The following is a 225954-nucleotide window of genomic DNA, read 5'->3' as shown; positions in this document are numbered from 1 at the left end:
CGTCAGCACCAGCGCCCTTCGCGCGCGCCGCGGCCTTCGCGCCCTTCGCGCCTTTGCGAGAGACAACGTTCGCCATATCCATGCTCCCAGGTCAGTTGATGCAACGAGACTGCCACCCTCGCCGTGGTCGCCCCGTCATGCCGGCCCGCATCGCGAGCACATGGCGCCACGCCCATCACTCCCAGCTCGGCAACTCCTGCTCCAGCGTCGCGAACCCATCCCACGGATCCTTGCGCAACCGCGCAGCCCGCTGCTTCGCCTTGGCGAGGTCGAACGCCGCGGGGCCCGCCACCTTGCCCAGTTCGTCCCAGCGGATCGGCACCGCCACCGGCGCGCCCTTGCGCGCGCGCAGCGACCACGACGCCACGCTGGTGGCGCCGCGCGCGTTGCGCAGCCAGTCGATGAACATCTTCCCCGAGCGCTTGGCCTTGGACATCGTGGCCACGTAGCGGTCCGGCGCCTGCAGCGCCATCGCTTCGGCAAAGCCACCGCAGAACGCGCGCACGTAATCCCAGTCCGGGCCGCGCGTGATCGGCGCCACCACGTGCGCGCCCTTGCCGCCGGACAGCCGCACGAAGCTCTCCAGCCCCGCTTCAGCCAGGCGCGCGCGGATGTCACGCGCGGAGCGCACCACGTCGGCCCAGCCCAGGCCTTCGCCGGGGTCCAGGTCGAACACCAGCCGGTCCGGCAGCTCGGGATCGTCCACGCGCGATCCCCAGGGATGGAACTCGAGCGTGTTCATCTGCACCAGGTCGATCACGCCGGCGATGTCGTCGATGTACAGGTACGGCTCCTTGCCGCTCTTCTGCTTCAACACGATCGCGCGCACATCGTCGCCCAGGCTTTCGGCGTGGTGCTTCTGGAAGAAGCACTGGCCCCTGGTGCCGTCGGGGCAGCGCAGCAGCGACAGTGGCCGCCCGGCAAGCTCCGGCAGCAGCCAGTCGGCGACGCTGCGGTAGTACTCGGCCACGTCGCCCTTGGTGTACTTCGCGCCCTCGAACACCACCCGGTCCGGGCTGGTGATGCGCCCGGCCGTCACGTCGTCCTTTTCCACCTGCGGTTCCTCCACGTCGCGCGCCGCCTTGTCGATGCGCAGGCGCTTGAAGGCGGCCTGGCGCAGCAGGCCCTCCTTGGCCCAGCCACGGAAAGCCACCTCGGCGACCAGCTCCGGGCGCACCCAGTGCACGGTGCGCAGCGGCAGCGCGATGTGGTCCGGCAGCTCGACCGTCGCCTGCTTCTGCTCCAGCTTGCGCAGCCGCGCGGTGAGGTCGCGCAGCATGGCGTCGTCGAAACCGGTGCCCACGCGCCCCACGTAGCGCAGCCCGCCACGCTCGCGCGTGGCCATCAGCAGCGCGCCGAAGCCGGTACGGCTGCGCTTGGGATCGGTGTAGCCGACCACCACGAACTCGTCCGCCGATTCGTGCTTCACCTTCAGCCAGTCGTTGCCGCGGCCGCCGCGATACAGGCTGTCGGCGCGCTTGCAGATGACGCCCTCGATGCCCTGTCGGCCGGTCTCCTCGTAGACCTCGGGGCCATGGCCGACGACGTGGTCGCTGTAGGCCAGCAGGTGCGGCGCCTCGGGCAGCAGCGACTTCAGCAGGGCCTTGCGCGCGCCCAGCGGCGAGCCGCGCAGGTCGACACCCGCCAGGCCGACGAGATCGAACACCAGGTAGCGCAGCGCGGCTTTCGAGCTGCCGTCGATCACCCGCTGCAGCTCGGAGAAGTCGCTGTGGCCGTCGGGGCCAAGCACCACCAGTTCGCCATCGAGGCAGGCTTCGGAGACCGGCAGCGCGGCGACCGCTGCGGCCACGTCCGGGAAGGTCTTGTCCCAGTCCAGTCCGCCACGCGAGCGCAACCGCGCGACGCCATCGACCATGTCGACCATCAACCGGTAGCCGTCCCACTTGATCTCGTGCAGCCAGTCGTCGCCCGGCGGCGCCGCGCCCCGCAACGTGCACAGCTGCGGCTCGAATCCTGCCGGCACGCCGGTGTCCTTCGCGCCCGGCAGCGCCAGTGCGGCCTTGCGCCAGCGCGCGTCGGCCTTGCGCGGGGCGCGGGGCTTCGTGGCCTTGGTTGCCTTGGCGGACCTGGCGGCGGAACGCGGTTTCGACGGTGCATCCACCAGGTCGTCCGCCTCCATGTCCGCGGCGTGCGCGTCGCTGCGCTTCATCAGCAGCCACTGCGCCTGGCGGCCCGCCTTCTTCGTGCGCACCAGCTTCCATGCGCCCTTGAGCTTGCTGCCGCTCAGGGTGAAATCCAGCTTGCCGGCGGCGATGCCTTCCAGCGGGTCGCCATCGCAGGCCCAGTGGCCGTGGTCGAACACGTCCACGTGGCCGGCGCCGTAATGGCCTTCGGGGATGTCACCGGCGAACGTGGCGTACGACAGCGGGTGATCCTCCACCTCCACAGCCAGGCGCTTCTCGCCCGCGCGCAGCGACGGCCCCTTCGGCACCGCCCAGCTCTTCAGCGCGCCATCGGCCTCCAGGCGGAAGTCGTAGTGGCGGCTGCTGGCGTGGTGCAGTTGCACCACGAAGATCGGCCGATGGCCGACGCTCGTGGGTGCATCGCCAGACGGCTCGGGGGTGCCGTCGAAGCGACGCTTGCGGGCGTATTCGCGCAGGCTCATGGCGCCGGCCTCAGCCCGCCTTGCGCGTCGTGCCCTTGGCGGCCTTGCGCGCCGGCGCCTTGGCGGTCTTTGCCGCCGGCTTGTCGGCGGGGGCCTTCTTCGCGGCGGCGGTTTTCTTCGCCGGTGCCTTTTTCGCGGCGGCCTTCTTCGCCGCCGCTTTGTCGTCGCGCTCCGCGGACTTCTTCGCCGGCGTGCGCTTGTTGCTGCCGATGCTCTTCTGCAGCAGTGCCATGAAGTCCACGACATTGGTCGCCGCGCCTTCCGGCGCCTCGAACTCGCTGTCGTCCGGCTTGGCCACCGTGCCGTCGGCCTTCATCTTGTCGCGGATCACCTTCTCCAGGCGCTCGCGGAATTCGTCCTTGTACCCGCTCGGGTCCCATTCGCCGCTCATCGACGCGATGAGCTGCTTGGCCATCTCGAGTTCTTTCGGACTGATCCTGTAGTCGGCGGATTCGCCCTCGGGCAGGCGGTGCTCCGCAGGGTCCACCAGCTCCTGCGGATAGCGCAGCAGCATCAGCATCAGCGCATCATCGCGCGGCAGCACCGCGGCCAGGTATTCGCGGGTGCGGATCACCACCCGTGCGATGCCGGCCTGCCCGGTCGCCTTGAGCGTTTCGCGAAGCAGCACGTAGCCCTTCTCGGCCTTCTTGGCCGGCACCAGGATGTAGGGCTTCTCGTAGTACTGGAACGGGATCGCGGACGCGTCCACGAAGGTCTCGACCTCCACGGTCTCGTGGCTCTCCGGGGCGGCGGACTTGATGTCCTCCTGCTCCAGCACGACGTAGCTGCCCTTGTCGTACTCGAAGGCCTTGACGATGTCCTTCCAAGGCACTTCCTCGCCGGTCTCGGCGTTGACCCGCTCGTAGCGGACCGGATTCTTGTCGCGCGAATCCAGCATGCGGAAATGCAGGTCGATGCGGCGCTCGCCGGACATCAGCGACACCGGCACGTTGAGCAGGCCGAACGAAAGGGTTCCGGTCCAGATCGGGCGCGCCATGGCGTCCCTCGCGAAGGGGTTGGGGCTGTCGACGCTAGGACTGGCGCGGTGAGACGCGGGTGAAGCCTGCCCGGGCATGGCGATGCGGGCCGCGTCGGCCGGACCCTTGCCAGGAACCGCGTGTGCTGCTGTATACTTGCGCGCTGTTTCGGGCGGTTAGCTCAGCGGTAGAGCATTGCCTTCACACGGCAAGGGTCACAGGTTCGATCCCTGTACCGCCCACCATGTTTCGCGCATGCAAGAACCCCCGGTCTCCCGGGGGTTTTTTGTTGCCTCGGGGCTCAGGCGCTCAGCACGCCCTCACGCAGGGTGGGCCAGGCATCCAGCCAGGGCACTACGTCGCAGGCCGGCATCGGTTCCGCCACCAGGTAGCCCTGGAACATGCCGCAGCCGAGCGCGCGCAGGCAGGCGAGATCCTCCGCGTTGTCGACGCCTTCGGCGACCGTCTCCACATCGAGTTCGCGCGCCAGCGCCAGCGCGGCCTGCACGATCGCGCGTCGCGAGGCATCCCCGGACACGCCCTGGACGAATGCGCGGTCGATCTTCAGCTCCGAGAACGGCATGTCGCGCAGCTGCGCCAGCTTGGTGAAGCCGGTGCCGAAATCGTCGAGCGCCAGGCGCACGCCTTTCAGCCGCAGCCGGCTCAGGATATCGAGCTGGGCGCGCGGCTCGGTCGGCAGGCGTGATTCGGACAGCTCGAGCACCAGCCGCTCCAGCGGGAATCCCGCCTCGGCGGCCATTGCCGCCAGGCGATCGGGGAAGTCCAGCCTGCCAAGGCTGGCCAGCGACACGTTCACCGCCACGTCCAGCCCGCCCCCGGCACCATTCCACGAGCATGCGTGGTGCAGCGCATTGACCAGCACCGCGCGCGCCAGCGGAGTCACCAGGCCGGCGCTTTCGACCAGCGGCAGGAAGTCATCCGGTGCCACGACGCCGCGCTCGGGGTGTTGCCAGCGTGCCAGCGCTTCCATGCCCACCACGGCGCCGGTGCGCAGGTCGATCTTCGGCTGGTAGTGGTTGACGATTTCGCCGCCATTGATGGCCGCTTCAAGCTCGGCGGCATCGGCGGTGGTACCTGGTTGCGTCGCGCAGTCGGCCCACTTGCCGCCGAGGCCGGCTGACTTCCGCCCCTGCAGCAACGTGCGCAGGCTGCCCGGCGTGACCGGCTTGGCCAGGCTGCCGAGCACGTCCAGGCCCTGCTGGCGTGCCAGTTGCTCGACCATCTGCAGCACGCGCGGCTCCGCGCCGCTGATGAGCACCAGCCCGCCGCGGAATTCCGTCGCGACCAGGTGGCGCACGAATTCGACGCCGTCCATTCCAGGCATGCGCAGGTCGCAGAACACCAGCCCGAAGTCGGCGGGCGCGAGCGCGAGCCGCCCGATCGCGTCGGCACCGCTCGAGCTCGACTCGATGCCGGCGTAGCCGCTGTCCTTCAGGCCCATCGCGCGCAGCTGGATCTGCAGCAGGCGGGTGGTGAAATCGTCGTCGTCCACGATCAGGATCTTCAAATGCCGGTCCTCCCCTGTGGCGCCTGCGCCGCGCGCCAGTGCCGCATCGCCGCGAGTGCGGCATCCAGTTCCGCCACCACCGTGGTCACGGCCGGACCCAATCCGGCGGGGCGACCCGCCGCGGCGTGCGCTTCGAGCTCTGCGCACAGCTCACCCAGCGCCATCGCGCCCATCGCGCGTGACGAAGACTTCAGCGAATGCGCCAGCGTGGCGAGCTGCGCCGCGTCGCCCTGCGCAATCGCCTGCAGGAGGCCGGCACGGATGCCCGTGGCGACCTCGTCGAAACACTCGACGAGTTCCACCATGGCGCCTGGATCGTCCCCCGAACTCTCACGCAGCACCCGCACGTCGAATGGCATGCCCCCTCCCTGGAGCAGCTCGATCGGGATGATTGCTGCCTTGCAGCATGCTACCGGGCCGGCTCCGGACGGCGCGTGCGGGCGGTCACACCCGCGGCATCACGCCGCGGCGACCCGCCGGTCCTATCCTGCGCGCCCAAGCCTCCACCGGGCCCTGCCATGGATCTGTCCACGCCACTTCCGCAACTGCTGCTTCGCGGCACCGCCATCTACTTCGCGGTGATGGTGGTGGTGCGGATCCTGCCCAAGCGCAGCCTGGGCAACAACTCACCGGTCGACATGCTGGCGCTGGTGATCGTGGGCGCGCTGGTGGCCGACGCCATGTCGGTGGGATCGGAATCGCCAAGCGACTTCGTGCTCCTGGCGTCCGTGGTGGCTGCCTGGTCGTATCTGATCAACCTGCTCGAGTTCCGCTTTCCGTCATTCAGCCGGCTCACCGACGAGGCGCCGCGGGTGATCGTGCGCGATGGCCGGCTGCTGTACCGCGAAATGCGCAAGGAGCTGATCACCGAGGACGAACTGATGGCATGCGTCCGCCGTGCAGGCCTCAACGACATCCACGAGGTCGCATGCGCCACCGTGGAGACCACCGGCGAGATCACCCTGCTCGCCCGCGACGGCGATCAGGGGCAGTTGGACACGCGCGCGAACGCCAGGTCCTCGAAGTCGTAGCTGAAGTCCGCGTCCGGGTCGACCTTGGCCATCGCCAGGCGCGTCGCGCCACCGCCCTCGCCTGCGCTGAAATCCAGCCAGGCGTGGGCGTCGCTGTCGAGCGTGTCCCATTCGACCAGCATGCGCCCGCCCGATGCCATCACCCGACCGGACAGTCTGGGCGACTTCGCAGCCACCATGCGCACCTCGTCGCCGCGCGCGCAGACCGACGCCTCGCCGAACCACGGATCGCGGTATACGCCCAGCCAGCGCGCCATCGCGGCAGGCGCCACCGGGGTGCGCGGCGTAGTGCCACCCAACGGTGCAGCAACACCGGCGGCGCGATCGTCGCGCGCGGCCGCGCGCTCGGCGGCCAGCGCGTCGGCGTAGTAGGCCACCGTGCGCGCCTCCCCTGGCGCAGTGAAGTGCTTCACCAGCACCTGGTTCAGCACCGTGCGCGCCTCGTCCGCGTCGCCGTTGATCAGCAGCACGAACCCGGCGCCCTTCTCCGGCAGCAGGGTCAGCGCCGAATACATGCCCGACAGCGTGCCGGTGTGGGAAACCTTCCACGTACCGTCGACATCGGTCAGCCGCCAGCCGTAGCCGTATGCGGAAAAATGGCTGCCATCCCAGGCGCGCATGCGCCGCGACAAGGGCATCGGCATATGCGCCACCCATGCCGCGTCGCGTTGCGTCGCGGACAGCCATGGCTTGCCCGCGACCAGGCCATGTCGCTCCGGCTGCAGCCACATCCGCGCCCACGCCAGCATGTCGTCCAGGCTGCAGCGGATGCCGCCGGCGGCGGCCATCGGCATGTCGGCGATCGTTGCGACGTCGGTACGCACTGCCACGTTGCGTCCGTCACGGCGCGCATGCGGCTGCGCCACGTTGCCGGCCTCGCTGGCGTTCCACGCGCCGACGCGACAGCGTTCCAGCCCGAGCGGCGCAAACACTTCGCGCCGCATCAGCTCGTCATAGGGCGCGCCTCCCGCCGCCGCCGCGACCTCGCCCGCCACGATGTACAGCGTGTTGTCGTAGGCGTAGCGCGAACGGAAGCTCCAGCGCGGCTTCAGGTGCGCAAGACCCGCCACGACTTCGTCGCGCGTGAACGCATTGGGCTCCGGCCACAGCATCAGGTCGCCCGCGCCCGGCCCCAGCCCGCTGTTGTGGATCAGCAGGTCACGCACCTGGATCTCGCGCGTCACCCAGTCGGCGTACATGCGGAAGCCCGGCAGGTGCTTCACCACCGGATCGTCCCAGGCCAGCAGCCCGGCATCGACCTGGCGCGCAAGCAGCGCCGCCGTCATCGCCTTGGTGTTGGACGCGATCTTGAAGATCGTGCGGCGGTCCACGGCCACGCCACTCCCGGCCGCGATTTCACCACGCACCTCGACCTGGCGCACCTCGCCATCGACGATCACACCCACCGCGATGCCGGGCAGGTCGTAACGCGCGACCGCGTCGTCGACCGCGGCGGTGATCGCCGCGGACGGCGGCGGCCCTGCGGCGCGGCCCGCACCGGGCACGAAAAAGACCGCGACGGCCAGCGTCGCGGCGCAACAAGCACGCTTCAGCATCTCGGGTCCTGCCCCTGGAGTCTTGGCATGCCCACCGCCGGCGGTCCGGCGCTGGGCATGCAGCATCACGCCCGCGCGGGGCGCATCAGAAGTTCCAGCTCACCACCAGCTGCGCGTAGCGCGGCGACTGCCAGCGGGTACCGGTGCCGAAGGTGGAACGGCGCTGGCCCGGGTTGCCCTCGTAGCGGCCGCGCACGTTGATCACTTCCTGGTCGTTGAGGAGGTTGTAGACCGACAGGCGGGCCTTCAGGTCGATGCCGTCCACCGGCAGTTCCCAGGTGACGTTCGCGCCGACGTTGTAGGTCCACGGCATGCGGCCGAAGGCACCACGCTCGCTGCGCTCGTACTGGCGGTCCTGCCAGGCGCCGGTGCAGTTGGCCACGCACAGCCAGCCGGTGCCGCCGCCGCTGCCCTCGCTGGTGTAGCTTGCCACCGCGAAGTTCTCGTCCGGCCAGGTCACGCCGAACGCGGTGATCGGCCCGCCCGACAGCGCGGTCACCGTGCCGCCGACGCTCCACATCTCGTTGAACCGGTAGCTCCCGCGCAGCTTGATCTGGTGGCGGCGGTCGTTGAACAGGTCGCCATAGCGGTCGTTGTTGGCCGGATGGTCCCAGTGCTGGACCATGCCGGTGTCGCCGTAGTTGGTATCGGAGTTGACCGGACCCTCGTGGTTGCCCTCCGACTTCGACCACAGGTAGGACGCGTTGAACGCCCACTTTTCGTCCCAGGCGCGGTCGATCTGGAATTCCACGCCGGTGTAGGTGCGCTTGGGCTTGGAGTAGCCGATCACGCGGTTGCTGCCCCCGGTGATGTAGCCCTCCTTCGAGGTGTCGATGGTCACCCAGCCGTCCTGGGCGCAGCCCTGCCGAGTGGTGCCCCAAAGGGTCAGCGTGTCGCCCGGGTTGGCAATCGGCCACAGGTCGATGCTGCTGCTGCCAGGGACCGCCGACATCGGGTGGCGCACGCCGCAAAGTGCGTTGATGCGGATGTCATCCATCGCGTTGGGCATGCGTCGGTAGGTGGCGTTGACGCCCCAGGACCACGCTTGGCTGATCATGGCCTGGAAGCCTACGATGGCCTCGTCCTGGTAGACCGCGTCGATGTCGCGGTCCACGCTCTGGCGGGTGTCGCGCACGCTCAGGTTGAACTGGTCGTCGACCGCGCCGATCTGCTGGCCGATGACCGGTGCCATGTACGGCGCACCCGTCACCGGGTTGGTCGCCGCGCTCCAGCCATTCAGCGCGTAGAACGTGCGTTCGTCGAGCAGGCCACCGGCGAAGTTGTAGCTGATGATGCTGGTGACCGGCATGTAGTAGCGGCCCAGGTTGCCGAACAGCTTGGTGCTGCCGTCGCCCTTCATGTCCCACGAGAAGCCGAACCGCGGCGACACCAGGTCGTCCATCTTGATGAAGCTGGCGCCGGTCGCGTTCTTGTTGTCGAAGGTGTCCACGCGCACCCCGAGGTTGACCAGCAGGTTCGGCGTGACGCTCCAGACGTCTTCCAGGTAGTAGGCGCTGGCCTCGATGTCGAACACGCCGCCGTCCGCGCGCTCGCGGGCCATCAGGAACGCGTTGACACCCGCCGGAAGCGGCGTGCCGTTGTCGAGCACCTGGGTGGGGCTGGTGCGGCCGTAGGCGGTGTACTGCACGCCGTCGCCGGGGTAGAACGTCACCCGGTCGGTGGTCATCAGCTCGTGGTCCCAGCCGAAGCGCAGCAGGTGGTCGCCCACCGCCCACTCGAAGTCCAGGCGCTTGGCTTCGCGCTCATCCTCGTGCGAGACCACGTTCGACCCCGGGTGGCAGCCGAGCTGCGGGCTGCCCATGCCGCGGTAGACCGCGCCGTAGGAGGCGTTGTTGTAGGTCACCCAGCTGCACAGCGCATCCTGCGGCGAGCGCAGGAAGCTGCTGCTGCGGTTGAGGCCGTACATGGCCTTGGCGGTGAAGTTCTCGCCAAAGTGGCCGGTGTAGGTGAGCGACCCGCTCTTGCCGCCGCTCGACGCCGTGGACTGGCTGGGCGGCGCGGTGCCGACCTTGCGGCTGGCAAAATTGTAGTTGTAGAGCGCGGTGTCGGTATCGCCCTCGTCGGAGAACGCGAGCAGCTCCAGCAGGTGGTTGTCGGACAGGACCCAGTCGACCTTGGTGCCCCAGAACCCGTTGCTGCCCTCGCGTTCGCTCCAGCTGCTGCCGCCGGCATTGGTGAAGCCCGAGGTGTTCTCTCGCTGCTCGTACATGGCGAACATGAAAAGCCGGTCGCGCACGATCGGACCCGACGCCCAGACGTTGGCCTTGGTGAAGCTGCTGCGGTCGTGGCTGGCGCGCACGTTGACGCTGCCGTCGGCGTAGAACTGGTCATCGCCCGAGCTCTGCCACGCGCTCGGTTCGAAGGTGAACTCCACGCCGGCGTCGAATTCGTTGCTGCCCGAGCGGCTCACGGCGTTGATCACGCCACCGGTGCTGCGACCGAACTCCACCGAATAGCCGCCGGTCTTGACCTGGAACTCCTGGAAGAACGCGAACGGCGCGGTGGAGAAGCTCTGGCGACGATAGAAGTCGGTGACGTTCAGGCCATTGATGAAGACCGAGTTCTCCGCCACCGACGAGCCGCCGAACGACATGCCGCCGAAGCTGGAGTTGCCGCCGATCACGCCGGGCGCCAGCATGGCCACCGAGCTGAGGCTCTGGTCGACCGGCAGCCGCGAGATCTCTTCGCGGGTCACGTTGGTTGCGGTCTCGGTGGACTTGACGTCGACGCGGTTGACCACGCGATCACCGACCACGGTCACCGCGGCCATGTCGGCCACGCCGCCGCCGCTGCCCAGGTTCACCGTGGTCGTGCCACCCAGCGACACGGCCACCGGCACCGGCTCACCGACCGTCTGCCCGTTGCGGATCACCTGCACGTTGTAGCTGCCCACCTGCAGCGAGCCGAGGCGGTACGTGCCGTCCGCACCCGCCGTGACATTGCGCGTGGCGCCCGTGGCGACATTGGTCACCTGCACCTGGTCGCCGGCGCTGGCGCGACCCGCGACCGAGCCGGTGGCGCTTTGCGCCAGCACCATCGGCGCCATGGTGGACAGGCACGCTCCCAGCGCGATGCTGAGTGCGGCGCGACGGAATCTGGTATGGCTGGCCTTCATTGCGGTTCTCCCCGGAACATGTGCGTGATGGTTGGCTTTGGTCAGGTACGTTCATCGGCATCGGGTGGCAGCAGCTGCCACTCGAAGCCGTAATCCCACTGGTCGAAATACAGGTTGCCGCCTGCCCACTCGGCTTCGCCGCGCTGCAGGTCGACGGTTTCCGAGCGGACGTGCTGCTTGGCCGGCACGAGTTCGCGCGACCAGTCGTCGTTGAAGGCGATGCGGTAGGCGTCCATGCCGCCGAGATAGAAGCCTGCGAGCGCATCGCCGGCGCCCGGCAAGCGGCCGAAAGTGACATCCATCGGCACCCAGCCGTACGGGGCCAGGTACATCCAGCCCCAGTCGTGCATGTTGTTGTAGGCGCCGTCGGAGAAGATCCAGCCGGACTGCCAGCGCGCGGGAATGCCGTTCATGCGCAGCAGGGTGATCAGCAGCAGCGTCTGCTGGCCGCAGTCGGCATGGCCCTGCTCGAGCGCGTGCTGGCTGATGTTGCTGATGGTGGAATACTCGCGCGCGCCGGCCCACGGCAGCGCGTCGACCGATGCGAACAGCTTCTGCGCGATGCGGTAGGGGTTGGTCTCGCCCGCCAGCACCTGCGCCGACTTCAGCCGCATCGCGTCGTTGAACACCACGTGCGGCGCACGCTCGGCCACGAACGGCGCGAGCTCCGGCGTGATCTCCGCCGCCACCACCCGGTCGGGATCGATGGCGACGTACTGGCCGAACGTGGTCAATTCGTAGCTGATCGAGAACGCGGTCGGCGTGCCCGCCACGGCGGGTGCCTCGAGGTACACGGTGCGCTGCAAGGTGGTGTCGGGTGCGATCGCGTGGCCTGCGGGCACGCTGGCAACGAAACGGATGTCTTCCTGCTGCCCCGGCAACGCGCGCGGGTACGGAATCCATGCGCGTACGGTCTCGCCGGCCGGTACCGCGTCGGCATCGACGGTCAGCGATTGCGTCACCCGCACGCGGCGCGGTGCCGCGGCGCGCGCGCCGCCGGCGAGCGCTGCGTCGCGCACCTCGGCGTGGTGCGGGTGCGCGGCTTCCAGCGGGCTGTCGTTGAACTTCGGCGGCGTGGCCCGGCGCTTCCGGGCCTCCTCGCTCAGGCGATACAGGTTGGAAGGTCCGCGGTTGAACCAGCGGCGCTGGCCGTCGATCACCCGCGCTTCGATGAGACCCGCGGCATCCCAACGCGCGAACTCGGCGTCGTCGAGGTCCGGGATGTCGCGGCGCAGGCGCGCCCTGGCGCCGGCTTCGTCCAGGCTGAAGTCGATCAGGATGCGGCGCATGCGTTCGCGCTGGAACTCCAGCGCCATGCGCTGGTCGGAGGTGAGTCCATGCTGCGCGAGTCCGGCGTCGATCAGCTTGCCGGCAGCGGCGAAGTCGCCGGCATCCACCAGCGCCACGATGTCGGTCGGTGCCATGAGCCGTTCGCCAATGTCGGCGTTGCCGCTGCTGCCGGCGCTGTCGCCAGCAACAGCCGGCGCCTGCCCCGCGCCCGCCTGCATGGCCACCGCCAGCAGCAGCACGCAGGTTCCCGATCGCAGCAGGCCGTGGCCCACACGTCGTGACATCGGCTTGGAACCCCCCGTCATCTGCACGCCTGACCCACTCCTTGCCCCTGGGGAACGGCTTGAATGGCTGTGTAACATGGCGTTCACAGGCGGTCAATAATTTATTCTTTTGTATTGATTTCGCCGAATGATGTATTCCATGATCAAGCCCGGCCCCGATGCGCCGGGGAGGGGACAATCCATGCGCCACGCAGCCCTGCTGCTCTTCCTGCTGTTCGCCGCACCCGCGCTTTCCGCGCGGGAACCCGTGCCCGCGCCGCCCGCACACGACGTGCCGGGCATCGTCGAGGCGCAGCTCACGCCGGACTACTGGATCGCACGCCTGCGCCAGCCGGACCGCGTGATCCTCGGCCGCGACCAGATCGCCCAGCAGAACGTGCGCATGCATGACGAAGACCCGTCGCTGCACGACATCGAAGCGCTGCCCGGCACGCTCGACGGCGGACAGGTCAAGGCATGGATCGAAGCGCTTTCGGTCATGCCCGAGCGCGAGCTCTACGACGAGACCGGCGCGGTCGGCAGCAAACGGCAGATGGCGCGCATCGAAGCCAACCTCGCGCTGAAGTCCATCCCGCAGACCCAGGTCACGCGCTACGGCATGGCCGTGCGCCGCGCCGCGCTGCGCACCTTCCCCACCCGCCTGCGCGTGTTCAATTCGCCGGACGACCACGACATCGACCGCTTCCAGGAGAGCGCGCTGTTCCCCGGCGATCCGGTGGCCATCGTCCACGAGAGCCGCGACCGCGCCTGGTACTTCGTGGTCAGCCAGCGCTATGCGGCGTGGGTGGAGAAGGAGGCCATCGCCCAGGGCGACCGGCAGGCGATCCTCGACTACGGCCGCCGCGCGCCGTACCTCATCGTCACCGGCGCCACCGCGCGCACCGTCTTCACCCCCGAGCGGCCCGCGGTCTCCGACGTGCAGCTCGACATGGGCGTGCGCGTGCCGGTACTGGCCGACTGGCCGGGCGACCGCGCGGTCAACGGCCAGCATCCGTACGCCGCACACGTCGTCGAGCTGCCGGTGCGCGCGGCCGACGGCACGCTGTCCTTCGCGCCCGCGCTCATCCCGCGCTCGGCCGATGTCGCCAACGACTACCTGCCGCTGACCGAGGCCAACATCATCCGCCAGGCGTTCAAGTTCCTCGGCGAGCGCTACGGCTGGGGGCATTCGTACAACGCGCGCGACTGCAGCGGCTTTGTCTCCGAGGTCTACCGCAGCTTCGGCGTGCTGCTGCCGCGCAACACCAGCCACCAGGCGGTCAGCCCGGCGCTGAACCGCCTGCCGCTCACCGCGGACGACAGCCACGACAGGCGCCGCAAGCTGCTGCGCGAAGCGCGCGTCGGCGACCTGGTGTACATCCCGGGTCACGTGATGATGATGCTCGGCCACGTCGACGGTGCGCCCTACGCCATCCACGACACCAGCGGCATGACCTGGCGCCGCGACGATGGCGAACTGCGCCGCCTGCACCTCAACGGCGTGGTGGTCACGCCGATCCTGCCGATGCTGTCGAACGCGGATACACCGACCATCGACCGCATCACCAGCATCCAGCGCATCCGCCCATGAAGATCACTGAAATCCGCCTCGGCATGCTGCGCGTTCCGTTGAAGACGCCGTTCAAGACGGCGCTGCGCACGGTCGATACCGTCGAGGACATCGTGGTCGAGGTGCATACCGACACCGGCCATGTCGGTTACGGCGAGGCCGCGCCCACCGCGGTGATCACCGGCGACACGCACGGCTCGATCGTCGAGGCCATCCGCCGCGTGATCGGCCCACGGCTGATCGGCCGCGAGGTCGCCGACCTCAACCGCAACGTCGCCCTGGTGCAGTCGGCCATGGAGCGCAACACCAGCGCCAAGGCGGCGGTGGAGATCGCCCTCTACGACCTGTTCGGGCAGCTCTACGGCGCCCCCCTCTACCGCATCCTCGGCGGCGGCGGCGACCCGGTCGTCACCACCGACATCACCATCAGCGTCGACTACATCGACAAGATGGTGGCCGACTCGCTGGCCGCGGTGGAACGTGGCTTCGAATCGCTGAAGATCAAGGTGGGCAAGGACATCGGCGTCGACATCGAGCGCGTCAAGGCCATCCACTCCGCAGTCGACGGCCGCGCCCTGCTGCGCCTGGACGCCAACCAGGGCTGGACGCCGAAGCAGGCGGTGCGCGCCGTGGGCACCCTCGAGGATGCCGGCGTGGCGCTCGAGCTGCTGGAACAGCCGGTGCACGCGCGCGACATCGAAGGGCTCAAGTACGTCACCGAGCGCGTGCTCACGCCGGTGATGGCCGATGAAAGCGTGTTCGGCCCGGCGGAGGTCATCGACCTCATCCAGCGCCGCGCGGCCGACATCATCAACATCAAGCTGATGAAGACCGGTGGCATCTCCAACGCGGTGCGCATCGCCGACATCGCCGCGGTGTACGGCGTGGAATGCATGATCGGCTGCATGATCGAATCCAGCGTCAGCGTGGCGGCAGCCGTGCACCTGGCGATCGCCAAGGGCGGCGCCATCACCAAGGTCGACCTCGACGGGCCGTCGCTGTGCCGCTTCAACCCGGTGGACGGCGGCGTGGAGTTCAACGAGTCCGAGATCTCGGTGGGCGACGCGCCCGGCCTCGGTATCCGCGGCATCCGCGGCCTGGAAGCCATCCCGGGCTGACCGGCGGCGCACATGCCTCCCCTGCTCAAGATCCGTGGCGAACGCGACCGCATGTCGGCCATCGAGCGCCGCATTGCCGACTTCATGCTGGAGAACGCGCACCTGCTGCGCGACTACTCCTCGCAGCAGCTCGCCAATGCGCTCGGCATCAGCCAGTCGAGCGTGGTGAAGTTCAGCCAGAAGCTGGGCTTCAAGGGCTATCCGGACCTCAAGTATTCGATCGGCGAGTCGCTGGCGCGCCACGACGGCGAGGATGACGGCTCGGGCATCGACGCCGGTGCCGAGATCGTCGACCCCTGGTCGGCGCTGGCCGACACGCTGTGGCGCGCCAAGTCGCAGGCCGAGCAGGCCACGCGCGTGCTCAACCCGCATGAGCGCATCGACGCGGTGGCCGCCGCCATCCGCGCCGCAGACAAGGTGTACGCGGTCGGCCTGGGCCACGACGGCCTCAACGCGCGCGCGTTCGCGATCAAGCTGGCGATGCTGGGGCGCACCGCGATCCACCTGTTCGACCCGGCGCTGATGGGCGTGGGCACCTCGTCGGCCGCGCCCGGCGACGTGCTGCTGGTGTTCTCCGAACACGGCGAGGAGGGCACGCTCTGCCATACCGCGCGCCGGTTCCGTGCGCGCGGCGGCAAGGTGGTCACCATCACCCGCCACACCGCCAACGCGCTGCGCGCGAATGCCGAGGTCAGCCTGCTGGTGTCGGCGCACGAGCCGCGCGGGCACGTTGAACTGCTGCTGTACCAGGCGGCGCTGCAGCACCTGCTCGACCTGGTGTTCCTGCTGCTGTGCGAGGACGAGGCGCACCTGCGCCAGCTGGTCGCAAATCAGGCGATGATCGAACCATGAAACGAATGTCCACTGCCGCGCGCGTCCTGCTCGCCCTCGTCCTCGGCGCCGTCGTCGGGCTGGCCCTCGCCTTCCACGACAGCGCGCTCGCCGCCAACGTGGCCGACGCGGTGCAGCCGGTCGGCAGGCTCTGGCTCAACGCCCTGCAGATGACCGTGGTGCCGCTGGTCGCGGCGCTCGTGGTGCTGGGCGTCAACACCGCCGCCGATGCCGCGGCCTCGGGCCGCACCGCGCGCCGCGCCATGCTGGTGTTCGCCGTGCTGCTGATCGCGTCCGGCACGTTCACGGCGGTCATGGCGCCGACCCTGCTGTCGCTGGTGCCGCGCGACGCGTCGCTGGTCGAGGCATTCCGCGCCGCGATCGGCTCCGAGGCCACCCAGCCTGGCCGCGCCGCGAGCTTCGGCGAATGGATCGCCACGGTGATCCCCAACAACGCGCTGGCCGCGGCGGCGGCCAACGCCATGCTGCCGCTGGTGGTGTTCTCGCTGTTCTTCGGCTTCGCCGCCACGCGCATCCTGCCCGAGCGCCGCGCGCAGCTGCTGGCGCTGGTGCAGTCGATCGCCGACACCATGATCGTGATCGTGCGCTGGGTGCTTTGGGCGGCGCCGGTGGGCGTGTTCGCGCTGGTGCTGGCGGTGTGCGCGCGCGTCGGTGCGGGTGTGCTGGGCGCGCTTGGCTGGTACGTGCTGCTGTTGTGCACGCTGTACATCATGGTCACCGTGCTGCTGTACCTGGTGGCGGCGCTGGTGGCGCGCGAGCCGGTGCGCCGCTTCGCGGCGGGCATCGCGCCGGCGCAGGCGATCGCCGCCAGCACGCAGTCATCGCTGGCGTCGCTGCCGGCGATGGTCGACTGCGCGCGCGAGCGCCTCGGCTATCCGCTGCACGTCACCTCGCTGGTGCTGCCGATGGCGGTGTCGCTGTTCCGCATCACCAGCCCCGTGCAGTACATCGGCGTGGTGAGCTTCATCGCCTGGATGTACGGCATCGAGCTGGGCGGCGTGCAGGTGGGCACCGCGATCGTGCTGTCGGCGCTGATCAGCATGGGCTCGGTGGGCCTGCCCGGGCAGGTGAGCTTCATGACCAACAACCTGCCGGTCACGCAGGCCATGGGCCTGCCGGTGGAACCGCTGGCGCTGCTGCTGGCGGTCGACAACATCCCCGACGTGTTCTCCACCGTGGGCAACGTCACCGGCGACCTCACCGCCACGAGCATCGTGGCGCGCCAGGACGGGTAGCGCGTCAGCCGGCCTTCGAGGCGCGCATCTCCATCACCCTGCGCGGCGCGGCGAAGGTATCGATGCGCGACACCTGCCAGAACGCCTGGAACACCGCGTGGTCGGGCACCTCGCCGGACAGCAGCTGGCCGGGCTTGAGGTAGTTGTAGATGCCCGCCAGCGAACGCACGTTGATCTTCGAGGTGCGGCGCAGGATGTGCTCCGGACCGAGCTCGGCGGGACCGTTGAGGCCCGCCGCACACAGCAGGTCGCGTAGCGCCTTGAGCGTGTTCTGCTGGTAGTTGGCGACGCGCGCCGCCTTGTTCTCCACGTCCAGGCGCGTCCACCGCGACGGATCCTGGGTGGCGATGCCTGTCGGGCACTTGTCGTTGTGGCAGCTGCGCGCCTGGATGCAGCCCAGCGAGAACATGAAGGCGCGGCCCGCGTTGCACCAGTCCGCGCCGATCGCCAGCGTGCGCGCGATCTCGAATGCACTGGTGATCTTGCCTGCCGCGGCCACCTTCACCCGGTCGCGGAGGTCCAGGCCCACCAGCGTGTTGTGCACCAGCATCAGCGCCTCGTTCATGGGCACGCCGATGTGGTTGATGAACTCCACCGGCGACGCGCCCGTGCCGCCCTCGGCGCCATCCACCACGATGAAATCCGGCAGGATCCCGGTCTCGTGCATCGCCTTGGCGACACCGAACCACTCCCACGGGTGGCCGATCGCGAGTTTGAATCCGACCGGCTTTCCGCCCGACAGCGCCCGCAGCCTGGCCACGAATTCCAGGAGCCCCGCCGGCGTGGTGAACGCCGAATGCTGCGACGGCGAAATGCAGTCCACGCCCACCGGCACCCCGCGCGCGATCGAGATCTCCTGCGTCACCTTGGCGGCCGGCAGCATGCCGCCGTGGCCCGGCTTGGCACCCTGCGACAGCTTGATCTCGATCATCTTGACCTGCGGATCGGCGGCGTTGGCCGCGAAGCGCCCGGCATCGAACGCACCGTTGTCGTCGCGGCAGCCGAAGTAGCCCGAGCCGATCTCCCACACCAGGTCGCCGCCGAACTCACGGTGGTACGACGAGATCGAACCCTCGCCGGTATCGTGGTAGAAGCCGCCGCGCTTCGCGCCCAGGTTGAGCGCGCGGATCGCGTTCGCCGACAGCGAGCCGAAGCTCATCGCCGAGATGTTGAACACGCTGGTGTCGTACGGCGCCGTCGTCGTTTCGCCCACGCGTACCCGGAAATCGTGGCTCTGCAGGTGCGTGGGCACCAGCGAATGGTTGATCCACTCGTAGTCGCCGCCGTACACGTCGTGCACGGTGCCGAACGGCACCGTGTCCTGCTCGTGCTTGGCCCGCTGGTAGATCAGCGCCCGCTGCTCGCGCGAGAACGGCACTTCCTCGGTGTCGCGCTCGATCAGGTACTGGCGGATCTCCGGCCCGATGCCCTCCAGCGCGTAGCGGAAGTGCGCCAGCACCGGGTAGCAGCGCCGCAGCGTGCTGGTGCGCTGCAGCACGTCTGCGGTGCCGACCACCGCCGCCATGCCAAACACCACGAACGCCGCCCACCACCCGGGCGCCCACGCCAGCGCGGCGACGAGCGACAGCACGGCCAGGATGATGCTGGCGACGTAGGCGAAATAGCGGTGCATTGCGGGACAGGATGACACGCCGGAGCGGCGCGGCCGCATGATCCCACAGACGCGGCAAGTCACGCCGCCACAACGCACGAAGCGCTACACCATGGGCTCCGCATCCATCCGGTGAACCACCGTGACACGCGACCGCAAAGACCTGCCAAACGACTCGTGCAAGCCCGAACCGCCGGAGCAGCCGCAGCAGCGCCGCGAGCGCAAGCAGCATGAAAGCGAGAACCAGGACGAAGCCCTGGAAGAAACCTTCCCGGCCAGCGATCCGGTCTCGCCGTTCGTGCCGGCGAAAACGCGCGACTGATGCCTGCGTGGTGCCCGGGGCGGGGATCGAACCCGCATGGCCTTGCGGCCGAGCGATTTTAAGTCGCTTGCGTATACCAGTTTCGCCACCCGGGCAGTTCAGGCATGGGTGCGCGGCGCGCGGCCCCAGCATGCAATACGCAGCAAGCGTCGGTGACCGGCCTTGCGTGGCGTTCGAGTGGCGCCGGGCACCCGGGTTCAGGCGCCGTCGGTCTCGACGGTATCCACGCCAGGCCGCGATTGCGGCCGCTGCGGCGCCGTGCCGAACACGGGTAATCGGCGCAGCACGGCGAAGAACGCCAGTGCGCGCAGCCGGTCGGCGCTCACCCAGTACCAGCCGACGCACAGCAGCAGGAACGTCGCCAGGATCACCGGGTGCGGCACGTCGAAACGCATCGCCTGACCCGCGGCCAGGCCACAGGCCACGCTGAAGGCCGCAAGCAGCAGCGCCGCCTGGGTCGGCCCGAAGCCGCCGTCCTGCATGAAGTGATGAATGTGGTCGCGCCCCGCCGAGAACGGCGAACGGCCTTCGCGCGAACGGCGCACGGTCAGCACCAGGCAGTCCATCACCGGCACCGGGATCAGCCACAGCGCCAGCACCGGGTTCACCGGATGGCTGGCGTTCTGCGTCAGGCGGAACACCACCCACGCCACCACCAGGCCCAGGAAGGCGCTGCCGGCGTTGCCCATGAACGCCTTGGCGCGCGGCTGCCAGGGGAAACGCATGTTGTAGACCAGGAACGCGGCGACCGCACCGGAGATGGTCAGGCCCAGGCGCGACAGCGAGGTGTTGCCCGCGTAGAGCGCCGCCGCCGCCAGCATCACCAGGCACGCCGCCACCAGCAGGCCGGCCAGCCCGTCGGCGCCGTCGATCATGTTGATGGCGTTGATGATGCCGATGGTGGCGAACACCGTGAACGGCACCGACAGCCAACCCAGCGCCAGGTCGTCCATGCCGAACACCGCGCCCAGCTGCTCCACGCGCACGCCGGCGCCATAGATCATGATCAGCGACGCGATCACCTGCGCGAGGATGCGCCAGTACCAGCGCAGGTCGTTGCGGTCGTCGTACAGGCCCACGCCGACCAGCAGCACCGAGGCGCTGACGAACGAGACCAGCGATGCCATCGCGTAGTTGTGCCGCGCGCTGACCAGCACGACGACAAAGGCCACCGCCATCGCCAGGCCGCCGGTGATGGCGGTGGGATGCGCGTGGTCCTTGCGCCCCTTGGGGAAGTCGAGCAGGTTCAGGCGGCGCGCGTAGGGATGCATCGCCTTCATCAGCAGCCACGTCAACGCGGCGGCGGCGAGGCCCTGCAGCACTCCGGTTTCGATCAAGGATTCCATGCCCGACTGCGCTCTCCGATGCGCCACACGCTTCCAGTTGCGGAATGCAAAAGCAATTTCCGCGCCAATAAATCCGCGGGGCATTTTACCCGAAGGCCGGCCAGCGAAGCGTGGCCGCATCGACACGTCGTGCAAATCCCCGGAAAGCACCGCAAGCCGTTCATTTACATGATGGTGCAGTGCACATAACGCGGCCATGACGGCCGCGGAGTTGAGGCGCGCCAGGGCACATCGCGGTGCCGATTATGCGATGCGCGTCACATTCCCGGTAGTGCCGGCAGCGTCCCCGTGGCCTGCAACTCAGCCCGCCACGTAGCCCGCGGGATTCGCCGACTGCCAGCGCCAGGCGTCCTCGCACATGCGCCGCACGTCGAGCCGGGCCCGCCAGCCGAGCAGCTCGGCCGCGCGCGAGGGGTCGGCCCAGCACATCGCCACGTCACCGGCGCGGCGCGCCACGACCCGGTACGGCACTTTGCGACCCGAGGCTTCCTCGAACGCGCGCACCAGCTCCAGCACGCTCACGCCCTGCCCCGTGCCCAGGTTCACCGCCTGGCAGCCGAAGCCCGGGCGCAGCGTCTCCACCGCGCGCACATGCGCCTCGGCGAGGTCCATCACGTGGATGTAGTCGCGCACACCGGTGCCGTCGGGCGTCGGATAGTCGCCGCCGAACACGCTCAGGCAGTCGCGCGCGCCCACCGCCACCTGGCTGATGTAGGGCATCAGGTTGTTGGGGATGCCGCCGGGGTCTTCGCCGATGCGCCCGCTGGGGTGCGCGCCGACCGGATTGAAGTAGCGCAACAGCAGCGCGTTGAAGCCGGGCCGCGCCGCGCACAGGTCGCCGATCAGGTCCTCGACCACCAGCTTGGTGCGGCCATAGGGGTTGGTGACGCGCAGCGGCGCGTCCTCCCGGATCGGCACGCTGTCCGGGTCGCCGTAAACGGTGGCCGACGAGCTGAAGACCAGGTTGGCCACGCCCGCGGCCTCCATCGCCTGCAGCAGGGTCACGCTGCCGCCGATGTTGTTCTCGAAATACGCCAGCGGCTGCTCGCAGCTTTCGCCCACCGCCTTGAACGCGGCGAAGTGGATCACCGCGTCCACGCCCTGCAGCGCGCCCGCGAGCTTCGCCGCGTCGCGGATGTCGCCCTCCACCAGCGCCACCGGGCGCTCGGCCAGTTCGGCGATGCGCTGCACCGCGACCGGCGAGCTGTTGCTGAAGTTGTCGTAGATCACCGCATCGTGGCCGCGGGCGGCCAGCGCCACGCAGGTGTGGCTGCCGATGTAGCCGGCGCCGCCGCAGACCAGGATCTTCATGCGCCGTGGTACTCGCGGTACCAGCGCACGAAGTTCGCCACGCCCTCCTCCACGCCCACCTGCGGCCGGTAGCCCACGTCGGCCACCAGCGCGGAAACGTCGGCCTCGGTATCGGGCACGTCGCCGGCCTGCAGCGGCAGCAGCTCCATCACCGCCTTCCTGCCCAGGCACTGCTCGAGCACCTCGATGTAGCGCAGCAGTTCCACCGGCTCCTCGTTGCCGATGTTGTAGATGCGGTACGGCGCAACACCGCTCGTGCCCGGATCCGGCGCCTCGCCTGACCATGCCGGGTCGGCGGTGGGCACGCGGTCCAGCGCGCGCACCACGCCTTCCACGATGTCGTCGACGTAGGTGAAGCTGCGGCGGTGGTGGCCGTTGTTGAAGACCTTGATCGGCTCGCCGGCGAGGATCGCGCGGGTGAACAGGAACAGCGCCATGTCCGGCCGGCCCCAGGGCCCGTACACGGTGAAGAACCGCAGCCCGGTGGTGGCGGTGCCGTAGAGGTGCGCATACGAGTGCGCCATCATCTCGTTGGCCTTCTTGGTGGCCGCGTACAGGGTCAGCGGGTGCTCGGTGCCCTGGTGCTCGTTGAACGGCATGGCGCGGTTGGCGCCGTACACCGAACTGGTGGACGCGTACACCAGGTGCTCCACGCCATGGTGGCGGCAGCCCTCCAGCACGTGCAAAAAGCCGGTGACGTTGCTGGCCACGTACACATGCGGGTTTTCCGCGGCGTAACGCACGCCGGCCTGCGCGGCCAGGTTCACCACGCGCTGCGGCTTGTGCTTCGCAAACACGTCTTCCACCGCCGCGCGGTCGGCGAGGTCCGCGTGCACGTGGGTGTAGCCCGGGTGATCCATGAAGCGCGCCAGGCGCGCCTTCTTCAGGTTGACGTCGTAGTAGTCGTTGAGGCTGTCGAAGCCGATGACCTCGTCGCCGCGCGCAAGGAGCTTGAGGGCGACATGGCTGCCGATGAAGCCGGCAGTGCCGGTGACGAGGACTTTCATGCAAGGGGGCTCCGGTGGGAAGGGCAATGATAACCCCGCCCACCGGGCCGCCCCGGCATGCCGCCGCGCGCGCGCCCTAGCTTTCGCTCATGCCGGCCGCAGGTTCCGGCGCGCTGCCGCTGCGCACCTTCTCCTCGATGCGCCGGCCAACGTCGGCATCGACCGATTTCCAGTAGTCGAACGCGCGCTCCAGCACCGGGCTGCGCACGCCGCCGAGGAGCGCACCGGCCACCGTTTCCACCAGCCCATCGCGGTCTGCGTCGCTGAACACCTCGCGCACGAGGATCCCCGGCTGGGTGAAGTCGTCATCGTCGGCGCGCAGGGTGTAGGCGCTGCGCAGCATGGTGCCGTCGGCCTCCCAGCCGTTGTCGACCGCACCGGTCTCGTCCGACCACGGGCGACCGCCGCTGTTGGTCGCGTATACCGGCGCACTGCCACTGTGGTGGTAGGCCATTTGCCCGTCGAACATGTAGGTGTTCACCGGCACCTTGGGCTGGTTGACCGGCAGCTGGTGGAAGTTGGTGCCGATGCGGTTGCGCTGCGCATCGTTGTAGGCGAACGCCCGGCCCAGCAGCATCTTGTCCGGCGACAGCCCGATGCCGGGCACCGTGTTGCCCGGCGAGAACGCCGCCTGCTCGATCTGCGCGAAGAAGTTCTCCGGGTTGCGGTTGAGCGTCATGGTGCCGACCTCGATCAGCGGGTAGTCCGCGTGCGGCCACACCTTGGTCAGGTCGAAGGGGTTGATGCGGTAGGCCTTGGCATCCGCATACGGCATCACCTGCACCGACATCACCCATTGCGGATGCTCGCCGCGGGCGATGGCGTCGAACAGGTCGCGGCGGTGGAAGTCGGCGTCGGCGCCGGCCATGTCCTTGGCTTCGCCGTTGCTGAAGAAGCCCATGCCCTGGCGGGTGTGGAAGTGGTACTTGACCCAGGACTTCTCGCCGGCGGCATTCACCCACATGTAGGTGTGCGAGCCGTAGCCGTTCATGTGCCGCCAGGTGCGCGGCAGGCCACGCGGGCCCATCAGGTAGGTCACCTGGTGCGCGGATTCGGGGTTGTTGGTCCAGAAGTCCCACTGCATGTGGTTGTCGCGCAGCCCGGAATCGGCCAGGCGCTTCTGGCTGCGGATGAAGTGCGGGAACTTCATCGGGTCGCGCACGAAGAACACCGGCGTGTTGTTGCCCACCAGGTCGTAGTTGCCCTCGCTGGTGTAGAACTTCAGCGAAAACCCGCGCACGTCGCGCCAGGTATCGGGGCTGCCCATCTCGCCGGCGACGGTGGAGAAGCGCGCGAGCATTTCGGTCTTCGCGCCCCGCTGGAACAGCGCGGCCTTCGTATAGCGCGACACGTCCTGTGTGGTTTCGAACGTGCCGAACGCGCCCGCGCCCTTGGCGTGCGGCTGGCGCTCCGGCACCTTCTCGCGGTTGAAGTGCGCCATCTGCTCGAGGAAGTGCACGTCGTGCAGCACGATCGGGCCATCCGGCCCGATGCTCAGCGAGTTGCGGTCGCTCACGGCGGGCGCGCCGGCGCCGGTGGTCGAGGGCGGGTGCGGCTTGTCGGCTGGAGTGCTCATCTGGCTGGTCCTCTGGTCAGGGAATGGCTGCAGACGGCGCAGCACGGGTCCACCCGATCATCCACCCTTCATCGACCTGAATGCCAATGAATTGGACTGGCAGATGCGATAGCCCGTACCTATAAGGCTGCGCCGTCAGCGGCAGCAGACCTCATGACACCCGGCTGGCTTCGCAAGGGTTCACGCCGCGTGGCGCGCCAGCTCCGTCGCATCGCTCACCGCGCGCACCCGCGCGATGCCAAGCGCCTCGGCGAGGTAGCGTGCATTCGCGCCACCCACACACACCGCCACGCCTTGCGGCAGCACCTCGTGCAGCAGCTGCAGATCCTGCAGCGCGCTGCGTGCCTGCGCGGGATCGACCGAGCTGATCGCGACCGCCGCCGCGCCCAGCCGCTCGGCCACGCGCGCCAGTTCACGCGCCGGCAGCTCGGTGCCGAGATACAGCACGGGCGCGCCGGCCTCGTAGGCATGCAGCGCCGCGCCGATCAATCCCAGCTCGTGGCGCTCGCCGGGCAGCGTGGCAAACAGCACGCGCGGCCGCGACCCGCGGGCCTGCTGGTTGAGCACCGACAGCAGGCGCGCGCGCAGCAGGCTGCTCACCAGGCGCTCCTGCGCAATGGCGAGGCGCCCGTCGGCCCAGCGCACGCCCACCTCGCGCAGCAGCGGCGTGACCACGCGCGCCATCAGCACCGGCAGCGGCAGCGTGGTGATCGCCACCGCCAGGTCGCGGTCGAACACGTCCACCTGGTACTCGGCAATCGCATCCAGCATGCGTTCGGGCAGCGCTTCCACGCCGCCGTACGCGGTGTGCCGTCCTTCTTCCAGCAGCCGGTCGAGCGCGTCGTCGGCCAGCGCGGCCAGGTCGCGGATCGGATGGCCGCGATCGGTCAGGCGATGCAGGCGCGCCAGGCGCTCCACCATCGCGCTGTCATAGAGCCGCCGGCCCTTGTCGTCGCGGTGCGGCACCACGGCCGCGTGGCGGCGCTCCCAGGCACGCAGGGTTTCGGGGGTGAGCCCGCTGAGTTCGGCGGCGGCCTTGACGGGGAACATGCCATGCAATGTACAACACATGTACATGACTGTCTTGTACAAACGATTAACGGCCTGGCGCGGAGACTTGCGCCACCACCCCAACCCCGGAACCTCCGATGACCCGCATCAACCGCAACCCGCTCCGCGCCCTGACCATGGCCCTTGCCCTTGGCCTGGCCGCCCCGCTGGCCTTCGCCGGCTCCGCCGGCACCGCCACCGCCAAGCCCGCAAAGGCGCAGTCGGACATCGTCGACACCGCCGTGGCCGCCGGCCAGTTCAAGACCCTGGCCGCGGCCCTGACCGCGGCGGATCTCGTTGACACGCTCAAGGGCAAGGGCCCGTTCACCGTGTTCGCGCCCACCGATGCGGCCTTTGCCGCGCTGCCGGCCGGCACCGTCGACGACCTGCTGAAGCCCGAGAACAAGGCCAAGCTGGTCGCCATCCTGACCTACCACGTGGTCCCGGGCCGCTACCCGGCCGCCCGCGTCACGGGCATGGACAGCGCGGCGACCGTCAACGGCGCCTCGGTCGACATCAGCGCCGCCAACGGCGGCGTGACGGTCGATGGCGCCAAGGTGGTGAAGGCCGACGTCAACGCCACCAACGGCGTCATCCACGTGATCGACAAGGTCCTGATCCCCGGTACCTGAGCCATCCCCTGCCCCCGTTAGACTGGAGACACCCATGAAAGTCCTCAACATCGTGACCCTCGCGCTGGTGATCATCGGCGGCATCAACTGGGGCCTGGTCGGTGCCGCCCAGTTCGACCTGGTGGCCACCATCTTCGGCGGCCAGGACGCCATGCTGGCGCGGCTGGTCTATGTGCTGGTCGGCCTGTCCGCGCTGTGGCAGATCCTGCCGCTGATGCAGGCCAGCGTGGCCACCGACGACGGCCGGGCCGAGCTGCGCCGCTGATGTCGCGCCCCGCAGCGCTGGTCTGGTTCCGCAACGACCTGCGCCTGCGGGACAACCCGGCCCTGCAGGCCGCGCTCAACGCCGGCCTCACACCGGTACCGGTCTACGTCCACGCGCCACAGGAAGAAGGCGCGTGGGCGCCCGGCGCCGCATCGGATGCCTGGCGGCACCGCGCGCTTGCCGCGCTCGATGCCGACCTGCGCCAACGCGGATCCCGCCTGCATGTGTTTCGCGGCGATTCCCTCCCCTCGCTGCGTGCCGCGGCCGCCTCCTCCGGGGCGTCCGCGGTGTTCTGGAACCGCCGCCACGAACCCGCGATCGACGCGCGCGACACCCACGTCCGCCGCGAACTGCGTCGCGACGGCCTGCGCGCCGATGCGTACAACGGCAGCCTGCTGTTCGAACCCTGGCAGGTCGAAACGCGCACCGGCGATCCCTACCGCGTGTTCACCCCCTACTGGAAGGCCGCACTCGCGCAGTGGAATCCGCCGCGCCTGCTCGACGCGCCCTACCGGCTCCCATCATTCGACGATGCCCTTCCCGGCGAAGTCACGCTCGACTCCCTCGGCCTGCAGCCATCGCCCCGCTGGGACGCCGGCTTCTGGAATACCTGGACCCCCGGCGAACATGGCGCCGATGCCGCCGTGCGCGCATTCGCCGCCGAGGGCCTGCATGACTATCGCGACGGCCGCGACCGCCCCGACCGATCGCTCACCTCGCGCATGTCGCCACACCTGCACTTCGGCGAAATCGCCCCCTGGCGGATCGTCGACGCGCTTGCCAATGCCGGCCACGAAGACGAACGCGCCGCCTACGTGCGCGAGCTCGGCTGGCGCGAGTTCGCCCACCACGTGCTGCACCACTTCCCGCACACCCCCGACACCGACTTCAACCCGCGCTTCGCCGACTTCGCCTGGGCGGAACCCACGCCCGACCTGCTGCACGCCTGGCAGCGCGGCCAGACCGGCGTGCCGATCATCGATGCCGGCCTGCGCGAGCTCTGGGCCACCGGCTGGATGCACAACCGCGTGCGCATGATCGTCGCCAGTTTCCTCACCAAGAACCTGCGCATGCACTGGCGCCACGGCGCGCGCTGGTTCTGGGACACGCTGGTCGATGCCGACCTCGCCAACAACACGCTCGGCTGGCAGTGGGTCGCCGGCACCGGCGTGGATGCCGCGCCCTACTTCCGCGTGTTCAATCCGGTGCTGCAGGCGCAGAAGTTCGACCCCAAGGGCGAATACATCGCGCGTTGGGTGCCGGAGCTGCGCGGCTTTCCGGCGAAGGCGCGGCATGCGCCGTGGGAGATGGCGGGCATCCGCACCGGGCACTATCCGCGGCGTCCGATCGTGGACCTGGCAGACAGCCGGCGCGATGCGCTCGAGGCGTTCACGCAGCTGAAACAGGGCGCAAGGCGTGGCGTGGGATGAGCCAAGAGCTGGTCTCTCGCGAAGGCGCGAAGTCGCGAAGAAGAGCGATTTGATGGGGGCGGCGCCAGCAACTCCGCAATTGCCTTTCTTAGCGCCTTCGCGCCTTCGCGAGACCCTGCTTTTTGATCCGTCTCGCGAAGGCGCGAAGGCGCAAAGGAGAGCTGGTCAGAGGTTGTTTACGGCGCGGGTCGAGCTCCGCCACGTTCACACCTTCCGCACCGGCCCCGGGTACGCGGCCACCAGCGGATCACTCGTCAACAAGGTGATGCCCTCCACCTGCGCCTGGGCCACCAGCAGCCGGTCGAACGGATCGCGGTGCAGGGGCGGCAACGCCGCCACGGCGACCACGTGGTCACCTGCAATGGGCAACTCCAGGTAGCCGTTTTCGATCAGGCCGCGGCGCAGCACGCTGGCGTCCACCTTGAAGTCCTCGCGCCCAAGTCCGGATTTGATCGCCACTTCCCACAGACTGGCGGCGCTGAACACCAGCTCATGCTCCGGCGATTCCATCAGTTTCCGTGCCTGCGCAGGGAGGCGATCCGGCGCGCCTGCGGCCCACAGCAGCAGATGCGTATCCAGCACGAACTTCATGCCCTGCCACCGAACATCGCGTCGATTTCATCGGCGCCCATCCGGTCGAACTCTTCCGGCACCTGTATTTCGCCGACGAGAAAGCCGAGGCGACGGATTCGCGATGCGTCAGGCGCATCCAGGCGCACCAGCTTGACCAACGGCTTCCCCGCCTTGGCGATCACCATGGACTCCCCGGCCAATGCCCGCTCGATCAGGCGGGACAGCTGGGTCTTGGCTTCATGGATATTCACGATGGCCATGCGCATCTCTGATTAGCTAAGTTTGCTTAGTCTAGTCCGGTCGGGAAGTGGCGTCACGTGCAGAAACACTGCGAGCCTTTCCTTTCCACCACGCGCGCAGATCTTCGATCTACCGCGCCCTGAGACTTTGACAGGGAGTATCGATAGGGACATTATTTGACCCACAAAGCGTAATTTAGCAATTTAGGGGTCATATATGGACTCTTACACAGACCGTCATGCTACGATTCAAGCCTCCCTCCTCGCCCTCGGCGAGCGTCTGGCCCAGCTGCGCCTCGCCCGCAACCTGACTCAGGCCGCGCTGGCCCGCGAGGCCGGCACGTCCGCCAGCAGCATCAAGCGCCTGGAAGCCGGCGCCAACGCCTCGCTCGACACCCTGCTGCGCGTGCTGCAGGTCCTGGGGCTGGATGGCCGCCTGCTCGACAGCCTGCCCGCCCCCGGCGTGCGCCCCGTGGAGCGCGCCAGGCTCGGCGGCCGCGAGCGCCGCCGCGCCAGCACGCCTGCGGAAACACCCAAGGCCACCGACTGGGCCTGGGGCGAGGACGACAGTCCGTGACCGACGCCACCGTCCGCCTCTGGGGCCGCGACATCGGCGCGGTGAGCTGGCTGGAAGACCGCGACCGCGCGGTGTTCCAGTACATGCCGGACTTCGCCGACAGCGGCATCCGCGTCGCCCCGATCATGATGCCGCCAGGCCGCGAACCCTTCGAATTCCCCGGCCTCCCGCGCGAGGCGTTCAAGGGCCTGCCGGGCATGCTCGCCGACGCCCTGCCCGACCGCTTCGGCAACGCGCTCATCGACGCGTGGCTCGCCGCGCAAGGCCGCGCGCCCGGCAGCTTCAACCCGGTCGAGCGCCTTTGCTACATCGGCAGCCGCGGCATGGGCGCGCTGGAATTCCATCCCAGCCTGTCGGGCCTGCCGCGGCAGTCACGCGCCGTCGAGATCGATGCCCTCACCCGGCTCGCCAACGACGTGCTCAACCAGCGCGGCCAGCTTGCCGGCGCGCTGATGGGCGATGACGACCGCGGCGACCTCGAGGACATCCTGCGCGTGGGCACCTCCGCCGGTGGCGCGCGCGCCAAGGCCGTGCTGGCCTGGAACGAACAGACCGGCGAGTTCCGCTCCGGCCAGGTCAAGGCCGGCGAAGGCTTCAGCGCCTGGCTGATCAAGTTCGACGGCATCAGCGACAACCGCGACAAGGAGCTCGCCGACCCGCAAGGTTTCGGCCTGGTGGAATACGCCTTCCACCTGCTGGCGGTCGCCGCCGGCATCGACATGAGCGCCTGCCGCATCCACCGCGAAGGCGGCCGCGCGCATTTCATGACCCGCCGCTTCGACCGCACATCCAGCGGCGGCAAGCTGCACATGCAGTCACTGGCCGCGCTGCGCCATTTCGATTTCAACGCCGCCGGCGCGCATTCCTACGAGCAGGCCGTGGAAACCATCCGCCTGCTCGGCCTGCCTGCGCTGGACATCGAGCAGCAGTTCCGCCGCGCCGTGTTCAACGTGCTGATCCGCAACCAGGACGACCACGTCAAGAACATCGCCTTCCTGATGAACCGCAAGGGCGAGTGGCGCCTGTCGCCCGCGTTCGATGTCAGCTACGCGTACAACCCGCAGGGCAGCTGGACGCACCAGCACCAGATGAGCCTCAACGGCAAGCGCGACCATTTTGAGGCGGAGGACTTCGTGCGGTTCGGGGCGTTCTGCGGCATCAAGCCGACGAAGGCGCGCGAGCTGGTGGCGGAGATCCGAACGCAGGTGGAAGGTTGGATGGGGTTTGCCGAGCGGGCGGGCGTGCCGGAGCGCAGGGCGGTGGAGATCGGGCGGGCCATGCGGGCGTAACGCGTGGCGTGGAGAGAAGCGAAAAACGGGTCTCTCGCGAAGGCGCGAAGGCGCGAAGAAAGGCGTCTCGGATGTTGTTCACGGCCCCCGCGCCCCACGCCCTGATCGCCACCCGCCACACCACACCACCGCCCAATCAACCCCCGCCATCGCTCCCTTCGCGCCTTAGCGCCTTCGCGAGACCCCCTGCTTTTCAAAAAAACCCGGTCTCTCGCGAAGGCGCTAAGGCGCGAAGAAGGGCGGTCAGAGGTTGTTTACGGTGCGGGTGATGCCTTGGCGCATGAGGGGCTCGGCGAAGTTGAGGAGGTAGCCGAGTTTGAGATTGGTCAGGCGGAGGTAGGTCAGGAGTTGCTTGCGGTGGGCGTTGTGGAGGTGTTCGACGCTTTTCAGTTCCAGCAGCACGCAGCCGTCCACGATCATGTCGGCGCGAAAGCCCTCCTCGAAATGCAGATCGCGCCAGTTGATCGAAACCGGAACCTGCCGACGCACCGCAAATCCCCGCCTCCCCAACTCCGCCCCCATCACCACCTCATACACCGACTCCAACAACCCCGGCCCCATCTCGCGATGCACCGCCACCGCCACATCCACCACGGCCCGCCCCACCCGCTCCTCCACCCTCCCCATATCAAACCCCATATCCCGCTCCCTTCGCGCCTTCGCGCCTTCGCGAGACCCTGCCCTTCCCGACACCACCCGCCAACCCGACCACCCCCAAAAACCCGTCAGCAATCCCCCAACCTCAACTCAAGAAATTACCTCCGGGGAATCAATTGCCGAGAGCGGGTTCTCGCGAAGGCGCGAAGGCGCGAAGAAAAGCAGGTCAGGGGTTGGTCCATCGGGGGTGCCGGTACCGCCACGCCCGCCCCCACCCAAACCAAACCCAAAAAGCCCTCCTTCGCGCCTTCGCGCCTTCGCGAGAACAAAAAAAGCCGCCAGCATCCCTGCCGACGGCCCTTGATCACGCGTACCGCACTACCGGGTCAGAAGTCGAAGCGCACCTGCACCTGTGCCAGGTCGGTATCCACGTCGTCCAGCTCGAAGCGGCTGTACTCGCCGCGCAGCGCGACGTTGTCGGTGAACCGGTACTGCAGGCCCAGGCCATAGGTCGGGTCGGTGCCGTCGTCACTTGCGCGGCCCACGCCCGGCGCGCGGACCTCGGCATCCCAGCTGTGGAAGCCGGCCTTGGCGTAACCCGAGAACTTGTCGGTGAAGGGCAGCGTGCCCACTGCAACGAGGGACACGGTGTCGGATTCCACCTTGCCCACGCCGCCCCTGAGGTCAGCCTCGCCGAAATCCGTGTAGCCCAGTTCCACGCCGAAGTACGGGTTGACCTGGTAGCCGCCGAATACCTGGAACGCGGTGTCTTCGTCGTCGGCGAAGTACTCGTCGACCATGGACTGGCCGACACCGGCGCCGGCGTAGAAGCCGACGGGCTCCGCGGCCTGGGCGCCGAAGGACAGCGCGCCGAGTGCGGCGGCGAGGACGGTACCGGCAAGAAGGTTGGTCTTGTTCATGGGTGGAGCTCCTGTGTTCTGTGGGGTCACGCCCCGGAACATGGAGTCCACATTCGTGGAACGAAGTCACGAAATTACCACGTATCGTTCCACCAGCAGGCTTTATTTTGGCGCGATGCGCTGCTCGAGTCTTCGCATCGGCTTTTTAGCCCTCGCCCTTGGGCGCCGTCGTCCGCAGGCTGCCAAGCATCGCCCGGAAGCTCGGCGGGATGCCTTCCAGCGCCTCGCGGTGCGGCAAGTGCTGCGTCACCCGGTAGCGACCGCCGTCGATGCGCGCCACCAGCATCGTCATGCTGACCCCGTCGCCCACCGCGCGCATGGAGAGCTCCACTTCCGCGCGCGCCTCCGGCGGGAAATACGCCTGCACGCCAGCCTCCTCGGCTTGGCCGACGCTGGACAGGGCGAGCTGCATGTTTTCGCGCAGCGTGGCGAGGTCCAGCGCATCGTCGATGCGCTCGATGCGCATGAAGAACCCGTCGTCCACGCGCGCATACGCCAGGTCGCAGCACGGCTCCTCGGGCGTCATCTCGAGCTGCGGCAGCACATAGATGGCGTAGCCCTGCGGGCTCTTGAACAGGCGCGCCTCGCGGGCCTCGCGCTGGCCTTCGACGGTGACGTCGAGCTGGCGCGTCGGCGCCAGGGAGTCGATCGGGGTGTACGCGACCTCGGATTCCACGCGGACGTCGTGCCCTCCATGCACGCTTCCCGGACGTGCTTCGCGCAGCGGCTCGCCCGCCGGCGTCTCCACCTGATCCTCTGGTCCAGCAGCCGGCAACTGCCCAGCCGGAGCCTCCTGCCGCCCGCATGCAGCCAGCATCGCCAGCATCACGATCGCTGCCATCGATTTCCTTGGATTCATCACGCACTCGCATCGGGGGAGACGCCAGACGTTAGCGCCACCCGCATCGCAACCGCGTGGATACCCTGACCGCCCCCCAAGTCGCTCCCCTTCGCGCCTTCGCGCCTTCGCGAGAACCCCTGCTCTACCCCCCCAACAACCCCCTGATCTCCCCCACCTTCTCAAGCAGCAACCCCTCATCCCCCCGCGTCTCGATGTTCAACCTGATCAACGGCTCCGTATTCGAGCTGCGCAGATTGAAACGCCAATCCCCGAAATCCGCCGACAACCCATCCGTGTAATCCAGCTCCGGCTCCAACGCACTGAAATGCCCCAGCACCGCCGCGATCGACGCCGCCGCATCCGCCACCGTGAAGTTGATCTCGCCGCTGCACGGGAACTTCGCCATCCGGTCTTCCACCAGTTCCGCCAGCGACAGCCCGCTGGTCGACACCAGGGACGCGATCAGCAGCCACGGGATCATCCCGGAGTCGGCGTACGCGAACTCGCGGAAATAATGGTGCGCGCTCATCTCGCCGCCGTAGAGCGCGTCCTCGGCGCGCATCTTCTCCTTGATGAAAGCGTGGCCGCTCTTGCACAGCACCGGCGTGCCGCCGGCCTCGCGCACCATCTCCACCGTGTTCCACAGCAGCCGCGGGTCATGCACCACCTTGCCGCCCGGGCTGCGCGCCAGCAGCGCCTTGGCCAGCAGCCCGACCAGGTAATAGCCCTCGATGAAGCGACCGGTGTGGTCGAAGAAGAAGCAGCGGTCGAAGTCGCCGTCCCAGGCGATGCCGAAGTCGGCGCCATGCGCTTTCACCGCGTCGGCGGTGGCGGCGCGCGCGTCGGGCAGCAGCGGGTTGGGGATGCCGTTTGGAAAGTTGCCATCCGGCTCGTGCTGCACGCGCACGAACTCGAACGGCAGGTGCGGCGCCAGCAGGTCGATGACCGTGCCGGCGCCGCCGTTGCCCGGGTTGCTGACGATCTTCAGCGGCTTCAGCTCCACGCCGGCGACGTAAGTCAGCAAGTGCGCGATGTACGGCGACTTGTCGGTCATCGCGCGGCTGCCGCCGGCGCCCTGCCCCGGGGTGAAGTCGTCGGACAGCGATCGGTCGCGGATGGTGAACAGGCCGGTGTCGGCGCTGATCGGCCGCGCGTTCTCGCGCACCAGCTTCAGGCCGTTGTAGTCCATGGGATTGTGGCTGGCGGTCACCATCACGCCACCGGCCGCACCCAGGTGATCGGTCTGGAAATAGACCTCCTCGGTGCCACAGAGGCCGATATCGATCACATCGCGGCCAGCTCCGCGCAGCCCCTGCGCCAGGGACGCCTGCAGCGCAGGGCTGCTCAGGCGGATGTCGTGCCCCACCACGACCGCACCAGGGCCAAGCAGCTCCGAAGTGGCCGCGCCGATGCGCATGGCCAATGCCTCATCCAGCTCATCAGGCACGCGCCCACGGATGTCATACGCCTTGAATGCTTTCGATGACACGGGTGTGCTCCAGCGGTCCAGGGCCCCGAATCATACCGGTGCCCCAATCTCAAACCGCTCCCCTTCGCGTCTTCGCGCCTTCGCGCGACCCTGCCCTCACAAACCAAGCCCCGCAGCGACCCGCACGGGGCCAGTCCGTAAGGATTGGATTGATCTTCATGGCCGAGGACTCCAACCAGTCGGTCGACATGGGCGGCTCGAATCGGTTCTCGCGAAGGCGCAAAGGCGCGAAGGAAAACCGATGACAACGTTTTTCACCCTCGCTTCTTCGCGTCTTCGCGTCTTCGCGAGAGCCACCGCCCCTCAGGCCAACAGCGACTCCCACGTAAAGCCCTCCTATCTCCCCCGATACGGCTCGCACCCGACCCCATCATTGTCGCGATCCAGGTGTGCCCCATAGCCAGGATCACCGCGCCGCACCGGCGCAGCTCCGGCCGCGCGGGCCGCGTCGCAGTTTGCGAAGGGTCTTGTTCCCGCGGCAGCACCAGCGGGCGCCGCGTTGGCGGGCACAAATCGCTGCGCCGCAGGCGGTGCAGGCGCGGCACTACGCGCCGGGCCACGATGGCAGTGGTATTCGCCGGTGCTGCGGTTGGTGTGGCAGCCCTCGCTGTTGAGGCCGCCGCTATGCGCGGCAACCGGCCCGGCGGCCAGCAGCAGCGTGCAAAGCATCATCTGTTTCAACACAGGCCTTCCCTCCCCCAAGGTTCGCCAGCATGTGAGCTGCGTATGCGGCGGGTCAGTCCTTCCCCGCTTCGTCACGCGCCGTATCGCGGTAGATCCGCGCGGCCACCATGCAGCACAGGTGGGCAAGCAATACTCCTGCCAATCCCCCAACAACATTCAACACCGCATCCTCAAGCTTCGGCTCCCGCCCGTCCGTCAACCATTGCGACAACTCCGCGGCCACGCCGAAGGCAGCGACCAGCAGCACACCCCACCCGTTGCGCACGTCCTTGCGCGCCAGCCAGACCAGCAGGCCCAGCCAGGCGAAGGCGAAGAGGTGGATCCACTCCGGCGGGTCCAGCGGCGTGGCGCGTGTCAGGCCGTACAGGCGATGCACGCGGTCCATGCCGAACCAGTCGCCCAGCATCGCGGTGGGGAGGAACAACATCGCCGACACCGCCAGGGCGGACACGACCAGCAACACCGCCACCACCGGATGGCTGCCGCGGGCCAGCAACATCGTTACGCCCAGCGCGAGGATCGCCAGCAATACGTCGGCGCCGGTCATGGCGCGGGCAGCAATTCGCGATACACGGCCATGGTGCGTTCGATGACGATCTTCTCGTCGAATTCCGCAAGCGCCTTGGCGCGAGCGGCCTTGCCAAGGCGTGCGGCCAGCTCGGGGTCGTCGTGCAGCCGCGCAATGGCCGCGGCCAGCGCAACGGCATCGCGCACCGGCACCAGCAGACCGTCAACGCCGTCGCTCACTACTTCGCGGCAGCCCGGCACGTCGGTGGTCACCAGCGGCAGCGCGCAGGCGGCGGCCTCGATCAATCCTTTCGGCAGGCCTTCGCGATAGCTGGGCAGCACCACAACGTCGACGGACGCGAACAGCCCGGCCATGTCATCGACGTGACCCAGCCACTGCAGCACACCCTCTTTCGCCCATCCGCGCACGGTGGCTTCCGGCACCGCGGCGGGATTTCCAGGATCGGGGTCGCCGGCAAGCAGGAACTCGATCGCCCTGCCCTCGCCGCGCAGCCGTCGCGCGGCCTCGACGAACTCCGCCAGACCCTTGTCCCTCAGCAGGCGCGCGGCCAGCAGTACGTGCAGCGGACGCGTGGAATCGCGCTGGCCTTCGCGCGCCACAAAGCGCGAGCAGTCCACGCCGGAGCCGGGAATCAGGCGGACATGCTCGTGATTCACCAGCCCCGCGGCTGCAAACAGCGCCACGTCATCCGGGTTCTGCAGCACCAACCGCGCGTTGTCGCCATCCAACGCGGTACGCAGCAACGCGCGAACCAGCGGGCGCAACATGCGGGCCTTGGTGTCGTTGCTGGTGAACACATAGCCCATGCCGGCCACGGCGTTGACCCGCGCCGGCACGCCGGCCAGACGCGCGGCAAGCGATCCATACACGGCGCACTTGATGGTGAAGCCATGTACCAGCGCCGGGCCTTCCCTGCGGAACAGCGACACCAGCCATGCCAGCAGCCGCGCTTCGCGCAGCGGGTTGAGGCTGCGACGGTCCATCGGCACCGGTTCCCAGCGCAGTCCGAGCGCGCGCAGCTTCTCGCCGTACGGGCCGGGTGGCGAGATCAGCAGCAGTTCGTAGCCATGCGCCTGCAACGCCAGCGCCAGCGAACGGCGGAAGTTGTAGAGGTACCAGTCGGTATTGGCGAACAGAACGATTTTCAAGCGCAATCCAATGCCCCGGCGTGGGCTGCCCGGGCGCTACCCGAGTGGCATGAAGTTGTAGGGCACCCAGTACTTTGCGTGAGTGGCAAAGTTCAGCCAGACGATCTGCACGACCGTGAAATAGCCGACCAGACCCAGCACTATCACAGTGCGCCCTTGTGGAGTTTTGGCAAGCCGCGACATTCGGCACGCGACGAACATCTGGACCGGTATCAGGTATAGACCCATGCGGTCTACTGCGGTGGACGAAACAAACACGAGCGGTACGCACGCGATCGCAAGCAGCGATATCCAAATCCACAGGCGGCGCTCAACCGGGTCCGGGGCCAGCCTCTTTCGCAGCAACAGGAACGCCGCTGCGGGAACCGCGTTCATGAGCACGCGGATGGCACCACCCTGCGATTGCATGTCGTAATCAACATAAACCGCCCACAGCCGCTCGCTCTGGTCCTCGAGGAAAGCCCAGTACATCACGCCGAAGGCGACCAGCACCCAAGCCATGGTCCAGTACCTGTTCCTGCTCCCAGCCACCGCTGCAATCGGCAGGAGAAGCACGGCGGTCTTGTGGAAGGTCGCAGCCAGGCACACCCACAGCACGAACATGCGCACGCGGCCATCGCCCAGTGCTGCGAGTCCAAGCAGCGCCAGTCCAAGCGCTGCGGACTGCCGCGTATACCCCATGCCCACCACAATCAGCATGTACGGCACGGCGGCGAGCAATCCCAACCAAGGCATGGGCTGGCGCCTCACGAACGTTACTGTTCCAATCATGAGCAACAACGCACAGAACGTATTGAGCCAGTAGATGTCCCCGCCCATTTGCGCCATGAGCCAGCCGGGTACGTAATAGCCGGGGTCGCCGAAGTTGGCGGCCTCTGAGAACGCCGCATGACTGAGGTGCTGGAAGTGCAGTTCGTATGTGAACCAGTCTCCACCCACCTCGTGGCGCATCCCCATCAGGACCACGAAGAATCCAGCAACTGCAAACCAGGCAACCCAGGCCTGTCGTTCCGGCAAGCGGCCGGGCACGAGGACCCCGAATGCGGCGACCAGGAACATCATCCAGAATGGGAACATGGGCGCTAGCTCCGCTGGCCTTCGAGCCAAGCCTGGAATGCGAGCACTGACCAGAGCGCATGTCCCGCCTGCTGGGCACCGCGGAGATGTGCGTGCCACGTCCGGGTTATTGGTGCCGGGTCGAAGTACCCCTCGCGCCGCAGGCGGTCAGCCGAAAGCAGATCCCCCGCCCATTCGCGCAGCGGCCCCCGCAACCAATCATCCAGTGGCACCCCGAAGCCCATCTTGGGCCGGTCCAGCAGCGGTGCCGGCACGTAGCGATCCAGCACCCGTCGCAATGGCCACTTCCCCTTGCCACCGCCCAGCTTCATGTCCAGCGGTATCCGCCACGCAAACTCGACGACGTCACGGTCGAGGAAAGGCGCGCGGGTTTCCAGCGAGACCGCCATTGCCGCCCGGTCCACCTTCGTCAGGATGTCGTCGGGTAGATACGTGAGCGCGTCAACGGCCATCATGCGCGCCGCAGGATCTTCCAGCGCCGGCCACGCGCTTCGGTCATCAAGCAAGTTAGGAACCGTCTTTGCACCGATCACAACGCCTGGCTCATGCGCCCATTCCGACACCAATGCCGCATACAGATCATCGATGGAGTTGATACCGGCGATGCGCTGGCCGAGCTTGTGCATCTTCACGCCTGGCAACGAAATCCCGCGTTTGGCAAACGCGCCCTCAAACCTATCCCATGTCGAAACCGGCACCCCTCGCATCACGCGACCCATGACACGCCGCACGGGACCGGGGATGCGTGCGAGTCGGCGCCCGAGATTCGGGCCAAAGATGTAGCGGTTGTAGCCTCCAAAAAACTCATCGCCACCATCGCCGGACAGTGCCACGGTCACCTGGCTCCGCGCCAACGACATCACCAGCATTGTGGGTAGCTGCGACGAATCCGCAAAAGGCTCGTCGTAGACCTCTGCCAGCCTGGGCACCAGCGCGAGTGCATCATCCCCGGCCAGCCTGAGCTCAGTGTGCTCGGTGCCCAGATGTCGCGCGATCGCCGCGGCATGATGCGCCTCGTCGTAGTCGGCTTGTTCGAACCCCACGGTGAACGTCTTGACCGGCCTGAAGCTGTTGGCCTGCATCAATGCAGTCACCAAGGTCGAGTCGATGCCACCGGAGAGCAATGACCCGATCGGCACGTCAGCAAGCATCTGCCGACGAACCGCCGTGCCCAGGAGTTCGTGTAGCTCGTTGATCACGCCATCGCCATCCAGCGGCGTGGGTGAAGCGACACCTATTTCAGCCACTTCTGCCAAGGACCAATAGGGCACCGGCGCGGCATCGCGCTCGGAGCGTGACACGCGCAGTGCGGTACCCGGAGGGAGCTTGCGAACGCCTTGGTGGATCGAATAGGGCGCCGGTACGCAATTACCGCGCAGCAGCAGCGCCAGCGCGTCCCGGTCCACGCCAGACTGGAACGCGGGGTGGGCACGGAGGGCCTTGAGTTCGGACCCGAACAGGAACGTGCCTCCCTGCCATCCGTAGTACAAAGGCTTCTCGCCGAGCCGGTCGCGAGCCAGGTGGAGCACACGGTTCTCACGATCCCAGAGCGCAAACGCGAACATCCCTACACAGCGCCTGAGCGTCTCCTCCAGCCCCCAGGCCTCGATGGCAGCGAGCAAAGTCTCCGTGTCCGAGTGACCGCGCCAGGCGGGCTGGGCATACCGTGCCTCAAGCACGCTCCGGAGGGCCAGGTGGTTGTACATCTCGCCGTTGTAGACGAGAGCCCAGCGGCCGCTCGCCGAGTGCATCGGCTGGTGACCTGCAGCTGAGAGATCAATGATCGAAAGGCGCCTGTGTCCCAGCGCGATTCCGGCGTCCGCATCTACCCACAGGCCCGCATCGTCGGGCCCCCTGTGAGTCAACGCATCCGCCATCGCGCTCGCATGGGCGCGCAGTTCCGTTGCCTCGACGCCTGAGCCAAGCGAGCCCGCCAATCCGCACATTCAGGCTACCTGGTCCATCAAGAGGTTCTGCATCATTTCCACAAGTCGGGGACCCTGTACCTGAAGGCAATAGCGCTCCTCGACCATCGCCCTGCCCGCAGCGCCCATGCGCACCCGTAGGGCGGGATCATCGACAAGCGTGGTGAGGCGTGCAGTCCACTCTTCCATGCCAGAAGCGAGGTAGCCATTGACACCGTCAATGACAAGGGACGTGTTGATTCCCACCGGTGATGCGACGACGGGCAGGCCGCTGGCCATGTACTGCACCAGCTTGTAACCGCATTTACCGCGTTCCCAGGGGGCGTCGGGGAGCGGCATGATACCAATATCGATCTGTTGCAGTTGCCGCGCCTCCGACTCTTCGCTCCATTTCGCGGCTCGAAAGGGCGTGCCTTCCACTTGGTCCGGGTTGGCCCCAATGGCGACAAACTCCAAGTCCCGGCCACGCTGCAGCTCGCGCAATGCGGGCGCCACGGCCTTCAGGTAGCCCGCGGTGGAAGGCGAGCCGATCCAGCCGATCACGACTGGCGCTCCCGGACGGGACGCTCCATTGAGCGGATACCGCTCGAGATCGACAACGGTAGGCACCACTTCGACCCGAACCGCGCCGCTGGCGCGCGCATGTTGCGCAAGATATGCGTTCCCGGCTATCACCAGATCGACGCGCGCCATCAGATCACCGATTTTCGGTCCCAATGATCCGCGCACCCATGCAGAGGCATGGGCGTCGTAACGATGGAAGACAGCGTCATCGCAATCAAGGATCAGCTTGGCACGGCGCGGCAGGAGCACTTGTTCCAGCACAGTGGGCAGCCACGGCATCAACTCCTTCTCGAACCAGACGATGTCGTAAGCACGCGCGCGAGACAGGGTCCGGATCCGCTTCAGGTAGTAGCCAAAAACCTGCGCGCGTGAGATGGCGCCCGAATAGAGGGCGCGGATGTAATCGTCATCAAAAAGCGGCACCACGTCGACATCAAAGCCCGCTGCGCGGATCTGCGGCAGGTATTGGAACGTCCTCAATCGGCTGCTGGCGCCGAGCTCGGCATAGCGTGGCAGCGCTAAAACACGCGGGCGCGCACAAACCCCCGCCCCTCCGGAACTTCCGTCCAATATCCCTTGCCCCTGTCTCCCGTCGCTTGGTCATTGCAATGTGCAATGAAGCGGCGCGATTCCATCCAGCGCATATGCGCACCAGAATTATCGGAGATAAATGAACATTTGTCACACTTTATGTGGACTGGCATCACCCTGAATGGGTGATTTTTCAGGGTCAATTGCTGCCTCTGGAGAGCGCAGATATGGCAGCGCCGAACACCGGAAGGTTCCTGGAGAGGGAATATCCATCAACCACGCGCGCCCGACCGTGGGCACCCAATCGCTCGCGCAGCTGGTTGTCATCACGCAGCAGGCGGAGCGCGTCGATCCAGGCAGCCTCGTTATCGGCGAGCACCCCACAATCGGCGGTCACGACGTCGCGGTTCGCACCAACGGGAGACGCAACAACGGGCACGCCGCAGGCCATGTACTGGATCAGCTTGAAAGCGCACTTGCCGCGGGACCAAGCGGTGTCCGGCAGCGGCATGACGCCGACGTCGAAGCCGTTGATCAGGTCGACTTCGGTGTCCTCACTCCACGGCAGCTCGACAATCTCGATTCCGTCGATCCGCGGCGCCTTGCCGCCAATCACCACCAGCCGCACGACACCTTCCCGGCCAAGGGTCTCCAACGGGCCGACGAGCGCCTGCAGGTAGGGTGCCGTGGAAGGGGATCCGATCCATCCAACCGTAAACCCCGGCGCTCGCATGACATCGCGGCGCTGATACCTGTCGGTGTCCACCACCGTCGGCAACAGAGTCGTGGCCGGATTGAGCTGCCCGGCGTACTCGGCAAGCACCCGGCTGCCAGCCGTAACGCGGGTGGCAGCTGCGACCAGTCCGTCGAACTTCCTCCCAAGGCCGGGCATCAGGCTGCGCGCACCACTGCGGTACTTCAAATAGAAGGCGTCGTCAAAATCGCAGACATAGGGAATCTTGATGAGTGACTGTTCAAGAGCTCCCGGCATGAACGGAAACAGCTCGCAATAGACAACGGCACCGTCATAGTCGCGCTGCCGCAACAACTGACGTAGCCGTGAGAGCCCCGATGCGACCATCGAACCGAGGGGCAAGCGCTCACCGGCAAAGCGTCGCCGGAGGTAACGGTCGTCGAGCAAGCCATGGACGTCGAGTTCGATGCCATGATCGCGCAACCCAGGTACGTACTGCTGCAGCCGATATCGGGTACTGGCAGCGAGCGGTCCATACAACGACAGTCCCAACACCCTCATTTGTCCCTGCCCTCCAACCTTGCATAGATGTCTTGGTAGGCGGCGACTCCCGCTTCCAGCGAGAAATGTCGGCGTGCAGCCTCGACACAGCGTTCTTGAATCCCCGGCAATACGCTTATGCGCAGGATCTCTTCAAGGCCGACCCGAATCGAATCGGGATCGAAGCCGGTTACAGCGACGCCCACCTGCTCCCCCTCAAGCAAGTCAGCCATGTCACCAACCCCTCGGTTGGCCAGACATGGAATGCCGCAGCCGAGGAACTCGCCCAGCTTGGTGGGTGCCGACGCCTGCTTGGAAAACAGCGGTTTGATGAAGAACACGCCGGCGTCCATGCGTGCCATCTGACCCGGCACCTCCTGGTGTGATGCGGAGCGAAGCTCGTAGGTATCGCGCGGTATGCCAGCTGCATCCATCTGGGAGCGAATGGCGGCATGTTCGTTCCGATTGATGATCAGGATCCGACCTTCCGGCCGCAGCGCCAGAAACTGCCTGAAGCACTCAACCACGGCGTCGAACTGGTACCAGGTCCCAGCTGAGCCCACATACCCAAGTACGAAGCGGTGCGGATCACGACGACCAGTCTGCGGGCGGAACCGGTCCAGATCCGCGCAGGTGGGGATCACCGTCACCGGCGGCATCACTTCGGCGAGGTACTCGAACTTCGCCATTTCCCCTACCGCAGCTTGGGTGAGCGAAACCACGTGGTCGGCCTCCAGCAGGAAGCGGCGCTCGAACCATTTGGCAACACGGAACATGCGCCCGCTCCGCGGCCACAGCTCTCCATCCACACGCTCGTCTGCCCAGAACCCGCGCATGTCGAAGAGGAAATCCACGCCGACCAACTTCTGGAGCAGGAGTGCCATCACTGCGGGCACGTAACTGCGTGCATGGACGATGTCGATCCGGTGACGGACGACCAGCCATAGCCCCGAAACCGTACCCATCCCGATGTCCCACGCCGTGGCCAAGGCTGACGGCCGCTTATGGTAACGGCGCGGATGCCAATGAATGCCGGCTGCCTTCATCCGACGCAACACGTTCTCGCGCTGGCTGACATCAACCCAGTCCTCGGGCTTCTCGAAGCTAAGCAGGTGGATTTCCCGAGTAGTGGCAAGGCGCTCCAGGTAGGTCAGCACCTGCGACTGTCCCAATGGCTCGAGCATGCCGTCGTATGAAATGTAGAGCACCGCATCAGTCACGCTTGCCTCCACGCTGGCAACAGCAGATCAAGATAAAGATCCGCGGCCCGGTCAATCGAAAATTCACGCGCACGCCGATGCAGGGCCTCGCGATCAGGCGTTTCCGCAAGCGCATCCAACATGGCCTCGGCGAGAGCGTCAGCATTCCCCACCGGAACCAATCGGCCATATCGACCACCGTCCAGGATCTCGGCGGGACCCGAAGGACAGTCGGTGCTCACGACCGGCGTGCCGGCATCCAGAGCCTCCACGATGACGTTGCCGAACCCCTCCCCCATCGACGACAGCACGTGCAGGTCGGCGTGGGCAAAGTACGGCGCGGTGTCGGGTACAAACCCAGGCATGCTGACGTATCTCGCGATAGGCAACGTTGCCAGCAGGGCCTCCAGCGAAGGGCGCGCGCGCCCTTCGCCAAGGATCAACAGACGTGCATCGACCGATTCCCTGACCTTCACCAGCGCACGAAACAACAGCGGATAGTCCTTGATGTCCTTGAGCGTGCCCACCGCCAGTATCCGGCGATGGTCGCCGGTGCACCAAGAGACTGGAGTGCCCGGGGGTTCGTGGAGCGTGGCGGCATTGGAGTCCACGATCGGGTTGTAGATCGTCGTGATGCGCCGGGCTTCGAAACGCGACACTTTCGCGAGATCGACGGCAGCACCTCGAGAGACACAGACTACGGCCGCTGCATGCGGAAACGCCCACCACATGGTGGTGCGTAACAGGCGACGCGTAAGAGGACGCTGCTGAAGCGTCTTGTCACCGATCTTGGCCACGGCCCAGTTGATGTGCTCCGCCACCACCACCCGGACAGGCACCCGCGCAGCCATGCGCGCCGCGACGGCGATCACCGTCAACGGCCACATACAGGCCAACAGTGCATCAGGCTTCCGCTGTTGCAGATAGCGTCGCAATGGGGCAAACAGATGGCGCATGCGCTTGACGCCAAGGTCCACCACGCGGACACGGGAATCAAGCAGGGCTTGCAGCTCACCGCCAGCCACGAGCAACACCACGTCTACTGCAAAGCCGCGCGTCACAAACGCGTTTGCCAGGTTGACCACGACACGCTCTGCGCCACCGCCGCGCATGTTGGGCAGCAGGATGGCGACGGACTGCTGACGAGTCATCGCGGTTGGCCCCGAACACGGATGACGCGGGCTGGCACTCCCACCGCCACGGCGTTAGCCGGGATATCCCCACGCACAAGCGAATGCGCCCCAACTACCGCGCCAGGCCCAATCCGAGAGCCCCGCAGTACGCTGCTCTTGGCGCCAAGCCAGACTCCATCCGCAATGGCTATGGGATTGCACTGAAATCCCGTTTCAGAAATCGGACCTAAGAGGTCAATTCGATGGTCATGGTCGCGGATAGTGACGTGCTCGGCGATGAGCGTCGACGTACCGATCGTGATCAGCTTTTTGGCAACAACCGTGCAACCAGGACCAATGAAGACACGCTCTCCGATGGCGAGTCGTCCGCCCTGCACCACCACAAGGGAATTCGCCCCCAAATGAACGTGCTTCTGAAGCTTCAGAGTTCCGCCATCCGTCGCCCGGATGACAACCCCCCGGCCAATCCTTGTAGACCAAGGAATCTCTGCCCCGGGATTCAAGGCTTTCGCGTACGCCACCCTCAGCATCACAAGCACGTGTCGCACAACACGCAAATACGTCGTCGCGGACTTCCGGTGCAGTATGGTCAGAAGGCCGTTATTCATCACCACCGCGCCTCGCGTTCATTAACGAAAATACCGAGGAATCGAGGGCGAGGAGTCGGCGGGCGTCCCACCACATCAGAATATTCCCAAGCACCATCGCGAGCGCGGTAGCCGCTGCAGCACCGATCGCCCCATGAAAATGCACCAACGGAACCATCACGATAATCAGAGTGGCAACGGAGATCCCGAATGCGCGGCTCACCTTGCGCTCGTACCCGCTCATATTCAGGACGACGACTGCCGGCCCGAGCATCGAGTAGACGATACCCCCAGCGCACAGAATCAGAAGCGGGGCTGTCGATGCTCCGAACTCATCGCCGAACACGCGCGCCATAAGCGCGCCGCCCGCAATGATGAAAGGCAGCGCCAACAGAATCGAACCTGCTGTCATGCCAAGCGCCAACCAGCCGAGCAAGCGCTGCAGGCGTGCCGCGTCACCTTGCGCATGCAGCCTGGCAATCAGCGGCGAGCCGATCATCGTGAACAGACTTACTGGTAACGAGATGGCAATGGAGACAGAAACCGCTACGCGGAAAACGCCCACTGCCGCGGCCGGCGCCATCGCTCCCATAACCAGGGTCGCGAGGTTGCCCTGCAGGCTGCGCATACCTTCTGTCAATGCCATGGGCATTGCGCTCGCCCACCAGCGCCTCGAGTCGGAAATTGGCGCGGCGTGATGAACCGCGGTAGGCAGAAGCCTCTTGTACATTGCCACGACCACCACGAACGCGACTGCAGCCGACAGTGTGCCCAGTAGCATCGCCAGCGCCGGAGAGAGCCGCAGTGCGAAAAGATGCGCAATCAGGAGGAGGAGCGAGAACACTGCCGGCCGCACGACCGAATCCGGAAGCTGGCCCTTCACGATGTGCTGCAGCCCGAGGACCGCCGCGCCCTTCTGTCTTCCAAGTACTGCAAGTGGCACCATGGAAAGGCCCGCCAGCAGTGTCAGTGTCAACGGCATTTCAAACGCGCGATCCGTAGCGATGATCCACCCGAGGACGGCAACGGAAATCACAGCGGAAGACAGCCACGCCGCGCGCGACGCCCAGCGCGTCACGCCATGCATCCGGCCCCAATCCTCGTTCACCTGGGCGGCGCCAACTTCGCGGATGAGCAACTGCGGCATACCGAACTCCGCGGGCACCATGAGTACCGTCAGCACCGACATCGCGACGCCGTAGATCCCGTAGCCCTCTGCACCCAAGCCGCGGGCCAGCTGCACGCCGACCAGGAAGCCGAGGCCCATGCCGGCCATGCGCAGCCCCGCGCTGCCGAGCACGGCATTGATGATCGTCCGCCCCAGCCCGGGGCGTGCCAAGCGTGCCAAGAGGTTCAATACATCCCCTTGAGGCCGGTGCATACGTCGAATGCGATATCGGTGGGCAGGTCCTTCACCAGCGGGATATAAGTGAAAGACTCCGTCTTTCGCGCCGCACGCCCGACCCGGCTTGCAGCCGCGACCACACTTCCCTCCGGCGACACGAAGCGGATCACGTCAATCCCATACTCGCGCCCCATCCGTCTGGCGAGCTGCATGAAGTTGCCCGGGTCTTCGACCTCGCAGCCACCCGCCAGCAGGACCTTGAGGGAACCGAGTCGAAACAAGCGGCGCTCTTCAATTCGCCCCCAAAGCAGATTGCCGCCATCCCGCGCCGAGACGAGTCCCGGGTGCTCATGCTGCTTCCAAGCAAGTATCGGCGCCTGTTCGAAGGTGACCAGACCTGGCAACGACTGCTGCCCATGGCAGCGTGCCAGATCCCACTGCCAGTCGATCATGCTTCGTGGCAGCCGCAGCGCCACGTAGGTACGGCGCATCGCGAGCACATTTACCGCGGAAATGCTCTTGAAGACGGGCATAGCGATACTGTTTGGGAAACCGAAAATGAACTTTCCGTCGATTCGCGCAAGATCACGCATGGCCTTGCGGTAGATCAATCCCAACCATGGACCGCCTTGTCGATCGGGACGCACCATAATCCAGCAGGACTGGTAGGCCTTGGTGGCGACGCCCGCCATCCTGATGTCATGCGCGATGAAGAGGATACTTGCTAAGAGCTTGCCATCCTCTTCGACCCCATAGCAGGCGGTGAGGGGGCTGCTCTTCGTCCAGTTGCTGTGCAGCCGCTCCTGCATCCGATGGAAGCCGACGCTTGCCCCCAGCGACAACAACGCCGACCAGTCATTGTCGTTATCCGCCTGCAACCGCTTGGTCGCGATGCTCATTGCCTCGTCGCCTTGAAGTCCAGCACGACATTCCGGTTTGGCCCGCCGTCTCCCTCGTCAACCCTGTGCCAGGTGACGTCTCCACCGAAGACTTCTTCCGCCACCTTCCGCAGCTGCGCCTCGTAACCGTCCAACACCTCCATGAGGATGAGTGGCCGATCGCGCAGCGCGACTGCTCGCATGCCGCGAAGTACGTGCTCCTCGAGCCCCTCGACATCAATCTTCACCAGATCGACGCCATGAATACGTTCTCTCGCGCAAAAATCATCAATGGTGACTACGGGAACCGAGCAGGTCGGGACATCACCGAGGTGCTCCCGGCTGAACTCGGCGGAAAGGCTTGCACTGGTAGGAGCCGCGCCGCCCGGGTCGTGCAACTCGGCAACGCCCGATTGGTCCGAGACTGCGACGGCCCAGGCCTGCAGCGGAAATCCCGGGTTCAGCGCGAAGTTGCGAGACAGGATGCCGTGGACCCGCGCCAGCGGCTCGAACGCGTGTATCGCCCCGGCACCCGCGGCGGCAGCAGCCAGTGAAAAAACGCCCGAGTTCGCCCCGACGTCCAGAACAGTCCGCGCGTTTCGTGCGGCCTCCATCCAGATCGCCATGCTCTTTGGCTCATGGGCGTCAATCCCACGCCAATACAAGCCATTCTCAATTTTCCTGCCTTCGGAAACGATCCGGAAACTAGCCCCACCTGTCACGGCCGTTGTCACAGTTCCGCGGAAAGGCGCATGCCGGTAAACCCTCTCGGCAATGTCGAAGCCGATGCGCTTGAGCAGGCTCAGCACAGCCACCAAAGGTGTCAAGACAAGAGGATGGTCGCGTAGCGCTCGAAGAAACTGTTTCATATGGAGACTTCCGGGTTCTTACCACATGCGTCTGGTAGCAGCAGGCTCAAGTACGCTTCCGCTGCCCGTTCAACACTGAAATGCTTGGCGCGCGCTTGGAGTGCGGCGCGATCTTGTGGATAGCTGAGGGATCCCAGCATCGCTTCGGCAAGACGTTCAGCGTCGCCGACGGGCACGAGCGGCCCGTAACGCCCATCCATCAGGATCTCTCTGGGACCAGACGGGCAATCAGTGCTGACGACTGGGGTTCCTTGCGCCATCGCCTCGACCAGCACGTTGCCAAACCCCTCCGCCGTCGAGGACAGGACATGCAAATCCGCTGCCTTATAAAAAGTTTCGGTGGTAACCGTGAACCCCGGCATGGTGACGTCATCACCAAGGCCGAGTTCGGCAACAAGCCGCTGGAGCGGCTGGCGCTCTTCTCCTTCGCCCAGGATCAACAACTTGGCATCGGTGCTGCGGAGCAAGATGCGGAAGGCGCGGAGCAGCGTCGGGTAATCCTTTACCGCCTTCAAGCTCCCGACAGCGAGAATCCGGTGGTGGTCACCGGTACTCCAACATGGAGCTACGCCAACTCCCGATACCTGACGGGACTCGGCGCCACCCACGATTGGATTGTGGATCGTCGTTATGCGATTTCGTGGATACCAGCCAACTCTGGCGAGTACATCACTGGCGCCATCGGAAACCGCCACGACCCCGTTGGCCAAGCGGAAGCCGAGCGCCATCGTGCACTTCATCGCGATCCGCCTGGCCGGACCGCCTCGCTCCCGAGAGGACGACCAGTCGGTGTGCTCCACGACAACCAGACGCGGTCCATATCCAGACAATCGGCAAGCCGCAGCCGAGATAACGGTGATGGGCCACATGCTCGCCAATAGCGCAGATGGCCTTACCTTACGCAGGTAGCGAAGTAGCGGCACGAATAGGCCCCGCAGCCTGACAACGCCAAGATCAACTATGCAAACCCTGGAATCCAGCAACGGCAGCAACTCGCCCACTGCCCGAAGGAGCACCAGGTCGACGCGATGACCTTGTGCAGCAAACTCATTGGCAAGATTGATACCGACACGCTCCGCTCCGCCGCCTCGCAGGTCTGGGAGCACGATGGCGATAAGACGCTCACTGAGTGGGTCTCGCGCACCCTTACCGACACCATTCTGGCCCCGCTCGAACGGACAAGATTCGTCCATCATGGAGACGCACGAAGCGAGATTGCGCCCTGATCAGCGAGGACTTTTCGCAGCCCTTGCTCAAGCTGGGGCAGAATAAAAGCACTGCCGCGGCTGTTTATATGGCCATGATCCCAGTAGAAGGGCAGATTGGCTTGATCCGCGTACTGGCATACGCCCGATCTGCAAAACCACTCTGATGGATCTATAAACTGGAATGCTCCCGACCCTACAAGACCTCGCACCGCAGCGTGCGACGCTTCACTTTTAGCCCTCCAAGCCTCCCGCGTTAGAGAACCGAGGGCAACATCCCATCGGTTGGCATCAAGCATTCTGGTGGGAATGCTCCACTCATAACTCGGCACTTGTCCAATGAAAACTATCCTTTCAACTGCTGTTTGTTCGCCAAGGTCATACGTCAACTCGACAAGGCCGCGCTTCAGGGAATCTTCCGACGTATCGCTACCTGCCACCCGCAGCTTGTATCCCTGATCCTCTGCTGCGTAGGCGTTCCAGGCTGCGGCAAGCACCAAGTGCTCCAATCGATGCGAATCAGTCAACAGTCGCATTACGTCGCGGTTGAACTGTTGACAGCGCCAATTCTCGCGCCCCTTCCACGAAACTACTGCTTGGGGCAGCGGAGGACAGCCACTCTCAGCGACGAACAACGCGGCGACACCTAGATTCTTGAGCGCGGTATCCAAGGCGGGCAGCATCGCGTGCGCATAGGAGTCTCCCCAGACAAGTAGAGTGGGTACGCCGGCAGCACCTATCTTGCATGCGGACACAGCTTCGACTCGTGGCCTGTAGTCAATACATTCAGTGCGGAAAGCCTGTCGCGCGCGCGCGCGATCGAGGGTGACGACCTGTGGATCAAACCGCCTCTCGAAACCACCATTGGACAACGTCACGCCACTCGCAACCGCCAATGCAGCACCCGCACCCAGTGTAGATAGCCACAACACACGACCGCTCGTACGGCCTCGATTCCGGAACGGCGTTTCCACGAACTTCCAGCTCAAGAAGGCCATGACAAACGCCAAGCCGCCAAGAACCAGTCTGCTGACGAGGCCGAGATCCTGGCCAACGGCATGTTTGGCCAAGACCAGGATCGGCCAATGCCAAAGATACAAGGAGTACGAAATCAGCCCGACCAGCACCAGCAGTCGCGTCGCGAGAATCCGCCTAACCACGGAATCTCCAGACATACCTGTCCAGATCAACAGCGCCGTGCCGAGACACGGCAGCGCAGCTGACGGTCCCGGAAACAGCGTCTCTTCATTGAAAGCAACCGCAGGAACGACGACCAGCAGGAGGCCAGCCGCTGCAATCCACTGCCGATGAAACTTGCTGGTCACTGCAGGGGGCCGTCGAACGGCCAAAAGCCCCCCCAGCGATAACTCCCAAGCGCGGAAGGGCGAAAAATAGAAAACTTCTGGCGTTCGTGTTGAGACAAAGAAGGCGGCAGCAATAAATGTAACCACGGTCACGCCAGCAGTGAAGCTGAAAACGTGACGCGGCGCCCACCGATATACCAAGAACAACGCCAAAGGCAGAGCAATGTAGAACTGTTCTTCGACGGCTAACGACCAAGTGTGCAGCAAGGGCGCCATCTCGGACGCGGAGCCAAAGTATCCGCCTTGCGACCAGAACCAGAAGTTCGACACCGACAGCAGAGACGCAATCAGACTTTTTGCGAAACGCTCCAGATCGGATGGCAGCAGTACAAACAGCGCACCAATGCTGGAGATGATTAACACTACGAAGAGCGCAGGCAGTATCCGACGCGCGCGCCGCTCATAGAACTCAAGGAAGGAAAACTCTCCCTTCTCCATCTGGCGGGTGATTATTCCGGTAATGAGGAATCCGGATATGACAAAAAATACGTCTACCCCAACATATCCACCCGGCACGCCAAACCCGTAATGAAACAGCAACACCATGAGGACGGCAACGGCTCGCAAACCGTCTATGTCATCTCGGTGCTTCTGGGGTGAAGCTACCGCACCCATTACAACCGCCCGTCAACCGCCTCACGAGGCAGCACATACTTCACGTCATACAAAACTGCACCCGGCTTGCCATGCGCGCGTATCCCGGCCGCACCCAGCTTCCGGAACTCCTCATGCCCCACCGCCACGATGATCGCGTCGTACTCGCCTGCGCCCGGCTTGCACAGTGACAACCCGTACTCGTGCTTGGCCTCGGCCGCATCCACCCAAGGGTCACACACCTCCACGCGCGCGTTGTAGCCCTGCAGCGCGCCAATGATGTCCACCACCCGCGTATTCCGCAGGTCCGGGCAGTTCTCCTTGAACGCCAGCCCCAGGATCAGGATCCGTGCGCGCACCGGGTTGATGCCGTTGCGCACCATCAGCCGGATTACTTCACCCGCCACGTACGCGCCCATGCCGTCGTTGGTGCGACGCCCGGCCAGGATCACGTCCGGGTGGTGCCCCACTTCCTGCGCCTTGTGCGTCAGGTAGTAAGGATCCACGCTGATGCAGTGCCCGCCCACCAGGCCCGGGCGGAACGGCAGGAAGTTCCACTTGGTGCCCGCGGCTTCCAGCACTTCCAGCGTGTCGATGCCCAACTTGTTGAAGAGGATCGCCAGGTCGTTGACCAGGGCGATGTTGAGGTCGCGCTGGGTGTTCTCGATCACCTTGGCGGCCTCGGCCACCTTGATGCTGCTGGCCTTGTGGGTGCCGGCGGTGATGATGCTGGCGTACAGCGCGTCCACGAAGTTCGCGGCCGCCGGCGTAGAGCCGGAGGTCACCTTCATGATGGTGGTGACGCGGTGCTGCTTGTCGCCGGGGTTGATGCGCTCCGGGCTGTAGCCGCAGAAGAAGTCGACGTTGAACGTCAGGCCGCTCACCTGCTCCAGGATCGGCACGCACACTTCTTCGGTGCAGCCGGGATACACGGTGGACTCGTACACCACGGTGTCGCCGGGCTGCAGCACCTTGCCCAGCGACTCGCTGGCCTTGCGCAGCGGGGTGAGGTCCGGGCGGCGGGCGCTGTCGATGGGCGTGGGCACGGTGACCACGTACACGTTGCAGTCGCGGATGCCTTCCAGGTCGCTGGTGAAGCCCAGCTGCGTGGCGCTGCCCAGGAGCTCCGGCTCCACCTCGAGCGTGCTGTCCTTGCCGGCGCGCAGCTCGGCCACGCGCGCGGCGTTGATGTCGAAACCCACGGTGGCGTACTGCTTGCCGAACTCGACGGCAAGCGGCAGGCCCACGTAGCCGAGGCCTACCACCGCGATGCGTGTCGCGTCCGGCGCCGGAAACTGGTTCATGCGTTAATCCCTTGCAAGGTATTGGCGATTATCCGTGTCAACGGGCAATCGAATCTGCTGTCGGCCACGATCAGTCTGCGCCGCTTGCGCCGCGGCGATACCCGCCAACGCGGCGGCCACCGCCAGCATGGCCGGCGTGCGCAGCGGGTAGTCGACGATGGAGTGCGCCAGGATCGCGGCCAGCGCCACCAGGGCGGTCACGCCCAGGCCGCGGTCGTGTGCGGGCAGCCGCCACAGGCCGCGAACGGTGAGCGCGAGCGCCGCCGCGCCTAGCATCATGACGACCAGCCCCGGCACGCCGGCCTCGAGCCACCACTGTGCGTATTCGTTGTGGGCATGGTTGACGTATTCGCCCATCAACAGTTCGCGTGGCGATTCTTGTTCGAACACCGGCACGTAGCTGCCTACGCCCGTGCCAAATGGCGCGAAACGCGCTGCGATCTCTCCAGTGACCGCGCGCAAGGGGGCACGCAATTCGTCGACACTGTCGACCTGCATCCACCGCAGCGCCGCGAGAAGGGCGAATCCCGCGAGCGCCACGCCAGCTGCGAGCATGATGCGGCCGCTTCGGCCACCCCGCCACGACGGCCAATGACCGACTACCACCACGCCGCAGGACAGGATGAAGAGCACGACGCCGGCGCGCGAGCCGGTGAGGGGCAAGGACACGGCGGCGAGCAGCACCACCAACGCGGAAGCCGCGATGACCGCGACACGATGTGGGCGACCTTCTGGCCAACGTCCGATCGCCGTGGCCAGCCACGAACAGGCCAGCGTGGCCGCGACCACCAGCAGCGTCGCCTGGTGATTGGGGTTGGCGAAGAAGCCGTTCATGGCTGGCTGCCACTGCGGGTAGGGGTTGAGCGCGCTTTCCTGCGGCGCACCAAGCTGGGCGATGCCGAGAAGCAGGCTGGCCAGGGCCATCAGTACAACCACCATCGCCAGCCTGCGTTGCGCCTGGGTCGGCAGCGCCAAGGTGAGCACGAATACCGCAAGCGCGGGCAGCAGCGCAAAGCCGGCCTCACGCGTTGCGGCAGGCGCAAGCGACCAGTGCGCGGGGGCATGCACGCCGAAGCCCTGCAGGTCCCGGGACAGTGCATCCCTGCCCTCGCCACCGGCCAGGCTGCCGGGCAGCCACAGCTGCAGCAGCGGTATGGCCACCAGCGCCGCCACGAACAGCAGCCAAGCCCATTGCACGTTGCCGGCGCGATGGGCAACGTCACTTGAACGTTTGGCCAGAAGCAACCAGCTTCCCCAGGCGATCAGCGGCAGCGCAAGCAGGCGCGCCGTGAACACGCCACCGCCCGACTCCTGCGAGCTGCCGCCGGCGACAAGCGACAGCACCAGCAGCGCGGCCACTCCGACCAGAGCCGCTGTGTCACGCCCGCGCGATGCTGCGGTGGCTCCTGCGCCGTCCATGCGTAGTTCGATTCCCCAATAAAAACGGGACGGGGCAAGCCCGTCCCGTCAGATGTCTGCCGGCCCCGTCAGGGGCGCTGGTCAGCGACTGACCGGCGGCGGAGCAACGTACTCGACGTCATCCATGCTGGCGAGGGCGGCCGCGGCCGCCACGGTCACGCCGGTGATGATGGCAGCGCCGCCCACGTCAACGCCGGCCCTGCCGGCGCCGTTGGAGCCACCCGCACCGTTCGCCGCTACGCAGGTGGCGGAGACGCTGTACACGCCCGGATTGTTCAGGGCCTGGGTGCAGCCGTTGGTATAGACCAGCGTGGATCGGCTGCCTTCACCGAGCATGACGCGCGAGCCGCTGGAAAGCTGGGCACCCGACGACGCGGTGGCGAACTCGCCACCCGTGCTGACCATGGCGCTGCCGCTGTCGATGCGGAGCGTGGCACCGGCACCCTGCGCCAGGACCGGCGCGGAGAAAGCGGTGGCGAGTGCGACGGTAAACAGCAGCGTAGTCTTCATGGAGTCCTTCCATTTATCATTCAGGAGAGCGGCTTTGACGCGCCGCAACACAGGTTAGGCGAAACGTACTTGATCCGCAACCGAACAGCGCCGGAATTTCCTTCAAATTCAACCCTCTGGTACAGCAAGGTGACCGCCGTGTGACGTTGCCCAATGGCGATGTTGGCAACTACCGACGAACTTCGTTTGGCCTTGAACGCAAGGAACATGATGCAGGAATCGTGCCAAATGATCCAGCCGATGGCCGCCCTTTGTTGTCAATCACTTTGGGCGGGGCGCCGTATCACTCGATTCGCGCGATAGTGACGTCTGTCACATGCAGCTCGCCCCGTAGCACTTGCGCTACGCCGCGAGGTGCCGGGTTGACCAGCCGAAGCCACTGGCCGTCGCACCCATCGCTGATCGGCACGTCAAATTCGAGTTCGACCGTGCTCCATTGGTGCGCCTCGCGTATCCGCGCGCCTTGTGCGATCCGGGTGCGGCCGTCACCACAGACGAGATTCCATTCCAATCCCTGATCCGATCGCATGCCGCGGGTGCGCGCGCGGAGCGTCAACAGGTGACGCCCAGGGACCAACAGCAGCGGGGCCTCAATGCCGACGGCCGCGACTGGTCGCCCCAGAAAGGCTAAACGCGCGGCATGCCCGCCTCCAGGCAACGTGATGCGGTCGAAGACCACGCCATTCGTACGGCGTACTCGCCAGTCAAAACCACTGGAGGTAGGCATGCGCGCGAAATCACCGTTCCAAGGCACATGTAGCCGCTCGGGCACCGCTTCCAGCCCACTGAACCAGCGTGCGTAGGCACTGCCCCAGCGTCCATCCTTGAGCATGCCATCGATCCATCGTGTCACCTCGTCCCGAGACAATCGGCCCTGCTCGCGCAACGCGCCGTGCAGGTTGTCGGCGGCATCCGGCAGCCCGGAGTTGGCCGCCACGCGCAGGATGGCCGGACGCCAGCGCGGCTGGCGCGCAAGATGCGCGGCCAATGCCCGGGCGAAATCCAGATCATGCGAGAGCTGGACCAGCATCGGGAGCAGGTCGCGATGGCTGCTGCCGGCTAGGCTCAGCATGGCGTCGATGTGATTGATGGCGGTGGTGTAGTCGCCGACCTCCAACGCGCGGGAGGCAAGCCAGCCACGTACGCCAAGGTCTCGTGGCGACCGGCGCGAGGCAGTCTGATAACGCTCGAGGACGTCCACCTCACTCCCCTCAGCCTCCAGCGCCGCGGCAAGTACGCCGAAGGCGCCACCGTGAGCGGGCTCGTGCGCCAGCAAGGCACGTGCGGCGGCCGCGGCGGACCGGCCATCACCCGCACGCAGGTGGGCTTGCGCCACTGCAAACTCCGCGGTGATTGCTGCCGAGTCACCGCGAGTTGCCACCAGGCTGAAGCCGGCGAAGGCGAGCGCCAGGAGCAAGACAAAAAATGACAGCAGGCGAAGGCTGCTCATTCCGCCGGTTCCAAATGCAGCTCCGCAACGCGCCAGGCATCGCCATGGCGGACGAGCTGGAGGCGTAGCAAACCGGTTTCCTGTATCTCGCGCCGTGCCTGGACGCTGTAGCCCGCAAGGAGCGAGGCCCTCTCTTGGCCGAGGGTCCATGCGGGCGACTGGATTACCATGCGCCGACGTTGTCGAGCATTGAGCCTGGCGTGCAGGTTAGTGCGGATGCCGGCCGCTTCCAGTCGGATGGCCGCGTCGAGGAACGCGGGAGAGCGGGCTTCGGCGAGCGTGAGGTAAGTGGTCACAGCACCGAGGCTGGCCTCGGCCTCGCGCATGAGCTGAAGTGGATCGCCAGGCAACGACGGGGCGGATGCGATCGATGACGCAACAGGTGCGGATCTGGTCGCCGGGGTGGCAATGCTGGCGGACGCCGGGGCTGGGGCGGGGGTAGGCACAGGCGCAACAACAGGCAACTGAGATGTCGCGTGCGTGGATCCACGCAATTCAAGCGCCGACGCCACGCCGCGCGAAGGCGTCGTATCCGGGTCCGGGATTGGCAACTCCATCGGTGCGCGCGCCGCGCCGATGGTCGGCGAGTCCCGGACCACCGTCCCCACGCGCGCCGACGAGGATGACGCCTGCTGCGCATGCGTAGATGGCGTCGATAACGCTTCAGCTAGTGGCTGCACGATGACATCCCAGGCTCCAGGCGCCACGAACAGCGCGTCCGGTGGCGGTGCGCTGCTGGCGAGCAGATCGATCTGGGGATCCGGAGATTTGGGTGCCTTTGCAGATACCACGCCTAATTCCGGTTTGCGGTGTCGCGGCGAGGCGCGCCCATCGGCCGCGGAGGGAGATGTGATGCTTGAGTACGCCGCCTCCTCCGCCATGTGGTCCCGCCGCTTATCGAGCTCGCCTTCGCGCTGCACAGCGAGCCAAGCCAACGCGATGCAAGCGAGGCCGAGTCCGGCTACGGCAAATGGCCCCGCGCGGCCCGTCGGCGCATCGCTTGTGGAACGCAGTCCCCACGGGCGCGGGGGCAGCGCCTCTTGCGACGACGGCAGTTGAACCTGTCGGGCGATGACATCCGGCCGGGCGTCGTAGTCGGCTATGGCGTCGCCGCTCCGCAATTGCGTCCATGCGGAGTTGACGCGCGTGGCGAATGCGGACTCCCATTGCGCACCCTCGTTGCGGTCGGGATGCAGCCAACGCAGCAACAGGCGGTGGTGGTCGCGGATGTCGGCGTGATCGGCGCCCCGCTCCACGCCAAGCACGCGGTAGGCGTCGGCGTCCTCGGCCAACAAGATCTGCTGTACGTAGAAGCGTGACGCCTCGAGGAGCTCACCTTGCGCGTGACCGGTGCGGGCGGCTGCGGCACGCGCTCGCTCCGCCGAACCCGAGGCGATAGCCAGCAATTCGGCCATGCCGTTGGGAAGCGGCCGCACGCGCAATGCACCGCGGAGCGCTGGGGCACGCAGCAGCCCGAGCGCCACATCCAGCGCGTCGTCGCTCCCCGTGGTCATCCCCGGCGTCCCGTTACTTGCCGGCGAGCTTCGGCGTGGTGCCGTAGGAGTAATACGAAGCGTAGTCGTAGCCATAGCCGGCGACTTTGGCATCGTAATGCGTGAGCAGGCCACCGATGACACGTGCGCGCGCGGCCGCCAGGCGCTTTATTGCGGCCTGAGCGGTCTTGATTCGCGTCTCGCCGGCCTGCACTACCAGCAACGTTCCTGAAACAACGTTGGCCAGGATGGGCGCATCTGCGATGCCGAGTACGGGCGGGCCGTCGATGATTACCTGGTCGTACGTTTCCGCGGCCACGGTCAGCATGGACAAAAGCCGGCTGCCGGACAGCAGTTCCGCCGGATTGGGCGGCAGGGGACCTGCGAGAATCACCTTCAGGCGCTCGTCGTCGGTGTCCAGCACCACTTCGTGGGCGCTGGCGGCGCCGGCCAGCAGGCTGGACAACCCGGTTTCCGAGCGTACGCCGAGCACCTTGTGCAGTGACGGATTGCGCAGATCAGCCTCGATCAGCAGCACGCGCTTGCCCAGTTGGGCGAAGTTGCGCGCCAAGGTGTGCGCCGTAGTGGACTTGCCCTCCGAAGCACTCGGACTGGTGACAAGCAAGACCTTCGGCACGCCCCGGTCAGTCGAGAACTGCAGCGCTGTGCGCACCGAGCGGTAGGCCTCCGAGAACGCAGATCGCGGGTCAGCGCTGGCCGCTTCCACGCTCTGCTTACGCAAGTGGGGAATGATGCCAAGCATGGCCAAACGCAAGTGCTGTTCGACGTCCTCGGGACTCTTGATGGTGTCATCGAGAAATTCAAGTACAAAAGCAAGAAGGACGCCCAACATCAGGCCCAAGAGCAGGCCGATCGCGAGGTTCAACCCCAGGTTGGGCTTGAAACGCCCCGTGGGCACCACCGCCCGGTCAACGATCGAAATGTTGTTGGCACCCACCCCGGCACCGCCGGCCACGCCGATTTCCTTGTAACGCTGAAGAAGGCCGTCATAGAGCTGGCGGTTGGTGTCCACCTCGCGTCGCAGGATGTTGTAGTCAATCGAGCGGTTGTCGACGTCGAGCGTTTTGGTACGCAGGTTGTTGAGCTGCGACATCAACATGGTTTCACGGCTCTGGGCGGCTTGATACTCGGCCCGGATCGAAGCCCTCACGCCGTCGCGCTCCTGCGCGATCTGCCTGTCGACTTCATCGATCTGGCCCTTGAGGGCCTGCATCGTTGGGTACTCCGGCTTGTAGGTCTTGAGCTGTTGCTGATATTGCGAGTTGAGCGTGGCTCGCTGGTTCTGAAGCGTGTTTAGGATGGAATTCGCAATGGCTGCTGCTGGCAGCGCGCCGCCCCCGCTCACTTGGCCCCACGCCGCTTGAGCTCGAATGCGGTCATCCTGCGCGCCCGCCAGTGCAGCATTGAGCGCGCCAAGGTTCTGGCTTTCCAGCGACTGGCTCCCCTCACCGCTCGCAACGATATTTTCCTTGGTGGCAAACGCGACCAGAGCGCGCTCGGACTCTTCCAGACGGCCCTTGGCAAGTGCGAGCTGTTCTTCAAGATATTTGCTGGCGTACGAGGACGCGTCGAACTTGCGCTCAATCGCAGTCGCGATGAAGCCATCGGCGATTGCATTGACAACGCGTGCCGAGAAGGCGGGAAGCGTCGAATCGTAGTGCACGAGTACCAGCCGCGAGCCTCGCACCGGCTCGACGGTCAAACCGCTGCGGACAATCCCGACAGCTGGGCCAAGATTGGCGAGCGCGTCGGACTGGCCGTCTTCGGCCAACGGCTCAGGAAGCCCCGCGGAGGCAGCCACATCGGCGTTTGAATCCGGACGCAACGCACCGGCGGCCCGCCGCCACCATGTTGTCGAGCCAAGGCGTTGGACCGTGGCGGCATCGATCTGCAATTCGTTCGCGACGCGCTCGGCCAGGCTTCGACTCTGCAGCAGTGCGTACTGAGTCAGCAGGAAATCCGGCCCCCCACCTTCGGCATTGGTGACGCCTTCCACCTGCATGACCTGGACAGTGTCGCGATCGATCTGCAGCGTGGCGGATGCGCGGTATACCGGCGGCATCATCAAGGTGGCGATGAGGGCCAATGCCACGACCACGCCAAGCACGCCAAGCACCAGCCAGCGACGTTTGACCAGGATGCGCCAGTAGGCGAGCAGATCGAGCTCGTCTTCGTCTCCGCGCTTCTCCTCGAACAGGTCGAGCGCAAGCGCTGCTCGGCTGGAAGCTGGCTGGAGATGGGTACCTGGAAGGACGGGCGCGGGGAGTTGTCGGTCGTGGCTGTTGTCACCAGCCGGACTGGCCGGCAGCTGGTCGTCATGCATGCGTGGAGTTGTCCGTAACGTTGATGAGCGCTTAAAGCGCCATGAAGAGTGCGAAAGCGGGAATGCTCTTGAGGAATTCCCGCAGAGCGGACCGGCTTCCAGAGCGCTCGACGACGATCACGTCGTCGCCGTAGATCTGCGGGTCGGGCATTGAGCCGTCCCTGACGGCTTTCATATCAAACGCGGCGGCCATGCGCTCGCCGTTGACATAGCGGAAGACCACGATGCCGCTTGGATCGGCCAGCTCATGAAGACCTTGGGCCATCGCGATCGCCTGCAGCAATGACGTCTTGCCAGTCAATGGAAAGATTCCCGGCTTGTTTATGGCACCCTCCAATGTCACCCTCTGGCTGGTGTATTCGGTGACGAAAATGCTCACCTGCGGGTTCTGCAGGTAGCCCTCCGCATACTTCCGGGCGAGTTCCTTCTCCAACTCGGGGACGGTCTTGCCGCCCGCCATCACGCTGCCCACCAAGGGGACGTTGATAAGGCCGTTGGAGTTGACCCTCGTCTGGTGCTTGAGCTCACTCACGCCGAACACGCTGATCTCCAGCAGGTCCTGCGAGCCCAAACGATAGTCGGTGGCGCCTTCGTACGCGCCGGACGCGGTGGTGGTGTCGGGCGCTGGCAACTCCGCCCCCATCATTGCCCGTTTCGAAGCCCCCGACGCACACGCGGTCATCAGCGTAGTCAGCAGTAGCGCGACGAATAACAACCAGGTTTTCTTCATCACATTGACCTCTTGATCCAGCTGGGGGCGGGACCTTGCTAAAAATCAGGCTGAACGCAGCAGTCTCTGCCAAAAGCGCGGAGGCTTCGGCATGGCAGGTGCGGGAAGGGATGGAAGTGTATCCGCTCTGGCGTTGGCGATCATTGCAGCCGGCCGGGTCACAACCATGTGCCCGGCCTCCTCGGCACCCACCAGGCGCGCCGCGGCCTCGCGGCCCTCGGCCAGCAGCGGCGGGCGGCGCGTGGGGTGGTGGGCGTCGGTGGCGAGGATGTGGCAGTGCCCCTCGCCCACGAACCGCTCGCCCCAGTACTGCGCGCGGCGGCCGAAACGCCCGGTGAGCGCGCCCGACGTGACCTGCATGAACACCCCGCGCCCGGCCAGGCGCACGAAGGTGTCGTAATGCTGCTCCACCCAGGTCAGCCGCTCCGGATGTGTGACCACGGGCACATAACCCGCGGCCATCAACTCGAACATGGTGTCTTCCAGCCGCGGCGGCGCCACGTGGTGCGGCGGCTCGAACAGCAGGTAGCGCGAGCCTGCCAGCGTGGGGATGCGGCCATCGCGGATGCCGGCGGCCAGCCCCTGATCGAGGTGCACGTCGGCGCCTTCCACCAGCTTCAGCGCAATGCCCTCGCGGTCCAGCTCGGCCTGCAGGCTGACGATGGCCGCGCGGATGTCCGGGCCCTTGTTCTCGTACATGCCGGGATAGATGTGCGGGGTGCACGCGGTCACGGTAATGCCATCGGCCACGGCGATGCGCGCCATCTCCAGCGACATGGCAAGGTCAACCGCCCCGTCATCGATCGCGGGGAGCAGGTGGCAATGGAGGTCCAACATGCCGGAGGTCCGTCTGGCAGGGTGCAAACAATGCAGCCGCGCACTTTACCACGCCCAACCTTTACCCCTCCCTCACACTGCCGGGCAGAAGCGCCGAATGCCCCGGATCACGGGGTGTGCCTTTCAACCCCGCGCAGTGCGGCGCAGCGGGTGCCAAGGGCCTTGAGGAGGAAGTCAAGGAGGAGGCGATGGCCAAGGCCATCGCCGGGGGACATGAGTCCTCAAGGCCCTTGGTACCCGCCACCCTCCACGAAGCAACAAAGCAAAAAGGCCAGATCCACCTGCCAACCGGCAAATGCACCTGACCTTTTCTTTTTCTGGAGGCCTCAGTCGGAATCGAACCGGCGTACGCGGATTTGCAGTCCGCTGCATGACCACTCTGCCATGAGGCCCACTTGAAACTGGCGCCAGGCGAATTGCCGGGCCTGACACAACAAGACCCCGTTGCCGGGGTCTTGTCTCAAACCTGGAGCGGGAAACGAGACTCGAACTCGCGACCTCAACCTTGGCAAGGTTGCGCTCTACCAACTGAGCTATTCCCGCGCTGAGCCAGGCATTTTACGGGTCGCGGATACGTTGTCAACAGGTGCGCCCTCACTTGCACGAAGTACCGGCCACGCCGCACGCAGATACTCGAATCCGGACCACAGCGTGAGCAGCGCCGCCACCGCCAGCATCCAGTCGCCGATGTGGAAGATCGGCTCGCCAAGCCATGCCTGCGGCCGCGGCGGATTCTTGTCGGGCGTCACCGCGTACAGCAGCGCGAGCAGCGCCACCATCTGCACCACGGTCTTGATCTTGCCGATGGTGGCGACTTTCACCGTTGCGCTCTGCCCCAGCTCCGCCATCCACTCGCGCAGCGCCGACACCGCGATCTCGCGGCCCACGATCACCGCCGCCCAGAACGCCATCCACGGCGTGGGGTGGCCCTGCACGATCAGGAACAGCGCGGTGGCGACCATCAGCTTGTCGGCCACCGGATCCAGGAACGCCCCGAACGCCGAATACTGGTTGTAGCGGCGCGCGATCCAGCCATCCAGCCAGTCGGTGATGGCGGCGAAGCCGAAGATCGCCGCGGTCAGGAAATTGCTCCACTGCCAGGGCAGGTAGAACATCAGCACCATCACCGGAATGAGGACGATGCGCAGCAGGGTGAGCCAGGTGGGGATGGTGAGCTTCATGGGTCTCGCGTGGCCTTGGCGCCCGACGCGGGGGCGTCCAGGCCGTGCAGTGTGGCGTAAATCCGTTCCGCGAGCGCCTGGTTGACGCCTTCGACGCGTGCGATTTCGGCGACGCCGGCCGCGCGCAGCCCGCCCAGCCCGCCGAAATGCTTGAGCAGGCTGGCGCGCCGGCGCGGGCCGATGCCCGGGATGTCCTCGAGCCGGCTGGTGCTGCGCGCCTTCTGCCGGCGGCCGCGGTGGCCGGTGATGGCGAAACGGTGCGCCTCGTCGCGCACCTGCTGCACCAGCTGCAGGCCGGGCGAGGCCGCGCCGGGCTGCAGCTCGCGGCCCGGCTGTCCATCAACGCCAGGCAGCAGCAGCGTTTCATGCCCGGCCTTGCGCGCTTCGCCCTTGGCCACGCCGACCACGGTGACGCCCGTGATGCCGAGCTCGCCGAGCACCGCGTTGGCCTGCGCCACCTGCCCCGCGCCGCCGTCGATCAGCAGCACGTCGGGCAGCACCGGGCCGTCGCCCTCGCCCGGCGTGCTGTCGGCGGCGCGGCGGAAGCGCCGCGACAGCGCCTGGTGCATGGCCGCGTAGTCGTCGCCGGGCTCGATGCCGGCGATGTTGTAGCGCCGGTACTGGCCGCGCACCGGGCCTTCGGCATCGAACACCACGCACGAGGCCACGGTGGCCTCGCCCATGGTGTGGCTGATGTCGAAGCATTCGATGCGCCTGGCCGGCGCGGCCAGGCCGAGCAGCGCGCGCAGCGATTCCGCGCGCGCGGCCTGCGCCGCCTGGCTGCCGAGCATGGTGGCCAGCTGCTGCACGGCGTTGCGCCGCGCCATGTCGAGATAGCCGGCGCGCTCGCCGCGCACGCTGGGCTTGATGACCACCTTGCGCCCGGCCTGCAGCGAGAACGCCTCCTGCAGCAGGTCGATGTCCTCGATGGCGCGGTCGAGCACGATCTCCTGCGGCGGCACCTGGCCGGTGTAGTACTGCGACACGAACGCCGCCAGCACTTCGGCCGGTTCATCGACGCCGTTGGTCTTGGGGAAGAACGCGCGGGTGCCGAAGTTGCGGCCGTCGCGGAACGCCAGCAGCAGCACGCAGGCGTGCGTGCCTTCCATGGCGATGGCCAGCACGTCGAGATCCGCGGCGCGGCCGTCGACGTACTGCCGCGCCTGCATGCTGCGCAGGCTGGCGAGCGTGTCGCGCAGGCGCGCGGCGCGTTCGAAGGCAAGCGCCTGGCTTGCCGCCTCCATGCCGGCGGCGAGTTCGTCGACCAGCTGGTCGCTGCGGCCTTCGAGGAACAGGCGCACGCGGCGCACGGCATCGTCGTACTCGGCCTGCTCGACGAAGCCGACGCACGGCGCGCTGCAGCGGCCGATCTGGTACTGCAGGCAGGGCCGCGTGCGGTTGCGGTACACGCTGTCCTCGCAGCTGCGCAGCTTGAACAGCTTGTGCAGCAGGTTGAGCGTTTCGCGCACCGCCATCACGCCGGGGTACGGGCCGTAGTAGTTGCCGGGCACCGCCTGCGGGCCCCGGTGCATGGCGATGCGCGGCGCATCCTCGCGGGTGAGCAGGATGTAGGGATAGCTCTTGTCGTCGCGCAGCAGCACGTTGTAGCGCGGCTTGAGGGACTTGATGAGCTGGTTTTCAAGCAGCAGCGCCTCGGCCTCGGTGCGCGTGACCGTGACCTCCATGCGCGCGACCTGCGCCAGCATGGCGGTGGTGCGCGGGCTCTTGGGGCTGGCGCTGAAGTAACTGGCAACGCGCTTCTTCAGCGCGCCGGCCTTGCCGACATACAGCACGCTGTCGTCGGCGGCGTGCATGCGGTACACGCCGGGCGCGGTGCTCAGGCCGCGGACGAAGGCCTTGCCGTCGAACACCACGGCCCCGCCCTGGGGCGGGCCGTCGGGCGGCACGCTGCCGGCCGCGGTCATTCGCCGATGGGGATGTGGCGCAGCGCGCCATCCCGGGTGTCGAGGCGCAGCACGGCGTGCGCGTCGGTGTCGGCGATCCACACCACGCCGTCGGCCACGGCCAGGCCGCAGGGCGCGTGCAGGCGCTGCGGCAGCGGCCAGGTGCTGATCTCGCCACCGCCCAGGCGCAGCGAGCGCAGGCAGTCGTTGCCGCTGTCGGCGATCCACAGCACCGGCGAATTGGGATCGAGCGCGATCGCCTGTGGCTGCTGCAGCGCGGCGTCGGTGCGCACGCCGTCGGCGTTGCCGTGGTTCCAGGGGTCGCGGCCGACAAGCGTCGACACCAGCCCGCTGCGCGCGTTGGCGGAGCGGATCGCCGAACCGGCGGCATCGCACACGTAGACCACCTGCTGCACCGACGCCAGCGCCACCGGCTCGGCGAACGCCGCCGCGCGGCCGACGCCGTCGACCACGTCCAGCAGGCCGGAGCCCGCGAGCAGCGTGATGCCCGGCGTGCCCATGTCGTAGCGCCACAGGCGGTTGTCGCCGGCGGTGGCGATGAACATGGCGCCGGCGGCCAGCGACACCGCGCGCGGCTGGTCCAGCGCCACCGTGCGCGGATCGCCGACCGGGCCTTCGCCGGGGGTGCCCGGGCGGCCGGCACCGAGTACGGTGTCGATGTCGCCCGAGCGCAGCTGGATGCGGCGCACCGCGTGGTTGCCGGTATCGGCGACGTAGAGCATGTCGCGCTCGATGCACATGCCCTGCGGCCTGTTGAGCGCGGACAGCTCCATCGGACCGTCGATGAAGCCCGGGCCGCCGGAGCCGAACTGGCGCAGCACGCGGCCGGAGTGGTCGCACTCCAGCACGCGGTGGTGGCCGCTGTCGGCCACGTACAGGTAGTTGCCGGACAGGGCGATGCCCATCGGGAAGCGCAGTGGCAGCATCGGCTCGCCGACGCGGCGCATCTCGATGGGCTCGACGTTGCGCGAGCGCGGCCTGGCCTCGGCGCCCAGCGCCGCGACCGCCGCGTCCAGCTCGCGCAGCTGGCCGTCACCGGTGAAGCGCTCGCGGATGCGGCCGTCGGCGTCGATCAGCACCACCGTGGGCCAGGCCTCGATGCCGTAGTGCTGCCACAGCGTCCAGTCGGCGTCGTGGGCGACCGGGAATTCGATGGTCTGCCGATTCAGGCGCTTGGCGGCGCGGCGCGGGTCGCGCTCGTGGTCGAAGCGCGGCACGTGCACCGCGACCACGTTGAGGCGCTCGCCATGGCGGCCACGCAGGTGGGCGAGATCGACCATGCGCTGCATGGACCACGCCGAGCCGGCGTTGACGAAGGCCAGCGCGCAGACGCGCCCGCGCAGCTGCGCCATGCGCACCGGCGCGGTGGTGTTGAGCCATTCCAGGCTCGGCGGGAATTCCGGGGCGAGGACTGCATCCATCGCCCGATTATGCCTGCTGCAGTCGGAGCTCGGCGCGCGCCAGGTCTTCGGGGGTGTCCACGCCCGGCGGGAACGGCTCCGGCGACAGCGCCACGGCGATGCGGTGGCCGTGCTCGAGCGCGCGCAGCTGCTCCAGCGACTCGATGCGCTCCAGCGGCGTGGGCGGCAGCGCCGCGAAGCGCCGCAGGAAGCGGGCGCGGTAGCCGTAGATGCCGATGTGGCGCAGCCAGTGGTGGCCTCCGGGCATGTGCTCGCGCCCGTGCGCCGCGGCGAAGGCATCGCGCGGCCACGGCAGCGGCGCGCGGCTGAAGTACAGCGCGTCGCCGTTGGCGGCACGCACCAGCTTGACGGCGTTGGGGTCGAACAGCGTGGCGACGTCCTCCACCGGCGTGGCGAGCGTGGACATCTCCGCGCCGGACGTGACCAGCGCGGTCGCCACCGCGCGGATCCCCGCCGCGGGCGCGAACGGCTCGTCGCCCTGCAGATTGACGACCACCGCGTCGTCGGCCCAGCCGGCGATGTCGGCGCATTCGGCCAGGCGGTCGCTGCCGGAGATGTGGCCGGGCGAGGTCATTGCCACGCGCGCGCCGCTGCCGTCCAGCGCCTGCGCGATGCGCGCGTCGTCGGCCGCCACCCAGACTTCGCGCGCGCCGGCGGCCAGGGCGCGGCGTGCGACGTGCAGCACCAGCGGCTCGCCGCCGAGCAGTTGCAGGGGCTTGCCCGGCAGGCGCGTGGCCGCGAAGCGCGCGGGGATGGCGACGATGAAGTCGAGGTCAGGCATCGGCGCCGCCGGCCTGCGTGCGCGCCGCGGGCAACCTGGCCAGGAACGCGATCCAGAAGGCCTCCGGCAGCTCCGCTCGCACCGGCACCATGTAATGGCGCTCGGTGACGAACGCCGCGCACTTCACCGCGTCCTTGGCGGTCATCAGCACCGGCAGGTCGCTGCCGAAGCGCAGGTCGTCCTCGCTGTAGGCGTGGTGGTCGGCGAAGGCATGCGGCACCACCGCGATGCCCAGGCTGCGCAGCATGGTGAAGAAGCGCTCCGGGTCGCCGATGCCGGCCACGGCATGCACGCGCTGGCCGATGAAGTCCGACAGCTTGCGCGGCCGGCCGCCGGCGAGCGGCATGGCGTCGCCGGGCGCCAGCCACATCGGCCATTCGCCGAAGCCGGCGACGAGGTCCGGATCGCTGCCGACGTTGAGCACGCGGAAATCGCAGCTGGCGGCGCGCGCGGCGGGTTCGCGCATCGGCCCGGCCGGCAGCGGCAGGCCGTTGCCGTGGCGGCGGCGGCCGTCGATGACTTCGATCTCGATGTCGCGCGCCAGTGCGTAGTGCTGCAGGCCGTCGTCGCAGACCACCACGTTGCAGCCGGCGGCGACCAGCGCGCGCGCGGCGGCGGCGCGGTCGGCGTCGACGCGCACGCGCACGCCCGTCAGGCGGGCGATCAGCACCGGTTCGTCGCCGCCGATGGCGGGCGCGGTATCGGCATCCACCCAGGCCGCGGCGCGCGCATCCTTGCGCCCGTAGCCGCGGCTGGCGACGCCCGGGGTGAAGCCCGCGGCCTTCAGGCGCTCGACAATGGCCAGCGTGAGCGGGGTCTTGCCGCTGCCACCGGCGATCAGGTTGCCGACCACGATCACCGGCGCACCGGCGCTCTTCCGGCGCAGCAGGCCCTTGCGGTACAGCGCGACGCGCGCGGCGACGGCCGCGGCGTAGAGCTTCGACAGCACGCGCGCGGGCAGCGGCGGCGTGCTGCCGTCGAACCACCAGCGAGGCGCCTGGCGCACGCGGTTCACGCCGGCCCGCCTTCGCGGAACTGCATGCCGTGCAGGTGCGCGTACAGCCCGCCCTGCGCCAGCAGCTCGGTGTGCGTGCCCTGCTCCAGCAGCCGGCCCTGGTCGAACACCAGCACCTGGTCGGCGTGTTCGATGGTCGACAGGCGGTGCGCGACGACCAGCGTGGTGCGGTCGGGCATCAGCCGCTGCAGCGCGTCCTGCACCAGGCGTTCGGATTCGGTGTCGAGCGCGGCGGTGGCTTCGTCGAGGATCAGGATCGGCGCGTCGCGCAGGATGGCGCGCGCGATGGCCAGGCGCTGGCGCTGGCCGCCGGACAGCAGTGCGCCGTTCTCGCCGATCGGCGTGTCCAGCCCCTGCGGCAGGCGCTCGATGAACTCCCAGGCGTTGGCGGCCTCGGCGGCCGCGCGGATCGACTCGCGCGGCGCCTCGATGCCATAGGCGATGTTGGCGGCCACGGTGTCGTCGAACAGCGCCACGCGCTGGCCCACCAGCGCCACCTGGCGGCGCAGGTCGGCGAGCGCGTAATCGGCCAGCGGCGTGCCGTCGAGGGTGATGCGGCCGGAATCGGGCTCGTAGAAGCGCGGCACCAGGCGGATCAGGCTGGTCTTGCCGCTGCCGGACCGGCCGACGATCGCGGTGACCGTGCCCGGCCGCGCGGTGAAGCTGACATGGTCCAGCGCCACCCTGCCCTCGCCGCGCGCGTAGCTCAGGCTGACGTCGTCGAAGACCAGCTCGCCGCGGGCGCGATCGACCGGCGTGCGGCCGCGGTCGTCCTCCTCGACGTCGTCGAGGATCGAGAACAGCCGCTCGGCCGCGGCCACGCCGCGCCCGATCACGCTCTGCACGTTGGTGATGCGCCTGAGCGACGGGATGATGCCCATCATCGCGGTCATCAGCTGCATGAACTCGCCCGGATCCAGGCGCTTGGCGAGCGCCTCGCCGATCGCCACCCACACGATCGCCGCCAGCGCCAGCGCGGCGAGGATCTGCACCATGCCGGACGACAGCGCGCGGGTGGTCTCCACCTTCATGTTGAGCCGCAGCACGCGGTTGGCGAGCGACGAATAGCGCGCCTGCTCGAACGCCTGCGCGCCGTGCACCTTGACGTCCTGCTGCGCGGCCAGCGACTGCTCGGCGCTGTGCGCCAGGTCGCCCATGCTGCTCTGGATGCCGCGGCTGATGCGTCGGTAGCGGCCACCCACGTACCAGACCAGCACCCCGATCAGTGGCGCGATCAGGATCATCGCCATGGTCACCTTGACGCTGGTGTAGAGCATCAACGCGAACAGGAACAGGATGGTCAGGCCGTCGGCGACGATGATCTTCAGCGCGTCGGCGCTGGCCTGGGTGACCTGCTCGGTGTCGAAGTTGAGCCGGCTGACCATGTTGGGCACGGCCTCGGTATCGAAGCGGCTGCTCGGCAGGCGCAGGTACTTGCCCAGCACCAGCTCGCGCAGGTCGCGCACCACGCTGCGCCCGGAGCGCGCCATGCCGTAGTCGGTGCAGAAGGTCGCCACGCCGCGCAGCAGGAACAGGAAGATGATCGCCAGCGGCAGGATCAGCGCCATCTCGGGCTTCGGATCCACGAAGCCGTCGTTGGTCAGCGGCTTCATCAGCCACACGAAGGCCGCGCCCGCGCCGGCCTCGATCACCATGCCGATGGTGGCCACGGTGAGCAGCGGCCAGTAACGCGCGGCGAAGCCGAGCAGGCGGCGGTAGGTGACCCAGGCGCTGGGCGTGGAAGCTTCGGCCGCGGCTGCAGCAGCCGCGACGGCGGACCCCGACGCGCCGGCCGCGGGCTTGCCGGCAGCGGTGCTGTTGCGGGTGCTTCCGCTCATTGCGTGGGCGGCGCCGTGCGCGCGCCGGACGCGGGCGCGGTGGCGATGGCCACGCGCTTGAAGCCGAGCTGGCCGAGCGCGTCCATCGCGGTCACCACCGCCTGGTGCTGCGTGCGCGCGTCGGCGCGCAGCAGCACGGCGCGTTCGCGGTCGTCGCCGGCGACTTCGAGGATGGTCGCCTTGAGCGAATCCACGTCGGTGCGCAGCGCCTCGCGGTCGTCGATGAAGTAGCGGCCGTCGGCGTTGACCAGCACGCTCAGCGCCTGCGGGTCGTTGTCGGCCGGGCGCGCATCGGCGCTGGGCAGTTCGAGCTTCAGCACCGAGCGGGTATCGAAGGTGGTGGTGACCACGAAGAAGATGATCAGCACCAGGATCACGTCGATCAGCGGCACGAGGTTGATCTCGGGCACGTCCTCGGCGCGGCGGTCACGGATGCGCATGCGGCGCTCAGGCCCGCGCCGGATCGATGGCGTAGCCGGCGTCGTGGCCCGCATGGCCGGCGTGGCCGTCCGCGGTCGGTGCGACGCGCCTGGCACGGTAGTCGATGGCGTCCATCAGCTGGATCGCCTCGTGTTCCATGTCGATGATGTAGCCGTCGATGCGCGCGCGGAAGTAGCGGTGGAACATCAGCGCCGGCACCGCGACGATCATGCCGGCCGCCGCGCACACCAGCGCCTTGCCGATGCCGCCGGCGAGCTCGTTCATCTCGCCCACGCCGACATCCATGATGCCGAGGAACATCTGGATCATGCCGACCACGGTGCCGAACAGGCCCAGCAGCGGGCCGGCGGCGGCGATGGTGCCGAGCGCGTTGAGGTAGCGCTCCATGCGGTGCACCAGGTGGCGGCCGACATCCTCGACGCGCTCGCGCATTTCCTCGCGCGGGCGGTTGCGCATGTCCAGCACCGACGCCAGCAGCGCGCCCAGCGGCGAGTTGCCGCGCAGCGACTCGATGTGCGCGGGGTCGAGATGGCCGCCGCGGCCGGCCCAGTCGCGCACTTCGCGGCCGAGGCCCGCGGGCACCACCACGCTGCGGCGCAGCGTCCAGTAGCGTTCGACGATGATTGCCAGCGCCACCGCCGACAGCAGCAGCAGCGGCAGCATCGGCCATCCGCCTGCCTTGACCAGTTCCAGCACGCCTTGCTCCCCGGGCCGGGGGGCCCGCCGTTCAATCCGGCGGATAGGATACCGCGACCCTCTTCCCCCGCTTGCGCCCGGAATCCCACAACCGCGGCCGCCGCGCCCGTTCGGTGCCGGCCTCCAGGCCGTCCGCGCCAAGGCGGATGCGCAAGGCTCCGCCCACGGCGGTCTCCAGCACGCGGGCGCCCGCGTCCTCCCAGCGCGCCACGACACCGGCATCCGGGTGCCCGAAGCGGTTGCCGTGGCCGGCCGACACCAGCGCCAGGTGCGCGCCGATGGCGGAGACGAAGCCCGGCGTGGACGAGTGCCGCGAGCCGTGATGCCCGACCACCACCACCTCGGCCGGAAGGTCCTCCGGCACGCGGCCGACCAGGCGCTCCTCCACCGGCGCGCCGATGTCGCCGACCAGCAGCATGGCGCCATGCACGCTCTCGATGCGCAGCACGCAGCTAGCCTCGTTGCGCAGGTAGGGGAAATGCGGCGGCGGATGCAGGATGCGGAAGGCCACGCCATCGTGCTGCCACCGGGCGCCCGCCAGGCACGGCGACGCCTCGTCGATGCCGGCGCCTTCCGGCGCGAGCAGGCGCGGCGCGGGGAAACGCCGGCGCACCGCGGCCAGCCCGCCGGCATGGTCGGCATCGGCATGGCTCACCACCATGGCATCCAGCCGGCGCACGCCGAGTGCGTGCAGCGCCGGCACCACGGTGCGCTCGCCGGCGTCGTAGCCCTCGGGGATCGCCGGGCCCATGTCGTACAGCAGCGCATGGCGCGCGGTGCGCACCAGCAGCGCCAGGCCCTGGCCGACATCGACCACCACCAGCTCCACTTCGCCATGGCGCGGCAGCTGGCGATCGGGCCACAGCAGTGGCAACCACAGCAGCGCGGCCAGCGGCTTGCCGGGAATGCCGCGCGGCAGCAGCAGCCAGAACGCCGCGGCCAGCGCCATCGGCAGGGCAAACCAGCGCGGCTCGGGCAGCCACCACAGCGCCAGCGGGCTGGCGCCAAGCCGCGCGAATGCCGGCCACGACAGGTCGAACGCCCACGCGGCCAGCCGCCACGCGCCCTCGCCCCAGCCGGCGTGCAGGCCGTCCAGCGCGGTGCCGAGCAGCGACAGCGGCACCACCACCAGGCTCCACCACGGAATCGCCACCAGGTTGGCGAACGGCCCGGCCAGCGAGGCCTGCCCGAACAGGATCACCGTGAGCGGCAGCAGGCCGAGCGTGGCCACCCACTGCGCCGACAGGAACTCGCGCGCGAGGTTGCCGCCGCGCGCCTGCGGCAGGCACCACACCAGCCAGGCCACGCCGGCGAAGCTGAGCCAGAAGCCCGCCGACAGCAGCGCCAGCGGATCGACCAGCAGCACCGCGATCGCCGCCAGCGCCAGCGCATCGGCGATGCGCAGCGGCCGACGCCACAGCCGCGCCGCCACCACCACGGCGATCATGAGCACCGTGCGCACCGTAGGCAGCGCGAAGCCGGCGACCGCGGCATAGCCCACCGCGCCGCACAGCGCCACCGCCGCCGACGCCTGCGGCCGCGGCAGCACGCGCCCGAGGCCGGGCAGCAGCCGCCACAGCCCCGAGCCGAGCAGCGCGAAAAAGCCCGCGACCATGCCGACGTGGAAGCCCGAGATCGCGATCAGGTGGGTGAGCCCGGTGGCACGCAGGATTTCCCAGTCGCGGTCGTCGAGCGCGCGGGTGTCGCCGAGCGCCAGCGCGCGCACGTAGCGCGACGAGCTGCTGGTGACCGCCGCATCGATGCGCGCGGCCATGCGGTCGCGCCAGGCGTCGATGCCGCGCGGCCGGCCACGCTGCACGGCGTCGGCCGGTTCGCGCACGTAACCGGTGGCGACCACGCGCTGCGCCATGGCGTGCTTCTCGCTGTCGAAGCTGCCCGGGTTGCGCAGCCCGCGCGGCGCGCGCAGGCGCACGTGCAGGTTCCAGTCGCCACCGGCGACGATCTCGCCGCGGCGCGAGGGTGCATCGGACCATTCGTTGCCGTACCAGGACAGGCGCAGCCGCGCGCCGCGCAGGAACGCAGGCAGCGCGGGGTCGTCATCGACGCGCAGGTCGAAGCGCGTGCGCCGCGCCTCGTGCACCGGCAGGCCGATGACGCGCCCGCCGAGCTGGAAGTCATCGCGCTCGTGCGCGGGCGGCAGTTGCGCGCCCAGCGATGCCGCCGCGTGCAGGCCGCAGAGGCCGAGGCCGAACAGCGCGGCGGCGGCCCATCGCCAGCGATCGCGGCGCCGCCACCAGGCGACGAGACCGGTGAGGAGCAGGGCCGCGAGCAAAGCGACCGGGGGCAGCGCGGGGAGCAGCAGGCAGGTCAGGGCGCCGGCGACCAGGGCTGCTGCGGCGCCCACGCCGAGCGGGGGGGCCGCGATGATTCCGCTCATGCCGACTGCCCGGATGCAAGGAAAGCCAGCGTGGCTGCGTCAGGACGGAGTGGCGATCGCCTTCGTCCCTGTTGCGGGGTCAGGGATAGGGGCTTTTTTCTCGCGAAGGCGCGAAGGCGCGAAGAGGGGCGGTTGTTGGTTGGGTCAGGCGGTGGCGGGGGGGATTTCGCGCAGTTTGCCTTCGTGGAGTTCGAGGACGCGGTCGAGGCGGCGGGCCAGGCTGCGGTCGTGGGTGACCAGCACCAGTGCGGTGCGTTCGGCGCGGTTGAGGTCGAGCATCAGTTCGAAGACGGTGGCGGCGGTCCTGTCGTCGAGGTTGCCGGTGGGTTCGTCGCCGAGCACGCAGGCGGGGCTGTTGACGAGCGCCCGGGCCACGGCGGCGCGCTGGCGTTCGCCGCCGGAGAGTTCGCCCGGCTTGTGCTCGAGGCGATGGCCGAGGCCGACCGACTCCAGCAGCGCGCGTGCGCGCGCCGCCGACTCCGGAACCGCCGCGCCGGACAGCATCACCGGCAGCATCACGTTCTCGAGCGCGGTGAACTCGGGCAGCAGGTGGTGGAACTGGTAGACGAAGCCGAGCGCGCGGTTGCGCAGCCGGCCACGCTCGGCGTCGGGCAGCGAGCCCATCGCCTGGCCGCAGACGAACACCTCGCCCGCCGTGGGCGTGTCCAGCCCGCCGAGCAGGTGCAGCAGCGTGCTCTTGCCGGCGCCGGACGCGCCGAGGATGGCGACCGTCTCGCCGGCATCCACGCGCAGCTCCAGGCCGTCGAACACCGGCGTGCGCAGCTTGCCTTCGGCGTAGGTCTTGCCCAGGCGTTCGGCGCGCAGCACTTCGCCCTGGTGGCCGTTGCCGTGGTTGATGCGCGATGCGCGTGTCTCCTCACTCATAGCGCAGCGCCTCCGCCGGGGCCGTGCGCGCCGCGCGCCAGGCGGGATAGATGGTGGCCACGAACGCCATCGCCAGCGCCACCGCGGCGATCCAGGCGATGTCGTTGGCCGACAGCTCGGTCGGCAGGCCCGTGATGTAGTAGACGTCGGCCGGCATCAGCACCACGCCGAACAGGCCTTCGATGGCGCGCAGGATGTGTTCGAGGTTGAGGGTCAGCACGATGCCGCCCACCACGCCCAGCACCGTGCCGATCACGCCGATCAGCGTGCCCTGCACCATGAACACCTGCATCACCCCGCGCGGGGTGAGCCCGAGCGTGCGCAGGATGGCGATGTCGGCCTGCTTGTCGGTCACCAGCATCACCTGCGACGACACCAGGTTGAACGCGCCCATGGCGATGATCAGCGACAGCAGGATCGCCATCATGGTCTTCTCGAGCTTGAGCGCGCGGAACATGTTGGCGTTCTCGCTGGTCCAGTCGCTGACGCGGTACGGGCCGTCGAGCGCCAGCGCCAGGTCGCGGGCGATGTCGAACGCGAGGTCCATGTCGTGCATCTGCAGGCGCACGCCGGTGACGGCGTCGCCCATGCGCAGCAGGCGCTGCGCGTCCTCGAGGTTGACGATGGCCAGGCCCTTGTCGAACTCCTGGTAGCCGGCCTCGAAGATGCCGCTGACCGTGAAGCGCTTGAGCTGCGGCACCGCGCCCATGGGCGAGGCCTGGTAGTCGGTGGTGGCGATCACGCTGTCGCCGACGCGCACGCCCAGCCACGCGGCGAGTTCGCGCCCGAGCACGATGTTGTAGCTGCGCGGAGCCAGCGTATCGAGGCTGCCCTCGACCATGCGTTCGCCGAGCACCGACACCTGGGCTTCATCACCCGGGACGATGCCGCGCAGCATGGCCGGCTGGCGGCGCTGGCCGGACAGCAGGGCCTCGGTGGAGATGTAGGGCGCGGAGCCGGCGATGCGCGGGTCACGCTTGGCGGCGGCCACCGCATCGCGCCAGTTCTCCATGCGCGCGCCGTCGGCGGACACCGTGGCGTGCTGGGTCATTTCCAGCATGCGGTCGCGGATCTCGCGCTGGAAACCGCTCATCACCGCGAGCGTGGTGATCAGCGCGGTGACGCCCACGGCGATGCCGAGGATGGAGGCCAGGGAAATGAAGGAGATGAAGGCGTTGCGGCGTTTGGCGCGCAGGTAGCGCAGGCCGATGGCCACGGGGATGGGCTTGAACATCGGGTCTCGCGCGGGCTCGAAGGCCGCTATGGTGCCATTTGTGGCGTGGCGCGGGCGGGAATCAGGTTGTCGGCGGCCAGCCGCAGTTCACGGCGGCGCGCCGGCGGCAGGGTATCGGGCCACCAGCTGCGGTAGCGGCTGTGCCCGCCGGCATCGCGCCAGGACAGCACCGCCAGGGGTCCGCGCCATTGCAGCCGTGGCTGCGCCACCGCCACGCCGTCGACCAGCACGCGCCGCCTGGCATCGATGGCGACCACGCCCGGGGCCGCGCGTGCATGGCGACGCGCCGCGGCCAGCCCGCATGCCAGCACCACCGGAACCAGCAGCCACGCCAGGGGCCGCGGCAGGCCGCTCGCCGGGAACGCGCACGCGGCCAGCGCGGTGAGCAGGATCAGCGCGGCCAGCAGCCAGCGCGAGGGGCGCCACTCAATGCGGCAGGTCGGCGATGCGCCGGACCAGTGCGGCGAGTTCGGGGTCATCGGGCTGGGCGTGGCCAAGGAACCATTTCCACAGCCTATCGTCCTCGCTGTCGAGCAGGCGCAGGAAAACCGCGCGCTCGTCGGCCGGGGATTGCCGCCATTCGCGCTCCAGCCAGCGTTCGAGCAGGCGGTCGAGCTCGCGCATGCCGCGGCGGCACTTCCAGCGCAGGCGCCGGAACTCGGTGTCGTCATCCAGGATGCTGTCGTCCAGCGTGCTCATGCCGCCAGCAGGCACCAGGCCAGGCGGATCCAGAACAGCAGCAGCAGCGCGCTGCCGGCGAGGAACGCCTTGAAGCGGTGCATGACCTTGTTGTAGCCGCAGTGGATCACGGCGTGCACCACGCGCAGCGCCACGAACAGCCAGGCCAGCACCAGCAGGCCGACGTCGTGCACGCCAAGCGCCAGCGCGACGGCGACGCCGAAATAGAACAGCACCGGCAGCTCGAACAGGTTGCGGTAGTGGTCGGCCGCGCCGCTGTCGGTGAGCAGCTGCGCGGACTGTGCGGAGGTGGCCACCGCCTGCGGGTGGATGCGCTCGCGCTTCATCTGCGCCACGCGCTGTCGGTACATGCGCACCATGACCACGAAGGTCAGCGCCACCAGCACCAGCGCGGGCAACAGGATCGGATGGGTCGCCAGCATGGATTTCGTTCCCCCGAAACGAACGCGCCGGCGGGTGCCGGCGCGGGTTGGATCAGACCTGGCGTGCCAGCATCAGCTGCTTGATCTCGCCGATCGCCTTGGCGGGATTGAGTCCCTTCGGGCAGGTGCGCGTGCAGTTCATGATGGTGTGGCAGCGGTAGAGCTTGAACGGGTCCTCGAGGTCGTCGAGGCGCGCGCCGGTGTCCTCGTCGCGCGAGTCGACGATCCAGCGGTAGGCCTGCAGCAGGATTGCCGGGCCCAGGTAGCGGTCGCCGTTCCACCAGTAGCTCGGGCAGGCGGTGCTGCAGCAGGCGCACAGGATGCACTCGTACAGGCCGTCGAGCTTCGCGCGGTCTTCCTTGCTCTGCAGGCGCTCGCGGTCCGGCGGCGGCAGGCTCTGGGTGCGGATCCACGGCTGGATGGACGCGTACTGCGCGTAGAAGTGCGTCATGTCGGGGATCAGGTCCTTGACCACCTCCATGTGCGGCAGCGGGTAGATCGGCACTTCGCCCTTGCCCTTGCCGCAGTCCGCGATGGCCTTGGTGCAGGCCAGCGTGTTGGTGCCGTCGATGTTCATCGCGCACGAGCCGCAGATGCCCTCGCGGCACGAACGGCGGAACGTCAGCGTGGGGTCGATCTCGTTCTTGATCTTGATCAGCGCGTCGAGAACCATCGGCCCGCACTTGTCGAGGTCGACCTCGTAGGTGTCGGTGCGCGGGTTTTCGCTGTCGTCCGGGCTCCAGCGGTAGACCTTGAATTCGCGAACGCGCGAGGCCCCGGCGGGCGCCGCGAAGCGCTTGCCCTTGTGGATCGTCGAGTTCCTGGGGAGTGAGAATTCAGCCATCTGCCTTGATCCTAGTAGACGCGCGCGACGGGCGGCACGACTTCGACTTCGTCGTCGAGGGTGTACATGTGCACCGGGCGGTAGTCGATGCGGGTGTTGCCGGCATCATCCACCCAGGTCAGCGAGTGCTTCTGCCACTCGGCGTCGTTGCGGTCCGGGAAGTCCTCGCGGGCATGCGCGCCGCGCGATTCCTTGCGGTTCTCCGCGGCCACGATGGTCGCCAGCGACTGGCCCAGCAGGTTCTGCAGCTCGAAGGTCTCGATCAGGTCCGAGTTCCACACCAGCGAACGGTCGCTGACGCGGACATCGGCGAACGAATCGTTGATCTCGCGGATCCTGGTGACACCCTCGGCCAGCGTCTCGCCGGTGCGGAACACCGCGGCATCCGCCTGCATGGTGCGCTGCATGCGGTCGCGGATCACCGCCGTGGGCGTGTCGCCCTTGGCATGGCGCAGCTTGTCGAGGTTCGCCAGCGAACGGTCGCAGGCGTCCGGCGCCAGCGACTTGTGCGGCCCGCCCGGGCGGATGGTCTCGGCGCAGCGGTTGGCGACCGCGCGGCCGAACACCACCAGGTCCAGCAGCGAGTTGGAGCCGAGGCGGTTGGCGCCGTGCACCGAGACGCAGGCGGCCTCGCCGATGGCGTACAGCCCGGGGACGATCGCGTCGGGGTTGCCGTCCTTCAGCTGCACCACTTCGCCGTGGTAGTTGGTCGGCACGCCGCCCATGTTGTAGTGCACGGTGGGGATGACCGGGATCGGCTGCTTCTCGACGTCGACGCCGGCGAAGATCCGCGCGCTCTCGGCGATGCCGGGGAGCTTTTCGTGGATGTCGGCCGGATCGAGATGGGTCAGGTCGAGGTGGATGTGGTCCTTGTGCTCGCCCACGCCGCGGCCTTCGCGGATCTCGATGGTCATCGAGCGGCTCACCACGTCGCGGGACGCGAGGTCCTTGGCGTTGGGCGCATAGCGCTCCATGAAGCGCTCGCCGTTGGAGTTGCGCAGGATGCCGCCCTCGCCGCGCACGCCCTCGGTGATCAGGCAGCCGGCGCCGTAGATGCCGGTGGGATGGAACTGCACGAACTCCATGTCCTGCAGGCCCAGCCCGGCGCGCAGCGCCATGCCGCCGCCGTCGCCGGTGCAGGTGTGCGCGGACGTGGCGGAGAAGTACGCGCGGCCGTAGCCGCCGGTGGCCAGCACCGTGCCCTGGGCGCGGAACAGGTGCAGCGTGCCTTCGGCCATGTCGATGGCGAGCACGCCGCGGCAGGCGCCGTCGGCGTCCATGATGAGATCGAGCGCGAAGTACTCGACGAAAAACTCGGCCTGGTGCGCCAGCGACTGCTGGTACAGCGTGTGCAGGATCGCGTGGCCGGTGCGGTCGGCGGCGGCGCAGGTGCGCTGCGCGGTGCCCTTGCCGTAGTGCGTGGTCATGCCACCGAAGGGGCGCTGGTAGATCTTGCCCTCCTCGGTGCGCGAGAACGGCACGCCCTGGTGCTCGAGCTCGATGATCGCCGGGATCGCCTCGCGGCACATGTACTGGATGGCGTCCTGGTCGCCCAGCCAGTCGGAACCCTTGATGGTGTCGTAGAAGTGGAAGCGCCAGTCGTCCTCGCCCATGTTGCCGAGCGCGGCGGAAATGCCGCCCTGCGCGGCCACGGTGTGCGAACGGGTCGGGAACACCTTGGTGATGCAGGCGGTCTTCAGGCCCTTGTGGGCCAGGCCGAAGGTGGCGCGCAGGCCGGCACCGCCGGCCCCCACCACGATCATGTCGTACTTGTGTTCGGTGATCTTGTAGGCGTTGGTCATCTTGGGCTTCGCAGGTCAGGCAAGCAGCGCGATGCGGGCGATCGCGTACAGCGAAGCCAGGGCACCGAGGGCGCAGAGCAGTGAGTTGAGCACCAGCAGGGTCACTTCGACCGCGCGGTTGTGCACGTAGTCCTCGATCACCACCTGCAGGCCCAGCTTGGTGTGCCAGAACAGCGCAACCAGCAGGGCGGCCATCAGGATGGCGTTGTAGGGACGCGCCAGCACCGCCTGCGCGGTGGCGAGGTCGACCCCGATCAGCGACACCAGCGTGCCGACCAGCCACGGCACCAGCAGCATCAGCGCGATCGAGGTCAGGCGCAGGTACCAGAAGTGGCCGGTGCCGGTCTTGCCGGAGCCGATGCCCCGGGCGCGCGCCAGCGGCGTGCGCAGGTCGCGGCGCGCGGCGGCGCCGGCTTTCACGTCGCTCATGCCGCACCTCCCAGCGCGAAGAACCAGATGGCCGCGGTCAGCACCGCGGTCAGCACGAACACGGCGTAACCGGAGCGGTACACCTCCGGCAGCTCGAAGCCCCAGCCGGCATCCCACAGCATGTGGCGGATGCCGTTGAGCAGGTGGTACATCAGCGCCAGCGAGAAGCCGAACAGCGCGATGCGGCCAAGCGGCGACGCGAGGCAGGCGCTGGCCGAGGCGTAGGCGTCGCCGCCGGCGGCAACGGCGAGCAGCCACCAGGCCAGGCCGAACGCGCCGACCACCAGCGCGATGCCGGTGGCGCGGTGCAGGATCGACATCAGCATGGTGATCTGCCAGCGGTACACCTGGAGGTGCGGCGACAGGGGGCGGTTTGGGTGTCTCATCGCGGCAGGCATCTCTCGCTGGGCGGCGATGACTGCCGCGTTGACTGGTGGGGTCTGTCAGGCCGCCCGGGGCGGCGAACGCATCAGAAGTCGATGCAGCGTCCGTTCTTTTCCCAGTCCCCGTAGCGCGTCGGGTCGGGACCGTCGCGGCCCCCGTATTCCGGCGCGGGTGGCGGCGTAGCCACCGCGTCCGCGGGATGCGCGGGGACGGTCGGGGGCGGCGTTTCGCCTATGATCTCGGGGTCTGGCACGAATGAAAGTCTAGTTCCCATGGCCATATTGGACAAGCCGGGCGTCGTGGACGCCGGCTGCTTCGCACTACCCGACCACGCCGTCATCAGCCTGGAAGGCCGTGACGCGCTCGCCTTCGCGCAAGCGCAGTGCATGAGCGATGTCGCGGCCCTTGCCGACAACGGCTGGCAATGGAGCGGCTGGCTGACGCCCAAGGGGCGGGTGATCGCGCTGTTCGCGGTGCTGCGCCTGGGCCCGGAACAGGTCTGGATGCTGGTGCCCGACGGCGACACCGAAGCGCTGGCCGCGCGCCTGCGCGGCCTGGTGTTCCGCAGCAAGGTCAAGGTGGAGGCGCGACCGGACCTGCACGTGGCGGGTGCGTTCGCGGCGCCGGAGGGCGCCCGCGGCGCGGTCCTTGCGGGCGACGCCGCGTCCGGCGTCGAACTCGACCTCGGCGACGGCACCCTGCCCCGCCGCCTGCGTGTCTCCGCCGTCGCGGCCGGGCCCGACCCGGCGGCGCAGGCGCGCTGGCACGCCTTCGACCTCGCCCACGGCTGGCCGCGGCTGCCGCCATCGCAGACCGAAGCGTGGACGCCGCAACAGCTGTCGCTGGACCGGCTGAAGGCCTACAGCGTCAGGAAGGGCTGCTACCCCGGCCAGGAGATCGTGGCGCGCACGCATTTCCTCGGCAAGGCCAAGCGCGGGCTGGTGCTGTTCGGCGCACCGGTTGCACCCGCGGCGGGCAGTGACGTGCTGGGCGACGGCAAGCCGCTGGGCACGGTGGCGTGCAGTGGGGATGCGGCCGGCAGCGGATTTCCTGCTGCGGCGCTCGCACTTGCGGTGCTGCCGCTGGAACGCGATGACTCTGCCACGCTCGAAGCCGATGGCCGGACGCTGGCCGTGCTGCCACTGCGCGACGGATTGGCGCGCTGACCCTCCCGAACCGCGAGCCCCGTCGCAGCGCGGTGACATCCTGACGCTATGCTCCGCTGCGGGGGAATCCGCGCAGCGGGCGGCCGTCCGGCCGGCCCGGGACCATCACGCAAGGGGAAACGCATGACCCGTTCGATCGCACTCGTGGCGACCTCGCTCGCCGCCTGCCTGCTGGCCGCCTGTGCCACCAGCACGCCTCCGCCGGCGCCTGCCGCCGAGGCGCCACCGGCGAGCTTCAACCAGACGCTGTCGGGGGACGCGCTGTTCGAATTCGGCAAGTCCGGCATCGACAACATCAGCCCGGCCGGACGCGCCGAACTCGACCAGTTGGCCGCGCGCGTGCGGGCCCTGCCGGCGGTCGACGTGGTGCACGTCGTCGGCCACAGCGACCGCATCGGCAGCGCGGCGGGCAACGTGGAGCTGTCGCGCAAGCGCGCGGCGGCCGTGCGCGATTACCTGGCGGCGGCCGGCGTGCCCGCCAACCGCATCACCGCCGTCGGCCGCGGCAGCGTGGAACCGGTGGCGGCGTGCGACGGCGAAAAAGGCCAGGCGCTGATCACCTGCCTGGCGCCCAACCGGCGCGTGGACGTCAAGGTCGTCGCGCCGTAACAGTCCCCGGCAGCCGGGTTGCGTCGAGCACCCACCCGGCTGTGCTACACATGGCCCACGGTCAAACGGATGCCGCGCGATGGAAGCCTTGGGGAGGGCGATGACCGGCCGTGGCAGGGCCGTGGCGAGGCGGTCCGGCTGGCTGCTTGCGACCATCGCACTGTTCGCCCAGGCCATCGCGGTCGCCACGGCGGCGGAGACGCTGCGCATCGGCGGTGATGCCGATTACCCGCCCTACCATTTCATCGACGCGAACGGCCAGGCTGACGGCTTCGACGTGGCGCTGGCGCGTGAAGTGGCGCGCGACCTGGGCATGGAGCCGCGCTTCGAGCTGGGCGCATGGGACGACGCGCTGGAGCGCCTGGCCCGCGGCGAACTCGACATCGTGCCGATGTTCTGGTCGGCCGAGCGCGAGCAGCGCTACCTCTTCACCCAGCCGATCCTGATCCGCCACCACGCGCTGTTCGGCCCGAAGTCGCGGGCGGTGCTGGATTCGCTCGACGAGCTGGCCCATGTGCGCGTGGCCGTGCAGCATGCCGGCCTTGCCTGGGAAGCCCTGCGCGCGCAGGCCGGCCCCGGCGTGGTGCTGGTGGAGCGCGACAATGAGGCCGACACCCTGGTCGCGGTGGCCCGTGGCGAGGCCGACTATGCGCTCGCGCCCACCGGCATCGGCTACTACGCCATCCACCAGCACGGCCTGCGCGACATGGTCGCACTGAGCCCGCCGCTGCTGGAGCGCCGCTATGTCTTCGCCGCCCGCCACGGCCGCGCAGACCTTGTGGCGCGGATCGACGCCTCGCTTGAACGCCTGCGCGCCAGCGGAACGCAGAACGACCTGTACGTGGAATGGATCGGCAACCTGAGCGCCCCGAGGGGACTGCCGTGGCCGGCGATCAGCGGCGCGCTGGGGGCGCTGATCATGCTCGGCGGCGGCACCCTCGCATGGCGCAGGCGCCAGCGCGCGGGCGCGCCCGTGGCGCCTTGCGCCACCCAGAACCTGGCGTTGCTGGCCGACCTGCAGTACGCCATCGACCATGACCGCCTCGGTTACGCGTTCCAGCCCAAGCTGGACCTGCGCAGCGGGCGCTGGCTGGGCGCCGAACTGCTGGTCCGCTGGCACCACCCGCAGCGCGGCCCGCTGGCACCGGACGAGTTCGTGCCGCTTGCCGAACAGGCGCGCGTGATCGGCGCCATGAGCCTGCACCTGGTGCGCTGCGGCCTGCAGCAGCGCCGGCAGTGGCCGGTGGCGGAGCCGCCGCTGCACGTCTCGGTGAACATCTCGGCCAACGACCTGGCCGACGCGGGACTGGTCGACGCGCTCATCGCCATCCACCGCCGGCACGGCCCCGGGCTGATGCTGGAGGTCACCGAGACCGACGTGATGCGTGAGCCTGATCTGGTCGCCATGGCACTGCCGCGGCTGCGCGCGCAGGGCATCGGCATCTCCGTGGACGACTTCGGCGCCGGACACTCCTCGCTGGTCAACCTGCGCCGCCTGGCTCCCGACGAACTCAAGATCGACCGCTCGTTCGTGACCTCGGTGCTCGACTCGCGCTCGGACCAGGCGATCGTCATGGCGATGATCGGCCTGGCGCACGAACTGGGCGCCACCGTGGCCGCCGAAGGGATCGAAGACGACGCCACCCGCGACTGGCTTGTGGCTGCCGGCTGCGACATCGGCCAGGGCTTCGGCATCGCGCGGCCGATGGACGCCGAGGCACTCGCGATGCTGTTGCGCACGCAGGCGTAGCGCGCGACGGTGCGAGGCGCCTCGACGCGCTACGGCGCGGGCACGGCCAGGCGGTCGGCGGCAGCCACGATCTCGGCATCCGAGGGAATCACCAGGAATGCCGCGCCGGCGAGCGGCGTGAACGTGTCGGCGCCGACCACGCGCAGCAGCGGCAGCGCGCCGAGTCCGCCCTCGACCACCGCGGTGATGATGCCCTCGCCCACGCCGGCGCTGCGCCGGCCTTCGTCGACCACGAGGATGCGTTTTGCGCTCGCTGCCTGTTGCTGGATGAAGGCATCGTTGAGCGGCACCAGCCAGCGCAGGTCGACCACGCGCACCTTCCAGCCGTGCGTCTGCTCGATGGCGCGCGCGGCGCGCAGGCTCATCGGCACGCCGTTGCCGAAGGTGAAGATCACCAGGTCGTCGTGGCCTTCGCCATACACGCGGCCTTCGCCGAGCGTCATCGCCTCGCCGGGCGGCGGGTAGCTGGTCAGCCAGCCGCCGTCGCCGGGCGCGTGCAGGTCCTTGGCCATGTACAGCGCGATCGGCTCGAGCAGCGCACACACGCGGCCGTCGACCTTGGCCAGCGCGGCCAGCGTGCGCAGCATGGTCGCGGCGTCGTCGCCACGGCTGGGGCAGCCGACCACCAGGCCCGGGATGTCGCGCAGCGCGGTGATCGAGTTGTCGTTGTGGAAATGCCCGCCGAACCCGCGCTGGTAACCGAGCGACGCGATGCGCACCACCATCGGGTTGCGGTACTGGCCGTTGGAGAAGAACTGCAGGCTGGCGGCCTCGCCGCGGATCTGGTCGCAGGCGTTGTGGAAGTACGCCAGGTACTGGATCTCCGGCAGCGGCAGCAGGCCCATGTTGGCGTAACCCTGCGCCAGGCCGAGGATCACGGTCTCGTCGAGCAGGGTGTTGAACACGCGGCGCGGACCAAACGCCTTCTGCAGGCCCTTGGTGACGGTGTACACGCCGCCCTTCTGCGCCACGTCCTCGCCGAACAGCAGGGTCTCGGGGTACTTGCAGAACAGGTCGTGCAGCGCCTGGTTGATCTGGATGGCGAGGTGCCTGGGCGGCTGGTTCTCCGGCAGCTTCGCCTCGCCGCCGAACACCTCGAGCCGGCGCGCGTCGAAGCCGACGCGGGTGGCCTCGGCCTGCACCGCCGCCGGCGTGTACGGCGCGAGTGGCGCCATCACGTCTGCCAGCGAATCCAGGCGCGGACGACGGTCGGCATCCTCGGCGGCGGCGAAGCAGCGGACGCGCGTCGCCTCGTACAGCGCCAGCACCTCGTCCTTCGACATCAGCCCCGACTCCAGCGCGATCGCCGCCGAGCGCAGCAGCGGATCGGTCGCCTCCACCGCGCACAGCTCCTCCAGCGGCCGCCATTCGATCTCGAAGTCGGTGCCGGCGTGGCCCATGATCCGCGTGGTGCGCAGGTGCAGGAAGGTCGGGCGACGCGTGCGCCGGCAGTGTTCGACCGCGCGCTGCACGTCGCCGTAACCGGCGGCGAGGTCGAGGCCGTCCGCGGCGAAGTAATCCAGGTCCGGGCGCTGCGCGAAGTTGCGCGCCACCCAGCCGTCGGGCGTCTTCACCGAGATGCCGATGCCGTTGTCCTCGCAGACGAACAGCACCGGCGCCGGCAGCTTCTGGTACGCCGTCCACGCCGCGGCGTTGAACGCGGTCTGCGCGGTGGCGTGGTTGCTGGACGCATCGCCGAACGAGCAGATCGCGATGCTGTCGTCCGGGATCGGCAGCGCATGGCCGATGCGCCGGCCCTGTTCGATCGCCACCGCCGTGCCGAACGCCTTGGGCAGGTGGGATGCGATGGTGGACGTCTGCGGCAGCACCCACAGCGGCTTGCTGCCCCACACCTTGTGGCGGCCGCCGCTGGCCGGATCGTCCTTGCTGGCGGCGAACGACAATGCCGAATCCATCACCGGGTCCATGCCCGGCAGCTTGCGGAAGCGTTCGGCCATGAAGCCGCCGGAGCGGTAGTGCAGGAACGCCGGATCGGTATGCCGCGTCAGCCGCGCGACCATCGCATTGCCCTCGTGGCCGCTGGAGCCGATGGTGTAGAAGACCTTGTCCTGCACGCGCAGCACGCGCGCCATCAGGTCGAGGTGGCGGCTGATCAGCTGCGACTCGAACAGCTCGCGGAAGCCGCGCGCGTCGAGCGCGCTGCCATCGAGGATCGCCTCGTCGGCCGACGGCCGGGCATCGACGTGGCCGTTCCAGCCGCGCACGAACTCGCTGAAATTGACGTCGCAGATCTCGGCGCGGTTGAGGCCGCGCATGCGCGCGGGAATGGGCTGTTGGACAGGCTGCGACATGGCGTGGCGATTTCCGTGGTCAGGGCGTCGCCGGCAGCGCGGCGACTCGGGCATTGGGGGTCAGGCGGGGCGCGTGGCGGCACGTGCGCGCCATTGCGCGCGGCTCTGGCCCCAGATGTCGACAGGCGCGTCTTCATACGGCGCGGGCAGGCGCCCGGGTCCGCGAAGGGTGGAGCCGAGTCGTCGGGCGAGCTGCTGCGAGGCGAGGTTCTGCGGCGCGATGCAGTGGATGAATCCGTCCCAGCCGAGGTTGTCCAGCGCCCAGTCGATCGTGGCGGTGGCGGCTTCGGTGGCGTAGCCCCTGCCCCAGGCATCGGGGTGGAAGGAGTAGCCGATCTCGTTGCCCGGCCAGCCTTCCGGCTTCCACGGGCCGACCTGGCCGAGCCAGGTGCCACTTGCTTTCTCGACCACTGAAAACATGGCGAAGCCCTGCACCGCCCAGGCACCGGGCATCTGCAGGAACTTGCGCCACGCCGCCGCGCGCGGCTGCTGGCCGCCGATGTGGCGCGCGGCCTGCTCGTGGCCCAGCAGTTCGGCGTAGCGGTCGAAGTCGCCGAGCTGCGGCGGGCGCAGCAGCAGGCGATCGGTTTCAAGGCAGGGCTCGGTCAAGGCCATGGAAGCGCACCTGTATCGCGTGGAGCAGTGGGCGCCGCGGCGCGGCGCCCGGTGGCAGTCAGCCGGCGAACGCGTTGATGCCGGTCAGCTCGCGGCCCACCACCAGCTGGTGCACGGTCTCGGTGCCCTCGTAGGTGATCACCGATTCCAGGTTCAGCGCGTGGCGGATCGGGCAGTGTTCGGTGGTGATGCCGGCGCCGCCGAGCAGGTCGCGGGCCTCGCGGGCGATGTCGATGGCCATGCGGCAGTTGTTCCACTTCGCCAGGCTCACCTGGGTGGGCTGCATCTTGCCGGCATCCTTGAGGCGGCCGAGTTGCAGGCTGAGCAGTTGCGCGCCGGTGATGCGCCGCGCCCAGTCGGCCATCTTGATCTGCGCACTCTGCGTGGCGGCCACCGGCCGGCCGAACAGGATGCGCTCCTTGCTGTACTCCAGCGCCTCGTCCAGGCAGGCGATCGCCGCGCCGATCGGCCCCCAGGTGATGCCGTAGCGCGCCTGGGTCAGGCAGCCGAGCGGCCCCTTGAGGCCCTTGACGTTCGGCAGGCGGTTGGCCTCGGGCACGCGCACGTTGTCGAAGAACAGGCCGCTGGTCACCGACGCGCGCAGGCTCATCTTGTGCTTGATCTCCTGCGCGCTGAAGCCGGCGAAGTCCTTTTCGACGATGAAACCCTGGATGCCGTCGTCGGTCTGCGCCCAGACGATGGCGATGTCGGCCAGGTTGCCGTTGGTGATCCACATCTTGGCGCCGTTGATGATCCAGTCGCCGCCGTCCTGCCTGGCATGCGTCTTCATGTTGGCCGGATCGGAGCCGCCGTGCGCCTCGGTCAGGCCGAAGCAGCCGATCACCTTGCCGGCGGCCATGTCGGGCAGCCAGCGCTTCTTCTGCTCCTCGGTGCCGTACGCGAAGATCGGATGCATGCACAGCGACGACTGCACGCTGGCGAAGCTGCGGATGCCGCTGTCGCCGCGCTCCAGCTCCTGGCAGATCAGGCCGTAGCTGACGTAGTTGAGCTCCGAGCCGCCGTACTCGGCGGGCAGCGTTGCACCCAGCAGGCCGAGCCCGGCGATCTCCGGGATCAGCTCCTTCGGAAAGCGGCCCTGGTCGAAGCACTCGCCGATGATCGGCAGCACGCGTTCGTCGGTGAACCGCGCCACCGTGTCCTGCACGGCGCGCTCCTCATCGCTGAGCAGGGAGCGGACGTCGTAGAGGTCGTAGGGATTCAGGGCCATGGAAGCGCAACCGGTCGGCGGAAACCCGGCATTGTAGCGATGGCCGGCGGTGCCGGGCAGGCCATGGCGGGGGGCGTTACCGGCCGGCAGATCCCGGAAACGACGCGGGCCCGGAAATCCGGGCCCGCGTCAGCGTTCACCTGGCGGCGCTGCGATCAGCCGCGCTCGGTGTCGCCGTCGACGCTGGCGACCTGGGTGACCACCTGGCCGTCGATCACCGGCAGGCGGTCACCGGGGCGCTCGTCCATGCGGATGCTGCGCTCGTCACCGTCGTAGCGGTAGGTGACGTCGTAGCCGACGGTCACGTCCTGGTTGCCCAGCGGGATGCGGTTGCCCGGCTTGCTGTCGGTGCGCATGGTGCCGGTGGTGCCATCCGGGTTGCGGTAGGTCACGTTGTAGGCGACCACGCGCGACGACTGCGCGCTGTCCTGCACGGTGCGGCACTGGCGGTCGACGCGCTCGACGACCTGGCCACCGACATGGCGACGGTCCACAGCGCGGCCGGCATAGCCGCCGCCGACGGCACCGGCCACGGTGGCCAGCTTGCGGCCGTTGCCGCTGCCGACCTGGTTGCCGACCAGGCCACCGATGACCGCACCGGCAACGGTGCCGCCGATGTTGCCGTCGCGCTCGGGCAGGCGCTCCTGCACGACCACGTCCTCGCAGACCTGGCGCGGGCTGGAGCTGGTGGTGGTTTCGCGGATCGCCTCGGAACCGATCACGGTCGCGTACAGCGCCTCGCGCTCGGTCACCGGCTTGACGGCGACGACGTCGGCATATTCAAGGCGACCCGCGCTCGGGATCGCGCCATCCTCGAGGCGAAGTTCGGAAGCGTCGGCCGTGACGTCGAGCGAGGTGCCGGCGGCGGCGATGTCCGCGCGCGGCTGGTCGGTGCGACCACCCTGGAAGGCGGCGACGGCAACGCCACCGACGAGCAGTGAAGCGAGGGCAATGGCTAGCGTGTTGTTCTTCATGGAGCGCCTCCTCGTGGGCGGTACCGGCGGATCGTGCGGAAGGTTCCGCGGATAACGGGATTCGAACACTTCCTTCCTGAACAGGCACCGGCCACCGCGCCCGCAAGCTTGCCGATCCGTGAACCAGGCCACACCCGGCCGCGTGCTAGCGTGCCCGCATCGCACGCCCGTGGAGTGTCGCCATGCCCAATCCCCTGCTGATCCCGCTGATGCGATGGCTGGGTCGCCTGAGCTTCCCGAAGCTGTTCATGGCGGCCGCTGGCCTGTTCCTGGTCACCCTCGTGGTCCCGGATCCGCTGCCGTTCGTCGACGAGATCCTGTTCGGCCTGGGTGCGTTGCTGCTCGCGCGCCGCAAGCGGCCCGCGGGCGGGACAGCGAAGTCCACCATCGACGGCGAAGCCCGGCGCGGCTGAAACATGCTGGTCGACAGCCATTGCCATCTCGACGCAGTGGAGTTCGACGCCGATCGCGCGGACGTGGTCGCGCGTGCGCGCGCGGCGGGCGTGCGCATGCAGGTGCTGCCGGCGACGCACGCCGATGCCTGGCCGGGCCTCCGCGATGCCGCCGCTCTCGACGCTGGCCTGTACCCGGCCTACGGCCTGCATCCGACCTTCCTCGCCCACCACCGCCCGGGAGACCTCGGGCAGCTGCATGCCTGGCTTGCGCGCGAGCGCCCGGTGGCGGTCGGCGAATGCGGCCTCGATTACTTCGTGGATGGCCTGGACCCGGCGCAGCAGGCGCACTGGTTCGACGGCCAGCTGCGGCTTGCGCGCGAGTTCGACCTGCCGGTGATCGTGCACGCGCGCCGCGCGGTGGACGCGGTGATCGCCGCGATCCGGCGCATCGGCGGCCTGCGCGGCGTGGTGCACAGTTTTTCCGGCAGTCGCCAGCAAGCCGAGGTGCTGTGGCGCGAGGGCTTCCTGCTCGGGCTTGGCGGACCGGTGACCTACGAGCGCGCGCAGCGGCTGCGCCGGCTGGCCGCGGACATGCCGATCGAACACCTGCTGCTGGAAACCGACGCGCCGCACCAGCCCGACGCCGGGCTCCGCGGCCAACGCAATGAACCGGCGCGGCTCGCGGTGGTGTGCGCGACGATCGCCGCGCTGCGAGGCGTGGATGCCAGCGTGGTCGCCGACGCCACCAGCGCCAACGCGCGCCGCCTGTTCGCGCTCGGCTAGGCTTCGCGCGGCTGCGCACGCGCCAGCAGCATCTCCAGCGCCTTGCCCGCCGCGGCGAACGCGAATGCACCGGTGATGTGCGTGGCCGCGCCCAGGCCGCCACCGCAGTCGAGGTTGAGCGCCTCGGCACCGCCGACCTGCGGGCGCAGGCCGCAGACGCTGCCATCGGCCTGCGGATAGCGCACATTCTCCAGCGAATACACCGCCGGCACGCTGAAGTAGCGCCGCGGCCCCTTGGGGAAATTGAACTCGCCGCGCAGCTTGCGCCGCACCAGGGCCAGCATCGCGTCGTGCTCGGTCCTGGACAGGTCGCGCACGCGCACCAGGGTGGGATCCACGCGCCCGCCCGCGGAGCCCACGGTGATCAGCCGCAGCTTGCGGCGCCGGCACCAGGCGATCGCCTCCACCTTGCTGCGGAAGCTGTCGCAGGCATCGATCACCAGGTCCTGGCCGCGGTCGAGCAGTCCGTCGAGGTTGGCCGGCGTGAGGAAACTCGGCACGGCGTCGACCGTCATCGCCGGGTTGATCGCACGGCAGCGCTCGGCCATGGCCTCGACCTTGGCGCGCCCGTACTGCCCCTCCAGCGCGGGCAGCTGGCGATTGGTGTTGGACACGCACAGGTCGTCGGCATCGATGAGCGTGAGCCTGCCGACGGCGCTGCGCGCCAGTGCCTCGGCCACCCACGAACCCACGCCACCCAGGCCGACCACCGTGACGTGGCAGGCGGCAAGGCGTTCCACCGCGCCGCGCCCGTAAAGGCGGTCGATGCCCGCGAACCTGTCCTGCCACTGCTTGTCCATGCGCGCATTTTAGCGGGCGCCGCATACAATCGGCGCTGACCCACCGCCAGCCGGAGTGCCCGCATGTCGATGCCGCCAGACGCAACGCCCCACGCACGCCCCGCCAGCACGACGGGCAAGCCGCCGTCGTCCGCGGCCCGCTACCTGTTCGTGTTCCTGCTCGGCCTGGTGCTGGGCGTGGTGGCCGTGGTGATGCTGTTGCGCACGCTCGAAGCGCGCAAGACCTGGCAGGACCACTACCCGGAAGCCGCCATGCACCTGCTCTCCGCGCACAGCGCGCAGCTGCGTGATGCGCTGCAGGCCAACCGCTGCGCGCCGACCGACGTGCTGCCGCACCTGCAGGCGATGCGCATGCTGGGCAACGACCTGGAGCCCGCATTCGCCGACCTGCGGGATGACACCCGCTTCGCCGACCACGCCGGCAAGTTCCGCGGCGCGATCGACAGCGCGCTGGCATCACCGCCGATGAACTGCGCCGGCCTCAAGGCCACCACCGATGCGATCGGCGAAGACTGCAAGGCCTGCCATCGCGATTTCCGCGGTTGATCGGCTGTTCACGGGCCTGCTCCTAAGGTCGCGGGGCGGAAGAACACTTCCCACCCCCCCCGTGATCGCAGGAGCAACGCAATGAACATTCGCCTGATCGGTGCCACCGCCGCGCTTGCCGCGCTCACCCTGGTCGGCTGCGCCAGCACCTCGCCCGGTTATTCGAGCGGCAGCGGCTACGGCAACACCAGCTCGTCCGCCTACGGCTGCCAGGACTGCGGCGTGGTCACCCGCATCGACCACCGCGCGCGTGGCGGCAACACGCCCAACGCCACGGGTGCGGTCCTGGGTGGCGTGGTGGGCGCCGTGGCCGCGCGCGAGATCGCCGGGCGCAACACCGACAGCGAGGGTCGCCGCAACACCGCGACGGTCGCCGGCGCGGTGGGCGGCGCGGTCGCCGGCAACGCCATCCAGAACCGCGTGCAGGGCGACTCGGTCTATGACGTGCACGTGCGCCTCGACGACGGCCGCATGACCGTGGTCACCCAGACCGACCTCGGCGGCATCCGCGAAGGCTCGTACGTGCGCGTGGCAGGTGGCCGCGCCACGATGCGCTGAGTCGCATCCCCCGTTGTTCCCCGGACGGCCCGCATTGCGGGCCGTCCTTGCACAGGCAGGCTGCCCACATGGATGCACAGTCCCTCTATTACGTCCTTGCCGCGATCCTGGTGGTGGCGGGCATCATCGGCACGATCATGCCGGCGCTTCCCGGCCTGCCGCTGGTGTTCGCCGGCATGCTGCTTGCGGCCTGGGCTGGCGGATTCGAGCAGATCGGCGTGGCCACGCTCGCCGTCCTTGGCGTGCTGACCGTGCTCTCGATCGTGATCGACTTCTGGGCCACCGCGCTCGGTGCCAAGCGCGTGGGCGCCAGCGGCAAGGCGGTCGCCGGCGCGATCCTCGGCACCTTCGCCGGCCTGTTCTTCGGCCCGGTGGGCCTGTTCGCGGGTCCGTTCGTGGGCGCGCTGGCCGGCGAACTGATGCACGGGCGCGATGTGGGGCAAGCGACCCGGGTCGGATTCGGCACCTGGCTGGGCATCGTGTTCGGAGTCGTGCTGAAACTCGCGCTGGCCTTCGCGATGCTCGGGCTGTTCGCCTTCGCATGGTTCCTGTGAGGCCACGCTAGACTGCGCGCCACGTTCCGCGATCAAGCCCCCCATGCCACCACGCCTGCCGGCCGTCCTGCCCCTGCTGTGTGCCCTGCCCTTTGCGGCGCTGGCCGAGTCCATGCCGCTGCCCGCCAGCCCGGCCGCCTGCGTCGCGATGGAGATCGATGTCGAGCGCCTTGCCTGCTACGACCTCGCCGCGGGCCGCCAGGCGAGATCGCCGCAGGCCGCCGACGAAGCCGCGGCGCGCGCACGCGCGGAGGACGCAGCGCCCGAGAGCACACCGGCGCGGGCGCGGGCGGCCGACACCAGCAGCGACTTCTACCCGCACGACGATGATCCGCGCCGCGAGGCGCTGGCCAACGCCGGCCGCGGCTCGCTGCTCGACGGCCGCTGGGAGCTCGCGCGCGACTCCAAGCTCGGCACCTTCAACATGCGCGCCTACAAGCCGGTGTACCTGCTGCCGGTGTTCTGGAGCAGCGACCAGAACGGGTCGCCCGCGAGTTCGTCGCCCGGCGTCGAGCCGCAGGCGATGGACACCGACGAGTTCGAGACCAAGTTCCAGATCAGCTTCAAGACCAAGGCGCTGGAGAACATCTTCGGCGACAACGGCGACGTGTGGATGGGCTATACGCAGAGCTCGCGCTGGCAGGTGCTCAACAGCGACGCCTCGCGCCCGTTCCGCGAGACCAACTACGAGCCGGAAGTGCTGCTCGTGGTCCGCAACAACTACAGCCTGTTGGGCTGGAAGGGGCGGATGGCGGCGATCGGCATCAACCACCAGTCCAACGGTCGTCCCGATCCGCTGTCGCGCAGCTGGAACCGGGTGATGTTCAACGTCGGGCTCGACCGCGACCACTGGGCGCTGACGTTCCGCCCGTGGATCCGGCTGTCCGACGGCGGCAATGACGACAACCCCGGGATCGAAAACTACCTCGGCCGCGGCGATGTCACCCTGGTGCACACCCGCGACAACGGCCAGGTGTATTCGCTGATGGCGCGCCACTCGCTGCGCGGCGGCGAGGATTCGCACGGCGCGCTGCAGTTCGACTGGGGCTTCCCGATCAGCAACCAGTTGCGCGGCCACCTGCAGCTGTTCGACGGCTACGGCGAGAGCATGCTCGACTACGACCATCGCGCGACGTATGTCGGCTTCGGCATTTCGGTGATCGACTGGTTCTGAGCGCGCCCGGTTTCACGCGATGCTGAATACCCGGCACCCACAGTAGGCGCACCCGGCCAGAGACCGCCGAGGGGACTGCATGACCCGCCGCACCTGGAGCCGCAAGAAAATGGCCTGGACCATCGTCCTGACCGTCATCGCCACGGTACTGGCCGTGGTCGTGGCGATGAATTTCACCACGCCCGAGAAGAAGATCGAACGCAAGGTCGAGCACACGCACGCCGTGGCCGACCCGCAGTTCCGCCGCGAGATGTCGGTGCTGCTGGGCCCGGCGATCCTGCCCGGCAACCACGTCATCGACTACCAGAACGGCGACGCGATCTTCCCGGCGATGCTCGAGGCGATCGCCTCGGCGCAGAAGACCATCACCTTCGAGACCTACATCTACTGGTCGGGCGACATCGGCCGCAAGTTTGCCGACGCGCTGGCCGCCCGCGCCCGGGATGGCGTGCGCGTGCACCTGGTGGTCGACTGGGTGGGCAGCATCAAGATGGACGCGGAGCTGCTGGAGCGCATGGACGCCGCCGGGGTGCGCGTCGAGCGCTACCGGCCGCTGCACTGGTACAACCTGGGCCGCATGAACAACCGCACCCACCGCAAGCTGCTGGTGATCGACGGGCGTGTCGGCTTCACCGGCGGCGTCGGCATCGCCGACCAGTGGACCGGCCACGCGCAGGATCCCGACCACTGGCGCGAAGCCCACTTCCGCATCGAGGGTCCGGCCGTGGCGCAGATGCAGGCCGCGTTCAACGACAACTGGATCAAGACCACCGGCGAGCTGCTCAACGGCCCCGACTACTTCCCCGAGATCGGGCCGGCCGGCGAGATGGACGCACACCTGTTCATCGCCTCGCCCGCCGGCGGCAGCGAAAGCATGCACCTGATGTACCTGTCGTCCATCGCCGCCGCCGAACACAGCATCGACCTGACCGCGTCCTACTTCGTGCCGGACGAATTGATCACCAAGGCGCTGATCGCCGCCCGCAAGCGCGGGGTGAAGGTGCGCGTGATGCTGCCCGGCAAGCACATCGACTCCGAGACCGTGCGCCTGTCATCCAAGGCCAGCTGGGGCGAGCTGCTGCAGGCCGGCATCGAGATCCACGAATACCAGCCCACCATGATCCACGTGAAGCTGCTGGTCGTGGACCGCGAACTGGTTTCGGTGGGCTCCACCAACTTCGACATCCGCTCGTTCCGCCTGAACGACGAGGCGAGCCTCAACGTCTACGACCACGCCTTCGCCGAACGCATGACCCAGGTGTTCGAGGACGACCTGAAGCACGCCAAACAGTACTCCCACGAAATGTGGGCCCGCCGCCCGCTCCGCGAAAAACTCGCCGAACGCATCGTCCGCCCCATCCGCTCCCAGCTCTAACCACCAGTCTCGCCCCAGCCCTCCCCTACTCCCCTTCGCGCCTTCGCGCCTTCGCGAGACCCCGCTCCACGAAAATCAACCCGCCTCGACCACCACCGGAATCCGCCCGATCCGCGACTGCCACTCCCGCGGCCCCGTCTCATGCACCGACTCGCCCGTGGAATCCACCGCCACCGTCACCGGCATGTCCTGCACCGTGAACTCGTAGATCGCCTCCATGCCCAGGTCCTCGAAGCCGACCACCCGCGCCGCCTTGATCGCCTTGGACACCAGGTAGGCCGAACCGCCGACCGCCATCAGGTACGCCGACCTGTGCCTGCGGATCGCCTCGATCGCCACCGGCCCGCGCTCCGCCTTGCCGATCATGCCCAGCAGGCCGGTTTCGCCCAGCACCTGCTCGGTGAACTTGTCCATGCGCGTCGCCGTGGTCGGGCCGGCCGGCCCCACCACCTCATCACGCACCGGATCCACCGGCCCCACGTAGTAGATGAAGCGGCCGCGGAAATCGACCGGTAGCGGCTCGCCGCGGTCGAGCATGCCCACCATGCGCTTGTGCGCCGCATCGCGGCCGGTCAGCAGCTTGCCGTTGAGCAGCAGTGTCTCGCCCGGCTTCCAGCTGGCGACCTCCTCCGGCGTGACCGTGTCCAGGTCGACGCGGCGGCCCTTGGACGTGTCGTGCACCAGCTTCGGCCAGTCCTCCAGCGACGGCGGGTCCAGCATCACCGGACCACTGCCGTCGAGCGTGAAGTGCGCATGGCGCGTGGCCGCGCAGTTGGGGATCATGGCCACCGGCAGGTTGGCGGCGTGGGTCGGGTAGTCCTTGACCTTGATGTCCAGCACGGTGGTCAGCCCGCCCAGGCCCTGCGCACCGATGCCGAGCGCGTTGACCTTGTCGTACAGCTCCAGGCGCAGTTCCTCCGCGCGATTCGACGCGCCACGCACCTGCAGGTCGACGATGTCGATCGGCTCCATCAGCGCCTCCTTGGCCAGCAGCATCGCCTTCTCCGCGGTGCCGCCGATGCCGATGCCGAGCATGCCCGGCGGGCACCAGCCCGCGCCCATGGTGGGCACCGTCTTCAGCACCCAGTCGACGATGGAGTCGGACGGATTGAGCATCGCGAACTTGGCCTTGGCCTCCGAGCCGCCGCCCTTGGCGGCCACGATCACGTCGACCTTGCTGCCCGGCACCACCTTGAAGTTCACCACCCCCGGCGTGTTGTCGCGGGTGTTGATGCGCTTGCCGGCGGGGTCGGCCAGCACCGACGCGCGCAGCTTGTTGTCGGGGTGCGCGTAGGCGCGGCGCACGCCTTCGTGGACCATGTCCTCGACGCCCATGGTGGCGTCGTCCCAGCGCACGTCCATGCCGATCTCGAGGAACACGGTGACGATGCCGGTGTCCTGGCAGATCGGCCGGTGGCCCTCGGCGCACATGCGCGAATTGATCAGGATCTGCGCCATCGCATCCTTCGCCGCCGGCGACTCCTCGCGCTCGTAGGCCGCGGCCAGGTTCCGGATGTAGTCCACCGGGTGGTAGTAGCTGATGTACTGCAGGGCATCGGCGATGCTCTGGATCAGGTCGTCCTGGCGAATGGCGGTGGCGGTCACGGCTGGCTCGGCTGCTGGCGGGTCAATCGCGCATTTTACGCTGCCGTGCAGGCGCGGCTTAAACCTTCCGGCATTACGGTGCATCCGACTGGGTATGCTCGATGCCGCGATGACCGCCCCCTGCCACGACCGGGCCACCGATGCCGGCGACCGTGACCTGCCGCTGGCGCGCGCCGCGGCGGCAGGCGATGCCGCGGCCTTCGAGGCGCTGTACCGCCGCCACGCAGCGCGCGTGCACGGCGTGGTGCTGCGGCTGGCCGGCTGGCAGCACGCACGCGCCGAGGACCTCGTGCAGGAGGCCTTCCTGCGCGCCTGGCGGGCGCTGCCGCAGTGGCGCGGCGACAGCGCCTTCGGCACCTGGCTGCACCGGCTGGCGGTGAACACCGCCTTGATGGACCTGCGCGCACGCAATGCACGGCCGGGGCTGGATGGCGACGACGGCGACGTGATCGACGCGCTGGCCGGCGCCGATTCCGCCGGCCACGGCACCGCGCTGGCGCTCGACCTCGACCGCGCGGTGGCGTCGTTGCCGCCGCGCGCCCGCGCGGTGCTGGTGCTGTTCGACATCGAGGGCTGGAGCCACGACGAGATCGCCATGACCCTCGACATGGCGGTGGGCAGTTCCAAGGCGCAGCTGCACCGCGCGCGCCGGCTGCTCCGCACGCGACTTGGAGACTTCGCATGAACCACGACAATCACGACGCCGACCACGGCAGCCTGCCGCCGGACCTGCACGCGCGGCTCGCCGCCTTGCGCCGGGACGTGGCGCCACAGCGCGACCTCTGGCCTGCGATCGCCACACAGCTGGCGCGCCCGCCGGCGACTGCCCGCGGCGGCCACGCGCGAGCTCGCGCGCGGCACCGCGGTCCTGCCCGGCTGGTGCCATACGCCATCGCCGCGTCCCTGCTGGTCGCGGTGGCCGTGGCCTGGCAGCTGGCGCCGCGCCCCGCCCCGCAGACCGCGCAGGCCGCGCTGGCCGCCACGGCCGATGCCGCTGAGGACCCACCACTGCTGCGCGTCGCCGACGCCATGACCCGCGAGTACCTCGGCGCGCTGCGCGAGCTGGATGCCGCGCGCGCCACCACCATGGTGCCGGATGCCGCCGGCGGCGTGGCGGCGGAACTCGACCGCAGCGCAGGCGAAGTGCGCGCCGCGCTGGAGCGCGACCCCGATGCCGTGTTCCTGGTGCAGCGCCTGCAGCGCATCTATGCGCAGCGGCTGTCGCTGGCACGCCGGCTTGCCTGATGCCGTATCCCCTCACGTCCCGCCCGACCACCTGGAGCCCGCCATGATCCGTTCCCTACTCCTCACCGGCGTCGTCGCCGCCCTCGCCGCGCCGGCCTTCGCCGCCACCCCGATCAACGAAACCCGCACGCTCGACGCCCGCGGCAGCGTCGAAGTCTCCAACCTCAAGGGCAGCATCGAGGTGCGCACCTGGGACCGCGCCGAAGTCCGCATCACCGGCAGCCTCGGCGACGGCGTGGAACGCCTGGTCATCGAAGGGGGCGAGCGCAGCCTCTCGGTGGAGGTCCGCTACCCGCGCAACAGCCGCAATTCCGAACCGACCACCCTGGTCATCGACATCCCGCGCCAGGCCAGCCTGGAGGTCGACTCGGTCGCCGCCAGCGTCAACGTCACCGGGGTCGGCGGCGCGAAGCTCGACATCGAGAGCGTCAGCGGCGCGGTGGTTGCGGTGGGCGCGCCGGGCGAAGCGAGCATCGAAAGCGTGAGCGGCAACCTGCGGCTGAACCTCAACAGCCGCGAGGTTGCTGTCGACAGCGTCAGCGGCAACATCGCGCTGCGCGGGCGCATCGGCAGCAGCGTCGAGGCCGAGTCGGTGTCCGGCAACATCGACATCGACACCCGCGGCGAACGCCTGCGCCGGCTGGACGCAAGCTCTGTATCGGGCGACACCAGCATCCGCACCGGCCTGGCCAGCGGCGGCAGCATCACGCTGGAGTCGGTGAGCGGCGACATCCGCCTCACGCTGCCCCGCGATCTGTCCGCGCGCGCCAGCGGCGCCAGCTTCAGCGGCTCGCTCGACGCGGCCGGTGCCGACGTCAAGCGCAAGAAGTACGGCCCGGGCGCGAGCTTCGAACACCGCTACGGCAGCGGCGACGGCGAGGTCAAGCTGGAGACGTTCTCCGGCGACGCGCGCCTGTCGCTCGACTGACCACAGCGGCCGGCGGCGCCTGCCCGCCGGCCGTGATTTCACCCGTGCCTCCAGGGCGCCCGGCATGATGGCGCCATGAGCCCAGCCAGCCCCGCAGCCGACAGCGCCCCGCCCCGTCCCTCGTCCAACCCGTCGTTCCGCGAGCGCGTCAACGCGCTGCGCAACCTGCCGCCGTTCCTGAAGGAAATCTGGCGCACCAGCCGCCCGCTGACCGTCGCCAGTCTCGGCCTGCGCGTCATCCGCGCGCTGTTGCCGGTGGCCATGCTGTACATCGGCAAGCTGATCATCGACGAGGCGATCCGCCTGGTGGGCAGCGGCGCGATCGACGGCGGCTTCGGCGACGCCTGGGCAGCGGGGCTGTTGCGCCCGCTGGCCATGCTGATCGCGCTGGAGTTCGCGCTGGCGATCGTCTCCGACCTGCTCGGTCGGCTGGTGTCGTACTGCGATTCGGTGCTGTCGGAAATGTTCACCAACGCCGCCAGCGTGCGGCTGATGGAGCACGCGGCAACGCTCGACCTCGAGGATTTCGAGGACCCGGAACTGCAGGACAAGCTGGACCGCGCGCGCCGCCAGACCATGGGCCGCATGAACCTGATGGGCCAGCTGTTCGGCCAGGCCCAGGACATGATCACCGTGGTGAGCTTTGCCGCCGGCCTGCTGGTGTATGCGCCGTGGCTGATCGTGCTGCTGGCGGTCGCGCTGATCCCGGCGTTCGTCGGCGAGGCGCACTTCAACGCGCTCAACTATTCGCTCAACTTCCAGTGGACGCCCGAGCGGCGGCAGCTCGAGTACCTGCGCCAGACCGGTGCCAGCGTGGAGAGCGCCAAGGAGGTCAAGATCTTCGGCCTCAACCGCTTCCTGGTGGAACGCTTCCGCGTGCTGTCGCAGGCGTTCCTGCTTGCCAACCGCACGCTCGCGCGGCGGCGCGCGTTCTGGGGCGCGCTGCTGGCGGCGTTCGGCACGCTGGGCTACTACGTGGCCTACGGCTATATCGCGTGGCGCACGGTGCAGGGCGACTTCACCATCGGCGACCTCACCTTCCTGGCCGGCAGCTTCCGCCGCCTGCGGCAGCTGCTGGAAAGCCTGCTGATCGGGTTCTCGCAGGTCGCCGGCCAGGCGATGTTCCTCGACGACCTGTACTCGTTCTTCGAGATCGAGCCCGAGATCGTCTCGCGCCCCGATGCCTCGCCCATCCCGCGCCCGATCGCATCCGGCTTCGTGTTCGACAACGTCGGCTTCCGCTATCCCGACGCCGCGCGCTGGGCGCTGCGCGGCGTCGACTTCCAGCTCCACGCCGGCGAAGTGCTGGCCCTGGTGGGCGAGAACGGCGCCGGCAAGACCACGCTGGTGAAGCTGCTGGCGCGCCTGTACGACCCGGACGAGGGCCGGATCCTCCTCGATGGCCGCGACCTGCGCGACTACGACCTCGACGACCTGCGCGCCAACATCGGGGTGATCTTCCAGGACTTCGTGCGCTTCCACATGACCGCGGCCGAGAACATCGGCGTCGGCCAGGTGGAGGCCATGGGCGACCGCCCGCGGATCGAGGCCGCCGCGCGCCGCGCGCTGGCAGACGAGGTCATCGCCGGCCTGCCCGGCGGCTACGACCAGGTCATCGGCCGCCGCTTCAAGACCGGCGTGGACCTGTCGGGCGGCCAGTGGCAGAAGGTCGCCATCGCGCGTGCCTACATGCGCGACGCCCAGGTGATGATCCTCGACGAACCCACCGCCGCGCTCGACGCGCGCAGCGAATACGAAGTCTTCCAGCGCTTCCGCGAGCTGTCCGACAACCGCACCGCCATCCTGATCTCGCACCGCTTCTCCAGCGTGCGCATGGCCGACCGCATCCTGGTGATGGCCGACGGCAGGATCGAAGCCAGTGGCACCCACGCCGAGCTGATGGCCGCCGGCGGCCGCTACGCCGAGCTGTTCGAGCTGCAGGCCGCGGGCTACCGCTAGCGGCGGCGGTACAATGGCGGGGTTTCCTCCCCAGCCAAGAACCCCGCATGTCATCCGCGTTTGGCACCGAGACGGTGCTGGACGTCCGTCACTGGACGGACGACTACTTCAGCTTCACCACCACCCGCGACGACGGCTTCCGCTTCGAGAACGGCCAGTTCGTGATGATCGGGCTCCCGATCCCCCAGGGCGACGGCTCCAGCAAGCCGCTGCTGCGCGCGTATTCCATCGCCAGCGCCAACTGGGAAGAGCAGCTCGAGTTCTTCAGCATCAAGGTGGCCGACGGCGCACTGACGTCCCGGCTGCGCGACATCCGCCCCGGCGACCATGTGCTGATCGGCCGCAAGCCCACCGGCACCCTGCTCATCAGCGACCTGCACCCCGGCCGCAACCTGTACCTGCTGGGCACCGGCACCGGCCTGGCGCCATGGCTTTCGATCATCAAGGACCCGGAAACCTACGAGCGCTTCGAACGCGTGGTGCTCTGCCACGGCGTGCGCCGCGAAGCCGACCTCGCCTACCGCGACTACTTCGTCAACGAACTGCCCAGGCACGAACTGCTCGGCGACATCCTGCGAGACCGCCTGCTGTACTACCCGGCGGTGAGTCGCGAGGACTTCGTGTTCGACGGCCGCCCCCGGCGCGGACGCCTGACCGAGCTGATGGCGAGTGGCCAGATGATGGCCGACCTCGGCCTGGACCCGCTCGACGTCGCCCACGACCGCGCCATGCTGTGCGGCAGCCCGCAGATGCTCGCCGATTTCCGCAGCCTGCTCGATGGGCGCGGCTTCACCGCGTCGAAGCGCATCGGCGTGTCGGGCGACTACGTGTTCGAGCGCGCCTTCGTCGAGAAGTGATGCCGGCGCGTTGGCCGGCCTGCGCGCCCAGCGCGTAGAATCGCCGCATCGATCCAGAACCGAGGACTCCCGACGATGAAGATCATGGTGGCCGTTGACGGCAGCGACATCAGTGTCCGCGCAGCGAAGTACGCCAACCAGCTTGCGCGCAAACTGGCAAAGCCGGCGACGATCTTCCTGGTCGCGGTGAACCCGGAGCCCTTCCCCGGCGTGGCGACCAGGATCGGCAAGGAGACGGTCGCGCGCATCCATGCCGAGAACCACGAACAGATGCTCGCCCCGGCGCGCAAGGCGCTTGCCCGCAGCGCCATCGAGGTGCGCGAGATGGCGGTAACCGGCGAGCCGGCCGAAGCCATTCTTGCGGCCGCCAGGACCGCAAAGGCCGAGCTGCTGGTGATGGGCTCGCACGGACGCGGTTCGGTCAAGGGCATGTTCCTCGGCTCGGTGTCGAGCAAGGTCATCGCCCAGACCGAGCTGCCGGTCACCATCGTCCGCTGATCGCCGCGCCCCGGGCGCAGGCCCGGGCAGGTTTCAGCCGAGCGCGGCCTCGATATCGGCACGCATGGCGTCGGGCGTGGTGGTGGGCGCATAGCGCGCCAGCACGCGGCCATCGCGTCCCACCAGGAACTTGGTGAAGTTCCACTTGATGGCGTCGATGCCCAGCACCCCGCCTTTCTCGGATTTCAGCCAGGTCCACAGCGGGTGCGCATCGCGGCCGTTGACCTCGACCTTGGCGAACATCGGGAAATCGACGCCCTGGTCGATGGAACAGAAGCGCGCGATCTCGTCATCGCTGCCCGGCTCCTGGTGGCCGAACTGGTCGCAGGGGAACCCGAGCACGACCAGCCCGCGGTCGCGATAGTCGCTCCACAGCTGCTGCAGGCCCGCGTATTGCGGCGTGAATCCGCACTGCGACGCCACGTTCACCACCAGCAGCACTTGTCCGGCGTAGTCGGCGAGCGGCTGCGGCCGGCCATCGATGCGGGTCGCGCTGAATGCGGTGGCCGACGTGGCGGACGGCGTACCCCTGTCTTTCGTCATGTCCTGCCTGGACCCGGGCACGGTACCCTTGGGTGGTTGAGTCTACCTCCGGAGTAACTGATGAAGCATCCGCTGTCCCTGGCCCTCGCGGCCGTGCTCGCCGGCGCCGCGCTGTCCCCCGCGCTCGCCCAGTCCACCGCCGCCCCCGCGGAGTCCGCCATGTCCGCCAGCGCCGAGGCCCTCAAGGGCAATCCCTTCGCGTCCGAGAGCACGCTGCCGCTGCAGTACCCGCATTTCGACAGGATCCGCGACGAGCACTTCGCCCCCGCGTTCGATGCCGGGATGGCCGAGCAGCTCGCCGAAGTGCGCGCGATCGCCGACAACCCCGCGCCGCCGACCTTCGAGAACACCATCCTGCCGCTGGAGACCAACGGCAAGACGCTGGGCCGCGCGATGCGCGTGTTCTTCAACCTGGTGGGCACCGACACCAACGACGCGCGCAAGAAGCTGCAGGCCGACTACTCGGCGAAGTTCGCCGCGCACCGCGATGCCATCTCGCTGGATCCCAAGCTGTTCGCGCGCATCAAGACCCTGCATGACACCCGCGCCACGCTGGGCCTGGATGCCGAAGGCGTGCGCCTGGTCGAGGAGTACTACAAGGACCTTGTGCGCTCCGGCGCGGCCCTGGACGAGACGCAGAAGGCGCGCCTGAAGGAAATCAACGGCGAGCTGGCCAAGCTGGGCACCACCTTCAGCCAGAACGTGCTGGCCGAGGTCAACGATTCCGCGGTGGTGGTCGACACCGCCGCCGAGCTCGACGGCCTGACCCCCGAGCAGATCGACGTGGCGGCCACCGCCGCCAAGGCGCGCGGCCACGACGGCAAGTACGTCATCACCCTGCTCAACACCACCGGCCAGCCGCCGCTGCCGCAGCTCAACAACCGTGCCCTGCGCCAGCGCGTGCACGAGGCGTCGGTGGTGCGTGGCGCGCGTGGCAACAAGTGGGACAACCGCGAGATCGTGGCCACCGTGCTGAAGCTGCGCGCCGAACGCGCGAAGCTGCTGGGCTTCGAGACCTACGCCGACTACGTGCTTGCCGACGAGACCGCCAAGAGCACCGACGCGGTCAATGCCATGCTCGGCCAGTTGGCCCCGGCCGCGGTCGCCAATGCCCGCAACGAGGCCGCCAAGCTGCAGGCGATGATCGACAGCGAGCAGGCCGCCAAGGGCGAGCCGACCTTCCAGCTCGCGCCGTGGGACTGGGCCTACTACACCGAGAAGGTGCGCAAGGCGGAGTACGACTTCGACGAATCCCAGCTCAAGCCCTACTTCGAAATGAAGAACGTGCTTGAGAACGGCGTGTTCTTTGCCGCGACCCAGCTGTACGGCATCACGTTCAAGGCGCGCACCGACCTGCCGAAGTACCACGCCGACACCTGGGTGTACGACGTGCACAACGCCGACGGCAGCCAGCTCGCGATCTTCATCTTCGACCCCTACGCGCGCGACTCCAAGCGCGGCGGCGCGTGGATGAGCTCGTACGTGTCGCAGTCGGGGCTGGAGAAGACCCTGCCGGTCGTGGCCAACCACCAGAACATCCCGAAGCCGCAGGCCGGCCCGACGCTGCTGACCTGGGACGAGGTCACCACGATGTTCCACGAGTTCGGCCATGGGCTGCACGGCATGTTCTCGGACGTGAAGTACCCGTACTTCAGCGGCACCAGCGTGCCGCGCGACTTCGTCGAGTTCCCGTCGCAGGTCAACGAGATGTGGGCCGACTGGCCGTCGATCCTGGCCAACTACGCCAAGCACCACGTGACCGGCGAAGCCATGCCGCAGGCGCTGCTGGACAAGGTGGTCGCCACCGCCAAGTTCAACCAGGGCTTCGCCACCACCGAGTACCTCGGCGCGGCGATGCTCGACCAGTACCTGCACCAGCTGCCGGCCGACAAGCTGCCCAAGGCCGGCGACGTGCTGGCCACCGAGGCCGCGGCGCTCAAGGCCGCCGGCCTCGACTTCGCCGCCGTGCCGCCGCGCTACCGCACCACGTACTTCAGCCACATCATGGGCGGCTACGCGGCGGGCTACTACGCCTACATCTGGTCCGAGGTGCTGGACGCCAACACCGTGGCCTGGATCGAGGAGAACGGCGGCCTGACGCGCGCCAACGGCGACCGCTTCCGCGCCACGCTGCTGTCGCAGGGCGGCAGCAAGGACGCGCTGCAGCTGTTCACCGACTTCTCGGGCAAGACCCCGGACATCCAGCCGCTGCTGGTCAAGCGCGGGCTTGACGGTGCGGTCAGTGACGACGGTGCGCCGCCGAGCGGCGGCAGCGACGCCAGGTAACACCATTGCGACCACCCTTCCTCCGCCCCGGCGGGGGAAGGGTCAGGTTCCGCCGGGGATGTGCGGCTATCGCGGGACGACAATCCCGCCCGGTATGCCGTCCGGCGACATCAGCACCTGCCACAACTGGATCCGCCGCGTCCTGAAACCCGCCATGGACGCTGCCAGGTAATACCTCCACATGCGCCGGAACCGCATGTCGTAGCGCGCCGGCAGCCGCTCCCACGCCGACTCGATGTTGGCGCGCCATGCCTGCAGCGTGCGGTCGTAATCCGCGCCAAACCCGTGCCAGTCCTCGATGACCAGCAGCCCTTCGCAGGCCTGGGCGATCTGCCGTGCCGACGGCAGCATGGAGTTGGGGAAGATGTGCCGCGCGATCCACGGATCGGTACGCCGTTGCGACACGTTGCCGCCGATGCTGTGCAGCAGGAACAAGCCGTCGCGCGGCAGCACGGCGCGCACCAGCTCGAAGTAGCTCCGGTAATTGCGCAGGCCGACGTGCTCGAACATGCCGATCGAGAACACGCGATCGAAGCGTTCACCGCGCAGGTCGCGGTAATCCTGCAGCCTGATGTCCACCGGCAGGCCGGCGCACAGCGCGCGCGCGAAGTGCGCCTGCTCCGCCGAGATCGTCACGCCCACGCCGCTCACGCCATGGCGTTCCGCCGCGTACTTCAGCGCCGCGCCCCAGCCGCAGCCAATGTCGAGCACGCGCATGCCGGGTTTCAACCCGAGCTTCCTGCACACCAGGTCGAGCTTGGCGTCCTGGGCGGCATCGAGGTCGTCGAGCGGCAGACCCTCGCGGTCGCGCCAGTAGGCGCAGCTGTACACCATCGAGCGCCCGAGCATTTCGCGATAGAACGCATTGCCCAGGTCGTAATGGCGCTCGCCGACGGTGCGGCTGCGTCGCCTGGACTGCATGTTGACCAGCCGCGCGAGCACCGCATCGCGGGCATCCGCCAGGCCCGGCGCGCGCCGGTCGATGCCGCCGGCCAGCAGCCTGGCAAGCAACCCGTCCAGCGAGCCCGCATCCCACCAGCCATCCATGTACGCATCGCCCAGGGCGAGCGATCCGCCGGCAAGCAGCCTCGCGGCGAGCCTGCCATCGTGCACCTGCATGTCCCAGGCACGTTCGCCATCGACGCGCACGTCCGCCGAGGCGAGCAGGCGCTCGATGCGTTCACGGACCGGATGCATGGCGCCTGTCTCCCGCACTTGCCCGGGCCGAAGATAGCGCGGAGTGGCGGCGCAGGCCACGCCGTGGCCGCTGGAGGGGAGCGGGCCTCAGCCGGCGGCGAACAGGCCGCGATAGGCCGGCGCGACGTGCGGCAGCAGCAGCGATGCCGGCACTTCGACCGTCTGCACCCCGTCGGAGTACGGCCCCACCTGGTAGGGCGGGAACACGAAGCGCAGCGCACGCAGGCGGCCATCGGGGCCCGGCACCGGCTCGAAGGCGGCGAAGTTCGCCGGCTGCGGCTCCGTGCCATCGTCGATCATGCGGCCGATCGAACGCAGCAGGCGCGCGCGCTCGACCGGCTCGAGCTCGTCGGCATCGATGCGTTGCGAGAGCGCCGCGTGCAGCGACTCGCGCACGAACGCGGAGACATCGCGCCATCCGGCGGGATCGGGAATCAGCGCCTGGGCACTCAGCAGTTCCTGGCGTTCGGGCAGCCACACAAAGCGCGCCACCAGGGGCGTGCCATGCGCACCGCCGGTGTAGCTGGTGCCCTCCGCCTTCACCGCGACCAGCTGCGGCGTGTCCAGCACGATGTCGAACGGCAGCGAGAGGTCGTAGGGCATGCCCTCCCCGCCCTCGCCGGCGGTGGCCACCGCGTCCATGAGGTCGCCGCGCGCGCTGTCGGCATAGGCCTTGAGCGCCGAGGCCAGGCCCGGGTACCGGGCCGCGCCCGGTGGATAGCTGATGCCGATGATGTAACCGCTGGTGCTTTCCATCACGTCCACGAGCGGCACTTCGGCGCCGGCCGCGGCGGGCGTGGCGGCGCCACCGGGCGCCGGGGCCACGGCTCCGGACCCGCCGGGCACGTCCGCCTCGCGGCGGCAGCCGGCCAACACAAGCAACAGCACGCAGAACAGCAGGCGCTTCATCGGGATCCCCCTCAAGTCCGTGACGGTGGAAAGGCTAAGCGCTCGCACGTGATGCCTGCGATCACGCCATCGCGCACATACGGAAAACCCCGGGCGTTTCCGCCCGGGGTTTCCGGCAAAGCTGCGTTGCGAAATGCGGGCCTTAGACGGCCTGCACCTCATCAGCCTGCAGACCCTTCTGGCCCTGCACGACCTTGAACGAAACCTTCTGGCCTTCCTGCAGCGACTTGAAGCCGGTGCCCTGGATCGAACGGAAGTGGACGAAGAGGTCCTGGCCGCTCTCGGGCGTGATGAAACCAAAGCCCTTGGCGTCGTTGAACCACTTGACGGTGCCGGTCTGACGATCGGACATGAGTGTTACTCCTTGAACATTTTTAGAGGATGCACGGTCCGCAAGCGGATCCGAGACTGTGTAAGCAAGGGGTAACACAGGAACGATGGAGCGGATCTTCCGGACCCGGCCGTACGACCGGCCTTGAAACCTTTGGATCTACCGCACCGGAGCCACGATGTACCGTGATCCCGCCTTGAACAGTGGGCGCACCATACCGCACTTTCGATTGAAAGTGTGAATAGCCCGTGGCTGGAACCCCCTGGCTGGCCGGGTTACAGCGCCTCCAACCCCGGCAGCAGCGTGGCCAGTTCCGAGTCGGTCAGGTTGCGCCAGCGACCCGGCTTCATGTGGCCAAGCTTCACCGGCCCGATCCGTACCCGCACCAGCTGCTTCACGCGGTAGCCGAAGTGCGCCGCCATCAGCCGGATCTGGCGGTTCAGGCCCTGCACCAGGGTCACCCGGAAGCCGTAGCGGCCCAGCTTGCCGGTCCGGCACGGCAGGGTCAGCTCGCCGTGGACCGGGACGCCCTTGGCCATCCCGCGCAGGAACGCGTCGGTGACCGGGTTGTTCACCGCCACCAGGTATTCCTTCTCGAGCTTCGTCTCGGCGCGGAGGATGGTGTTGACGATGTCGCCGTTGCTGGTCAGCAGGATCAGGCCCTCGGAATCCTTGTCCAGGCGCCCGATCGGGAAGATCCGCTGCTCGTGGCCGACGAAGTCGACGATGTTGCCGTCCACCGTGCTTTCGGTGGTGCAGGTGATGCCCACCGGCTTGTACAGCGCGATGTACACGTGTCGGCGCCGCCCCGGGGCGGCGCTGCGGGCGCTGAGCGGCTGGCCGTCGAGGCGCACCTGGTCGCCCTCGCCCACCTCGGCACCGATCCGGGCGCGCTGGCCGTTCACGGTGACCCGCCCCTCGCCGATCAGGCGGTCCGCTTCGCGGCGGGAGCAGGCGCCGGTGTCGCTGATGTGCTTGTTGAGACGCATGGAGCGCGGATCCGGGGCTGGCAAAACGGGGCGCAAGTCTGGCAGACCCCGGCGGATCGCGCTCGCGGGCGCCGCGGACCCTCAGGCGGCGAGGTCGGCGTATTCGGGATGCTTGGCCAGCCAGGCGCTGGCGTAGGCGCACAGGCTGCGCACCTTCCACCCTTCCTCGCGGGCATGGCGGAACGCCGCCTGCACCAGCTGTGCGCCGATGCCGCGCCCGCCGACCTGCTCCGGCACCACGGTGTGGGTGATATGCATGACCCCGTCGCCCATCTCGTAGTCGAGATAGGCGGCATGGCCGTCGACGTCGGCGACAAAGCGCCCCGGGATGGCGTGGTGGATGATGTCGAGCTGCTCCATCGCGCGTCTCCTCAGTCGGTGTCGCCGCGATGGTCGCGACGGCCCTGCGCGTGCCGGTCGCGCGCGCTCATGCTGCCATGGATCGACGCCTGGCGGCTCTCCGCGGCATGCAACTCCAGCGCCTTGGCCTTGGCCTCGGGCGATTGGTAGCCGGCATCCGGAACGTGGCTGGTGGTGGGGTCGAGCGACTGCCAGGGCTGCGCCTCGCGGTCACGCTGCTGCTTGGCGGCCAGCAGCTTGCGGGTATTGGCCAGCGCCTTGCGGGGGGTGAGGGCCTTGGTGGCCTTGGTGGTCTTGGTGGTCTTGGTGGCCTTGGTGGTCTTGGTGGCCTTGGTGGTCTTGGTGGTCTTGGCCGGCGCGGTCGCCTTCGCGGCCTCCTTCACCCTCGTGGTCTTCACGGCCCGCTTGGCGGGCGCGGCCCTGGCCGCGGCAGGCGTCGCGGTCTTGCCTGCCGGGGTGGCCCGGGATGCGGCTGCCGCGGCGGGCGCCTCGCGGCGCGCCTCCACGAAGCGCTGCAGGATGTCGACCAGCAACGCTTCCTTGCGCTCGGTGCGCAGGGCCGTTTCGGTGCGCCCGCCAGCCACGTCGCCACGTGCCCGCGCGGCCTGCTTCTGCCGCTTCAGCAGGTCGCGCGCGCGGTCGCGGGCGGCGCGCGCCCTGGCGACCCGGGCCGCCAGCGCGGCGCGGGTCATCGCGCGCAGCGCGGAGGGGCGGCTGTCGTCGAAGAGGCGCATCTCGGACATGTTGAGCAGTTCGCTTGCTTGCGGGCGGTTGACGGCCATTCGCAATCTCCTGGCGGGTGTGCGCCAAGCAATATCACCCCCGTCATGCACGCCCGGTGAGCGCAGCGCACCGCGTCATTGCCGGCCCGCACGTGCGCGGGGCTGACCCCCAGCGTCACCTGGCGGCGCGCCCGGGCGACGCCAGCGCGACTGGCACGCTTGATGCGTACCACCCCGCCAACACCAGGGGAGACCAGCCATGTACGCCGATATCGACGCCAGCACCGAACACCAGGCCGTGACCCGGCTGTTCGACCTCGTCCGCGCCGGCGAGGTCGACAACCTGGAATTCAGCCAGCTCGACTCGCTGGTCTACGCCCGCCTGCTGCGCACGTACGACGTGGACGCCTCCGCCACGACCGAAGAATCGATCTCCTGATCGCCGAACACGCCGTCAGAACGACGGCGACATCAGCCGCGCCAGGAACACCTCGATCACGCGCGGCTCCATGATCACCGTGAACAGCACGCCATAGCCCGCGCCCCAGAGGTGCGCGCTGTGGTTGACGTTGTCGCGGCCCTGGCGGTCCATCCAGATCGAGTAGCCGACGTACAGCACGGCGTACACGATGGCCGGCACCGGCAGGAAGAACACGAAGATCAGCGCCCACGGCTGCACCAGGATGAAGGCGAACAGCACCGCCGACACCGCACCGGACGCACCCAGGCTGCGATACGCGGCATCGTGCCGGTGGCGCAGGTACGTCGGCAGGATCGCGACCACGATCGCCGACAGGTAGAACAGCACGAAGCCGAACGCGCCGAGGTAGGGCGCGAACATGCGCTCCACGTGCCGACCGAAGAAATACAGCGTGACCATGTTGAACAGCAGGTGCTGCCAGTCGGCATGCACGAAGCCGTGCGTGACCAGGCGGTCGAACTGCCTGTTGCGCTCGATCGCCGGCGGCCACAGCAGCAGGCGCTCCAGCAGTTTGCGGTTGCCGAACGCCTGCCAGGACACCAGCACGGTGACGGCGAGGATGACGAGGGTGACGGGTGCGTCCATGTGCTGCCTCAGACCGCCGCGCGGTAGTTGTCGACCATGCGGTAGCGCCGCGCGTACAGGCCGAACGCCAGCGCCGCGAGGAATGCGAAGCCTGCAAAGAAGAACATCAGGAAGGCCGCCTCGCTCAGCCCGGTACTGGCTATCCGCTCGGTGACCGCGCCGTTGCGCACCGCCGCGTTTGACAGCAGCACCCAGAGGTTGCCGATGGTCGTGGTCAGGTTCCAGAAGCTCATCACCACGCCCTTCATGGCCTGCGGTGCCTGGCTGTAGGCGAACTCCAGCCCCGTCGCCGACACCAGCACCTCGCCGAAGGTCAGCAGCGCGTACGGCAGGATCTGCCAGGCGATCGACATGGGATCACCACCATCCATGCCCACCTGGATGCCACCCACCACCACCCAGGCCAGGCCGCTGAAGGCGATGCCCGCGGTCATCCGCCGGAGCGCGGTCGGCTCCCAGCCCATGCGGCGCAGCAGCGGGTACAGCACCAGGTTGTTGAACGGGATCAGGATCATCACCAACGCCGGGTTCAGCGCCTGCATCTGCGAGGCGGTGAACCAGTCGGGCATGGTCATCTGCTGGCCCTGCAGCACCCAGGTCGAGGCCTTCTGGTCGAACAGCGAATAGAACGGCGTGGTCAGCGCGAAGATCACCAGCACGCGCAGCACCGAGCGCACGCCGTCCACAGCGGCCTCGGGATGCACGGCGCGGGCGCGGTCGAGTTGCATCCACGCCCCGCCGCCGATGCCCACCAGCACCAGCACCAGCACGATGCACAGGCAGATCACGATGCCGAGGGTGTCGACCAGGGTCAGCGACCCCAGCGCCAGCAGCAGGCAGGCCGCCGCGAGCAGCAGGCCGGGACGCCCGCGCCCCGGCACGCGCGCCAGCAGCGCGGTGCGCACCACGTTGGCGAACGAATGCGGGTCCTTGGGCGGCAGCGGCACGCGCACGTAGCGGTGCCGGCCCAGCCAGAACACCAGCGTGGCGATGAACATCAGGATGCCGGGGATGCCGAACGCCCAGGCCGGGCCGAGGTTCTTCAGCGCGATCGGGATCAGCAGCGACGCGAACAGCGAGCCGAAGTTGATGATCCAGTAGAACGCGTCGAACACCAGCCGCGCCATGCGCTTGTTGGACTGGTCGAACTGGTCGCCCATGAATGACGCGACCAGCGGCTTGATGCCGCCCGCGCCCAGCGCGATCAGGCCGAGCCCGGTGAAGAAGCCCGCGCGGCTGTCCTCGAACATCGCCAGGCAGGCATGCCCCGCGCAATAGACCAGGCTGAACCAGAGGATCGTGTGGTACTTGCCGAACCAGCGGTCGGCCAGCCAGCCACCCAGGAGCGGGAAGAAATACACCCCGATCATGAAGCTGTGCATGATGTCCTTGGCCTCGCCCGCGCGCGCGGAGTCGGTCAACTCCTGCAGCAGCATCGACGTGATCAGGAACTGCACCAGGATGTTGCGCATCCCGTAGAAGCTGAAGCGCTCGCAGGCTTCGTTGCCGATGATGAAGGGGATCTGGCGCGGCATCCTGCCCGCGCCTGCGGCAACGTTGGCGGTCATCGTCCGGGGTAGCCCGTGTGCGGAAAGATGCGAAGGCTAGCGTATCCACCCGCGCCGCGCGCGCCGCGCGGTGCGGGATGCGGCATGATCGCGGCCCACCCGTACGCACCGGAACACGCATGCCAAGTCCCGTCCGCCGCCTGCCGTTGCTGCTGGCACTGCTCCTGCTGCCGTGCACCCTGCCCGCCCTGGCCTCGGGTGCGGGCAACGAGGTGCCCGCGGCAACGCTGTTGACCGAATCGGAGCGCTCCGGCTTCGTCCGCACCGGGCGCTACGACGAGGTGCCGGCACTCTGCGAGGCCTTCGCGGCGCGTTGGCCGGAGGCCGTGCGCTGCGGCGACTTCGGCACCACGCCCGAGGGACGGCCGATGAAGGTGCTGGTGGCCTCGCGCAGCGGCGCGCTCACGCCCGCGGCGGCGCGCGCCGCCAGGCTGCCGGTGCTGCTGGTCCAGGGTGGCATCCACGCCGGCGAGATCGACGGCAAGGATGCCGGCTTCCTCGCGCTTCGCGAGGTGCTGGAAGGAACCGCCGCGCCGGGCGCGCTCGAGCGCCAGGTGCTGGTGTTCGTGCCGGTGTTCAACGTGGACGGCCACGAGCGCTTCGGCGCCTGGAACCGTCCCAACCAGCGCGGCCCGGAGCAGATGGGCTGGCGCACCACGGCGCAGAACTTCAACCTCAACCGCGACTACCTGAAGGCCGATTCGGCCGAGATGCAGGCCATGCTGCGGCTGTTGGCGGAGTGGGACCCCATCGCCACCGTAGACCTGCACGCCACCAACGGCGCGCAGTTCGAGCACGACATCTCGGTGCAGGTCGAGCCACTGCATTCCGGCGACGCCGGCCTGCGCGCCGCCGGACTGGACCTCCGCACCGGCCTGCTCGCCGCGCTCACCGCGTCGGGTTCACTGCCGCTGCCGTTCTATCCCTCCTTCATCGAGGACGACAACCCCGACTCGGGCATCGCCGACGGCGTCCCGCCGCCGCGCTTCTCGCACGGGTATTTCCCGCTGCGCAACCGCTTCGGCATCCTGGTCGAGACGCACTCGTGGAAGTCGTACCCGGTACGCGTGCGCATCACCCGCAACCTGGTGGTGGCGATGCTGGAACGCACCGCCCGCGACGGCGCGCGGTGGCTGCGCCTCGCCACGCACGCCGATGCCGCCGCCACCGGTCTTGGCGGCACCACCCTGGCGCTCGACTACCGCGCCAGCGACCGGGTGCGCCACGTGGACTTCCGCGGCTATGCCTGGACGCGCACGCCCTCGGACATCTCCGGCGCATTGATGACCCGTTACGACGAGTCCGTGCCGCAGACGTGGTCCATGCCGTTGCGCGACGAAGTGCTGCCGGGCCGCACGATCGTGGTGCCACGTGGCGGCTACCTGGTGCCGTCGCGCCATGCCGCGCGCGTGGCCGCGGCGCTGCGCCTGCACGGCGTCGAATTCCGCACCCTCGACAGCGCGCGCCAGGCGATGCCCGTGCACGTGTTCCGCGCCGACACCGCGAACTTCGCGGCGACGTCCAGCGAAGGCCACCAGCGCCTGGAGCTCACCGGCCACTGGCAACCCGAAACGCGCGAGCTGGCCGCCGGCGCGCTGTTCGTGCCGATCGCGCAGGCACGCGCGCGCATGGCGGTGGCGCTGCTGGAGCCGCAGGCCCCGGATTCCCTCGCCGCGTGGGGCGTGTTCAACAACGCCTTCGAGCGCAAGGAATACATGGAGGCCTACGTCGCCGAGGACGTGGCCCGCGGCATGCTCGTGGACCCTGCGGTGAAAGCGGCGTTCGAGGCCCTCCTGCGCGACGACGCGGCGTTTGCCGGCAGTCCGCAGGCGCGCCTGGAGTTCTTCCACCGCAGGCATCCGAGCTGGGACGAGCGCCACGCGCTGTACCCGGTGTTCCGCATCGACCAGGCACCGTAGCACCCGCCCCCGCCTGCCGCGCTCAGTCGGTGCGCGCCAGCTCCGGGACATGCACTTCGACGCGGTTGCGCCCCGCGTCCTTGGCGCGATACATCGCGGCATCGGCGCGGTGCATCCACTCGTCAGCAGTCAGCACCAGCCAGTCGGCCTCGGCCATGCCGATGCTCAAGGTGCAGTCCTGCCGGACCGCGGCCACCGACCGCGCCGCGAGGAAACCGGTGCGGATGCGCTCGGCCACCACGGCGGCGCCGCGCAGGTTGGTTTCGGCGAGCAGCACGCCGAACTCGTCGCCGCCATGGCGCGCGGCGGTGTCGATGTCGCGCACGCAGGCGCGCAGCACGTCGGCGATGCAGCGCAGCACTTCGTCGCCGGCGGCATGGCCATGCTCGTCGTTGACTTCCTTGAAGTTGTCGACGTCGATCAGCAGCAGCACCGCGGGCCGGCGCGTGCGCATGTGGCGCGTGAGTTCGGTGGTCAACGCCTGGTTCCAGTGCCGGCGGTTGGGCAACCCGGTCAGCACGTCCATCCGGTTCAGGCGCTCCAGCAGGCGGTTCTGGCGCGCCACGTGGCGGCCCAGCGCGTGGGTGAGCAGGGCCAGCGTGCATGCGAACAGCACCAGGAACGGCAAGGCCGCCAGGGAATCGGTCAGGCTGCCATCCACCCGCACCGGGAATCCCTGCAGGGCCGACACCGCGAGGCAGGCCAGCACCAGCACCAGGGTGGTGCACGCGGCGAACCGCCAGCCACCGACCGCGATGTTCGCAACCGCAATGAGCGTGAAGAACACCGCGCTGGGCACGAGGTTGAACTGCATGGTCGCGATCCACGCGCCCGCGCTGAAGGCATCCACCATGAGGTTGTGGAACTCGGCGCGTTGCGGCGTGTCGCTGCGGCGCGCCCGCCACCACGCGACATGCGGCCAGGCAAACATGTTGAACAGCAGCACCGCCCACGCCCAGGCGGGCGCGCCCAGGCCCTGGAGCACGGTTCCCACGGCGAGACCGGCCAGCGGCACGGCCAGCGTGCGCATCCCGTGGATGCGGTCCACTAAGCGCAGCTCGCGCGCCTCGCTGGCATCTGGTGCCCGCAACTCCATCGCTGTCGCCATGCCCCCGTCCCGATCCGTCGCGCAGTCTAGCCGGTCGCGTGTGAGCCCACGCCGGCGCCGCTCGCGCCAGGCGCGTCGCAGGCGCTACCATTTCCATAGCCGGTCCGGACGGACAGGCCTTCCAGGGGGAACATCAATGCTCCAGACCAACCGGTCGCGCCTGCGCGTCCTCGCCTTGCTGTGTGCCACATGCATCACTCCGGCGGTCTCCGCCTACGACGCACCGCGCATCGAGTCCGTCGTTGTCATGCACGACATCGAGGCCATCGCAATCATCGGGCGAAACCTGCCCACGCTCCGCTCCCGGATGGCGATCCATCTCGGGCCCGAGGGCGAGCCCGGCAACATCACCGCGAACTGCCAGCCTGCGGTCCCGCTGTCGACCGCGATCACCTGCCGGTTCGGCGGCGGATTGCCGCCCGCGGGTGACTACCTGCTGCGCGTGGCCGATACGCGGGCCAACGTCGAAACCGCCTTCGCGCTCACGTTGGGCGCCGTTGGCCCGCAGGGGCCCGAAGGCGTGCGCGGGCCGGCTGGCCCCGCCGGCGCAACGGGTGCAACCGGTCCGGCCGGCGCGATCGGACCTGCGGGCCCGACAGGCCTGCCAGGCGAAGCCGGCCCGACGGGCGCGGCCGGTGCGACGGGCGCAACCGGACCCCAGGGCCTGGTGGGGGCCGCCGGTGCGCAGGGTGGCGTCGGCCCGGCAGGTCCGCAGGGCGAGCCTGGCCCGCAAGGTGCCCAGGGCGAACTGGGCGCCAGCGGACCGCAGGGACCGCAGGGCCAGCCCGGCGCCATGGGCCCGCAGGGCCTGACGGGCCCGACCGGACTCACCGGCCCCGCTGGTCCCTCCGGCCCTGTCGGAGCTGCAGGCCCCACCGGACCGGTGGGCGCCACGGGCGCGGCTGGTGCGCTTGGCCCGGCGGGTCCCGCTGGACCGGCCGGCGCAACCGGTCCTGTCGGTGCTACAGGCCTGACCGGCGCGACGGGTGCAGCCGGCGGCACTGGACCCGCGGGACCGATGGGACCGATGGGGCCCATGGGGCCGCAGGGCAACTCGGCCCTGGCGCAGCACTATGGCTCGAGCACCGGCAATGCATACGCCGGCTCCGGTTACGGGTGCACCCTGGCCTCGATCACCCTGACCGCTGCAAGCCGGGTGGGCGAAGGCACGCCGGCGCGCGGGCAGATCCTGGCGATCTCGCAGAACTCCGCCCTGTTCTCATTGATCGGCACGCTCTACGGCGGAGACGGGCAGACCACCTTCGCGCTGCCGGACCTGCGGCCGATCACGCCGAACAACATGACCTACATGATCTGCACGGAAGGCGTCTACCCCAGCATGAACTGAACATGGGCCACACGAGGCCGCGTCAGTCCGATGCCGCGTCGAGCGCCTCCCAGCGCGCGTACGCGGCATCGAGTTCCGCCTGCGCGAGCGCGATCGCGTGGTTGTGCGCGTCGATGGCGGCGCGCTCCTGCAGGTAGAACGCCGGGTCGTTCATCGACGCGATGCGCCCGGCGATGTCCGCTTCGAGTTTTTCGATGCGCAACGGCAGCTGTTCCAACTCGCGCTCCAGCTTGAAGCTCAGCTTGCGACGCGGGGCTGACGCCGGTGCGCCGGCAGCCGCGTCTACCCGGGGCGCGGCCGTGGGCGGGGGCGCCTCGGGTGCCGCGGCGCGGGGCGCGGCGTCGCCGGCACGCACCGCGGCACGCTGCCGCAGCCAGTCGCTGTAGCCGCCGACGTAGTCGCCCACGCGGCCGTCACCTTCCATCACCAGGGTCGAGGTCACCACGTTGTCGAGGAAGTCTCGGTCGTGGCTGACCAGCAGCAGCGTGCCGGCGTACTCGCCGAGCAACTCCTCCAGCAGTTCCAGCGTCTCGACGTCGAGGTCGTTGGTCGGTTCGTCCATCACCAGCAGGTTGGACGGCTGCGCGAACAGCTTGGCCAGCAGCAGGCGGTTGCGCTCGCCGCCGGACAGGCGCGTGATCGGCGCGCGCGCGCGCTCGGGCGTGAACAGGAAGTCCTGCAGGTAGCCGATGACGTGCTTGCGCTTGCCGCCGATCTCGACAAAATCCTGGCCCTCCGCGACGTTCTCCAGCGCGTTCCAGTCCTCGCGCAACGTGGCGCGGTACTGGTCGAAATACGCGACCTGCAGCTGCGTGCCAATCCGGATCTCGCCCTGCTGCGGCTGCAGGTCACCCAGCAGCATCTTCAGCAGCGTGGTCTTGCCGGTGCCGTTGGCGCCGATCAGGCCGATGCGGTCGCCGCGCAGGATGGTGCCGGAGAAATCGCGGATGAGCGTCTTGCCCGGGTAGCTGAAGGACACGTGCTTGGCCTCGATGACCTTCTTGCCGGAGTTGCCCGCGGTCGCGGTCTCCATGCGCACGTTGCCGGTCAGGTCGCGGCGCTGGGCGCGGTCGTTGCGCATCGCCTCCAGGCGGCGCACGCGGCCTTCGTCGCGGGTGCGGCGCGCCTTGATGCCCTGGCGGATCCAGATCTCCTCCTGCGCCAGCATCTTGTCGAAGCGCGCGTTTTCCTGCGCCTCGGCGTTCAACCGCTCCTCGCGGCGGCGCTGGTAGTTGGCCCAGTCGCCCGGCCAGTCGGTGACCTGGCCGCGGTCGATCTCGACGATGCGCGTGGCCAGCGCGCGCAGGAAGCGCCGGTCATGGGTGACGAACACCAGTGCGCCCGCCCAGCCCTTGAGGAAGCCTTCGAGCCAGTCGATGGCGGCGATGTCGAGGTGGTTGGTGGGCTCGTCCAGCAGCAGCACGTCGGGGGTCGACACCAGCGCGCGCGCCAGCAGCACCCGGCGCTTCATGCCGCCGGACAGCTCGCCGAACACCAGGTCGCCATTGAGGTCGAGCTTCTGCAACGTCTCTTCCACGCGCTGGTCGGCACCCCAGCCGTCCACGGCGTCGATCTTCGCCTGCACGGCCGACATCGCATCGCCGTCGAACACCTCGGCATGGCTCAGGTGATGGAACTCCGCCAGCCACGCACCCAGCTCGCCCATGCCCTCGGCGACCACGTCGAACACGGTGCCGGCGGCGCCCGCGGGCACCTCCTGCTCCAGGCGCGACACGCGCACCGCGCCCTCGCGGCGGATGTCGCCGTCATCGGGCTTGAGTTCGCCCGACAGCAGGCGCATCAGGGTGGATTTTCCTGCGCCGTTGCGGCCGATCAGCGCAATGCGCTCACCGGCATCGATGGCGAGGTCGACGTTTTCGAGCAGCAATGGGCCGCCGACGCTGTAGTCGACGGCATTCACGGTAATCAGGGGCATCCGCGCATTCTACCGGTCCGGGGGACCCCGGCCCGCATATTCAGGAACTGCAGGACAACATCGAGCAGCCGGCGCGGTCGCGGGCCCAGTCAGGGCGGCGCGCGGCGAAGGCTTCGCGCCCCGGCTGCTCGTCGTAGGGGTCGCGCAGGACCTCGAGCAGCTCCAGCACCCCGCCGTCGTCACCCTGGGTGGCACGGTCGATCGCCTGCTGCGCCAGGTAATTGCGCAGCACGAAGCGCGGATTGGCGCCGTGCATGTGCGCCACGCGCGCCTCCGCAGGCAGCGCGTCGGCGCGGCAGCGGGCGGCGTAGCGGGCCAGCCAGTCGGCCAGCGCCGGTTCGGTCGCCGCCTGCAGCGCGTCGTCGTAGAACGCCGCGCGCAGCGGCGCGGGCGTCGGGCTTGCGAGGTCGATGTCCGACAGTGCGCGGAAGAAGATCGTCATGTCGGCGCCTCCGGCGTGCAGCAGCCCCTGCAGCTCGCGCATCAGCGCGAGGTCGTCGGCGTCGCAGGCCGACAGTCCCAGCTTGCCGGCGGCGTTGTCACGCTCGGCCTCGGCCCAGGTGGCGGCGTAGGCATCGAGGCCGGCCTGCAGCGGCGCGGCCGTGGCGAACAGCGGCGACAGCGCCTGTGCCAGCCGCGCCAGGTTCCAGTGCGCCACCCGCGGCTGCCAGCCGAAGCGGTAGCGGCGGCCCTGGGCGTCGGTGGTGTTGGGCGTCCAGTCGGGGTCGTAGTCGTCGATCCAGCCGTAGGGGCCGTAATCGATGGTCAGGCCGAGGATCGACATGTTGTCGGTGTTGAGCACGCCATGGACGAACCCGACCCGCATCCAGTGCCCCACCACCACCGCGGTACGGACACAGACTTCGTGGAACCACGCCGCCAGCAGCGTCCCGTCGAAGGCGGCCGCGTCGCGCAGCCGCGCCAACGGCGCGCCGGCACGGCTGCCCAGGAGTTCAGGGAAGTCGCGCCAGATGCAGAACTCCACCAGCTGCCGCAGCAGCACGACATCGCCGCGCGAGGCCGGCAGCTCGAAGCTGCCGAAGCGCAGGAACGACGGCGCCACGCGGCACACGATCGCACCCGGCTCGGGCGCGGCGTGGCCGTCGTAGAACATGTCGCGCACCACGCTGTCGCCGGTGGCCACCAGCGACAGCGCGCGGGTGGTCGGCACGCCGAGATGGTGCATGGCCTCGCTGCACAGGAATTCGCGGATCGAGGAGCGCAGCACCGCGCGGCCATCGGCACGGCGCGAATACGGCGTGGGTCCGGCGCCCTTGAGCTGCAGCTCGTGGCGGCGGCCATCGGCCGCGACCACCTCGCCCAGGCTGATCGCGCGGCCATCGCCGAGCTGCCCCGCCCAGTGGCCGAACTGGTGGCCACCGTAGTTGGCGGCCCAGGGATCCATGCCGGGGCACAGGCGGTTGCCGGCGAAGGTGGCGGCGAATCCGGGCGCGGCCACGTCATGCGCATCCAGCCCAAGCGCCGCCACCATGTCCGCGGACGCGGCCACGAGTCGGGGCGCGGCCACCGGCGTCGGCATCACCCGCGACCAGGCCGCGCCCGGCACCTCGCGCGTGCCCGGCCCCTGGTCGGGGTCGCCGGGGAGTTCACGCAGGAAGGCGTTGTCGAAGCGCAGCGGCATGACCGCAGTCTCGCAGGACCTGCGTGAGCGCCGCCGTCAGCCCTTGCAGCCCTCGAGCTTCAGCTGCTGGCCGACGCGGATCGCATACCCCGGCGCCTGCACGCCGTTCGCGCGCGCCAGCACCCGCACGTCGCAGCCATAGCGGCGCGACACCGCCGCCAGCGTCTCGCCACGGGCGACGCGGTGTTCGCGCGCGCCGCGCTGCGGCGCTGGCGCCGGCGTGGTGGCGCCCGGCATGCCGGCGGCACCCTCGCCGCCCGCATCGCCCGGTCGCACCACTTCGATCGGCCCGGTGCGTACCAGCGCGGCATCCACGCTGCTGCCCATCAGCTGCCGCGCGAGGTCGGCGCGCTTGCCCTGGGCGCACCAGCGCTTGTACAGGCCGGCCATGCGCACCGTGCCGTTGAGCATCGTGCCCCCGGCGATCACCGTGTCGGCCTCGTAGCGCGGATTGAGGTTGCGCAGGCTGCGCAGGTAGCCATGGCGGCTGCCGCCGTCGCCCATGCAGATGGTGAGCTCGTAGATCGACGCCGGGCGCGCCAGGGCGAAGGTCGCCGGGCGCGCATCCACCTTGGGGAACGACAGGCCGTATTCGCGCGGGTGCAGGTACAGCCACGCCGCCGCGATCACCATCGGCACGTAGTCGCGGGTTTCGGCGGGGAACTGGTTGTAGACGTCGGCATCCCAGAACTTTCGGCCGCCGCTGCCGCGGTGGATACGCGCCGCGCGCCCTTCGCCGCCGTTGTAGGCGGCCAGCCACATCTCCACGTCGTTGCCGAATTCGGCGAAGCGCTCGCTCAGGTAGCTGGCGGCGGCGTCGGACGACATGCGCGGGTCGTAGCGGGTGTCGAAGCCGGCGCCGTCGGGGCCCAGGCCGAAGCGCTGACCGGTAGCCGGCATGAACTGCAGCGGGCCGACCGCGCCGGCGCGCGAACCGGCATGCACGCGGCCGTTGGACTCCTTGGCCATGATCCCGAACAGCAACGCCTCGGGCAGGCCGCGACGCTCGAACGCCGGCGACATCATGTGGCGCATGTACTGGTAGTTCTCGTGGCTGGTGACCAGCGACACGCGCATGTCGGTCAGCCAGCGGCGGATGCCGGCCTGCACCGCCGGGTTGAACTGCACCATGCGCACGAAACGCTGGCCGTCCTCGCTGAGCAGCGCCGCGGCGCTCGCGGCGTCAGGCACGTCGCCGGTGGGCAGCTCGCCCTCGCCTTCGGCCCAGGCTTCGGGCTCCTCGCCGTCGGCGCCGGCGACGTCGTCGGCCTGCGCCTTCAGCAGCCGCTTCCAGCCCGGCAGCATCCGGCTGACGTTGCAGCCGCGCTGCTTCTCGCAGGCGACCATCACGTCCTCCATGTCCTCCAGCGCGGCGTTGCCTTCGGCGATCGCCTCGGGATCGTTGTTGGCCGCCCGCACCAGCGATTCACGGTAGCGGACCTCGGCCGCGGCCATGCGTTCCACCAGGCCCTCGGTCGCGGCGCGGTCGCGCTTGGACTGCGCCAGTGCCGCCGGGGCGTGCAAGGTGAACGTCAAGGCGATGGCGACGAGCGCCAGGCGGCGGAAGAGCACTGCGGAATCGGGCATGGGGATCGGTTTGGGGGGTGGACTGCGGGGGTTGGCAGGGTAGCCGCCGGCGACGAGCAGCGGCAAGGACATCGCGTGCGCGCCGGGCTGGCGGGTTCAGCCGCTAGAATCCGGGGCTTGCGCACAGGAGAGACCATGGACCCGATCCTCGTCGGCAAGGCCGTCACGACGCCCGATGCACTGCCGGAGACCGGTGGCCGCGTGCACCTGCTGCCGCGGTACGGCAATCGCCACGGGCTGGTCGCCGGCGCCACCGGCACCGGCAAGACGGTCACGCTGATGACGCTGGCGGAAGGCTTCTCGCGCATTGGCGTGCCGGTGTTCCTGGCCGACGTGAAGGGTGACGTGGCCGGGCTGGCCGTCGCCGGCGACGGTGGCGAGAAGCTGCTGCAGCGCGCGGCGATGATCGGCGCCGACGGCTACGCGCCGGAGGCCAGCCCGGTGCTGTTCTGGGACATCTACGGCAAGTCCGGGCACCCGGTACGCACCACGGTCAGCGAGATCGGCCCCACGCTGCTGGGGCGCATGCTGGAGCTCAACGACACCCAGTCCGGCGTGCTGGACATCACCTTCAAGCTGGCCGACGACCGCGGCCTGCTGCTGCTCGACCTTGCCGACCTGCGCGCCCTGCTGGCGCTGGTGGCCGAAGAGCGCAAGGCCATCTCCACGTCCTACGGCCTGGTCAGCGCGCCGTCGATCGGCGCCATCCAGCGCGCGCTGCTGCGCCTGGAACAGGAAGGCGGCAACCAGTTCTTTGGCGAGCCGGCGCTTGAACTGGCGGACCTGATGCGCACCACGCCCGATGGCCGCGGCGTGATCGGCATCCTCGCCGCCGACCAGCTGGTGCTGAAGCCGCGCCTGTACGCGACGTTCCTGCTGTGGCTGCTGTCGGAGCTGTTCGAGAACCTGCCCGAGGTCGGCGACCTGGACAAGCCGAAGCTGGTATTTGTGTTCGACGAGGCGCACCTGCTGTTCAAGGACGCGCCGCCGGCGCTGCGCCAGCGTGTCGAGCAGGTGGTGCGGATCATCCGCTCCAAGGGCGTGGGCATCTACTTCTGCTCGCAGTTCCCCGATGACGTGCCCGACGAGATCCTCGGCCAGCTCGGCAACCGCGTGCAGCACGCCCTGCGCGCCTTCACTCCGCGCGACCAGAAGGCGGTGCGCACCGCGGCCGAGACCTTCGTGGCCAACCCCGCGCTCGACGTGGCCAAGGTCATCGCCCAGCTCGGCACCGGTGAGGCGCTGGTCTCCACCCTGCAGGGCAAGGGTGCGCCGATGCCGGTGGAGCAGACCCTGATCGCGCCACCGCGCTGCCGCATGGGCGCGATCACCGAGGCCGAGCGCGCGCGCGTGCGCGCGGCCAGCCCGGTCGGCGGCAAGTACGACACCACGGTGGACCGCGAATCCGCGTTCGAGATGCTGGCGGCCAAGGCGGCGGCAACGCTGGAAGCCGCACAGGCGCCCAAGGCGCGCACCACGACCGAGGACGACGCCGCAGGCGGCGGCTTCGGCCAGTCGGTGAAGGACGCACTGTTCGGCACCAAGCGGCGCCAGGGCATGGTGGAGACCATGGCCAAGCAGACCGCGCGCACCGTGGGCAACCAGATCGGGCGGCAGATCCTGCGCGGCATCTTCGGCGGGATCACCGGCAAGCGCTGAGCTCGGGCCGACTTTCGGCGGCGTGGGGCACCACGCCGCGACCACGGACGACGGGCGACACTGCGCCCGACCCCTCACCCGGATGCATGCCATGCGCCACACCGCCCCCGCGGCCCTCCTGCTCGGTGCCGCCCTGGCCACCGTCGGCTGCCGGCCGGCGCCGGATCCCGATCCGGTGCCGGTGCCGCAGGCCTCGCGCGCTGCGGGCGCCATGCGTCCGGGCGTGGCGCCGACGGCAGCCATTCCGGCCGCGGCCAACGTACCCGGCACCGACGCCGTGGTGGTGGCCGACCACACCTCGCCGGCCGGGGCCGGCACGCGTTTCGATGCACGCGCGTTTTCGGGCGTGTTCCGTGCGCCTGGCACGCAGCTGGCGATCGAGCCGGATGGCCGTTACGCGCTCAGCTCGGCAGGTGTGGAGAGCGTCGGCAGCTGGTCACTGGAGCCGGGCAGCGGCCTCGTGCTGCTCGACCCCGACGCCAAGGACGAGCCGGACCACCGCTTCGCCCTGCCCTCGCATGACGAACTCGCGCCCCAGGACGGCGGCGTGGCGCTGCGCCGCGGCGCCGCCACCGGCAAGCGCTGACGCGCATGGGCCGCTGGCGACCGCCGCAGGAGGCAAGCACCGCCCTGGTCACGCCCGCCGGCCACGCGCGCCTGAAGGCCGAGCTGGATGATCTCTGGCGCGTGCGCCGGCCCGAGGTGGTGCGCGCGCTGAGCGCCGCGGCCGCCGAGGGTGACCGCTCGGAAAACGCCGAGTACCACTACCGCAAGAAGCAGCTCGGCGAGATCGACCGCCGCGTGCGCTACCTGTCGAAGCGCCTCGAGGTCCTGCGCGTCATCGACACCGTCCCGTCCGACGCCGGCGCGGTGTTCTTCGGCGCGAGCGTCGAGATCGAGGACATCGCGTCCGGCGAGGTCCACCGCTACCGCATCGTCGGCCCCGACGAGATCGACGCGACGCTCGGCTGGATCAGCATCGACGCACCGTTGGCGCGGGCGCTGCTGCGCAAGCGCGTCGACGACGCATTCGAAGCGCAGCTCCCGACCGGCGCGCGCCGGTTCGCGGTACTCGCGGTCGACTATCCGACGTAGAGCGTGGAGCCGTAGTCGACCTCGCCGTAGAGGTCGTGCTCGTCGCTGCCCATGATGCGCACGTCGACGAACTCGCCGGGGCGCAGGCCCGCTTCGCGCCCGTCCTGCACCTGCACCAGGCCGTCGATCTCGGGGGCGTCGGCCATCGAGCGCGCGATGGCGAGTTCGCCGTCGATGGCATCCACGATGCAGCGCTGCACGCTGCCGACCTTGGCCTCCAGGCGCGCGGCGGAGATGTCCGCCTGGCGCGCCATGAAACGCGCCAGGCGCTCTTCCTTCACCTCGTCAGGCACCGGGTCCGGAAGCGCGTTGGCCGCCGCGCCATCCACCGGCGAATAGGCGAATGCGCCGACCCGGTCGAGCTGCGCCTCGTCGAGGAAGTCGAGCAGCGCCTCGAACTCCGCATCGGTCTCGCCCGGGAAGCCGACGATGAAGGTCGAGCGCACGGTGAGCTCCGGACAGGCGGCGCGCCACGCCTGCACGCGCTCGAGCGTGCGCTCGACCGCGCCGGGCCGCTTCATCAGCTTCAGGATGCGCGGACTGGCGTGCTGGAACGGGATGTCGAGGTAGGGCAGCAGCCGCGGCTGGCCGTCGGCGCGCGCCTGCACCATGAGTTCGATGATGTCGTCGACGTGCGGGTACGGGTAGACGTAATGCAGGCGCACCCAGGCGTCGAGCTCCGAGAGGCCTTCGCACAGCGCCTTCATGCGCGTCTGGTACGCCTTGCCGCGCCACGTGCGCTCGGCATAGCGCAGGTCGACGCCGTAGGCCGAGGTGTCCTGCGACACCACCAGCAACTCGCGCACGCCGCCGGCAACCAGGCGCTCGGCCTCGCGCAGCACGTCGTCGACCGGGCGCGACACCAGGTCGCCGCGCATCGACGGGATGATGCAGAAGCTGCAGCGGTGGTTGCAGCCCTCGGAAATCTTCAGGTAGGCGTAGTGCCGCGGCGTGAGCTTCACGCCGGATGCGTAGTCCTCCGCACCGAGGCGCTGGCGCGGCACGAGGTCGAGGAATGGATCGCGGCGCGGCGGCAGCGCCGCGTACACCGCCGACATCACGCTGGCGTAGTCCTGCGGGCCGCTGATCGACAGCACGCCCGGATGCGCCTCGCGGATCAGCTCCGCGCGCTTGCCGAGGCAGCCGGTCACGATCACCTTGCCGTTCTCGGCCATGGCCTCGCCGATCGCGTCCAGCGACTCGGCCACCGCGGAATCGATGAAGCCGCAGGTGTTGACCACCACCACGTCGGCGTCGTCGTAGCTGGGCACGAGCTCGTAGCCCTCCACCCGCAGCTGGGTGAGGATGCGCTCGGAATCGACAAGGGCCTTGGGGCAGCCGAGGCTGACGAATCCGACGCGCGGGCTGGCTGGTGCGGGGGAGGGCTGGGACATGCGCTGGGGGAGGCTCGCTGGGGGGCCGCGCAACGGCAGGCCCGGGGGGATGGATTTCGCGCCGCGAGTATACCGGGGGGCTAGACTCGACCCGAGGACCGGAGCAGCCGGCCCGACCAGGAGACCCGCCATGGGCACGCGCGGCACGCTTGAGGTTCCGGGAATCGGCGAGGTGGGCACGTGGCTCGCCAGGCCCGATGCGACCCCGCGCTGCGGCCTGGTGGTGGTCCAGGAAATCTTCGGGGTCAATGCCCACATGCGCGCGGTCACCGACCGCTATGCCCGCGACGGCCTGCTGGCGCTGGCACCGGCGCTGTTCGATCCGGTGGAACGCGACGCCCAGCTCGCCTACGACGAGGCGGGCTTCGAGGGCGGCCGCGCGCTGGCGTCGGCACTGGGCTTCGAGCGCGCGGTGGCGATCGTGGCCGCGGCGGCGGCGCAGCTGCGCACGCTGCTGGCCGAGGCGTCACCCGGGGCGCCGGCCTGCGTCGCCGTGGTCGGATTCTGCTGGGGCGGGAGCGTGGCCTGGCTCGCCAACACCCGCCTCGGCCTGCCCGCGGTGAGCTACTACGGCGCGCGCACGGTGCAATTCCTGGACGAGCCGATGCGTGCGCCGATGCTGTTCCACTTCGGCGGGCGCGACCACAGCATCCCGCCAGCCGACGTCGAGGCGCACCGGCGCGCGCAGCCCGCCGCCGAACTGCATGTCTACGATGCCGGCCACGGCTTCAACCGCGACGTCGACCCGCTGCACCACGACGCGGCGAGCGCCCGCCTGGCGCACGAGCGCACGCTCGACTTCCTGCACCGCGCCTGCGGTGCCCCGGCAGGCGCCGCGCCGCCACCCTGATCCGGAGGACTCCCCCATGTCCAAGCGCAAACAGCACCAGCCCGAGCCCTACGCCCTGCACCCGCAGCTGGCCGCCGACACCCATCCGCTGGCCACGCTCGCCCTGTGCGACCTGCGCCTGATGGACGACAGCAACTACCCGTGGCTGGTGCTGGTGCCGCGGGTGCCCGAGGCCCGGGAACTGGTCGACCTGTCGCCGGAGCAGCGCGCGCAACTGGGCGAGGAAGTCGCGCGCTGCGAGCAGCTGCTGCTCGCCGAATACCGGCCGCACAAGCTCAACGTCGCCGCGCTCGGCAACCTGGTGCCGCAGCTGCACGTGCACGTGATCGCGCGTTTCGAACAGGATCCGGCCTGGCCGGCGCCGGTCTGGGGGCGCGTGGCCGCGCGGCCCTACGCTCCGGAAACGCTGGTGGACTGCATTTCGGTGCTGCGCCACTCGCTGCTGGACTGAACCGCCTCAGGTGCGCGGCAGGGTGACCCCGGTCTGGCCCTGGTACTTGCCACCGCGGTCCTTGTAGGACGTCTCGCAGATGTCGTCGGCCGACGACTGGAAGAACAGCATCTGCGCCACGCCTTCGTTGGCATAGATGCGCGCCGGCAGCGGCGTGGTGTTGCTGAACTCCAGCGTCACGTGGCCTTCCCACTCGGGCTCCAGCGGCGTGACGTTGACGATGATCCCGCAGCGCGCATACGTGCTCTTGCCCAGGCATACGACCAGCGTGTCACGCGGGATGCGGAAGTACTCCACCGTGCGCGCCAGCGCGAACGAATTCGGCGGGATGATGCATTCGTCGGCCTCGATGTCCACGAAGCTCTTCGGGTCGAAGCGCTTGGGGTCGACGATCGTCGAGTTGATGTTGGTGAACACCTTGAACTCGCGCGAGCAGCGCACGTCGTAGCCGTAGCTCGAGGTGCCGTAGCTGACGATGCGCTCGCCGTTGCCGGCGTGCTTGACCTGGCCGGGCTCGAAGGGCTCGATCATGCCACCGGGCGTTTCGGACATGCGGCGGATCCAGCGGTCGGACTTGATGCTCATTCGGGGTTCCGGTCAGATCAGCGAGGCGGAAATCGCGCTCGGCGCGCGCGGGCGCTTGTCGAGCTCGGCGACCAGGTTGCGGGCCAGCTGGCGATAGGCTTCGGCCGCGGGCGAATCCGGAGCGGACACCACGACCGGCACGCCGGCATCGCCCTGCTCGCGGATCGCGAGCTCCAGCGGCAGCGAGCCCAGCAGCGGCACCCCGTACTGCTCCGCCATGCGACTGCCGCCGCCCTGGCCGAACAGGTGTTCGGCGTGGCCGCAATTCGTGCACACGTGGACGGCCATGTTCTCGACCAGGCCCAGCACGGCGACCTCGACCTTCTCGAACATCTTCAGCGCCTTGCGCGCATCGAGCGTGGCCATGTCCTGGGGCGTGGTGACGATGACCGCGCCGGCCACCGGGATCTTCTGCGCCAGGGTGAGCTGGATGTCGCCGGTGCCGGGCGGCAGGTCCACCACCAGGTAGTCCAGCCCATCCTCGCCGCCCCACAGTGTGTCGCCAAGCAGCTGGGTCAAGGCCGAGGTCGCCATCGGTCCACGCCAGATCATCGGCGTGTCCTGGTCGACCAGCAGGCCGATCGACATCGCCTCCACCCCGTGCGCGCGCATCGGCATGATCGACTTGCCGTCCGGGCTGTCGGGCCGGCCCGACAACCCCAGCATGGCCGGGACGCTGGGGCCGTAGACGTCGGCGTCGAGGATGCCCACCCGGACGCCTGTGGCGGCCAGGGCCAGCGCCAGGTTCACGGCGGTCGTGGATTTCCCCACGCCACCCTTGCCGGAACCCACGGCAATGATGTTGCGGATGCGTGGAAGGGGCGAAAGTTTGCCCTGGACGGCGCGGGACGGGATGCGTGCTGACATGCCGCCAGTCTAATGGACCGCTCCGCCCACGTGGGCGGCGTGGTACAAACGCGGCATCGCTCGGGCACATTTCGGAGACCACATGCGCAAGCCACTTTTCATCCTGCTGGCAATGATGCTGGCATCGCCGGCCATCGCCGCCGACGCGGTCGGCCGCTGGAAGACCATCGACGACGAGACCGGCAAGGTGAAGTCGATCGTCGAGATCACCGAGGCGGGCGGCAAGCTGTCGGGCCGCGTGGTCGACATCCTGCACTCCGACCGCGGCCCCAATCCGGCCTGCGACAAGTGCGACGGGGCCAACAAGGGCAAGCCGATCAAGGGCATGACCATCCTCTGGGGCCTGAAGCCGGACTCCGGCGAATGGACGGGTGGCCACATCCTCGACCCGGCCAAGGGCAAGACCTACAAGGCCAAGGCCAAGCTGATCGATGACAACCGGCTGGGCGTGTCCGGCTGCGTGGCCTTCATCTGCCGCGAGCAGGTCTGGGTCCGAGAATAGGCCCGCCGTCCCTGGCGTATCAGAAAAGCCCGGCGACAGCCGGGCTTTTCGCATTTGCGGGCGCCGACACGGGAAATGGAACCGTCAGTCGGGTCGCGATTCGAAGGCTCGCGTCGGTAGCCGTAACAAAATCTTCAACTGGCTTTAACGAAAGCTTTCGGGGTGGTAGCGTGCCGGCTCACGGCGGCGCCTGGTCCTTGCAAACCGCGCTCCCGTGAATCCAAGTCCAAGCGTCGTTTTCTTCCAGGGGAGTAAACCATGTCATTCAGCAAGAACACATCCTTCAGGCGAAGCCGCCTGAGTGCAGCCCTTCTGGCTGCAATCGCCCTGCCGGCCACTGGCCCGATCTTCGCGCAGGACGCAGCCTCCAGCGAAACGGGCAGCAACCAGGCGACCACCGACCTGGACCGCGTCACGGTCACCGGCTCCCGCATCGCGCGCGCCGGATTCGTCACGCCGTCGCCGGTCACGGCGATCACCGCGGAAGAAATCCGGGCCACCGGTGCCGTGAACATCGGCGACCTGATGACCAAGCTTCCGGCCCTTTCGCCCAACTACACCCTGGGCAACTCCACGCGCTTCATCGGTACCGCGGGCCTTGGCCTGCTCGACCTGCGTGGCATGGGCACCTCGCGCACGCTGGTCCTGGTCAACGGCCGCCGCCACGTGGGCGCCAGCCCCGGCTCCACCGCGGTCGACGTGAACACGATCCCCACCGAGTGGATCGAGCGCGTGGAAGTGATCACCGGCGGCGCATCGGCCGTCTACGGCGCTGACGCCGTCGCCGGCGTGGTCAACTTCATCATGAAGAAGTCCTTCGAAGGCTTCGAACTGCGCGGCCAGACTGGCCAGGCAAGCGAAGGCGGCTTCGACCGCTCGTTCATCAGCTTCTCCGGCGGCAGCGACTTCGCCGACGGCCGCGGCTCGGCCGCCATCTCGCTCGAATACAGCACGCAGGACCGCTTCGGCCGTGGCGATCGCCGCATCGGCCGCGAGTTCCTCGTCTCGGTTCCCAACCCGAACTTCGACGCCAGCAGGCCGCCGAGCGAGAGCAATCCGCAGACGATCGTTTCAGGCCCGGGTGGCAACCACTCCATTTCCTTTGGTGGCACCTTCACCATCGGCACGTTCAACCCGGCAAACCCGGCCACCTGGGGCAACCGCTACATCTTCGACCAGGACGGCAGCTTCCGCCCCAACCGCTATGACGGCACCGTCGTCAGCGCCTCGTCCTGCGTGGACTGCGATTTCGCCGACCTCAACTCGGTTGCGGACCTGCAGCCGGCGTTCGACCGTTTCAGCTTCAACAGCGTGGTCAACTTCGATCTCGATGAGAACCACCGCCTGTTTTTCGAAGGCAAGTACAGCAAGACCGAGTCCCAGTTCTTCGGTCAGCCGGCCTTCGACCAGCCGATCCGCATCCGTCGCGACAACGCCTTCATCTCACCCCAGCTGGGTGCGCTCATGGACGCCTCGACGCTTCCCGTCCTCGACGGCCAGAAGATCCTCCAGGTCTCCCGCTTCAACGTCGATGCCGGCCGCCGTGGCGAGAACGTCGAGCGTCAGACCGCACGCGCGGTGCTGGGCATCGAGGGTTACTTCGGCGATGACTGGAGCTACGAGGCTTCGGCCAACTACGGCCAGACGACGATCTCGCGCCTCAACCTGAACAACCGCATCAACGAGCGCTGGCACGCCGGCATGGACTCGGTCGTCGACCCGACCACCGGCAACATCGTCTGCCGCACCACGCTCAATCCGAATGCCATCAACCCGCACACCAACGCGATCTACTCGACGTTTGCGCGTACGGGCTGCGTGCCGTTCAGCACCTTCGGCAACGGTGCAGTCAACCAGGATGCGGCGGCTTGGTTCAACACCAACTCGCTGAACAGCTCGAAGCTCGAGCAGCACGTGGTTTCGGCGTCCGTCGCCAACAGCCGCCTGTTTTCGCTGCCGGCGGGTGACGTCGGCTTCGCCGGCGGTGTCGAGTACCGCAAGGAGAAGAGCCAGGAGAACACCGATCCGCTGGCAGCCCTGGGCCTGACGTTCCTGAACGCCATCCCGAGCCGCGGCGGCGAGTACGACGTGACGGAAGTGTTCGCCGAGACCACCATCCCGGTGCTGGCCGACCTCCCGGGCGTCGAGCGCCTCGCGATCGACCTGGCGGGACGTTACTCGGACTACAGCACGATCGGTTCGGCCGTGACCTGGAACGTGGGCCTTGACTGGACCATCATCCCGTCGCTGCGCTTCCGCGGCACGCACGCCCAGGCGGTCCGCGCGCCGAGCATCGGCGAGCTGTTCAATCCGCAGTCGCAGAACTTCGCCACCATCAACGATCCCTGCAACTACCAGGTGACCAACCCCAACCGCCCGTCCACCGCCCCTGACGTCGCTCTCCGCCAGGCGAACTGCACGGCGCTGGGCGTCCCGGTGGGCTGGGTCGACACCTACTCGGCGAACCGCCCCGGCGTGAGCGGTGGCAACCCGAACCTGGCCCAGGAAGAGGCGGAGTCGGTGTCGTTCGGCTTTGTCTGGCAGCCCGGGTTCGTCGAGGGCCTCGGCGTGTCCGTCGACTACTGGCGCGTCACCCTGCACGACGCGATCGGCGCTGTCACGGCGCAGACCAATGCAACGCGCTGCGTGGACTCGCCCGGCGGCATCAACAACAAGTTCTGCAGCTTCATCAGCCGCGCACCGACCGGCGGCTACACCGATCCGCAGGGTCGCGACTTCCCCGCCTACAGCATCACGAACTGGCTGGCCCTGAACGAAAACCTCGCCAAGTCGCGCCGCGTGGGCGTCGACCTCGAGGTGGACTACCGCTTCGAGATGCTGGGCGGCAACAGCACCCTGCGCTTCGTCGGCACGCGCATGATCCAGTCGCGCGAGTGGGCGTTCCAGGACTTCCCGGACGAGTTCCTCGAGTACGTCACCTACTTCACCGATCCTCGCTGGCGCGCGCAGCTCAACGGCACGTACCGCAGGGGCAACTGGCGAGGTTCGTGGGACCTGAACTACGTGGACGGCAACCTCCGCGTGACGCCGGCGAGCTACCGATCCAACCCGGGCTCGCAGAGCCCGATCCGCAACGGCTCCTGGGTCTACCACAACATGCAGGCCGGCTATAAGTTCGGTGACAGCGGACTGGACCTGTACGTTGGCGTGGACAACGTGTTCGACAAGGATCCGCCGCTGAACTATTTCGGTGCAGACCTCGGCACCGCGCTCTACGACAACATCGGTCGCTTCATCTACGTGGGCGCGACCTACAAGTTCTAAGCGTTTCGCTTCACTGTTCCGCGGGGGCCCGGCGCAAGCCGGGCCCTTTTGCTTTCCGGGGCGGCGCCGGCAAGGCCGGCTCGATGCGGCAGCCGGGCCTCGCACGCACGCATGCGATAATGCGCGGCCTTTACCCGCGCCCGATGCCCATGCCCCGCGCCATCCTCACCACTTGCGCCCTGCCCTACGCCAACGGCCCGCTGCATATCGGCCACCTGGTCGGCTACGTGCAGGCCGACATCTGGGTGCGCGCGCGGCGCATGGCCGGCGACACGGTGCACTTCGTGTGCGCCGATGACACGCACGGCACGCCGATCATGCTGGCCGCGGAGAAGGCGGGCACCACGCCCGAGCTCTTCGTGGCGGGCATCCAGGTCGGGCATGAGCGCGATTTCGCCGACTTCGGCGTGGCATTCGACCACTACGACTCCACCAATTCCGCCGGCAACCGCGCGCTGACCGAGGAGATCTACGCGCGCCTGGACACGAGCGGGCACATCGCGCGCCGTTCCGTGGCGCAGCTCTACGATCCCGAACGCGGCATGTTCCTGCCCGACCGCTACGTCAAGGGCACCTGCCCGAACTGCGGTACGCCGGACCAGTACGGCGACAACTGCGAGCAGTGCGGCGCCACCTACTCGCCGACCGAGCTGATCGCGCCGCGCTCGGTGGTGAGCGGCGCCACGCCGGAGCTGCGCGACTCCGAGCATTTCTTCTTCGAGCTCGGCCATTTCGAGGCCTTCCTGCGCGACTGGCTGGCCGGGGACGTGGCCGTGCCCGGGGTCAAGGCCAAGCTCATGGAATGGCTGGATGGCGAGGGTGGCCTGCGCGCCTGGGACATCTCGCGCGACGCGCCCTACTTCGGCTTCGAGATTCCCGGCCACCCGGGCAAGTACCTCTACGTCTGGATCGATGCGCCGATCGGCTACCTGTCGAGCTTCAAGGCGCTGTGCGCGCGCGATGGCCTCGACTTCGAGCGCTTCGTGACGCCCGGCAGCGATACCGAGATGCACCACTTCATCGGCAAGGACATCGTCAATTTCCACGGCCTGTTCTGGCCGGCGGTGCTGCACGGCGCCGGCCTGCGCGCGCCGACGCGCCTGCATGTCAACGGCTACCTGACCGTCGACGGCGCCAAGATGTCGAAATCGCGCGGCACCTTCGTGATGGCGCGCACCTGGCTGGACGCCGGCCTGGCGCCGGAAGCCCTGCGCTACTACTACGCGGCCAAGTCGTCCGGCGGCGTCGACGACCTCGACCTCAACCTGGCCGACTTCGTGGCGCGGGTGAACTCCGACATCGTCGGCAAGTTCGTCAACCTCGCCAGCCGCTGCGCAGGGTTCATCGACAAGCGCTTCGGCGGCATGCTGGCCGCCGCCCTGCCGGAGCCGGACATGCATGCGCGCTTCGTGGCCGCGCTCGACGGCGTGCGCACGGCCTACGACAACAACGAGCCGGCCAGCGTGCTGCGCCAGGTCATGGCGCTGGCCGACGAGGCCAACCGCTACATCGACGAGAAGAAGCCGTGGGTGCTGGCCAAGCAGGACGGTGCCGACGCCGAACTGCATGCGGTCTGCACCCAGGGGCTGAACCTGTTCCGCGTGCTGGCCGGCGCGCTGCGCCCGGTGCTGCCGGCGATGGCGGCACAGGTCGAGGCCTTTCTCGCCGCGCCGCTGGGCAGCTGGGCTGACGTCGCACAACCGCTGCTGGGCCACCGCATCCAGGCCTACCAGCCCCTCTTCACCCGCATCGACCCGAAGCACATCGCCGCCATGACCGACGCCAGCAAGGAAGACCTCAAGCCCACCCAGGCCGTGCCGCAGGCCGCCAGCCTCAAGCTCGCCGGTGACCCGCTGGACAAGGCCCCACCCGCCACCAGGGCCTCGGCGCCCGCTACGTCCGCGGACGCACCGGCCACCATCGCCATCGATGATTTCGCCAGGCTCGACCTGCGCATCGGCCGCGTGCTGGCCTGCGACTTCGTCGAAGGCTCCGACAAGCTGCTGCGCTTCGAGCTCGACGCCGGCACGCTCGGTCGCCGGCAGATCTTCTCCGGCATCCGCGCAAGCTACGGCGAGCCGCAGGCCCTGGTGGGCCGCAACGTGGTGTTCATCGCCAACCTGGCGCCGCGCAAGATGCGCTTCGGCCTGAGCGAAGGGATGATCCTGTCCGCGGGTTTCGACGGCGGCGCACTGGCGCTGCTGTGCGCCGATGCCGGCGCCGAGCCGGGCATGCCGGTGCGCTGACCGCCCACGGGTGATGGACCTTTGCGCGCGCCTCGATCGCATCCTGCCGCAGACCCAGTGCGGGCAGTGCGGCTACGGCGGCTGCCGGCCGTATGCCGAGGCGATGGCCGCGGGCCTGGCGGGCTCCGACCGCTGTCCGCCGGGCGGTGACGCCGGCGCGCGTGCGCTGGCGCGCGTGCTGGGCACGGCCGCGATCCCCTATGACCGCGCGCTCGGGCTGCAGGTCGCGCCCGAGGTGGCCGTGGTCATCGAGGCCGACTGCATCGGCTGCACGAAATGCATCCAGGCCTGCCCGGTGGACGCGATCGTCGGCGCCGCCAGGCACATGCACGTGGTCCTCGAACCGCTGTGCACCGGCTGCCGGCTGTGCGTGCCGGCATGTCCCGTGGACTGCATCGTGATGCTGCCCGCGCGGTCGACGACCGCCCCGCCGCCTCAGGGTTGAGTGCAGGCCGAGCAGACGCGCTCCACCTGGTAGCCCCTGGCGCGCAGCTTCTCGACCACGCCGTCCTCGCCCAGCAGGTGCATCGCGCCGACCACCACCAGGGTGTCGTCGTCGCCGTCCTCGCGCAGGCGCTGCTCGAGCTTGGGCAGCCAGGCATCGTTGCGCTCGACGTTGATGACGCGGTAGAGCTCGGGGTATTCCTTGCGCATCTCCGCCACCATCTCGCGCAGCATCAGGTCGATGTCGCCCGCGCGCCAGGCGGCGTGCAGGGCCATCATTTCGTCGCGCCCGGCCGCGCCCTGGTCGATCGCATCGGACAGCATCTGCAGCTGCTCGTCGGCGCCCATGCCGTCGAGGAAGGCGATCTGCTGCGCGCCGCTCTCAAGGCCGGCGGTCGGCTTCTGCGCGGTCCCGGCACGCGCCGCGATGTGCGCATCCAGGCCCAGCGCCGGATCGAGGCCGTAGCCGGTCAGCTGCGAGATGGTGATCATCAGCCCGGCGAACCAGGGCTCGAACACCTGCAGCGTCGCCGGTGCCATGCCCAGCCTGGACAACTGCGGCGCATTCGCTTCGCCCCAGGCGGCGAGCTTATGCGCCAGTTCGGGGGGGAGCTGGCTGTCGAGGGTGGTGCCGTCGGTACGCATCGCCGCCTGCGCCATCTGCAGGCCCAGCTGCGGCGACGCCATCTCCTCCGGCGACAGCTCGAACAGCACCTTTTCGGCATCGGCGAACGCCAGGTCGACATCGGTCGACAGCGGGTAGTCGCCAGGCAGCAGCAGGTGGAACGAGCCGAGCAGGTACAGCGCGTTGTCGTCGTCGGAGACCTTCCACAGCAGCGGGACCGGTGCGGTGTGCGCGGTGGCGGGCCGGGCGGCCTGGTCCGCGTCGCGCGCCGAGGCACCCGGCAGCAGGAACATGGCGAGGGTGGCGGCAAGCAGCGGCGTGGCGAGGCGTCGTGCGATGGGCATGGCGTTCCTGGAATCGTGGGTTCAGTTGACGGGTGCGGCGTAGGCCATCTCGCCCGCGGTCACCGCCAGGCCCAGGCGGTTCTCCGGCGGCGGCAAGGGACAGGTGGCGAACGCCGTGAAGGCACAGGGTGGATTGTAGGCGCGGTTGAAGTTGAGGCTCACCCGGCCCTGCGCGTCCGGCGCGGCGACGTCGAGATAACGCCCCGCGCCATAGCTGCCGTGGCCATTGGTGCGGTCGGCGAGGATCAGGAACAGTCCGCCTTCACCGCCGTCGAGCGCCTCGAGCCGGTACGTCTCGCCCTCGCGTTCGAACTCCACCACGCCCGGGTTGGCCATCGCCTCCACGCCGCCGGTGATGCTGGCGATGTCGATGGTGCGGCCCGCGGGGTGCACGCGGAACCGTGCGTCCACCAGCCAGCCGGGATCGACCGGCCAGTATTCGATGCTGCCGAAGCCGGTGCGCGTGGCGGCATCGGCATGGCGCACGCGCAGCGCCTTGCGTGGCCCGCGGCGGATCACGGTCAGCGCGCCCTTGCCGTCGTCGAAGCCGAGCAGGCTTGGCGCGTCCGCCTGGTCGTCGCGCAGCTCGGCCCGCCCCTTGATCGGCGCACCATCGAGGGTCACGGCCACGTTCCGCTCAGGGGTGAAATAGATGCGCTCGCCGTCGCGCTGCACGAGCCCGAGCTTGGGCGGGCCCTTGGCCAGGCGGATGCCGCTGGTGGCGTCGCTGCCGAGGTAATGCGCGCGCAGTTCCACCCAGTGCAGGCCGATCAGGCTGGTCCAGCCGTCCTCGGCCAGCAGCCGCGCACGGCGCTCGGCGCGCCAGTCGGCCTCGGCGGTGAGCATCGCCTGGCTGGCTGCGGGACGGTCGGCAGCCGCCGCAGCGCCGGGTGTGGCGCGCTCGCAGGCGGACAGGGCCAGGGCCAGGGAAAGCGCGGCGGCGACGGTGCCTGCGCGCGTCGTGGAACGGGTCATCAGCGTCCCCTCAGGAACCAGCGGTCAATGTCGGTGAGCGAAAAACGCGTCCAGGTGGGACGCCCGTGGTTGCACTGCCCGGAACGCTCGGTGGCCTCCATGTCGCGCAGCAGGCCGTTCATTTCGGCGATCGTGAGGCGGCGGTTCGCGCGCACCGCACCGTGGCAGGCCATGGTCGACAGCAGCTCGTCGCGCGCCGCGCGCACGCGACGGCTGGCGCCATGCTCGCGCAGGTCGGCGAGTACGTCGCGCAGCAATGCCTCGCTGTCGCCCTGCGCGAGCAGCGCGGGCACGCCGCGCAGGAGCAGCGACTGCGGGCCTGTGCGCGAGACCTCGAAGCCGAGTTCGGCGAGCGTGGCGGCCTCGCGCTCGGCGACGTCGGCCTCGCGCTCGCTCACCGCCACCGGCTGCGGCACCAGCAGCGGCTGCACGCGCACGCCGGCGCCGTCATGGGCGTTTTTCAGCTTTTCGTAGCCGATGCGTTCGTGCGCGGCGTGCATGTCCACCACCACCAGGCCGTCGGCGGCTTGGCTGAGGATGAAGATGCCGTGCAGCTGCGCGAGCGCGAACCCCAGCGGTGGAATGCCGTCCTCGCCGGTGGCCGGCAGTGGCTGCGCCGACGCCGGAAATGCCGGCCACGCCTGGGCGCCGCCTTCGGCCACGGCCGCTGCAGCGCCGGCATGGAGCGCGGCGCCGTACAGCGCGGCATACGCATCGCGCGCCTGCTCCACGCCCAGCGACAGGTGCGACTGCGATGACACCTGCGCGGCCAGTTCGCGCGACACCACCGCCTGCACGCCCACCGCGGCGACCAGCGGCGCGTTGCCGGCGCGCGTCTCGGCGAGCGCCTCGTGCAGCGCGCGGTAGACGAAGTCATGCACCAGCCGCGCATCACGGAAACGCACCTCGTGCTTGGCCGGGTGCACGTTCACGTCCACGCGTGACGGATCGATTTCCAGGAACAGCACGTAGGCCGGTTGCCGGCCGTGGAACAGCACGTCGGCATAGGCCTGCTTCACCGCATGCGCGACGCTGCGGTCGCGCACCGCGCGGCCGTTGACATACAGGTACTGCTGGTCGGCGCTGGCGCGCGAATAGGTGGGCTGCGCGATCCAGCCATGCACGCGCAGCGCCGGCACCCGGCTGCCGTCGCTGGCCTGGCGCGCGCTGACCGCGTGGTCCACGCGCAGCGCCTGCTGCGCGAAGCCGTCGCCAAGCGTCTCCACCAGGCGCTCGCCCGCGGCTTCGCCACCGGCCAGGTCGCCGCCGCGATAGCGCCGCGACGCCCGTCCGTTGTGCGCGATGCGCAGCTCGACGTCCGGGCGCGCCAGCGCCAACGAACGCAGCCACTCCTCGACGTGCCCGAGCTCGGTGCGCTCGGCGCGCAGGAACTTGCGCCGCGCCGGCACGTTGAAGAACAGGTCGCGCACCTCGACCGTGGTGCCGACCGGATGCGCGCTGGGGGCGACCTCGCCGACCTGGCCGCCATCGACCTGCAGGCTGGCGCCGTGCGCCTGGCCATCGCGCCGCGAGGTGATGGTGAAGCGGCTGACCGAGGCGATCGACGGCAGGGCCTCGCCGCGGAAGCCGAGCGTGGCCACCACTTCCAGGTCGTCGAGCGAGGCGATCTTGCTGGTCGCGTGGCGCGAGATCGCCAGCGTCAGCTGCGCGGGCTCCACGCCGCCGCCATCGTCGCGCACGCGCACCAGGCGCACGCCGCCCTCCTCGAGGTCGATGTCGACGCGGCGCGCGCCCGCATCGAGCGCGTTTTCGACCAGTTCCTTGACCACCGACGCGGGGCGTTCGATGACTTCGCCGGCGGCGATCTGGTTGACGAGGGTGTCGGGAAGCTGGCGGATGCTCAAGGGATGGGCACCGGCCGCGACGCGTCCGGCTGTGTGGGCCAGACGCGATGATAAGCGAGCTTCAGGGGCTGCCGCCGCCCGCCGCGCCAGCAGCCTGCGTCGACGCCGCGCGCGCGGCGAACAGCGTGCCCGGCGGAGGTTGGCTGGTGAAGTAGGTCTTGACCCCGTCGAGCACCGCGCGCGCCACGTTGGCCTGGAACGCCGGATCGATCAGCCGCTTCTCTTCTTCCGGGTTGGACAGGAACGCGGTCTCGACCAGCATCGCCGGCATGTCGGAGGTGCGCAGCACGGCGAAATTGGCGCGTTCGATGTGCGGCTTGTGGTTGTTGCCGATGCGCTTGAGGCCGGCGAGGATGTGGTTGCCGGCATCCTCCGACGCCTTCATCTGCCCGCTCTGGGTGAGGTCGAGCAGCACGTTGGTCAGCATGCTGTCGGACGTCGGCAGCTTGCCGCCACCGATCAGGTCGGCGGCGTTTTCCTTGTCCGCCAGCCAGCGCGCGCGCTGCGAGGACGCACCCTTCAGCGACAGCACGTAGACCGACGAACCCTTGGCGTTGCGGTTCTCGGCGGCGTCGGCATGGATGGAGATGAACAGGTCGGCGCCGGCGGCCCGCGCCAGTTGGGCGCGGCGGTTGAGCGGGATGAACACGTCCACGTCGCGCACCAGGTGCGCCTTCAGGCCGGGCGTGGCATTGACCTGCCGCGCGAGTTCGCGGGCAATCGCGAGCGTGATGTCCTTCTCGCGCTTGCCGGTGGGGCCGACGGCTCCGGGATCCTGGCCACCATGGCCGGCGTCGATGGCGATCACCAGCGGACGGCCAGTGGCCGCGGTGGCCGGCCGGTTGGCGGGCGGCGGCGTGGGCGTGGCGGCCTCGGGCGTCGTGACCCGCGTCGGAACGCCGGTGGCGACGGTGGTCGGCACGGAAGGCAGCACGCGTGGCGCGCTTTCCTGCGGCGTGGATCGCGCCGGCTGCGCTTGCGGCACGGCCGCGGCCGGAGGCTTGGCCACGGGCGGCAGGCCGGCGATCAGCCGCGAGGTGGCGGCGGCCGATGCCGCCGAAGGATCCGGCACCGGAGCAGTCACCTGTGGCACTGCGCCCGGCCCCTGCGTGGCAGCAGTCGGACCCGGGGCCGCCTGCGTGGCGGCGGCGATCTTCGCGATCGGATCGCCCGGCAGGTCGCCGGGCCACTCCAGGACCAGGCGGCTGCCGGTGCCGGCGGCCTCGATCCGAGGGTTCAGCACGACCACCGGGGACGCGAGGTCGAACACGATGCGCGTGGTGCCGGGCACCGGCTGGCCATTGCGTACCGCCTTCACCACGCCCACCGCCGCCGGCAGTGAAAAGCCGCGCGCCAGACGGCTGCCCGGCAGGTCGACGACCAGACGGTCCGGGTTGGCGAGGGTGATGAGCTTGAATTCCGCCTGCGCGTCGAGCTGCAGTTCCGCACGCGTGCCGGTGGGACCGGTATCGACGCGCAAGCCCTTGATTTCAGCGGCGTGGGCAAGATTCCACAGCAGTGCGGCCAAGAGGGCCGCACCGAGCAGGATCTGCTGGAGGTTGATTCCCCGGGCGCGCATGGCAATCAGTCAATCACCATAACGAAAGGTTTGCAACTTCTTTTCCCTTTGGAATCCGTGGCATGCCAGACCTTCCTATGGCTGCGGTTCAGGAAAGGTCGGCAACCCGGCGTGATGCGTCTACCGCGGCGAGCCAGGCGGCCCCGGCCGCAGTGGCCGCGTGCAGCCGGCAATGGCGCCCTTCGCCCTCCACCGCCAGCCAGACCTCCAGGTCGGCGTGCGGAAGGGTCGCCAGCCCGCGTTCCGGCCATTCAACCAGCCACAGCCGGGCATCGCTGTCGTCGAGGCCGAGGAACTCGAGCTCGCCGGCGTCCCCGATCCGGTACAGGTCGAGGTGCAGCGCCTCGCCACCCTCGGCCAGCGGATAGCGTTCGACCAGGGTGTAGGTGGGGCTGCGGACCGCGCCGGTCACGCCCAGCGCCCGCAACCAGGCGCGCGCCAGCGTCGACTTGCCCGCGCCGAGATCGCCATGCAGGTGGACCACCGCCCACGCCGGCTGCGTGGCCGCCAGCGCGGCGGCCAGCGCCGCGGTGGCGGTCTCGTCGGCCAGATGCAGCTCGCGCGGCGGCGCGCTCATGGATTGACGCTCCACCGCAGCGCGTCGACCAGGTCCGTCGGCAGCAGCCCGCGTGTTCCGCCGGCGGCCGCGGCACGGTCGCCGGCCACGCCGTGCAGCAGCGCGCCAAGCCCCGCGGCATCGGCGGGCGCGTGTCCCTGCGCGCAGAGCGCGGCGATGACCCCGGTCAACGCATCGCCCATGCCACCGACCGCCATGCCCGGATTGCCGGCATCGATGACCATGGTGTCGCGCCCGGGCGCCGCGACCAGCGTGCCCGCGCCTTTCAGCACCACGACGCAGCCCATCCGCTCGCGCAGCGCGCGCACGGCGGCGAAGCGGTCGCGTTGCACATCGACCGCCGAGCTGCCAAGCAGTCGCGCGGCTTCGCCGGGGTGCGGGGTGATGATCGTGGCTGGCGGCAAGGCGCGCGGCGCGGCCGCCAGCAGGTTGAGGGCATCGGCATCGAGCACCAGCTGCCTGCCGGACGCCAGCGCCATGTCCAGCAAGCGGTGCGCCCACGCCGTGCGGCCAAGCCCGGGGCCGAGCGCGCACACGCCGGCGGCGGCAAACAGCGCGGCCCATGCGTCCGGATCATCCGCGCCATGCACCATGGCTTCCGGTATGCGCGCCAGCAACGCGGCGACGTGCGCCTCGCGCGTGGCGACCGATACCAGGCCGGCGCCGGCGCGCAGTGCGGCCGCCGCGGCGATGATGACCGCGCCGCCCATGCCGTGGTCGCCGCCCACCACCAGTACGTGGCCGGCGTCACCCTTGTGCGCATTGCGACGCCGCGGCGGAAACGCCGCGGCGAGCACATCCGGCGTGGGCGACAGCAGGCGTGCATACGTCGGGATGCCAGCGTGCACCTCGTCGTGGAGGTCGAGGTCGGCATGCGCCAGGACGCCGGTATATTCCAGCGCCGCGCCGGTGCGCAGGCCGGCATGCGCGGCGAGGAACTGCAGCGTGCGCGTGGCGTGCACCGCGGCGCCTGCGGCATCCCCGCTGCCGGCATCGATGCCGGACGGCACGTCGAGCGCCAGCACATCGATGCCGAGCGCATCCACCGCCGCGAACAGCCGCGCGCACGCGGCATCCGGCGCACCGCGGAACCCGATGCCGAACACCGCGTCCACCACCAGGTCGCACGCCGGCAGCCGGGCGCCGGCGACATCGACCCGTCCGCCGGCAGCGGCGTATTCCGCCTGCGCACGCAGCGCCAGCGGGCTGCGCGCTTCGTGCCCGGCGGTATGCAGGAGCGTCACCTCGCGCCCCGATTCAAGCGCATGGCGCGCGAACACGTAGCCGTCGCCACCGTTGTTGCCCGGTCCGCACAGCACCAGCAGGCGCTGTGCCTGCGGCCAGTGGCGCAGCGCGAAACGCCAGGCCGACACGCCGGCGCGGCGCATGGACTCGAACGCGTCACCACCCAGCGCCGCGGTCGCACGGGCTTCCAGCAGGCGCAGGGCCGCGGTGTCGTAAAGTGGCGTCCCGGCGGGGGTTGCAGGGGCAGGCATGGCGCAGATTCTATACTTGCGGCATCGTGATCCCTTCCCTGCCACCGACAGCCGCGCACATCGACGCGACCGCCTCCGCACCGGACCTGCTGGCGCTCGCCACGCGCATCCGCGACCTGGTGCGCGAAGCAGGCTTCCAGCGCTGCGGCATCTCCGGCATCGAGCTCGGCGCCGACGAAGGCCACCTGCGCGACTGGCTGGCGCGCGGCTTCCACGGTTCGATGGACTGGATGGCGCGCCACGGCGACAAGCGCTCGCGGCCCGCCGACCTCCTGCCCGGCACGGTGAGCGTGCTGTCGGTGGGCCTGGACTACGGTCGCCGCGACGACCAGGAAGCCTGGGGGACGCTTGCCGACGGCACGCGCGCCTATGTCGCGCGCTACGCGCTGGGGCGTGATTACCACAAGCTGATGCGCAACCGCCTGCAAGCGCTGGCCGACCGGATCGCCGCCGAAGTCGGCCCGTTCGGCCATCGCGTATTCGTCGATTCCGCCCCGGTGCTCGAACGCGCCCTGGCGCGCAATGCCGGCCTCGGCTGGATCGGCAAGCACACCTGCCTGATTGATCGCGACGGCGGCTCCTGGTTCTTCCTGGGCGAGATCTACCTCGACCTTGCGCTGCCCGCCGATGCACCGGCGACCGCGCACTGCGGCAGCTGTGTGCGCTGCATGGAGATCTGTCCGACGCAGGCGATCGTGGCGCCAAACCAGCTCGACGCGCGGCGCTGCATCAGCTACCTGACCATCGAACACGAGGGCGCGATCGACGAAGCACTGCGGCCGCTGATCGGCAACCGCATCTTCGGCTGCGACGACTGCCAGCTGGTGTGTCCCTGGAACAAGTTCGCGCGGCGCAGCGACGAGCCCGACTTCCGCGCGCGCAACAACCTGGACGAGGCGACGCTGGCCGAACTGTTCGCGTGGACCGAAGGCGAATTCCTGCAGCGCACCGAAGGCAGCGCGCTGCGCCGCAGCGGCTACCGGCGCTGGCTGCGCAACATCGCCGTGGCGCTGGGCAACGCGCCGTCCACGCCGGACGTGCTGGTCGCCCTCGCCTCGCGGCGCGACATCGACGACCCGGTGGTGGCCGAGCACGTCGCGTGGGCGCTGGCGCGGCACGGCGCGAGGGGCGGCGTGGCGGCGGCGATCCCACTGCGTCTCATCCCCGCGCCCTGATCTCCTCGACCAGCGCGCGCGTGATCGCGTCCGCGGCGGCGGATTCGCCACGCAGGGCCGGCAGCACGTCGCCGGCCAGGCGCTTGCCAAGCTCCACGCCCCACTGGTCGAAGGCGTTGATGCCCCACAGCACCGACTGCGCGTAGACGCTGTGTTCGTACATCGCCAGCAGCGCGCCCAGCGCCTGCGGGGTCAGGGCATCGAGCAGCAGCAGCGTGGACGGCCGGTTGCCGGCGTGGGCCTTGTGCGGGTCGGCGTCGGCATGGCCGTTGGCCAGCGCCTCGGCCTGCGCCAGCAGGTTGGCGAGCAGTACTTCGTGGTGTTCGCGATACGGATGCGCCGGGCGCACCACGCCGATGAAATCCGCCGGCACGACGTCGGTGCCCTGGTGCAGCGCCTGGAAGAAGCTGTGCTGCGCGCCGGTGCCGGCCGCGCCCCACAGCACCGGCACCGTGGCCACGCCCGGGGGTTGCCCATCCGCGCGCACCGACTTGCCCAGGCTTTCCATCACCAGTTGCTGCAGGTAGGCCGGCAGCAGCGCGAGGCGCTGGTCGTAGGGCAGCACCGCCTGCGTCGGCAGGCCGAGCGCGTTGCGGTTCCAGACCGCGACCAGCGCATGGCGGATCGGCAGGTTGGCGTCCAGCGGCGCCTCGACCGCGTGCGCGTCCATTTCCGCGGCACCGGCCAGCAGGGCGTCGAAACCATCCATGCCGACCGCCAGCGCGATCGCGAACCCGACCGTCGACCACAGCGAATAGCGGCCACCCACCCAGTCCCACATCGGCAGCACGCGCGACGGGTCCACGCCGAAGGCTTCGGCACGCGCGACGTTCGCGCTCACCGCGTACAGGCGTTCGCCGCCGCCGAGCCAGTCGCGGATCACCGCGCCGTTGAGCAGCGTCTCCTGGGTGCTGAAACTCTTCGACACCAGGATCGCCGCGGTGCGCGCCGGGTCCAGCCCGCGCAGCACGTGCTGGATCTCGCTGCCGTCGACGTTGCTGACGAAATGGATGCGGAAGCGGCCGTCATGCAGGTCCTTCAGCGCATCCACAACCAGCCGCGGCCCGAGGTCGGAACCACCGATGCCGACGTTGATGATGTCGGTGACGCCCGAGTCGCGCAGGCCGGCGGCGAGCGCCGCCATCCGTCCACGTGCAGCCATCGCGGCAGCGTGCGCGTCACGCGCCGCGTCGCCGCGGCCGATCGCCGAACGCAGCGCGGTATGCAGCGCCGGGCGGTCTTCGGTGGCGTTGACGGTGGCGCCGTCGACGAGTGCCCGCAGCGCCAGCGACAGCCGTACGTGGCCGGCCAGCGCGCCAAGCGTGGCGAGGGTGGGAGCATCGAGGCGCTGGCGCGCGAAGCTGGCGTACAGCGGCCCGACGCGCAGGGCGAGCGCCGCGGCGCGGCCGGGTTCGTCGGCGACCAGGCTGGCGATGCATGCCGGCGCGAGACGCTCCGCGTGGGCCAGGAGTTGGCGGACCAGCGCTTCGCCGGCCATCCCCTCAGGCGGCCTGCGCGGGGATGGCGTCGTTGGTATGCGTCATGCGGTTCTGCCGGTCGACGTACACCAGGCTCGGCTTGAACGCCGCCGCTTCGGCTTCGTCGCAGGCGCCGTAGGCGCAGATGATCACCAGGTCGCCGGTCTCGGCCTGGTGCGCGGCGGCCCCGTTGACGGAAATGATGCCGCTGCCTTCTTCGCCGCGGATCGCGTAGGTCGCGAAGCGCTTGCCGTTGTTGATGTTGTAGATCTCGATGCGCTCGTACTCGCGGATGCCGGCGAGGTCGAGCAGGCGGCCGTCGATCGCGCAGGAGCCTTCGTAATGCAGCTCGGCGTGGGTGACGGTGGCGCGGTGGATCTTGGCTTTGAGGAGCGTGAGGAGCATGGGCGTCGGGCCGTGGGGCCGTCCAGGGGTGGGAATGCGCGGATTCTACAAGATGGCGGCCTGACCACCCGCCAACGCCCGGGTCAGGCCGTTCACGCGTCGAGGCTGAATTCCAGGTTGTCGATCAGCCGCGTCCGCCCCAGGCGTGCCGCCACCAGCACGACGCGTTCGCCGCCCTGTTCGCTGCCCGGCTCGGCCAGCAACGGGGTACGCACCACGGTGTAGTCGACCTGGAACCCGGCCGCCGCCAGTTGCGCGCCACCAAACGCTTCGACCTCGCGCCACGGCATGCCGCCGCGCAGCGCATCGCGCATCGCCAGCAGGCTGCGGTGGATCGACGGGGCCAGCGCGCGCTCGCCGGCGGCGAGGTACTGGTTGCGCGAACTGCGCGCCAGGCCGTCGGCTTCGCGCACGATCGGTGCCGGCAGCAGCTCCACCGGGAACGCGAGGTCGCGCACCATGTGCCGGATCACCGCAAGCTGCTGGTAGTCCTTGCGGCCGAACGCCGCGACGTCGGGCTGCACCTGGTTGAACAGCCGCGCGACCACCGTGCACACGCCGTCGAAATGCCCGGGGCGGTGCGCGCCATCCAGCACGTCCGTGATGCCCGGCACCTGCACGCGCACCGCACGCGCCAGGCCCAGCGGATACATCAGCTCCACCGACGGCATCCATGCAAGGTCGCAACCCGCGGCCGCAAGTCCGGCGACGTCGGCGTCGGGCGTGCGCGGATACTGCGCGTAGTCCTCGTCGGGTCCGAACTGGGTGGGATTGACGAACACGCTCGCCACCACGCGGTCGGCGCGTGCACGCACCAGCCGCACCAGCGAATGATGGCCTTCATGCAGGTTGCCCATGGTCGGCACCAGTCCGACGCGCAGGCCCTCGCGACGCCAACCGGCGACGCGTGCGCGCAGCACCTCAAGCGTGGTGGCGACTTCGGGCACGTGCCTGCGCTGCCCTTAGGCGTACGAGTGCGCGGCGTCGGGGAAACTGCCGTCCTGTACGGCAGCGATGTAGGCGCGCGCGGCGCCCTCGACCGAACCGCCCTCGGCAAGGAAGTCCTTCACGAACTTCGGGCGGCGATGGCCGGAATCGAGGCCCAGGAAATCATGCATCACCAGCACTTGGCCGTCGCAGTGCGGACCGGCGCCGATACCGATCGTGGGCGCGGCGCTGTCGCGGGTGATGTCGGCGGCGAGCGGGGACGGCACGCCCTCCAGCACCACCAGCGTCGCGCCGGCATCGACCACGGCGCGGGCGTCGGCGCGCAGCTTGGCGGCGGCGGCATCGTCGCGGCCCTGCACCTTGAAACCGCCAAAGCGCAGCACCGACTGCGGCGTCAGGCCGAGGTGCGCGGAGACCGGGATCTCGCGCTCGGTGAGGAAACGGATCACATCCAGCTTGTGGTCGGCGCCTTCCAGCTTGACCATCTGCGCGCCAGCCTGCAGCAGGCGCGTGGACGCATCCAGCGCGCGCTCGGGCGTGGCGTCGGCCTGGAACGGCAGGTCGGAGACCAGCAGCGCGTGGCGCAGCACGCGCGCGACGCAGGCGGTGTGGTAGGTGATGTCGTCGACGGTCACCGGCAGCGTCGAATCGCGCCCCTGCACCACCATGCCCAGCGAATCGCCGATCAGGATGAGGTCGATGCCGGCGGCGTCGAACACGCGCGCGAAGCCCGCGTCATAAGCGGTCAGCATCGTCAGCTTGCGGCCCGCGCGACGCGCGTCGGCAAGTCCGGGCACCGTCATCGGACGGCGTTGTTCAGTGGTGGCCATGGATGGAGTGCTGCAACCGGAAACCAGGGGAGATGGCCATGTTACGCCGACGCCGCATGCCCCGGCTCCAGCGCCACCACGCCACTGGCGTCCACCTCGGCCAGCAGCGCGCGCACCGTGCCGTGGCCGGGCACGTCCAGGTCCGGCGCGATCTCCGCCAGCGGCACCAGCACGAAGGCGCGCAGGTGCATCTGCGGGTGCGGCAGCACGAGTCCGGGCACGTGCACCACCGCGGTGGCGTGCACCAGCAGGTCGAGGTCCAGCGTGCGCGGACCCCAGCGGCTGCCGTCGGCCGCGCGCTCGCGGCCGTGGTCGCGCTCGATCGCCAGCAGTGCGTCGAGCAGCGCGCGCGGCGCGAGCGTGGTCTGCAGCGTGGCGGCGGCGTTGATGAAATCGGGCTGCGCCTGCATGCCCCAGGCCGGCGTGCGGTAGCACCGCGAAGCACGCAGCAGCCGCGTGCCGGGCAATGCGTCAAGCGCCGCCAGCGCCGACGCCAGCGCGTGGCGCACGTCGCCGACGTTGCCTCCCAGGCCGACGGCCGCGATGACGGCCGGCGCGGTCATCCCGCCTGCGCGGGACGCGGTCGGCGGCGGCGGCGGCGCGGCGGCGCGGCCTCGTCGTCGGCCTCGAACGCAGAGCTGATGGCGATCGCGTTGTCGGGATCGAGCTGGGCCTCGCGCCAGAACGCGATGTCCTCGGCGTGGTCGTCGGACGCCGCCTGCCTGGCCAGCAGGAAATCAAACGCGGCGCGGAAGCGCGGGTGCGCGATCATGCGCGTCACGCGCTTGCGCTGGCGCTGTCCGAACCGCGACTGCATCAGCCAGATCTCCTGCATCGGCACCGAGAAGCGGCGCGGCAATGCGATCGCCTCCAGCTGGTGCACGGTGACGCGGTCGGCGGCGCGGCGCTGGGCATCGGCGGCGTGCACGTCCTGCGCCTGCAGGCTCATCAGGGTGCGGCAATAGGCCGGCCACAGCAGCAGCGCGAACAGGAACGAAGGCGATACCGGCTCGTCGGCCGCCACCCGCGCATCGGTGCCGCGCAGGCCTTCGATCAGCACGCGGCGCAGCGCGCCGCTGCGGTTCGCGGCCAGCGCCGCGGCGCTTTCGGGCAGCAGCGCGCGCAGCAGGCCGTGGCGCTCGAGGCCTTCGAAACTCGCGACCGCGTGGCCGGACAGGAACATCTTCAGGCATTCCTCGAACAGCCGCGCCGGCGCGGCCTCGGCCAGCAGCGGCGCCAATGCATGCAGCGGCGCCGCGGTGGCGTCGTCGATGCGGAAGTCGAGCTTGGCCGCCAGGCGCACCGCGCGCAGCATGCGCACCGGATCCTCGCGATAGCGGGTCTCCGGATCACCGATCAGCCTGAGCACGCGGTTCTGCACGTCCTCGAAACCGCCCACGTAGTCGCGCACCGAGAAGTCGTCGATCGTGTAGTACAGCGCGTTGGCGGTGAAGTCGCGGCGGATCGCGTCGTCCTCGACGCTGCCGTACACGTTGTCGCGCAGCAGCCGGCCGCCTTCGTGCGTCTGGCGGTCGCCGCTGCCGTCGTCGACGTTGGCGCGGAAGGTGGCGACCTCGATGATCTCGCGACCGAACACCACGTGCGCCAGGCGGAAGCGGCGGCCGATCACGCGGCAGTTGCGGAACAGCGCGCGTACCTCGTCCGGCGTGGCGCTGGTGGCGAGGTCGAAATCCTTGGGATTGCCGCCCACCAGCAGGTCCCTGACCGCGCCACCCACCAGGTAGGCGTCGTGGCCGGATTCGCGCAGGCGGTAGAGGACGCGCAGGGCGTTGGGACTGATGCCCTTGCGGGAAATGCAGTGCTGGTCGCGGGGGATGATCCGCAGGACTGGGGAGTCGATGGTTATGTCGTTGGGCATCTGTAAAAAGTTCAGGGTGGGGCTGCCAAACAGCTCCCGCAGCTGGTTATACTAGCAAGCCACGCTGCGTTGACGACGCTGTCGTGGGGCCGGTCGTCCAACCGGTGCCGCCCTTCCCGGTCGGCGATGCAACATCCAGCTCCCTTCGTCTAGAGGCCCAGGACGTGGCCCTCTCAAGGCTAAAACACGGGTTCGAATCCCGTAGGGAGCACCAATCCAACAGGGCCCGCAACCGGCGACGGATGCGGGCCCTGTCTTTTTGCGCGACGGCCACGCGCAGCCAGCGGCCTGCCTGCTGGCGCTACAATGGCCGGCCTGCAACGGACCCTGCCCGCGCCATGCCCTTCGTCGTCACCGAAAACTGCATCAAGTGCAAGTACACCGACTGCGTCGAGGTGTGCCCGGTCGACTGTTTCCACGAAGGACCAAACTTCCTGGTGATCGACCCCGACGAGTGCATCGACTGCACGCTGTGCGAGCCGGAGTGCCCGATCGGCGCGATCTATCCCGAGGACGACGTGCCCGCGGGGCAGGAAGGCTTTCTCGCGCTGAATGCCGAGCTGTCCAAGGAGTGGCCGGTGATCACCACCCGCAAGGACGGCCCGCCCGACGCCAAGGAATGGGAAGGCAAGCCGAACAAGCTGCCGCTGCTCGAGCGCTGAGCAACGCCGGCCGCGCTTACGGTGCCAGGCCTGCCTTCAGCGCGGCGATCACCTTGACCGCGCCTTCGCCGGTGGCGGCCAGCCCGCGCGGATCGACCGCGGAGACATAGGTGCCGCCATCGACCTTGGTCACGCGCACCAGGAACTTGCTGTCGGCGTAATCGATGTCATAGGTGCCAAGCAGCTGCGCCTTGCTGACCACGGTGACGCCGTCGATGCCCTGCAGCAGGCCTTCGACGCGCTGGAACACCGCGTCGCGCTCGGCGGCCACGGTGAAGCCGTTGCTGGCCGCGGCCATGGCGGCCGCCGGGGCCGACATGCTCGAGCGGCTCACGCCGCCGGCCTCGGGCATGCGCAGCGCCGAGCTGGTGTCGGGGCGGTCGAGATCCGGCGGCACTTCCAGCGGACGGTTCTCGGGGCTCGGCGTGAACAGGGCGCTGTCCTTGCGGAACCAGCTGCAGCCGGTGGTGGCGACCAGTACGACGGCGAGCGCGGCGACGGTGGTCGAGCGAAGGGCTGTGCGGGAAAGCGGCATGACGGTCTCCTGGGAAAGCGGTTCAGGCCGCGAGCTGGTCGCGGCAGGATTGTTCGAGGGCCTCGAGGCCGGCGGCGATGCCGTCGGCCGCGGCGGCATGTGCATGGGACAGCGGCAGCAGCGGCAGGCGGATGCCGTCGCGATGGCCGAGGCCGCGCCTTGCGAGCAGCGCCTTGACCGGGATCGGGTTGGATTCCACCCCGCAGAACGCGACCGTCTCGCCCAGCCGCGCATTGAGCGCGGCGGCCGCCACGGCATCGCCGCTGCGGGCCAGGTCGCACAGCAGGCGGAACGCCGCGGGCGCGGCGTTGGACGCCACCGACACCACGCCATCTGCGCCGGCCAGCATGTCACGCACGGCCGTGGGATCGTCGCCGCTGAGGATGCTGAAGCCCGGGCCGCGCAGGCTCAGCAACGCCTGCATGCGGTCGGCGTCGCCACGCGCTTCCTTGATGCCGATGATGGCCGGATGCGTGGCCAGCCCGGCAACGGTGGCCGGCAGCATGTCGCAGCCGGTGCGCGGCGGCACGTTGTACAGCACCACCGGCAGCGCGCCGTCGTCGGCCACGGCGCGGTAATGCGCCAGCAGGCCGGCCTGGGTGGGCCGCACGTAGGGCGGCGTGACCACCAGCGCCGCATCGGCGCCACACGTGGCGGCGCGACGCGTCTGCGCAATGGTGCGCGCGGTGGCCGACTGCCCGGTGCCGGCCAACACCGGCACACGCCCCGCCACCTGCACCACGGCGGCACGCAGCAGGGTCTCGTATTCGTCGTCGGTCAGCGCCGCGGCCTCGCCGGTGGAACCGGCGACCACGAGCGCCTGGGTGCCCGCCGCCAGCTGCGCGGCGATCAGGCGCTGCCAGGCGTCGAGGTCAAGGTCGCCGGACGCCGTGAAGGGAGTCACCAGCGCGGTGATGCTGCCGGAAAGATGCAAGCTGGGCCTTCGAGGGGAAACGTGCGGAACGCGGCGCAAGTATGCGCGCGGCGGGGTCGATCTTACTTGCGGCCTCGAAGCGCGGGCAAGTATGCTGGCCACAGCCTCCGGGCGCCCGCGGAGCCTGCGTTCAGGCCCTGGCGGGAAGCGGCTCCCCGGGTCTCCTTCGCCATTGCCGCTCCCGTGGAACCCGCCTTGACCGACACCGACACCACCGCCCGGCCCGCGCCGACCGAAAACCACCTGCTGATCAACGCCTACACGACGCATCCCCGCTCGCCGCTGCTGGCGGTGTCGCGACGCATTGCCGACAGCGGCTGCAACCTGGTCGACACGCGCCTGTCGACCGTTGGCCGCGATGTCTCGGTGACCGCGCTGGCCACCGGCTCCTGGGACGCGGTCGCCAAGCTCGAGGCCATGCTTTCGCGGCTGGAGCGCGAGGAAGACCTGAAGCTGGTCTGGTACCGCACCGGCCCCAAGCCCATCCAGTCCAACCTGCTGCCGTACATCGTCGAAGTGGTGGCGTCGGACAAGCCGGGGATCCTGTTCCAGCTGGCGGATTTCTTCGACCACCAGAACATCACCATCGAAAGCCTGCACTGTTCGCGCTACCGCGCCATGCAGACCGGCGCCGACATGTTCTCGGCGCAGATCACCATCGGCGTGCCGGCCGACATGCACATCGCCGCGCTGCGCGACGACTTCCTCGAGTTCTGCGACCACCTCAACCTCGACGCCATCATGGATCCGATGAAGTTCTGACGCGGGCGCCGAAAGCAGACCGATGAACGAGAACGACACGATCGAACGCGCCACGCGCAAGCTTCCGCTGCAGCTCTCCGGTGGCAGCACGACCACGCTCGATGCGCATGCGGGCCGCTGGCTGGTGCTGTACTTCTATCCCAAGGACGCCACGCCCGGCTGCACCACCGAGGGCCTGGACTTCAACGTCCTGCTCGCCGATTTCCATGCGCTGGACGCCGACGTGCTTGGCGTCTCGCGCGACACGGTGAAGTCGCACGACAACTTCTGCGCGAAGCAGGGCTTCCGCTTCCCGCTGGTCAGCGATGCCGACGAGGCCCTGTGCCGCGCCTTCGACGTGATCCGCGAAAAGAACATGTACGGCCGCAAGGTGCTCGGCATCGAGCGCAGCACGTTCCTGCTTGATCCCGCCGGCCGCATCCATCGCGCCTGGCGCAAGGTGCGCGTGCCGGGCCACGCCCAGGCCGTGCTCGACGCCCTGAAGGACGCGCGCTCCAGGTGAGCCGCCCCCGCGCAGCACGGCGTCCCCGCCCTCCCGCGCACACCCCGCCGGCCTGCCGCCGCGCGCATCCGTTTGCCATCTTCCACTGACGGGACTGGAGTCCTGATGATCACAGACGCGAAGCTGATATACGTGCTCGACACCAACGTGCTGATGCACGACCCGACCGCGCTGTTCAAGTTCGAGGAGCATGACGTCTACCTGCCGATGCAGGTCATCGAGGAGCTCGACAACGGCAAGAAGGGCACGACGGAGGCGAGCCGCAACGCACGCCAGGCCAGCCGCTTCATCAACGAACTGATCGAGGCGCAGGGCGCCGACCGCATCGCCTCCGGTCTCAGGCTGGAGCGCCCCGGCGGGCTGCAGCTGCGCGGTGCCGGCAGCTCCGGCTGCCTGCGCTTCCAGACCACCGCGCCCAGGGAGGATGCCGGCTCGTTCGCGGTGGCCGGGCCGGACAACCGCATCCTCGGCGCGATCCTCGACCTGCGCCGCGCGGAGCCCGACCACCCGGTGGTGTTCGTCTCCAAGGACATCAACCTGCGCATCAAGGCGGCGATCGCGGGACTCGCCAGCGAGGACTACGAGAACGACCGCGCGCTCGATGATTTCAGCCTGCTCTACACCGGCGCCACCGCGCTGCCGGACGATTTCTGGCAGCGGCATGGCAAGGACCTGAAGTCCTGGACCGAAAAGGGCCGCACCTACTACGAGCTGCGCCGCAGCGACGAGGACGACTGGTATTCCAACCAGTACCTGTACCTGCCCGGCGACGAGGATGCCGAGCTGCGCGTGGCGAAAGTGGAAGGCGACCGCGTCACGCTGCAGATCGTCGACGACTACCGCAGCCACCAGCATGCGGTGTGGGGCATCGTGGCGCGCAACCGCGAACAGAACTTCGCGCTGAACGCGCTGATGGACCCGGAGATCGATTTCGTCACCCTGCTCGGCACCGCCGGCACCGGCAAGACCTTGCTGGCGCTCGCGGCGGGCCTGGCGCAGACGATGGATGCGCAGCGCTACCGCGAGATCATCATGACGCGCGCCACCATCAGCGTCGGCGAGGACATCGGCTTCCTGCCGGGTACCGAAGAAGAAAAAATGACGCCGTGGATGGGCGCGCTCACCGACAACCTGGAAGTGCTGATGCCGCACAACAAGGAAGGCGGAAGCTGGGGCCGCGCGGCCACCAACGACCTGCTGGCGTCGCGCATCAAGATCCGCTCGATGAACTTCATGCGCGGGCGCACCCTGCTCGATCGCTGGCTGATCCTCGACGAGGCGCAGAACCTGACGCCCAAGCAGATGAAGACATTGATCACGCGCGCGGGCCCGGGCACCAAGATCGTATGCCTGGGCAACGTGGAGCAGATCGATACGCCCTACCTCACCGAAACCACCTCGGGCCTGACCTACGCGGTGGATCGCTTCAAGCACTGGGCGCACAGCGCGCACGTGACGCTGCGCCGCGGCGAGCGCTCGCGCCTGGCGGATTACGCGTCCGAGGTGCTGTAAGGGCGTCGCCGCGGGACGGCAACCAGCCACGTCTTCCCTCCGCGCCCGCGGGGGAAGACCCCGGGCGTGCGGTCACTCGTCCTGCGGCGCCTTGTCGCTCGTGCGTGCGGCCTGCGCATGGCGCAGCGCGGACGCGAGATCCTTGAAGTAGCTGGCGGAGTCGTCGCGGCGGATGATGTCGGCGCGAACCAGCTTGCGCAGGACGGCGAGGTTGGCGCCACTCAGCAGCACCTGGATGCCGCGCGCGCGCAGGCCGGCGATCGTCGATTCGAGGCGCTTCAGGCCGGTGGCGTCCATGAAGGGCACGCGCTCGAGCCGCAGCACGACATGGCTTGGCGCGATGCGCGACCACGACAGGGCACGCTGCAGCGAGTCGACGGAACCGAAGAAGAACGGTCCCTCGATCGCGTACACCAGGACGTCCTCGGGCAGCGCCTCCATGCCGGCCAGGGCGAGCTCCTGCTGCAGGCTCGCCTGCCCGTGCTGGACCACCTCCACCGAAGCACTCATCCGGCGCATGAACTGGAACATGGCCAGGATCACGCCGATGTTCACCGCCACCACCAGGTCGGTCAGCAGGGTGAGCGCGAAAGTGACCAGCAGGATTGCCACGTCGGCGCGCGGAGCCCTGCGCGCCATGCGCAGGAAGCGCCCTGCCTCGCTCATGTTCCAGGCGACCACGAACAGGATCGCCGCCAGCGCGCACAGTGGCACCTTGCCCGCGTAGGGAGCGAGGACCACCAGCACCAGCAGCAGGGTGATCGAGTGGACCATCGCGGCGAGCGGTCCGGTGGCGCCGTTGCGGTGGTTGGTGGCGGTGCGCGCCAGTGCGCCGGTGGCGGCGATGCCGCCGAACAGCGGCGACAGGATGTTGGCGATGCCCTGCCCCACCAGCTCCTGGTTGGAGTCGTGGCGGGTGCCGCCCATGCCGTCGGCGATCACCGCCGACAACAGCGATTCGATCGCGCCGAGCATGGCGATGGTGAACGCCGCCGGCAGCAGCAGCGTGACGGTGTCGAAGTCCATGTCCGGCCAGGCGAACGACGGCAGTTCGCGCGGGATCGCGCCGAAGGCCGATTCGATCGTGGCCACGCCCGCCGGCGCGAACGCGGCGTTGAACGCGGTGGCGGCGAGCATCGCCAGCAGCGGACCCGGCACCTTTGCCAGGTACGGCAACCGCGGGCCCAGCACCGCCAGCACCAGGCTGCCCAGCGCCAGCAGCGTGGTCGGCAGGTGCAGTCCCGGCAGCGCCTGCAGCAGGCTCCAGGCCTGGTGGTAGAACGCGCCCCCGGCCGGCGCCGGAAGCCCGAAGAAGTACTGCCACTGGCCCACCCAGATGATCACCGCGATGCCGGCCGTGAAACCTACGATCACCGGATCGGGGATGAAGCGGATCACCCCGCCGAGCCGCGCAAGCCCCATCACCACCAGGATCACCCCGGCCATCAGCGTGGCCACCAGCAGCCCCTGCACGCCGAACTCGGCGACCACGCCGGCGAGGATGACCACGAAGGCGCCGGTTGGGCCGGCCACCTGGATGCGGGTACCGCCGAACAGCGCCACCGCCGCGCCCGCGATGATCGCGGTGTACAGGCCCTGCTCCGGCTTGACGCCGCTGGCGATCGCGAACGCCATCGCCAGCGGCAGGGCGACGATGCCGACCACGATGCCCGCGGTGATGTCGGCGAGCCAGCGCTCGCGCTTGAACAGGCCGGCGCGCCAGGCTTCGACTGCGGCGATCATGCGGTGGGGGCCTCGGCTTCCATCGGGGACCTCCCCATCATAGGCAGCGAGGACCCGGCACAATAGGCGCATGTCAAAGACCATCGTTTCCGCGCTGACCATCGCCGGCTCCGACTCCGGCGGCGGCGCCGGCATCCAGGCCGACCTCAAGGCGTTCGCCGCGCACGACGTGCACGGCCTGTCCGCGATCGCCGCGCTCACCGCGCAGCACACGCGTGGCGTGACCGCGGTGCACGTGCCGCCGGTGGCGTTCCTGCGCGCGCAGATCGACGCCTGCTTCGACGATTTCAACATCGGTGCGGTCAAGCTCGGCATGCTGGCCTCGGCCGAGGTGATCCACGCGGTCGCCGACGCACTCGAGGTGCACCGCCCGGCATGGCTGGTTGTCGATCCGGTCATGGTGGCCACCTCCGGCGCGCGCCTGCTCGAAGCCGACGCGCTCGACGCCATGCGCACGCGCCTGCTGCCCTTGGCGGACCTGCTGACACCGAACATCCCCGAGGCCGAACTGCTGCTCGGCGCGTCGATCACGGACGCGGCGGACGCGCGCGACGCGCTTGCGGCGCTGCGCGCGATGGGCGCGCGTGCCGTGCTGCTGAAGGGCGGGCACCTCGCCGAAGGCGGCGTTGTGGTCGACCGGCTGGCGGATGGCGCGGATGTCCACGAGTTCCGCCAGCCGCGCATGGACGTCGATGGCCATGGCACGGGCTGCACCCTCGCCTCGGCGATCGCGGCGAACCTCTGCCTCGGTCGCCCCATGGCCGCGGCCTGCGCCGAGGCCGTGGCCTACGTGCACCGTGCGCTGCAGCTCGGCATCCGCCCGGGACGCAGCGACGTGCTGGTGCTTGGCCACATGGCGGCGCGCCGGCGGTGATCGGTGCCGGCGATGCGCGCGTGATCGCAGTCAGGGCCGGCGACGACCACCGCTACGAGCTGCTCGCGCGCATCCCGGCGCAGCCACGCCGCAGCCTGCTGTGGCTGCCGGCGCTCGGCATCGCGGCGCGCCATTACCTGCCATTCGCCGACGCGCTTGCCGAGCGCGGCACGGCGGTCTTCATCCACGAATGGCGCGGCCATGGCAGCAGCAGCCTGCGCGCCGGCCGCGCGGTGGACTGGGGCTATCGCGAGCTGCTCGAACACGACATCCCGGCCAGCGAGGCCGCGATCGACGCGGCCCTGCCCGGCCTGGCGCGCGTGGCCGGTGGCCACAGCCTCGGCGGCCAGCTCGCCTGCTGCAGGCTCGCGCTCGCCCCGGACGCGGCCACGACGCTCTGGCTGGTGGGCAGCGGCGCACCGTGGTGGCGGGCCTTCCGCCTGCGCGAACGCATGTGGCTGCCGATGGCGTACCGCTTCCTGCCCTGGCTGGCGGATCGGGCCGGCGCGCTGCCAGGGCGCAGCATCGGCTTTGGCGGCAACGAAGCACGCGGACTGCTGCGCGATTGGTCCGCCACGGCCATCAGCGGCCGCTACGCGGTGCGCGGCCTGGGCGACCTGGAGCCACGCATGGCCACGCTCGACATACCGGTGCGCGCCACGCTCCTCGAGCGCGACTGGCTGGCCCCCGCCTCATCGCTGCATCACCTGCTCTCGAGACTGCCCAGGTCACAGGCCCGGGTCACCACGCTGTCGACTGCCCAACTGGGCGTGCCCGCGGACCACTACGCATGGATGAAGTCGCCGCACGCGGTCGCCGACTCGCTCGGAAGCTGAACATACGCGGCTGACCAGGCGCAGCACGCTCAAGCGGTGACCGGGCGCACCGGGCTTTGCCGTTGTTACTGGCAATCCCGGTTCCGTGGAAGTGCAGCACATGATCGTGTTCCGATTGATCGCCACCCTCGCGCTCGCTGCCCTGCTGGGCGCATGCGCATCGAGCCGCGGCAGCGTGGATGTCCCGCCGGACCAGCCGCGCGCCGCTGTCGGCGAATACCTGATCGGTGTCGACGATATCGTCCAGGTGACCGTGTGGCGCAATCCCGAACTGGGGATCACGGTACCGGTGCGGCCGGACGGCAGGATCTCGGTGCCGCTGGTCGGTGACGTGGTGGCCGGTGGCCTCGCCCCCTCGGCCGTGGCCGCCGACATCCAGCAGAAGCTTGCCGCCTTCGTGCGTGACCCGCAGGTCGCCGTGATCCTGACCGACCTGCGCAGCCACGAATACCTGTCCCGCGTGCGCGTCACCGGCGCCGTGCGCCAGCCGATCTCGATCCCGTACCGCCAGGGGATGACCGTGCTCGACGCGGTGCTGGCGGCAGGCGGCGTCAACGAGTTCGCGGCGTCCGACCGTGCCGCGCTGTACCGCCGCAACGACGAGTCGACCACGACCTATGCGGTGCGCCTGGACCGCATCCTCGACCGCGGCGACCTGACCACCAACCACCGGGTGGCGCCAGGCGACGTGATCACGATTCCGGAGCGTGCATTCTGATGGCTTCCAACGCCCTGGCCGCGCCGCGACGTCCCGGCCTTCCGCTGCCCAGCACGTCCGAACTCACGCCAAACGAGCTTCTTCCCATCCTGCTGCGCGAAGTGCGGACGCGCATCGTGCCGCTGGTTTCCATCTTCACCGCGATCGCCCTGCTCACCCTGGTCGTGGGCCTGTTCGTGATCCCGCGCATCTATACCGCGTCGGTCACGATCCTCGCCCAGGACAGCGACATCATCCAGCCGTTGCTCGAGGGCCGCGCGGTGCCCACCGGCGTGGCCGACCGCGCCGGCATGGCGCGCCAGATCGTCTACGGCCGCAAGGTCCTGTCGGCCGCCATGGCTGTCGGTGGCTGGCTTGATGAAAATCCCAGCGCGCTCGAACAGGACCGGCTGATGGAGGACATCCGCAACCGCACCCTGATCGAGAGCCCGCGCCCGGAACTCGTGCAGATCAGCTACCGCGACCGCGACCCCGAGCGCGCCTTCCGCATCACCGAAGCCTTCGGGGCCATGTTCATGAGCGAGGCCGCGGCGGCCAAGGGACGCGAGAGCCGCGAGGCCTACGAGTTCATCGACAGCAAGGTGCAGGAGTACCACGCCAAGCTGTCGAGCGCCGAGGGCAACCTGCAGGAATACCAGTCCCGCAACGTCGACGCCCAGCCCGGCAGCGCCGCCGATGCCACCTCCAGGATCGGTGCACTGCGCACCCAGCTCGAGCAGACGCGGATGGCCTTGCTGGAGCATGAGTCGCGCGAATCCTCGATCGAGGCGCAGCTCTCCGGCGAGTCCGCGGTCACCGCCGTGCAGACCCGCGAAGGCCTGTACCGCACACGCCTGATCGAGCTCCAGTCCGAGCACGACCGGCTGCTGCTGGCCTACACCGAGCAGCATCCCGACGTCGTCCGCCTCCGCCACCAGATCGACGACATCAACCGCATGCTTGCCGACGAGCGCAGCCGCCGCGAATCACCCGGTGGTGCACGCGGCCTGTCCGACGAGGCGCAGGCCAACCCGCTCTACCAGGAGCTGCGCAGCCAGCTGGCGCAGGCGCGGCGCGAGACCGCGGCCACGCGCTCGCGGCTGCAGATCGCGCAGTCGCTGCTGGATGACGAACTCGACCGGAGCCGGCGGATCGCGGCCTCCGAGGGTGCGCTGGCCGAGCTCACCCGCGACTACGAGGTCAACCGCGAGATCTACCAGGACCTGCTGCGCCGGCGCGAGAACGCGCGGGTGTCGATGGGCCTCGACCAGGAAAATCGCGGCCTGACCCTGCGCGTGCAAGATCCCGCGACCATGCCGCTGCGCCCGACGGGCCTGCGCTTCATGCACATCGCCGCCGCGGGCCTGCTGGTGGCGATCGCGCTGCCGTTGGCGCTGGTGCTCGCGGTGGTGCGCCTCGACCCGCGCGTGCGCTCGCCCCATCTCATCGTGAAGCACACGCAACTGCCGCTGCTGACCACCGTGCCCGCCTATCCGACTCCGGGCGAGCGCCGCCGCGAGTACGCCTCGATGGCCCTCGCCATCGCGATGGTCGGCTCGGTGGTACTGGTCTATGTCTTCACCTACGCCTACAAGGTCGTGGCCGCATGAGCACCGCATCGTTGATCGACCCGCACCCGGCGCGCGACGCCGCGGAGCCTGCCGCCGACGGCGCGGCAACACGCCACGAAGGTTCGCGCCACCTGGCCCGCGTCCAGCAGGCGCCCCTCTCGCCGCGTGCGCTCGAGGAGCGTCGCCTGATCCATCGCCAGGATTCGGTCCGGGTCCAGGCCGATGCGTTCCGCGACCTGCGCACCAGGCTGCTCAACCTGCGCGGCAACCAGAACTTCATCACCCTGGTGGCGCCGGTGGCGCACGGGTGTGGCGGCAGCTTCGTCGCCCGCAACCTCGCGCTGGCCTTCGCATTCGACGAAGCCAAGACGGCGTTGCTGGTCGACTGCGATGCGCTGCACCCGAGCCACCACATGGCACTCGCCGCCGGCAGCGACAACCGCGGGCTGATGGACTACCTGGGCGGTGGCATCGACGACCTCGCCGAGATCCAGTACCCCACCGGCATCCCCCGCCTGCAGCTGATCCCCAACGGCAGCGTCCGCGAGATCGCCGGCGAGTACTTCACCTCGGCGCGCGCGCGGACCATGATCGATTCGCTGCGCTCGGCCGACCCGAACCGCTACATCATCCTCGATGCGCCGTCGGCCCTGAATTCCCCCGACGCACGCATCCTGTCGGACCTTGCCGATGTCGTGGTGCTGGTTGCCGGCTACGGCAAGGTGACCCTGGACGCGATCGACAAGGCCGCGGCCAACTTCGACCCCGACAAGCTCGCCGGCATCGTGTTCAACGACAACCACTGATCGCCAACGGAGGGGGATTGCCAATGGGAAGGTCCCGCATGCGGACGTCGTTGATCGCGGTTGCCGTGGCGGCGGCGCTGGCGACGCCAGCAGTCGCCCAGGCCTTCCGCATCGACTACGTGGTCGATGCCGGCGTGGAGCACGATGACAATGTCCAGCTGGCGGCGGTCGACCCGGACAGCCAGCGGATCCTGCGCACCGGCGTGGGCTTCGTCGCCACCCAGGAAGGTTCCACCGTGCAGGCCGTGGTGGCTGGTCGCGGCGACTACCGCAACTTCGATCACGGCGTCGACGACGGCGTGGAAGGCGTCCTGTCCGCGTACCTCAACTGGGTGATGATCGACGAGCGCCTCAGCTTCTCGATCCAGGACGAGCTGGAACTCCAGGCGATCGACCGCTTTGCCGCCGACTCGCCCGACAACCGCCAGCAGGTCAACGTGCTGTCGCTGGGACCGAACTTCCTGTTCAACATCGGCGACACCCTGCAGGGTCGCCTCGAAGCGCGCTACATCGACACCCACGCGGAGGTCACCGACGAATTCGACTCCAACCGGATCGGCGCCGCGGTGCGCGTGGCCAAGGCCTTCGACGCGAACAGCAGCCTGGGCCTGAACGCGCAGTGGACCGATGTCGACTACGACCAGGACCTGTCTGCCCGCGACCACGAGCGCGCCGACCTGTACGCCCACTACATCCGTGCCCAGGCCAACACCGACTACGCCATCGACGTCGGCTACTCGCGGCTGGACTATGCCGACGGCGAGCGCAGCAGTGGACCCTTGCTGCGCCTCGAAGCCGGCTGGCGACCCGGTGAGCGCAGCCGGCTTGCACTGACGCTTGTCGACCAGTTTTCGGACGCTGCCGACACATCGCTCGTCGAAGGTGTCGCCGGTCGGGTGGCAGCCACCATTCCCGAAGGCGTACTGGTCGACGACAGTGCCGTCATCGCCTCCGCCTACCGCGAAAAACGCGTCACCGTCGCCTGGGCCTACAGCGGCGAGCGCCTTGGCTGGCGGGTCGAGCCGTACGCACAGCGGCTGCGCTACCTCGATGCGCAACAGCCCGACGAGGACGTCGAGGGCGTGCTGCTCGGATTCGACTACCGCTTCGGCGCGGATGTGACGCTGCGGGCGTGGGCCGGCAGCGAACGCGTCGAATACACGCACCTCGGTGCGCAGGAAGACACCCGGCGCGCCGGCGTGAGCCTGGAAAAGCAGTGGACGCGGCACTGGAGTTCGGCCATCAGCTACACCCGCTACGAGCGCGACAGTGACCTCCTTGACGACGTCCACCAGAACGTCTGGTACCTGTGGATGTCGTACAGGAACCGACCGCGGTGAGCGCCGCTGCCCTGGGCGCGCCGACGTGAACACGCTGGCGGCGCTGCGCCACTGGGCGCGCACCTCGCCCCACCCCGCAGCCGCCGCGGCGCGGCGGTTGCGGGGCATCGGTCGCGGCCTGACCTTGCCGGCACCACGCGTCGTGGTGAAACCCTATCTCTGGCTGTTCCTCGCCGCGCGCGGCACGCTGTTCTTCCTCCGCCGGGTGCTGGTCGCCGAGCCGCTGTTCAAGGCGTACTGCACCCGCGTCGGCCGCGGCGTGACCACGGGCATCCACGTGCCCTGGGTGCAGGGCAGCGGTGAGCTGGTGGTGGGCGACCACGTGCGCGTGAGCGGGCTGATCTCCATCAACTTTGCCGCGAGCTTCAGCAGCAGGCCGCGGCTGGAGATTGGCGACCATTCCGACATCGCCCACCAGACGCGCTTCGTGGTGGGGCGCGAAATCCGCATCGGGCGCCACGTGCAGGTCGCGGGCGGGGTGACGTTCCGCGACTCGGGTGGCCACCCCACCGATCCCGAGCGTCGCCGCATGGGCGGCGCACCCGACGCCGCGGACGTGAAGCCGATCGTGGTCCACGACCATGCCTGGATCGGCACCGGCGTGCTGGTCATGCCCGGCACCGAGATCGGCGAGGGCGCGATTGTCTCCGCGCACGCCGTGGTATCCGGCAAGGTGGCGCCCTACAGCATCGTCGCCGGCAACCCGGCCCGGCGGATCGGCATGGTCGGGCAGGCGGCCGCCGCCGCCTGACAGGCGGTCGCGTCGGTGCCCTCAAACCAGGGCTTCGACCACGTCCGGATGGCCGAGGAAGGCGCGCGGGCTGGCACTGCGCCCATAGGCTCCCGACTGGAACACCACCACCAGGTCACCGGGCTCGGCCACGCCGAGTTCCATGCGGTCGCCAAGCAGGTCCAGCGGCGTGCACAGCGGCCCGACCACGCTGGCGGTTTCGACAGTGCCGTGGCGACCATTGACCGCAACCGGATAGTTGCGGCGCATGACCTGGCCGAAGTTGCCTGACGCCGCCAGGTGATGGTGCATGCCGCCGTCGACGACGAGGAAGACCTGCCCGCGCGAATGCTTGCGGTCGACCACGCGCGCCACGTAGATCCCCGCCTCGCCCACGAGGTAACGGCCGAGTTCGATCACGATGTGGGCGCCGGGCGCATCGCCAGCGAGCCGCGCGGACAGGCCGGCCAGGTTGTCCAGCACCGGAGCCAGGTCGAGGTCCGACTCGTTGGCTGCGTATGGGATCCCGAAGCCGCCGCCCAGGTTCAGGCTGCGCAGCGGCGCCGGCAGCAGGCCCGCCCATTCCATGGCCAGGTCGTAGCTGCGCGACTGCGCCTCGACGATGGCCCCGGAGCGCAGGTTCTGCGATCCGGCGAACATGTGGAAACCCTCGAACGCGAGCCCCGCCGCGCCGATCGCGCGCAGCGCGGCCGGGATCTCCTCGGCGTCGATGCCGAACTGGCGCGCGCCCCCGGTCATCTTCATGCCCGAGGCCTTGAGTTCGAACGGCAGGTTCACGCGCAGCGCCACCCGTGCCGGCGTTCCCGTGGCGTCGCTCGCGCGCGCCAGGATGTCGATCTCCCGGAACGACTCGATGTTCACGAGCACCCCGGCGGCCTGCGCCTGGGCAAGCTCGGACGCTGACTTGCCGGGGCCGGCGAAGCTGATGTGTTCGGGATCCGCGCCGGCGTCGAGCGCCACGCGCAGTTCACCCCCGGAGGCGACGTCGATGCCGTCCACCAGCGACGCCAAGTGCCCCACGAGCGCCGGCATCGGGTTGGCCTTCATCGCGTAGTGCAGGCGCACGCCGGGCGGCAGCATGGCCCGCAGGCTCCCGCTGCGCGCGGTCAGCCGACCCCGGTCGTAGAGGTAACAGGGCGTGGCGCCGACCGCCGCGACCACGCGTGTCAGCGGCTTGCCACCGACCAGCAATTCACCGCTCGCGTCCGTCGGCCAGGTCATCGTCGGGTCCCTCGTGCTTCTCGTGTCCATCAACGGGTGGCCATCCCTGAGGCAAGGGAATGGTGGAAGGCGAGGAGCTCCTCGATGTTGTTGCGCCATTGCCGGTGGGCGGTGATGTAGTTGCGCGCGGCGGCACCCACGCGGGCCAGCCCGGCGCTGTCGCGACTGTGCGCCAGCACGCGCTCGACCGCGGCGGCGAGGTCGCCGGCCCGGAACATCCAGCCCGTCTCGTCCTCCACCAGCACCTCGCGGATCGGCTCGAAATCAGGGGCGACCGGGGGCACGCCGCAGGCCATGAACTCGAACAGCTTCACCGGCGAGGTGTAGTCACCGGCGCTCGGCAGCACTGCCATGTCCATCGCCGCAAGCAGGCCGGGCACCTCGTCGTGCGCCACGCGCCCTGTCATGACCACCTGGCGGGACAGTCCCCGGGATTCGACGAACGCGCGCAGCGCGGGATAGGTGGCCCCGTCGCCGACCAGCAGCAGCTTCAGGTGCGGCGCCGCCGCGAGATGGTCCGCGATCAGGCGCACGAAGCGGTCGATCGCATGCCATGGCACGAACCCGCCGAGGTAGCCACAGACCACGTGGCCGTCCAGGCCCAGGCGCGCCCGCGTGCCCTCGCGCTGCTCCGCGGTGAAGGTGAACTTGGCGATATCCGCGGCATTGGGCGTGACGATCGCGGGTGCCATGCTGCCGTGCGCCGCCAGGGCACGGTCGCGGAAGATGCTCGATACGAACACCAGCCCGCTGGCCTTGCGGAATGCCCGACGCTCGATGGCCATCGCCAGGCGCCGGAACGCCAGTGGCCGGACCCGCTCGACGGTGGCCGAGTCGTTGACCTCCAGGATGATGGGGATGCCGCGCATCCGCGCCAGCCAGATTGGCGCGTACATGAACAGCGAGTACCGCTCGTAGATGAAATCGACGTCGGGGTTGCGGTGCAACCAGGCGGCGATCCGGAAGCCGGCCACGAGGTTGTAGGCCAGCTCGGCGAGTTCGAACAGCGGCTCCGGCAGGCGGGTGACCAGCTTCATCCACGGCCTCGCCTGGCGGGTGGGCGACATCGCGCGCGGCGACGAATACGGATCCGCGCCCGGCAGCGAGATGATGTCGACCGCGACGCCCCGCGCGCGCAGGGCATCGGTGATGCCGCGGATGTGCACGCCTTCGACCGCCTTGCCCTGCGTGCGGTGGTGGTAGAGCACCTTGCGTACCGCCTGGCGACCCGCGTTGCCCATGCTGTCCATTCAATCGTTCCTTGTGTCAGTCCGGCACGGCCAGCGCTTGCGCCAACGGGATCGCGCCCCGATGCCGTCGCGCCAGCGTCGCCAGCAGTCGTTCGCACGACGCCATCGGCCCGTTCCTGCGCACGTCGATCCAGTGCAGGAGGCGCGAGCTCGTGGCCAGGCGCGTCTTGTACGCCTGCGTTCCAGCGAGCAGATCGAACTCGTCGCGGCCCTCGCCCACGGCCTGTTCGATCGCCGCGCGCAGCGCGAAGATGCCGGGACGATCGTGCTTGTCCAGCAGCCCGTAGTTGAGCCCGCTGTTGTAGAAGTAGATCCGGTTGCGCCAGCACAGGTTGTAGAGATATCCGACGACGGTGTCACCGGCGCTGACCCGGGTGATGCGGGTGTACCCCGTCGTCGTGCCCGTCGCGACGAGGTCGTGATGGAAGCGCGCGAAGAACGCGCTGGCGAAGGACCCCTGCCGGCCCCTCGAGCGCCAGTATCCGGTGTGCAAGGCTTCCAGTTCGCCAAGCCACTGCAATGCGGTACCGGCGTCGGTAGCGACGTCGCAGCGCAACGGGCCCAATGCCGCGTACGCGCGTGCGGTCTGCCTGAGGGCGCCGCGGCTGCTCGCACCCAGCGTCGCCACGTAGTCGCCTCCCGATGCCCGCACGGCGGCGAGGTCCACGTAGTGCGAACGCCGCGCCTGCATGCTGACCGCCTGCATCGACGTCGGCAACGCCGCGGCGATGGCGGCCCCGTGCGTCGTCGCGACGATGCGCAACCGCCGCCAGCGGGGCTGGAACGCGTGCAACGATTCGAACAGCGCGGCGTAGGCACGCGCCTCGGCACCGCGGCGCACCAGCAGGCCGGAGTACTCGACGGTGATCTCGTCGAGTTCCGCGTCGGCGGTTTCCTGCAGGCGCAACGAATACCTGCCGAACAGGCGGCGCGCGCCCTGCTCCGCCGCGAGCACCAGCAGGCCGATCGCGGCCAGGCCGGCTGCGTCGTATGCGCGGAACACCAGCGGCACGACTTCGGCCGGAAGATTGCGCAGCCAGGCGTCCACCCAGTGCCAGGTGGTGAACGGCGAGCCATCCGCGTCGGCCTCCAGTTGAAGCCACTCTGCTTCCAGCCCTTCGCGGCTTGCCAGCGCGGCGATTTCCCCGCGCATCACCCGTGCCTTGCCTGGGGCGCGCGGCGCGTCGCGCCATGTCGTGCCTGCGATGTGTCCGGCCATGCGCTAGCCGTCCTGCTCGAAATCGGTGAAATGCAGCGCCGGCGGCTGCGCGGCCAGGTCGCTGTCGAACCAGCTGCCGTACACGACCTGCCGCCCGCGCTCGACGAAGCCTGCAGAGCGCCATGGTGCGCGTCCCGCCGCGGTCGCGCACAGCGACAGGCTGACGGTCGCCATGCCGTCGCACCATGCCTGGCGGACCAGCGCGCGGACCTGGTGCGCGCTGGGCCCATCGCAGCCGCCAAGCGACCAGAAATCGACCACGTTGAGGATATGCGGCCAGCGTGGATCGACTTCGCATGCGAACCAGCAGAGCGCGCCGCCGCGGTCGTCCTCGAGCACCAGATAGCGCACCCCGGCGCCTGGCGCATGGTCGAAGCGCCAGCGCAGGATGTCCGCGCCGCGCTCCGATGTCAGCGCCTCGCCTGCGTCACCGCGGGCCCATATCCGATCCATGCGGGCGTCGCAGGCGTCGATCCACTGCCTGCGCAGCGGCGGCGCGCGCCATGCAGCCGTCAGGTCGCGCAGGGCGTGCACGCGATCGACCACCCAGCCTGCCGTGCGCGCCAACGGCGCCGGGATCTTCCGCGCCAGGTACCGCCCATGGCGCACCACGCGCACCAGCCTCTGCATCTCGCCGATTGGCCGCAGCCCGGCGCGGCGCAGCGCGGCGCCGGCGCCTTCGCTGTTGCGCGGAATGCCATACACCACGTCGACGCGGCCCGCGGCCGCGGCCAGGAGGCTCTCGAGCAGCATCACCGCAGGACCCAGCGACCTGTGCCCGCGATGGATGGCGAAATGCGCGAGCACGGCGCCGCGGACCTCGCGGCCGCGCAGGACCATGCGTCGCGGTGCCAGCGCCGCAACGCCCACGCAGCGCCCGCTGGCGACGTGGTGCACCAGGCGCAGCACCGGCGCGCCGCACGGCGAGCCTTCGCACAGCGCGTCGTATCGCTGTTCGAGGGCGTCGTCGGGGCCGAGAGTGCCGGTCCAGGCCTCGATCGCGGCGGCGCGCGGGTCCGGTGCCTCTGTGCCGAAAACGACGTAGTCGGGCAGGCAGGTGGCGGTTTCGACGTTCATGCCGTGCACGCCAGGCCGGGCTCACCCATCAGGACCGGTGGCGCGTGCAGGTAACGCGTGGTGCGGCGCTTGTTTTCGATGTCGGCGTAGATCGCCTCCGCGCGTCGCGCGTCCATCCCGAGCGCCTGGCCGAGGTCGGCGGCGTCGCGGCCATGCTCCAGCGCCCACAGCGCAAGGTCCATGTCGCGGTAGCCGAGCGCGAAGTAGAACTCGTCCTGCCCCTGCGACAGGCTGTAGGTATCGGTGGTGGGCACCGCGGCGCAGAGCCGCTCGGGAAGCCCGAGGTGGCGCGCCATGGCGTAGACCTGTGTCTTGTAGAGATGCGCGATGGGCTTCACATCGGCGGAGCCGTCACCGTTCTTGACGAAGAATCCCTGGTCGTATTCGAGCCGGTTCGGGGTGCCGACCACGGCGTAGTTGAGGCGGTCGGCGTGGAAGTACTCCAACGCCTTGCGCAGGCGTTGCTTGAAGTTGGTCGCGGCCACGATCTGCAGGTAATCGGCAAGCCCCAGGGTGCAGGCGTGCCGGCTGCCGTCGGGTGCCTCGGCCACGAGCTGGAAGACGTTGATGCGGCCCTCGGTGCCGCCGTCGATGGTGATCTTGAAGCGCCAGTCGTCGCCGTAGCCGGGCAGCGCCCGGCGCACGGCCGCATCGCGCTGCTCGTAGCAGCCGATCGCCGCCAGCGCGGGTGCGATGTCCTTGGTCTCGCTGCGGATGCCCAGGTGCTCCGCGAGCAGCCTGGCGCGGGCCGCACTGTCGGCGGAGGAATCCCGCTCCGGCAGGATCAGGGCAAACACGCGATCCGGACCGAGCGCCCGCACTGCCAGCGCGGCGCAGCAGGAGGAATCGATTCCGCCGGAGATGGCCACGACCAGCCCGCGCCGATGGAGTTCGCGTGCGGTGGCGGCGCGCAGGCTGGCGGCGATGCGGTCGGCCTCGGCCTCGAGATCCAGGTCGAGCACGTGGTGACCCAGGGGCGTCATGACGGTTCCCCTTCCGCGACGGGTTCGGCCAGCACGGCGCGCCGGACCTTGCCGGAGGCGGTCCTGGGCAGCGCGCCGACAAAGTCGACGAGCTTCGGCACCTTGTGCGCCGCCAGCCTGTCCCGGCAATGCGCACGCACGCCGCGCGCGTCGAGCGCGCGCCCGTCGGTCACCACCCAGGCCTTGACCACCTGGCCCAGCACCTCGTCGTCCACCCCGGCCACGGCCGCCTCGATGATGCCGGGCAGCTCGTGCAGCACTTCTTCCACCTCCATCGGATGCACGCGATGCCCGCCGGTCTTGATCAGGTCGCTGCGGCGCCCGGCCAGGAACAGGAAGCCATCGTCGTCGAGATGGCCGATGTCGCCCGTGCGCAGCCAGCCGTCGCGCAGGACCGCGGCGGTCGCGGCGGCATCGCGCCAGTATCCGGACATCACGTTGTCACCCCGGACCCAGACCTCGCCTTCCGCACCCGGCGGCAATGGCATGCCGGTTTCGTCGCGCACCTGCAGGCTCACGCCGGCGATCGCCCGGCCAGCCGAACCGGGCTTCGCGTCCAGGCGATCGGACGGCAGCCACGTCAATCGGGCCGTGGCTTCGGTCTGGCCGTACATGGCGATCAGCGCCGCGCCAGGCAGCGCTTCGCGCAGGCGCCGTGCCAGTGCGACCGGCAGCGCACCGCCGGCATTGGTCAGGTAGCGCAGGCTGGACAGGTCATGTCCGGCGAGTGCCGCGTGGTCGAGCAGCAGTGCAAAGCTTGACGCCACGCCCGGGAAGCCGGTTGGGCGCTCGCGCTCGATGGTCTCGACCAGCAGGCGCGGGAACATCGGGTTCGGCTCGATCACCACCCGCGCGCCGATCGCGAGGTGCGTGTGCAGCACCGACGCACCGTAGGCGTAATGGAAGGGCAGCACCGAGATGGCGCTGTCAGCGGCATCCAGTGCGAGGTAGGCGATGATGGCGTCGACGTTGGCGGCGAAGTTCGCGTGCGTCAGCGTCACGCCCTTGGGTCGGCCCGTGGTGCCCGAGGTGTACATGATCGACGCCACCGCACCGGCACCCCGCGACCCGGCCCGTGGCGCGATGCGCAGCGCCTCGTCCCAGCCCGTTGCGCCGGCGCCCGGCGCGCGGTCGCCAAGCACGATCGTTGCCGGTTGGCGGTCGCAGCCGGCAACGGCGGCGTGCGCGTCGGCGTTGGACGCTTCGAGCACGGTCATGCGTGCCCCGGCATGCCGCAGCAATGCGCGCAGCTCGCGCGTCGGCGACCGCGACGCCAGGGGAACGGCGATGCAGCCGGCAAGCCAGCAGCCATAGCAGGCCACCACGGCCTCGATCGAGTTCGGCAACACGATGGCCACGCGCTCGCCGACGCCGATGCCCCGGGACACCAGCATCGCGGCAAACCGCCGCACCTGGTCCGCCAGTGCGGCATAGTCCATGCGGTGTTCGCCGGCGACGAGCGCGGGCGCAGCCGGCGTGGCCCGCGCCGTGGTCAGCAAGCGTTGCGCCAGTGCGATCACGGCGCGCTCAGGCGGCCGTCTTGCGCTGGAGGAATGCACTGATGGTGTCGATGGAATCGAAGTTGGCCGGCACCATTTCTTCCGCGGCGACGCGGATGCCGCAGGTGGCTTCAAGGAACTCGATCAGTTCCAGGATGCCGGTGGAGTCGACGATTCCACCGCGGATCAGCGACGAGTCGTCGGCGACGGCGGCAGCGTCATCGGTGAACAGGAAATTGCCCAGGATGAAGGGCTTGACGATTGTCTTGAAGTCCATCTGGCTCGCGCTGTCCGTATCGGTCGACGATGGGGATCGCACATGCATGCCCGCCCCTCTCACATCCACAGAACGTGGAATGGCGTGCAGACCGGCCCTGTGCGGGCGTGCGGGCGGCACCCTAGGCGGCTGATGCCGCACGCGTGACCGCGGCCGGCCGCCATTGCGCCAGCACGTGCTCGCAGGCGGCCAGGGTGTCAATGGCAACCGCGTCCCAGCCGCGACTGCAGGCAGCCGACATCGCGGCGGCATCCCAGGTCCTGGCCATGGCTTCTTCGAGCGCGTGTTCCAGTGCCGCCGCGTCGCGTGCCGGTACCAGCAGGCCGTTGCCCGCATGGATGATCTCGCGCGCACCGCCGACGTCGCTGGCGACCACCGGGCAGCCGCAGGCCACCGCCTCGACTACCACATTGGGATAGCCCTCCGACCAGCTGGGCAAGGCCAGCACGTTGGAGGCGGCTATCCACTCCGCCACCTGTGCGGGTTCCAGCCCGCCGGGCATGTGCACGCGGTGCGCCAGCCCGGCGGACTCGACCATGGCCGCCAGCTGCGACCGCATCACGCCGTCGCCGACGAGCGCGAGCGCGACATCGGGGTCGCGTGCGGCCAGCGCCGCGAACGCGGCCAGCAGTTCGTGCATGCCCTTGGCTTCGACGAAGCGGCCGACGTAGGTCACGAGCTTCGCCTGCGCAGCGATGCCCAGCAGGTCGCGCATCCGGCCACGATCCCTGCGGTGGAACACCGCGGTGTCGATGCCGTTGACGATCGTGCGCACCCGGGCCGGCTCCACGCCGTAATCGCCGATCGCCGCGCGGCGCATCGCCTCGCTGACGGTCAGCACCGCGTCGGCGCCGAGCAGCGCCCGGCGGGTGAGGCGGCGGCTGATCCCCGACCGCACGTGGATGTCCGACCCGCGGGCGCCGATGATGCAGGGCAGCCCGAGCCGGCGTGATGCCATCAGCGCGGCATGGCCATCCGGATAGACCCAGTACGCCAGCACCACATCCGGGGCGAAGGCACGCAGCCTGGGGGTCAGGGCCCAGGCGCCGACCATGCCATTGCTGGCACGCGACAGTCCGGGCAGTCCCGGATAGGTGTAGGGCTCGAGGTCGATGCCGTCGAGGCGGTAGTCATCGCCGACATGGCCTTGCAGGAAACTCCTTGGTGCCAGCCCACGGATGCGCGGGTACTTCACCTGCGGGAAGAAGACCCTGGTCGTGGCCAGCCGGGACAGCGCGCGCGCGGTCTCGTGGATGTAGCGACCACGCGTGAGGTCATGCGGGACAGGCAGGATCGGTGTGACGATGGCGATGCGTCGCGATCGCCGTGCACTTGCGTCGATGGTCATAGTCTCGCCAGCAGCACCTTGAGGATGAGGTAGAACACGACCACGGCGACGCCCGAGTACAGCCCCCAGCGCGGAATGTCCTGGCTCAGCCGGAACGGCACCACGTCCGGCCAGCGCTGCCGCACGTCGGTGAAGTGCGCGACCACCACGGCCGCCAGCAGGTAGAAGAGGATCAGGTAGCTGCGGCTGAGGAAGAACGCACACGTGGCGAATCCGGCCAGCGACACCAGCAGCGTCCACGCGATCGCCCGGTCGGTGGCCCACGACTGCGCGGCCGCGATGTCGTTGGCTTCCTCGTTGGCGTCATCGCCGCCGCCATCGGCAACCTCGGGCGAATGCCGCACCAGCCTCAGCATCATCCAGAAGCAGTAGCCCACGAACGCCAGCCAGGGAATGAACCCGAACAGGCCGTTCTCCGCCAGCACGAGGACCAGCGAGTTGTGCGCGGTGAGCGTGTGGTACTCCTCGAAGCTTCCCGTCCCCACGCCGAACAGCGGGTTTTCCAGGAACATCCGGAAGCCCTCGTACCAGGCCTCCACCCGGCCCGTGGCCGAGCCTTCCTGGACATCGAGGTCGGTGAGGCGCGAGGGCATCAGCCGCATGGTGACCAGGCTGCCCGCCGCGATCAGCCCGGCCAGCATCGGGCCCCGGCGCAGCCAGACGTGTGCCCCCGCCATCACCACGACTGCGAGCATCGCCCCGCGCGAATTCGTCAGGTAGACCCCGTAGAGGAGGAACGCCCCGACCGCGACCCACAGCAGGCGTCGCATCCCCATCATGCCGCCGCGGCTGCCCATGTAGACCGTCATCGGCAGGCAGATCACGAACAGCATGCCGAGGTCGTTCGGATCGCTGAAGATGCCCACGTACTGGATGCGCCCGTCCTCCACCAGCGGCATCCCTGTCCAGCCCACGCCGAGCGCCGACTGCTCGACGCCATGCCAGGCCAGCAACAGCGCGCTGAGGATGAAGACCACCATGACCTGCTCCGTCCGCCGCCGGGTGGTGATGGCATTGGCCAGCAGCACGAACGCGACCAGCGTGGGCATGAACTGCTTGTACTGCTCCACCGCACCGCCCAGCCAGCCGTTCACCGCCACCGAAATGCCCGTGGCGACCGTGAACAGCACCAGCAGCGGGTACTGCGGCTCGTCGAAGCGCTTGTTGCGCGAAGCGAGCCATGCCAGCACCGCGAGGATCAGCGCGACCGGCATGAACGGCACGCCGGAATCCGCCCAGCGCGGATATTCCTGCGGGCGGATGAGGACAAGAATCAGGTAGGCGACGATGAATACGAAGGCGGGCATGGGCGGTTGCCGCTCACCACAGGCGGGTCAGGTCGCGTCGCGCGAACGCGATCGCCGCTTCCGCGGAATAGAGGTTCATGTGCAGGAACGCCGACAGCAGCCTGACCGGGAGGGATCGTGACAACGCAGGCAGCACGCGGGCGAGCAGCAGCAGGAGCCCCGCGGCGAGTGCCAGCCACAGGCAGGCCTGGTAGAAGCTTCCGCGCGTGGCCAGTACGCAGGTTGCGGTGAGGAGCACGAGGATCGCCCATGGCGCCACCAGGCGCAGCAACTTGTGGCTCACGAAGCGGAACCACAGCGGGTTGGCGAACGGGTCCAACAGCCACGGCGCGAGCTGCAGCAGCTGGAAGTTACCCGCCAGCGTCCTGACCTTGCGCGCACGCTCCTGGGCCGGCGACGGCGATGCACGGTCCCAGGCGATGGCACGCTGCTCGAACACCACCCGGCCCCCGCGCGCCGCGACCCGCATCGGCACCAGCACGTCGTCCAGCACGGTGCCTTCGGGGAGGGGCTCGAACAGGTTGCGCCGCAGCACGTACAAGGCGCCGGTGACACCGACCACCGAGCCACTCCGGCTCTCGGCCAGCCGCAGCATCTTCTCGTAGCGCCAATAGGCGTCGACACTGCAGGCGAAACCCGATTCCGGGTCCTCGAAACACAGCTCGCCACTGGCCGCGCCGACGGCGGGATCGGCGAGGCGCGCGACCAGTGCGCGCAGCGCCTGCGGATCCACCCGCTGGCGCACGTCGACCATCAGCAGCACCTCGCCGCGCGCCACGGCCACCGCGTCGTTGAGGCATGCGGCCTTGCCGCGCCTCGCATTGAATTCGAGCACGCGCACGCGGGGGTCGCCAACCGCGCGGCATGCCGCGGCCGTGCCGTCGGTGCAGCCGTCGCATGCAACCACGATCTCGAGCCGGTCACCGGGCCAGTCGAGCAGGAGCAGGTTGTCGAGCTTGGCACGCACCAGCCCCGCCGCGTCACGCACGACCAGGACCGCGGTGACCATCGGCTCCTGCGCGGACCGGGCCGCGGGCAGCGGACGCCGCCACGCCAGCAGTCGCATCAGCAACGGGTAACCGGCATAGGTGTACGCCAGCAGCACGACGCAGGCCCAGAACACGCTGCTCACGGCACTGCCGCGTACGCGTGGCGGTCGGCCCGATCGGCGGTCGGTTGCGGGCGGATGGGCATCGACATGGCCTTCGGCTGCGGACGTGGCATTCCGTGCAATGACAACGCGCGGAATGCCTGCAACCGGCCATGGCCACGCGCGAACGGCAGCCACGTGCGGGTCGCTGGAATGTTCCGCTACTATCCGGCGGGGGCCATCGCCAAGGGTGAGCACATGGGCAATGAAGCGTACCTGCAGCCGCGCGTCGTCGAGGACTTCGCCACGCGTTCCGCACTCACGCCCGCGGAAGTCGCCGCGCTCGGTGAGGCCTGGCCGCTGGTGCGCGGCGACGTGCTCGATGTCGGCGTCGGCGGCGGGCGCACCACCGGCTACCTGCATGCACTCGCGCGCAGCTATCGTGCGCTCGACATCTCGCCGGGCATGGTGGACGCCTGCAGGGCCAGGCATCCGGGGGTCGACATCCGGCTTGGCGATGCGCGCACGCTTGAAGGCATCGACGACGCCAGCTGCGACCTGGTGCTCTTTTCGTTCAACGGCATCGACTACATCGCATACGAGGAGCGCGCGCAGGTCCACCGCGCGGTGGCGCGCGTGCTGCGCCCGGGTGGCGCCTTCGTGTATTCGTCGCACAACATGCGCATCCTGGGCGGCGCGTTCCCCCCGGTCTCGCTGCCCGGTGTCAAGGTCACCGCGAACCCGCTGCGACTCGCGGTGCGGATTGCCAGGGCCGTGGCCGCGCGCAGGACACGCGAGGCCAACCGCAGGCGCCTGGCCGGGGACCAGGTCATGGCGCAAGGCCACGCCGTGGTCAACGACGAGGCCTATGACCACGCGTCGCTCACGGTGTACGTGGACCCGGCGCATGAACTCGACGCGCTGGCCGCGGCCGGCTTCGTCGATGTGGTGACCATCGCGGCCGACGGCCGGCGTGACCTGGACGTTCTCGACGACCCCTGGATCTATTACGTCGCCTGGAAGCCGGGCTGAGCGTCGCCTGGCGCGCTCAGCGCACGCCCAGGCGCGCCAGCGCGGCCAGCAACCAGCAGGCGCGCGGGAATCGCGTGGTCAACTGGGCCAGCATCTCCAGGTCCTGCGCGCTCCACGACTTGAACAGGAACGAGCAGATGACCATGGCGACCGCATAGACCATCGCCGCCACCAGGCCGATCCACGCGCCATCGCCCGCCCACCACACCAGCGCCGCCAGCGCGGCCGCGACCATGGCACAGGCGAATTGCCTGCCGATCTCCCGCCACGGCAGGCGCACCTGCATCGTGCGGGTCGCGGTGAGCACGATCGTCGTGAACATGACCATCTTCGCGATCAGGTGCGCGGCCACGGCACCCGACAGGCCATAGCGCGGCACCAGCGCGAAGGCAAGCACGGCGCTGACCGTGACCGCCACGACGGTGAGGATCACGCGCAGGCGCTGGTGGTCGGCCGTGGTCAACAGCGCGTTGAAGGCACCTTCCATCAGGGTGAGGCCGGCGATGACCACCATCGCCCGGAACACGTTCACCACGGGCGCGTATTCGGGCCCGTACAGCAGCCTGATCGCAAGCTCGGCGCAGAACACGCCGACGCCCGCCAGCACCAGGCCCATGAACAGGAAGTAGCGCACCGAATTCGACAGGATCGGATTCAATCCGGCGGCGCCGCCACGGCCGTAGGAGTGCGCCATCGCCGGGATCAGCACCGCGGTGAGTCCGTTCACCAGCAGGTCGGCGCCGCCGCGCGTGATCGTGGCGGCGATGATGAAGAAGCCGACGGCTTCGGCTCCGGCCGTCCTGTTGAGGAGGAAGGTCTCGACCGTCCGGTTGGAGAAGGTCGCCAGCAACACCAGCATCACCGTCCACGCGAGGTGGATGCGCAGCCGCCTGGCCATCGCCGCCTCGATGGGACCTTGGGCCGGGCGGATGGCGGTGCGCCGGATGAAGAAGAAGGTCAACAGCGCGTGGCAGATGCTCAGCACCACCAGCAGCTCGAGATAGGACTCGAGCGGGCGCCGTGCGACCACCAGGCCAATGGTCGCCACCAGTCCCACCAGGCCCAGGATGTTGGTGGTGTTGGCTTCGATGCCGAAATTGCCGTAACCCTTGGCGACCGACGAATGCAGGAGGTAGAACGCTTTCGCCACGCCGCTGGCCAGAACGACGACGGCGAACAGGCCGATGCCGCCCTCCCAGCCGTCCGGCAGCGTGAAACGGGCCAGCACCAGGAACGCGAGGCACGCGACCACCGTCGACAGCATGAAGTAGCGGCGCAGCAACCCGTAGACACGCGCGGCAGCCTCGCCGTCGCCACGGCCCAGGCACTCCGCGACGAACTTGATGCCGGTCGTGGTCAGGCCGTTGGTGCAGGCCACCACCACCATTCCCGACAGCCACACCACGTAGGAATAGCGGCCGTAATCCGCCGGCCCGAGGCCACGCGCGGCCAGCATGCTGATCACCAGGCCAGTGACGTAGGTGACGTAGGTGGCACCGGTGACGATCAGCGCGGACCGGATCAGGGCATGGCTGCCAAAGGCGGACTTCATCCGCGACCGCCGGACCACGCCACCGCCGTGCGCACCCGCTGCGGCGCTTCGTCGAGCACCTCGTCAAGCAGACCCGCAAGCGCACCGGCCTGGCGCTCCGCCACGAAGCGGTTGCGCGCGTCCCAGGCGACCTCCTTCAGTTCGGCCATGCGGGCACGGTCGGACAGCTGGCGATACAGGTCGTGCGCCGACGCGAACGTGAGCATCGCGCCATGGTCGCGCAGGTAGGTCTTCGACGCCGCGTATCCATCCCGTGGCAATGCCACCGGCGTGCCGCCCAGCACGCTGGAGATCAAGCGGTCGGGAACGGTGAGGTCGAAGCGGTCGGTGCGGCTGCAGGCGTCGAGGTTGTAGGCGATCAGGCTGGCATCGAACGCCGCCATCCCCTGCATCAGCTGGAGGTTGGTCAGCGGCCTGAAATGCACGCGATTGGGATGGCCGTCCTCGGTTTCCGGCGACCGGGCGTGGTGCAGTTCAATGCCTGCGTCGAGCAGCGAGCGCATCAGCACGCGGATGTCGTCGGCACCATGGACCGTCTTGCCGGACAGGTCGGTGCGCCCGACATACACCAGGTTCGGGCGCGTGCGCTCTCCTGCGGCGCGCAGCGTGGGACGCACCGCGTCCGGCCAGCACGGCGGGACAACGCCGATCCGGGTGCGGTGCCGGCCCAGCACGCGGCGCCGCAGGTAGTCCGCCATCTCGGGCGTGGGACAGATCAGCGCGTCGATGCTCGGCAGGCAGCGGCGCAGCACCAGGTGCTGGCGCTTGATCCCCGCCGGCGACAGGGCCAGCGGAAAGCACAGCAGCATCAGCATGGTCCTGAGCGCCGGCCGGGCGCGCCTGATCGCGACGATGTCCGAGAGCGGCAAGGTGCCCCAATGGAACACCAACACGTCGGCGCGGCTCGCGTCGATGGCGTCCAGCACATGGCGCATCCAGGACGGGTCGCGCGTGCCCCAGGCGATGTCCATCGCACGCGCCACGCGGCCGCGCCCGTCGCCGCCCGCGCGCGACAGGAAGGTGTGGGAGTCGTCGGTGCTGGTCGCCTCGATCGAAAGGCTTGCGAACATCGCCAGCAATGACTCGCGGTGCATGATGTCCGGGCCGATCACGCAGGCACGCACCTGGCGCAGCCCGGCCTGCGGTGCCATCGCTTCAGTGGCCATGGCCATCCGGCACCTCCCCTGCGTGGATCTCGCGCGCCATGGGCCCGCCGTCTATGCTCGCTGCTCCAGGACGCCGGGCAACGGCGTCGATACACGATCCCCAGGCATGCAACCGATCGACCCCACCCGGAAGCTCGCGATCGTCCATGTCGTCGACTCGCTCGAACTCGGCGGCCTGGAGCGCGTGGTCGCGGACCTGGCCATTGCCCAGTCCGCGCATGGCCACCGGGTACTGGTGTTCAGCATCAACGACACCGGCGGATTCCGCGCCGAACTGGAAGCGGCGGGCGTGCCCGTGGTGATCGGCGGCAAGCGTGGCCCGCTGGACATTGGCGTGCTGCGCGCGCTGCGCTCCAGCGCCGGCGGCTTGCAGGCGGACATCGTGCACACGCACAACTTCGTGCCCAGCTACTACGCGGCGCTGGCGCTGCTGTTCAACCGCCACGCGACGCTGGTGAACACCTGCCACAACATGGGTGCACGGCTGGCGAACCGCCGCCTGCGCACGCTGTATCGCTGGTCGCTGGCGCGCACGCGGCGCGTCGCGATGGTCGGCCAGCAGGTCCATGACCAGCTGGTCGCGTCCGGCATAGCCCGCGCGAACCTGGCCGAAGTGGTTCACAACGGCATTCCGCTGCTTCGCCACGCCGATCCCGTCGCCGCGCGCGACGAGGCGCGCGCGGCGTTCGGGCTGGCGGCGGGCGACGCACCGGTGATCGGCTGCGTCGGCCGCCTGGTGGAACTCAAGAACCAGCGCATCGTGCTGGAGCAGGTGCCGGCGCTGCTCGCCGGCTTCCCGCGCCTGAAGCTGGTCATGGTCGGTGACGGCCCCATGGCCGCCGACCTGCGCGCGCGCGCCGACGCCCTGGGGATCGCCGACCGGGTCGTGCTGGCCGGCCCGCGCGGCAACGTCCCGGCGCTGTTGCCGGCCTTCGATGTCTTTGCGCTGCCGTCGCTCACCGAAGGCCTGTCGATCGCCCTGCTCGAAGCCTGCGCCGCCGGGCTTGCGATCGTGGCCGGGCGTGTCGGCGGCAATGTCGAGATCATCTCCGACGGCGACAACGGCCGCCTGTTCGCGCCCACCGACGGCACGGGCCTGCAGGGGATCCTGCGCGAACTGCTGGGCGACGACGCACTGCGCGTTCGCCTGGGCACGGCGGCGCGGCAGCGGGTGGAGTTGCACGGGTCGGTCGATGTCATGCGGGCCAGGTACGATGCGTTCTACCAGAGGGCGCGGGGCGGGACGGAGACTGCGTTGCCGCAGGGGGTCACGCCCTAGGGCGGCGTTCCGGAGAGCGCCTGGAACGTGCGCGCGAGGCCCGCCTGGGTCGGAACCCGTTGCCGCCAGCCCAGCGCCTTCAGCGCCGCGTTGGAATGCCGCAGCGGACGGTACATCGAGCGCACCACGTAAGGGGTGAATACGGCCGGAAGCTGCCCCTTCGACACGCGGTGGTAGCGCACGAGGCAGCGCGCGCCGAGCAGGAACAGCCAGTACGGCACCGGCAGCACGCGCAGCCGCCCCACCCTCGCCTGGTAGCCGCGCAGGTACTGGCCGCAGCTCGGCAGGTCGTCGTCGACCACGTTGTAGGCGCGGCCATCCACGCCATGCAGCGTTGCCCGCGCCACCGCGTCGGCGCAGTTCTCGACGTAGGTCAGCGGCAGTTCGGCACCGCGGCCAAGGCTGAAGAACAGCCCCATGGCGCGGATGCCCACCCGTGACGAGAACGCGCCACCCCCGGGCCCGTAGATCACCCCGGGCCGCAGCACGACGGTCTCGAACCCGAACCGCGCCCGGTATTCGGCCAGCAGGTGCTCCTGGCGCGTCTTGGCGTGCGCGTAGGCGCCCTTCTCGATGCCGACCGCCTCGATCGGGACCGACTCGTCATGCACCGCGCCACGCGCCAGCCCCTCGGTCCGGTAGACCGAGAACGATCCCACCATGACCACGCGGCGCACGCCTTCCACCGCCGCCGCGTCGAGCAGGTTGCGGGTGCCGACCACGGTGTTGGCGAACATGTCGGCGGCGGAGCCACGCATGCCCGCCGCCGCGTGCACGATGCACTCCACGCCGTTCACCAGCGCGGGCAGGTCGCAGGCGTACAGCAGGTTGGCCGCGGACGCCTCGATGCGTGCATCAGGGTGGCGACGGCGCAGCGCGTCCAGCAGATTCCCGGGCGGCGCACCGCGGAAATGCAGGCGCAGGTCGTCGACGCCGGCCTCGAGCAGGCTGTGCGCGACGCACCGGCCGAGGAACCCGCCCGCCCCCGTCAGCAGGACCTTCATGGCCGCGGCGCCAGGGCATCGACAATGCCGTCGATGATCGCGGCCACGCGCAGGATCTCCGCCTGCGGCACGGGGTCGTCGCCGCGCCCTTCGATGGCGTCGTAGAAGCGGTCCAGCAGCACGCGCATGCACTGGAAATAATGGAATTCGTGGCGGCCGAATGCACCGAGGTTGCGCATGCCGCAGCGTGCGAAGCGCCAGGCCTGCACCCATGCGGGGAACAGGCGGCCGACGGCGCTGGGCTGGTCCTGGCGGGCGCTGCGCACCAGCGTGCGTGCCGCGTAGTCCAGCTCCACCGTGTCGCGGGTGCCGTACACCTTCATGGCATGGCCGATCGGCCGCGCATGCGAGCCGACCATCACCGACACGGTCCTGCCATCGCGGTCCCTCAACAGCAGCCTGAGCTCGTCGGGCATGGCATCGACGACCGCGTCGCCACTCGCCGGACGCATGCGCCGTGCATCGGCCCACACCACCACCGGCTCGGCGAGCATGGGCACGACCTTGGCCAGCACGTGGTCGATCACGTTGTGGAACAGCTTGCCTGGAAGGCGGTGGACCCAGTGCGCGGGATCGGACATCACCGCGATGCCGTAGTCCCCGGCAAGGTTGTAGCCATAGCAGGTCTCCACGTGCACCACCTCGCCCAGGTCGCCGTCGGCAAGCAGCCGTCCCAGTTCGAGTGCCGGCGTCTCGAAGTTGTAGAGGTAATTCACGCCGACCTTGCGGCCCACCGCGTTCGCGCAATCGATGATCCTGCGCGCGCCGGCGCCATCCATCGCGAACGGCTTTTCGACGAAGACATGGCAGCCCATTTCCAGCGCGCTGCACGCCAGGGCCACGTGCGAATCGGGTGGCGTCGCCACGTGCACGACGTCCAGGCGCTCGGCGAGCACCATCTCGGCCATGTCCGCGTACTGCGCCAGGCCGCCCCAGCGCTGCGAGAACTGTTCGGCCATGAGCGGTTCGCGGTCGCAGGCGGCCACCAGTTGCGCGCGTCCGATCGCGCGCAGCTGCTCGGCATGGCCATCGGCGATCTTGCCGCACCCCACGATTCCAACCCTCATCCCCTTCACCCCTGCGGCCCCTTGCTCCTGTCGTCCGGTCACTGGGTGAGCACCGCGCGCTCTCCGGCGACCCCGGCCGCGGCTGCATCGCGCCGCGGCCGGTACTGCGGCCTCGGTATGGCGTGGTCGCGGTACAGGCCCGGGTCGCCCTGCATGCCGGCTTCCGCGGCCTTGGCGATGTTGTAGGCTTCGCGCGCGCTGACGTAGTGCAACTTCCACTCGCGCCCGTCGTTGTAGCGCGACTCCAGGTGCGAATGCGCCTTGTGCATGGCGTCGCCGAGCAGCGTATCCATGTCGCAGTCCTCGGCGCCGTGGGTGTGGATCTTGACGAAGATCCATTCCGGCCGCCCCTCGACATGGATCCCGGTGCGCACCCACGCATCGATGCGGTCGGTGGTGGGGGGTGCCACCGCACGGATGTCGGCGTTCTCGATCCGCGGGACCAGGCCGAACTTGCGGCTCTTCCAGCGGAATCCAAGCGGACCCTGCACGAGCATCAGGTCGCCGGACCCGGAACCGCCAACGCGGACGCGCGGGCCGCGATCATGCGACTTCGGTCGGCAGGGATCGTCCTTGGCGTAGTAGATCCGGTTGATGGTGCTCGTCTGGCAGGGATCGGGGGCCGCGGGAAAGGTGAAGTCGGCATAGCAGCCTTCTTCGCGCAGCACGATCAGTTCGTTGTCGACACCGCAGTGGCGGCCCGACGGATGGCTGTTGTCCAGCGCCCAGTTGCCGTGGATGAACGCCCACCGCGGCTGGCCGGTGACCGGATCGCGCGGCAGCGCGTCGTGGTCGCGCGCCAGCAGTTCGGTGAAGCGCGACAGCTTGTGGCGCAGCTCCGCTTCGGTGTCGTTGTCGTGGTGGAGGTGGATCTCGATCTCGCCCAGCCCCATCCGGCACAGCGTCGCCAGTGCGTCCAGGTGTTCGGGCCGGTACTCCTCCTCGGGATAGAAGAAGGTGTGCATCGGCGGTCGGCCTTCGGAGTCGCGATGGCTGGCGCAGAGACGGGGCAGTTCGTCCAGCCAGCGGGCGACGCGCATGTCCTCGCGCGCGCGCCCGGGGTTGCCCCAGGCCGGTTCGTAGTGGTCGACGAAGCAGAACATGAGATGCCGGGTGGTGCCCGGGGGCACCGGAGCGCGCCAGTCCTGCCGCAGGTAGGCCGCGAGCCAGCCGGTGACATTGCGCCGGCGCACAAGCACCGCGCCGGCGGCCATCGCCGCCAGTGCAAGCACTGCCAGAAGCGCCGCGCCGATCGAGGGAAGAAACGCGGTGATCCCGCGCGCGCCCCCCAGCCACGCCAGCGGCACCACGGCCGCGGCCGCGATCGGCGGCACCTGCACGTGGTAGGCGCCAATGGTCTGTGCACCTTCGCGCCGGGTGCCTTCGATGTCGTCGTCGACTCCGTGCACCGGCACCGCGGCACCGATGGCCGCGCTGCCCGCGCGCGGCCTGCCCTTGGCATCAAGGTTGAAGTCGGCGGCGACACTGTCCGCCTCGCTGCCGCTGGCCGCCCGCCACGCGACGAGCGGCAGTGGAATCCGCGCCATGGGGCCCGGGCGGAAGTCGCGGAACATGCAATCCGGTGCATACCCGTTGTGATTGCTGTCGGCGCGGCCGGCGAGGCCGGACAGGCCACCGAGCTCGTCCGAGTCGCGGATCTCGAAGCAGCGCCCGCCGCTTGCGCCGACCAGGTTGTTGCGCAGCACCGGATTCACGCTCGGCGGGCGGCCGGCCGCCGGGTCCCAGTCCTGGAAGCTGATGCCGAAGTACAGCGCCGAGTGCCCGACCCGGGCGGCGTTTTCGATCGTGTTGTTGACGACCATCGCATCCCTGGCCGCGTACAGGCCGATCCCGGCGTAATCGGTGTTGCGCACGATGTTGTTGCGCACCACGCCGCGGATCGACTCGTGGTATCCGGGGTTCAAGGTCGTGTCGAAGAACTCCAGGCTGGTGTCGAAGCCCACCAGGATGCCCGCCATCCCGGTGTCCTCGATGCGGTTGCGCTGCACCACGACGTCCGTGGCGCCACCCTTGAAGTACAGGCCGGTGGTGGCGATGTCGTGGATGTAGCTGTCTTCGACCACCATCCCGGAGCCGTTGACGTTGTCGATGCCGTCGGCGTTCATCTCCTCCAGCGGCGTGCCGGGCGGGTAGATCGCGCCCGTGTCGCGGATCTCGCTGCGGCGAACGGTGACCCTGTCCGACTTGGGCGTGATCTTGATCCCGTCGCGCCCGGTGTCGCGGATCAGCAGGTCCTCCAACAGGATGTCGGAGGCGCCCCTGCCGCTGGCCGCGCCTGCCTGCTCCCAGTCGGTCTGCATCATCACGCCGTAATAGCGACCGCCACTGATCTCCAGGTTGCTGACCTGGCTGCCGGAGGCTGAGGGGTCGATCTGCAAGGCGACGCTGTCGGGGGTCGCGATGTCGCAGTGGATGTGCGCACGCTCGCCGGGGTACGAGCGCAGCACGAGCCTGACACGCAGGCGCACGTCGCATTCGGCGTAGGTGCGTTGGCCGTCCGGGGCGCGCAGGGTCACCGTGTCGCCATTGCGGACCAGCCCGTTGCCCGGCGACAGCACGTGCCCGATCGTCCGGAACGGGCGTGCCATGGACCCGTCGTTGGCGTCGCTGCCCGCGGTGGAGACGAACCATTCGCGCGCGCCAGCCGGCCATGCGATGCCCACCAGCGCGACCAGCATCGAGCAGGCCGCGAGGCGGGTGCAGCGTCGAAAGCCACCGGTGCAAACGCTGTACCGGGGTGGCACGCTATATCGATGCATGGTGTCTGCTTGTCCGGGTGGCTGGTTGCGACAGCGTTTGCCGTTGGTAATGGACAACGGATATCCGGCCGCGAACAGGCCGCGCATGTGGGGGCATGGAATGATGAAGCGGGACATGGCAGCGAAGCTCTTGGCGACACCGGGCCTCCGCCGCCTGGTAGCCGCCGCGCTGCCCCACGATGGCGTGCTGGTGCTCAACTACCATCGCGTGGGCAACAGCAGTCACTCGCGCTATGACCGCGGGCTGTGGAGCGCGTCGGCCGAGGGATTCGACGCCCAGGTCGGCTTCCTGAAGCACAACTGCGACATCATCGGCCTCGACGACATCGCCGACGCGCTGCGCCGCCCGAACGGGCGCTACGTCGCCATCACCTTCGACGACGGCTACCTGGACAACCACGACATCGCCCTGCCGGTGCTGCGGCACCATCGCGTCCCCGCGGCATTCTTCATCGCCACCGGCTTCATCGACCGCAATCTCCTGCCGTGGTGGGACGCGATCGCGATGCAGGTGCGGGAAAGTGCCAGCGCCGCGCTCGACCTGTCGCCGTGGATTCCCGGGCCGATCATCCTCGGCCAGCACCGTGAAGCGGTGATACGGCGCATCCTCGCCATCTACAAGGACCTGCCCTCGGGGCAGACGGTCCCGTTCCGCGCCCGGCTTGCCGACGAGACCGGCCTCGAGGCCCCGGAGACGGTCGAGGGCCAGTGGATGGACTGGGACATGGTCCGCGCCCTGGCCCGTGCCGGCATGACCATCGGTGGGCACACGGTGAACCATCCGATCCTGTCGAGCCTCGCGCTCGACGACCAGCGTGCGGAGATCGAGGGCTGCGCCCTGCGCCTGCGGGAGGAGCTCGGAATCGACATGACGCACTTCGCCTATCCGGTCGGCGGCCCCACCGCGTTCGACAACGAGACGATGCGGCTGCTCGGTGCCGCCGGGGTGGCGCAGGCCTTTTCCTTCTACGGCGGCGTTGCCCGCGCTTCGTCGGCACCCCTGGACCTGCAGCGCGTGCCGGTGTCCGAGGACACCGGCCAGGACCTGTTCCGGGCAATGGTGCAGCTTCCGCAGATGTTCTGCCGGCATCTGGCCGCGTGACGCCGCCGGCCCGGCGATGAACCACGCCACGGACTTCGCGAGGCTGTATGCCGAACTCGGCATCTCGCCACCCTGCACGCTGGAGGTCTTCAAACGGGCGTATCGCCGGCGGGTCGCGGAACTGCATCCGGACCGCCCCTCCACGGCGGCACGCGACCCGGCCAGGCTCATCGCGCTGAACGTGGGCTACGCCGCCGTGCTGGACTTCCACCGCGAGCACGGCCGCCTGCCGGGCGAGCCGCCCCCCGGCACCTCCGCGACGCGGGCCGCGGCGCCGCGACGGGGTGGCAGCCGGGGCATGCCTGCCGGCGGGCCACCCGCGGCCACCAGCCCGGCGGTGCGGGCGCCAGGGTCGGCGTCCAGGCGTGCCGTCTGGATGCGCACGCTGCTGACGCTGCTGGTCGTGGCCGGCGCGTCATGGCACTGGTTGCCGGCCTCCGGCGAGAGGGCCGCGCCGTCACTCGATGCACCAGCGGCGGCACCGCCGGCGGACGTGTCCGCGAGGGTCCGCCTGCAGCCCGGCATGGACCGTCGCACCGTCACGGCCCTGCTCGGTGAACCCGTGGCGCGCGACGCCAGCGATTCGCACTGGGTCTACGGCCCGTCCTGGGTGTATTTCGAGTGCGGGCGCCTGTCGGACTGGTACAGCGCACCCCTGTATCCCCTGCCTGTCGCCACGCAGCGGCCGCAGCCCGAGGCCAAGGGCGCCGCCGGACGCGCGGCCGCGGCGCCACCCCGCGCCTGCCCCGACCACGCCCTCGCGCGTACCGCTGTCGCGCCCCAGGCCCACGGGGACGATTGAGCATGTGCGGCCTGGCCGGCTACCTCGGATCCGGCATTGCCGCGCAGGACGCGCGCGCCGTGCTGGCCTCGATGATCACCACCCTCGCCCATCGCGGCCCCGACGGCTACGGCTTCCACGTCGACGAAGGGGTCGGCCTGGCGCACGCACGGCTTGCGATCATCGACCTCGCCACCGGCGCCCAGCCGATGGCCAGTCCGGACGCCCGGGTGTGGACGGTGTTCAACGGCGAGATCTTCAACTTCATCGAGTTGCGCGCGCGGCTGGAGGCGCAGGGCCACGAGTTCCACACGCGTTCGGACACGGAAGTGATCGTGCACCTGTACCAGCACCACGGCGATGCCTTCGTCGATCACCTCAACGGCCAGTTTTCCATCGCCCTCTGGGACGGCGCCCGGCGCCGGCTTGTGCTTGCGCGCGACCGCCTCGGCATCCGCCCGCTGTACTACACCCGTGCGCGCGGCGCACTGTGGTTCGCCTCCGAGGTCAAGGCGCTGTTCGCCGCGCTGCCCGGGCACGCGCGCCTGGACCCGATGGGCCTCGCGCAGGCGCTGACGCTGTGGGCCCCCATGGACCCCGACACCGTGTGGCACGGCGTGTCCACGCTGCCGCCGGGCCACATGCTGGCCGTCGAGGCCGACGGCCGCGAGCGCCTGCACCGCTACTGGGACTGGAGCTTCCCCGACGCCTGCGACACGGCCCGGCCCTGGCGCGACATCGACCAGGCCGCGGGCGAACTGCGCGAGCGGCTGGTGGACGCTGTCCGCCTGCAGCTGCGCGCCGATGTCCCGGTCGGCGCCTACCTCAGCGGAGGCCTGGACTCCTCGGGCATCGCCGCCCTGGTGCGCACTGCCACCAGCACGCCGCTGCGCACGTTCTCGGTGGCGTTCGCGCAGCGCGAGTTCGACGAATCCCCGCACCAGCAGGCGATGTTCCGGCACCTGGGCACGGACCACACCACGCTGCAGGTCGCGGCGGGCGATATCGGCCAGGCATTCCCGCGCTTCATCGCGCACGCCGAGACCCCGGTGCTGCGCACCGCGGGCGTGCCACTGATGCGGCTTGCCGATGAGGTGCGCCGCCAGGGGTATCGCGTGGTACTGACCGGCGAAGGCGCCGACGAGGTCTTCGCCGGCTACGACCTGTTCAAGGAGGCGAAGGTGCGCCGCTTCTGGGCACGCCAGCCGCACTCCGCGGTACGTCCGCGCCTGCTCGGGCGCCTGTACGGCTACCTCGCCACCTCGCCAGCGTCGAGCCCCGCGTTCGCGGCGGAATTCTTCGGACAGGGCATGCAGCACATCGACCGGCCGGTGTTCGCGCATGTGCCGCGTTGGACCACGTCGGCGCGCGCGCTGAGGTTCCTCGCGCCGGACTTGCGCGCCGCGGTCGCCGGCTTCGACCCGCTGGCGCTGGTCGAGTCGCGCCTGCCGGCGCGCGTCATGCGCTGGGCTCCGCTGGCGCGCGACCAGTACGTGGAAGCCAAGACGCTGCTCGCCGGATACCTGTTGGCCAGCCAAGGCGATCGCGCGGCGATGGCGGCATCCATCGAGGGCCGCTATCCCTTCCTCGACCACACCCTGGTCGAGTTCGCCAACCGCCTCCCGCCACAGTGGAAGCTGCACGGCCTGTCGGAGAAGCATGTGCTGCGCAAGGCACTGGCCGGCCTCCTGCCCGCCGATATCCTGCGTCGCACCAAGCAACCCTACCGCGCGCCGGACAGCGACTGCTTCTTCGTCGACGGACAGCCGCTCGACTACGTGGCCGAAGCCTTCGATCCCGATGCGATCCGCGCCGACGGCATGTTCGACGCCGCCGCCGTGTCACGCCTGTACGCGAAGGCCCGCGCCGGCAAGGCCGCCAGCTTCGCGGACAACCAGGCGTTCGTCGGCATCCTGTCGGCGCGCCTGCTGCAGGGCATCCACGCGCCGGCCGGACGGCGGCATGAGGCGGCGGGCATCGCCCTGGCCTGAACCCGGTCCGCCGGCGTCGACTCAGGCTTCGGCGGCTTCGCGGCCCTCGGCTTCGGCCTGGAGTTCACTGCGCCGGATCTTGCCGGTGCCGGTCTTGGGCAGCGACTCGCGGAACTCCACGGTGCGCGGCACCATGAACTCCTCGAGGTGGGCGCGGCAGTGCGCGATCACCGCGCGCGCGTCCAGGCCGGGATCGTCGACCACCAGCAGCGCCTTGAGCGCGTGGCCGAGCACCGGGTCGGGGACACCGACCAGGGCGGCCTCGCGGACCCCGTGCATGGCGTAGAGCACGTTCTCCACTTCCTTGGGGCTGACCTTCTCGCCGCGGGACTTGAGGATGTCGTCCTTGCGGCCGACGAAGTACAGGAATCCCTCGGCATCCGTGCGGAACAGGTCGCCGGTGTGCAGCACGCGCTCCCACGGGTAGCGGCCGGGCCGCAGCGCGCGCGCGGTGGCTTCGGCGTTGTTCCAGTAGCCCTGCATCACGTGGCCGCCGCGCACCACCAGCTCGCCGACCTCGCCGGCGGGCAACGGCCGCCCGGCGTCGTCGGCCACCCAGGCCTGGGTGCCGGGAATGGCGATGCCGACACTGTCCGGGCGTCGCGCCAGTTCTTCCGGCGGCAGCCACGTGCAGCGCTTGGACTCGGTCATTCCGTACATGGAGTACACCCGCGCGGCCGGGAACAGGTCCTGCAACCTGCGGATGTGCGCCGGCGGCAGCGCGGCGGCGGTATTGGTGAGGTAGCGCACGCTGGCGGCCCAGGCAGGGTCGAAGTTGCGCAGCTGCACGATCAGCGCCGCCATCGTCGGCACCAGCGGGAATGCGGTCACCCGCTCGGTGGCCAGCAGCGGCAGCACCTTCTGCGGGAACGCGAAGGACGTCTCGAGCACCAGCGTCGCGCCCAGCTTGACGCACATCAGCAACTGGTAGAGGCCGTAGTCGAACGCGAGCGGAAGCACGCTTAGCACGACGTCGTCGTGGCTGGCCTGGAGGTAGCTGGTGATGGACGTGGCGGCGAAGCGGACGTTGGCGTGGGTCATCATCACGCCCTTGGGGTTGCCGGTCGAACCCGAGGTGTACACCAGCATGGCCAGGTCGGTATCGATGCCGACCTGGAGCGGCAGGCGCCCCGGATCAGCCGCGGCGAGGAAGCGCCGGTATGCGATGACCCCGCCATTCATGCCGTCGCCATCGCCGTCGACCACCACGATGCAACGCACGCTGGGCGCACGCGCCGCGGCGGACCGGGCCACCGGCAGCAGGCTGGCCTGGGTCAGCAGGACCGTCGCTCCGCAGTCGGCGAGCACGAACGCGAGCTTGTCCGCCTTGGTGGTGGGATTGATCACCGAGAACACGCCACCGGCGCGCAGGGTGCCGAACACGCCGACCGCGGCCTCGACCGAGTTCTCCAGGAACACCACGCAGCGCTGGCCGTCGCCCAGTGCCGCATGTCCGGCCAGCGCGGCGGCGAAGCGCTCGCTTTCGGCGTGCAGCGTGGCGTAGTCGACCCGGCGACCGCCACGCACGACGGCCGTCTTGCCCGGGTGCTGCGCGGCCGCCCGCGCCAGCCAGCGCTCGCAACGTGCCGTCACTCGGACAGCTCCATCTCCAGGAGCTTGCGCGCGACGAAAGCGTCGATGGCGGCGATGCTGTCGAGGTTGTCCGGCAGCACTTCATCGTCGTCGACCATGAGGCCGAACTCCTGCTCCAGCCAGGTCACCAGCAGCAACACCCCCATGGAATCGATGACGCCCGATTCCAGCAGGCTGACCTCCGCGGCGGGCGGCCCGCCCGGGCCGGCGGGCGGGAAGTTCTCGTCGATGAAGGCGCGGATGCGGGATTCGTACTGGCTCACTGGATCATCCATGGAAGGGGTCGATCAGGTAACGGAATCCACGGCGGCGGACGGCCGGCCTAGCGCGCACCCCGCCTGAACAGGACGACCTCGACCGTCTGCAGCAGGATCATGAAATCGAACACGAGCCCCTGGTTCTTGACGTAGAAAAGGTCGAACTTGAGCTTTTCCTGCGCGTCGCTGACCGATGCGCCATACGGATAGCGCAACTGCGCCCAGCCGGTAAGCCCCGGCTTCACCGAGTGGCGCACGTTGTAGTAGCGGATCTCGCCGTTGAGCTGCTGCACGAACTGCGGGCGCTCCGGGCGCGGCCCGACGAAGCTCATGTCGCCGGCCAGCACGTTGAACAGTTGCGGCAGCTCGTCCAGGCGCGTCTTGCGGATGAAGCGGCCCACGCGCGTGGTGCGGTTGTCGTCGCGGCTCGCCCATCGCGCCACGCCGTCGCCTTCGGCGTCGGTGCGCATGCTGCGGAACTTGGCCAGTTCGAAGCTGCGTCCACCCTCGCCCACGCGCATCTGCCGGTAGAGCACCGGCCCGCCGCCCTCGATGCGCACGGCCGCCGCCACCAGCAGCATGGCCGGCCACGCGACCAGGAGCAGCGCGGTGGCGGCAGCCAGGTCGAAGCTGCGCTTGCTCAGCCGCCGCATCAGCGAATGGTCGAAGCCTCCGGAGAACACCAGCGAGGACGGGTCGGCTGCCTCGAGCTTGATCATGCCCGCCTCGCGCTCGAAGAACATCGGGATGTTCACCACCGAGATACCGCGCTGCGCGCAGGCCAGGATGTCCTCCATCGGCAGGCCGCCGCGACGCTCATCCGGGGCCACGACGATCTCCTGCACGCCCATCTCGCGGGTCAGCGAGGGAAGGTCGAGCATGGTGCGCACGAGCAGGTCCTCGGCGACCACGACCCGCTGGCCGGGGGCCGGCACGAAGCCGACCACGCAGAATGCCTGCCGGTCAGCCCGCCGGCGCATGCGGCGGTTGATGAGGTCGGCCTGTTCGCCGGCGCCATACACCAGGACGCGCCGCTTGTAGGCCTGGCCACCCGTCAGGCTGCGCGCCCCCCAGCGGAGCGCGGCGACGGAGACGAAGCCGAGTGCGAGGGTGATCGACAGCAGCCCTCGACCCATGTAGGTCTGCGGCACCGCGTAATAGGTCACCAGCAGGCCGACGCCGCCGAACGCGAACGCCAGCAGCATGCGAAGCACGAGTTCGGAAGGATTGTGCCGTACGTGGGACTGGTAGAGCCCGAATGCCGCCATCGCCATGGTGACGTACATCGGTACCAGGATCGCCGGAAACGGGACCATGGCCAGGTGCAGGCTGCGGCCGTCCGGATCATCGGAAAAGCGCAGGCAGATCGCCGCCACCGAGGCGAGCAGCAGGGCCAGCGACTCGAGCAGCCACTGGATGCGCACGAGGCGGTGGGCACGCCCGCCGAAGGCCCGGATCACCGGCCTCGCCCTTTGCACTTGAACGACAACATGCCGACCCCCGTTCGCCATCGCGATCACTGGACGTGGGCAGCGCATGGCGACGCCCATCCAGAGAAACTCGGATCACGATGCAAACCGGCCAAAAGGAACCGGGGGGCCAGGCCGCGCGGAGTGGAGCCCCGCGACCGCGGCCTGGCTGCCGCCCATGACGGGCGGCAGCCAGGTAGTGCTCAGTTGGCGGAGAGCTTCTGCTTCGCGCCGTCGACCCAGCTGCCCAGCTGCTTCCATGCAGCCGCGGCTGGCGAGGTGATCACCACGTCGGCGTCCGCCGTGGCCGGCTGGCCCGTGGTCAACCGCGCGCCGGTGACACCCGGACGCGCAGGGGTGCGTACCGGCGGCCGGCCGCCATTGACCGGACCATCCACCCGCGGGCGCGGCGGCGAGGCAACCGGCGGAAGGTCGACCGCTGGCGACTTGATGCGATGCCGGCGCGGCGGGGTCGTCGGCGGCGGGTTGGTCGGCGGCGGCGTCGTGCCCGCCGTGACCTGGTCGGCACCGATGTCATAGGTGGCGCCACGGATGTCCTTGTCGATGTCATTCAGCACCTGGGCCAGCGGGGTGCCGGCACCGATCGCCGGGCTGCCTGCGGGCAGGTGGCCGGTCGCGCTTACCGAGAACGCGGCCAGCTTGCTGTTGGCGTCCTGGCCGGTCGCGGACCGCCACTGCCCCAGCGTTCCCGCCGTCGCAAGGCCACTGCCCGGGCGCGAGTCACGGAACGTGCAATTGGCATTGTGGAAGCCGTTGTAGTTGGAGTTGGCCGAGCCGCTGAGCCCGGACAGTCCGCCCAGCTCGCCGCTGTAGCGGATGTCGATGCAGTTCCCGCCGTCCTGGATGACCAGGTTGTTGACCAGCCGCGGGTTGACGCTCGACGGGCGGCCCGCCAACGGGTCCCAGTCCTGGAACGGCACGCCGAAGTACAGGGCGCCGTGGCCCTTGCGCGCCGCGTTGACGATGGTGTTGTTCGCGACCAGCGCATCCTTCGCCGCATAGAGCCCGATGCCCGCGTACTGCGTGTTGCGGACCACGTTGTTGCGAACGGTGCCGCGGATCGACTCGTAGTACTGCGGATTGAGCTGCAGGTCGAAGAACTCGGTGCTGGTGTCGAAGCCCACCAGGATGCCCGCCATGCCGGTGTTCTCGATGCGGTTGCGCTGCACCACCACGTCCGCCGCGCCGCCCTTGAAGTACAGGCCGGTGGTGGCGATGTCGTGGATATAGCTGTCCTCGACCAGCATGCCGGAGCCATTGACGTTGTCGATGCCGTCGGCGTTCATCGCATCCGGCGACGTGCCAGCCGGGTACATCTTGCCGGTGTTGCGGATCTCGACGCGACGGATGGTCGCGTTGTTGGACTTCGGGGTGACCTTGATGCCGTCACGGCCGGTATCGCGGATCAGCAGGTCTTCAAGCACCACGTTCTCGGCGCCCTTGTTGCTGGCCGGACCGCCCTGGTACCAGCTGGTCTGCAGCATCACGGCGTAGTAGCGCCCGCCACTGATCTCCAGGTTGCTGAGGCGGCTGCCCGAGGCACCCGGATCGATCTGGATGGTGACGCTGTCGGGGGTGTTCACGTCGCAATGGATGTGCGCGCGTTCGCCGGGGTAGGAGCGCAGCGTCATCGGCTTGCGCAGGCGCACGTCGCATTCGTTGTAGGTGCCGCCACCGCGAAGCGTGACCGTATCGCCGGCGGAAACCACGCCATTGGTCGTGGAAAGCACGCGCTTCACGGTACGGAACGGCGAGCCGATGCTGCCATTGCCGCTGCTGTCATTGCCGGTGGGGGATACGAACCATTCCGCGGCGAAGGCCGGGGCGGCCACGAAGGCCAGGAGAAGTGGTGTTGCGGCGAGGGCGGCGAGTGCGCGTGGCCGGCGGGTGGAGCGTTCGCGCTGTGTCTCTGGCGCGTCAGGTGCAGCATGGTGCAGGTTGGCGAGGATCGAGGTTTCCGGTAAGCCTGATAACGGGCAACGACCTTGTAAAGGCGATAATGGGCGCATGTAGAGCTCCGAAGTTTGCAGCAGCGCCCCTGTTCGCCGTGCGTGAGTGATTGAACCGCCGGCGCAGGTTAGCGATGAAGATCGCGTGAGAACGCGACCCCAATCACACTTGGCGAGTGGCAATCGGGATCATTCAGGAGTTGCAGACAGTCACCCGGCCGCGGAAACAAGAACGCCAGCGGCAAGCCGCTGGCGTTTTTGCATCATATGGTGCGCCCGGAAGGATTCGAACCTCCGACCCCCAAGTTCGTAGCCTGGTGCTCTATCCAGCTGAGCTACGGGCGCGCTAGAAGCGGAATTTTGCAGCAACACGCCAACTTCGTCAACGCTTTGAAGCTGGCGGAGAGTGAGGGATTCGAACCCTCGATGGAGTTTTAAGCCCCATACTCCCTTAGCAGGGGAGCCCCTTCGGCCACTCGGGCAACTCTCCGGGATGAAACACCACGCCGGCCTTCAGGCCGGCGTGGGAGCGAAGGATACCGGCTTGCAGCGCAGCCGGCAAACATCAATCGGCATCGCCCTCGACTTCACTCCCGGCCGCGCCCTCGCCGCCGTGGATCCGCTGGTAGATCTCTTCGCGGTGCACCGAGACATCCTTCGGCGCGGTGATGCCGATGCGGACCTGGTTGCCCTTGACGCCCAGCACCGTCACGGTGACCGAATCACCGATCATCAGCGTCTCACCGACCCGCCTGGTCAAAATCAACATGTAGGGAACTCCATGTCCCGGCCATCCAGATGGCCGGGTCGACTGAGGAGCCGTGACGTCGTCACCGCATCCAAGATGGTTCACGTAGCCCAATCATGATACCGGCCGAACAGGCCCGCACATGTAGGTCATAGGTCATGGCACGCCGCTTTTCAGACCACGTGGTCTGCTACCCAAGCGGCCACGCCGGCGAGCGCATCGACCAGCGCCGCTCCGTCCGGGCCGCCGCCCTGGGCCATGTCTGGCCGGCCACCACCCTTGCCGCCGATCCGCCCGGCGATGTGGGACAGCAGTTCACCGGCCTTGACCTTGCCCAGTGCCGCGCCGCTCACGCCTGCCACCAGGCTGGCCTTGCCGTCGGCCGTTCCCGCCAGCACGACCACCGCATCGCCAAGTTGCTGCTTGAAGCGGTCGAGGGCGTCGCGCAGGGTGCGCGCATCGAATCCTTCCAGCCGCACCGCCAGCACCTTGATGCCGGCCACGTCGACTGCGCTCGCGGCCAGGTCGGCGGTGGCGCTGCTTGCCTCGCGCGATTTCATCGCTTCGAGCTCGCGCTCCAGCTTCTTCTGCCGATCGAGCAGTGCGCGCAGCTTGTCGCCGACGTCGGCGGTGGTGCCGCCGAGCATCCGCGCGGCTTCGGCCAGGCGCGACTCGTCCAGCGCGACCTGCTCCAGCGCCGCCTGCCCGGTCAGCGCTTCGATGCGACGCACGCCCGATGACACGCCGCCTTCCGAGACCAGCTTGAACAGGCCGATCTCGCCGGTGCGGGCGACATGGGTGCCGCCACACAGCTCCACCGAGCCGCCCATGGTCACGACGCGCACGCGCTCGCCGTACTTCTCGCCAAACAGGGCGATGGCGCCGGCATCGATCGCCTCGTCCATCGCCATCTCGCGGATCGCCACGCCATGGTCGGCGCGCACCTCCTCGTTCACCCGGCGCTCGACGTCGCGCAGCTCGGCGGCGGTGATCGGTTCGAAATGAGAGAAGTCGAAGCGCAGGCGGTCGGGCGCGACCAGCGAGCCCTTCTGCGCCACGTGCGTGCCCAGGCGTTCGCGCAGCGCACCGTGCAGCAGGTGGGTCGCGCTGTGGTTGAGCACGATGCTGCCGCGGCGCGTGGCGTCGACACTGCCGAGCACGTGGTCGCCGACGCGCAACACGCCGTCGCGCATGCGGCCGATGTGGCCGTGGAACTGGCCCGCGAACTTGCGGGTGTCGTCCACCGAGAAGCGCATGCCCTGCCCGTCGAGTTCGCCGACATCGCCGACCTGGCCGCCGGATTCGGCGTAGAACGGGCTGCGGTCGAGGAACACGATCGCCTCGTCGCCGGCCGCGACTTCCCGTACCGGGCGCCCGTCGCGAAGCAGGGCCACGACCTCGAGGCCGCCGGCCTGCACATGGTCGTAGCCCAGGAAGGCCGTCGGCGACATCTGCGCCACCAGCTCCGCCGGCAGCGTGGTGCCGCCGCCGAACTTGCCGGCCGCGCGCGCGGTCTCGCGTTGCCGGTTCATCGCCGCTTCGAAACCGGCCATGTCCACCGCCATGCCGCGCTCGCGCGCGATGTCGGCGGTCAGGTCGACCGGAAATCCGTAGGTGTCGTACAGGCGGAACGCGTCGCCCCCGGGGATGGTGGCGCCGTCGCTGCGCGCGACAACCTCGTCGAAGATGCGCATGCCCGAATCGAGCGTTTCGGCGAAACGTTCCTCCTCGGCCAGCAGCGCGCGCTCGACCAGGGCGCGCTGCGCGCGCAGTTCCGGATAGGCGTCGCCCATTTGCGCATCCAGCGTGGCCACCAGCTTGTGGAAGAACGGCTGGCGCACGCCGAGCATCCAGCCATGGCGCAGCGCGCGGCGGATGATCCGGCGCAGCACGTAGCCGCGGCCCTCGTTGGACGGCAGCACGCCGTCGACGACCAGGAAACTGCAGGCACGGATGTGGTCGGCGATCACGCGCAGCGACTTGTTGCCCGGGTCGGCGCCGGTCAGCGCGGCAGCCTCGGCGATCAGCGCCTGGAACAGGTCGATCTCGTAGTTGCCGTGCACGCCCTGCAGCACGGCCGCCAGCCGCTCGAGGCCCATGCCGGTGTCGACGCAGGGCGCGGGCAGCGGCTGCAGGCTGCCGTCGGGCTGGCGGTCGTACTGCATGAACACCAGGTTCCAGATCTCGATGAAGCGGTCGCCGTCCTCGTCGGGCGAGCCCGGTGGACCGCCGGCGATGTGCGCGCCGTGGTCATAGAAGATCTCGGTGCACGGCCCGCAGGGACCGGTGTCGGCCATCTGCCAGAAGTTGTCCGACGCGTACGGCGCACCCTTGTTGTCGCCGATGCGGATGATCCGCTCCGGCGGCAGGCCGATGGCGTTGTGCCAGATGCCGTAGGCCTCGTCGTCATCGTGGTAGACGGTGACCAGCAGACGGTCGGCGGGGATCTTCCAGACCGTGGTCAGCAGTTCCCAGGCCCAGGCGATCGCGTCGGCCTTGAAGTAGTCGCCGAACGACCAGTTGCCGAGCATCTCGAAGAACGTGTGGTGGCGCGCGGTATAGCCCACCTGGTCGAGGTCGTTGTGCTTGCCGCCGGCGCGCAGGCAGCGCTGCACGTCGGCCGCACGCACATAGCTGCGCTTCTCGGCGCCGAGGAACACGTCCTTGAACTGCACCATGCCGGAGTTGGTGAACAGCAGCGTGGGGTCGTTGCCGGGCACCAGCGGTGCCGACGGCACTACGGTATGGCCGCGGCCGCTGAAGAATTCGAGGAAATCGCGGCGGATGTCCGCGGTGGTCGGACGGGGGGAATCGATGGGGTTGGGCATCTGCGCTGGTGCTTGCGGGCTGGGGGGCGGCACCGCACCGGGTGCCGCAAGCTCCGCGCAGCGCGCGAAGGCGACATCCGGTGGCGTTCCGATGCCGCTAGGTTAGCAGGCCGCACGAGGGTCGCAGCACCCCGGCCCACCGCACGGGTTCAGTCGTCGTCGGGGTCGAACGCGGTCGCGGCGCGTACCGTATCGCCGCCAAAGCCCCGCCGGAACAACAATTCGGCCGCCTTGCGCCGCTGCACCAGGTCGTCCTCTCGGATCGGACCCAGCCGACGGCCGACCAGCCTGCGGGCACCGGCCAACCAGTCGTCGTCGCCACTTTCCGCCAGGTCGGCGAAGGCGGCCTCGATCACCTCGTCCGCCAGGCCATGGGTCCCCAGCTCGGCACGGATGCGCAGCGGTCCGTAACCCGTGGACACGCGCATCCGCGCCAGGCTGATCGCGAACCGGCGATCGTCCTGCCAGCCGCCCTCGACCATGCGCTCGATGGCCACCTCGGCCTCGTCGTCCGCGACACCGCGCGCTTCCAGCTTGCGGCGCAACTCCTTGCGCGAATGCTCGCGGCGAACCAGCAGCCCCAGCGCCCGCTGCACCGGCGTGGGGTCCGGGCGACGGCGGCGCTTGCCGCCGCGATCGTCCTCACCCGGAGCCTGGCTGTCCTGGCTCACGCTGCCGTGCGAGGCCGTCAGGCCTCGGCCGCCTTGGCGCGGGACCTGGGCTTGTCCTTGGCTTCTTCGACCTCGTCGTCGGCGTCTTCAACCGCCGCGGCCGGCACCGCGACCGGGGCCAGGCGCGCGCGCAGCTCGGCCTCGATGCGCTGGGCGACGGCGACATTCTCCTTGAGGTATTGGCGGGCGTTCTCCTTGCCCTGGCCGATGCGCTCTTCGCCGTAGCTGTACCAGGCGCCCGCCTTCTCGATGATCTTGGCCTCGACCGCCATGTCGATCACCTCGCCCTCGCGGCTGATGCCCTCGCCGTAGAGGATCTCGGTGATGACCTGCTTGAACGGCGGCGCCATCTTGTTCTTGACCACCTTGATGCGGGTCTGGTTGCCGATGATCTCGTCGCCCTTCTTGATCGCGCCGATGCGGCGGATGTCCAGGCGCACCGAGGCATAGAACTTCAGCGCGTTGCCGCCGGTGGTGGTCTCCGGGCTCTGGCCGGGCATCATGATGCCGATCTTGTGGCGCAGCTGGTTGATGAAGAACACCATGCAGTTGCTGCGCTTGATGTTGCCGGTGAGCTTGCGCAGCGCCTGGCTCATGAGCCGCGCCTGCAGGCCCGGCAGCTGGTCGCCCATCTCACCCTCGATCTCGGCGCGCGGGGTGAGCGCGGCGACCGAGTCGATCACCACCATGTCGACGGCGTTGGAACGCACCAGCATGTCGGCGATCTCGAGCGCCTGCTCGCCAGTGTCGGGCTGCGACACCAGCAGGTCGTCGACGTTGACGCCGAGCTTCTGCGCGTAGGTGGGGTCAAGGGCGTGCTCGGCATCGATGAACGCCGCCACGCCGCCGAGCTTCTGGCACTCGGCAATGGTCTGCAGGGTGAGCGTGGTCTTGCCCGAGGACTCCGGGCCGTAGATCTCGATCACGCGGCCACGCGGCAGGCCGCCGATGCCCAGCGCGATGTCGAGCTGCAGCGAGCCGGTGGGGATGACCGGGACCACTTCGGCGACGCGGTCGCCCATGCGGATCACCGATCCCTTGCCGAACTGCTTTTCGATCTGGCCCAGGGCTGCTGAAAGCGCGCGCTTCTTGTTCTCGTCCATCGTGGTCGTCCTCGGATCAGGTATTCGGGATGTGTGCAGTGTGTCCGCGGCCGGTCGCAGGGGCTGCGACTTCGACGCGGGGAATCGAAACTAGCCGGCCACGCCGGATACCGGCAGCAGCCATGGCCCGGCTGCGCGGTGGGAAAACGCCGCCACCGGGGATCGGCGCGCGCGGGTCACGGCACAGGCTCACCGGTTGGGCCTCACCAGCCCGCAATACAGGCCTTCGATGGCGAACTCCTGCCCCGGCTCGACCTCGATCGGCGCGTAGTCCGGGTTGCGCGGCAGCAGGCGGATGCGGTCGCGGCCGATCTTGAGCAGCTTGACGGTGATCGTGTCGTCGATGCGGGCGATGACGATCTGGCCCGAGCGCGCGTCGCTGGTGCGGTGCACGCCGATCAGGTCGCCGTCGAAGATGCCCTCGTCGCGCATCGAGTCGCCGCGCACGCGCAGCAGGTAGTCCGGTGCCGGCGAGAAGAACGCCCGGTCCATCAGCACCACCTGCTCGCTGCCGATGTCGGCGCCGATCGGCAGGCCGGCGGCCACCTGGCCGAGCACGGGCAGTTCCAGGACATCGGCGTTGCCGGCCAGCGGCAACGCGCCTTGCGCCGGCCGCGCCGCCTGCAGCACGCGAATGCCGCGCGCACGGCCCGGCACCCGCTCGATCGCACCTGCGGCCTCGAGGGCTTCCAGGTGGTACTGCGCGGCGCGCACGCTGCTGAAGCCGAAGGCGCGGGCGATTTCCGCCTGGGAGGGCGGCACGCCTTCCTCGGCGATGCGCTCGGCGATGAGGGCAAGGATGGACTGCTGGGTGTCGGTCAGTTGCATGGTTAGTAGTATTACTACTAACTCCCGGCGCCGTCAACGCCACCCGCGGATCAACGGTGGTGGCTGCCCTTCCAGATCGAATAGACGATCCAGACCCCGGCGGCGGCCGCGCCGACGAAGCCCAGCACGCCCAGCGCCATGAGTCCGCGATTGCCCACGCCGCCGCCGACGCTGTTCATGACGATCGACGAGCCGATGATCAGCGCCGCGGTGATCACGCCGATCGTGAGCCGGCTGGCGGCGCGGTCGACCTGGTCACCAAAGGGCTTCAGCTCCGGCACATCGATCCGCGCGCCCACCCGGCCGCCGCGCGCCGCACGCACCAGCCGGCGAAGGTCGCGCGGCAGTTCGGCGCCCAACTCCACCAGTCCGGCCAGTCCGCGGCGACCACGCCGGGCGAGCATCGAAGGTGCGTAGCGCCGCAGCATCACGCGCTCCAGCCACGGCTTGGCCTCGCTGGCCATGTCGAAATCGGGGTCGAGCTGGCGCGCAAAGCCTTCCAGGGTCAGGAACGCCTTGACCACCAGCGCCAGGTCCGGCGGCAGCACCAGGCCATGCTGGCGCAGCAGGCCGGCGGCATCCGACAGCATGGTGCCCATCCGCAGGTCCTTCAGCGGCACGCCACGATAGCGGTCGACCAGCACCGACGTGACGGCCTGCAGGCGGTCTTCGTCGACCTCGCCGCCGTCGCTCCAGTCGAGCAGGATGTCGGCCACCGCCTCGTCGTCCTGCACGACCATGCCGTGCAGCAGGCGCGCGATTTCCAGCCTGCGTCGCTCGCCGAGGTGCCCGACCATCCCGAAATCGATCAGCGCGATGGCGCCGGAGCGCAGGAAGAAGATGTTCCCGGGGTGCGGATCGGCGTGGAACAGGCCGTCCTCCAGCACCATCTTCAGCACGATGCCGGTGCCGGCGCGCGCCAGCGCGGCGCGGTCGAGTCCGGCCGCGTCCACCGCTGCCAGGTCCCCGGCGGGGATGCCGTCGATGAAGTCCTGCACGTTGAGCCGCTCGCTGGTCCACTGCCAGTACACGCGCGGCACCACCACGCAAGGGTTGTCGGCGAAGCTCGCGGCGATGCGCTCGGCGTGGCGGCACTCGGCCGCGAAGTCCAGTTCGCGCCGCAGCGACTCGCGAAACTGGCGCACCACCTCCACCGGGCGATAGCGGCGCAGGTCGGGGACCTGGGACTCCACGATCACCACCAGCCGCGCGAGCAGCCGCAGGTCTGCCTCGATGGTGTCGGTGATGCCGGGCCGGCGCACCTTGAGGATGACTGCGGTGCCATCGTGTAGCCAGGCCCGGTGCGCCTGGGCCAGCGATGCGGCGGCCACGGGGACCTGTTCGACGCGCGCGAACACCGCTTCGGGTTCGGCGCCGAGATCCTCGACCAGCTGCGGCCGCACCGTCTCCCAGGGCAGCGCCGGCACCTCGTTCTGCAGCCGGCTGAGCTCGGCGATCCAGTCCGGCGGCAGCAGGTCCACGCGCGTCGACAGCACCTGGCCGAGCTTGACGAACGTCGGGCCCAGTTCCTGCAGCGCGCAGCGCAGGCGCTCCGGCGGGCGCAAGGCGTGGCGCTCCTGCACATGTTCCCAACGCAGCAGGCGTCCTGCCCGCTCCAGCGCGCCCGCCAGGCCACTGCGGCGGACGAGGTCGCCGAATCCGTGGCGCACGAGGACGCTGGCGATCTCCTGCAGCCGCCCCAGGTCACGCACGCCGGCCAACCGCTCCCACATCATCCTGTGCTCCGCCTGTTCACAGCAGGCGTTCGAGGCCGCGCAGCGCCTCGCCGACCGTCTGCCGGCGCACCGCGTCGCGGTCGCCGTCGAAGTGGAACAGCTCGGCATGCGGATAGCCGCCGCGACGCTTCCAGGCGATCCACACCGTCCCCACCGGCTTGTCGTCGGTGCCGCCGCCAGGCCCGGCGATGCCGGTGACCGCGACCGCCACCGACGCACCGGAATGCACCAGCGCGCCGGACACCATCTCGATGGCGGTGTCGCGGCTCACGGCGCCCTGCTCTTCGAGCGTCTGCGCGCGCACGCCGAGCAGCGCCTGCTTGGCCTCGTAGCTGTACGCGGCGAGCCCGCAGTCGAACCACGACGAGGAGCCGGCGACATCGGTCACCGTCTTGGCGATCCAGCCCCCGGTGCAGCTCTCCGCCGTCACCAGCCTGTCGCGCGCGGCTTCGAGGCGCGCGCCAAGGGCCTGCGCAAGGTTGGCCAGCAGGGCGTCACCGGGAACATCCATTGCGTTTTCACCATGTGGAAAGCGAGCAGTATCGTCCCTGCCCACCGCGCTTGTCGCGCCGGCTTCTGTCCCCCGGCATCCGCCTGGCGGCCGATGCCTCCTCCTTGACATCGTCCTCGAGGGCCTTGGCACCCGGCGCCCAACAGAAACGGCCCGCCGAAGCGGGCCGTTCCAGTGTCACGATGCCGCGGGGTTCAGAAGTAGTTGAACCGCAGGGTCACGCCATAGGTGCGCGGCGCGCCGAGGAAGGCATTCCACGAACCGGCCTGGATCGGCGCGTCGATGCCGACCTGCTTGTAGGTCTCGTCGGTGAGGTTCTGGCCCCACAGCTCGACCAGCCAGCGCCGGTTCTGGCTGCCAAAGCCCAGGCGGGCATTCACCAGCGCGTAGCCGTCCTGCAACTTCTGCACATCGAGGTCGGAGCCGGTGTTGTACTCCGACATGTACTTGGCGCCGATGTTGAAGCGGCCGATGTGGTTGGCGCCGAAGCCCCATTCGTACGTCACCGACGCGTTGCCCGACCATTTGGGCGCGAAGCTCATCTGGTTGCCGGGCAGCAGCGCCAGGTCGGCATCGGGCAGCAGGTCGTCGCCGTACTCGGTTTCGGCGTAGGTCAGGCCACCCTGCAGCATCAGGCCGGGCACCGAGGTCTGCCACATCATGTCGGCCTCGAAGCCCATCGACACCACTTCCGGGATCGAGCGCACCACGAAGCTCGTGCCCAGGAAGCTGTTGAGCTGGAAGTCCTTGTAGTCCTGGTAGAAGAGCGCCGCATTGAACAGCAGGTTGCCGCCGGCCCAGTCGGTCTTCATGCCGAGCTCGAAGCTGTTGACGAACTCGCCGGGGAACGAGGTGTCGTCCACCGGAGTGATGCCCCGGACGCCGCTGGACAGGCCGTTGGAAGACTGCACGCGGTCGAGGTTGAAGCCGCCGCCCTTGTAGCCGCGTGCCACCGACACGTAGGTCATGACCTCGTCGGTCCAGTCGTAGGCGGCCTTGAACGTACCCGACCATTCCTTCTCGGTCCGCGACTGCGACACGTTGCGGCCGTTGTGGGCCGCATTCGCCCAGGGCAGGCACATGAAGCCGATCACGTCGGGCGCGACCGCCGGCACCAGGCCCGCCAGCAGCTGCGCCTGGAGCGCGGGCGGCAGGCTGGCGAAGCCGTTGATCCGCGCCGCCAGCGCCCCGCCGACGCGGGCTGCCGGGTTGGCCAATGCCGCGCCACAGCCCACGCTGCCGCTCGGGTTGCTGTACGCCGAATCCAGCTCCTTCTTTTCGTGTGTGTAGCGCAGGCCCACGGTGAAATCCAGCGCGTCCGTGGCGCGGAAGGTGTTGTTGCTGAAGATGGCGGTGCTGCGCGCATTCTGGTCGTGGCGGTCGAGCGCGCCGAGGCCGGTGAAGTTGGTCCCGAAGGGCCGGCCGCTGACCTGCGACAGGAACGTCGCCGGGTTGGCCTGGTTGACGGTCAGCCCCAGCGGCGCCAGCTGCGCCGCGACGCCCGCCAGCACCTGGCTGCCGACCAGGGTCGACAGGTACGGCTCGTAGGCACTGCCGAAGCGGTACGAATCATTGCGCGTCAGGTCCTCGTCCGAATAGAACAGGCCCACCATCCAGTCGACGCGGTCGGTCGAGCCGGTCAGGCGCAGCTCCTGGCTGAAGGTTTCGAAGCGCGTCAGGGACTCGTTGTCGTCGGGGGCGCGGTACAGGATGTCCGCCGCGCTGTAGTCGAAATCGAGGCCATTGATCGCCTGCCAGTCGCGGAACGCGGTGATCGAGGAGAACGTGGCGTTGTTCGCCCACGGGGTGTTCCAGTCGACCTGCGCCGACACGCCCTTGTCCTTCAGGTCCTGCGAGGTGGGCCGGTTGCTGTACGCCAGGCGCCGCTCGGGGTCCGCCACCGGGATCACGCCCTCGCCGCCCGGGGTCAGCGCGTTGATGATGGCCGCGGTGGGTCCGCGCTGGGTGGTGACCGTGACGCAGCAGTTCTCTTCGCGGCTGCTGTAGTCCGCCACCAGGTTGATGTCGACCGTGTCGCTGGGCTCGAGGAACAGTTGGCCGCGGACCGTGTGGTAGTTCTGGTCGCCGTCGTCGGTTTCCTTGCGCGGGCCGGCACCGACGCGGACGTCGTCGACGCCGTCGCGCTTGCGCTTGGCCGCGAAGATGCGGAATGCCGCGTTTTCGGCCAACGCGTCGTTGTAGGCACCGGACACGCCGAGCAGTCCGAAGTTGCCCGCGGTGATCTCGGCTTCCGCGCTCTGCGAGTAGCTCGGCTTGCGGGTGATGACGTTGATCACGCCCGCCGAGGTGTTCTTGCCGAACACCGTGCCCTGCGGCCCCTTGAGCACCTCGATGCGCTCCACCTCGCCGAGGTCGCCGAAGCCGACACTGTTGCGCGAGCGGTACACGCCGTCGATCACGATGCCGACCGACGACTCCAGGCCGGCGTTGTCGCCGACGGTGCCGATGCCGCGGATGCGCGCGGTGGTCTGCGCCGCGCTTTGCGTGCTGGTGACTGTGAGCCCGGGCACGAGGACCTGGAGGTCCTTGATGTCACGCACGCCGGTGTCGAGCAGCAGCTGCTCGTCGATGACGTTGATGACGATCGGCACGTCCTGCAGGGCTTCCTCGCGCTTCTGCGCGGTGACCGTCATGGTCGACAGGGTGGTGGGCTCGTCAGCCGTCGGCCTGGTCGCCGGGGCATCCTGTGCACGGGCCACCTGTGCGATGGGCATTGAAGCAAGTACCGCGAAAACAGCTGTCGCGAGCGCGTGGCGCCGCGGGTGGCCTTGGACCATTGGGTGTCCCCCTAACCGGATGTTGGATGAGCATCATCGACACGGATGCGACCGCCGGCATGGAGTCCATGCCGGTTGCGCGCCAGGCCAGCGTGGGGGACGGACCTGACGCTGCGGTATCGCAGCCTTGGCGCGACGCTAGCACATTTCCGGACGCATGCGTATGTGGCCGGCGGATGCGGGAAACCCGCTGCCTGCAGGGCCCCGATCGCCCCGACGAGGCGTCCCGGATCGCGACTGGTCCACAATACCGGCCATGGATACCCACCCCCTCCCGGCCGTTGCCGAGCGCACACGCGTGCACGATCCCCGGCTTGCCGCGCACTGGCGCCTGGCGCTCGCCGCGATCACCCCCGGCGCGCGCCTCCTGTTCAGCGACGCCGCTTCGGCGGCGGCCCCGATGCTGGCCGACCACTTCTACGGCGAAATGCTCGACGACCCCCGCGCTGCGCGGTTCCTGTCCCCGGACCAGGTCCGCGACCGGCTGAAGCCGTCGCTGCAACGCTGGCTGCTGGAACTGCTCGGCGCCGGGCCCGACGACGTCGATGCCGTGGCCGCCACCCAGGAGACGGTGGGGCTGGTGCACGCGCGGATCGGCATTCCCGTGGACCTGGTGGGCCGCGGTGCACGCCTGTTGAAGGGCGAGCTGCAGGCAGCGATCCGGAAGGCCGGCGCGGCGGGTCACGCCGACGCCGTCATCGAGGCGATCGTCGGCGTGGACGCGCTCATCGACCTGGCCCTGGAGGCCATGACCCGCGCCTATGACATCTCGCGCGAGCAGGCCGGCACCATCGACGCCTCCTACCGGCTGTTCTCGCTGATCCAGAACGTCGGCACCGAGCGCGAACGCCAGCGCGCGCTGCTGCTGGCCTGGGAGAACACCCTGCTGTACGCGCTGAGCCTGGAGCAGCCGCCGGCAGCGGCACCGCTGCTGCTGTCGCGTTCCGAGTTCGGCCTGTGGTTCACGCACAAGGGCATGGCCAGTTTCGGCGAGACGCCGGAGACACGGCGCGTGGCCGAACTGGTCGAGGCCGTCGACACGGGCCTGCGTGATGGCCTGCCGCAGGCGGGGAACCCGGCGCTGCGGCGCGCGCTGGTCGACGAGACGCGCGCGGTCGTCGCCGCGATCCGCAACCTGCTCACGATGATGTTCGACGGCATCGGCGACCTCGAGTCCGGCCGCGACGCGCTCACGCGACTGCTCAACCGGCGCTTCCTGCCGACCGTCCTGCGCCGCGAGATCCAGCTGCAGGCCAACACCGGCCGGACGTTCGCGGTGTTGATGATCGACCTCGACCACTTCAAGGTGATCAACGACAGCCACGGCCACGAGGTCGGTGATCGCGCCCTGCAGCAGGTCGCCGCGCTGCTGGTGCAGAACACGCGCGGCAGCGACTACCTGTTCCGGTACGGCGGCGAGGAGTTCGTGGTGGTGCTTGGCTCGGTGGGAGCCTCCGAGGCGCTGGCGATCGCCGAGGGCCTGCGCAGCTGCGTCGCGGGCGCACCGGTGGCACTGTCCGACGGTGAAACCCTGATGTTGACCGCGAGCATCGGCCTCGCGCTGCAGGATGGGCACCCCGACTACGAGCGCATCCTTGCCCGCGCGGACGCGGCCATGTACGCCGCCAAGCGCAATGGACGCAACCGCGTGGTGGTGGCGACCGACGACCTTCCGGAGCCACCCGGCGTGGTGCAGCTCAGGCAGCGCTGATGCAAGCCCGGACAGCAGCGGATACCAGGACCCCATGAAGTCGGAAGCAACGCCGGAACACACGCCCCTCATGAAGCAGTTCTTCGCCGCCAAGGCGGAGCATGCCGACGTGCTGATGTTCTTCCGCATGGGCGACTTCTACGAGCTGTTCCACGACGACGCCCGCAAGGCGGCGAAGCTGCTCGACATCACCCTGACCCAGCGCGGGTCGTCCGCCGGGCAGCCGATTCCGATGGCGGGCGTGCCCTACCACGCGGCCGAGGGCTACCTGGCGCGACTGGTGGCGCTGGGCGAGTCGGTGGCGATCTGCGAGCAGGTCGGCGACCCCGCCACCAGCAAGGGCCTGGTGGAGCGCAAGGTGGTGCGCATCGTCACTCCCGGCACCCTCACCGACGAGGCGCTGCTGAGCGAGCGTCGCGACACGCTGCTGCTGGCGGTGGCGCGCGGCAAGGCCGGCTACGGCCTGGCGTGGGCAGACCTCGCGGCCGGCCGCTTCCTGGTCAACGAAGTCGCCGGCGATGACGCGCTCGAGGCCGAACTGGCGCGCCTCGACCCCGCCGAACTCCTGCTCCCCGACGACGACGGCTGGCCGGCCTTCGCGACGACCCGCATCGGTCTGCGCCGGCGCGCGCCATGGCTGTTCGACGCCGACGCCGGGCGCCGCCAGCTGCTGCGGTTCTTCGCGCTGCACGACCTGTCGGCGTTCGGCATCCAGGACCGCCCGCTGGCGATCGCCGCCGCGGGTGCCCTGCTCGGCTACGTCGAGGAGACCCAGAAGCAGCGCCTGCCGCACTTGACCGCGATCGCGGTCGAATCCAGCGACGGCGCGATCGCGATGAACGCCGCAACGCGTCGCCACCTCGAACTCGACACCCGCGTCGACGGTGAACAGAAACACACGCTGCTGGGCGTGCTCGACAGAACGGTGACTCCGATGGGCGGCCGCATGCTGCGCCGCTGGCTGCACCGTCCGCTGCGCGACCGTGGTGTGGTCGGCGAGCGCCAGCACGCGGTGGCGGCGCTGCTCGCCAGCGGCATAGAACGCGACCTGCGCGAGCGCTTCCGCGCGCTCGGCGACGTGGAGCGCATCCTGTCGCGCATCGCGCTGCGCTCGGCGCGCCCGCGCGACCTCGGCACGCTGCGCGACGCGCTCGCCATGCTGCCGGAGTTGCGCACGATGCTGGCGCCGCTCGATTCGCCGCGCCTCGCAGCGCTGGTTGCCGGCCTCGGCGAACACGCCGGGCAGGCCGCGCTGCTGGCCACGGCGCTGGTCGAGCAGCCGCCGGTGCTGGCCCGCGACGGCGGCGTGTTCGCCGATGGCCACGACGCGGAGCTCGCCGAGCTGCGCCGCCTGTCCACACACGCCGACCAGTTCCTGGTCGACCTGGAACTGCGCGAGCGCGAGGCCAGCGGCATCGCCACGCTCAAGGTCGGCTACAACCGCGTGCACGGCTACTTCATCGAGATCGGCAAGTCGCACGCTGCCAAGGTGCCGACGCACTACAGCCGCCGGCAGACGCTGACCGGCGCCGAGCGTTACATCACCGAGGAACTGAAGGCGTTCGAGGACAAGGTGCTGTCCGCGCGCGAACGCGCCCTGGCGCGCGAACGGCTGCTGTACGAAGAACTGCTGGATACCCTCAACACCGACCTCGAGTCGCTCAAGCGCTGTGCCGCCGCGCTGGGCGAGCTCGACGTGCTCGCCTGCCTGGCCGAGCGTGCAGTGGCGCTCGACTGGGCGCGACCCGAGCTGGTCGAGGACGCCTGCCTCGAGGTCGAACGCGGGCGCCACCCGGTGGTCGAGGCGGTCCGCGACGCACCATTCGAACCCAACGACCTCGACCTGCACGCCGATCGCCGCATGCTGGTGATCACCGGCCCGAACATGGGCGGCAAGAGCACCTACATGCGCCAGAACGCGCTGATCGTGCTGCTGGCCTACATCGGCAGCTTCGTGCCGGCGCGCGCGGCGCGGATCGGCCCGATCGACCGCATCCTCACCCGCATCGGCGCCGGGGATGACCTGGCCCGCGGCCAGTCGACCTTCATGGTGGAGATGAGCGAGACCAGCTACATCCTGCACCACGCCAGCGCGCAATCGCTGGTGCTGATGGACGAGATCGGCCGCGGCACCTCGACCTACGACGGACTGGCGCTCGCCGATGCCTGCGCGCGCCACCTGGCCGCGCACAACCGCTGCTACACGCTGTTTGCCACCCACTACTTCGAGCTCACCGCGTTGGCCGAACCCGGCAGTGGCATCGCCAACGTGCACCTGGACGCGGTGGAGCACCGTGACAGGGACGGCGCCGAGAGCCTGGTGTTCATGCACGCGGTCAAGGACGGCCCCGCCGACCGCAGCTTCGGCCTGCAGGTGGCCGCGCTGGCCGGCCTGCCCAAGCCGGTGCTGCGCCAGGCGCGGGCGCGCCTGGCGGAACTCGAACGGCATGGCCATGTCGCGTCGCCGCCGCTGTCGGCCGAGACGCTGGACGCACCGCAGCAGTTCGGCCTGTTCTCGCCTGCGTCGGCGGCGCTTGATGCGCTCGCCGGCATCGATCCCGACGACCTCACGCCGAAGCAGGCGCTGGAAGCGCTGTACAGGTTGAAGGCGCTGGGGTGAACGAGGGTCTGGCCGCGGGCTGACCGCGCGCCGATCCGTGCTGTCGACGGCCGATCGGAAGCGTACGATCCGGGGCACACACAGGAGATGCCCTCATGGCGATGTTGACCGACGACCTCCTTGCGCAGCTGCAGGGCGCACCTGCTCAGCAGCTCGCCCAGCAGTTGGGCCTTACCCCGTCACAGGCCTCCGGTGCGATCAACGCGGCCCTGCCCCTGCTGCTCGGTGCCCTTGGCCGCAATGCCAGCCAACCGCAGGGTGCGCAGGCGCTGTACGGCGCGCTGCAGAAGGACCACGCGGGCATGGACATCGGCAGCGTGCTGGGCGCGGTCCTCGGCAGCGGCGGAGCCGGCCAGGGCGGCGCGATCCTCGGCCACATCTTCGGTGGCGGCCAGCAGCGTGCCGAAGCGGGCGTGGCCCAGGCCACCGGCCTCGGCCAGGGCACGGCCGGGCAGCTGCTGAAGATGCTCGCGCCGATCGTGATGGCCTACCTCGCCAAACGCGCGATGTCCTCCGGGCAGGCGCAACAGAATGACGGCGCCGCAGCGCTGGGCGACATGCTCGGCCAGGAGCAGCAGCAGATCCGCCAGGAAGGCGGGCTTGGTGGCGGCCTGCTTGGCGCGGTGCTCGACCAGGACGGCGACGGCCAGCTCGGCCTTGGCGACCTCGCAAGGCTCGGCGGGCTGTTCGGGCGGAAATAGACGGGTTGCCGGCGCGCCAGTGGCGTTGCTGCAGCTCAGCTCAGGTCGATGTCGCCAAGCGCCCTGATCAGCCGGCGCGCGCGCTTGTCGGGGCGATGCTCCGGCGCGCGGTAACCGGCCTGCGCGTCGCGGCGTGCAAGGCGCGCCTCGTCGCGCGCCTTCAGTGACGCCTCGTCCTCGCGGTACAGGGCCTGGGCGACCGGAGCGGGACCGCGCGAGTCCGTCAACGCCGCCACCTCGACCACGAACACCTCTTCGCCGCGGGCGATGCGCAGGCGGTCGCCTACCCGCACCGCGCGCGAGGCCTTGGGCCGCTGCCCACCGAGCTCGACCTTGCCGTGTTCGACCGCCTGGCGAGCCAGCGTGCGCGTCCGGAAGAAACGCGCAGCCCACAGCCAGACGTCGATGCGTATCGACGCAGGAACACCGGCGCTGGCAGTGGGAGCGGTCGTTGCAGGCATCCGCGGATTCTAGCGCCGCAAACGCGAACGGCCACCTTGCGGTGGCCGTCGTGGGTCGCGCCTTGCGGCAGCCGCTTACTCGGCGGACGACTCGGCCGCGGCGGCGGCCTGCGCGGCGGCCTTGGCCTTGGCGTTGCCGGCGAGATCCTCGCGGATGCGCGCCTTCTTGCCCTGCAGGCCACGCAGGTAGTACAGCTTGCCGGCGCGCACCGCGCCACGGCGCTTCACCTGCACCGAATCGATCATCAGGCTGTGGCTCTGGAACACGCGCTCGACGCCGAAGCCGTGGGAGATCTTGCGCACGGTGAACGCGGAGTTCAGGCCGGCGTTCTTCTTGGCGATGACCACGCCTTCATAGGCCTGGACGCGCTCGCGGTTGCCTTCCTTCACCTTGACGTTGACGATGACGGTGTCGCCGGGACCGAAGTCCGGCAGCTGGCGCGTGGTCTGCTCGGCTTCGAAGTTCTGCAGCAGCGTGTTGATCGAGGGCTTGTTCATGGTGGGTCTTCGCTTGCCTGTTGGTAGTGCCCCTTGGGGGCGTGTTGTAGCGCGAGTGCACGTGGACCCGCGTCTTGGCGTGTTTGCAGCTAAGCCGGACATTATACCGGCAACTTTCCCTTGCGCGCTAGGGGCTTACGGGGCTTCCTGCGACGGGTCACCCGCGGTGGCGAGGAATTCGTCCAGCAATCGTGCATCAGCCCGGGACAGGGCGCCGCGGTCGATCAGGTCCGGGCGGCGCTGCCAGGTGCGGCCGAGCGCCTGCTGGCGGCGCCAGCGGGCGATCGCGGCGTGGTTGCCGGACAGCAGCACCGGCGGCACCGCGCCGTAGGCATGCTCCAGCGGCCGCGTGTAGTGCGGGCAGTCCAGCAGCAAGGGGCCAGTGCCGTCTGTTGAAGGCTCGAAACTGTCCTGCGCCGCGGACTCGACATCGTTGAGCGCGCCCGGCAGCAGCCTGGCCACCGCGTCGACCACGACCGCCGCGGCGAGCTCACCGCCCGAGAGCACGTAGTCGCCGATCGACAGTTCCTCGTCCACCTCGGCGGCCAGCAGGCGCTCGTCGACGCCCTCGTAGCGGCCACACAGCAGCACCAGGCGCGGCTCCAGCGCCAGCGCGCGCGCGCGGGCCTGGTCGAACGGCCTGCCCTGGGGACTGAGGTAGACCACGCGCGCCGGCTGCGGTGCCGCGGCCCGCGCGGCGGCCAGCGCCGTGCGCAACGGCTCGACCATCATCACCATGCCCGGGCCACCGCCGAACGGGCGGTCGTCGACGCGGCGGTAGCTGCCTTCGGCGAAATCACGCGGGTTCCAGCCGTGCACCGACAGCAGTCCACGCTCGCCCGCACGCCCGACCACGCCGTGGCCCGCGACCTGGGTGACGAACTCGGGAAACAGGCTGACGACGTCGATGCGCATGGCGGCTGCGGGTTCCGGGTTGCCCTAGAACCCGGGATCCCAGTCGACGGTGACCAGGCCGGCGTCGAAATCGATCGACACGACGTAGTCAGGCACCACGAACGGAATCATCCGCTCGCGGTCGCCGCGTGCGACCAGCACATCGTTGGCGCCGGTGGAGAACAGGTGCGACACCGTGCCGAAATCGCTGCCGTCGACGTTGTGCACGCGCAGGCCTTCGAGGTCGACCCAGTAGTACTCGCCGGGTGCGGGCGGCGGCAGCGATTCGCGTGCCACCCAGACCTCGGTGCCGCGCAGTGCCTCGGCGGCGTCACGGTCCTCGATGCCGGGCAGTCGTGCGACCAGGCCCTTCGCCGTCTCGCGGCCAGTGGCGCCCTCGGCCACGCGCTCGGCGCCCTGCGCATCGCGCAGGGTCCACGGCTGGTAGCCGAGGATCGCGCGCGCCGGCTCGGTGAAGGACTCGAGTTTCAGCTCGCCACGCACGCCGAAGGCGCCGTGGACCCTGCCCAGCAGGATGCGGCGCCCGGTGACGTCCATTGCGGAAATGGGCCGCGCGCGGGGCGCGGCCCGCGCGTCAGGCGGCCGGAGCCGCTGCGGTGGCCGGAGCCTGCGCCTCGCGGTACAGGTTGCGGACCTTGTCGGTCATCTGCGCACCCTGCCCGACCCAATGGTCGACCCGGGCGGTATCGAGCACCACGCGTGACTCGGCGCCGGTGGCGACGGGGTTGTAGTAACCCACGCGCTCGATGTTGCGGCCGTCGCGCGCGCTGCGCGAGTCGGTGACGATGATGTGGTAGAAGGGGCGCTTCTTGGCGCCGCCGCGGGTGAGGCGGATCTTGACCATGGTGGTTTCCGTGTTGCCCAGTCGCCAGGGTGGCGAGGTAAGCGGCGAATTGTAGCGGAATGCCCGGCGGGGAGGAAGCGCCCCCTCCGGCCGGTTTCAGACCACCTGCCAGGCAATGGTCGCGAAAGCGGCGCGCACGCCGGCGGCCGATCCTGGATCGCCGCGGAAGGCATGGCCATCGATCGACCCGATCTCCTGCAACCCGCGCGAGTTGGTCGCGAACGCGAAATCGAACGCGCCCAGCGCATCCAGCCGCACCGGCATGGCCTGCTGCACGACGCCCCGTGCCGCCAGGCGCGCCTGCAGCAGGCGTTCGCTCACGCCGCGCAGCGCGGGGGCGACGGGCCAGGTGATGCCGGCACGGCCGCCGAAGCCGATATTCCAGAAGCTGCCTTCCGCCACCAGCCCGCCGCGGTCGACCAGGAGCGCATCGTCGAAGCCCTCCGCCTGCGCTTCCCTTCGCGCGTCCAGTTGGGGCGCGATGGCGAGGTGCTTGAGGTGCGGATCGACGCGCTGCAGGCACCGCGACCGCAGGCGCAGTGCGTGGGCGCCGGGTTCACGCGGACCTTCGATCTCGATGCGGGTCATCGGTGCATCACCGGCATCGGCAGCACCTTGCACGCGTGCGCCCTGCGCACCTGCGACCACTACACGCACGGTGCAGGCCTGCGCGGCGTCGCCGGCAATCGCCTCCCGGATCCGGCTGCGCAAGCCCGCAAGATCCAGGCTGTAGCCGAACATTGAACGGGTCGCACCTTCAAGGCGCGCGAGGTGCAGGTCAAGCCCGCGCACCGCGCCTTCGCGCACCTGGAAGGTGGTGAAGTGCCCGGGGTGCGCCGGCGCGTCCATCAGGCTGGCTGCAGCGCCGGCCTCAGCGGAACGGCATCGCGCCGCGGCCGCCCATCATGCCCTGCAGGCCGCGCATCATGCCCTTCATGCCGCCGCGGCCCAGCTTGGCCATCATCTTTTCCATCTGCTGGTACTGCTTCATCAGCTTGTTGACGTCGGCAGGCGTCACGCCGGAACCCGCGGCGATGCGCTTGCGGCGCGAGCCGTTGAGCAGGGCCGGGTTGCGGCGTTCCTTCTTGGTCATCGAACCGATGATCGCGACCATGCGCGGCACTTCGCGGCCGGTGACCTGGTTCTTGACCTCGTCGGAAATCTTGGCCATGCCCGGGAGCTTGTCCATCAGGCCATGGATGCCGCCCATGCCCTGCATCTGCTCGAGCTGGTCGCGCATGTCGTTGAGGTCGAACTTCTTGCCCTTGGCGACCTTCTCGGCGAGCTTCTGCGCCTTGTCCTTGTCGACCTGGCCTTCCACCTGCTCGACCAAGGACAGCACGTCGCCCATGTCGAGGATGCGGCTGGCGATGCGGTCCGGGTGGAACACGTCCAGGCCGTCGACCTTCTCGCCGGTGCCGATGAACTTGATCGGCTTGCCGGTGATGTAGCGCACGCTGAGCGCGGCGCCGCCGCGCGCGTCGCCATCGGTCTTGGTGAGCACCACGCCGGTCAGCGGCAGCGCTTCGCTGAAGGCCTTGGCGGTGTTGGCCGCGTCCTGGCCGGTCATCGCATCGACCACGAACAGGGTCTCGACCGGGTTGACGGCGGCGTGCAGGGCCTTGATCTCGGCCATCATCGCTTCGTCGATCGCAAGCCGGCCCGCGGTATCGACCAGCAGCACATCGATGAAGGATTTCCGCGCGTCGTCGATCGCGGCGCGCACGATGTCCACGGGCTTCTGCGAGGCGTCGGATGCGAAGAAGCGCACGTCGACCTGTTCGGCCAGCGTCTTCAGCTGTTCGATCGCGGCCGGACGGTAGACGTCGGCACTGACCACCATCACCTTCTTCTTGCGCTTTTCCTTCAACAGCTTGGCGAGCTTGCCGACGGTCGTGGTCTTGCCCGCGCCCTGCAGGCCGGCCATCAGCACCACCGCCGGCGCGGGCACGTTGAGGTTGAGGTCGGATGCCTGCGCGCCCATCACCGTGGTGAGCTCGTCGCGCACGACCTTGATCAGCGCCTGGCCCGGGGTCAGCGACTTCAGGACTTCCTGGCCGACCGCGCGCACCTTGATGCGTTCGATCAGCGCCTGCACCACCGGCAGCGCGACGTCGGCCTCGAGCAGCGCGATGCGCACTTCGCGGGTGGCTTCGCGGATGTTCTCCTCGGTCAGCCGTCCACGGCCACGCAGGCGCTCGATGGTGCCGGACAGGCGCTGGGTGAGGGACTCGAACATGGAATGCGACCGCGCAACGGGAGGGCCGGCCAGTATACCGGCACCCTGCGGGCGGCCATGATTGGCCTACACTTGTGCGATGACATCGATTCTCATCGCGGCCCTGCTGTACGCCCTTGCGACCGCGCTGCTGGTACGCGCCCTGCGCCGGGGTCCGTCCGTGGGACGCGGCTGGCTGCCGTTCGCGGCTGCGGCGGTGATCGCGCACGCCGTCGCGCACGCGATCGACTGGCATGCCGCCGCTGGCGTCGACCTGCATTTCCATGCCGCGCTGTCGTTGGTCGGGCTCGGCATGGCGGCGCTGACGACCGGGTACGGCGCTCGCGGGCGGATGGCGGCGCTGGGCGTAGTGGTGTTCCCGATCGCGATGGCCTCGCTGCTGGCCTGGGCCAGCCAGCATGGCGACAACGCCGGCGGCGCGCGGCTTTCGCTTCCGCTGCGCATGCACGCCGGTTCCGCGCTGCTCGCCTACGCCACGCTCGCCGTGGCCGCGGTGCTGGCGGTCATGCTGTGGCTGCAGGAGCGCAGCCTGCGCCGACGCGAATTCCACGGCTGGCTGCGCGTGCTGCCGCCGATGGTGGAACTGGAAACCCTGTTGTTCCGCACCATCGGCGTCGGCTTCGTGCTGCTCACTGCCACGCTGCTCACCGGGCTGGTGTTCGTGGACGATCTCTTCGCCCAGCACCTGGTGCACAAGTCGGTGCTGAGCGTGCTGTCGTGGCTGGCCTTTGGCGCGCTGCTGGTCGGCCGCTGGCGGCGCGGCTGGCGCGGGGCGATCGCCGTGCGCTGGACCCTTGCGGCGATGGTTCTGCTGGTGCTGGCGTTCTTTGGCAGCAAGTTCGTGCTGGAGATGGTGCTCGGCCGGGGTTGATGCCGGGGCAGCCTAGTCCGACGCGGCGCTGATCGCGTCCGACAGGCGCTCCACGGCCACCACCTCCATACCCTTGTAGGCACCCGCCCGCGGCGCGTTGGCCTTGGGCACGATCGCGCGCTTGAAGCCGTGCGTGGCGGCTTCCTTGAGGCGCTCCTCGCCGTTGGGCACCGGGCGGATCTCGCCCGACAGTCCGACCTCGCCGAACGCGATGGTCTTGTCCGCCAAGGGCTGGTCGCGCAGCGACGACAGCACGGCCAGCAGCACCGGCAGGTCGGCCGCGGTCTCCTGCACGCGGATGCCGCCGACCACGTTCACGAACACGTCCTGGTCGCCGACCATGACGCCGCCGTGCCGGTGCAGGACCGCCAGCAGCATCGCCAGCCGGTTCTGCTCCAGGCCCACCGCCACGCGCCGCGGATTGGACAGCGGCGAGGCGTCGACCAGCGCCTGCACCTCGACCAGCAGCGGCCGCGTGCCTTCGCGCGTGACCATCACGCAGCTCCCGGGCTGGCGCGTCGCGCCCGACAGGAAGATCGCGGACGGGTTCGGTACTTCCTTCAGCCCCTTGTCGCCCATCGCGAACACGCCAAGCTCGTTGACGGCGCCGAAGCGGTTCTTGAACGCGCGCAGCACCCGGAAACGGCTGCCGCTGTCGCCCTCGAAGTACAGCACCGCGTCGACCATGTGCTCGAGCACGCGCGGGCCGGCGATGCCGCCCTCCTTGGTGACATGGCCGACCAGGAATACGGCGGTGCCGGTTTCCTTGGCGTAGCGCACCAGGCGCGCCGCCGACTCGCGCACCTGCCCGACCGATCCGGGCGCGGCGGTCATCGATTCCGTCCACAGCGTCTGCACCGAGTCGGCAACGATCACCCGGGGCCGCAGCTTGGCGGCATGGCCGAGGATGTTTTCCACGCCGGTTTCTGCCAGGGCGCTCAGGCCATCGAGCGGCAGGCCGAGGCGCGCGGCGCGGCCGGCCACCTGGGCCAGCGACTCCTCGCCAGTCACATACAGCCCCGGCAGCGTGGCCGACATGCTGGCCATGGCCTGCAGCAGCAGAGTGGACTTGCCGATGCCGGGATCGCCACCCACCAGCACCACAGCGCCTTCCACCAGTCCGCCGCCGAGCACGCGGTCGAATTCGCCGATGCCGGTCGAGACGCGCTCGTCCTCGTGGTGGCGCACATCCTTCAGCGCGGTGACCTGCGGCGCTTCGACCTTGCCGGCCCAGCCGCCGCGGCGCGCGGGCGACGACGCCTTGGCCGCGGAGGCCGACTCCAGCACGATCTCCGACACAGTGTCCCAGGCCCCGCAGGCGCCGCACTGGCCCTGCCACTTGCTGGAATCGGCGCCGCATTCGGTGCAGACGTAGGCGGTGCGCGCCTTGGCCATGGACATCCCGTGGGTGATGGAGAGGGCGCAGGATAGCGGCCACCGGTCGCGCCGGGCGAGACGCGGCGCCGCGATAGACGCGCTTTGACCGCATGCGTCCGCACGCCCTACAATGCGCGGCCACGCCGGAATAGCTCAGTTGGTAGAGCGGCGCATTCGTAATGCGTAGGTCGTAGGTTCGATTCCTATTTCCGGCACCAGTGACGCAAAAAGGCCGCCTTCGGGCGGCCTTTTTGTTGCGCGAGCCAGGCTACGCCGGGGAGGCCCGGTTGCGCGCCCTACTCCACCAGCCGCAGGCGCAGCTCCTTGGGCAGGGCGAACACCATGTTCTCCGGCTCGCCGGACAGTTCGCGGATGCCCTGGGCGCCGAGCTCGCGCAGCCGCGCCAGCACGCCTTCGACCAGCACGTCGGGCGCCGACGCGCCCGCGGTCACGCCGATGTGGCGGCGACCCTCGACCCAGCGCACGTCGATCTCGTCGGCACCGTCGATCAGGTAGGCCTCGACGCCGTCGCGTTCGGCGAGTTCGCGCAGGCGGTTGGAATTCGAGCTGTTCGGCGAACCGACCACCAGCACCAGGTCGCACTGCGACGCCAGCGCGCGCACGGCATCCTGGCGGTTCTGGGTGGCGTAGCAGATGTCGTCGTTCTTCGGCCCCTGGATCGCCGGGAAGCGCAGGCGCAGGGCCTCGATGACGCTGCGGGTGTCGTCCACCGACAGCGTGGTCTGCGTGGTGTAGGCCAGGTTTCCGGGCTGCGAGACCTCGAGCACGGCGGCGTCGGCGACGTCTTCGACCAGGTAGATGCGCCCGCTGCCGCGCTCCCTGTTCCACTGGCCCATGGTGCCTTCGACCTCCGGATGACCCGCATGGCCGATCAGCACCACGTCGCGCCCGGCGCGGCATTGGCGCGCGACCTCGAGGTGCACCTTGGTCACCAGCGGACAGGTGGCGTCGAACACCTTCAGGCCGCGCCGGTCGGCTTCCTGGCGCACCGCCTGCGAGACGCCGTGGGCGCTGAAGATCACGGTGTTGCCATCGGGCACCTCGTCGAGCTCCTCGACGAAGATGGCACCCCGCTTTTTCAGGTCGTCGACCACGTAGCGGTTGTGCACCACCTCGTGGCGGACGTAGATCGGCGCGCCGAGCGTCTCGATGGCACGCTTGACGATTTCGATGGCGCGGTCCACGCCGGCGCAGAAACCACGGGGGTTGGCGAGCACGATATCCATGCCGCCATTGTACCGCCGCGAACGTGACCCTTCCCCCTGCGCGGCAGGGGCGCCGTCAGGGGGTCGTTGCCTTCGGGGCGAGCAGCCCGAACAGGGCGATGCCGATCGCGCCGCCCACGATCGCGGCATCGGCGATGTTGAATGCGGGCCAGAAATGGCCGCGCCAGTGCCACTGGATGAAATCGATGACATGGCCATGCACCAGCCGGTCGATGACGTTGCCGATCGCGCCGCCGATGACCAGCGCGAACGGCAGCGCCGTGCGCCAGTCGCCGCGCGGGGTGCGCGACAGCCATACCGCCAGCAGGCCGCTGATGCCGAAGGCCAGGATGCTGAAGAACCACTTCTGCCAGCCGCCGGCATCGGACAGGAAGCTGAACGCCGCGCCGGTGTTGTAGGTGCGGTACCAGTTCCAGAACCCTTCGACCACCGGAATGGCCGTGTACTCCGGAAGGCTGGTGAGCACCCACTGCTTGCTCAGCTGGTCGAGCACGATCACCAGCGCCGACAGCAGCAGCCATGGCAGCGCGTTGCGTGCGGGCTTCAGAACCATTGGCGATCCTCCGCGTTGCCGTCGACGTTGCCGGCGCAGCGCGTGCACAGCAGCGGATGCGCGGCGACGCTGCCGATGTCGCCGCGGTGTTGCCAGCAGCGGACGCACTTGGGCTTGCTGGTGGGCGTCGCACTGACGCCGATGTCGGTGGCGCCGTCGTCGACCACCAGTGCGACATCACCGCTGATCAGCAGGAAACGCAGCTCGTCGAGCAGCGGCGACAGCCGGTTCTGGTCGGCAACGCCGCAGGCGAGCGTGATCTCGGCTTCCAGCGCGGCGCCGATCACGCCGCTGGCGCGCATCGGCTCGAGCACCTTGGAGACCTGCTCTCGCAGGCGCAGCAGTTCGTCGAACGCGCGCGCCGACATCGGCGCATCGTCGGCCATCGGCGCAAGGCCGTCGTACCAGGTGGCGAACAGCACGTTGTCCTCGCGCGCGCCGGGCAGGTGGCTCCACATCTCGTCGGCGGTGAACGCCAGCACCGGCGCGATCCAGCGCACGAAGGCCTCGGTGATGCGGTACATCGCGCTCTGCGCGCTGCGGCGGCCGCGCGAGTCTTCCGGCATGGTGTACAGCCGGTCCTTGGTGACGTCGAGGTACAGCGAGCCCAGGTCGACGCTGCAGAAATTGAGCAGGGCCTGGATGATTTCCGCGAAGTCGTAGCGCGCGTACGCGGCCACGATCTTCTCCTGCACTTCCCACGCGCGGTGCACGATCCAGCGGTCCAGCGCCACCATGTCGTCCAGCGGGCGCAGGTCGCGCACCGGGTCGAAGCCATGCAGGTTGCCGAGCAGGAAGCGCGCGGTGTTGCGGATGCGGCGGTAGGCGTCGGCGTTGCGCTTGAGGATCTCCTTGGACAGCGACATCTCGTTGCTGTAGTCGGCCGACGCGATCCACAGGCGCAGGATGTCCGCGCCCAGCGTCTTCATGATTTCCTGCGGCTCGATGCCGTTGCCGAGCGACTTCGACATCTTGCGGCCGTTCTCGTCGACCGTGAAGCCGTGGGTCAGGCATTGCCGGTACGGCGCGGCGCCGTCGATCGCGATGCCGGTGAGCAGCGACGACTGGAACCAGCCGCGATGCTGGTCCGAGCCTTCCAGGTACAGGTCGGCCGGCTTGCCGATGCCGCGCGCCGCCAGCACGCACTCGTGGGTCACGCCGGAATCGAACCAGACGTCGAGGATGTCGGTGATGCGGTCGTAGTCACCGGCCTCGTCGCCCAGCAGTTCGGCCGGATCGAGGTCGTACCAGGCATCGATGCCGCCCGCCTCGACGCGGTCGGCGGCGGCGCGCATCAGTTCGCTGGAGCGCGGGTGCGGCTCGCCGCTCTCGCGATGCACGAACAGCGCGATCGGCACGCCCCAGGTGCGCTGGCGCGAGATAGTCCAGTCCGGGCGGCCCTCGACCATGCCGGCGATGCGCGCTTCGCCCCAGGCGGGGAACCACTCCACGCGCTGGATGGCGGCCAGCGCGTCGCGGCGCAGCTCCGCCTGGTCCATGGAGATGAACCACTGCGGCGTGGCGCGGAACACGACCGGCGTGCGGTGGCGCCAGCAGTGCGGGTAACTGTGCTGCAGGCCGGCGTGCGCGAGCAGTGCGCCGTTGGCGCGGAGGACTTCAATGATGGCGTCGTTGGCCTTCCAGATGTGCGTGCCGGCGAGCGCCACGCCGTCCGCCGCCGGCGTCGACGGCAGGTACACGCCGCGGCCATCGACCGGGTTGAGCTGCGCCGCCGTGTACTTCTCGACCAGCCCGTAGTGCCGGGCGGCCACGAAATCCTCTTGGCCATGCCCTGGGGCGGTATGCACCGCACCGGTACCGTCGTCGGCAGTCACGTGCTCGCCGAGGATCAGCGGGATGTCGCGCCCGGCGTAGAACGGATGCGCAAGCAGCAGGCCCTCGAGCGCGCTGCCGGGGGCATGGCCGTGCACGACCACCTCGTCCACGCCGTAGCGTGCAAGCGCCTTGGCCTCGAGCCCCGTGGCCAGCACCAGCCAGCGGCGTCGGCCGCCATGCGCCGGCCCTTCGACGAGCGTGTAATCCAGCCCCGCGCCCAGCGCCACCGCCAGCGATGCCGGCAGCGTCCACGGCGTGGTGGTCCAGATCGGCACCGCGATCTCGACGCCTTCCGGCACCTCGGTGCCGAAGGCCCGCGCCAGCGCCTGAGCATCACGTGCCGGATACGCCACGTCGACCGCGGGGGACTGCTTGTCCTGGTATTCGATTTCCGCCTCGGCCAGCGCGGAACCGCAGTCGAAGCACCAGTAGACCGGCTTCACGCCGCGCAGCAGGTGGCCGTTGTCGACAACCCTGGCCAGGGCGCGCATCTCGTCGGCCTCGAACTTCGGGTCGAGCGTGAGGTACGGGTTGTCCCAATCGCCGAGCACACCCAGGCGCTTGAAATCGCGCATCTGCAGTTCGACCTGGGACAGCGCGTAGTCGCGGCAGGCCTGGCGGAACGCGGTGGCATCGAGCTTCGCGCCGACCTTGCCGTGCTTCTTCTCGATCGCGATCTCGATCGGCAGCCCGTGGCAGTCCCAGCCGGGGATGTACGGGGCGTCGAAGCCGGCGACGGTCTTCGAGCGGACGATGATGTCCTTGAGGATCTTGTTGACCGCATGCCCGAGGTGGATGGCCCCATTGGCATACGGCGGACCGTCGTGCAGTACGAACTTCGGCCGACCCGCGGCGTGCTCGCGCAGTCGTGTGTACAGCCCTTCGGCCTCCCAGCGCGCCAGCGTGTCCGGCTCCCGCTTGGGCAGGTCGCCGCGCATCGGGAACGCGGTCTCGGGCAGGAGGATGGTCGGCTTGTAGCGCTGGCTGTCGTCGTCGGTCACGCGGTCGCTCGCTGCGGGGTATGCATCAAAATGTGGCGCGCCTGTGTGGCGTCGCGATCCATCTGCGCGACCAGGGTCGGCAGGTCGGGGTATTTTTCCTCGTCGCGCAGGCGCGCCACGAACTCGACCGCGATGCGCCGACCATAGAGGTCGCCGTCGAAATCGAACAGGTGGGCTTCCAGCAGCGGCTCCACGCCGTCCACGGTGGGGCGGGTGCCAAAGCTCGACACCGAGGGCCACGGCTGGTCACCGATGCCGTGCACGCGGGTCGCGTAGATGCCCTGCAACGCCGGCACCTTGCCGCCGAAGCGCAGGTTGGCGGTGGGGAAGCCCAGCGTGCGGCCGAGCTGGCGTCCGCGCACCACGCGGCCGGCGATGGCATAGGGCCGGGCGAGCAGCCGGGTGGCGGCGGCGAAGTCGCCTGCCGTCAGGGCGGCGCGGATGCGGGTACTGGACACGCGCTCGTCGTCGAGCAGCACCGGCGCGATCTCGCCGGCGGCGAAGCCGAGCCGCTGCCCCGCCTCACGCAGGGTGTCGAGGTCACCGGCGCGCCGCTGACCGTAGCGGAACCCGGGCCCCACCCAGACCTCGCGCGCCGCCAGGCGCCGCGCCAGCACCGACTCCGCGAACGCATCCGGCGACATCGCCGCGAAGCCGGCGTTGAAGCGCAGCAGGCCGACGGCGTCGGCACCAAGCGCGCACAGGCCTTCGAACTTGGCACGCGGCAGCGCCAGCCGCGGCGGCGGCGCGGCGGGCGCGAAGAACTCGCGGGGCAACGGCTCGAAGCTCAGCGCGACCAGCGGCAACCCGAGCGCGCGGGCGCGCCCGGCCGCGTGGCGCAGCAGCGCGCGATGGCCGAGGTGCAGGCCGTCGAAGGCGCCAATGCAGGCCACGCTGCCTTCGCGGCACAAAGGCCCGCCGTCGACGTCGCGGAACAGCTGCTTCATGGGGTCCTGGGTGGAGAGGTGCGGCCGCCACCGGCGCCGCGACCGCGTGGGGTCGACCGCAGAGTATAACGGCGGCGCTCCACCGCCGGCCTCAATGCCGCAGGTGGCGGGGGCGCAGGCCAAGCGCCAGCAGCGCCAGGCCATAGGTGGCCGCCCCGGCGGAGATGGTCGCCAGCAGCCAGCCGACGCGTGCCTGCCAGCCAGCGAGCGCGGTCCAGTCACCGATCCATGCGCGCATCGCAAGCACCGCCGCCGCCATCGCGGCGCACGCCAGCAGCAGCCGCAGGCCGAACCGGCCCCAGCCGGCCGCCGGCAGGTACACGCCGCCGCGCCGCAGGTAGCGCCACAGCAACCAGGCATTGGCCACCCCGGCCAGGCCCGTGGCGAGTGCGATGCCGCCGTGCGCGCCGGGCGTGTCGTGCAGCCACATCGGCGTGGTGAAGGCGATGGTGAGCGCCACGTTGATGGCGACCGTGAGCAGGGCCGCGCGCATCGGCGTCCTCATGTCCTGGCGGGCGTAGAACGCCGGCGCCAGCACCTTGCTGAGCATGAAGGCCGGGATGCCGATGCTCATGGCGGTCAGGCTGAGCGCCGCCATCCGCGTGTCCACCGCGGTGAACGCGCCGTAGTTGTAGACCGTGGCCGTCACCGGCTCGGCCAGCAGCAGCAGCCCGAGCCCCGCCGGCAGGCCGGCCAGCAGCGCCATGCGCAGCGCCCAGTCGAGCGAATGGCTGTAACCGGCCGCGTCCTCGGCGGCATGGCGGCGCGACAGGTGCGGCAGGATCACCGTGCCCAGCGCCACGCCGAACAGCCCCAGCGGGAACTCGACCAGGCGGTCGGAGTAGTACAGCCAGTCCTGGCTGCCGTCGGCCAGCAGCGAAGCGAACGCCGTGCCGACCAGCAGGTTGACCTGCGCCACCGACGAGGAGAACAGCGTCGGCAGCATCAGCTTGCCGACCCGACGCACGTCCGGATGGCGGAAGCCGGGGCGAAGGCGCGGCCGCAGGCCCAGCCTTCCGAGCGCCGGCCACAACAGCACCAGTTGCAGGAACCCGGCGATCAGCACGCCCCAGGCCAGGCCTACCGGCTGCACCTCGAAGCGCGGCGCGAGCCAGAACATGGCGGCGATCATCGTCAGGTTGTGCAGCACCGGTGTGAACGCCGGCAGCGCGAAGCGCCCTTCGCTGTTGAGCACCGAGCCGGCCAGCGCCATCATCGAAATGAACAGCAGGTACGGGAAGGTGATCCGCAGCATCATCGCCGTCTGCGAGAACTTTTCCGGCTCGTCGAGCGCGCCTGGCGTGAACAGCGCGGTGATCACCGGCGCCAGCAGCACGCCGGCGGCGCAGACCACCAGCACCACGGCGCACAGCGCGCCGGCCATGTGGTCGATGAAGTCCTTCAGCGCCGCGCGGTCACCGCGCTCCTTGATCTCGTTGAGCACCGGCACGAAGGCCATCGCCATCGAACCCTCCGCGAACACGCGACGCAGGAAGTTCGGGATCCGGTAGGCGACGATGAACGCGCTCATCGCGCCACCGGTGCCGAACAGCGTGGCCTGCAGCATGTCGCGCACGAAGCCGGCGATCCGCGACAGCAGGGTCATCGCGCTGAACACCGCGGTCGAGCGCATCAGCCCGCCACGCGGGCCGCGCCCGCCGGGGCCAGGGGCGCCCGGCGTGGCTGCCGAAGCGGCCGCGGGCGCGGCCGCGGCGGGATCGGGGCTGTCAACGCCCGGTGCGGGGGCGGAGCCGGTCACGCCCGCAGCCCCGCGTGGCAGGCATTGTTGACGCAAGCCCCTGATTCACCCATAATTTCCTGCTTGCTCGACCCCAAACTCATCTCTACCCCAGTTTCCAGGATCCCATCGTGGCCAACATCAAGTCCTCCAAGAAGCGCGCCAAGCAGGCTGTCGTGCGCAACCTGCGCAACAACAGCCAGCGTTCGCAGCTGCGCACCGCCGTCAAGAAAGTGCTCAAGGCGCTCGACGCCAACGATGCCGCCGGCGCCCGCGAGGCCTTCAACGTCGCGCAGCCGATCCTCGATCGCTTCAGCGCCCGTGGCCTGATCCACCGCAACAAGGCCGCCCGCCACAAGAGCCGCATCAACGCCCGCATCAAGGCGCTTGCCGCCGCCTGAGGCCGTTGCACCGGCGCTCCCTGAAAACCCGGCCCCGGCCGGGTTTTTTGCGTGGGCTGGGCGGAAGGTCGGAGCAAGGGCGTTCTTGGCTACGGATTTGTGCGGACTTACCCGGATCTGTCCGAGGCGGGCAAATGCGTCACGCGCTGGCAGCCGCGTCTGGTCTGGCTCTTGCCCTCCTGCCGTTCCCACCCCGCCCACCTCAGCCCCCGGCCGGGTCAGCCGGAGCGGCTGCGTCGGCTGCGTCGGCTGCATCCGCGGCTTCGGCGGCCAGCAGGGCCTGTTCATCGAGGAACGCCTGGACCTTGAGCATCACGTCGCGTGTGCCCGTGTGCGCGAGGCCCGAGACCACGAACCAGGGCTGGGTCCAGCCGAGTTCGGACACGATGCGCTCCGCCAGTTCGCGTGCGTCGTCGGCCGGCAGCAGGTCGGCCTTGTTGAGCAGCAGCCAGCGCGGCTTGTCCATCAGGCCGGCATCGAACTTGGCCAGCTCGTGCTCGATCGCCCTGACCTGCGCCGCCGCGTCCGAGCCGTCGAGCGGTTCCACCTCGACCAGGTGCAGCAGCAGGCTGGTGCGCTGGATGTGGCGCAGGAACAGTGCGCCGAGGCCCGCGCCGTCCGCCGCGCCCTCGATCAGGCCGGGAATGTCGGCAATCACGAAGCTGCGTGCCGGCTCCACGCTGACCACGCCGAGGTTCGGGTAAAGGGTGGTGAACGGATAGTCCGCGACCTTCGGCGTCGCCGCCGAGACCGCGCGGATCAGGGTCGACTTGCCGGCGTTCGGGAAGCCCAGCAGGCCGACATCGGCCAGCAGCTTCAACTCCAGGCGCAGCGCGCGCTGCTCGCCCTCGCCGCCCGGCGTGGCGCGGCGCGGGGCGCGGGTGATCGAGCTCTTGAAATGCATGTTGCCCAGCCCGCCCTGCCCGCCGCGCGCCACCAGCAGCCGGTCGCCGTCGTTGACCAGGTCGCCGATCACCTCGTCGGTGTCGATGTTGAGCACCTGGGTGCCCACCGGCACGGTGATCACCGTGTCGATGCCACCCTTGCCGTAGCGCTGCTGGCCCATGCCGTCCTCGCCGCGCTGGGCGCGGAAGGCCTTCTGGTGGCGGAAATCGACCAGGGTGTTGAGGTTGCGCGTGGCCTGGATCCAGACGTTGCCGCCGTCTCCGCCATCGCCACCATCGGGGCCACCGAGGGGGATGTACTTCTCGCGCCGGAAACCGACGCAGCCATTGCCGCCATTGCCGGCGGTCACGGTGATTTCGGCTTCGTCGACGAGTTTCATGTCTGGATCCGCTGCTGGATTGGGGGGATTGCAACAAAAAGCCCCGCCGGAGCGGGGCCCTTGCTGGATCGTGGCGCCCGGGCTCAGGCCTCGGCGACCACGCTCACGGTGCGACGCTTCTTCGGGCCCTTGACCGCGAACTCGACCTTGCCGTCGATCAACGCGAACAGGGTGTGGTCGCGGCCGAGGCCGACGCCCATGCCCGGATGGAACTGGGTACCGCGCTGGCGGATGATGATGTTGCCGGCATCGATCGCCTGGCCACCATAGATCTTCACGCCGAGGTATTTCGGGTTGGAGTCGCGGCCGTTGCGGCTGGAACCTACGCCCTTTTTATGTGCCATGGCTGCTGCTCCTTACTTCTTGTCGCCACCGGCGATGCCGGTGATCTCGATTTCGGTGTAGTGCTGCCGGTGGCCCATCTGCTTGCGATGGTGCTTGCGGCGGCGGAACTTCACGATGCGCACCTTGTCGGCGCGGCCGTGGGCCTTGACGGTGGCGGTGACGGTGGCGCCGGAGAGGGCGTCGCCGATCTTGATGCCTTCACCGTCGCCGAGCATGAGCACGTTGTCGAACGTGATCTCCTTGCCCGCCTCGACGTCAAGCAGCTCGACGCGGAGCGTCTCGCCTTGCATCACGCGGTATTGCTTTCCGCCTGTTACCAGGACTGCGTACATGACCAAGCTTCCTATGTAGTTATTGTGGTCTCTGTTGCCTTTTGCGGCAGACAGGAGCGGAATTGTAGGGGATTCATGGAGTTAGGGTCAAATCCACCTGAATGCAGGAAATACGGTTGCGTGCGGGGTACCGCATCAAGTAGCGTCGGGTGGCGGTGGCTACAGGGGGTCATCGCAACTGGCAAGTGCCAAGTGGAGCGTGCGCGGATCCGTTCAGGCGGGTTGCGCATGGGGTGTGACAACCGGGGGGCCTCTGTTCGTGAACAGCGAGAGCAACGCCAACGCGGCCGGACATGGCCGTGCGCCCACGATGGCGCCCACCCCTACCACCGCCGCCGCGGCGACGCCGCACGCCACCCTGCGGCCCC

The 225954-nt window shown here is 69.2% G+C and carries 200 protein-coding genes, 8 tRNA genes and 3 pseudogenes (1 of these 211 cut by a window edge); 65 read left to right on the top strand and 146 right to left on the bottom strand.

Features of this window, described 5'->3' with window-relative positions; all coding sequences use genetic code 11:
* From IDM46_RS05730 to IDM46_RS05720, 3 genes are all read right to left on the bottom strand, one after another.
* Positions 1-82, bottom strand: partial view of an SDR family oxidoreductase gene (locus IDM46_RS05730; RefSeq protein WP_223878037.1) — the start only. It extends 968 nt beyond the left edge of the window; only the first 82 of its 1050 coding nucleotides appear in the window; its start codon is at positions 80-82; its stop codon lies beyond the left edge, outside the window.
* 93 nt (positions 83-175) lie between these two features.
* Positions 176-2626: a DNA ligase D gene (ligD, locus tag IDM46_RS05725; protein ID WP_185115083.1), complete on the bottom strand. Its 2451-nt coding sequence runs from the start codon at positions 2624-2626 to the stop codon at positions 176-178.
* Between the two features lie 10 nt (positions 2627-2636).
* A complete protein-coding gene (locus IDM46_RS05720; protein WP_185115082.1) occupies positions 2637-3623 on the bottom strand; it encodes a Ku protein in 987 nt (328 codons plus the stop codon).
* A gap of 150 nt (positions 3624-3773) precedes the next feature.
* Here IDM46_RS05720 and IDM46_RS05715 point away from each other — a divergent pair.
* A tRNA-Val gene (locus IDM46_RS05715) sits at positions 3774-3848 on the top strand.
* Positions 3849-3904: 56 nt separating this feature from the next.
* On the opposite strand, the gene IDM46_RS05710 is transcribed toward IDM46_RS05715, so the two are convergent.
* Entirely contained in the window at positions 3905-5131 is a 1227-nt protein-coding gene (locus IDM46_RS05710) for an EAL domain-containing response regulator (protein ID WP_185115081.1), read from the bottom strand.
* Positions 5128-5490 carry an Hpt domain-containing protein gene (locus IDM46_RS05705; protein ID WP_185115080.1) on the bottom strand — a complete coding sequence of 121 codons (363 nt, stop codon included), beginning with the start codon at positions 5488-5490 and terminating at the stop codon, positions 5128-5130. Before IDM46_RS05705 ends, IDM46_RS05710 begins: the two co-directional genes overlap by 4 nt.
* A gap of 159 nt (positions 5491-5649) precedes the next feature.
* On the opposite strand from IDM46_RS05705, the gene IDM46_RS05700 reads away from it, so the two are divergent.
* On the top strand, positions 5650-6162 hold the full coding sequence (locus tag IDM46_RS05700; protein ID WP_185115079.1) for a YetF domain-containing protein: 513 nt from the start codon (positions 5650-5652) through the stop codon (positions 6160-6162).
* Here IDM46_RS05700 and IDM46_RS05695 read toward each other — a convergent pair.
* The 3 genes from IDM46_RS05695 to IDM46_RS05685 all read right to left on the bottom strand — a co-directional run bounded on the left by IDM46_RS05695 (position 6114) and on the right by IDM46_RS05685 (position 12278).
* Entirely contained in the window at positions 6114-7718 is a 1605-nt protein-coding gene (locus IDM46_RS05695; RefSeq protein ID WP_185115078.1) for a serine hydrolase, read from the bottom strand. The two genes, IDM46_RS05700 and IDM46_RS05695, sit on opposite strands and share 49 nt — an antisense overlap.
* Positions 7719-7803: 85 nt before the next feature.
* Positions 7804-10854 carry a TonB-dependent receptor gene (locus IDM46_RS05690; RefSeq protein ID WP_185115077.1) on the bottom strand — a complete coding sequence of 1017 codons (3051 nt, stop codon included), beginning with the start codon at positions 10852-10854 and terminating at the stop codon, positions 7804-7806.
* Between the two features lie 41 nt (positions 10855-10895).
* Positions 10896-12278, bottom strand: a complete 1383-nt coding sequence (locus IDM46_RS05685) for a transglutaminase domain-containing protein (RefSeq protein WP_223878058.1) — start codon at positions 12276-12278, stop codon at positions 10896-10898.
* A gap of 331 nt (positions 12279-12609) precedes the next feature.
* Between IDM46_RS05685 and IDM46_RS05680 the strand changes: the two genes are divergently transcribed.
* The 4 genes from IDM46_RS05680 to IDM46_RS05665 are packed head-to-tail and all read left to right on the top strand — an operon-like array spanning position 12610 to position 17182.
* Positions 12610-13998, top strand: a complete 1389-nt coding sequence (locus IDM46_RS05680; RefSeq protein ID WP_182821602.1) for an SH3 domain-containing protein — start codon at positions 12610-12612, stop codon at positions 13996-13998.
* Positions 13995-15095, top strand: a complete 1101-nt coding sequence (locus IDM46_RS05675; protein WP_182821604.1) for a dipeptide epimerase — start codon at positions 13995-13997, stop codon at positions 15093-15095. The genes IDM46_RS05680 and IDM46_RS05675 overlap by 4 nt, the downstream gene beginning before the upstream one ends.
* Positions 15096-15107: 12 nt before the next feature.
* Positions 15108-15947, top strand: coding sequence for an SIS domain-containing protein (locus IDM46_RS05670; protein ID WP_182821606.1), 840 nt, complete (start codon positions 15108-15110; stop codon positions 15945-15947).
* Positions 15944-17182, top strand: a complete 1239-nt coding sequence (locus tag IDM46_RS05665; protein WP_343203852.1) for a cation:dicarboxylase symporter family transporter — start codon at positions 15944-15946, stop codon at positions 17180-17182. Before IDM46_RS05670 ends, IDM46_RS05665 begins: the two co-directional genes overlap by 4 nt.
* A 4-nt stretch (positions 17183-17186) precedes the next feature.
* Here the strand turns inward: IDM46_RS05665 and IDM46_RS05660 are convergent, their stop codons facing one another.
* The gene (locus IDM46_RS05660; protein ID WP_185115076.1) at positions 17187-18815 is read right to left on the bottom strand and encodes an FMN-binding glutamate synthase family protein; all 1629 of its coding nucleotides are present in this window, start codon (positions 18813-18815) and stop codon (positions 17187-17189) included.
* 121 nt (positions 18816-18936) lie between these two features.
* Here IDM46_RS05660 and IDM46_RS05655 point away from each other — a divergent pair, with 121 nt between their 5' ends.
* Positions 18937-19116: a hypothetical protein gene (locus tag IDM46_RS05655; protein ID WP_182823963.1), complete on the top strand. Its 180-nt coding sequence runs from the start codon at positions 18937-18939 to the stop codon at positions 19114-19116.
* Between the two features lie 8 nt (positions 19117-19124).
* On the opposite strand, the gene IDM46_RS05650 is transcribed toward IDM46_RS05655, so the two are convergent.
* From IDM46_RS05650 to IDM46_RS05625, 6 genes are all read right to left on the bottom strand, one after another.
* Positions 19125-19211: transfer RNA gene (locus tag IDM46_RS05650), tRNA-Leu, on the bottom strand.
* 102 nt (positions 19212-19313) lie between these two features.
* Entirely contained in the window at positions 19314-20462 is a 1149-nt protein-coding gene (locus IDM46_RS05645) for an MraY family glycosyltransferase (protein ID WP_185115075.1), read from the bottom strand.
* 300 nt (positions 20463-20762) lie between these two features.
* A complete protein-coding gene (gene galE, locus IDM46_RS05640; RefSeq protein WP_185115074.1) occupies positions 20763-21773 on the bottom strand; it encodes a UDP-glucose 4-epimerase GalE in 1011 nt (336 codons plus the stop codon).
* Positions 21770-22780 carry an NAD-dependent epimerase gene (locus IDM46_RS05635; protein WP_185115073.1) on the bottom strand — a complete coding sequence of 337 codons (1011 nt, stop codon included), beginning with the start codon at positions 22778-22780 and terminating at the stop codon, positions 21770-21772. The genes galE and IDM46_RS05635 overlap by 4 nt, the downstream gene beginning before the upstream one ends.
* 76 nt (positions 22781-22856) lie before the next feature.
* Positions 22857-24356 (bottom strand): catalase, encoded by a 1500-nt coding sequence (locus IDM46_RS05630; RefSeq protein ID WP_185115072.1) that lies wholly within the window; start codon positions 24354-24356, stop codon positions 22857-22859.
* 180 nt (positions 24357-24536) lie between these two features.
* Positions 24537-25406 (bottom strand): MerR family transcriptional regulator, encoded by an 870-nt coding sequence (locus IDM46_RS05625; RefSeq protein WP_185115071.1) that lies wholly within the window; start codon positions 25404-25406, stop codon positions 24537-24539.
* A gap of 98 nt (positions 25407-25504) precedes the next feature.
* Here IDM46_RS05625 and IDM46_RS05620 point away from each other — a divergent pair, with 98 nt between their 5' ends.
* From IDM46_RS05620 to IDM46_RS05610, 3 genes are read left to right on the top strand one after another with little or no spacing between them, the layout of a single operon-like run.
* A complete protein-coding gene (locus IDM46_RS05620) occupies positions 25505-26038 on the top strand; it encodes a fasciclin domain-containing protein (RefSeq protein WP_185115070.1) in 534 nt (177 codons plus the stop codon).
* Between the two features lie 34 nt (positions 26039-26072).
* On the top strand, positions 26073-26303 hold the full coding sequence (locus IDM46_RS05615; RefSeq protein WP_182821620.1) for a DUF378 domain-containing protein: 231 nt from the start codon (positions 26073-26075) through the stop codon (positions 26301-26303).
* Positions 26303-27733 (top strand): deoxyribodipyrimidine photo-lyase, encoded by a 1431-nt coding sequence (locus IDM46_RS05610; protein WP_185115069.1) that lies wholly within the window; start codon positions 26303-26305, stop codon positions 27731-27733. The genes IDM46_RS05615 and IDM46_RS05610 overlap by 1 nt, the downstream gene beginning before the upstream one ends.
* 204 nt (positions 27734-27937) lie before the next feature.
* On the opposite strand, the gene IDM46_RS05605 is transcribed toward IDM46_RS05610, so the two are convergent.
* Positions 27938-28324, bottom strand: a complete 387-nt coding sequence (locus IDM46_RS05605) for a type II toxin-antitoxin system VapC family toxin (RefSeq protein ID WP_185115068.1) — start codon at positions 28322-28324, stop codon at positions 27938-27940.
* Positions 28321-28566, bottom strand: coding sequence for a type II toxin-antitoxin system prevent-host-death family antitoxin (locus IDM46_RS05600; RefSeq protein WP_185115067.1), 246 nt, complete (start codon positions 28564-28566; stop codon positions 28321-28323). The genes IDM46_RS05605 and IDM46_RS05600 overlap by 4 nt, the downstream gene beginning before the upstream one ends.
* A gap of 196 nt (positions 28567-28762) precedes the next feature.
* Between IDM46_RS05600 and IDM46_RS05595 the strand changes: the two genes are divergently transcribed.
* Both IDM46_RS05595 and IDM46_RS05590 read left to right on the top strand, forming a co-directional pair.
* Positions 28763-29122, top strand: a complete 360-nt coding sequence (locus IDM46_RS05595; RefSeq protein WP_185115066.1) for a helix-turn-helix transcriptional regulator — start codon at positions 28763-28765, stop codon at positions 29120-29122.
* Complete coding sequence (locus IDM46_RS05590) at positions 29119-30411, top strand: type II toxin-antitoxin system HipA family toxin (RefSeq protein WP_185115065.1); 1293 nt, start codon at positions 29119-29121, stop codon at positions 30409-30411. Before IDM46_RS05595 ends, IDM46_RS05590 begins: the two co-directional genes overlap by 4 nt.
* A 243-nt stretch (positions 30412-30654) precedes the next feature.
* Here the strand turns inward: IDM46_RS05590 and IDM46_RS05585 are convergent, their stop codons facing one another.
* The 47 genes and pseudogenes from IDM46_RS05585 to IDM46_RS13660 all read right to left on the bottom strand — a co-directional run.
* The gene (locus IDM46_RS05585) at positions 30655-31050 is read right to left on the bottom strand and encodes a GxxExxY protein (protein WP_221441780.1); all 396 of its coding nucleotides are present in this window, start codon (positions 31048-31050) and stop codon (positions 30655-30657) included.
* Positions 31051-31394: 344 nt separating this feature from the next.
* The gene (locus IDM46_RS05580; protein ID WP_185115064.1) at positions 31395-31928 is read right to left on the bottom strand and encodes an outer membrane beta-barrel protein; all 534 of its coding nucleotides are present in this window, start codon (positions 31926-31928) and stop codon (positions 31395-31397) included.
* 145 nt (positions 31929-32073) lie between these two features.
* Positions 32074-32604 carry a hypothetical protein gene (locus IDM46_RS05575; protein WP_185115063.1) on the bottom strand — a complete coding sequence of 177 codons (531 nt, stop codon included), beginning with the start codon at positions 32602-32604 and terminating at the stop codon, positions 32074-32076.
* Positions 32605-32911: 307 nt separating this feature from the next.
* Positions 32912-34258 (bottom strand): phosphomannomutase, encoded by a 1347-nt coding sequence (locus tag IDM46_RS05570; RefSeq protein ID WP_185115062.1) that lies wholly within the window; start codon positions 34256-34258, stop codon positions 32912-32914.
* A 336-nt stretch (positions 34259-34594) separates the two neighbouring features.
* Positions 34595-34927 (bottom strand): excalibur calcium-binding domain-containing protein, encoded by a 333-nt coding sequence (locus IDM46_RS13650; protein ID WP_185115276.1) that lies wholly within the window; start codon positions 34925-34927, stop codon positions 34595-34597.
* Positions 34928-34994: 67 nt separating this feature from the next.
* Complete coding sequence (locus IDM46_RS05560) at positions 34995-35489, bottom strand: VanZ family protein (RefSeq protein WP_185115061.1); 495 nt, start codon at positions 35487-35489, stop codon at positions 34995-34997.
* Complete coding sequence (locus IDM46_RS05555) at positions 35486-36619, bottom strand: glycosyltransferase family 4 protein (RefSeq protein ID WP_185115060.1); 1134 nt, start codon at positions 36617-36619, stop codon at positions 35486-35488. Before IDM46_RS05555 ends, IDM46_RS05560 begins: the two co-directional genes overlap by 4 nt.
* 36 nt (positions 36620-36655) lie before the next feature.
* Positions 36656-37696 carry an EpsG family protein gene (locus tag IDM46_RS05550; protein ID WP_185115059.1) on the bottom strand — a complete coding sequence of 347 codons (1041 nt, stop codon included), beginning with the start codon at positions 37694-37696 and terminating at the stop codon, positions 36656-36658.
* A 5-nt stretch (positions 37697-37701) separates the two neighbouring features.
* On the bottom strand, positions 37702-39642 hold the full coding sequence (gene asnB, locus IDM46_RS05545; RefSeq protein ID WP_185115058.1) for an asparagine synthase (glutamine-hydrolyzing): 1941 nt from the start codon (positions 39640-39642) through the stop codon (positions 37702-37704).
* Positions 39643-40665 carry a glycosyltransferase family 4 protein gene (locus IDM46_RS05540; RefSeq protein WP_221441778.1) on the bottom strand — a complete coding sequence of 341 codons (1023 nt, stop codon included), beginning with the start codon at positions 40663-40665 and terminating at the stop codon, positions 39643-39645. It abuts the gene before it with no gap.
* Between the two features lie 250 nt (positions 40666-40915).
* Entirely contained in the window at positions 40916-41965 is a 1050-nt protein-coding gene (locus IDM46_RS05535; RefSeq protein ID WP_223878036.1) for a glycosyltransferase family 4 protein, read from the bottom strand.
* A 2-nt stretch (positions 41966-41967) separates the two neighbouring features.
* Entirely contained in the window at positions 41968-43170 is a 1203-nt protein-coding gene (locus IDM46_RS05530) for a glycosyltransferase (protein ID WP_185115055.1), read from the bottom strand.
* Positions 43167-44300 carry a glycosyltransferase gene (locus IDM46_RS05525; protein WP_185115054.1) on the bottom strand — a complete coding sequence of 378 codons (1134 nt, stop codon included), beginning with the start codon at positions 44298-44300 and terminating at the stop codon, positions 43167-43169. Before IDM46_RS05525 ends, IDM46_RS05530 begins: the two co-directional genes overlap by 4 nt.
* 582 nt (positions 44301-44882) lie before the next feature.
* On the bottom strand, positions 44883-46226 hold the full coding sequence (locus IDM46_RS05515; protein ID WP_185115052.1) for an oligosaccharide flippase family protein: 1344 nt from the start codon (positions 46224-46226) through the stop codon (positions 44883-44885).
* Positions 46223-47113, bottom strand: coding sequence for a GNAT family N-acetyltransferase (locus IDM46_RS05510; protein ID WP_185115051.1), 891 nt, complete (start codon positions 47111-47113; stop codon positions 46223-46225). Before IDM46_RS05510 ends, IDM46_RS05515 begins: the two co-directional genes overlap by 4 nt.
* Positions 47110-47961 carry an FkbM family methyltransferase gene (locus tag IDM46_RS05505; RefSeq protein WP_185115050.1) on the bottom strand — a complete coding sequence of 284 codons (852 nt, stop codon included), beginning with the start codon at positions 47959-47961 and terminating at the stop codon, positions 47110-47112. The genes IDM46_RS05510 and IDM46_RS05505 overlap by 4 nt, the downstream gene beginning before the upstream one ends.
* Positions 47958-49154: a glycosyltransferase gene (locus IDM46_RS05500; RefSeq protein ID WP_223878056.1), complete on the bottom strand. Its 1197-nt coding sequence runs from the start codon at positions 49152-49154 to the stop codon at positions 47958-47960. The genes IDM46_RS05505 and IDM46_RS05500 overlap by 4 nt, the downstream gene beginning before the upstream one ends.
* Positions 49154-51145, bottom strand: a complete 1992-nt coding sequence (locus tag IDM46_RS05495) for an acyltransferase family protein (protein ID WP_191073341.1) — start codon at positions 51143-51145, stop codon at positions 49154-49156. Before IDM46_RS05495 ends, IDM46_RS05500 begins: the two co-directional genes overlap by 1 nt.
* On the bottom strand, positions 51145-52428 hold the full coding sequence (gene tviB, locus IDM46_RS05490) for a Vi polysaccharide biosynthesis UDP-N-acetylglucosamine C-6 dehydrogenase TviB (protein ID WP_185115047.1): 1284 nt from the start codon (positions 52426-52428) through the stop codon (positions 51145-51147). The genes IDM46_RS05495 and tviB overlap by 1 nt, the downstream gene beginning before the upstream one ends.
* 3 nt (positions 52429-52431) lie before the next feature.
* Entirely contained in the window at positions 52432-53787 is a 1356-nt protein-coding gene (locus IDM46_RS05485; RefSeq protein WP_185115046.1) for an O-antigen ligase family protein, read from the bottom strand.
* A 141-nt stretch (positions 53788-53928) separates the two neighbouring features.
* Positions 53929-54357 carry a hypothetical protein gene (locus tag IDM46_RS05480; RefSeq protein WP_185115045.1) on the bottom strand — a complete coding sequence of 143 codons (429 nt, stop codon included), beginning with the start codon at positions 54355-54357 and terminating at the stop codon, positions 53929-53931.
* A 283-nt stretch (positions 54358-54640) separates the two neighbouring features.
* A complete protein-coding gene (locus IDM46_RS05475; protein ID WP_185115044.1) occupies positions 54641-55807 on the bottom strand; it encodes a BTAD domain-containing putative transcriptional regulator in 1167 nt (388 codons plus the stop codon).
* A complete protein-coding gene (locus IDM46_RS05470; protein ID WP_185115043.1) occupies positions 55804-57321 on the bottom strand; it encodes a DnaJ domain-containing protein in 1518 nt (505 codons plus the stop codon). Before IDM46_RS05470 ends, IDM46_RS05475 begins: the two co-directional genes overlap by 4 nt.
* A gap of 13 nt (positions 57322-57334) precedes the next feature.
* Entirely contained in the window at positions 57335-59644 is a 2310-nt protein-coding gene (locus IDM46_RS05465) for a polysaccharide biosynthesis tyrosine autokinase (protein WP_185115042.1), read from the bottom strand.
* Between the two features lie 31 nt (positions 59645-59675).
* Entirely contained in the window at positions 59676-60374 is a 699-nt protein-coding gene (locus IDM46_RS05460; protein ID WP_185115041.1) for a polysaccharide biosynthesis/export family protein, read from the bottom strand.
* Between the two features lie 45 nt (positions 60375-60419).
* Positions 60420-61211 carry a CpsB/CapC family capsule biosynthesis tyrosine phosphatase gene (locus IDM46_RS05455; RefSeq protein WP_185115040.1) on the bottom strand — a complete coding sequence of 264 codons (792 nt, stop codon included), beginning with the start codon at positions 61209-61211 and terminating at the stop codon, positions 60420-60422.
* Between the two features lie 318 nt (positions 61212-61529).
* A tRNA-Cys gene (locus IDM46_RS05450) sits at positions 61530-61603 on the bottom strand.
* 75 nt (positions 61604-61678) lie between these two features.
* Positions 61679-61754: transfer RNA gene (locus IDM46_RS05445), tRNA-Gly, on the bottom strand.
* Complete coding sequence (gene pgsA / locus IDM46_RS05440) at positions 61745-62392, bottom strand: CDP-diacylglycerol--glycerol-3-phosphate 3-phosphatidyltransferase (RefSeq protein ID WP_182821710.1); 648 nt, start codon at positions 62390-62392, stop codon at positions 61745-61747. The genes IDM46_RS05445 and pgsA overlap by 10 nt, the downstream gene beginning before the upstream one ends.
* Positions 62389-64317 (bottom strand): excinuclease ABC subunit UvrC, encoded by a 1929-nt coding sequence (gene uvrC / locus IDM46_RS05435; RefSeq protein WP_185115039.1) that lies wholly within the window; start codon positions 64315-64317, stop codon positions 62389-62391. Before uvrC ends, pgsA begins: the two co-directional genes overlap by 4 nt.
* Positions 64314-65738, bottom strand: a complete 1425-nt coding sequence (locus IDM46_RS05430) for a thioredoxin-like domain-containing protein (RefSeq protein ID WP_185115038.1) — start codon at positions 65736-65738, stop codon at positions 64314-64316. Before IDM46_RS05430 ends, uvrC begins: the two co-directional genes overlap by 4 nt.
* 7 nt (positions 65739-65745) lie before the next feature.
* On the bottom strand, positions 65746-66519 hold the full coding sequence (kdsB, locus tag IDM46_RS05425) for a 3-deoxy-manno-octulosonate cytidylyltransferase (protein WP_185115037.1): 774 nt from the start codon (positions 66517-66519) through the stop codon (positions 65746-65748).
* The gene (lpxK, locus tag IDM46_RS05420) at positions 66512-67534 is read right to left on the bottom strand and encodes a tetraacyldisaccharide 4'-kinase (protein WP_185115036.1); all 1023 of its coding nucleotides are present in this window, start codon (positions 67532-67534) and stop codon (positions 66512-66514) included. The genes kdsB and lpxK overlap by 8 nt, the downstream gene beginning before the upstream one ends.
* A complete protein-coding gene (gene msbA / locus IDM46_RS05415; protein WP_185115035.1) occupies positions 67531-69372 on the bottom strand; it encodes a lipid A export permease/ATP-binding protein MsbA in 1842 nt (613 codons plus the stop codon). Before msbA ends, lpxK begins: the two co-directional genes overlap by 4 nt.
* A complete protein-coding gene (locus IDM46_RS05410; protein ID WP_185115034.1) occupies positions 69369-69812 on the bottom strand; it encodes a biopolymer transporter ExbD in 444 nt (147 codons plus the stop codon). Before IDM46_RS05410 ends, msbA begins: the two co-directional genes overlap by 4 nt.
* 7 nt (positions 69813-69819) lie before the next feature.
* Positions 69820-70509 carry a MotA/TolQ/ExbB proton channel family protein gene (locus IDM46_RS05405; RefSeq protein WP_185115033.1) on the bottom strand — a complete coding sequence of 230 codons (690 nt, stop codon included), beginning with the start codon at positions 70507-70509 and terminating at the stop codon, positions 69820-69822.
* Positions 70457-72907 (bottom strand): annotated as a pseudogene (locus IDM46_RS05400) (DNA internalization-related competence protein ComEC/Rec2); the annotation flags it as partial. The pseudogene IDM46_RS05400 and the gene IDM46_RS05405, both read right to left, overlap by 53 nt.
* A 144-nt stretch (positions 72908-73051) precedes the next feature.
* Positions 73052-73792, bottom strand: coding sequence for a lipoprotein-releasing ABC transporter ATP-binding protein LolD (gene lolD / locus IDM46_RS05395; RefSeq protein ID WP_185115031.1), 741 nt, complete (start codon positions 73790-73792; stop codon positions 73052-73054).
* The gene (locus tag IDM46_RS05390; protein ID WP_182821730.1) at positions 73785-75026 is read right to left on the bottom strand and encodes a lipoprotein-releasing ABC transporter permease subunit; all 1242 of its coding nucleotides are present in this window, start codon (positions 75024-75026) and stop codon (positions 73785-73787) included. The genes lolD and IDM46_RS05390 overlap by 8 nt, the downstream gene beginning before the upstream one ends.
* A gap of 26 nt (positions 75027-75052) precedes the next feature.
* Positions 75053-75523, bottom strand: a complete 471-nt coding sequence (locus IDM46_RS05385; protein ID WP_223878035.1) for a hypothetical protein — start codon at positions 75521-75523, stop codon at positions 75053-75055.
* Complete coding sequence (locus tag IDM46_RS05380) at positions 75453-75701, bottom strand: succinate dehydrogenase assembly factor 2 (RefSeq protein ID WP_182823745.1); 249 nt, start codon at positions 75699-75701, stop codon at positions 75453-75455. The genes IDM46_RS05385 and IDM46_RS05380 overlap by 71 nt, the downstream gene beginning before the upstream one ends.
* Before the next feature lie 20 nt (positions 75702-75721).
* A complete protein-coding gene (locus IDM46_RS05375) occupies positions 75722-76147 on the bottom strand; it encodes an MAPEG family protein (protein WP_182821732.1) in 426 nt (141 codons plus the stop codon).
* A gap of 52 nt (positions 76148-76199) precedes the next feature.
* Positions 76200-76991, bottom strand: a complete 792-nt coding sequence (locus IDM46_RS05370) for a succinate dehydrogenase iron-sulfur subunit (RefSeq protein WP_185115030.1) — start codon at positions 76989-76991, stop codon at positions 76200-76202.
* 11 nt (positions 76992-77002) lie between these two features.
* The gene (gene sdhA, locus IDM46_RS05365; protein ID WP_182821736.1) at positions 77003-78793 is read right to left on the bottom strand and encodes a succinate dehydrogenase flavoprotein subunit; all 1791 of its coding nucleotides are present in this window, start codon (positions 78791-78793) and stop codon (positions 77003-77005) included.
* Between the two features lie 15 nt (positions 78794-78808).
* Positions 78809-79222, bottom strand: a complete 414-nt coding sequence (sdhD, locus tag IDM46_RS05360; RefSeq protein WP_182821738.1) for a succinate dehydrogenase, hydrophobic membrane anchor protein — start codon at positions 79220-79222, stop codon at positions 78809-78811.
* Positions 79219-79608 carry a succinate dehydrogenase, cytochrome b556 subunit gene (gene sdhC, locus IDM46_RS05355; protein ID WP_182821740.1) on the bottom strand — a complete coding sequence of 130 codons (390 nt, stop codon included), beginning with the start codon at positions 79606-79608 and terminating at the stop codon, positions 79219-79221. Before sdhC ends, sdhD begins: the two co-directional genes overlap by 4 nt.
* Positions 79609-79691: 83 nt before the next feature.
* Positions 79692-79778 (bottom strand): annotated as a pseudogene (locus IDM46_RS13660) (DUF1674 domain-containing protein); the annotation flags it as partial.
* 100 nt (positions 79779-79878) lie between these two features.
* Here IDM46_RS13660 and IDM46_RS05345 point away from each other — a divergent pair.
* The 3 genes from IDM46_RS05345 to IDM46_RS05335 all read left to right on the top strand — a co-directional run bounded on the left by IDM46_RS05345 (position 79879) and on the right by IDM46_RS05335 (position 83131).
* On the top strand, positions 79879-80772 hold the full coding sequence (locus IDM46_RS05345) for a folate-binding protein YgfZ (RefSeq protein WP_185115029.1): 894 nt from the start codon (positions 79879-79881) through the stop codon (positions 80770-80772).
* 123 nt (positions 80773-80895) lie between these two features.
* Entirely contained in the window at positions 80896-81381 is a 486-nt protein-coding gene (locus tag IDM46_RS05340; protein WP_185115028.1) for an OmpA family protein, read from the top strand.
* Between the two features lie 121 nt (positions 81382-81502).
* Positions 81503-83131, top strand: coding sequence for an EAL domain-containing protein (locus tag IDM46_RS05335; protein ID WP_185115027.1), 1629 nt, complete (start codon positions 81503-81505; stop codon positions 83129-83131).
* A 29-nt stretch (positions 83132-83160) separates the two neighbouring features.
* Here the strand turns inward: IDM46_RS05335 and IDM46_RS05330 are convergent, their stop codons facing one another.
* The 4 genes from IDM46_RS05330 to IDM46_RS05315 all read right to left on the bottom strand — a co-directional run bounded on the left by IDM46_RS05330 (position 83161) and on the right by IDM46_RS05315 (position 88260).
* Entirely contained in the window at positions 83161-85443 is a 2283-nt protein-coding gene (locus tag IDM46_RS05330) for a thiamine pyrophosphate-dependent enzyme (protein ID WP_185115026.1), read from the bottom strand.
* Between the two features lie 60 nt (positions 85444-85503).
* Positions 85504-86058, bottom strand: coding sequence for a GNAT family N-acetyltransferase (locus tag IDM46_RS05325; RefSeq protein ID WP_185115025.1), 555 nt, complete (start codon positions 86056-86058; stop codon positions 85504-85506).
* Between the two features lie 58 nt (positions 86059-86116).
* Entirely contained in the window at positions 86117-87286 is a 1170-nt protein-coding gene (locus IDM46_RS05320) for an acyl-CoA dehydrogenase family protein (protein ID WP_185115024.1), read from the bottom strand.
* Between the two features lie 155 nt (positions 87287-87441).
* Positions 87442-88260, bottom strand: coding sequence for a glycine zipper 2TM domain-containing protein (locus IDM46_RS05315; protein ID WP_185115023.1), 819 nt, complete (start codon positions 88258-88260; stop codon positions 87442-87444).
* 182 nt (positions 88261-88442) lie between these two features.
* On the opposite strand from IDM46_RS05315, the gene IDM46_RS05310 reads away from it, so the two are divergent.
* Both IDM46_RS05310 and IDM46_RS05305 read left to right on the top strand, forming a co-directional pair.
* On the top strand, positions 88443-88673 hold the full coding sequence (locus tag IDM46_RS05310; protein WP_182821756.1) for a DUF6116 family protein: 231 nt from the start codon (positions 88443-88445) through the stop codon (positions 88671-88673).
* A gap of 3 nt (positions 88674-88676) precedes the next feature.
* Positions 88677-89438, top strand: coding sequence for a TatD family hydrolase (locus IDM46_RS05305; RefSeq protein ID WP_185115022.1), 762 nt, complete (start codon positions 88677-88679; stop codon positions 89436-89438).
* Here IDM46_RS05305 and IDM46_RS05300 read toward each other — a convergent pair.
* On the bottom strand, positions 89435-90238 hold the full coding sequence (locus tag IDM46_RS05300) for a tRNA threonylcarbamoyladenosine dehydratase (protein WP_185115021.1): 804 nt from the start codon (positions 90236-90238) through the stop codon (positions 89435-89437). The genes IDM46_RS05305 and IDM46_RS05300 overlap by 4 nt on opposite strands.
* 63 nt (positions 90239-90301) lie before the next feature.
* On the opposite strand from IDM46_RS05300, the gene IDM46_RS05295 reads away from it, so the two are divergent.
* From IDM46_RS05295 to IDM46_RS05275, 5 genes are all read left to right on the top strand, one after another.
* Positions 90302-90784 carry a hypothetical protein gene (locus IDM46_RS05295; protein ID WP_223878034.1) on the top strand — a complete coding sequence of 161 codons (483 nt, stop codon included), beginning with the start codon at positions 90302-90304 and terminating at the stop codon, positions 90782-90784.
* 81 nt (positions 90785-90865) lie between these two features.
* Positions 90866-91342, top strand: coding sequence for a glycine zipper 2TM domain-containing protein (locus IDM46_RS05290; RefSeq protein WP_185115020.1), 477 nt, complete (start codon positions 90866-90868; stop codon positions 91340-91342).
* 68 nt (positions 91343-91410) lie between these two features.
* Complete coding sequence (locus IDM46_RS05285) at positions 91411-91896, top strand: DUF456 domain-containing protein (protein WP_182821764.1); 486 nt, start codon at positions 91411-91413, stop codon at positions 91894-91896.
* 112 nt (positions 91897-92008) lie between these two features.
* Positions 92009-93070, top strand: a complete 1062-nt coding sequence (locus tag IDM46_RS05280; RefSeq protein WP_223878055.1) for a phospholipase A — start codon at positions 92009-92011, stop codon at positions 93068-93070.
* Positions 93071-93179: 109 nt separating this feature from the next.
* Positions 93180-94445 carry a phospholipase D-like domain-containing protein gene (locus tag IDM46_RS05275; RefSeq protein WP_185115272.1) on the top strand — a complete coding sequence of 422 codons (1266 nt, stop codon included), beginning with the start codon at positions 93180-93182 and terminating at the stop codon, positions 94443-94445.
* Between the two features lie 75 nt (positions 94446-94520).
* Here IDM46_RS05275 and IDM46_RS05270 read toward each other — a convergent pair whose 3' ends face one another.
* Positions 94521-96050, bottom strand: coding sequence for a fumarate hydratase (locus IDM46_RS05270; protein ID WP_185115018.1), 1530 nt, complete (start codon positions 96048-96050; stop codon positions 94521-94523).
* Positions 96051-96159: 109 nt separating this feature from the next.
* Between IDM46_RS05270 and IDM46_RS05265 the strand changes: the two genes are divergently transcribed.
* From IDM46_RS05265 to IDM46_RS05240, 6 genes are all read left to right on the top strand, one after another.
* Positions 96160-96735, top strand: a complete 576-nt coding sequence (locus tag IDM46_RS05265) for a sigma-70 family RNA polymerase sigma factor (protein ID WP_223878033.1) — start codon at positions 96160-96162, stop codon at positions 96733-96735.
* Positions 96732-97295: a hypothetical protein gene (locus tag IDM46_RS05260; protein ID WP_182821772.1), complete on the top strand. Its 564-nt coding sequence runs from the start codon at positions 96732-96734 to the stop codon at positions 97293-97295. The genes IDM46_RS05265 and IDM46_RS05260 overlap by 4 nt, the downstream gene beginning before the upstream one ends.
* Before the next feature lie 43 nt (positions 97296-97338).
* Entirely contained in the window at positions 97339-98223 is an 885-nt protein-coding gene (locus IDM46_RS05255) for a DUF4097 family beta strand repeat-containing protein (protein ID WP_182821774.1), read from the top strand.
* 75 nt (positions 98224-98298) lie between these two features.
* Positions 98299-100182 carry an ABC transporter ATP-binding protein gene (locus tag IDM46_RS05250; RefSeq protein WP_185115017.1) on the top strand — a complete coding sequence of 628 codons (1884 nt, stop codon included), beginning with the start codon at positions 98299-98301 and terminating at the stop codon, positions 100180-100182.
* Between the two features lie 47 nt (positions 100183-100229).
* Positions 100230-101039 carry a ferredoxin--NADP reductase gene (locus tag IDM46_RS05245; RefSeq protein ID WP_182821778.1) on the top strand — a complete coding sequence of 270 codons (810 nt, stop codon included), beginning with the start codon at positions 100230-100232 and terminating at the stop codon, positions 101037-101039.
* Between the two features lie 75 nt (positions 101040-101114).
* Positions 101115-101537 (top strand): universal stress protein, encoded by a 423-nt coding sequence (locus IDM46_RS05240; RefSeq protein WP_185115016.1) that lies wholly within the window; start codon positions 101115-101117, stop codon positions 101535-101537.
* 33 nt (positions 101538-101570) lie between these two features.
* Here the strand turns inward: IDM46_RS05240 and IDM46_RS05235 are convergent, their stop codons facing one another.
* On the bottom strand, positions 101571-102080 hold the full coding sequence (locus IDM46_RS05235; RefSeq protein WP_182821782.1) for a glutathione peroxidase: 510 nt from the start codon (positions 102078-102080) through the stop codon (positions 101571-101573).
* Positions 102081-102140: 60 nt separating this feature from the next.
* On the opposite strand from IDM46_RS05235, the gene IDM46_RS05230 reads away from it, so the two are divergent.
* On the top strand, positions 102141-104366 hold the full coding sequence (locus IDM46_RS05230) for a M3 family metallopeptidase (protein ID WP_185115015.1): 2226 nt from the start codon (positions 102141-102143) through the stop codon (positions 104364-104366).
* A 66-nt stretch (positions 104367-104432) separates the two neighbouring features.
* Here IDM46_RS05230 and cfa read toward each other — a convergent pair whose 3' ends face one another.
* The 6 genes from cfa to IDM46_RS05200 form a co-directional block, all read right to left on the bottom strand.
* The gene (cfa, locus tag IDM46_RS05225) at positions 104433-105563 is read right to left on the bottom strand and encodes a cyclopropane fatty acyl phospholipid synthase (RefSeq protein ID WP_185115014.1); all 1131 of its coding nucleotides are present in this window, start codon (positions 105561-105563) and stop codon (positions 104433-104435) included.
* An 87-nt stretch (positions 105564-105650) separates the two neighbouring features.
* Complete coding sequence (locus IDM46_RS05220) at positions 105651-106472, bottom strand: DUF3298 and DUF4163 domain-containing protein (protein WP_185115013.1); 822 nt, start codon at positions 106470-106472, stop codon at positions 105651-105653.
* A 142-nt stretch (positions 106473-106614) separates the two neighbouring features.
* The gene (locus IDM46_RS05215; protein ID WP_096297887.1) at positions 106615-106824 is read right to left on the bottom strand and encodes a cold-shock protein; all 210 of its coding nucleotides are present in this window, start codon (positions 106822-106824) and stop codon (positions 106615-106617) included.
* A gap of 254 nt (positions 106825-107078) precedes the next feature.
* Positions 107079-107792, bottom strand: coding sequence for a pseudouridine synthase (locus tag IDM46_RS05210; RefSeq protein WP_182821791.1), 714 nt, complete (start codon positions 107790-107792; stop codon positions 107079-107081).
* Between the two features lie 81 nt (positions 107793-107873).
* On the bottom strand, positions 107874-108152 hold the full coding sequence (locus IDM46_RS05205) for a GNAT family N-acetyltransferase (protein ID WP_182821793.1): 279 nt from the start codon (positions 108150-108152) through the stop codon (positions 107874-107876).
* An 11-nt stretch (positions 108153-108163) separates the two neighbouring features.
* Positions 108164-108934 (bottom strand): hypothetical protein, encoded by a 771-nt coding sequence (locus tag IDM46_RS05200; protein WP_185115012.1) that lies wholly within the window; start codon positions 108932-108934, stop codon positions 108164-108166.
* 199 nt (positions 108935-109133) lie between these two features.
* On the opposite strand from IDM46_RS05200, the gene IDM46_RS05195 reads away from it, so the two are divergent.
* Positions 109134-109313 (top strand): hypothetical protein, encoded by a 180-nt coding sequence (locus tag IDM46_RS05195; protein ID WP_185115011.1) that lies wholly within the window; start codon positions 109134-109136, stop codon positions 109311-109313.
* Between the two features lie 15 nt (positions 109314-109328).
* Here the strand turns inward: IDM46_RS05195 and IDM46_RS05190 are convergent, their stop codons facing one another.
* Positions 109329-109940: a rhomboid family intramembrane serine protease gene (locus IDM46_RS05190; protein WP_185115010.1), complete on the bottom strand. Its 612-nt coding sequence runs from the start codon at positions 109938-109940 to the stop codon at positions 109329-109331.
* An 8-nt stretch (positions 109941-109948) separates the two neighbouring features.
* Positions 109949-111508 (bottom strand): oligopeptide:H+ symporter, encoded by a 1560-nt coding sequence (locus tag IDM46_RS05185; RefSeq protein WP_182821802.1) that lies wholly within the window; start codon positions 111506-111508, stop codon positions 109949-109951.
* Between the two features lie 119 nt (positions 111509-111627).
* Between IDM46_RS05185 and IDM46_RS05180 the strand changes: the two genes are divergently transcribed.
* Positions 111628-113427, top strand: a complete 1800-nt coding sequence (locus IDM46_RS05180) for a M14 family metallopeptidase (protein ID WP_185115009.1) — start codon at positions 111628-111630, stop codon at positions 113425-113427.
* Positions 113428-113449: 22 nt separating this feature from the next.
* Here the strand turns inward: IDM46_RS05180 and IDM46_RS05175 are convergent, their stop codons facing one another.
* Complete coding sequence (locus IDM46_RS05175; RefSeq protein WP_185115008.1) at positions 113450-114535, bottom strand: sensor domain-containing diguanylate cyclase; 1086 nt, start codon at positions 114533-114535, stop codon at positions 113450-113452.
* Positions 114536-115658: 1123 nt separating this feature from the next.
* Between IDM46_RS05175 and IDM46_RS13580 the strand changes: the two are divergent.
* Positions 115659-115829: pseudogene (locus IDM46_RS13580) on the top strand (phage tail protein); the annotation flags it as partial.
* Positions 115830-115905: 76 nt separating this feature from the next.
* Here IDM46_RS13580 and IDM46_RS05165 read toward each other — a convergent pair.
* The 3 genes from IDM46_RS05165 to IDM46_RS05155 are packed head-to-tail and all read right to left on the bottom strand — an operon-like array spanning position 115906 to position 121048.
* Positions 115906-117819: an ATP-binding cassette domain-containing protein gene (locus IDM46_RS05165; protein ID WP_185115006.1), complete on the bottom strand. Its 1914-nt coding sequence runs from the start codon at positions 117817-117819 to the stop codon at positions 115906-115908.
* 40 nt (positions 117820-117859) lie between these two features.
* A complete protein-coding gene (locus IDM46_RS05160; RefSeq protein ID WP_185115005.1) occupies positions 117860-119461 on the bottom strand; it encodes a YdiU family protein in 1602 nt (533 codons plus the stop codon).
* A gap of 36 nt (positions 119462-119497) precedes the next feature.
* The gene (locus IDM46_RS05155) at positions 119498-121048 is read right to left on the bottom strand and encodes a transglycosylase SLT domain-containing protein (protein ID WP_185115004.1); all 1551 of its coding nucleotides are present in this window, start codon (positions 121046-121048) and stop codon (positions 119498-119500) included.
* Between the two features lie 135 nt (positions 121049-121183).
* Here IDM46_RS05155 and IDM46_RS05150 point away from each other — a divergent pair, with 135 nt between their 5' ends.
* From IDM46_RS05150 to greB, 3 genes are all read left to right on the top strand, one after another.
* Positions 121184-122707: a helicase HerA-like domain-containing protein gene (locus IDM46_RS05150; RefSeq protein WP_185115003.1), complete on the top strand. Its 1524-nt coding sequence runs from the start codon at positions 121184-121186 to the stop codon at positions 122705-122707.
* A gap of 91 nt (positions 122708-122798) precedes the next feature.
* Complete coding sequence (locus tag IDM46_RS05145; protein WP_182821816.1) at positions 122799-123293, top strand: hypothetical protein; 495 nt, start codon at positions 122799-122801, stop codon at positions 123291-123293.
* A gap of 5 nt (positions 123294-123298) precedes the next feature.
* Entirely contained in the window at positions 123299-123802 is a 504-nt protein-coding gene (gene greB, locus IDM46_RS05140; RefSeq protein WP_185115002.1) for a transcription elongation factor GreB, read from the top strand.
* Here greB and rimO read toward each other — a convergent pair.
* On the bottom strand, positions 123790-125196 hold the full coding sequence (gene rimO, locus IDM46_RS05135) for a 30S ribosomal protein S12 methylthiotransferase RimO (RefSeq protein WP_185115001.1): 1407 nt from the start codon (positions 125194-125196) through the stop codon (positions 123790-123792). The genes greB and rimO overlap by 13 nt on opposite strands.
* 130 nt (positions 125197-125326) lie before the next feature.
* On the opposite strand from rimO, the gene IDM46_RS05130 reads away from it, so the two are divergent.
* Positions 125327-126046, top strand: a complete 720-nt coding sequence (locus IDM46_RS05130; RefSeq protein WP_185115000.1) for a dienelactone hydrolase family protein — start codon at positions 125327-125329, stop codon at positions 126044-126046.
* 16 nt (positions 126047-126062) lie between these two features.
* Positions 126063-126497 (top strand): HIT family protein, encoded by a 435-nt coding sequence (locus tag IDM46_RS05125; RefSeq protein WP_182821824.1) that lies wholly within the window; start codon positions 126063-126065, stop codon positions 126495-126497.
* A 6-nt stretch (positions 126498-126503) separates the two neighbouring features.
* Here IDM46_RS05125 and dcd read toward each other — a convergent pair whose 3' ends face one another.
* Both dcd and apbC read right to left on the bottom strand, forming a co-directional pair.
* On the bottom strand, positions 126504-127082 hold the full coding sequence (dcd, locus tag IDM46_RS05120) for a dCTP deaminase (protein WP_182821826.1): 579 nt from the start codon (positions 127080-127082) through the stop codon (positions 126504-126506).
* 12 nt (positions 127083-127094) lie between these two features.
* The gene (apbC, locus tag IDM46_RS05115; RefSeq protein ID WP_185114999.1) at positions 127095-127949 is read right to left on the bottom strand and encodes an iron-sulfur cluster carrier protein ApbC; all 855 of its coding nucleotides are present in this window, start codon (positions 127947-127949) and stop codon (positions 127095-127097) included.
* Positions 127950-128031: 82 nt separating this feature from the next.
* On the opposite strand from apbC, the gene IDM46_RS05110 reads away from it, so the two are divergent.
* The 4 genes from IDM46_RS05110 (at position 128032) to rnfB (ending at position 134427) form a co-directional block, all read left to right on the top strand.
* Positions 128032-128451, top strand: a complete 420-nt coding sequence (locus IDM46_RS05110; protein WP_185114998.1) for a DUF2147 domain-containing protein — start codon at positions 128032-128034, stop codon at positions 128449-128451.
* A 258-nt stretch (positions 128452-128709) separates the two neighbouring features.
* Positions 128710-131736, top strand: coding sequence for a TonB-dependent receptor (locus IDM46_RS05105; protein WP_185114997.1), 3027 nt, complete (start codon positions 128710-128712; stop codon positions 131734-131736).
* Between the two features lie 149 nt (positions 131737-131885).
* Positions 131886-133982: a methionine--tRNA ligase gene (gene metG / locus IDM46_RS05100; protein ID WP_185114996.1), complete on the top strand. Its 2097-nt coding sequence runs from the start codon at positions 131886-131888 to the stop codon at positions 133980-133982.
* Positions 133983-133995: 13 nt separating this feature from the next.
* The gene (gene rnfB, locus IDM46_RS05095) at positions 133996-134427 is read left to right on the top strand and encodes an Rnf electron transport complex subunit RnfB (RefSeq protein ID WP_185115271.1); all 432 of its coding nucleotides are present in this window, start codon (positions 133996-133998) and stop codon (positions 134425-134427) included.
* Here the strand turns inward: rnfB and IDM46_RS05090 are convergent.
* The 6 genes from IDM46_RS05090 to IDM46_RS05065 form a co-directional block, all read right to left on the bottom strand.
* A complete protein-coding gene (locus IDM46_RS05090) occupies positions 134418-135395 on the bottom strand; it encodes a TraB/GumN family protein (protein WP_185114995.1) in 978 nt (325 codons plus the stop codon). The two genes, rnfB and IDM46_RS05090, sit on opposite strands and share 10 nt — an antisense overlap.
* Positions 135396-135416: 21 nt before the next feature.
* Positions 135417-136370 carry a DUF1684 domain-containing protein gene (locus tag IDM46_RS05085; RefSeq protein ID WP_185114994.1) on the bottom strand — a complete coding sequence of 318 codons (954 nt, stop codon included), beginning with the start codon at positions 136368-136370 and terminating at the stop codon, positions 135417-135419.
* Positions 136370-138235, bottom strand: a complete 1866-nt coding sequence (mutL, locus tag IDM46_RS05080; protein ID WP_185114993.1) for a DNA mismatch repair endonuclease MutL — start codon at positions 138233-138235, stop codon at positions 136370-136372. Before mutL ends, IDM46_RS05085 begins: the two co-directional genes overlap by 1 nt.
* Before the next feature lie 61 nt (positions 138236-138296).
* Entirely contained in the window at positions 138297-139814 is a 1518-nt protein-coding gene (locus tag IDM46_RS05075) for an N-acetylmuramoyl-L-alanine amidase (RefSeq protein WP_185114992.1), read from the bottom strand.
* 88 nt (positions 139815-139902) lie between these two features.
* Entirely contained in the window at positions 139903-140391 is a 489-nt protein-coding gene (gene tsaE / locus IDM46_RS05070; protein ID WP_185114991.1) for a tRNA (adenosine(37)-N6)-threonylcarbamoyltransferase complex ATPase subunit type 1 TsaE, read from the bottom strand.
* The gene (locus IDM46_RS05065; RefSeq protein WP_185114990.1) at positions 140388-141887 is read right to left on the bottom strand and encodes an NAD(P)H-hydrate dehydratase; all 1500 of its coding nucleotides are present in this window, start codon (positions 141885-141887) and stop codon (positions 140388-140390) included. The genes tsaE and IDM46_RS05065 overlap by 4 nt, the downstream gene beginning before the upstream one ends.
* Positions 141888-141946: 59 nt before the next feature.
* Between IDM46_RS05065 and queG the strand changes: the two genes are divergently transcribed.
* Positions 141947-143062, top strand: a complete 1116-nt coding sequence (gene queG, locus IDM46_RS05060) for a tRNA epoxyqueuosine(34) reductase QueG (protein WP_185115270.1) — start codon at positions 141947-141949, stop codon at positions 143060-143062.
* On the opposite strand, the gene pgi is transcribed toward queG, so the two are convergent.
* From pgi to pcnB, 6 genes are all read right to left on the bottom strand, one after another.
* The gene (gene pgi / locus IDM46_RS05055) at positions 143046-144560 is read right to left on the bottom strand and encodes a glucose-6-phosphate isomerase (protein ID WP_185114989.1); all 1515 of its coding nucleotides are present in this window, start codon (positions 144558-144560) and stop codon (positions 143046-143048) included. The genes queG and pgi overlap by 17 nt on opposite strands.
* 4 nt (positions 144561-144564) lie before the next feature.
* Positions 144565-144945 carry an aspartate 1-decarboxylase gene (gene panD / locus IDM46_RS05050; protein WP_182821852.1) on the bottom strand — a complete coding sequence of 127 codons (381 nt, stop codon included), beginning with the start codon at positions 144943-144945 and terminating at the stop codon, positions 144565-144567.
* Positions 144946-145037: 92 nt separating this feature from the next.
* Complete coding sequence (panC, locus tag IDM46_RS05045) at positions 145038-145892, bottom strand: pantoate--beta-alanine ligase (protein ID WP_185114988.1); 855 nt, start codon at positions 145890-145892, stop codon at positions 145038-145040.
* 15 nt (positions 145893-145907) lie between these two features.
* On the bottom strand, positions 145908-146723 hold the full coding sequence (gene panB, locus IDM46_RS05040; RefSeq protein WP_185114987.1) for a 3-methyl-2-oxobutanoate hydroxymethyltransferase: 816 nt from the start codon (positions 146721-146723) through the stop codon (positions 145908-145910).
* A 41-nt stretch (positions 146724-146764) separates the two neighbouring features.
* Positions 146765-147286: a 2-amino-4-hydroxy-6-hydroxymethyldihydropteridine diphosphokinase gene (folK, locus tag IDM46_RS05035; protein ID WP_185114986.1), complete on the bottom strand. Its 522-nt coding sequence runs from the start codon at positions 147284-147286 to the stop codon at positions 146765-146767.
* A complete protein-coding gene (gene pcnB / locus IDM46_RS05030) occupies positions 147283-148602 on the bottom strand; it encodes a polynucleotide adenylyltransferase PcnB (protein ID WP_182821860.1) in 1320 nt (439 codons plus the stop codon). Before pcnB ends, folK begins: the two co-directional genes overlap by 4 nt.
* 138 nt (positions 148603-148740) lie before the next feature.
* Here pcnB and IDM46_RS05025 point away from each other — a divergent pair.
* Both IDM46_RS05025 and fdxA read left to right on the top strand, forming a co-directional pair.
* Positions 148741-148816: transfer RNA gene (locus IDM46_RS05025), tRNA-Glu, on the top strand.
* 124 nt (positions 148817-148940) lie between these two features.
* Entirely contained in the window at positions 148941-149264 is a 324-nt protein-coding gene (gene fdxA / locus IDM46_RS05020; RefSeq protein WP_182821863.1) for a ferredoxin FdxA, read from the top strand.
* 16 nt (positions 149265-149280) lie between these two features.
* Here fdxA and IDM46_RS05015 read toward each other — a convergent pair whose 3' ends face one another.
* Both IDM46_RS05015 and dapA read right to left on the bottom strand, forming a co-directional pair.
* Positions 149281-149799: a hypothetical protein gene (locus IDM46_RS05015; protein ID WP_182821865.1), complete on the bottom strand. Its 519-nt coding sequence runs from the start codon at positions 149797-149799 to the stop codon at positions 149281-149283.
* A gap of 22 nt (positions 149800-149821) precedes the next feature.
* Positions 149822-150733: a 4-hydroxy-tetrahydrodipicolinate synthase gene (dapA, locus tag IDM46_RS05010; protein ID WP_185114985.1), complete on the bottom strand. Its 912-nt coding sequence runs from the start codon at positions 150731-150733 to the stop codon at positions 149822-149824.
* Between the two features lie 66 nt (positions 150734-150799).
* Here dapA and IDM46_RS05005 point away from each other — a divergent pair, with 66 nt between their 5' ends.
* The 3 genes from IDM46_RS05005 to IDM46_RS04995 all read left to right on the top strand — a co-directional run bounded on the left by IDM46_RS05005 (position 150800) and on the right by IDM46_RS04995 (position 153509).
* Positions 150800-151495, top strand: coding sequence for a glycine cleavage system protein R (locus IDM46_RS05005; RefSeq protein WP_223878032.1), 696 nt, complete (start codon positions 150800-150802; stop codon positions 151493-151495).
* Positions 151496-151517: 22 nt separating this feature from the next.
* A complete protein-coding gene (locus IDM46_RS05000; RefSeq protein ID WP_185114983.1) occupies positions 151518-151997 on the top strand; it encodes a peroxiredoxin in 480 nt (159 codons plus the stop codon).
* Positions 151998-152105: 108 nt separating this feature from the next.
* Positions 152106-153509 (top strand): PhoH family protein, encoded by a 1404-nt coding sequence (locus IDM46_RS04995; RefSeq protein ID WP_185115269.1) that lies wholly within the window; start codon positions 152106-152108, stop codon positions 153507-153509.
* A gap of 72 nt (positions 153510-153581) precedes the next feature.
* Here the strand turns inward: IDM46_RS04995 and IDM46_RS04990 are convergent, their stop codons facing one another.
* Positions 153582-155252 (bottom strand): SulP family inorganic anion transporter, encoded by a 1671-nt coding sequence (locus IDM46_RS04990; protein WP_185114982.1) that lies wholly within the window; start codon positions 155250-155252, stop codon positions 153582-153584.
* Between the two features lie 70 nt (positions 155253-155322).
* On the opposite strand from IDM46_RS04990, the gene thiD reads away from it, so the two are divergent.
* The 7 genes from thiD to IDM46_RS04955 all read left to right on the top strand — a co-directional run bounded on the left by thiD (position 155323) and on the right by IDM46_RS04955 (position 162127).
* On the top strand, positions 155323-156126 hold the full coding sequence (gene thiD, locus IDM46_RS04985; RefSeq protein WP_182821872.1) for a bifunctional hydroxymethylpyrimidine kinase/phosphomethylpyrimidine kinase: 804 nt from the start codon (positions 155323-155325) through the stop codon (positions 156124-156126).
* 20 nt (positions 156127-156146) lie between these two features.
* On the top strand, positions 156147-156962 hold the full coding sequence (locus tag IDM46_RS04980; protein ID WP_223878031.1) for an alpha/beta fold hydrolase: 816 nt from the start codon (positions 156147-156149) through the stop codon (positions 156960-156962).
* Between the two features lie 100 nt (positions 156963-157062).
* A complete protein-coding gene (locus tag IDM46_RS04975) occupies positions 157063-157680 on the top strand; it encodes an XrtA/PEP-CTERM system exopolysaccharide export protein (RefSeq protein WP_182821874.1) in 618 nt (205 codons plus the stop codon).
* Complete coding sequence (locus IDM46_RS04970) at positions 157680-159269, top strand: XrtA system polysaccharide chain length determinant (RefSeq protein WP_185114981.1); 1590 nt, start codon at positions 157680-157682, stop codon at positions 159267-159269. The genes IDM46_RS04975 and IDM46_RS04970 overlap by 1 nt, the downstream gene beginning before the upstream one ends.
* Positions 159266-160036, top strand: a complete 771-nt coding sequence (locus IDM46_RS04965) for a CpsD/CapB family tyrosine-protein kinase (protein WP_182821877.1) — start codon at positions 159266-159268, stop codon at positions 160034-160036. Before IDM46_RS04970 ends, IDM46_RS04965 begins: the two co-directional genes overlap by 4 nt.
* Before the next feature lie 38 nt (positions 160037-160074).
* Complete coding sequence (locus tag IDM46_RS04960) at positions 160075-161376, top strand: hypothetical protein (protein ID WP_185114980.1); 1302 nt, start codon at positions 160075-160077, stop codon at positions 161374-161376.
* A gap of 25 nt (positions 161377-161401) precedes the next feature.
* Positions 161402-162127: an acyltransferase gene (locus IDM46_RS04955; RefSeq protein WP_185114979.1), complete on the top strand. Its 726-nt coding sequence runs from the start codon at positions 161402-161404 to the stop codon at positions 162125-162127.
* 21 nt (positions 162128-162148) lie between these two features.
* Here IDM46_RS04955 and IDM46_RS04950 read toward each other — a convergent pair whose 3' ends face one another.
* The 10 genes from IDM46_RS04950 to IDM46_RS04905 all read right to left on the bottom strand — a co-directional run bounded on the left by IDM46_RS04950 (position 162149) and on the right by IDM46_RS04905 (position 173440).
* The gene (locus IDM46_RS04950; protein ID WP_221441775.1) at positions 162149-163348 is read right to left on the bottom strand and encodes a pyridoxal-dependent decarboxylase, exosortase A system-associated; all 1200 of its coding nucleotides are present in this window, start codon (positions 163346-163348) and stop codon (positions 162149-162151) included.
* A 29-nt stretch (positions 163349-163377) separates the two neighbouring features.
* The gene (locus tag IDM46_RS04945) at positions 163378-164598 is read right to left on the bottom strand and encodes a glycosyltransferase family 4 protein (RefSeq protein ID WP_223878030.1); all 1221 of its coding nucleotides are present in this window, start codon (positions 164596-164598) and stop codon (positions 163378-163380) included.
* 16 nt (positions 164599-164614) lie between these two features.
* On the bottom strand, positions 164615-165817 hold the full coding sequence (locus IDM46_RS04940) for a GNAT family N-acetyltransferase (RefSeq protein WP_185114977.1): 1203 nt from the start codon (positions 165815-165817) through the stop codon (positions 164615-164617).
* Positions 165818-165820: 3 nt separating this feature from the next.
* Positions 165821-166894 (bottom strand): hypothetical protein, encoded by a 1074-nt coding sequence (locus IDM46_RS04935; RefSeq protein WP_182821888.1) that lies wholly within the window; start codon positions 166892-166894, stop codon positions 165821-165823.
* Positions 166891-167877 carry an NAD(+) synthase gene (gene nadE / locus IDM46_RS04930; RefSeq protein WP_185114976.1) on the bottom strand — a complete coding sequence of 329 codons (987 nt, stop codon included), beginning with the start codon at positions 167875-167877 and terminating at the stop codon, positions 166891-166893. Before nadE ends, IDM46_RS04935 begins: the two co-directional genes overlap by 4 nt.
* Positions 167874-169397: an AMP-binding protein gene (locus tag IDM46_RS04925; protein WP_185114975.1), complete on the bottom strand. Its 1524-nt coding sequence runs from the start codon at positions 169395-169397 to the stop codon at positions 167874-167876. The genes nadE and IDM46_RS04925 overlap by 4 nt, the downstream gene beginning before the upstream one ends.
* A gap of 7 nt (positions 169398-169404) precedes the next feature.
* Entirely contained in the window at positions 169405-169653 is a 249-nt protein-coding gene (locus IDM46_RS04920) for an acyl carrier protein (protein ID WP_185114974.1), read from the bottom strand.
* Between the two features lie 121 nt (positions 169654-169774).
* Positions 169775-171001, bottom strand: a complete 1227-nt coding sequence (locus IDM46_RS04915) for a glycosyltransferase (protein WP_185114973.1) — start codon at positions 170999-171001, stop codon at positions 169775-169777.
* Complete coding sequence (locus IDM46_RS04910) at positions 170998-172308, bottom strand: O-antigen ligase family protein (RefSeq protein ID WP_185114972.1); 1311 nt, start codon at positions 172306-172308, stop codon at positions 170998-171000. Before IDM46_RS04910 ends, IDM46_RS04915 begins: the two co-directional genes overlap by 4 nt.
* A 13-nt stretch (positions 172309-172321) precedes the next feature.
* Positions 172322-173440, bottom strand: coding sequence for a glycosyltransferase family 2 protein (locus IDM46_RS04905; RefSeq protein ID WP_223878029.1), 1119 nt, complete (start codon positions 173438-173440; stop codon positions 172322-172324).
* Between the two features lie 216 nt (positions 173441-173656).
* Here IDM46_RS04905 and IDM46_RS04900 point away from each other — a divergent pair, with 216 nt between their 5' ends.
* On the top strand, positions 173657-174430 hold the full coding sequence (locus tag IDM46_RS04900) for a class I SAM-dependent methyltransferase (protein ID WP_185114971.1): 774 nt from the start codon (positions 173657-173659) through the stop codon (positions 174428-174430).
* Positions 174431-174446: 16 nt separating this feature from the next.
* Here the strand turns inward: IDM46_RS04900 and IDM46_RS04895 are convergent, their stop codons facing one another.
* Both IDM46_RS04895 and IDM46_RS04890 read right to left on the bottom strand, forming a co-directional pair.
* Positions 174447-175982 carry a polysaccharide biosynthesis C-terminal domain-containing protein gene (locus tag IDM46_RS04895; protein WP_185114970.1) on the bottom strand — a complete coding sequence of 512 codons (1536 nt, stop codon included), beginning with the start codon at positions 175980-175982 and terminating at the stop codon, positions 174447-174449.
* A complete protein-coding gene (locus tag IDM46_RS04890; protein WP_185114969.1) occupies positions 175979-177148 on the bottom strand; it encodes a glycosyltransferase family 4 protein in 1170 nt (389 codons plus the stop codon). The genes IDM46_RS04895 and IDM46_RS04890 overlap by 4 nt, the downstream gene beginning before the upstream one ends.
* Positions 177149-177254: 106 nt before the next feature.
* Here IDM46_RS04890 and IDM46_RS04885 point away from each other — a divergent pair, with 106 nt between their 5' ends.
* A complete protein-coding gene (locus tag IDM46_RS04885; RefSeq protein ID WP_185114968.1) occupies positions 177255-178427 on the top strand; it encodes a glycosyltransferase in 1173 nt (390 codons plus the stop codon).
* Here IDM46_RS04885 and IDM46_RS04880 read toward each other — a convergent pair.
* From IDM46_RS04880 to IDM46_RS04870, 3 genes are read right to left on the bottom strand one after another with little or no spacing between them, the layout of a single operon-like run.
* Positions 178424-179431: an NAD-dependent epimerase/dehydratase family protein gene (locus tag IDM46_RS04880; RefSeq protein WP_182821908.1), complete on the bottom strand. Its 1008-nt coding sequence runs from the start codon at positions 179429-179431 to the stop codon at positions 178424-178426. The two genes, IDM46_RS04885 and IDM46_RS04880, sit on opposite strands and share 4 nt — an antisense overlap.
* Positions 179428-180498 carry a Gfo/Idh/MocA family oxidoreductase gene (locus IDM46_RS04875; protein ID WP_185114967.1) on the bottom strand — a complete coding sequence of 357 codons (1071 nt, stop codon included), beginning with the start codon at positions 180496-180498 and terminating at the stop codon, positions 179428-179430. The genes IDM46_RS04880 and IDM46_RS04875 overlap by 4 nt, the downstream gene beginning before the upstream one ends.
* Positions 180499-180536: 38 nt before the next feature.
* Positions 180537-183197: a right-handed parallel beta-helix repeat-containing protein gene (locus IDM46_RS04870; protein ID WP_185114966.1), complete on the bottom strand. Its 2661-nt coding sequence runs from the start codon at positions 183195-183197 to the stop codon at positions 180537-180539.
* Positions 183198-183393: 196 nt separating this feature from the next.
* On the opposite strand from IDM46_RS04870, the gene IDM46_RS04865 reads away from it, so the two are divergent.
* The 3 genes from IDM46_RS04865 to asnB (IDM46_RS04855) are packed head-to-tail and all read left to right on the top strand — an operon-like array spanning position 183394 to position 187152.
* Positions 183394-184380, top strand: coding sequence for a polysaccharide deacetylase family protein (locus IDM46_RS04865; RefSeq protein ID WP_182821914.1), 987 nt, complete (start codon positions 183394-183396; stop codon positions 184378-184380).
* Between the two features lie 16 nt (positions 184381-184396).
* Positions 184397-185182 carry a hypothetical protein gene (locus IDM46_RS04860; protein ID WP_182821916.1) on the top strand — a complete coding sequence of 262 codons (786 nt, stop codon included), beginning with the start codon at positions 184397-184399 and terminating at the stop codon, positions 185180-185182.
* Between the two features lie 2 nt (positions 185183-185184).
* Positions 185185-187152, top strand: coding sequence for an asparagine synthase (glutamine-hydrolyzing) (gene asnB / locus IDM46_RS04855; RefSeq protein ID WP_185114965.1), 1968 nt, complete (start codon positions 185185-185187; stop codon positions 187150-187152).
* 21 nt (positions 187153-187173) lie between these two features.
* Here asnB (IDM46_RS04855) and IDM46_RS04850 read toward each other — a convergent pair whose 3' ends face one another.
* From IDM46_RS04850 to IDM46_RS04785, 14 genes are all read right to left on the bottom strand, one after another.
* Positions 187174-188745, bottom strand: a complete 1572-nt coding sequence (locus IDM46_RS04850; protein WP_182821920.1) for an AMP-binding protein — start codon at positions 188743-188745, stop codon at positions 187174-187176.
* Entirely contained in the window at positions 188742-189020 is a 279-nt protein-coding gene (locus IDM46_RS04845) for a phosphopantetheine-binding protein (RefSeq protein WP_182821922.1), read from the bottom strand. The genes IDM46_RS04850 and IDM46_RS04845 overlap by 4 nt, the downstream gene beginning before the upstream one ends.
* A 47-nt stretch (positions 189021-189067) precedes the next feature.
* Positions 189068-190462 carry a TIGR03013 family XrtA/PEP-CTERM system glycosyltransferase gene (locus IDM46_RS04840; protein ID WP_223878028.1) on the bottom strand — a complete coding sequence of 465 codons (1395 nt, stop codon included), beginning with the start codon at positions 190460-190462 and terminating at the stop codon, positions 189068-189070.
* A 212-nt stretch (positions 190463-190674) separates the two neighbouring features.
* Positions 190675-192324, bottom strand: coding sequence for a right-handed parallel beta-helix repeat-containing protein (locus IDM46_RS04835; RefSeq protein WP_185114964.1), 1650 nt, complete (start codon positions 192322-192324; stop codon positions 190675-190677).
* A 385-nt stretch (positions 192325-192709) separates the two neighbouring features.
* Positions 192710-192786: transfer RNA gene (locus IDM46_RS04830), tRNA-Arg, on the bottom strand.
* 52 nt (positions 192787-192838) lie between these two features.
* Positions 192839-192931: transfer RNA gene (locus tag IDM46_RS04825), tRNA-Ser, on the bottom strand.
* 75 nt (positions 192932-193006) lie between these two features.
* On the bottom strand, positions 193007-193210 hold the full coding sequence (gene csrA, locus IDM46_RS04820; RefSeq protein ID WP_182821928.1) for a carbon storage regulator CsrA: 204 nt from the start codon (positions 193208-193210) through the stop codon (positions 193007-193009).
* Between the two features lie 152 nt (positions 193211-193362).
* Positions 193363-196005 carry an alanine--tRNA ligase gene (gene alaS / locus IDM46_RS04815; RefSeq protein WP_185115265.1) on the bottom strand — a complete coding sequence of 881 codons (2643 nt, stop codon included), beginning with the start codon at positions 196003-196005 and terminating at the stop codon, positions 193363-193365.
* A 161-nt stretch (positions 196006-196166) separates the two neighbouring features.
* Positions 196167-196688 (bottom strand): regulatory protein RecX, encoded by a 522-nt coding sequence (locus IDM46_RS04810; RefSeq protein ID WP_185114963.1) that lies wholly within the window; start codon positions 196686-196688, stop codon positions 196167-196169.
* A 17-nt stretch (positions 196689-196705) separates the two neighbouring features.
* The gene (recA, locus tag IDM46_RS04805; RefSeq protein WP_185114962.1) at positions 196706-197791 is read right to left on the bottom strand and encodes a recombinase RecA; all 1086 of its coding nucleotides are present in this window, start codon (positions 197789-197791) and stop codon (positions 196706-196708) included.
* Between the two features lie 189 nt (positions 197792-197980).
* Entirely contained in the window at positions 197981-198619 is a 639-nt protein-coding gene (gene lexA, locus IDM46_RS04800) for a transcriptional repressor LexA (RefSeq protein WP_182821935.1), read from the bottom strand.
* A gap of 50 nt (positions 198620-198669) precedes the next feature.
* On the bottom strand, positions 198670-200352 hold the full coding sequence (locus tag IDM46_RS04795) for an AarF/UbiB family protein (RefSeq protein ID WP_185115264.1): 1683 nt from the start codon (positions 200350-200352) through the stop codon (positions 198670-198672).
* Between the two features lie 19 nt (positions 200353-200371).
* Entirely contained in the window at positions 200372-200866 is a 495-nt protein-coding gene (locus tag IDM46_RS04790) for a CinA family protein (protein ID WP_185114961.1), read from the bottom strand.
* A gap of 194 nt (positions 200867-201060) precedes the next feature.
* A complete protein-coding gene (locus IDM46_RS04785) occupies positions 201061-203601 on the bottom strand; it encodes a TonB-dependent receptor (protein ID WP_185114960.1) in 2541 nt (846 codons plus the stop codon).
* A gap of 319 nt (positions 203602-203920) precedes the next feature.
* Between IDM46_RS04785 and IDM46_RS04780 the strand changes: the two genes are divergently transcribed.
* The 3 genes from IDM46_RS04780 to IDM46_RS04770 all read left to right on the top strand — a co-directional run bounded on the left by IDM46_RS04780 (position 203921) and on the right by IDM46_RS04770 (position 208696).
* A complete protein-coding gene (locus tag IDM46_RS04780; protein ID WP_185114959.1) occupies positions 203921-205375 on the top strand; it encodes a GGDEF domain-containing protein in 1455 nt (484 codons plus the stop codon).
* Between the two features lie 34 nt (positions 205376-205409).
* Complete coding sequence (gene mutS, locus IDM46_RS04775; RefSeq protein ID WP_185114958.1) at positions 205410-207995, top strand: DNA mismatch repair protein MutS; 2586 nt, start codon at positions 205410-205412, stop codon at positions 207993-207995.
* 95 nt (positions 207996-208090) lie between these two features.
* Positions 208091-208696: a DUF937 domain-containing protein gene (locus IDM46_RS04770; RefSeq protein WP_185114957.1), complete on the top strand. Its 606-nt coding sequence runs from the start codon at positions 208091-208093 to the stop codon at positions 208694-208696.
* Positions 208697-208731: 35 nt separating this feature from the next.
* Here the strand turns inward: IDM46_RS04770 and IDM46_RS04765 are convergent, their stop codons facing one another.
* The 7 genes from IDM46_RS04765 to ffh all read right to left on the bottom strand — a co-directional run bounded on the left by IDM46_RS04765 (position 208732) and on the right by ffh (position 213653).
* The gene (locus IDM46_RS04765) at positions 208732-209157 is read right to left on the bottom strand and encodes a S4 domain-containing protein (RefSeq protein ID WP_185114956.1); all 426 of its coding nucleotides are present in this window, start codon (positions 209155-209157) and stop codon (positions 208732-208734) included.
* Between the two features lie 75 nt (positions 209158-209232).
* Entirely contained in the window at positions 209233-209655 is a 423-nt protein-coding gene (rplS, locus tag IDM46_RS04760) for a 50S ribosomal protein L19 (RefSeq protein WP_182821949.1), read from the bottom strand.
* A 135-nt stretch (positions 209656-209790) separates the two neighbouring features.
* Complete coding sequence (gene trmD, locus IDM46_RS04755; RefSeq protein ID WP_185114955.1) at positions 209791-210570, bottom strand: tRNA (guanosine(37)-N1)-methyltransferase TrmD; 780 nt, start codon at positions 210568-210570, stop codon at positions 209791-209793.
* Between the two features lie 24 nt (positions 210571-210594).
* Positions 210595-211107, bottom strand: a complete 513-nt coding sequence (gene rimM, locus IDM46_RS04750) for a ribosome maturation factor RimM (RefSeq protein WP_185114954.1) — start codon at positions 211105-211107, stop codon at positions 210595-210597.
* A gap of 37 nt (positions 211108-211144) precedes the next feature.
* Entirely contained in the window at positions 211145-211414 is a 270-nt protein-coding gene (gene rpsP, locus IDM46_RS04745) for a 30S ribosomal protein S16 (protein WP_182821955.1), read from the bottom strand.
* A 96-nt stretch (positions 211415-211510) separates the two neighbouring features.
* The gene (locus IDM46_RS04740) at positions 211511-212263 is read right to left on the bottom strand and encodes an aminotransferase class IV (RefSeq protein ID WP_185114953.1); all 753 of its coding nucleotides are present in this window, start codon (positions 212261-212263) and stop codon (positions 211511-211513) included.
* 22 nt (positions 212264-212285) lie between these two features.
* Entirely contained in the window at positions 212286-213653 is a 1368-nt protein-coding gene (ffh, locus tag IDM46_RS04735; protein WP_182821960.1) for a signal recognition particle protein, read from the bottom strand.
* Between the two features lie 79 nt (positions 213654-213732).
* Here ffh and ccsA point away from each other — a divergent pair, with 79 nt between their 5' ends.
* On the top strand, positions 213733-214524 hold the full coding sequence (gene ccsA, locus IDM46_RS04730; RefSeq protein WP_185114952.1) for a cytochrome c biogenesis protein CcsA: 792 nt from the start codon (positions 213733-213735) through the stop codon (positions 214522-214524).
* A 12-nt stretch (positions 214525-214536) separates the two neighbouring features.
* Here the strand turns inward: ccsA and radA are convergent, their stop codons facing one another.
* A complete protein-coding gene (radA, locus tag IDM46_RS04725) occupies positions 214537-215919 on the bottom strand; it encodes a DNA repair protein RadA (protein WP_185114951.1) in 1383 nt (460 codons plus the stop codon).
* A 124-nt stretch (positions 215920-216043) separates the two neighbouring features.
* On the opposite strand from radA, the gene IDM46_RS04720 reads away from it, so the two are divergent.
* Positions 216044-216119: transfer RNA gene (locus IDM46_RS04720), tRNA-Thr, on the top strand.
* 78 nt (positions 216120-216197) lie between these two features.
* On the opposite strand, the gene ispH is transcribed toward IDM46_RS04720, so the two are convergent.
* The 5 genes from ispH to murJ all read right to left on the bottom strand — a co-directional run bounded on the left by ispH (position 216198) and on the right by murJ (position 223118).
* A complete protein-coding gene (ispH, locus tag IDM46_RS04715; RefSeq protein ID WP_182821978.1) occupies positions 216198-217148 on the bottom strand; it encodes a 4-hydroxy-3-methylbut-2-enyl diphosphate reductase in 951 nt (316 codons plus the stop codon).
* A 55-nt stretch (positions 217149-217203) separates the two neighbouring features.
* A complete protein-coding gene (lspA, locus tag IDM46_RS04710; protein WP_185114950.1) occupies positions 217204-217701 on the bottom strand; it encodes a signal peptidase II in 498 nt (165 codons plus the stop codon).
* Positions 217692-220475 (bottom strand): isoleucine--tRNA ligase, encoded by a 2784-nt coding sequence (gene ileS, locus IDM46_RS04705; protein WP_221441828.1) that lies wholly within the window; start codon positions 220473-220475, stop codon positions 217692-217694. Before ileS ends, lspA begins: the two co-directional genes overlap by 10 nt.
* Before the next feature lie 59 nt (positions 220476-220534).
* Positions 220535-221485 (bottom strand): bifunctional riboflavin kinase/FAD synthetase, encoded by a 951-nt coding sequence (locus IDM46_RS04700; protein WP_185114948.1) that lies wholly within the window; start codon positions 221483-221485, stop codon positions 220535-220537.
* 91 nt (positions 221486-221576) lie between these two features.
* Positions 221577-223118: a murein biosynthesis integral membrane protein MurJ gene (murJ, locus tag IDM46_RS04695; RefSeq protein ID WP_185115263.1), complete on the bottom strand. Its 1542-nt coding sequence runs from the start codon at positions 223116-223118 to the stop codon at positions 221577-221579.
* Positions 223119-223354: 236 nt separating this feature from the next.
* On the opposite strand from murJ, the gene rpsT reads away from it, so the two are divergent.
* Entirely contained in the window at positions 223355-223624 is a 270-nt protein-coding gene (gene rpsT / locus IDM46_RS04690) for a 30S ribosomal protein S20 (protein ID WP_182821986.1), read from the top strand.
* 202 nt (positions 223625-223826) lie between these two features.
* On the opposite strand, the gene cgtA is transcribed toward rpsT, so the two are convergent.
* The 3 genes from cgtA to rplU all read right to left on the bottom strand — a co-directional run bounded on the left by cgtA (position 223827) and on the right by rplU (position 225586).
* Entirely contained in the window at positions 223827-224909 is a 1083-nt protein-coding gene (gene cgtA / locus IDM46_RS04685; protein ID WP_182821988.1) for an Obg family GTPase CgtA, read from the bottom strand.
* 83 nt (positions 224910-224992) lie between these two features.
* Positions 224993-225253 (bottom strand): 50S ribosomal protein L27, encoded by a 261-nt coding sequence (gene rpmA, locus IDM46_RS04680; RefSeq protein ID WP_182821990.1) that lies wholly within the window; start codon positions 225251-225253, stop codon positions 224993-224995.
* A gap of 12 nt (positions 225254-225265) precedes the next feature.
* The gene (rplU, locus tag IDM46_RS04675; RefSeq protein WP_182821992.1) at positions 225266-225586 is read right to left on the bottom strand and encodes a 50S ribosomal protein L21; all 321 of its coding nucleotides are present in this window, start codon (positions 225584-225586) and stop codon (positions 225266-225268) included.
* Positions 225587-225954: the final 368 nt, after the last annotated feature.

It is taken from the genome of Luteimonas sp. MC1825, from assembly GCF_014764385.1.
GTDB lineage: Bacteria > Pseudomonadota > Gammaproteobacteria > Xanthomonadales > Xanthomonadaceae > Luteimonas.
The sequence above is the reverse complement of the archived record's forward strand: the minus strand, read 5'-3'. Positions and strand labels throughout refer to the sequence as shown.

Excerpts from the sequence above, each read along its gene's own strand:
- IDM46_RS04700 (WP_185114948.1), bottom strand. The coding sequence starts at position 221,485 with ATGAAGCAGCTGTTCCGCGACGTCGACGGCGGGCCTTTGTGCCGCGAA.
- asnB (WP_185115058.1), bottom strand. The coding sequence starts at position 39,642 with ATGTGCGGATTGGCGGGCTCGCTTGGCTCAGGCGTCGAGGCAACGGAA.
- IDM46_RS05475 (WP_185115044.1), bottom strand. The coding sequence starts at position 55,807 with ATGAGCAGCCTTCGCCTGCTGTCATTTTTTGTCTTGCTCCTGGCGCTC.
- IDM46_RS05680 (WP_182821602.1), top strand. The coding sequence starts at position 12,610 with ATGCGCCACGCAGCCCTGCTGCTCTTCCTGCTGTTCGCCGCACCCGCG.
- uvrC (WP_185115039.1), bottom strand. The coding sequence starts at position 64,317 with ATGACCGCGGCCGGCAGCGTGCCGCCCGACGGCCCGCCCCAGGGCGGG.
- IDM46_RS05155 (WP_185115004.1), bottom strand. The coding sequence starts at position 121,048 with ATGCCCGATTCCGCAGTGCTCTTCCGCCGCCTGGCGCTCGTCGCCATC.
- tsaE (WP_185114991.1), bottom strand. The coding sequence starts at position 140,391 with ATGAGCGCGCCGCCGCGCGAGCTGCATCTGGCCGACGAGACCGCCACC.
- IDM46_RS05585 (WP_221441780.1), bottom strand. The coding sequence starts at position 31,050 with ATGGGGTTTGATATGGGGAGGGTGGAGGAGCGGGTGGGGCGGGCCGTG.
- IDM46_RS05105 (WP_185114997.1), top strand. The coding sequence starts at position 128,710 with ATGTCATTCAGCAAGAACACATCCTTCAGGCGAAGCCGCCTGAGTGCA.
- panD (WP_182821852.1), bottom strand. The coding sequence starts at position 144,945 with ATGCTCCTCACGCTCCTCAAAGCCAAGATCCACCGCGCCACCGTCACC.
- IDM46_RS04860 (WP_182821916.1), top strand. The coding sequence starts at position 184,397 with ATGAACCACGCCACGGACTTCGCGAGGCTGTATGCCGAACTCGGCATC.
- IDM46_RS05410 (WP_185115034.1), bottom strand. The coding sequence starts at position 69,812 with ATGCGCATCCGTGACCGCCGCGCCGAGGACGTGCCCGAGATCAACCTC.
- IDM46_RS04765 (WP_185114956.1), bottom strand. The coding sequence starts at position 209,157 with ATGCCTGCAACGACCGCTCCCACTGCCAGCGCCGGTGTTCCTGCGTCG.
- IDM46_RS05500 (WP_223878056.1), bottom strand. The coding sequence starts at position 49,154 with ATGGACGAATCTTGTCCGTTCGAGCGGGGCCAGAATGGTGTCGGTAAG.
- galE (WP_185115074.1), bottom strand. The coding sequence starts at position 21,773 with ATGAAGATCCTGGTCTGCGGCGGCGCCGGCTACATCGGCAGCCACACC.
- IDM46_RS05630 (WP_185115072.1), bottom strand. The coding sequence starts at position 24,356 with ATGAGCACTCCAGCCGACAAGCCGCACCCGCCCTCGACCACCGGCGCC.
- lolD (WP_185115031.1), bottom strand. The coding sequence starts at position 73,792 with ATGAGTGAGGAGACACGCGCATCGCGCATCAACCACGGCAACGGCCAC.
- IDM46_RS04795 (WP_185115264.1), bottom strand. The coding sequence starts at position 200,352 with ATGTGGGAGCGGTTGGCCGGCGTGCGTGACCTGGGGCGGCTGCAGGAG.
- pcnB (WP_182821860.1), bottom strand. The coding sequence starts at position 148,602 with ATGCCCAACGACATAACCATCGACTCCCCAGTCCTGCGGATCATCCCC.
- rpsP (WP_182821955.1), bottom strand. The coding sequence starts at position 211,414 with ATGGTCAAGATCCGCCTCACCCGCGGCGGCGCCAAGAAGCGCCCCTTC.
- IDM46_RS05505 (WP_185115050.1), bottom strand. The coding sequence starts at position 47,961 with ATGAAACAGTTTCTTCGAGCGCTACGCGACCATCCTCTTGTCTTGACA.
- IDM46_RS05695 (WP_185115078.1), bottom strand. The coding sequence starts at position 7,718 with ATGCTGAAGCGTGCTTGTTGCGCCGCGACGCTGGCCGTCGCGGTCTTT.
- IDM46_RS04965 (WP_182821877.1), top strand. The coding sequence starts at position 159,266 with ATGAGCACCGCATCGTTGATCGACCCGCACCCGGCGCGCGACGCCGCG.
- IDM46_RS05560 (WP_185115061.1), bottom strand. The coding sequence starts at position 35,489 with ATGACCGGCGCCGACGTATTGCTGGCGATCCTCGCGCTGGGCGTAACG.
- sdhA (WP_182821736.1), bottom strand. The coding sequence starts at position 78,793 with ATGACCAACGCCTACAAGATCACCGAACACAAGTACGACATGATCGTG.
- IDM46_RS05595 (WP_185115066.1), top strand. The coding sequence starts at position 28,763 with ATGGACTCTTACACAGACCGTCATGCTACGATTCAAGCCTCCCTCCTC.
- IDM46_RS04790 (WP_185114961.1), bottom strand. The coding sequence starts at position 200,866 with ATGGATGTTCCCGGTGACGCCCTGCTGGCCAACCTTGCGCAGGCCCTT.
- IDM46_RS05670 (WP_182821606.1), top strand. The coding sequence starts at position 15,108 with ATGCCTCCCCTGCTCAAGATCCGTGGCGAACGCGACCGCATGTCGGCC.
- IDM46_RS05645 (WP_185115075.1), bottom strand. The coding sequence starts at position 20,462 with ATGGAATCCTTGATCGAAACCGGAGTGCTGCAGGGCCTCGCCGCCGCC.
- rimO (WP_185115001.1), bottom strand. The coding sequence starts at position 125,196 with ATGTCCCAGCCCTCCCCCGCACCAGCCAGCCCGCGCGTCGGATTCGTC.
- IDM46_RS05240 (WP_185115016.1), top strand. The coding sequence starts at position 101,115 with ATGAAGATCATGGTGGCCGTTGACGGCAGCGACATCAGTGTCCGCGCA.
- IDM46_RS04845 (WP_182821922.1), bottom strand. The coding sequence starts at position 189,020 with ATGGATGATCCAGTGAGCCAGTACGAATCCCGCATCCGCGCCTTCATC.
- IDM46_RS05180 (WP_185115009.1), top strand. The coding sequence starts at position 111,628 with ATGCCAAGTCCCGTCCGCCGCCTGCCGTTGCTGCTGGCACTGCTCCTG.
- IDM46_RS05110 (WP_185114998.1), top strand. The coding sequence starts at position 128,032 with ATGCGCAAGCCACTTTTCATCCTGCTGGCAATGATGCTGGCATCGCCG.
- IDM46_RS05700 (WP_185115079.1), top strand. The coding sequence starts at position 5,650 with ATGGATCTGTCCACGCCACTTCCGCAACTGCTGCTTCGCGGCACCGCC.
- IDM46_RS05390 (WP_182821730.1), bottom strand. The coding sequence starts at position 75,026 with ATGTTCAAGCCCATCCCCGTGGCCATCGGCCTGCGCTACCTGCGCGCC.
- IDM46_RS05340 (WP_185115028.1), top strand. The coding sequence starts at position 80,896 with ATGACCCGTTCGATCGCACTCGTGGCGACCTCGCTCGCCGCCTGCCTG.
- IDM46_RS05480 (WP_185115045.1), bottom strand. The coding sequence starts at position 54,357 with ATGAAGACTACGCTGCTGTTTACCGTCGCACTCGCCACCGCTTTCTCC.
- IDM46_RS05280 (WP_223878055.1), top strand. The coding sequence starts at position 92,009 with ATGCCGCTGCCCGCCAGCCCGGCCGCCTGCGTCGCGATGGAGATCGAT.
- IDM46_RS05075 (WP_185114992.1), bottom strand. The coding sequence starts at position 139,814 with ATGCGCGCCCGGGGAATCAACCTCCAGCAGATCCTGCTCGGTGCGGCC.
- IDM46_RS05220 (WP_185115013.1), bottom strand. The coding sequence starts at position 106,472 with ATGAAGCGCCTGCTGTTCTGCGTGCTGTTGCTTGTGTTGGCCGGCTGC.
- sdhD (WP_182821738.1), bottom strand. The coding sequence starts at position 79,222 with ATGAGCGACGTGAAAGCCGGCGCCGCCGCGCGCCGCGACCTGCGCACG.
- IDM46_RS05255 (WP_182821774.1), top strand. The coding sequence starts at position 97,339 with ATGATCCGTTCCCTACTCCTCACCGGCGTCGTCGCCGCCCTCGCCGCG.
- IDM46_RS04885 (WP_185114968.1), top strand. The coding sequence starts at position 177,255 with ATGCAACCGATCGACCCCACCCGGAAGCTCGCGATCGTCCATGTCGTC.
- IDM46_RS05090 (WP_185114995.1), bottom strand. The coding sequence starts at position 135,395 with ATGCCCATCGCACGACGCCTCGCCACGCCGCTGCTTGCCGCCACCCTC.
- IDM46_RS04950 (WP_221441775.1), bottom strand. The coding sequence starts at position 163,348 with ATGACCTGGCCGACGGACGCGAGCGGTGAATTGCTGGTCGGTGGCAAG.
- IDM46_RS05305 (WP_185115022.1), top strand. The coding sequence starts at position 88,677 with ATGCTGGTCGACAGCCATTGCCATCTCGACGCAGTGGAGTTCGACGCC.
- IDM46_RS04970 (WP_185114981.1), top strand. The coding sequence starts at position 157,680 with ATGGCTTCCAACGCCCTGGCCGCGCCGCGACGTCCCGGCCTTCCGCTG.
- IDM46_RS05260 (WP_182821772.1), top strand. The coding sequence starts at position 96,732 with ATGAACCACGACAATCACGACGCCGACCACGGCAGCCTGCCGCCGGAC.
- rimM (WP_185114954.1), bottom strand. The coding sequence starts at position 211,107 with ATGGACGTCACCGGGCGCCGCATCCTGCTGGGCAGGGTCCACGGCGCC.
- IDM46_RS05495 (WP_191073341.1), bottom strand. The coding sequence starts at position 51,145 with ATGGGTGCGGTAGCTTCACCCCAGAAGCACCGAGATGACATAGACGGT.
- IDM46_RS04865 (WP_182821914.1), top strand. The coding sequence starts at position 183,394 with ATGGCAGCGAAGCTCTTGGCGACACCGGGCCTCCGCCGCCTGGTAGCC.
- IDM46_RS05690 (WP_185115077.1), bottom strand. The coding sequence starts at position 10,854 with ATGAAGGCCAGCCATACCAGATTCCGTCGCGCCGCACTCAGCATCGCG.
- greB (WP_185115002.1), top strand. The coding sequence starts at position 123,299 with ATGGGCCGCTGGCGACCGCCGCAGGAGGCAAGCACCGCCCTGGTCACG.
- IDM46_RS05150 (WP_185115003.1), top strand. The coding sequence starts at position 121,184 with ATGGACCCGATCCTCGTCGGCAAGGCCGTCACGACGCCCGATGCACTG.
- IDM46_RS04740 (WP_185114953.1), bottom strand. The coding sequence starts at position 212,263 with ATGGACGCGCCGGCGCACCCCGGGCACTTCACCACCTTCCAGGTGCGC.
- IDM46_RS04770 (WP_185114957.1), top strand. The coding sequence starts at position 208,091 with ATGGCGATGTTGACCGACGACCTCCTTGCGCAGCTGCAGGGCGCACCT.
- IDM46_RS05580 (WP_185115064.1), bottom strand. The coding sequence starts at position 31,928 with ATGAACAAGACCAACCTTCTTGCCGGTACCGTCCTCGCCGCCGCACTC.
- IDM46_RS05195 (WP_185115011.1), top strand. The coding sequence starts at position 109,134 with ATGTACGCCGATATCGACGCCAGCACCGAACACCAGGCCGTGACCCGG.
- IDM46_RS05510 (WP_185115051.1), bottom strand. The coding sequence starts at position 47,113 with ATGAGCATCGCGACCAAGCGGTTGCAGGCGGATAACGACAATGACTGG.
- ileS (WP_221441828.1), bottom strand. The coding sequence starts at position 220,475 with ATGCGCGGCGACCTGCCCAAGCGGGAGCCGGACACGCTGGCGCGCTGG.
- IDM46_RS05635 (WP_185115073.1), bottom strand. The coding sequence starts at position 22,780 with ATGAAAGTCCTCGTCACCGGCACTGCCGGCTTCATCGGCAGCCATGTC.
- IDM46_RS04990 (WP_185114982.1), bottom strand. The coding sequence starts at position 155,252 with ATGATCGCCGCAGTCGAAGCCTGGCGCGCCGGCCTGTTCAAGCGCGAG.
- lexA (WP_182821935.1), bottom strand. The coding sequence starts at position 198,619 with ATGCAACTGACCGACACCCAGCAGTCCATCCTTGCCCTCATCGCCGAG.
- ispH (WP_182821978.1), bottom strand. The coding sequence starts at position 217,148 with ATGGATATCGTGCTCGCCAACCCCCGTGGTTTCTGCGCCGGCGTGGAC.
- IDM46_RS05345 (WP_185115029.1), top strand. The coding sequence starts at position 79,879 with ATGGCCATATTGGACAAGCCGGGCGTCGTGGACGCCGGCTGCTTCGCA.
- IDM46_RS04960 (WP_185114980.1), top strand. The coding sequence starts at position 160,075 with ATGCGGACGTCGTTGATCGCGGTTGCCGTGGCGGCGGCGCTGGCGACG.
- IDM46_RS05145 (WP_182821816.1), top strand. The coding sequence starts at position 122,799 with ATGCGCCACACCGCCCCCGCGGCCCTCCTGCTCGGTGCCGCCCTGGCC.
- IDM46_RS05295 (WP_223878034.1), top strand. The coding sequence starts at position 90,302 with ATGTCGATGCCGCCAGACGCAACGCCCCACGCACGCCCCGCCAGCACG.
- IDM46_RS05015 (WP_182821865.1), bottom strand. The coding sequence starts at position 149,799 with ATGCCGCTTTCCCGCACAGCCCTTCGCTCGACCACCGTCGCCGCGCTC.
- IDM46_RS04785 (WP_185114960.1), bottom strand. The coding sequence starts at position 203,601 with ATGCCCATCGCACAGGTGGCCCGTGCACAGGATGCCCCGGCGACCAGG.
- IDM46_RS05210 (WP_182821791.1), bottom strand. The coding sequence starts at position 107,792 with ATGCGTCTCAACAAGCACATCAGCGACACCGGCGCCTGCTCCCGCCGC.
- IDM46_RS04870 (WP_185114966.1), bottom strand. The coding sequence starts at position 183,197 with ATGCTGGTCGCGCTGGTGGGCATCGCATGGCCGGCTGGCGCGCGCGAA.
- radA (WP_185114951.1), bottom strand. The coding sequence starts at position 215,919 with ATGGCCAAGGCGCGCACCGCCTACGTCTGCACCGAATGCGGCGCCGAT.
- IDM46_RS04920 (WP_185114974.1), bottom strand. The coding sequence starts at position 169,653 with ATGGACTTCAAGACAATCGTCAAGCCCTTCATCCTGGGCAATTTCCTG.
- IDM46_RS04895 (WP_185114970.1), bottom strand. The coding sequence starts at position 175,982 with ATGAAGTCCGCCTTTGGCAGCCATGCCCTGATCCGGTCCGCGCTGATC.
- IDM46_RS05215 (WP_096297887.1), bottom strand. The coding sequence starts at position 106,824 with ATGTCCGATCGTCAGACCGGCACCGTCAAGTGGTTCAACGACGCCAAG.
- pgsA (WP_182821710.1), bottom strand. The coding sequence starts at position 62,392 with ATGAAGCTCACCATCCCCACCTGGCTCACCCTGCTGCGCATCGTCCTC.
- IDM46_RS04910 (WP_185114972.1), bottom strand. The coding sequence starts at position 172,308 with ATGCCCGCCTTCGTATTCATCGTCGCCTACCTGATTCTTGTCCTCATC.
- IDM46_RS05325 (WP_185115025.1), bottom strand. The coding sequence starts at position 86,058 with ATGGCCTTGACCGAGCCCTGCCTTGAAACCGATCGCCTGCTGCTGCGC.
- IDM46_RS05705 (WP_185115080.1), bottom strand. The coding sequence starts at position 5,490 with ATGCCATTCGACGTGCGGGTGCTGCGTGAGAGTTCGGGGGACGATCCA.
- ligD (WP_185115083.1), bottom strand. The coding sequence starts at position 2,626 with ATGAGCCTGCGCGAATACGCCCGCAAGCGTCGCTTCGACGGCACCCCC.
- recA (WP_185114962.1), bottom strand. The coding sequence starts at position 197,791 with ATGGACGAGAACAAGAAGCGCGCGCTTTCAGCAGCCCTGGGCCAGATC.
- IDM46_RS05130 (WP_185115000.1), top strand. The coding sequence starts at position 125,327 with ATGGGCACGCGCGGCACGCTTGAGGTTCCGGGAATCGGCGAGGTGGGC.
- IDM46_RS04945 (WP_223878030.1), bottom strand. The coding sequence starts at position 164,598 with ATGGACAGCATGGGCAACGCGGGTCGCCAGGCGGTACGCAAGGTGCTC.
- IDM46_RS05660 (WP_185115076.1), bottom strand. The coding sequence starts at position 18,815 with ATGCACCGCTATTTCGCCTACGTCGCCAGCATCATCCTGGCCGTGCTG.
- IDM46_RS05160 (WP_185115005.1), bottom strand. The coding sequence starts at position 119,461 with ATGCCGCTGCGCTTCGACAACGCCTTCCTGCGTGAACTCCCCGGCGAC.
- IDM46_RS05315 (WP_185115023.1), bottom strand. The coding sequence starts at position 88,260 with ATGAAGAACAACACGCTAGCCATTGCCCTCGCTTCACTGCTCGTCGGT.
- IDM46_RS05430 (WP_185115038.1), bottom strand. The coding sequence starts at position 65,738 with ATGGATGCAGTCCTCGCCCCGGAATTCCCGCCGAGCCTGGAATGGCTC.
- IDM46_RS05550 (WP_185115059.1), bottom strand. The coding sequence starts at position 37,696 with ATGTTCCCATTCTGGATGATGTTCCTGGTCGCCGCATTCGGGGTCCTC.
- csrA (WP_182821928.1), bottom strand. The coding sequence starts at position 193,210 with ATGTTGATTTTGACCAGGCGGGTCGGTGAGACGCTGATGATCGGTGAT.
- IDM46_RS05470 (WP_185115043.1), bottom strand. The coding sequence starts at position 57,321 with ATGACCACGGGGAGCGACGACGCGCTGGATGTGGCGCTCGGGCTGCTG.
- panB (WP_185114987.1), bottom strand. The coding sequence starts at position 146,723 with ATGGCCACCACTGAACAACGCCGTCCGATGACGGTGCCCGGACTTGCC.
- nadE (WP_185114976.1), bottom strand. The coding sequence starts at position 167,877 with ATGACGCCCCTGGGTCACCACGTGCTCGACCTGGATCTCGAGGCCGAG.
- IDM46_RS04935 (WP_182821888.1), bottom strand. The coding sequence starts at position 166,894 with ATGAACGTCGAAACCGCCACCTGCCTGCCCGACTACGTCGTTTTCGGC.
- IDM46_RS05320 (WP_185115024.1), bottom strand. The coding sequence starts at position 87,286 with ATGGCCCTGAATCCCTACGACCTCTACGACGTCCGCTCCCTGCTCAGC.
- IDM46_RS04900 (WP_185114971.1), top strand. The coding sequence starts at position 173,657 with ATGGGCAATGAAGCGTACCTGCAGCCGCGCGTCGTCGAGGACTTCGCC.
- lspA (WP_185114950.1), bottom strand. The coding sequence starts at position 217,701 with ATGGTTCTGAAGCCCGCACGCAACGCGCTGCCATGGCTGCTGCTGTCG.
- IDM46_RS05265 (WP_223878033.1), top strand. The coding sequence starts at position 96,160 with ATGACCGCCCCCTGCCACGACCGGGCCACCGATGCCGGCGACCGTGAC.
- IDM46_RS05330 (WP_185115026.1), bottom strand. The coding sequence starts at position 85,443 with ATGTCGCAGCCTGTCCAACAGCCCATTCCCGCGCGCATGCGCGGCCTC.
- rplU (WP_182821992.1), bottom strand. The coding sequence starts at position 225,586 with ATGTACGCAGTCCTGGTAACAGGCGGAAAGCAATACCGCGTGATGCAA.
- asnB (WP_185114965.1), top strand. The coding sequence starts at position 185,185 with ATGTGCGGCCTGGCCGGCTACCTCGGATCCGGCATTGCCGCGCAGGAC.
- apbC (WP_185114999.1), bottom strand. The coding sequence starts at position 127,949 with ATGTCAGCACGCATCCCGTCCCGCGCCGTCCAGGGCAAACTTTCGCCC.
- pgi (WP_185114989.1), bottom strand. The coding sequence starts at position 144,560 with ATGGCCGGCGAAGCGCTGGTCCGCCAACTCCTGGCCCACGCGGAGCGT.
- IDM46_RS05525 (WP_185115054.1), bottom strand. The coding sequence starts at position 44,300 with ATGACTCGTCAGCAGTCCGTCGCCATCCTGCTGCCCAACATGCGCGGC.
- IDM46_RS05370 (WP_185115030.1), bottom strand. The coding sequence starts at position 76,991 with ATGGCTGAATTCTCACTCCCCAGGAACTCGACGATCCACAAGGGCAAG.
- IDM46_RS05620 (WP_185115070.1), top strand. The coding sequence starts at position 25,505 with ATGACCCGCATCAACCGCAACCCGCTCCGCGCCCTGACCATGGCCCTT.
- murJ (WP_185115263.1), bottom strand. The coding sequence starts at position 223,118 with ATGCGCTCGACCGCGGTGTTCAGCGCGATGACCCTGCTGTCGCGGATC.
- IDM46_RS05125 (WP_182821824.1), top strand. The coding sequence starts at position 126,063 with ATGTCCAAGCGCAAACAGCACCAGCCCGAGCCCTACGCCCTGCACCCG.
- IDM46_RS05610 (WP_185115069.1), top strand. The coding sequence starts at position 26,303 with ATGTCGCGCCCCGCAGCGCTGGTCTGGTTCCGCAACGACCTGCGCCTG.
- IDM46_RS05200 (WP_185115012.1), bottom strand. The coding sequence starts at position 108,934 with ATGGCCGTCAACCGCCCGCAAGCAAGCGAACTGCTCAACATGTCCGAG.
- IDM46_RS05665 (WP_343203852.1), top strand. The coding sequence starts at position 15,944 with ATGAAACGAATGTCCACTGCCGCGCGCGTCCTGCTCGCCCTCGTCCTC.
- IDM46_RS05375 (WP_182821732.1), bottom strand. The coding sequence starts at position 76,147 with ATGCTGGCGACCCATCCGATCCTGTTGCCCGCGCTGGTGCTGGTGGCG.
- IDM46_RS05460 (WP_185115041.1), bottom strand. The coding sequence starts at position 60,374 with ATGAAGAAAACCTGGTTGTTATTCGTCGCGCTACTGCTGACTACGCTG.
- IDM46_RS05720 (WP_185115082.1), bottom strand. The coding sequence starts at position 3,623 with ATGGCGCGCCCGATCTGGACCGGAACCCTTTCGTTCGGCCTGCTCAAC.
- mutS (WP_185114958.1), top strand. The coding sequence starts at position 205,410 with ATGAAGTCGGAAGCAACGCCGGAACACACGCCCCTCATGAAGCAGTTC.
- sdhC (WP_182821740.1), bottom strand. The coding sequence starts at position 79,608 with ATGAGACACCCAAACCGCCCCCTGTCGCCGCACCTCCAGGTGTACCGC.
- IDM46_RS04940 (WP_185114977.1), bottom strand. The coding sequence starts at position 165,817 with ATGGCCGGACACATCGCAGGCACGACATGGCGCGACGCGCCGCGCGCC.
- IDM46_RS04780 (WP_185114959.1), top strand. The coding sequence starts at position 203,921 with ATGGATACCCACCCCCTCCCGGCCGTTGCCGAGCGCACACGCGTGCAC.
- kdsB (WP_185115037.1), bottom strand. The coding sequence starts at position 66,519 with ATGCCTGACCTCGACTTCATCGTCGCCATCCCCGCGCGCTTCGCGGCC.
- IDM46_RS04975 (WP_182821874.1), top strand. The coding sequence starts at position 157,063 with ATGATCGTGTTCCGATTGATCGCCACCCTCGCGCTCGCTGCCCTGCTG.
- IDM46_RS05285 (WP_182821764.1), top strand. The coding sequence starts at position 91,411 with ATGGATGCACAGTCCCTCTATTACGTCCTTGCCGCGATCCTGGTGGTG.
- folK (WP_185114986.1), bottom strand. The coding sequence starts at position 147,286 with ATGACCGCGCCGGCCGTCATCGCGGCCGTCGGCCTGGGAGGCAACGTC.
- IDM46_RS13650 (WP_185115276.1), bottom strand. The coding sequence starts at position 34,927 with ATGCTTTGCACGCTGCTGCTGGCCGCCGGGCCGGTTGCCGCGCATAGC.
- rpmA (WP_182821990.1), bottom strand. The coding sequence starts at position 225,253 with ATGGCACATAAAAAGGGCGTAGGTTCCAGCCGCAACGGCCGCGACTCC.
- fdxA (WP_182821863.1), top strand. The coding sequence starts at position 148,941 with ATGCCCTTCGTCGTCACCGAAAACTGCATCAAGTGCAAGTACACCGAC.
- tviB (WP_185115047.1), bottom strand. The coding sequence starts at position 52,428 with ATGAACCAGTTTCCGGCGCCGGACGCGACACGCATCGCGGTGGTAGGC.
- IDM46_RS05605 (WP_185115068.1), bottom strand. The coding sequence starts at position 28,324 with ATGAAGTTCGTGCTGGATACGCATCTGCTGCTGTGGGCCGCAGGCGCG.
- IDM46_RS05275 (WP_185115272.1), top strand. The coding sequence starts at position 93,180 with ATGGCCTGGACCATCGTCCTGACCGTCATCGCCACGGTACTGGCCGTG.
- IDM46_RS05600 (WP_185115067.1), bottom strand. The coding sequence starts at position 28,566 with ATGGCCATCGTGAATATCCATGAAGCCAAGACCCAGCTGTCCCGCCTG.
- IDM46_RS05065 (WP_185114990.1), bottom strand. The coding sequence starts at position 141,887 with ATGCCTGCCCCTGCAACCCCCGCCGGGACGCCACTTTACGACACCGCG.
- IDM46_RS05175 (WP_185115008.1), bottom strand. The coding sequence starts at position 114,535 with ATGGCGACAGCGATGGAGTTGCGGGCACCAGATGCCAGCGAGGCGCGC.
- IDM46_RS05185 (WP_182821802.1), bottom strand. The coding sequence starts at position 111,508 with ATGACCGCCAACGTTGCCGCAGGCGCGGGCAGGATGCCGCGCCAGATC.
- IDM46_RS05190 (WP_185115010.1), bottom strand. The coding sequence starts at position 109,940 with ATGGACGCACCCGTCACCCTCGTCATCCTCGCCGTCACCGTGCTGGTG.
- IDM46_RS05615 (WP_182821620.1), top strand. The coding sequence starts at position 26,073 with ATGAAAGTCCTCAACATCGTGACCCTCGCGCTGGTGATCATCGGCGGC.
- IDM46_RS05465 (WP_185115042.1), bottom strand. The coding sequence starts at position 59,644 with ATGCATGACGACCAGCTGCCGGCCAGTCCGGCTGGTGACAACAGCCAC.
- ccsA (WP_185114952.1), top strand. The coding sequence starts at position 213,733 with ATGACATCGATTCTCATCGCGGCCCTGCTGTACGCCCTTGCGACCGCG.
- rplS (WP_182821949.1), bottom strand. The coding sequence starts at position 209,655 with ATGAACAAGCCCTCGATCAACACGCTGCTGCAGAACTTCGAAGCCGAG.
- metG (WP_185114996.1), top strand. The coding sequence starts at position 131,886 with ATGCCCCGCGCCATCCTCACCACTTGCGCCCTGCCCTACGCCAACGGC.
- IDM46_RS05245 (WP_182821778.1), top strand. The coding sequence starts at position 100,230 with ATGTCATCCGCGTTTGGCACCGAGACGGTGCTGGACGTCCGTCACTGG.
- IDM46_RS05455 (WP_185115040.1), bottom strand. The coding sequence starts at position 61,211 with ATGTTGGACCTCCATTGCCACCTGCTCCCCGCGATCGATGACGGGGCG.
- thiD (WP_182821872.1), top strand. The coding sequence starts at position 155,323 with ATGTCAAAGACCATCGTTTCCGCGCTGACCATCGCCGGCTCCGACTCC.
- rnfB (WP_185115271.1), top strand. The coding sequence starts at position 133,996 with ATGGACCTTTGCGCGCGCCTCGATCGCATCCTGCCGCAGACCCAGTGC.
- IDM46_RS05205 (WP_182821793.1), bottom strand. The coding sequence starts at position 108,152 with ATGGAGCAGCTCGACATCATCCACCACGCCATCCCGGGGCGCTTTGTC.
- dcd (WP_182821826.1), bottom strand. The coding sequence starts at position 127,082 with ATGAGCATCAAGTCCGACCGCTGGATCCGCCGCATGTCCGAAACGCCC.
- IDM46_RS05230 (WP_185115015.1), top strand. The coding sequence starts at position 102,141 with ATGAAGCATCCGCTGTCCCTGGCCCTCGCGGCCGTGCTCGCCGGCGCC.
- IDM46_RS05625 (WP_185115071.1), bottom strand. The coding sequence starts at position 25,406 with ATGTTCCCCGTCAAGGCCGCCGCCGAACTCAGCGGGCTCACCCCCGAA.
- IDM46_RS05235 (WP_182821782.1), bottom strand. The coding sequence starts at position 102,080 with ATGACGAAAGACAGGGGTACGCCGTCCGCCACGTCGGCCACCGCATTC.
- IDM46_RS05250 (WP_185115017.1), top strand. The coding sequence starts at position 98,299 with ATGAGCCCAGCCAGCCCCGCAGCCGACAGCGCCCCGCCCCGTCCCTCG.
- IDM46_RS05310 (WP_182821756.1), top strand. The coding sequence starts at position 88,443 with ATGCCCAATCCCCTGCTGATCCCGCTGATGCGATGGCTGGGTCGCCTG.
- IDM46_RS05085 (WP_185114994.1), bottom strand. The coding sequence starts at position 136,370 with ATGACCCGTTCCACGACGCGCGCAGGCACCGTCGCCGCCGCGCTTTCC.
- IDM46_RS04890 (WP_185114969.1), bottom strand. The coding sequence starts at position 177,148 with ATGGCCACTGAAGCGATGGCACCGCAGGCCGGGCTGCGCCAGGTGCGT.
- trmD (WP_185114955.1), bottom strand. The coding sequence starts at position 210,570 with ATGCGCATCGACGTCGTCAGCCTGTTTCCCGAGTTCGTCACCCAGGTC.
- cfa (WP_185115014.1), bottom strand. The coding sequence starts at position 105,563 with ATGCATCCGGTCCGTGAACGCATCGAGCGCCTGCTCGCCTCGGCGGAC.
- IDM46_RS05000 (WP_185114983.1), top strand. The coding sequence starts at position 151,518 with ATGAACGAGAACGACACGATCGAACGCGCCACGCGCAAGCTTCCGCTG.
- IDM46_RS05685 (WP_223878058.1), bottom strand. The coding sequence starts at position 12,278 with ATGGCACCGACCGACATCGTGGCGCTGGTGGATGCCGGCGACTTCGCC.
- cgtA (WP_182821988.1), bottom strand. The coding sequence starts at position 224,909 with ATGAAACTCGTCGACGAAGCCGAAATCACCGTGACCGCCGGCAATGGC.
- IDM46_RS04915 (WP_185114973.1), bottom strand. The coding sequence starts at position 171,001 with ATGACCATCGACGCAAGTGCACGGCGATCGCGACGCATCGCCATCGTC.
- IDM46_RS05165 (WP_185115006.1), bottom strand. The coding sequence starts at position 117,819 with ATGCCCCTGATTACCGTGAATGCCGTCGACTACAGCGTCGGCGGCCCA.
- ffh (WP_182821960.1), bottom strand. The coding sequence starts at position 213,653 with ATGTTCGAGTCCCTCACCCAGCGCCTGTCCGGCACCATCGAGCGCCTG.
- IDM46_RS04875 (WP_185114967.1), bottom strand. The coding sequence starts at position 180,498 with ATGAGGGTTGGAATCGTGGGGTGCGGCAAGATCGCCGATGGCCATGCC.
- IDM46_RS05290 (WP_185115020.1), top strand. The coding sequence starts at position 90,866 with ATGAACATTCGCCTGATCGGTGCCACCGCCGCGCTTGCCGCGCTCACC.
- IDM46_RS05300 (WP_185115021.1), bottom strand. The coding sequence starts at position 90,238 with ATGGACAAGCAGTGGCAGGACAGGTTCGCGGGCATCGACCGCCTTTAC.
- msbA (WP_185115035.1), bottom strand. The coding sequence starts at position 69,372 with ATGAGCGGAAGCACCCGCAACAGCACCGCTGCCGGCAAGCCCGCGGCC.
- IDM46_RS05675 (WP_182821604.1), top strand. The coding sequence starts at position 13,995 with ATGAAGATCACTGAAATCCGCCTCGGCATGCTGCGCGTTCCGTTGAAG.
- IDM46_RS04880 (WP_182821908.1), bottom strand. The coding sequence starts at position 179,431 with ATGAAGGTCCTGCTGACGGGGGCGGGCGGGTTCCTCGGCCGGTGCGTC.